The sequence below is a fragment of the Arthrobacter sp. ok362 genome (assembly GCF_900102785.1).
Taxonomy (GTDB): Bacteria; Actinomycetota; Actinomycetes; order Actinomycetales; family Micrococcaceae; genus Arthrobacter.
Genome location: NZ_FNGC01000010.1, coordinates 57672 through 231583, shown reverse-complemented (window position 1 = coordinate 231583; position 173912 = coordinate 57672). Strand labels below are relative to the sequence as shown.

At 65.5% G+C, this 173912-nt stretch carries 175 protein-coding genes, 2 tRNA genes and 3 pseudogenes (1 of these 180 only partly in view); 65 read left to right on the top strand and 115 right to left on the bottom strand.

The window, feature by feature from the left end; all coding sequences use genetic code 11:
* Positions 1-235, bottom strand: a pseudogene (locus BLQ10_RS14890) (IS110 family transposase); the annotation flags it as partial.
* 339 nt (positions 236-574) lie between these two features.
* Positions 575-847 carry a DNA gyrase subunit A gene (locus BLQ10_RS14885; protein ID WP_091563344.1) on the bottom strand — a complete coding sequence of 91 codons (273 nt, stop codon included), beginning with the start codon at positions 845-847 and terminating at the stop codon, positions 575-577.
* A gap of 180 nt (positions 848-1027) precedes the next feature.
* Between BLQ10_RS14885 and BLQ10_RS14880 the strand changes: the two genes are divergently transcribed.
* Positions 1028-1405 carry a hypothetical protein gene (locus tag BLQ10_RS14880; protein ID WP_091563342.1) on the top strand — a complete coding sequence of 126 codons (378 nt, stop codon included), beginning with the start codon at positions 1028-1030 and terminating at the stop codon, positions 1403-1405.
* Positions 1406-1499: 94 nt separating this feature from the next.
* On the opposite strand, the gene BLQ10_RS14875 is transcribed toward BLQ10_RS14880, so the two are convergent.
* Positions 1500-1889 carry an ankyrin repeat domain-containing protein gene (locus BLQ10_RS14875; protein WP_091563341.1) on the bottom strand — a complete coding sequence of 130 codons (390 nt, stop codon included), beginning with the start codon at positions 1887-1889 and terminating at the stop codon, positions 1500-1502.
* 235 nt (positions 1890-2124) lie between these two features.
* Here BLQ10_RS14875 and BLQ10_RS14870 point away from each other — a divergent pair, with 235 nt between their 5' ends.
* The 3 genes from BLQ10_RS14870 to BLQ10_RS14860 all read left to right on the top strand — a co-directional run bounded on the left by BLQ10_RS14870 (position 2125) and on the right by BLQ10_RS14860 (position 3527).
* The gene (locus tag BLQ10_RS14870; protein WP_091563339.1) at positions 2125-2421 is read left to right on the top strand and encodes a hypothetical protein; all 297 of its coding nucleotides are present in this window, start codon (positions 2125-2127) and stop codon (positions 2419-2421) included.
* A 258-nt stretch (positions 2422-2679) separates the two neighbouring features.
* Positions 2680-3192, top strand: coding sequence for an RES family NAD+ phosphorylase (locus BLQ10_RS14865; RefSeq protein WP_091563383.1), 513 nt, complete (start codon positions 2680-2682; stop codon positions 3190-3192).
* 56 nt (positions 3193-3248) lie between these two features.
* Entirely contained in the window at positions 3249-3527 is a 279-nt protein-coding gene (locus BLQ10_RS14860; protein WP_091563338.1) for a putative quinol monooxygenase, read from the top strand.
* Between the two features lie 129 nt (positions 3528-3656).
* Here the strand turns inward: BLQ10_RS14860 and BLQ10_RS14855 are convergent, their stop codons facing one another.
* Complete coding sequence (locus BLQ10_RS14855) at positions 3657-4136, bottom strand: hypothetical protein (protein WP_139164250.1); 480 nt, start codon at positions 4134-4136, stop codon at positions 3657-3659.
* A gap of 352 nt (positions 4137-4488) precedes the next feature.
* Here BLQ10_RS14855 and BLQ10_RS14850 point away from each other — a divergent pair.
* The 4 genes and pseudogenes from BLQ10_RS14850 to BLQ10_RS14835 all read left to right on the top strand — a co-directional run.
* Positions 4489-4743 (top strand): annotated as a pseudogene (locus BLQ10_RS14850) (recombinase family protein); the annotation flags it as partial.
* Between the two features lie 144 nt (positions 4744-4887).
* Positions 4888-5580 (top strand): histidine phosphatase family protein, encoded by a 693-nt coding sequence (locus BLQ10_RS14845; RefSeq protein WP_091563335.1) that lies wholly within the window; start codon positions 4888-4890, stop codon positions 5578-5580.
* A gap of 24 nt (positions 5581-5604) precedes the next feature.
* Entirely contained in the window at positions 5605-6159 is a 555-nt protein-coding gene (locus tag BLQ10_RS14840) for a DUF3090 domain-containing protein (protein WP_091563332.1), read from the top strand.
* Positions 6159-6926 carry an SCO1664 family protein gene (locus BLQ10_RS14835; protein ID WP_091563331.1) on the top strand — a complete coding sequence of 256 codons (768 nt, stop codon included), beginning with the start codon at positions 6159-6161 and terminating at the stop codon, positions 6924-6926. The genes BLQ10_RS14840 and BLQ10_RS14835 overlap by 1 nt, the downstream gene beginning before the upstream one ends.
* A gap of 361 nt (positions 6927-7287) precedes the next feature.
* Here BLQ10_RS14835 and BLQ10_RS14830 read toward each other — a convergent pair whose 3' ends face one another.
* The gene (locus tag BLQ10_RS14830; protein WP_091563329.1) at positions 7288-7908 is read right to left on the bottom strand and encodes a hypothetical protein; all 621 of its coding nucleotides are present in this window, start codon (positions 7906-7908) and stop codon (positions 7288-7290) included.
* Positions 7909-8263: 355 nt separating this feature from the next.
* Between BLQ10_RS14830 and fdh the strand changes: the two genes are divergently transcribed.
* From fdh to nrfD, 3 genes are read left to right on the top strand one after another with little or no spacing between them, the layout of a single operon-like run.
* Positions 8264-11551 carry a formate dehydrogenase gene (fdh, locus tag BLQ10_RS14820; RefSeq protein WP_139164249.1) on the top strand — a complete coding sequence of 1096 codons (3288 nt, stop codon included), beginning with the start codon at positions 8264-8266 and terminating at the stop codon, positions 11549-11551.
* Positions 11552-12562: a 4Fe-4S dicluster domain-containing protein gene (locus tag BLQ10_RS14815; protein ID WP_091563324.1), complete on the top strand. Its 1011-nt coding sequence runs from the start codon at positions 11552-11554 to the stop codon at positions 12560-12562.
* Positions 12559-13650, top strand: coding sequence for an NrfD/PsrC family molybdoenzyme membrane anchor subunit (gene nrfD / locus BLQ10_RS14810; protein ID WP_091563322.1), 1092 nt, complete (start codon positions 12559-12561; stop codon positions 13648-13650). The genes BLQ10_RS14815 and nrfD overlap by 4 nt, the downstream gene beginning before the upstream one ends.
* 17 nt (positions 13651-13667) lie before the next feature.
* Here the strand turns inward: nrfD and selD are convergent, their stop codons facing one another.
* A complete protein-coding gene (gene selD / locus BLQ10_RS14805; protein WP_091563321.1) occupies positions 13668-14693 on the bottom strand; it encodes a selenide, water dikinase SelD in 1026 nt (341 codons plus the stop codon).
* Between the two features lie 44 nt (positions 14694-14737).
* Here selD and BLQ10_RS14800 point away from each other — a divergent pair.
* The 3 genes from BLQ10_RS14800 (at position 14738) to selB (ending at position 17999) form a co-directional block, all read left to right on the top strand.
* Positions 14738-14832: transfer RNA gene (locus tag BLQ10_RS14800), tRNA-Sec, on the top strand.
* Positions 14833-14867: 35 nt separating this feature from the next.
* Entirely contained in the window at positions 14868-16199 is a 1332-nt protein-coding gene (selA, locus tag BLQ10_RS14795; protein ID WP_091563318.1) for an L-seryl-tRNA(Sec) selenium transferase, read from the top strand.
* Between the two features lie 3 nt (positions 16200-16202).
* Positions 16203-17999, top strand: coding sequence for a selenocysteine-specific translation elongation factor (gene selB / locus BLQ10_RS14790; protein WP_091563317.1), 1797 nt, complete (start codon positions 16203-16205; stop codon positions 17997-17999).
* Positions 18000-18272: 273 nt separating this feature from the next.
* On the opposite strand, the gene ychF is transcribed toward selB, so the two are convergent.
* Entirely contained in the window at positions 18273-19358 is a 1086-nt protein-coding gene (ychF, locus tag BLQ10_RS14785; RefSeq protein WP_091563381.1) for a redox-regulated ATPase YchF, read from the bottom strand.
* A gap of 165 nt (positions 19359-19523) precedes the next feature.
* Here ychF and BLQ10_RS14780 point away from each other — a divergent pair, with 165 nt between their 5' ends.
* Positions 19524-20762 (top strand): DNA recombination protein RmuC, encoded by a 1239-nt coding sequence (locus BLQ10_RS14780; protein ID WP_091563316.1) that lies wholly within the window; start codon positions 19524-19526, stop codon positions 20760-20762.
* An 89-nt stretch (positions 20763-20851) separates the two neighbouring features.
* Here the strand turns inward: BLQ10_RS14780 and BLQ10_RS14775 are convergent, their stop codons facing one another.
* Both BLQ10_RS14775 and BLQ10_RS14770 read right to left on the bottom strand, forming a co-directional pair.
* Entirely contained in the window at positions 20852-21940 is a 1089-nt protein-coding gene (locus BLQ10_RS14775) for a 4-hydroxy-3-methylbut-2-enyl diphosphate reductase (protein WP_091563314.1), read from the bottom strand.
* Between the two features lie 9 nt (positions 21941-21949).
* A complete protein-coding gene (locus tag BLQ10_RS14770; RefSeq protein ID WP_091563312.1) occupies positions 21950-22810 on the bottom strand; it encodes a hypothetical protein in 861 nt (286 codons plus the stop codon).
* 244 nt (positions 22811-23054) lie between these two features.
* Here BLQ10_RS14770 and xseA point away from each other — a divergent pair, with 244 nt between their 5' ends.
* Positions 23055-24341, top strand: a complete 1287-nt coding sequence (gene xseA / locus BLQ10_RS14765) for an exodeoxyribonuclease VII large subunit (RefSeq protein ID WP_091563309.1) — start codon at positions 23055-23057, stop codon at positions 24339-24341.
* Positions 24342-24521: 180 nt separating this feature from the next.
* Positions 24522-24752 carry an exodeoxyribonuclease VII small subunit gene (locus tag BLQ10_RS14760; RefSeq protein WP_091563307.1) on the top strand — a complete coding sequence of 77 codons (231 nt, stop codon included), beginning with the start codon at positions 24522-24524 and terminating at the stop codon, positions 24750-24752.
* A 25-nt stretch (positions 24753-24777) separates the two neighbouring features.
* Here the strand turns inward: BLQ10_RS14760 and BLQ10_RS14755 are convergent, their stop codons facing one another.
* From BLQ10_RS14755 to BLQ10_RS14715, 9 genes are all read right to left on the bottom strand, one after another.
* A complete protein-coding gene (locus tag BLQ10_RS14755) occupies positions 24778-25632 on the bottom strand; it encodes a PPK2 family polyphosphate kinase (protein WP_091563305.1) in 855 nt (284 codons plus the stop codon).
* Positions 25633-25702: 70 nt separating this feature from the next.
* Positions 25703-26923, bottom strand: a complete 1221-nt coding sequence (locus tag BLQ10_RS14750) for a pyridoxal phosphate-dependent aminotransferase (RefSeq protein WP_091563303.1) — start codon at positions 26921-26923, stop codon at positions 25703-25705.
* Between the two features lie 191 nt (positions 26924-27114).
* Positions 27115-28074: an ABC transporter substrate-binding protein gene (locus BLQ10_RS14745; RefSeq protein WP_091563301.1), complete on the bottom strand. Its 960-nt coding sequence runs from the start codon at positions 28072-28074 to the stop codon at positions 27115-27117.
* A complete protein-coding gene (locus BLQ10_RS14740) occupies positions 28071-28817 on the bottom strand; it encodes an ABC transporter permease (RefSeq protein WP_091563297.1) in 747 nt (248 codons plus the stop codon). Before BLQ10_RS14740 ends, BLQ10_RS14745 begins: the two co-directional genes overlap by 4 nt.
* Positions 28814-29575: an ABC transporter permease gene (locus tag BLQ10_RS14735; protein ID WP_091563295.1), complete on the bottom strand. Its 762-nt coding sequence runs from the start codon at positions 29573-29575 to the stop codon at positions 28814-28816. Before BLQ10_RS14735 ends, BLQ10_RS14740 begins: the two co-directional genes overlap by 4 nt.
* A complete protein-coding gene (locus BLQ10_RS14730) occupies positions 29575-30675 on the bottom strand; it encodes an ABC transporter ATP-binding protein (RefSeq protein ID WP_091563293.1) in 1101 nt (366 codons plus the stop codon). The genes BLQ10_RS14735 and BLQ10_RS14730 overlap by 1 nt, the downstream gene beginning before the upstream one ends.
* 241 nt (positions 30676-30916) lie before the next feature.
* Positions 30917-32071, bottom strand: coding sequence for a ribosome small subunit-dependent GTPase A (gene rsgA, locus BLQ10_RS14725; RefSeq protein ID WP_091563291.1), 1155 nt, complete (start codon positions 32069-32071; stop codon positions 30917-30919).
* A gap of 480 nt (positions 32072-32551) precedes the next feature.
* Complete coding sequence (locus BLQ10_RS14720; RefSeq protein WP_091563290.1) at positions 32552-33007, bottom strand: NUDIX hydrolase; 456 nt, start codon at positions 33005-33007, stop codon at positions 32552-32554.
* Positions 33008-33041: 34 nt separating this feature from the next.
* Positions 33042-33914: an N-acetylglucosamine kinase gene (locus BLQ10_RS14715; RefSeq protein WP_302847326.1), complete on the bottom strand. Its 873-nt coding sequence runs from the start codon at positions 33912-33914 to the stop codon at positions 33042-33044.
* 117 nt (positions 33915-34031) lie between these two features.
* Here BLQ10_RS14715 and BLQ10_RS14710 point away from each other — a divergent pair, with 117 nt between their 5' ends.
* A complete protein-coding gene (locus BLQ10_RS14710; RefSeq protein ID WP_175558634.1) occupies positions 34032-35078 on the top strand; it encodes a nitronate monooxygenase in 1047 nt (348 codons plus the stop codon).
* Between the two features lie 130 nt (positions 35079-35208).
* Here the strand turns inward: BLQ10_RS14710 and BLQ10_RS14705 are convergent, their stop codons facing one another.
* Positions 35209-36210: a LysR family transcriptional regulator gene (locus BLQ10_RS14705; RefSeq protein WP_091563377.1), complete on the bottom strand. Its 1002-nt coding sequence runs from the start codon at positions 36208-36210 to the stop codon at positions 35209-35211.
* Positions 36211-36303: 93 nt separating this feature from the next.
* Here BLQ10_RS14705 and BLQ10_RS14700 point away from each other — a divergent pair, with 93 nt between their 5' ends.
* Positions 36304-37611, top strand: coding sequence for an MFS transporter (locus tag BLQ10_RS14700; RefSeq protein ID WP_091563288.1), 1308 nt, complete (start codon positions 36304-36306; stop codon positions 37609-37611).
* 33 nt (positions 37612-37644) lie between these two features.
* Here BLQ10_RS14700 and BLQ10_RS14695 read toward each other — a convergent pair whose 3' ends face one another.
* A complete protein-coding gene (locus tag BLQ10_RS14695) occupies positions 37645-38808 on the bottom strand; it encodes a trans-sulfuration enzyme family protein (protein ID WP_091563287.1) in 1164 nt (387 codons plus the stop codon).
* Between the two features lie 133 nt (positions 38809-38941).
* On the opposite strand from BLQ10_RS14695, the gene BLQ10_RS14690 reads away from it, so the two are divergent.
* Positions 38942-39439, top strand: a complete 498-nt coding sequence (locus BLQ10_RS14690; RefSeq protein ID WP_018773770.1) for an Lrp/AsnC family transcriptional regulator — start codon at positions 38942-38944, stop codon at positions 39437-39439.
* Positions 39440-39451: 12 nt separating this feature from the next.
* On the opposite strand, the gene BLQ10_RS14685 is transcribed toward BLQ10_RS14690, so the two are convergent.
* Complete coding sequence (locus BLQ10_RS14685) at positions 39452-40693, bottom strand: MFS transporter (RefSeq protein WP_091563285.1); 1242 nt, start codon at positions 40691-40693, stop codon at positions 39452-39454.
* Positions 40694-40870: 177 nt separating this feature from the next.
* Here BLQ10_RS14685 and BLQ10_RS14680 point away from each other — a divergent pair, with 177 nt between their 5' ends.
* Positions 40871-41410, top strand: a complete 540-nt coding sequence (locus BLQ10_RS14680; protein WP_091563284.1) for an Lrp/AsnC family transcriptional regulator — start codon at positions 40871-40873, stop codon at positions 41408-41410.
* Positions 41411-41417: 7 nt separating this feature from the next.
* Positions 41418-42413: a magnesium/cobalt transporter CorA gene (gene corA / locus BLQ10_RS14675; protein WP_091563282.1), complete on the top strand. Its 996-nt coding sequence runs from the start codon at positions 41418-41420 to the stop codon at positions 42411-42413.
* On the opposite strand, the gene BLQ10_RS14670 is transcribed toward corA, so the two are convergent.
* From BLQ10_RS14670 to BLQ10_RS22095, 6 genes are all read right to left on the bottom strand, one after another.
* Positions 42410-42733 carry a hypothetical protein gene (locus BLQ10_RS14670; RefSeq protein ID WP_091563280.1) on the bottom strand — a complete coding sequence of 108 codons (324 nt, stop codon included), beginning with the start codon at positions 42731-42733 and terminating at the stop codon, positions 42410-42412. The two genes, corA and BLQ10_RS14670, sit on opposite strands and share 4 nt — an antisense overlap.
* 157 nt (positions 42734-42890) lie before the next feature.
* Complete coding sequence (locus BLQ10_RS22430) at positions 42891-43643, bottom strand: hypothetical protein (RefSeq protein ID WP_175558633.1); 753 nt, start codon at positions 43641-43643, stop codon at positions 42891-42893.
* Between the two features lie 167 nt (positions 43644-43810).
* A complete protein-coding gene (locus tag BLQ10_RS14660; protein ID WP_091563277.1) occupies positions 43811-45403 on the bottom strand; it encodes an ABC-F family ATP-binding cassette domain-containing protein in 1593 nt (530 codons plus the stop codon).
* Positions 45400-45870: a GatB/YqeY domain-containing protein gene (locus BLQ10_RS14655; protein WP_091563276.1), complete on the bottom strand. Its 471-nt coding sequence runs from the start codon at positions 45868-45870 to the stop codon at positions 45400-45402. Before BLQ10_RS14655 ends, BLQ10_RS14660 begins: the two co-directional genes overlap by 4 nt.
* 173 nt (positions 45871-46043) lie before the next feature.
* The gene (locus BLQ10_RS14650; protein ID WP_175558632.1) at positions 46044-46676 is read right to left on the bottom strand and encodes a GNAT family N-acetyltransferase; all 633 of its coding nucleotides are present in this window, start codon (positions 46674-46676) and stop codon (positions 46044-46046) included.
* Positions 46677-46793: 117 nt separating this feature from the next.
* On the bottom strand, positions 46794-47105 hold the full coding sequence (locus tag BLQ10_RS22095; protein ID WP_139164247.1) for a hypothetical protein: 312 nt from the start codon (positions 47103-47105) through the stop codon (positions 46794-46796).
* Between the two features lie 710 nt (positions 47106-47815).
* Between BLQ10_RS22095 and BLQ10_RS14640 the strand changes: the two genes are divergently transcribed.
* The 4 genes from BLQ10_RS14640 (at position 47816) to BLQ10_RS22425 (ending at position 51292) form a co-directional block, all read left to right on the top strand.
* Positions 47816-48046, top strand: coding sequence for a helix-turn-helix domain-containing protein (locus BLQ10_RS14640; RefSeq protein ID WP_091563271.1), 231 nt, complete (start codon positions 47816-47818; stop codon positions 48044-48046).
* A 98-nt stretch (positions 48047-48144) separates the two neighbouring features.
* Positions 48145-49380 carry a tyrosine-type recombinase/integrase gene (locus BLQ10_RS14635; protein ID WP_175558631.1) on the top strand — a complete coding sequence of 412 codons (1236 nt, stop codon included), beginning with the start codon at positions 48145-48147 and terminating at the stop codon, positions 49378-49380.
* 1026 nt (positions 49381-50406) lie between these two features.
* Positions 50407-50964, top strand: a complete 558-nt coding sequence (locus tag BLQ10_RS14630; protein WP_175558630.1) for a hypothetical protein — start codon at positions 50407-50409, stop codon at positions 50962-50964.
* A gap of 187 nt (positions 50965-51151) precedes the next feature.
* Entirely contained in the window at positions 51152-51292 is a 141-nt protein-coding gene (locus tag BLQ10_RS22425) for a hypothetical protein (RefSeq protein ID WP_175558629.1), read from the top strand.
* Positions 51293-51547: 255 nt separating this feature from the next.
* Here the strand turns inward: BLQ10_RS22425 and BLQ10_RS14620 are convergent, their stop codons facing one another.
* From BLQ10_RS14620 to BLQ10_RS14595, 8 genes are all read right to left on the bottom strand, one after another.
* Positions 51548-52006, bottom strand: a complete 459-nt coding sequence (locus BLQ10_RS14620; protein WP_091563266.1) for a T6SS immunity protein Tdi1 domain-containing protein — start codon at positions 52004-52006, stop codon at positions 51548-51550.
* Between the two features lie 221 nt (positions 52007-52227).
* Positions 52228-52812 carry a pentapeptide repeat-containing protein gene (locus BLQ10_RS23115; RefSeq protein ID WP_368086523.1) on the bottom strand — a complete coding sequence of 195 codons (585 nt, stop codon included), beginning with the start codon at positions 52810-52812 and terminating at the stop codon, positions 52228-52230.
* A 489-nt stretch (positions 52813-53301) separates the two neighbouring features.
* Positions 53302-53664 carry a hypothetical protein gene (locus BLQ10_RS14610; RefSeq protein WP_091563262.1) on the bottom strand — a complete coding sequence of 121 codons (363 nt, stop codon included), beginning with the start codon at positions 53662-53664 and terminating at the stop codon, positions 53302-53304.
* A 255-nt stretch (positions 53665-53919) separates the two neighbouring features.
* Positions 53920-54066 carry a hypothetical protein gene (locus tag BLQ10_RS22420; protein WP_175558627.1) on the bottom strand — a complete coding sequence of 49 codons (147 nt, stop codon included), beginning with the start codon at positions 54064-54066 and terminating at the stop codon, positions 53920-53922.
* A complete protein-coding gene (locus tag BLQ10_RS14605) occupies positions 54063-54269 on the bottom strand; it encodes a hypothetical protein (protein WP_091563261.1) in 207 nt (68 codons plus the stop codon). Before BLQ10_RS14605 ends, BLQ10_RS22420 begins: the two co-directional genes overlap by 4 nt.
* Positions 54259-54417: a hypothetical protein gene (locus BLQ10_RS22415; RefSeq protein ID WP_175558626.1), complete on the bottom strand. Its 159-nt coding sequence runs from the start codon at positions 54415-54417 to the stop codon at positions 54259-54261. The genes BLQ10_RS14605 and BLQ10_RS22415 overlap by 11 nt, the downstream gene beginning before the upstream one ends.
* Positions 54414-55118: an SOS response-associated peptidase gene (locus tag BLQ10_RS14600; RefSeq protein ID WP_091563259.1), complete on the bottom strand. Its 705-nt coding sequence runs from the start codon at positions 55116-55118 to the stop codon at positions 54414-54416. The genes BLQ10_RS22415 and BLQ10_RS14600 overlap by 4 nt, the downstream gene beginning before the upstream one ends.
* 112 nt (positions 55119-55230) lie before the next feature.
* Complete coding sequence (locus BLQ10_RS14595) at positions 55231-56100, bottom strand: hypothetical protein (RefSeq protein ID WP_139164243.1); 870 nt, start codon at positions 56098-56100, stop codon at positions 55231-55233.
* 251 nt (positions 56101-56351) lie between these two features.
* Here BLQ10_RS14595 and BLQ10_RS14590 point away from each other — a divergent pair, with 251 nt between their 5' ends.
* On the top strand, positions 56352-57608 hold the full coding sequence (locus BLQ10_RS14590; protein ID WP_091563256.1) for a hypothetical protein: 1257 nt from the start codon (positions 56352-56354) through the stop codon (positions 57606-57608).
* Positions 57609-58085: 477 nt separating this feature from the next.
* On the opposite strand, the gene BLQ10_RS22085 is transcribed toward BLQ10_RS14590, so the two are convergent.
* Complete coding sequence (locus BLQ10_RS22085) at positions 58086-58508, bottom strand: hypothetical protein (protein WP_139164242.1); 423 nt, start codon at positions 58506-58508, stop codon at positions 58086-58088.
* A 237-nt stretch (positions 58509-58745) separates the two neighbouring features.
* On the opposite strand from BLQ10_RS22085, the gene BLQ10_RS14585 reads away from it, so the two are divergent.
* Entirely contained in the window at positions 58746-59099 is a 354-nt protein-coding gene (locus tag BLQ10_RS14585; protein ID WP_091563254.1) for a hypothetical protein, read from the top strand.
* A gap of 16 nt (positions 59100-59115) precedes the next feature.
* Here BLQ10_RS14585 and BLQ10_RS14580 read toward each other — a convergent pair whose 3' ends face one another.
* The 4 genes from BLQ10_RS14580 to BLQ10_RS14565 all read right to left on the bottom strand — a co-directional run bounded on the left by BLQ10_RS14580 (position 59116) and on the right by BLQ10_RS14565 (position 61311).
* Positions 59116-59412 carry a hypothetical protein gene (locus BLQ10_RS14580; RefSeq protein WP_091563252.1) on the bottom strand — a complete coding sequence of 99 codons (297 nt, stop codon included), beginning with the start codon at positions 59410-59412 and terminating at the stop codon, positions 59116-59118.
* 237 nt (positions 59413-59649) lie between these two features.
* Positions 59650-59934 (bottom strand): hypothetical protein, encoded by a 285-nt coding sequence (locus tag BLQ10_RS14575; RefSeq protein WP_091563251.1) that lies wholly within the window; start codon positions 59932-59934, stop codon positions 59650-59652.
* Positions 59935-60025: 91 nt separating this feature from the next.
* Positions 60026-60868, bottom strand: a complete 843-nt coding sequence (locus tag BLQ10_RS14570; protein WP_091563249.1) for a GIY-YIG nuclease family protein — start codon at positions 60866-60868, stop codon at positions 60026-60028.
* Between the two features lie 47 nt (positions 60869-60915).
* Positions 60916-61311, bottom strand: coding sequence for a hypothetical protein (locus BLQ10_RS14565; RefSeq protein WP_091563248.1), 396 nt, complete (start codon positions 61309-61311; stop codon positions 60916-60918).
* A 461-nt stretch (positions 61312-61772) separates the two neighbouring features.
* Between BLQ10_RS14565 and BLQ10_RS14560 the strand changes: the two genes are divergently transcribed.
* The 4 genes from BLQ10_RS14560 (at position 61773) to BLQ10_RS22795 (ending at position 64602) form a co-directional block, all read left to right on the top strand.
* Entirely contained in the window at positions 61773-62987 is a 1215-nt protein-coding gene (locus BLQ10_RS14560; protein WP_139164241.1) for a CAP domain-containing protein, read from the top strand.
* A 48-nt stretch (positions 62988-63035) separates the two neighbouring features.
* Positions 63036-63305 (top strand): hypothetical protein, encoded by a 270-nt coding sequence (locus BLQ10_RS14555; RefSeq protein WP_091563245.1) that lies wholly within the window; start codon positions 63036-63038, stop codon positions 63303-63305.
* 144 nt (positions 63306-63449) lie between these two features.
* On the top strand, positions 63450-63986 hold the full coding sequence (locus tag BLQ10_RS14550) for a hypothetical protein (protein ID WP_091563243.1): 537 nt from the start codon (positions 63450-63452) through the stop codon (positions 63984-63986).
* 64 nt (positions 63987-64050) lie between these two features.
* Complete coding sequence (locus BLQ10_RS22795) at positions 64051-64602, top strand: hypothetical protein (protein WP_254785574.1); 552 nt, start codon at positions 64051-64053, stop codon at positions 64600-64602.
* 30 nt (positions 64603-64632) lie between these two features.
* Here BLQ10_RS22795 and BLQ10_RS23110 read toward each other — a convergent pair.
* The 5 genes and pseudogenes from BLQ10_RS23110 to galU form a co-directional block, all read right to left on the bottom strand.
* Positions 64633-65397: pseudogene (locus BLQ10_RS23110) on the bottom strand (RNA-guided endonuclease InsQ/TnpB family protein); the annotation flags it as partial.
* 183 nt (positions 65398-65580) lie between these two features.
* Positions 65581-65653: transfer RNA gene (locus tag BLQ10_RS14540), tRNA-Ala, on the bottom strand.
* Positions 65654-65894: 241 nt separating this feature from the next.
* Positions 65895-66917, bottom strand: coding sequence for a hypothetical protein (locus BLQ10_RS14535; RefSeq protein WP_254785573.1), 1023 nt, complete (start codon positions 66915-66917; stop codon positions 65895-65897).
* Between the two features lie 118 nt (positions 66918-67035).
* Positions 67036-67656 carry a GNAT family N-acetyltransferase gene (locus BLQ10_RS14530; protein WP_091563238.1) on the bottom strand — a complete coding sequence of 207 codons (621 nt, stop codon included), beginning with the start codon at positions 67654-67656 and terminating at the stop codon, positions 67036-67038.
* A 5-nt stretch (positions 67657-67661) separates the two neighbouring features.
* Positions 67662-68579, bottom strand: coding sequence for a UTP--glucose-1-phosphate uridylyltransferase GalU (galU, locus tag BLQ10_RS14525; RefSeq protein ID WP_091563237.1), 918 nt, complete (start codon positions 68577-68579; stop codon positions 67662-67664).
* A gap of 106 nt (positions 68580-68685) precedes the next feature.
* On the opposite strand from galU, the gene BLQ10_RS14520 reads away from it, so the two are divergent.
* From BLQ10_RS14520 to BLQ10_RS14510, 3 genes are all read left to right on the top strand, one after another.
* Positions 68686-69309: a 5-formyltetrahydrofolate cyclo-ligase gene (locus BLQ10_RS14520; protein ID WP_091563235.1), complete on the top strand. Its 624-nt coding sequence runs from the start codon at positions 68686-68688 to the stop codon at positions 69307-69309.
* Positions 69310-69463: 154 nt separating this feature from the next.
* Positions 69464-69718, top strand: coding sequence for an FmdB family zinc ribbon protein (locus BLQ10_RS14515; protein ID WP_091563233.1), 255 nt, complete (start codon positions 69464-69466; stop codon positions 69716-69718).
* A 157-nt stretch (positions 69719-69875) separates the two neighbouring features.
* A complete protein-coding gene (locus BLQ10_RS14510; RefSeq protein WP_254785572.1) occupies positions 69876-70763 on the top strand; it encodes an RcpC/CpaB family pilus assembly protein in 888 nt (295 codons plus the stop codon).
* A gap of 59 nt (positions 70764-70822) precedes the next feature.
* Here the strand turns inward: BLQ10_RS14510 and BLQ10_RS14505 are convergent, their stop codons facing one another.
* The 7 genes from BLQ10_RS14505 to BLQ10_RS14475 form a co-directional block, all read right to left on the bottom strand.
* Entirely contained in the window at positions 70823-75049 is a 4227-nt protein-coding gene (locus tag BLQ10_RS14505) for an AAA family ATPase (RefSeq protein WP_091563230.1), read from the bottom strand.
* 297 nt (positions 75050-75346) lie between these two features.
* Positions 75347-76936: a glutamine-hydrolyzing GMP synthase gene (gene guaA, locus BLQ10_RS14500; RefSeq protein ID WP_091563227.1), complete on the bottom strand. Its 1590-nt coding sequence runs from the start codon at positions 76934-76936 to the stop codon at positions 75347-75349.
* A 171-nt stretch (positions 76937-77107) separates the two neighbouring features.
* Positions 77108-77617, bottom strand: a complete 510-nt coding sequence (locus BLQ10_RS14495) for a DUF3817 domain-containing protein (RefSeq protein ID WP_091563226.1) — start codon at positions 77615-77617, stop codon at positions 77108-77110.
* The gene (locus BLQ10_RS14490) at positions 77614-78546 is read right to left on the bottom strand and encodes an SURF1 family protein (RefSeq protein WP_091563224.1); all 933 of its coding nucleotides are present in this window, start codon (positions 78544-78546) and stop codon (positions 77614-77616) included. The genes BLQ10_RS14495 and BLQ10_RS14490 overlap by 4 nt, the downstream gene beginning before the upstream one ends.
* 71 nt (positions 78547-78617) lie before the next feature.
* On the bottom strand, positions 78618-79106 hold the full coding sequence (locus BLQ10_RS14485; RefSeq protein WP_091563223.1) for a PTS sugar transporter subunit IIA: 489 nt from the start codon (positions 79104-79106) through the stop codon (positions 78618-78620).
* Between the two features lie 89 nt (positions 79107-79195).
* Complete coding sequence (locus tag BLQ10_RS14480; protein WP_091563221.1) at positions 79196-80947, bottom strand: glycerol-3-phosphate dehydrogenase/oxidase; 1752 nt, start codon at positions 80945-80947, stop codon at positions 79196-79198.
* 92 nt (positions 80948-81039) lie between these two features.
* Complete coding sequence (locus tag BLQ10_RS14475) at positions 81040-82176, bottom strand: GuaB3 family IMP dehydrogenase-related protein (RefSeq protein ID WP_091563219.1); 1137 nt, start codon at positions 82174-82176, stop codon at positions 81040-81042.
* Positions 82177-82230: 54 nt separating this feature from the next.
* Between BLQ10_RS14475 and BLQ10_RS14470 the strand changes: the two genes are divergently transcribed.
* Positions 82231-82500, top strand: a complete 270-nt coding sequence (locus BLQ10_RS14470) for a hypothetical protein (RefSeq protein WP_091563217.1) — start codon at positions 82231-82233, stop codon at positions 82498-82500.
* On the opposite strand, the gene BLQ10_RS14465 is transcribed toward BLQ10_RS14470, so the two are convergent.
* From BLQ10_RS14465 to BLQ10_RS14455, 3 genes are all read right to left on the bottom strand, one after another.
* Positions 82487-84337, bottom strand: coding sequence for an ABC transporter ATP-binding protein (locus BLQ10_RS14465; protein ID WP_091563215.1), 1851 nt, complete (start codon positions 84335-84337; stop codon positions 82487-82489). The two genes, BLQ10_RS14470 and BLQ10_RS14465, sit on opposite strands and share 14 nt — an antisense overlap.
* 145 nt (positions 84338-84482) lie before the next feature.
* Positions 84483-85994: an IMP dehydrogenase gene (guaB, locus tag BLQ10_RS14460; RefSeq protein ID WP_091563213.1), complete on the bottom strand. Its 1512-nt coding sequence runs from the start codon at positions 85992-85994 to the stop codon at positions 84483-84485.
* Positions 85995-86308: 314 nt separating this feature from the next.
* On the bottom strand, positions 86309-88393 hold the full coding sequence (locus BLQ10_RS14455; protein ID WP_091563209.1) for an acyltransferase family protein: 2085 nt from the start codon (positions 88391-88393) through the stop codon (positions 86309-86311).
* Positions 88394-88619: 226 nt separating this feature from the next.
* Between BLQ10_RS14455 and BLQ10_RS14450 the strand changes: the two genes are divergently transcribed.
* On the top strand, positions 88620-89588 hold the full coding sequence (locus BLQ10_RS14450; protein ID WP_091563207.1) for a DUF389 domain-containing protein: 969 nt from the start codon (positions 88620-88622) through the stop codon (positions 89586-89588).
* Positions 89589-89779: 191 nt separating this feature from the next.
* Here the strand turns inward: BLQ10_RS14450 and groL are convergent, their stop codons facing one another.
* From groL to BLQ10_RS14435, 3 genes are all read right to left on the bottom strand, one after another.
* Positions 89780-91390, bottom strand: coding sequence for a chaperonin GroEL (groL, locus tag BLQ10_RS14445; RefSeq protein WP_091563206.1), 1611 nt, complete (start codon positions 91388-91390; stop codon positions 89780-89782).
* Positions 91391-91470: 80 nt separating this feature from the next.
* A complete protein-coding gene (gene groES, locus BLQ10_RS14440) occupies positions 91471-91767 on the bottom strand; it encodes a co-chaperone GroES (protein WP_028275747.1) in 297 nt (98 codons plus the stop codon).
* Positions 91768-92526: 759 nt separating this feature from the next.
* Positions 92527-92958 (bottom strand): hypothetical protein, encoded by a 432-nt coding sequence (locus BLQ10_RS14435; RefSeq protein ID WP_091563204.1) that lies wholly within the window; start codon positions 92956-92958, stop codon positions 92527-92529.
* 66 nt (positions 92959-93024) lie between these two features.
* Between BLQ10_RS14435 and BLQ10_RS14430 the strand changes: the two genes are divergently transcribed.
* A complete protein-coding gene (locus BLQ10_RS14430; RefSeq protein ID WP_091563202.1) occupies positions 93025-94257 on the top strand; it encodes a class I SAM-dependent methyltransferase in 1233 nt (410 codons plus the stop codon).
* 59 nt (positions 94258-94316) lie between these two features.
* Here the strand turns inward: BLQ10_RS14430 and BLQ10_RS14425 are convergent, their stop codons facing one another.
* On the bottom strand, positions 94317-95162 hold the full coding sequence (locus BLQ10_RS14425; RefSeq protein ID WP_302847325.1) for a shikimate 5-dehydrogenase: 846 nt from the start codon (positions 95160-95162) through the stop codon (positions 94317-94319).
* Between the two features lie 285 nt (positions 95163-95447).
* Between BLQ10_RS14425 and BLQ10_RS14420 the strand changes: the two genes are divergently transcribed.
* On the top strand, positions 95448-96599 hold the full coding sequence (locus BLQ10_RS14420; RefSeq protein ID WP_091563200.1) for a glutamate--cysteine ligase: 1152 nt from the start codon (positions 95448-95450) through the stop codon (positions 96597-96599).
* Between the two features lie 81 nt (positions 96600-96680).
* Here BLQ10_RS14420 and tsaD read toward each other — a convergent pair whose 3' ends face one another.
* The 6 genes from tsaD to BLQ10_RS14385 all read right to left on the bottom strand — a co-directional run bounded on the left by tsaD (position 96681) and on the right by BLQ10_RS14385 (position 102555).
* On the bottom strand, positions 96681-97799 hold the full coding sequence (gene tsaD, locus BLQ10_RS14415) for a tRNA (adenosine(37)-N6)-threonylcarbamoyltransferase complex transferase subunit TsaD (RefSeq protein ID WP_091563198.1): 1119 nt from the start codon (positions 97797-97799) through the stop codon (positions 96681-96683).
* A complete protein-coding gene (gene rimI / locus BLQ10_RS14410) occupies positions 97796-98263 on the bottom strand; it encodes a ribosomal protein S18-alanine N-acetyltransferase (RefSeq protein ID WP_091563374.1) in 468 nt (155 codons plus the stop codon). Before rimI ends, tsaD begins: the two co-directional genes overlap by 4 nt.
* Positions 98264-98316: 53 nt before the next feature.
* Positions 98317-98988 (bottom strand): tRNA (adenosine(37)-N6)-threonylcarbamoyltransferase complex dimerization subunit type 1 TsaB, encoded by a 672-nt coding sequence (gene tsaB / locus BLQ10_RS14405; protein ID WP_091563196.1) that lies wholly within the window; start codon positions 98986-98988, stop codon positions 98317-98319.
* The gene (gene tsaE, locus BLQ10_RS14400; RefSeq protein ID WP_254785571.1) at positions 98988-99728 is read right to left on the bottom strand and encodes a tRNA (adenosine(37)-N6)-threonylcarbamoyltransferase complex ATPase subunit type 1 TsaE; all 741 of its coding nucleotides are present in this window, start codon (positions 99726-99728) and stop codon (positions 98988-98990) included. The genes tsaB and tsaE overlap by 1 nt, the downstream gene beginning before the upstream one ends.
* On the bottom strand, positions 99725-100945 hold the full coding sequence (gene alr / locus BLQ10_RS14395; protein ID WP_091563195.1) for an alanine racemase: 1221 nt from the start codon (positions 100943-100945) through the stop codon (positions 99725-99727). The genes tsaE and alr overlap by 4 nt, the downstream gene beginning before the upstream one ends.
* 518 nt (positions 100946-101463) lie before the next feature.
* Positions 101464-102555 (bottom strand): carbohydrate kinase family protein, encoded by a 1092-nt coding sequence (locus BLQ10_RS14385; RefSeq protein WP_091563192.1) that lies wholly within the window; start codon positions 102553-102555, stop codon positions 101464-101466.
* A gap of 124 nt (positions 102556-102679) precedes the next feature.
* On the opposite strand from BLQ10_RS14385, the gene BLQ10_RS14380 reads away from it, so the two are divergent.
* Positions 102680-104107: a family 4 glycosyl hydrolase gene (locus tag BLQ10_RS14380; protein ID WP_091563189.1), complete on the top strand. Its 1428-nt coding sequence runs from the start codon at positions 102680-102682 to the stop codon at positions 104105-104107.
* Between the two features lie 44 nt (positions 104108-104151).
* On the opposite strand, the gene BLQ10_RS14375 is transcribed toward BLQ10_RS14380, so the two are convergent.
* Positions 104152-104712 (bottom strand): GNAT family N-acetyltransferase, encoded by a 561-nt coding sequence (locus BLQ10_RS14375; protein ID WP_091563372.1) that lies wholly within the window; start codon positions 104710-104712, stop codon positions 104152-104154.
* A 168-nt stretch (positions 104713-104880) separates the two neighbouring features.
* Between BLQ10_RS14375 and mshA the strand changes: the two genes are divergently transcribed.
* The 3 genes from mshA to BLQ10_RS14360 all read left to right on the top strand — a co-directional run bounded on the left by mshA (position 104881) and on the right by BLQ10_RS14360 (position 109117).
* Positions 104881-106146 (top strand): D-inositol-3-phosphate glycosyltransferase, encoded by a 1266-nt coding sequence (gene mshA, locus BLQ10_RS14370; protein WP_091563188.1) that lies wholly within the window; start codon positions 104881-104883, stop codon positions 106144-106146.
* Positions 106147-106233: 87 nt separating this feature from the next.
* The gene (locus tag BLQ10_RS14365) at positions 106234-107946 is read left to right on the top strand and encodes a formate--tetrahydrofolate ligase (RefSeq protein WP_091563185.1); all 1713 of its coding nucleotides are present in this window, start codon (positions 106234-106236) and stop codon (positions 107944-107946) included.
* A gap of 211 nt (positions 107947-108157) precedes the next feature.
* Entirely contained in the window at positions 108158-109117 is a 960-nt protein-coding gene (locus BLQ10_RS14360; RefSeq protein WP_091563183.1) for a PDDEXK family nuclease, read from the top strand.
* Positions 109118-109295: 178 nt separating this feature from the next.
* Here BLQ10_RS14360 and BLQ10_RS14355 read toward each other — a convergent pair whose 3' ends face one another.
* From BLQ10_RS14355 to glmS, 8 genes are all read right to left on the bottom strand, one after another.
* Positions 109296-110381: an inositol-3-phosphate synthase gene (locus BLQ10_RS14355; RefSeq protein ID WP_090575433.1), complete on the bottom strand. Its 1086-nt coding sequence runs from the start codon at positions 110379-110381 to the stop codon at positions 109296-109298.
* 188 nt (positions 110382-110569) lie between these two features.
* Complete coding sequence (mgrA, locus tag BLQ10_RS14350; RefSeq protein ID WP_091563181.1) at positions 110570-111607, bottom strand: L-glyceraldehyde 3-phosphate reductase; 1038 nt, start codon at positions 111605-111607, stop codon at positions 110570-110572.
* A gap of 15 nt (positions 111608-111622) precedes the next feature.
* Complete coding sequence (treZ, locus tag BLQ10_RS14345; protein WP_091563178.1) at positions 111623-113428, bottom strand: malto-oligosyltrehalose trehalohydrolase; 1806 nt, start codon at positions 113426-113428, stop codon at positions 111623-111625.
* A 52-nt stretch (positions 113429-113480) separates the two neighbouring features.
* The gene (gene treY, locus BLQ10_RS14340; RefSeq protein ID WP_091563176.1) at positions 113481-115817 is read right to left on the bottom strand and encodes a malto-oligosyltrehalose synthase; all 2337 of its coding nucleotides are present in this window, start codon (positions 115815-115817) and stop codon (positions 113481-113483) included.
* Entirely contained in the window at positions 115814-118177 is a 2364-nt protein-coding gene (gene glgX, locus BLQ10_RS14335) for a glycogen debranching protein GlgX (protein ID WP_091563174.1), read from the bottom strand. The genes treY and glgX overlap by 4 nt, the downstream gene beginning before the upstream one ends.
* A 92-nt stretch (positions 118178-118269) precedes the next feature.
* Entirely contained in the window at positions 118270-119808 is a 1539-nt protein-coding gene (locus tag BLQ10_RS14330; protein ID WP_091563172.1) for an NAD(P)H-hydrate epimerase, read from the bottom strand.
* 68 nt (positions 119809-119876) lie between these two features.
* Positions 119877-120224 (bottom strand): holo-ACP synthase, encoded by a 348-nt coding sequence (locus tag BLQ10_RS14325; protein WP_091563169.1) that lies wholly within the window; start codon positions 120222-120224, stop codon positions 119877-119879.
* A gap of 4 nt (positions 120225-120228) precedes the next feature.
* A complete protein-coding gene (gene glmS, locus BLQ10_RS14320; protein ID WP_091563371.1) occupies positions 120229-122121 on the bottom strand; it encodes a glutamine--fructose-6-phosphate transaminase (isomerizing) in 1893 nt (630 codons plus the stop codon).
* A gap of 145 nt (positions 122122-122266) precedes the next feature.
* Between glmS and coaA the strand changes: the two genes are divergently transcribed.
* Positions 122267-123232, top strand: a complete 966-nt coding sequence (gene coaA, locus BLQ10_RS14315; RefSeq protein WP_091563167.1) for a type I pantothenate kinase — start codon at positions 122267-122269, stop codon at positions 123230-123232.
* A gap of 5 nt (positions 123233-123237) precedes the next feature.
* A complete protein-coding gene (locus tag BLQ10_RS22410; RefSeq protein ID WP_175558625.1) occupies positions 123238-124170 on the top strand; it encodes a M15 family metallopeptidase in 933 nt (310 codons plus the stop codon).
* Positions 124171-124214: 44 nt separating this feature from the next.
* Here the strand turns inward: BLQ10_RS22410 and glmM are convergent, their stop codons facing one another.
* From glmM to rplM, 3 genes are all read right to left on the bottom strand, one after another.
* A complete protein-coding gene (gene glmM / locus BLQ10_RS14305; RefSeq protein WP_091563162.1) occupies positions 124215-125576 on the bottom strand; it encodes a phosphoglucosamine mutase in 1362 nt (453 codons plus the stop codon).
* Positions 125577-125689: 113 nt separating this feature from the next.
* The gene (gene rpsI, locus BLQ10_RS14300; RefSeq protein WP_018773707.1) at positions 125690-126199 is read right to left on the bottom strand and encodes a 30S ribosomal protein S9; all 510 of its coding nucleotides are present in this window, start codon (positions 126197-126199) and stop codon (positions 125690-125692) included.
* Between the two features lie 36 nt (positions 126200-126235).
* Positions 126236-126679, bottom strand: a complete 444-nt coding sequence (gene rplM / locus BLQ10_RS14295) for a 50S ribosomal protein L13 (protein ID WP_015937805.1) — start codon at positions 126677-126679, stop codon at positions 126236-126238.
* A 319-nt stretch (positions 126680-126998) separates the two neighbouring features.
* Here rplM and BLQ10_RS14290 point away from each other — a divergent pair, with 319 nt between their 5' ends.
* The 18 genes from BLQ10_RS14290 to BLQ10_RS14205 all read left to right on the top strand — a co-directional run bounded on the left by BLQ10_RS14290 (position 126999) and on the right by BLQ10_RS14205 (position 142885).
* Entirely contained in the window at positions 126999-127700 is a 702-nt protein-coding gene (locus BLQ10_RS14290; protein WP_091563160.1) for a prepilin peptidase, read from the top strand.
* A gap of 270 nt (positions 127701-127970) precedes the next feature.
* Positions 127971-128180, top strand: a complete 210-nt coding sequence (locus BLQ10_RS14285) for a Flp family type IVb pilin (protein WP_091563158.1) — start codon at positions 127971-127973, stop codon at positions 128178-128180.
* Between the two features lie 122 nt (positions 128181-128302).
* Positions 128303-128704, top strand: coding sequence for a TadE/TadG family type IV pilus assembly protein (locus tag BLQ10_RS14280; RefSeq protein WP_091563156.1), 402 nt, complete (start codon positions 128303-128305; stop codon positions 128702-128704).
* Positions 128692-129708: a pilus assembly protein TadG-related protein gene (locus tag BLQ10_RS14275; RefSeq protein WP_091563154.1), complete on the top strand. Its 1017-nt coding sequence runs from the start codon at positions 128692-128694 to the stop codon at positions 129706-129708. The genes BLQ10_RS14280 and BLQ10_RS14275 overlap by 13 nt, the downstream gene beginning before the upstream one ends.
* Positions 129709-129727: 19 nt before the next feature.
* Complete coding sequence (locus BLQ10_RS14270; RefSeq protein ID WP_175558624.1) at positions 129728-130510, top strand: Flp pilus assembly protein CpaB; 783 nt, start codon at positions 129728-129730, stop codon at positions 130508-130510.
* Positions 130507-131712 (top strand): CpaE/TadZ family protein, encoded by a 1206-nt coding sequence (locus tag BLQ10_RS14265; RefSeq protein WP_091563152.1) that lies wholly within the window; start codon positions 130507-130509, stop codon positions 131710-131712. The genes BLQ10_RS14270 and BLQ10_RS14265 overlap by 4 nt, the downstream gene beginning before the upstream one ends.
* A complete protein-coding gene (locus BLQ10_RS14260; protein ID WP_091563149.1) occupies positions 131709-133181 on the top strand; it encodes a TadA family conjugal transfer-associated ATPase in 1473 nt (490 codons plus the stop codon). Before BLQ10_RS14265 ends, BLQ10_RS14260 begins: the two co-directional genes overlap by 4 nt.
* A gap of 161 nt (positions 133182-133342) precedes the next feature.
* Complete coding sequence (locus BLQ10_RS14255) at positions 133343-134134, top strand: type II secretion system F family protein (RefSeq protein ID WP_368086522.1); 792 nt, start codon at positions 133343-133345, stop codon at positions 134132-134134.
* Between the two features lie 18 nt (positions 134135-134152).
* Positions 134153-135034, top strand: a complete 882-nt coding sequence (locus BLQ10_RS14250; RefSeq protein WP_091563147.1) for a type II secretion system F family protein — start codon at positions 134153-134155, stop codon at positions 135032-135034.
* 263 nt (positions 135035-135297) lie between these two features.
* The gene (locus BLQ10_RS14245) at positions 135298-135537 is read left to right on the top strand and encodes a Flp family type IVb pilin (protein WP_091563144.1); all 240 of its coding nucleotides are present in this window, start codon (positions 135298-135300) and stop codon (positions 135535-135537) included.
* Positions 135538-135635: 98 nt separating this feature from the next.
* On the top strand, positions 135636-136010 hold the full coding sequence (locus BLQ10_RS14240) for a TadE/TadG family type IV pilus assembly protein (RefSeq protein ID WP_091563142.1): 375 nt from the start codon (positions 135636-135638) through the stop codon (positions 136008-136010).
* Entirely contained in the window at positions 135998-136972 is a 975-nt protein-coding gene (locus BLQ10_RS14235; protein ID WP_091563139.1) for a pilus assembly protein TadG-related protein, read from the top strand. The genes BLQ10_RS14240 and BLQ10_RS14235 overlap by 13 nt, the downstream gene beginning before the upstream one ends.
* A gap of 17 nt (positions 136973-136989) precedes the next feature.
* Positions 136990-137742, top strand: a complete 753-nt coding sequence (locus tag BLQ10_RS14230) for a Flp pilus assembly protein CpaB (RefSeq protein WP_254785568.1) — start codon at positions 136990-136992, stop codon at positions 137740-137742.
* Positions 137739-138929 carry a CpaE/TadZ family protein gene (locus BLQ10_RS14225; protein ID WP_091563138.1) on the top strand — a complete coding sequence of 397 codons (1191 nt, stop codon included), beginning with the start codon at positions 137739-137741 and terminating at the stop codon, positions 138927-138929. The genes BLQ10_RS14230 and BLQ10_RS14225 overlap by 4 nt, the downstream gene beginning before the upstream one ends.
* Positions 138930-140438: a TadA family conjugal transfer-associated ATPase gene (locus BLQ10_RS14220; protein WP_091563135.1), complete on the top strand. Its 1509-nt coding sequence runs from the start codon at positions 138930-138932 to the stop codon at positions 140436-140438.
* Positions 140439-140445: 7 nt separating this feature from the next.
* Positions 140446-141381 carry a type II secretion system F family protein gene (locus BLQ10_RS14215; RefSeq protein WP_091563133.1) on the top strand — a complete coding sequence of 312 codons (936 nt, stop codon included), beginning with the start codon at positions 140446-140448 and terminating at the stop codon, positions 141379-141381.
* Positions 141382-141388: 7 nt separating this feature from the next.
* Positions 141389-142273, top strand: a complete 885-nt coding sequence (locus tag BLQ10_RS14210; RefSeq protein ID WP_091563130.1) for a type II secretion system F family protein — start codon at positions 141389-141391, stop codon at positions 142271-142273.
* A gap of 132 nt (positions 142274-142405) precedes the next feature.
* Positions 142406-142885 (top strand): Hpt domain-containing protein, encoded by a 480-nt coding sequence (locus BLQ10_RS14205; RefSeq protein ID WP_254785567.1) that lies wholly within the window; start codon positions 142406-142408, stop codon positions 142883-142885.
* A gap of 62 nt (positions 142886-142947) precedes the next feature.
* Here the strand turns inward: BLQ10_RS14205 and BLQ10_RS14200 are convergent, their stop codons facing one another.
* Positions 142948-143709 (bottom strand): response regulator transcription factor, encoded by a 762-nt coding sequence (locus tag BLQ10_RS14200; RefSeq protein WP_091563128.1) that lies wholly within the window; start codon positions 143707-143709, stop codon positions 142948-142950.
* Positions 143710-143917: 208 nt separating this feature from the next.
* Between BLQ10_RS14200 and BLQ10_RS14195 the strand changes: the two genes are divergently transcribed.
* Positions 143918-145225 (top strand): sensor histidine kinase, encoded by a 1308-nt coding sequence (locus BLQ10_RS14195; protein ID WP_368086521.1) that lies wholly within the window; start codon positions 143918-143920, stop codon positions 145223-145225.
* 122 nt (positions 145226-145347) lie between these two features.
* Here the strand turns inward: BLQ10_RS14195 and BLQ10_RS14190 are convergent, their stop codons facing one another.
* From BLQ10_RS14190 to rpsJ, 31 genes are all read right to left on the bottom strand, one after another.
* Complete coding sequence (locus BLQ10_RS14190) at positions 145348-146238, bottom strand: tRNA pseudouridine synthase A (RefSeq protein WP_175558622.1); 891 nt, start codon at positions 146236-146238, stop codon at positions 145348-145350.
* A 31-nt stretch (positions 146239-146269) separates the two neighbouring features.
* Positions 146270-146842 carry a 50S ribosomal protein L17 gene (rplQ, locus tag BLQ10_RS14185; RefSeq protein WP_091563124.1) on the bottom strand — a complete coding sequence of 191 codons (573 nt, stop codon included), beginning with the start codon at positions 146840-146842 and terminating at the stop codon, positions 146270-146272.
* Between the two features lie 77 nt (positions 146843-146919).
* On the bottom strand, positions 146920-147930 hold the full coding sequence (locus tag BLQ10_RS14180; protein WP_018773683.1) for a DNA-directed RNA polymerase subunit alpha: 1011 nt from the start codon (positions 147928-147930) through the stop codon (positions 146920-146922).
* A 132-nt stretch (positions 147931-148062) separates the two neighbouring features.
* Entirely contained in the window at positions 148063-148464 is a 402-nt protein-coding gene (gene rpsK / locus BLQ10_RS14175; RefSeq protein WP_018773682.1) for a 30S ribosomal protein S11, read from the bottom strand.
* A gap of 105 nt (positions 148465-148569) precedes the next feature.
* Positions 148570-148944, bottom strand: a complete 375-nt coding sequence (rpsM, locus tag BLQ10_RS14170; RefSeq protein WP_003803743.1) for a 30S ribosomal protein S13 — start codon at positions 148942-148944, stop codon at positions 148570-148572.
* A gap of 174 nt (positions 148945-149118) precedes the next feature.
* A complete protein-coding gene (gene rpmJ, locus BLQ10_RS14165; protein WP_009358722.1) occupies positions 149119-149232 on the bottom strand; it encodes a 50S ribosomal protein L36 in 114 nt (37 codons plus the stop codon).
* A gap of 69 nt (positions 149233-149301) precedes the next feature.
* On the bottom strand, positions 149302-149523 hold the full coding sequence (gene infA, locus BLQ10_RS14160; protein WP_009358723.1) for a translation initiation factor IF-1: 222 nt from the start codon (positions 149521-149523) through the stop codon (positions 149302-149304).
* Between the two features lie 188 nt (positions 149524-149711).
* Positions 149712-150755 (bottom strand): P1 family peptidase, encoded by a 1044-nt coding sequence (locus BLQ10_RS14155; protein WP_091563122.1) that lies wholly within the window; start codon positions 150753-150755, stop codon positions 149712-149714.
* A gap of 189 nt (positions 150756-150944) precedes the next feature.
* Positions 150945-151772, bottom strand: coding sequence for a type I methionyl aminopeptidase (gene map / locus BLQ10_RS14150; protein WP_091563120.1), 828 nt, complete (start codon positions 151770-151772; stop codon positions 150945-150947).
* Positions 151773-152005: 233 nt separating this feature from the next.
* Complete coding sequence (locus BLQ10_RS14145) at positions 152006-152575, bottom strand: adenylate kinase (protein WP_175558621.1); 570 nt, start codon at positions 152573-152575, stop codon at positions 152006-152008.
* Positions 152576-152580: 5 nt separating this feature from the next.
* Positions 152581-153891: a preprotein translocase subunit SecY gene (gene secY / locus BLQ10_RS14140; RefSeq protein WP_091563115.1), complete on the bottom strand. Its 1311-nt coding sequence runs from the start codon at positions 153889-153891 to the stop codon at positions 152581-152583.
* A 188-nt stretch (positions 153892-154079) separates the two neighbouring features.
* Positions 154080-154571 (bottom strand): 50S ribosomal protein L15, encoded by a 492-nt coding sequence (rplO, locus tag BLQ10_RS14135; RefSeq protein ID WP_091563112.1) that lies wholly within the window; start codon positions 154569-154571, stop codon positions 154080-154082.
* On the bottom strand, positions 154572-154778 hold the full coding sequence (rpmD, locus tag BLQ10_RS14130) for a 50S ribosomal protein L30 (protein ID WP_018773676.1): 207 nt from the start codon (positions 154776-154778) through the stop codon (positions 154572-154574). It abuts the gene before it with no gap.
* A 3-nt stretch (positions 154779-154781) separates the two neighbouring features.
* Positions 154782-155462 (bottom strand): 30S ribosomal protein S5, encoded by a 681-nt coding sequence (gene rpsE / locus BLQ10_RS14125; RefSeq protein ID WP_173403037.1) that lies wholly within the window; start codon positions 155460-155462, stop codon positions 154782-154784.
* 26 nt (positions 155463-155488) lie between these two features.
* On the bottom strand, positions 155489-155872 hold the full coding sequence (gene rplR / locus BLQ10_RS14120) for a 50S ribosomal protein L18 (RefSeq protein ID WP_018773674.1): 384 nt from the start codon (positions 155870-155872) through the stop codon (positions 155489-155491).
* A gap of 2 nt (positions 155873-155874) precedes the next feature.
* The gene (gene rplF / locus BLQ10_RS14115) at positions 155875-156411 is read right to left on the bottom strand and encodes a 50S ribosomal protein L6 (RefSeq protein ID WP_091563111.1); all 537 of its coding nucleotides are present in this window, start codon (positions 156409-156411) and stop codon (positions 155875-155877) included.
* 18 nt (positions 156412-156429) lie between these two features.
* Positions 156430-156828, bottom strand: coding sequence for a 30S ribosomal protein S8 (gene rpsH / locus BLQ10_RS14110; protein WP_018773673.1), 399 nt, complete (start codon positions 156826-156828; stop codon positions 156430-156432).
* Positions 156829-156923: 95 nt separating this feature from the next.
* Positions 156924-157505 carry a 50S ribosomal protein L5 gene (gene rplE / locus BLQ10_RS14105; protein WP_091563108.1) on the bottom strand — a complete coding sequence of 194 codons (582 nt, stop codon included), beginning with the start codon at positions 157503-157505 and terminating at the stop codon, positions 156924-156926.
* Positions 157505-157864: a 50S ribosomal protein L24 gene (gene rplX, locus BLQ10_RS14100; protein WP_024366125.1), complete on the bottom strand. Its 360-nt coding sequence runs from the start codon at positions 157862-157864 to the stop codon at positions 157505-157507. The genes rplE and rplX overlap by 1 nt, the downstream gene beginning before the upstream one ends.
* Before the next feature lie 3 nt (positions 157865-157867).
* On the bottom strand, positions 157868-158236 hold the full coding sequence (gene rplN, locus BLQ10_RS14095) for a 50S ribosomal protein L14 (protein ID WP_003803789.1): 369 nt from the start codon (positions 158234-158236) through the stop codon (positions 157868-157870).
* Between the two features lie 465 nt (positions 158237-158701).
* The gene (gene rpsQ / locus BLQ10_RS14090; protein ID WP_018773670.1) at positions 158702-159010 is read right to left on the bottom strand and encodes a 30S ribosomal protein S17; all 309 of its coding nucleotides are present in this window, start codon (positions 159008-159010) and stop codon (positions 158702-158704) included.
* Positions 159007-159336, bottom strand: a complete 330-nt coding sequence (gene rpmC, locus BLQ10_RS22970) for a 50S ribosomal protein L29 (RefSeq protein ID WP_091563107.1) — start codon at positions 159334-159336, stop codon at positions 159007-159009. Before rpmC ends, rpsQ begins: the two co-directional genes overlap by 4 nt.
* Before the next feature lie 2 nt (positions 159337-159338).
* Complete coding sequence (gene rplP / locus BLQ10_RS14080) at positions 159339-159755, bottom strand: 50S ribosomal protein L16 (RefSeq protein ID WP_018773668.1); 417 nt, start codon at positions 159753-159755, stop codon at positions 159339-159341.
* Entirely contained in the window at positions 159756-160589 is an 834-nt protein-coding gene (gene rpsC / locus BLQ10_RS14075; protein WP_018773667.1) for a 30S ribosomal protein S3, read from the bottom strand.
* Positions 160590-160955: a 50S ribosomal protein L22 gene (rplV, locus tag BLQ10_RS14070; RefSeq protein ID WP_003803798.1), complete on the bottom strand. Its 366-nt coding sequence runs from the start codon at positions 160953-160955 to the stop codon at positions 160590-160592.
* 38 nt (positions 160956-160993) lie between these two features.
* Complete coding sequence (gene rpsS, locus BLQ10_RS14065) at positions 160994-161275, bottom strand: 30S ribosomal protein S19 (protein ID WP_018773666.1); 282 nt, start codon at positions 161273-161275, stop codon at positions 160994-160996.
* 12 nt (positions 161276-161287) lie between these two features.
* Entirely contained in the window at positions 161288-162127 is an 840-nt protein-coding gene (rplB, locus tag BLQ10_RS14060; protein WP_091563104.1) for a 50S ribosomal protein L2, read from the bottom strand.
* Positions 162128-162156: 29 nt separating this feature from the next.
* Positions 162157-162462 carry a 50S ribosomal protein L23 gene (gene rplW, locus BLQ10_RS14055; RefSeq protein ID WP_018773664.1) on the bottom strand — a complete coding sequence of 102 codons (306 nt, stop codon included), beginning with the start codon at positions 162460-162462 and terminating at the stop codon, positions 162157-162159.
* Positions 162459-163079: a 50S ribosomal protein L4 gene (gene rplD / locus BLQ10_RS14050; RefSeq protein WP_091563103.1), complete on the bottom strand. Its 621-nt coding sequence runs from the start codon at positions 163077-163079 to the stop codon at positions 162459-162461. Before rplD ends, rplW begins: the two co-directional genes overlap by 4 nt.
* 4 nt (positions 163080-163083) lie before the next feature.
* On the bottom strand, positions 163084-163734 hold the full coding sequence (rplC, locus tag BLQ10_RS14045) for a 50S ribosomal protein L3 (RefSeq protein WP_091563100.1): 651 nt from the start codon (positions 163732-163734) through the stop codon (positions 163084-163086).
* A gap of 17 nt (positions 163735-163751) precedes the next feature.
* On the bottom strand, positions 163752-164060 hold the full coding sequence (rpsJ, locus tag BLQ10_RS14040) for a 30S ribosomal protein S10 (RefSeq protein ID WP_003803825.1): 309 nt from the start codon (positions 164058-164060) through the stop codon (positions 163752-163754).
* Positions 164061-164498: 438 nt separating this feature from the next.
* Here rpsJ and BLQ10_RS14035 point away from each other — a divergent pair, with 438 nt between their 5' ends.
* Positions 164499-165923, top strand: coding sequence for a GH1 family beta-glucosidase (locus BLQ10_RS14035; RefSeq protein WP_091563099.1), 1425 nt, complete (start codon positions 164499-164501; stop codon positions 165921-165923).
* 18 nt (positions 165924-165941) lie between these two features.
* On the opposite strand, the gene BLQ10_RS22965 is transcribed toward BLQ10_RS14035, so the two are convergent.
* The 6 genes from BLQ10_RS22965 to BLQ10_RS14010 all read right to left on the bottom strand — a co-directional run.
* Complete coding sequence (locus BLQ10_RS22965; RefSeq protein WP_302847324.1) at positions 165942-166067, bottom strand: hypothetical protein; 126 nt, start codon at positions 166065-166067, stop codon at positions 165942-165944.
* 144 nt (positions 166068-166211) lie between these two features.
* Positions 166212-167402 carry an elongation factor Tu gene (gene tuf, locus BLQ10_RS14030; protein WP_090575294.1) on the bottom strand — a complete coding sequence of 397 codons (1191 nt, stop codon included), beginning with the start codon at positions 167400-167402 and terminating at the stop codon, positions 166212-166214.
* Positions 167403-167653: 251 nt separating this feature from the next.
* Positions 167654-169768: an elongation factor G gene (fusA, locus tag BLQ10_RS14025; protein ID WP_091563357.1), complete on the bottom strand. Its 2115-nt coding sequence runs from the start codon at positions 169766-169768 to the stop codon at positions 167654-167656.
* A gap of 69 nt (positions 169769-169837) precedes the next feature.
* Positions 169838-170308 carry a 30S ribosomal protein S7 gene (gene rpsG / locus BLQ10_RS14020; protein WP_011692813.1) on the bottom strand — a complete coding sequence of 157 codons (471 nt, stop codon included), beginning with the start codon at positions 170306-170308 and terminating at the stop codon, positions 169838-169840.
* A 1-nt stretch (position 170309) separates the two neighbouring features.
* Complete coding sequence (rpsL, locus tag BLQ10_RS14015; RefSeq protein WP_018773658.1) at positions 170310-170684, bottom strand: 30S ribosomal protein S12; 375 nt, start codon at positions 170682-170684, stop codon at positions 170310-170312.
* Positions 170685-171220: 536 nt separating this feature from the next.
* A protein-coding gene (locus tag BLQ10_RS14010; RefSeq protein WP_091563096.1) for a DNA-directed RNA polymerase subunit beta' crosses the window boundary here: on the bottom strand, positions 171221-173912 show its 3' portion. The gene runs 1208 nt beyond the window's last position; only the last 2692 of its 3900 coding nucleotides appear in the window; its start codon lies off the right edge, out of view — the gene reads right to left on this strand; the stop codon is at positions 171221-171223.

Here is a 173912-nt window from a genome sequence, read left to right as displayed (position 1 = left end):
CCGCGACCAGCGTGTCGATCCCGGCCGCCAGCAGGAACCTGGCCAGCCCGAAACCTGTCGGCCCGGCTTCGTAGACCACCCGCACCGGGGCCGGAAGCGACACGATCCAGGCAAGAATCTCGGCAAGATCCGGAGTCATTCGGTGCGGAATGATCTCGCCCGTCTGCGCATCCAGGGCGCATCCGGCAACAGAACGGGCATGGACATCCAGACCGACGCTTGTACGCTCGAACATAGCTGGAACCTCCAAATTTCAAATGTGGCTCTACCTGTCCGCCAAGTCTGGCAGGCAACCCACGTCTTGCTTTGAAGAGGAGGTTCCAGCCCCAAAAACCCGGCTACCTCATATCGTCTAGGGGTGTACCAAGCGCCACGGCTGCCATGGTCCGTGGCCCAACAGTGATAGGGACTTGGCAGCGGCCCGTAGGGTGCCGCGCGGGTAGTCCGTGTCGAGCGTGCGTCGTGCCGGACGCGGGCTAATCGCCGCCACGGAGTTCATGATGCACTTGATGGCGCTGAAAGCTGGGGAGCGAAGCCAGGACGACGAACCGTAAGCGGACCGCACGCGACCAGTTCAGGGCCCATCGGGCAACTTTGATCTAAGTTCTTCTGCATGGGAAGCGATAGCCTGACGCTGGTCTCGGGTGAATCTTCTGGCCTGCTGGTCGAGGACCGCCCGGCTGCCCAGTGCTCCTACGGCCAACAGTTGACCCACGCGACGGATTGCTTCGTCCACGTCCTCTGAATCCTCAATCATCTGGAAGACCTCGTCACGCCGATCTATCGCCTGTACCAGGGCATCGGCGACCATCAGTTGATCCCTTATCCGCCGCTCATCCTCATCCATGCCGCGATTCTTGCACGACCGGCAGCCTTTGGGGCATTTCCGTCCCGTCTGGGGATCCCCTTACGGACAGCATGGGCGGATCAAGGCGGAGCCGACGCGAGATTCAGGCGGACCACACCTCACCGTGGCAGGATCGCCGTCAAATACGTCAATCAGGAGATGATTGGCGATCATTGATTCATGGGATCATTCACGATCACGAGTCCTCCGCTGTCTATCGCCCGCGAACTTTGGCGGCTGGGCGAACCTGATCTTGCCTCACGGGCTGTGAGCTTGAGCGCCGAGCAGGCCGTGGACATCGGAATGAGGGCCGGCGACTTGGACCAATCCGGCGAAGCCCGTGCCATCTGGCCCGACGGCCCAAGCGGCGTCACTTCCGCGCTGGTGCTGGCAGCCGTGGAATACCTCGAAGGTTCCATGCGCCCTTGTGCCAGACACCGCCGGCTTCCAGAGAAGAATCTGCCGCCGGCCCTTCAGGCCAGCGAAGCGGAGCTCTGGGCGGCGCTTACTCCAGTTGCCCGCGCACTCGATCGTCGACGGCTGGAGGCCCGCGAGTAGTCCAACCAATCGTCCACTGGGTTCTGCAACGCGAAATAGCGCATGGTGCAGCCCGCAAGGGGATCCCCATGCGGACGTTGCCAGCTCTGGCAGATCAGTGGAGGCCTTCGAAGTACTGTGCCACATCGTAGTTGCCGATTAGTCGGGCCAGTCCCACGGGCGTCTGCCCTGTCCCGTTCGAATGCATTGGATCTGCACCGCGTGAACGCAGCAGTTCGATCATCTCGGGTCGCCCGCGCGAGTTGAACACGGCGACGAACAGCGGTGTGTTGCCGAAGGAGTTGATTGCGTCGACCGTCGCGCCGAGGTCGAGCAGCGCGGCCGCCGCGTCCAAGGCGTGTTCCTGGGACGCAAGGTGAAGCGGCGTGAATCCCTGGCTGTCAGACGAATCGGGCGACTCGCCTTCGGCGATCAGCCGCGTCACCTCCGCGGCATCATTGGTGAGTGCTGCGTAATGGAGCGGAGACCGACCTGCGGTGTCCATGGAAACCTCGATTCTTGGTACAAGGGGACACTGCACCAAAACCGATCGCTTACCGGACTTGAGCTGCGCCCGGTAAACGATCCCTCAGCGGGACAGTCGGTTCTAACAGCATTTTCCATTGCCTGGGTCACCTGCGGCCGAACTGGTTGGTTCAGTCGATGGCGGCGGCTATGTGCGCGGTGCCGCCCTCGCGGTCCCCGCCTCCGGCAATAGTCGTGCATGGAAGAATCGCAGCATGGATGGGGAGCAGCGGAGGCATGCTGAGTACAACTTGAGAATCCAGGACGGCCTCGTGAAGGCGATGGATCGGCGGGAGGAAGTCTTCCAACTGGTCGAGGATTCAGAGAACCGAGATGAAGCGATTCGTCGTCTGATGGAATTGTTGGAGCTGGGCGAGATGTCCTGCCGGGCAGTCCTGGCCCTGCAAATTGGAAAGTTCACTGGCGAACAACGCGGCGAACTTGCTGCCCAGGCGGAAGAGCTCAGATCGATCCTGTCGTCTGGTGGGGAGTGTGGAGCCATAGGGAGTTGACTATTCTGCGCCTCCGCCGCGGAGTCGCAGGAGGAGCTGCTGCCGGAGTCGTGGAATCCCTGTCCTCCAAACGTGCCCGCTGTATAGACTCCGAGAGCTCTAGCCGGAACCGGAGCGACGTCGCAGCGAGACGGGCTTGGCAGCTCGTAAAGACGTTCCGCAGAGGGATCCCTGAACGGGCGCCGTTGAAGCGATTCAGCGCGGACCGTGGGAGGCTGGGACTGCAAATTGAGCCGCACGGGCAAGGAGCCCATGGTTATGCAATACGCCGAACCACTCGTCACGCAGGACAACGCCGTAGTGCGCACAGTGACAGGAACGTTTTTTCGTGCCGTTGACCCCACCTACCGAGCTGCTGCACTTGAGGGGTCGCGGTCGGCCGGCCGGTATTCACCACCGGACGTGCCAACGCTCTATCTCAGCTCGTCGCGTGACGGTGTCGCAGCCGCGATGATCGCGCATTCCAACGGCCGCACCCCTAATCTTGAAGTCTTACGGTTCGATGTGAAGGCCGATGGAATCGTTGACCTCCGTGATCACGAGGCATTGAAATCGATCGGCATTGACCCCGCCGACGCTGCAGCAGACTGGCAGCAAGTTGTTGCCGGCGGTGGTTCGCCATCCTCATGGAAAGTCCGCGAAACTCTTGAGCGCAGTGGGGCCCACGGGCTAATCGACCCCTCCCGTAAACAGCCCCACCTCTGGCATCTGACGCTCTTCACCTGGAACGTTGAGGGTTCCCCCAGTGTTCGTGAAGTACAGGCCCGGTAGAGGATCCTCCACCGGGACGATTGGTGGCGCTGTATTCGGCAATGGAAGGATGACTTATGAGCAACGTCTTCCTCACTGGGCAACTTGTTTGCAGTGACCAAGAGCAGGTCACTGTGGTCGCACAGCACCTACCCCTGCACATCAAGCTGACGCGCGCCGAGCAAGGATGCCTTTCCTTCGAAGTGAACCCCACTCAGAACCCCCTGATCTGGCAGGTCGATGAGCAATTCCAAGACGCCGCGTCGTTCCGAGCACACCAGCAACGAGTCGCCGAGAGCGAATGGGGCAGGGCAACTGCATGCATCGCTCGACACTACGAGATTGAAGGCATGTAGCCCGTCGGATGCATCACTGGTACCGCGCCAACCGCTGCACGCTGCCTGATGAAGGATCCCTCACCGGGCGCGCAAATGCATGGTATCCGGTCAAGGATATTGCGGATGGATGCTCTCGGGGTGTACCAGTTACGTACCGACGACGGCGTACTCGCCGTTCAGTTTCTCGGCCAAACGTTCGATATTAAAGGTTGACGGCTGGCCACTCGCGATTTGGCTGAGGTCAACAACCATCCAATTACTACCCCGAATGAGAGGTATCTTGCCCTGACTCGAGTCCGCCCATATTTGATAGCTCTTCTCAAGAGCGTCCTGGTTTGGGTAGAGATCTATCTGAACATTTTTCGAACAGAGTCTCTGCGCCGAAGTGAGCGGAATGCCATCGCCCATAGGAACAACCGGATCGCCAACGGGTTTAGGATCGCAGCCCATGACGTCATCGACGGCAGCGTAGGCCTCATCAATAGAGCCAAACGATTGCGGGCCCCCGCGTCCTAGCTGCTGCCCCGCGCATCCGGTGAGCGGGACCGCCACAAGAAAAATCGCAACCGCCAGGTCCAGCAAACGACTGCACTTCATCACTTCTACCCCCAAGGTTATGGATGGCACTATTCCACACTGAGTACATCCCGGGAAGCCCAATCGCTTCTATTGCAGCCAGCTCAGCTCTCCAGTGTCAGGCGACTACCCTTACCAATCGGCGGCGTTGATATTTCATGTGAGCACTTTGCCAGATGGGCTTCATACGCGCCCAAGACCTCTCTGCAACCTGCCGACCGGCGCCCGTAAGCCGGTCCCCCACCGGCGCAAGCGCCAGCCAAGATTTCCAGATCACGATCACCGTCTTTCCGCGGACGGCCAATTCCCGTAAGACCCGCCCGCAAAAATGCCCGGTGACGGGGGGATAAACGGTACATTCAACACCATGACCGGGCTGCTGATCGGATAAGCCCGCGTATTCACCAAAGACCAAGACCTAACCGCCCAGAAGAATGCCCTTCTCGCTCTGGGAGTGGCACCGGACAAGACATTCATGGACCAGGGCCCCACCGGCACCAACCGGGCACGGCGGGGACTCCGGGAAGCGCTGGCCACCTGCCGAAACGGGGACACCCGTGTGGTGAACATCCTCGACCGCCTGTCCTCCACGCGGGGTCGACTTCGGTCGGGGGTTCTTGCTGTGCCGGTTCTTCCGGTTCTGCTGCGTCGGCCATGAGCTGGTCAATGCGTGCCGAGTCCGTCTGGGCGGCTTTGAGCGCGTCGGCGTGCTTGAAAGGTTCCACCAGTGCTGTATCTGCCTGTTCGACGCGCGACCCCGTACGGTTCACACCGCCATCGACCGGGTGGTTAGGCTGGGTGAATGGCGACAGTTATTCTCGTGCGGCACGGCCGCACCACAGCCAATGCCACTGGCCTGCTGGCCGGTCGGGCCGTCGGCGTCAGCCTGGACCAGATAGGGCGGGACCAGGCGGCTCTGACCGGAGACCGGCTCGCGCCCGTGCCCTTGGTCGGGGTGGTGTCGAGCCCTCTTGAGCGTTGTCAGCAGACCGCCCAGCTCATCCTGGATCGCCAGACTGGCGCGCCGTACGCGCCGGTCGATCTCGATCTCACCGAGTGCGATTACGGCCAGTGGCAGGGCCGCACGCTCAGTGATCTCACGACCGAGGATTTGTGGCCGGTTGTGCAGTCGCAACCGTCCGCCGTCGTCTTTCCCGGCGGTGAATCCATGGCCGCCATGCAGGCTCGGTCGGTGGCAGCGATCCGGCGCCACGATGCAGTCTTCGAAGCCGAGTACGGGCCGGGGGCCGTGTGGGTTGCGGTGAGTCACGGTGACATCATCAAGTCAATCCTCGCCGACGCGCTCGGCATGCACCTTGACCTGTTCCAGCGCATTAACGTGGGCCCCGCCTCCGTATCGATCGTGCGCTACGGCGCTAGTCGGCCGAGCGTCTACGCGACCAACACCGACGCTGGTGATCTGTCGTGGCTGTCGAACGGCATCCACTCTGGCGATGCGCCGGTGGGCGGCGGTGTAGGGCAAAAGGCGCCATGAACTTCATGTGCCTAGAATACTGACATGCCTACACGTCTTCACGAGTTTGCCTGGCCTGATCGGGTCGTCGTTGGCACCATTGGCCTTCCGGGGGCGCGCACGTTCTACCTGCAGGTGCGCGCAGGGACGCAGATCGTGAGTATTGCCTTGGAGAAGCAGCAGTCGGCTCTGCTCGCGGAGAAGATCGACGAAATGCTCGACCAGCTCATCACCGTCGAGGGCAACCCCTTCAGCGTTCCCACGAGTACTCCCAATGAACTTGTCGACAATGACCAGCTCGAGGCCGTTCAGGAGCAGTTTCGCACCGGCGCCATGAGCTTGGGCTGGGACCCAACCACGGCCCAGGTCGTAATAGAGGCCTACCCCATCACCGATGTAGATGCTGATGACAACGACGAATCGCTTGACGAGGACGGCGCTACGGATCCCGAAATGCTGCTGGTGCGGATGCCGGTCGGCACCGCCCGCGCATTCGCCAAGCGCACCCGTGAGATCGTGGGCGCAGGGCGTCCGACGTGCCCGCTCTGCGGTTATCCCGTGGACGCCGGCGGGCACATCTGCACCCTTCCCGAGGTCTGATGCCAACGACGGACCTAGTGACCGCCGAGCTGACGCTCACCGGCCGCATCACGACGGCTTCAAACGCTACATTTCTGGGCATCATCGGCGACGTGGTGGTCGTCTATAAGCCGATAGCAGGCGAAAGTCCGCTGTGGGATTTTCCCCGCGGCACCCTGGCTCACCGGGAGGTGGCCGCCTACATGGTCTCGCAAGCCTTCGGCTGGGACGTCGTGCCGCACACCTGGCTGCGCGATGGTCCGATGGGCGAAGGAATGGTGCAGCTCTGGCAGGAGCAAGACCCGGCCCAAAGCGCCGTCAACCTGGTCGCGACGGACCACGTGCCGGAAACTGGCTGGAAACGCGTTCTCGAGGGACGAGATGAAAACGGACGGATGGTCGCCCTCGTTCACGAAGACTCGTCAGCGCTCAGACGCATGGCGGTGTTCGACATGGTCGTCAACAACGCCGACCGCAAAGGCGACCACATTCTTGCCATGACGGAAGGACACCGGCACGGCGTGGACCATGGGCTCACCTTTCACCGTGACCACAAGCTGCGCACGGTCCTGTGGGGATGGCTGGGAGACGCCCTAACCGCCGAGGAACGCGACGGCATAGATCGTGTCAGCGAAGGACTGCACGGTGGGCTGGGCCGAGACCTGGCGGACTTGCTCAGCTCCGAAGAAATCGCATCGCTCGCCGCGCGCTGCGCCAAGTTGCGCTTGGCAGGGCGGTTTCCGGCTCCGAGCGGTGAGATGTCGGCGGTGCCCTGGCCGCTGTTCTAAGGGAATTACGGCTACGGACTTCGCGGGCTGTGCGACGTTGAGTCGTCCTCTGCGGGCGCGCCCGCAGCAGAGCGGATCCAACCCGAGGCAAGAACGGTGCCTTAGGTCTTTTGACCGACTTTGATTGCGGCCACGAGTTTGGTCACTCTTTCGTTATGCAGCAAAATACGGGCGGCATCATTTTGACTTCGCAACCGGTCGCAGAAAGCGCATGGCCGCCAAGAACATGTGTTCTTAGCGGCCATCGCAAAGGTCTCGGGAGATCAGTCCCTATACATTGAACCTAAATTCAACCACGTTCCGTCACAGAATAACCTCTTGTCCATGCAGCGGGAGCCAGTGGGCCGCTGAGCTTTCTGCCTTAGCTGACTTTCCCTTCAGGGGTGCGGGCCGGCAGGGGCGTCCGGTGTCGGTTGGATGCACGGGCAGACTGGACGACCACGACCACGACCACGGCCACAACTCCTACGAAAGCCAGGCCTGCAGCGATTGTCGTCGCCCGTCGGGAAATGGTGGCCGGGTTGACAGGCTCGGGGGCACCCGCGGGAGCTTCGATGACGGGCACGTCCCAATCGTTCCCGGAGGGGAAGATTCCGGGCGGAAGCTCTGCCGCCCGAAGTTCGCGGCGGGCCGCGAGGCGGTTCCGGACTTCTTGCTTCGGAGCGGGCACGGCGGCGTCTGCTGCGATCGCAGTGGGGAAATCAATGAGGTAGGGCTCACCATAGAACGCTGAAGAGGCGACGGACTCCAACCAAGTGGCCGGCGGTTCCGCAACGCCGCGGGCGGCGAAGGCGGACCGCAGGCTTACTAGGATCTCGGCGAGGCTTTTGCCTTCGGAGTCCTTGCTGGCCTCGAAGATAGCAAGTTGAAGCTGCAGCTTCACATCCGCAGCAGGGTCCTTAACGGTGGGGTCCTGCCCGGTAGGATCCCCTTTGAGTGGCTCAGCATTCACGGCGCCGGCCTTGCTTGGGTCAGTGTTCATGGGCTTCCTTTCATCGTGGTTCCCCGCCCCTGGTCCCGGGTGACAGCTACCAGAAATTCTAAAGCGGTGTGGCGGTCAGCGTTATCCGCAGTCGCACTCGTTGCGTCCTCCGAGCGGCGTTCTCTGTATGCATTCCCGATAATCGACGTACCAAGCGGGAATGAGCTGGCATGGGGTCCGTGATCCCCTCGCCCGTCACGGAAAGACAAATAACGGCCACTTCATAAGTCCCCAGGACCGTCGACGAGGCGGCCGGCCGAGGGATGGCGGTCCGGGACAACCTCCGAGCCGCCGGACGCGCAGGGATTTCACCGTTCCCCTGTTGCCGGGGGCCCTGATTGGGTAGGCTCCTTTCATGGCACGGCGCAGTTTTCTTCAGTGGCCGGTCGTCCGGCAGTTGAGTACGGGCGACCTCTTGGGCCGCGGTCCGGCGGTGACATCCCCGCAGACCAGGTCCATCACTCCGCGGACGGTCACCGCTGACCGCGTCGTGCAGAGCGTGTGCCCGTATTGCGCCGTGGGCTGCGGACAGCGGGTCTACGTCAAAGACGAAAAGGTCGTTCACATCGAGGGCGATCCGGATTCGCCAATATCCCGCGGTCGTTTGTGCCCCAAGGGCTCTGCCAGTGAACAGCTGGTCAACTCGCCAGGCCGTCAAACGGGCGTGCTTTACCGTGCGCCACGCTCCACCCAGTGGCAGCACCTGGACCTAGCCACCGCCGTCGACATGGTGGCGGACCGCTTCATCGAGACCCGCCGCAGGACGTGGCAGCAAGAAGACGAGGAAGGCAGGCTGCTTCGCCGCACGATGGGGATTGCTTCGCTGGGCGGGGCAACACTCGATAACGAAGAGAACTACCTGATCAAGAAACTCTTCACGGCTGCCGGTGCGGTACAGATCGAGAACCAAGCCCGCATTTGACACTCCTCCACGGTTCCCAGTTTGGGAGCCTCGTTTGGACGCGGTGGCGCGACGCAATCACTGCAAGACATGGCCAACGCCGACTGCATCGTCATTCAGGGTTCCAACATGGCCGAATGCCACCCGGTGGGATACCAGTGGGTTGCGGAGGCTAAGGCACGCGGAGCTAAGGTCATTCACGTCGATCCCCGATTCACGCGCACCTCCGCCGTCGCGGACAAGCACATTCCGATCCGGGCCGGCTCTGACGTCGTCCTTCTGGGCGCCCTGATTAACTACGTCATCACCAATGACCTCTGGTTCAAGGAGTACGTCGGCGCGTACACCAACGCGGCGACGCTGGTGCACGCGGACTACCGCGATGCCGAGGACCTGGGCGGCCTGTTCTCCGGTTTCGATCCGGAAAAAAGGGCGTATGACACGTCGTCTTGGGCGTACGCGGAACAAGGTGAGGGCGCGATTGATGAGCCGGGGCTCAGCCGCGAACACGGCGCCGAAGCGTCCGCCCGTGCTGCCGCGGACACCTTTGGCAGTGGCGGGCCGCCGCTGGAGCATGCCGAAGTGCAGCGGGATGACACCCTGCAAGACCCCCGGACGGTCTTCCAGATCGTCAAGCGGCATTATGCCCGGTACACCCCGGAGATGGTCCGGGACATGTGCGGCATCAACGTGGCGGATTTCGAGTATCTTGCCCGCAGCATCACGGAAAACTCGGGACGCGACCGGACAACCTGCTTTGCCTACGCGGTGGGTTGGACTCAGCACTCCCTGGGAGCGCAGTTCATCCGGGCCGCGGCGATCCTTCAGCTATTGCTGGGAAACGTGGGGCGCCCCGGCGGCGGGATCATGGCCCTTCGCGGCCATGCCAGCATCCAGGGGTCCACCGACATCCCCACATTGTTCAACCTGCTCCCCGGCTACCTGCCGATGCCCAGCGCCGGCCGCCATGACAGCCTCAGTGACTATCTGGCAGCCGTCGGGTCAAAACAGCAAAAGGGCTTTTGGGCCGACGCCGACGCCTACACCGTCAGCCTGCTGAAGGCCTGGTGGGGTGAAGCCGCGACCGCGGACAACGACTGGGCCTATGATTACCTTCCGCGGCTAACGGGGGCGCACGGCACATATGAGACCACTATGAGCATGCTCAAGGACGAGGTGGAGGGGTACTTCATCCTTGGACAGAACCCCGCAGTGGGCTCGGCCAACGGCCGGCTGCAACGGCTTGGCATGTCCCATCTGAAGTGGCTGGTGGTGCGTGACCTGAACATGATCGAGTCGGCCACCTGGTGGAAGGACGGCCCGGAGATCGAATCCGGCGAACTGCGCACCGAGGATATCGAGACCGAAGTCTTCTTCCTGCCCGCAGCCACCCATGTGGAGAAAGCCGGCTCGTTCACGCAGACCCAGCGTCTGCTGCAGTGGCGGCACCAGGCTGTGGCACCGCCCGGGGAGTGCCAGAGCGAACTGCAGTTCTTCTTCGAGCTAGGCCAACGGATCCGGGCGAAGCTGGCCGGCTCCGAGGACGAGCGGGACCGTCCGCTGCTCGACCTGACCTGGGACTATCCCACGGATGAGCACGGCGATCCAGATGCCGAGGCTGTGCTTGCCGAGATCAACGGCCGCCAACTGGCTGGACCGGACGCCGGTAAGCCCCTCTCCGCCTACACCGAGCTCCGTGCAGACGGTTCCACGGCCGCTGGTTGTTGGATCTACACCGGTGTTTACGCTGACGGCTCCAACCACGCTGCCAACCGTAAGCCTGGTCGGGAACAAGGGCCCGTGGCTTTGGAATGGGGCTGGGCATGGCCGGCCAACCGCCGGGTCCTGTACAACCGGGCGTCCGCGGATCCCGCCGGTAAGCCGTGGAGCGAGCGGAAGAAATACATCTGGTGGGACCAGGACCAAGGAAAGTGGGTCGGCGACGATGTTCCCGATTTCCCGGTGGACCGGGCTCCGGGAAGCCAGCCCGACCCGGCCCTCGGCGGCCCTGCAGCCCTTAGCGGAGATGACCCCTTCATCATGCAGGCCGACGGCAAGGGCTGGCTGTTCGCCCCGAAAGGCCTCGTGGATGGGCCTCTTCCCACTCACTACGAGGCTCAGGAATCCCCCGTGGCCAACGCGCTCTACCCACAACAGCAGAGTCCGGCACGGCTCGTGTTCCCGCGCGCGGGCAACTTCAGTGCGCCAAGTGCCGGTACCCCGGGCGCAGAGGTGTACCCGTACGTCTTCACCACGTACCGGCTTACTGAGCATCACACCGCAGGCGGGATGAGCCGCTGGCTTCCTTACTTGTCCGAATTGCAGCCGGAGATGTTCTGTGAGGTTTCGCCTGAACTGGCTGACGAGCGGGGGCTTGAGCCCTACGGGTGGGCCACCATTATTTCGCCCCGCTCGGCCATAGAGGCGAAGGTGCTCATCACTGACCGGCTGAAACCGTTGGCCGTTGGCGGTCACACCGTGCACCAGATCGGGCTGCCCTACCACTGGGGCGTGGGCAGTGACGCCATCGTCAGTGGCGATGCGGCCAATGACCTGCTTGGCGTGACGCTGGACCCCAATGTCCAGATCCAGGAGTCCAAGGTCGCCTCCTGCGATATCCGCCCGGGTCGCCGGCCGCGCGGGCAGGAACTGCGGGCCCTGGTCGCCGCCTATCAGGCGCGGGCGGGACTGACCGCCGAGACCGGCAACCGCGCCGTTACCGATCCGATGTTGGAGGACTAGATGGGCCAGCTGTCCGGACCGACCGATCCCACCGCCGATGCCCACTGGGAGCACAGCCATCCGCGGAAGGGCTTTTTCACCGACACCTCGATCTGCATCGGGTGCAAGGCCTGCGAGGTTGCCTGCAAGGAATGGAACCATAACCCGCAGGACGGCAACCTGGAGCTGCTCGGGTCGTCCTACGACAACACCGGGGCGCTGGGCGCCAGCACTTGGCGTCATGTGGCGTTCATCGAGCAAGGTCAGGAACGCATTGTTGAGGCGCGGGAATCAGGCCGCGCCCTGGTGAGCCTGGGCATGCCGCGTATCGGTCCGCCGGCCACGGCATCACCAGCTGCGACGGACCTGGCCGAGGCCGAGACCACGCCCCCGGACACGGCAGACTTCAGGTGGTTGATGTCCTCCGACGTCTGCAAGCACTGCACGCACGCCGGGTGCCTCGACGTGTGCCCCACCGGAGCGCTTTTCCGCACCGAATTCGGGACCGTGGTGGTACAGGACGACGTCTGCAACGGCTGTGGAACCTGCGTCGCCGGATGTCCTTTCGGCGTCATCGAGCGCCGCGCCGATGGCTCGGTCAAGGTGGCTACCAGCAGGAACGACCAGCACGCCAAGCATCCCGCCGTCCCCAATGCGGGCATCGCCCAGAAGTGCACGCTGTGCTACGACCGGCTTGTCGCCGATGAGACCCCCGCGTGCGCCAAGGCGTGCCCTACGACGTCTATCAAGTTCGGCGACCATGACGACATGGTGGAGACGGCCAGGGAACGGGTTTCCAGCCTGCACGCGCAAGGCCTGACGGAGGCAAGGCTCTACGGTGCGAACGAAAACGACGGCGTCGGCGGAACCGGATCAGTCTTCCTGCTCCTCGACGAACCCGAGGTCTACGGACTTCCGCCGGACCCACGGGTACCCACGGCCGACCTTCCGCAGATGTACCGAAGGGCCGGCATGGCAGTAGCGGGCATGGCCGCGGCAGTTGCAGTGGCATTCCTGGGAGGGCGTGCATGACCCTCTCAGAGTTTGACAGCTTCCGGCCTTCGGAACCCGTCCGCCGTCGCCGGCGGGAGGGCAAACGAGGACCGGGCCGGCGCCCGGCCAATGGCGACGGCTCCCGGGAAATGCCCATGGTTCCGGAGCAGGAATTCAGCTCGTATTACGGCCGTCCGGTTGTAAAAGCGGCACCCTGGGGTAATGATGTGGCCGCGTACCTGTTCCTGGGCGGCGTTGCCGCCGGCTCGGCTCTGCTCGGACTCGGCGGCCAGTTGAGCGGGCGGCCGACGCTGCGCCGTAACGCGCGTTTGAGCGCTTTGGCAGCGGTAAGTGCCGGGACTGTTGCGCTTGTGAAGGACCTCGGCAGGCCGGAGCGCTTTCTGCATATGCTGCGGACTTTCAAGGTCACTTCGCCGATGAGTGTGGGCTCGTGGATCCTCAGCGCCTTCAGTGCAGGTGCGGGGGTCTCGGCGGTGGCTGAGATCGACCGGATGAGCGGATCCCGGCTTCCGCTGGGTCCGTTGCGGAACGTGCTGCGGGCTGTCGAGGGACCGGCCGGCTTCGAGGCCGCCGTCTTTGCCGGACCTCTGGCGGCTTATACGGCAGTGCTGCTCGGAGACACCGCCACACCGACGTGGAACGCTGCCCACGAGGAACTGCCGTTCGTCTTCGTAAGTTCGGCAGCCCTCGCTTCTGCCGGGCTCGCCATGGTCACCACGCCGGTGCGCGAAACGGGGCCGGCCCGGAAGCTTGCCGTGCTCGGCGTCTTAGGTGAGGTGGCTGCCATGAAAGTTATGGAACAACGGATGGACCCGGTGGCGGCGGAACCCCTACACCAAGGCAAGGCAGGCGCCATGCTGAAATGGAGCGAGCGTTTGGCGGTCGCCGGCGGGCTGGGAACACTGCTGGGCGGCCGACACCGCGGAGCGGCTGCGGTCTCCGGACTCGCGTTGCTGACCGCGTCGGCCCTGACGCGTTTTGGTGTATTTGAGGCGGGCCTGGCCTCGGCCAGGGATCCGCGGTACACCATCGAACCGCAGAAGACGCGGCTCGCCGCCCGCCGTGCGGCCGGAATCACCGACGACGCGATCACCACCGGCGGCTGAAAACGAGTGGCCGTGTTTCAGCGGATCTCGATGCCCTGTCCCGCGATGGTGTGCCCGATGACGGGATGGCCCGGCAATTCACCGACGACGAGCAGCCCGCCGGAGGTCTGTGCATCGGCGAGCAGGAGCAGATCGTCCTCCGTGACGCCCGCGGCGGCACGCAGGTAGGGCCGGACCCAGTCCAGGTTGCGCCGCGTCCCGCCGGAGACAAACCCATCGCGCAACGCTTCCCGGGCGCCTTCGACGTGCGGCACCGCTTTCCGGTCCACCACTGCCCCGACCCCGGAGGCCCGGCACATCTTGTACAGGTGTCCGAGCAAGCCAAAGCCCGTCACGTCCGTGGCTGCCCGCACACCGGCCGCCACCGCTTCCTCGGCGGCGTCGCGGTTCAGGCGCGTCATCGTCTTTACTGCTTCGGCGAACACTTCGCCGGTCTGCTTGTGACGGTTGTTGAGCAGTCCGACGCCGATCGGTTTGGTGAGCGTGATGGGCAGCCCGGGCCGGGCGGCGTCGTTCCGCAGCAATCGGTCGGGGTGGGCGACGCCGGTGACCGCCATGCCGTACTTCGGTTCCGGATCGTCGATCGTGTGTCCGCCGATGACCGGGCACCGTGCCTCGGCGGCGACGCTCAAGCCGCCGCGGAGTACCTCGGTCATCAATTCCAGCGGCAGTACACCACGGGGCCAGCCGACGAGGTTAATCGCCATAATCGGGCGCCCGCCCATCGCGTAGATGTCAGAGAGCGCGTTGGCGGCGGCGATCCGGCCCCAATCGAAGGCGTCGTCTACCACGGGGGTGAAGAAGTCGGCGGTGGACAATACGGCCAGGTCGCCGCGGACCAGAACGGCTGCTGCGTCGTCGCCGCTGTCAAGCCCGACGAGCACGTCGCCGCCGGGTTGGCCGGTGAGTCCGCGCACCGCTTCTTCGAGTTCGCCGGGCGGAATCTTGCACGCGCAGCCGCCACCGTGGGCATAGCCGGTGAGCCGGAGAGTGCCGGCAGCACCGGTATCGAGTTGCTGGACTGGCGTCTGGGCCTCGTTCACCTGCCTAGCGTACTCCTTCAGGCAACCCTGCTATATTGAGCCACGGTGGCGTCCGGGTCCTGGTGGGCCCCCCGGTCTTCAAAACCGGTGCGGCTGAGCATCTCGGCCTGGCGGGTTCGATTCCCGTCCGCCACCGCCAACTTCCGGCCCGAGCGCCGCGAGCAGAGGAGGGCTGTGGACCTGGTCGATCCCCGGCGCCTGATTCCGCGCACCGATGACCTGCTGGCTCTGCCGGCCGTCTCCAAGGCCCGGAGCAGGCTGAACGAGCGCGTCATCCGCAACCTCGTTCGTCAAATCCAGGATCAGGCACGGCGTGGTGAGCTCCCGCCCGGACAAGTGGAAGCAACACTGATCGCCGCCGTAGCCGACCGCACGGCGACGACCCTGCGTCCGGTGCTCAACGCAACCGGCGTCATCGTCCATACCAACCTCGGCCGTGCTCCACTTTCTGAAGACGCGGTGGAAGCTCTTATCGCGGCCAGCGGCTACGTTGACGTGGAGCTCGATTTGGCAACCGGCAGCCGGAGCGGGCGCGGCGCCGGTGCGCGCGCTGCATTACTCGCCGCCTGTCCCGCGGCTGAGGATGCGCTGGTGGTGAACAACGGCGCCGCAGCGCTGGTGTTGGCCACGACTGCCTTGGCCGCCGGCCGGGAGGTGGTGGTGAGCCGCGGGGAACTGGTCGAGATCGGTGCCGGCTTCAGGCTGACCGACTTAATGGAGTCGACGGGGGCGAAGCTACGCGAGGTAGGTACGACCAACCGCACCCACCTACATGACTACGCCGGTGCTCTGGGATCGAACACGGGGTGCGTACTCAAGGTCCATCCCAGCAACTTCCGGGTCGATGGATTTACCTCCACTGTCCCGTTGCACGAAATCAGCCCGCTGACCGTCGCCCATGGGGTACCTCTGGTGGCCGACCTGGGCAGCGGGCTGTTGTCGCCCGACCCTTTCCTGCCGGAGGAGCCGGACGCCGCCTCCGCCTTGGTGAGCGGAGCCGACGTCGTGATCGCCAGCGGTGACAAGCTGCTCGGCGGCCCCCAGGCTGGCTTGCTGCTGGGCCGCAAGGAAATCATCACGCGGTTGGCCCGCCACCCGCTCGCCCGTGCGGTCCGGGCCGACAAACTCGCCCTCGCCGCCTTGGAAGCCACGCTGGCGGGCGGCCCGCCCCCGGTTGTCCGGGCCCTGCACGCCGACGCCGGGCACTTGCGGCGCCGCACGGACCGGCTCGCCCGGGAACTCGACGTGCCCGTGGTGTCCCATGACGGTCGGGTAGGTGGCGGCGGCGCCCCGGGAGTGCCTCTGCCGGGATGGGCACTACGGCTCCCAGAGGGACTCGCAGGACTTTTGCGCACCGGTGATCCGGCCGTGCTGCCGCGCGTCAACGACGGCTCGTGCCTGATCGATCTGCGCTGCATCGCCCCGGCGGATGACGATACGATTCTCGACGCAATACGGCAAGCCCTGGCAGCCCTCAAGGCCGCGGACCCAGGCGGGGTGGACTGAGGAGTGTACGTCGTAGCCACCGCCGGGCACGTCGATTCCGGCAAAAGCACCCTGGTTCGCGCCCTCACCGGCATGGAGCCGGACCGTTGGGAGGAAGAACGGCGCCGCGGGCTGACCATCGACCTGGGTTACGCCTGGACCACGTTCCCGTCCGGGCAGAATGTAGCGTTCGTCGACGTGCCGGGCCACGAACGCTTCCTGGGAAACATGCTTGCCGGAATCGGACCGGCCCCGGTGGTCTGCTTCGTCGTCGCCGCGGACGAGGGTTGGCAGGCGCAGTCAAGTGATCACCGGGATGCCGTCGCTGCGCTTGGAATAGAACACGGCGTGGTGGTGCTAAGCCGTGCGGACCGGGCGTCCAGCCATCGGATCGCGGACGTCCTCTCGCGGACCCGCACGGAGCTGGCCGGCACGGGTCTGAGGGAAGCCCCCGCAGTTGCCGTGTCCGCTATTGACGGTACCGGTCTGGCCGACCTGCGTTCAGCACTCGACGGCGTCCTGGCCCGCGTGCCCGCCCCCGCCACCTCAGGGCGGGTCCGGTTGTGGGTTGACCGCTCGTTCACGATTTCCGGGTCGGGAACGGTAGTGACCGGAACGCTGGCGGCAGGGACACTCGAACGGGGTGACCGGCTCCAGCTGCTCAGCCACGACGGTTCCCGGGCCGTGGTGGTCCGCGGTCTGCAAAGCCGGGACACCGCCTATGCGTCCGTGCAGCCCGTCAGCCGGGTGGCGTTGAACCTACGGGACGTTGCCGCCACGGACATCCGCCGGGGAGATGCGCTGCTGACCCCGGATGCGTGGCCCACGACCGGCGTCGTCGGTATTCAGCGCACGACAGGGGTGGCCTATACGGACGTGCCCGAACAGCTCATGGTGCACGTTGGCACCGCGTCCGTGCCTGCCCGTTTACGGCCATTCGGCGCGGATCACGCCCGGCTCGTCCTTGCCAGGCAACTGCCCCTCGTTCTCGGCGACCGGCTGGTGCTGCGCGACCCCGGAAGCCGGTCGGTGCTGGGCGGGGCGCGTATCCTCGATGCCGACCCGCCGGCCCTGCGGCGGCGCGGCGACGGCGCCCGCTGGGCGGAGCGGCTTTCCGGCCTCGACCCCGCCGGCGACGTGCTCGGTGAAGTCGCCGCCCGCGGAGCAGTACGGGCAGAACACCTTCACCGGCTGGGGCTGTTGCCCGGTCCCGAGTCGGCCGCGTCCCCGGAGGTCCGGGTCATCGGTGATTGGTGGGTGCATGCGCCTGTCCTCGAGGCATGGCAGGAACGGCTGCGCGCCGCGGTCCAGGCATTGCAGGAACGTGACCCGCTGGCCGCCGGAATGTCCTTGGGCGCGGCGCGGGACCTGCTGCAGTTGCCCGAGGAGAGACTGCTGTCCCACGTCATCCGTGGCGCACGGCTGGAAGCGGAGGGCGGCCACGTCCGGCTGCCTGGCAGCCGAGATTCTCTCGGCGCCGCAGAGCCAGCGATCGCCGAGGTGGAGCGCACGCTGACCGCACATCCGTTCCATGCACCCGAAGCCCAGGAGTTGGCCGCACTGGGCTTGGGCGCCCGCGAGCTCGCGGCGGCGGAGCGCACCGGGCGTCTGCTGCGGTTGCGCGATGGGGTGGTAGTGCTGCCGACGGCCCCCGCCCTTGCGATGCGCCTACTGGCCGGTCTGGAGCAGCCCTTCACCACGAGCCAAGCACGCCAGACTCTGGGCACGACCCGTCGAATAGCAGTCCCGTTGCTTGAACATCTGGACTCCCGCGGCTGGACCCGGCGCCTTGATGCCGGTCACCGGACCGTGGTGCGTTGAGCCGCACCTCCCGCCGCCCCCGCCTCCAGCGTCAGTGGAACCAGCTGCGAAATCCTGGACATCCGATCAAGCAATGAGTGGCATCCAACAAGTCTGCGAGGTCCTGCCCACAAGCAGTTGGCGAATTCAATGGCACGTCGAAACCGTGGCCGTTCGCTACCTCCGCGGCAAAATGCTGGCGGCATCGTTGGCAACTGGTCCCAGGAAAGCGCATAGCCGCCAAGAACATGTGTTCTTAGCGGCTATCGCAAAAGGCCTTAGGAAGGACAGAAACTACACATTAAACCTAAATTCAACGACGTCGCCGTCGGCCATGATGTATTCCTTGCCTTCGATCCGGACTTTGCCGCGGGCCTTCGCCTCGGCCATGGAGCCGGCCTCGATGAGGTCATCGAACGAGACGACCTCGGCCTTGATGAAGCCGCGCTGGAAATCGGAGTGGATCACGCCGGCCGCCTGCGGGGCGGTGTCGCCCCGGCGGATGGTCCACGCGCGGGTTTCCTTGGGGCCGGCCGTGAGGTAGGTCTGCAGTCCGAGGGTGTGGAAGCCGACGCGGGCCAGCTGGTCCAGCCCGGATTCATCCTGGCCGTTCATTTCCAGCATCTCGCGGGCTTCTGCCTCGTCGAGCTCCACCAGGTCGGACTCAAGCTTGGCGTCCAGGAAGATGGCGTCTGCCGGAGACACGAGGGCACGCAGTTCCGCCTGCTTCTCCGGGCTCCCCAAGATGCCCTCGTCGGCGTTGAAGACATAGATGAAGGGCTTGGCCGTCAGCAGGCCGAGTTCCTTGAGGTGCCCCATCTCCAGCTTGTCGCGCTTGATGGACGAGAAGATGGTGTCGCCGCGTTCCAGCACTGCCTGGGCCGCCAGGATGGCTGCCAGCTCGGCGGCATCCCGCTTCTTGATCTTTACTTCTTTTTCGATCCGGGGGATGGCCTTTTCGATGGTCTGCAGATCGGCCAGGATCAGCTCGGTGTTGATCGTCTCCATGTCGGAGCTGGGATCAACCTTGCCGTCGACGTGGATGACGTCCGGGTCATCGAACACGCGGACAACCTGCGCGATGGCCTCGGCCTCGCGGATGTTGGCGAGGAACTGGTTGCCCAGGCCTTCGCCAACGGATGCGCCCTTGACGATGCCGGCGATGTCCACGAAGGACACCGCGGCCGGCAGCAGACGCTGGGAGCCGAAGATGCCGGCGAGCTTTTCAAGCCGGGCATCCGGCAGGTTCACAACGCCGATGTTGGGCTCGATCGTGGCGAACGGGTAGTTCGCCGCGAGGACCTGGTTGCGGGTCAGTGCGTTGAAAAGGGTTGATTTGCCGACGTTGGGCAGTCCGACGATGCCAATAGTAAGTGCCACGAGCATATATTCTACCTGCACGGACCGGGGATCGTTGCGTGCGGCCGGGGCAGGGGCCGGTGGCTCGGCTGGTGCGGCGGACCGTGCGGGGATTCCGGGGTGTAAGTCCGGGGCGTTCCGGGCGTCGCAGCCAAAACTGTCACAGGGGCATGCCACAGTGAAGTCATGGATGCTTTTGCACTGATTCTTGCCCTGCTCATGCTGCTCACGGGCGCCGTTGCGGGCGCCGCCGTCGTCTACGTCCTGCTCCGCCGGCGCTATCTGGCCGTGGAACAGGACTTCGACGGCGTGTCGGCCCGGCTGTCCGATGTCAGCGCCCAGTTCGCCGCCGCCGACGCTGAGAGGCGCCTTCTCGCGGCACAGAACCGGGAACTCGGCGAGTCCCGGAACCAGGACGGCAGTGTGCTCCGTGCGCTGGCGCCAGTGGCGGAGAAGCTCACTGCCGTGCAGCAGCAGGTGTCGCTGCTCGAACGCGACCGGCTGGAGCAGTACGGCCAGCTTGCCCAGCAACTGCAGGAGGCCCGCCTGTCCGATGAGCAGCTGCTGCGCTCCACGCATGCGCTGGAGTCTGCCCTGCGCTCCAACAGCGCCCGCGGCCAGTGGGGCGAGGTTCAGCTGCGCCGGGTGGTCGAGGCAGCAGGCATGCTGCGGCATGTGGATTTCCACGAACAGGTCCACAGCGGGCAGGCCCACACCTCCGGTCCGGACGGCAGCCTCCGGCCCGACCTCGTGGTGCAGCTGCCCGGGGACAAGCAGCTCGTTGTCGACGCAAAGGTCCCGCTGGCGGCATATCTTGCCGCCCAGGACCTCGGCGCCTCCCAGGCAGGCCAGCAGTCCTCGCAGCTGCCGGGCAGCCAGCAGGCGCACCTCGCGGCCCATGCCAAGGCCCTCAAGGCCCACGTGGACGCGCTGGGCAGCAAGAAGTACTGGGACATCCCCGGCAACTCTCCGGAGCTGGTGGTGTGTTTTCTGCCGGCGGAGTCCATCCTGGCCGCCGCCCTCTCGGCGGACCCGGCCCTGCTGGACCATGCACTGTCCAAGAACGTGGTCCTTGCCTCCCCCGGGACGTTGCTGGCGGTGCTGAAGTCGGTGGCGTTCACGTGGCGCCAGGACGTGTTGACGGACAGCGCCCGGGAACTCTTCGAACTCGCGCGGCAGCTCTACGACCGAATGGGCACGCTCGGCGACAACGTCACCAAGCTGGGGTCCTCGCTGAAGACCTCGGTGGAGCGTTACAACTCCATGGTCGGGACACTTGAGGCCCGGGTCCTGCCCACTGCCAGGAAGCTGAACGCCCTCGAATCCGCCGGTCTGGCCACTCCGCCCGCCGTCGAGGTCACGCCGCGTGCGGTCGCGGCCCCGGAACTGCAGCCCCGGGACCAGTCCGAAGAGTCCGCGGCCTAGGACTGTTCAACGCCTAGGGTTCGGTTCCTGGGGTTTGGTGCGTGGGGTTCGGTGCCTGGGACCGACCAGTACCTAGGACTGATCAGTCCCTAGGACTGTTCGGGGCGGGTGCCGCGGCCGCCGAGGGCGCGGGTGACGTCGCCGGCCTGCTTCAGGGTGGCCCGGAGCTCCTTCGGCAGGGAGAACAGGAGGTCTTCCTCGGCCGTGACCACTTCCTCGACCGATCCGTAGCCGTAGTCGGCCAGGAGCCGGAGCACGTCCTTGACGAGGACTTCTGGGACTGAGGCCCCGGAAGTCACACCCACCGTCGCGACGCCCTCGAACCAGGCCTCGTCGACCTCGTTGGCGAAGTCGACCCGGTACGAGGCCCTGGCACCGTATTCCAGTGCCACCTCCACGAGGCGGACGGAGTTCGAGGAGTTGGCGGAGCCCACCACGATCACGAGGTCCGCCTGGGGCGAGATCTTCTTGATCGCCACCTGGCGGTTGGTAGTGGCGTAGCAGATGTCGTCGCTGGGCGGATCCTGCAGGGTGGGGAACCGCTCCTTGAGCAGGCGCACAGTCTCCATGGTTTCGTCCACGCTGAGGGTGGTCTGCGAGAGCCAGATGACTTTCTCGGGGTCGCGGACCGTGACCTTGTCGACCTCGTGCGGGCCGTTGATGATTTGGATGTGCTCCGGAGCCTCGCCCGCGGTGCCTTCCACTTCCTCATGGCCGTCGTGGCCGATCAGCAGGATGTCGAAGTCATCTTTGGCGAACCGGACGGCTTCGCGGTGCACCTTGGTGACCAGCGGGCAGGTCGCGTCAATGGTACGCAGGCCGCGGTCTTCGGCGGATTGGACGACGGCGGGCGAGACACCGTGTGCGGAAAAGATCACGAGGGCGCCTTCCGGTACCTCGTCGGTTTCATCGACGAAGATGGCGCCCTTCTCCTCCAGGGAGCTGACCACGTGGACGTTGTGCACGATCTGCTTGCGGACGTAGACCGGCGGGCCGTAGTGCTCCAGGGCTTTTTCCACCGCGATGACCGCACGGTCAACGCCGGCGCAGTAGCCGCGCGGGGCTGCCAGCAGGACCTTTTTGGGACCGGCGACAGGGGCCGCCGCCAGAACGTCATCCGGTGAACGCCGCCGGCGCGGAACGGATGGCATCGGAACGGAAACAGCGGTGGAGGTCATGCCCCCATGCTACCGGTGTTCACTCTTGCCCCGTTTGCGGCCCCCGGCAACGCGGACAGCCAGACCTGTGGCCAGCAGGGCTGCTCCTGCAACTGCGGCAGCGACGATCCACTGGCCGAAACTGGCGGAGGACGCCGCGACAAACTCGTTCTTGAAAAGCTCCGCGACATCGTTGCCGCTCGAGGTCCCGGAGACGGCGGCGCCGGCGGCATCGCTGGCCAGCTTCCATGCCCCGGCGAGCACCAGCGCTCCGACGCCCATGCCGACCTGGACGGTCCACCGGCGTCGGGCCGCAACGAACGCCAGCACGAAGGCGATGCCCGCGCCGACAGCAACGGCGTAGCCCATCGGGGCGTAGACGGTGGCTCGTTCGATCAGCTGGCGCTGGTCGGACTGCCCGATATGGATCAGCACCTGGCCGGGCGCCTCCAGCGGAAGGGTGGTCGCCTCCGTTACCTGCTTGGCCACCAGCCCGACAAGCGGTGCGACATCCAGAGTGAGCGACGAGGTGCCGTCAACCTCCGGCGGCAGTGTGCTGGGGTCGGCGAACGTGAGGCGGTGGCTCTTGCGCAGGGTCTCAGCCCAGGCCTCCGAGTAGCCGGGCAATCCCGTAAGCGATTGTGCTGCGTGGTCCAGGACCGGCCGGGCAAGCTCCCTGAGGGCTTCAGGGATGCCGGCGCCGGAGGCCAGGCCATCGACGGCGGCCGTGGCGAGCCGCTGCTGGAACGCCGGGTTCTTGCCCAGCGGTGCGGTCAGGGCAACAAAGCCCTGTTCTTGGACGATGTTGCGGTCCACCCACATGGCTGGAACGGCGACGGCTGCCATCAGTAGTCCGACAAGGACGGCGGCGGCAGAGACAAAAGTGCGCAAGGGATTCCTAGGAGGTCGGTGGCATCCCTCCCATCCTAGGGCGGGGCCGGGCGCGGCCATAAAGTCGGGCCCGGGTGGTAGAGCTATGGATAGAGTTGAAAGAGACAACTTCCGGCTGCCGGCCGGCCCACCCACCGGGGAGCGGGCCCGCCGGCCGTCGGCCTGGTCAAGGACACGCAGCAAAGGACACGCACGCATATGCACAAGGCACTCCACAAGGCACTCTCGGCCATGGAGCCCACGCATGTCTGAGGACGCGGCGGCGGCCACCACGCTACCGGCCACCGCGGCTCAAACCAGCCCGGACAACCCCTGGCCGCTGCAGCTGCTGTCCCAGAAGCTCAAGATGCACATCGACCGCGCGCCCTCGGCATGGGTTGAGGGGCAGGTGATCGAGCTCAATCGTCGTGGCAGCAACGCCTACTTGACGCTCCGGGACATCGACGCCGAAATCTCGCTGCCGGCGTCGGTCTGGACCACCGTGCTGGACCGCCAGGACGCTCCGCTGGAACGCGGCTCCCGGGTTGTGGCTCTGATCAAGGCCGAATTTTGGCTCAAGACGGGCCGGCTGAACATGTCCGTGAAGGACATCCGGCCCGTGGGCCTCGGCGACCTCCTCGCCAGGATCGAGCGGCTGCGCCAGGCCCTCGCCGCCGAAGGGCTCTTTGCCGATTCCCGTAAAAAGCGGCTCCCCCTGCTCCCCCACCGGATCGGCCTGATCACCGGCCGCGACTCTGACGCCAAGAAGGACGTGCTGCGCAACGCTGCCCTGCGCTGGCCGGCCGTCGAATTCGAGATCCGCGAAGTAGCGGTCCAGGGGAACACCGCCGTAGCCCAGATGATCGCGGCATTGCGGGAGCTCGACGCCCACCCCGGGGTCGACGTCATCGTCATCGCCCGCGGCGGAGGCGCCCTCGAGGACCTGTTGCCGTTCAGCAGCGAGGAGCTCATCCGGGCCGTCGCGGACGCGTCCACCCCCGTGGTGAGCGCGATCGGGCACGAAGCGGACCGGCCCATCCTCGACGACGTCGCAGACCTCAGGGCATCAACGCCCACCGACGCCGCGAAGAGGATCGTTCCGGATGTCGCAGAGGAGCTCGTCCGGGTCCGGCAGGCCCGGGACCAGCTCCGTCGCGGGGTCACCCGGCTCGTTGAACGCGAGGGCGACCGGCTGGCGTCCCTGCGCTCCCGCCCCGTACTGCTCTCCCCCGACGTCATGATCACCCAGCGCCACGACGACGTCGAACGGCTCAAAGTCCGCTCGCATTCGGCCATCAGCGCCGCCGTCGTGCGGGCAGCGGACCAGCTGGTCCACCTCAAGGCGCAGGTGCGCGCGCTCTCGCCGCAAAAGACGTTGGATCGCGGCTACGCGGTGGTCCAGCTCGCCGGCTCCGGCACGGCCTCCGCGACCCACCGGGATGTGGTTCGGCACCCCTCGCAGGCGCCCGCCGGCACGGACCTTACGGTACGGGTGGCCGGCGGCCGGTTCACCGCCCAATCCACCGGCGGTCAGGTGCTGGCCGAGGAATAACCCAGCGGACCAAGACCGGTCCTGAAAGGCTTGGTCCGGCGTCATCCCGCAACCACCCGCCGCACGGCAAGACGGCAACCCCACAGCACCACTGAACAGCACCACTGAAGAGCACCACTGAAGAGCACCGCCGAACAGACACCGCGGAACCAGAAACCGCGACAACCAAGGAGCATCCACATGGCAGAAGAACCCAGCCCGAACGCCGACGTCGAGGCCCTCAGCTACGAGGACGCCCGAGAGCAGCTGGTCGCAGTGGTGGGCAAGCTGGAGGCCGGCGGCGCCAGCCTGGAGGAGTCGCTCGCGCTGTGGGAGCGCGGCGAGGCACTGGCCAAGCGCTGCGAACAGTGGCTCGAAGGCGCCCGCAAGCGGCTCGCCGCAGCCCGGGACCACGCTGCGGATAAGAGCTAGGCGCCTGCCCTTCACAGACCGCCGTTCAGGACCGCCGTACCAGTTCGCGCTCCATGTCCAGGTCCAAGTCCGGAACCGGCCATTGGAGATTCATGCCGTCGAGGGCTTCCAGGAGGAGTTGCTGCACGGCGATGCGGGCGTACCACTTCTTGTTGGCCGGCACGACATGCCACGGGACCAGCTCGGTATTGGTCTTCTCGATGGCCTTCTGGTACGCGTCCATGTAGTCAGCCCAGAAGGCCCGTTCCTTCAGGTCCCCACTGCTGTACTTCCACTGTTTGGCGGAGTCATCGAGCCGGGCCAGGAGCCGGTCCTTCTGCTCGTCGCGGCCGATGTGCAGCATGACCTTGACGATCTTGGTTCCGGCCGCCGCCTGCCGGGCTTCAAATTCGTTGATGGCCCGGTAGCGGCGCTCCAGCTCCTCGGGGCTGGCCCAGCGGTGGACACGGTGAATCAGGACGTCCTCGTAGTGGGAGCGGTCGAAGACGCCAACCATCCCGGCCGCCGGCACTTCCTTCTCAATCCGCCACAAGAAGTCGTAAGACTTCTCCTCCGGAGTGGGTGCTTTAAAGGACTTCAGCTGGACACCGTGGGGGTTCATGGTGCCCATGACGTGGGTGACGATTCCGCCCTTGCCGGCCGTGTCCATGGCCTGCAGGATCAGCAGGATCCGTTTGGTTCCGCCGAACAGGGACTCGGCAAAGAGCTGTTCCTGGAGCTGGGCGAGTTTGCCGTCCAGTTCCTCCAGCAGCTGCTCGCCGTCGGCCTTGTCGCCGTCGTAGCCGGGCGTCGAGCCCGGGTCCAACGACTCGAGGCTGAAGCCCTTCCCGACCTTCAGGAGTTTCGAGGGGTGGTCATCGAATGTCGCGGAGCCTGCCATCAATGCCTCTTTCCGGTTGGCGCAGCCGCGGTAGGCGGGGCAGGAGCCCCGTTGCGCTGCTGACCGAAGCCTAGTTCCCCTTGTACCGGCTCAGGAAGTCCGCCATGCGGTTGATCGCTTCCTCGAGGTCCTTGACGTTTGGCAGCGTCACCATCCGGAAGTGGTCCGGCCGGACCCAGTTAAACGCCCTGCCGTGGGACAGGAGGATCTTCTGCTCGCGGAGCAGGTCCAGAACGAATTTCTCGTCGTCGCGGATGTGATAGACCTCGGGGTCCAGCTTCGGGAACAGATACATCGCCCCGCGGGCCTGCTGTGTGCTGACGCCGGGGATGGCGTTGAGCATGTCGTAGGCCTTGTTCCGCTGCTCCAGGAGGCGTCCGCCGGGCAGGATCAGGTCGTTGATGCTCTGGTAGCCGCCGAGGGCGGTCTGGATGGCGTGCTGGGCCGGAACGTTGGCGCAGAGGCGCATGTTTGCGAGCAGGTTGATGCCCTCGAGGTAGTCCGCGGCATCTTTTTTCGGGCCGGAGATGGCCATCCAGCCGGCCCGGAACCCGCAGACCCGGTAGGCCTTAGAGAGCCCGCTGAAGGTCAGGCACAGGACATCGTCGCCGGTGAGCGCGGCGAGGTTTACGTGCACCGCGTCTTCGTAGAGGATCTTCTCGTAGATCTCGTCGGCGAAGAGCACGAGGCCGTGTTTCTCGGCGAGAGCGACGATCTTTTTCAGCGTCGCTTTCGGGTACACCGCACCCGTGGGGTTGTTCGGATTGATGACCACAATGCCCTTGGTGCGCGGGGTGATCTTCGCTTCCATGTCCTCGAGGTCCGGCTGCCAGCCGGTTTCCTCGTCGCAGAGGTAATGCACGGGCTTCCCGCCGGCCAGGGCAACCGAGGCAGTCCACAGCGGGTAGTCCGGGGTGGGGATCAGGACCTCGTCACCGTCGTCGAGCAGGGCCATGAGCGACATTGTGATGAGTTCGCTGACGCCGTTGCCGAGATAGATGTCATCCACGTGGATGTTCTGGATCCCGCGGGTCTGGTAGTACTGCGAAACGGCGGTGCGGGCGGAGAAAATGCCGCGCGAGTCGCTGTAGCCCTGGGCATGCGGCAGGTGGCGGATCATATCCACCAGGATCGCGTCCGGCGCTTCAAACCCGAACGGGGCCGGGTTTCCGATGTTCAGTTTGAGGATGCGATGACCCTCCGCCTCCATCTGCTGGGCGGCCTGAAGAATCGGTCCACGGATGTCGTAAAGGACATTATGAAGCTTGGTGGACTGCTTGAATTCTGCCATTCATCAAATATGCCATATGGAGGATGTACTTCCGCTGAGACATGACTCACACGCCGACGCGACGGTAACAACCACGACGCCGGCGCCCGGGCGGCAAGCCCGGACACCGGCGTCGGCGGCAGGTCAGTCGTGGTCAGCGGCCTGGCAGCGTACCGGCAGCATGTTGCCGCCGGGCTCCCCCGCCGTGCCGCCTACTGCTTGACGATGCCCTTCTCCTTCAGCCACGCGTCCGCGGCATCCTTCGGGTTCTGCTTCTGGCTGCCGCTCACGGCACGGTTGAGGTTGATGAGGTCTTCCGTGGTGAGGACCTTGGACACGGAGTTGAGGGCTTCCTTCGCCTTGTCCGTCATTTTGGCCGTGTTGTACAGAGGCAGCACCTGCTGTGCGATGAAGTTGTTCTTCGGGTCCTCCAGCACCACGAGGTCGTTGTCCGGGATGGACGGGGTGGTGGTGTAGATATCCGCGACCTGGACCTGGTCCGAGAGCAGCGCCTTGAGCGTGACGGCGCCGCCGCCGTCGCTGAACGGCTCCAGCTTCTTAAGCTCGCAGTTGTAGTTCTTCTTCAGGCCCGGCAGCCCATAGGCGCGCTCGGCGAAGGTCGCCGGGGCACCGACGACGAACTCGCTGCAGACTTTCGCCATGTCTTCGATGGACTTCAGCTGGTGTTTCTCGGCCGTGGCCTTGGTGACCACCATGGCGTCCTTGTCCTCGGCTTTAGAGGCATCCAGCACGGCCAGTCCCTGCGGCAGCTTGGCCGGGAGCGCCTTCGCGATGTCCTCGGCGGAGACCTCGGTGGCGTCCTTGTTTACGTACAGCAGCAGGTTGCCGCTGTAGTCGGGAACGACGTCCACCGATCCGTCCTGGACTGCTTTGAAGTAGACCTCGCGCGAGCCGATGTTCGGCTTGGTGCTGGCCGTGACACCCGCGGCGTTCAGGGCACCGGCGTAGACCTCGGCCAGGATCTGGCTCTCGGGGAAGTCAGCGGAGCCGATCACCAGGGAGCCGCCGGAAGCGGCGCCGCTGCTGGCCGGGGCCGAGCTCAGCGGGTTGGATGAGCCCCCGCAGGCGGACAGGGCCATGGCCAGGCCCACACCGGCGGCCAGGCCGCCGAATGCGCGCCTGCCAAGGGCTCGTTGGCGGGATTCCTTCATGACTTACCTCCTTGTACGGCAGTCTCCGTGTAAATGGAGTCTGTGAGATCAACCGCAGCCTGCTGGCTGCGGTTCGACTGCGGAGAGGCGCCCCGTGACAGGAACAGCCTCTGGATTAGGGCAAGGACCAGGTCGACGGTGATGGCGAGGGCGGCGATCAGCAAGGAGCCGCCCAGCATTTGCGGGAAGTCGGAGAGCACAAGCCCGTCGAACAGGTAGCGGCCCAGGCCGCCCAGGTTAATGTAGGCGACTACGGAGACGGTGGCGATCACCTGGAGCACACCGGTCCGGAAGCCGCCGTACATCACCGGCAGCGCGTTGGGGAATTCCGCCCGGAACAGGACCTGCCATTCGGTCATGCCCATGGCGCGGGCGGCGTCCACTACATTGCGGTCGACGCTGGAGATCCCGGCGTAGGTGCCGGCCAGCAGGGGCGGCACTGTCAGGATCACTAGGGCCCAGATCGGCGGCATCAGACCGATGCCGGCGAGCAGGACGAACAGGGTGAGCAAGCCGAGGGTGGGCAGGGCGCGCAGCGCGCCGGCGAGGGCGACGATGGCAACCCGCCCGCGGCCGGTATGCCCGACGTAAAGGCCGATGGGGACGGCGATGGCGGTGGCGATCAGCATCACCAGGCCCGTGTAGAGCAGGTGTTCGGCCAGCCGCACCGGGATTCCGGCGCTGCCGGACCAGTTCTCCGGATTGGCGAGCCAGGCAAAGGTGTCCGTGGCGACGTTGTTCATGCGTTTCCCCCTCCGGTCTTGGGGCGTGAAAGCAGCAAGGCCCCGTCAGCGGCGCCGGTCTTGTCCGGGGCGGCGCCGGTCGTATCCGGGGCGGCGCCTGAATCGGTGCCGGCACCCGTGGCCGCCGCGGCGCGGGTCCAGGGGGTCAGCAGCCGTTCGAGCAGGACAAGGATGGAGTCCATCAGCAGCGCGAGGATCAGGATGGCGATGATGCCCACCACAACCTCGGTGACGAAGTCACGTTGCAGGCCAGAAGTGAAGAGCATTCCGAGGTTGCCGATCCCGAGCAGCGCCGCGACGCTGACCAGCGAGATGTTGCTGACCGAGACCACGCGCAGCCCGGCGAACAGCACCGGCAAAGACAGCGGCAGATCGATCTGCATGAAGCGGGCGAAGGGCTTGAACCCCATGGCGACGGCGGCCTGCCGGAGGTCCTCGTCCACCGAGTCAAAGGCATCCAGCGTGGCGCGCACCAGCAGTGCGACGGCGTAGATGGTCAGGGCCACGACCACGTTGACGGGATCCAGGATCCTGGTACCGAGGATGGTCGGCAGGATGATGAAAAGCGCCAGTGAGGGGATCGTGTAGAGCAGCGAGGATCCGGTGAGCACCGTGGACCGGAGCCCGCGGCTCTGCCGGGCCACCTGGGCCAGCGGGACGGCAATGAGGACCCCGAACACCATCGGCAGGATGGCCAGGACGAGGTGCTGGCCGGCGAGGCTGAAGACCTCCGCACTGTTGGCCAGGAACCACTGCATCAGAGCCCTCCGTGCCGGACGCTGCGGTCTGACTCGATCACGGCGAGGACTTCGGTGGCTGCGATAACCCCGGCCACCTGGCCGTCGTCGTTCACGGCGACGCCGAGGCCCGACGGCGACGACAGGGCCGCGTCGAGGGCCCGGCGGAGTGTGTCCCCCTTGCGGAACAGGGAGCCGCCGGGAACCATCGCCGGGCCGGTTCCGGCACGGCCGGGGCCGGCCCAGCCAAGGGGACGGAGGGCGTCGTCAACCACCAGCTGCCAGTCGTCGGAGCTGCCCTCCTGTGGGAGCTGTTCGGCCGTGATGGTGCGGACGGGGTGGATGGTGACACCGTCAGAGGGGCTAAACGCAAGGTGCCGGAACCCGCGGTCGCGGCCCACGAATGAGGCCACGAACTCGTTGGCCGGGGCCCGCAAGATCTCATCCGGAGCAGCGTATTGCGCCAGCTTGCCGCCGACAGCAAATACGGCGACCTTGTCGCCCAGGACTGTGGCCTCATCGATGTCGTGAGTGACGAAGACGATCGTCTTTGCCAGATCATGCTGGAGGCGGAGCAGCTCCTTCTGGAGTTCATCGCGGACCACCGGGTCCACGGCGCTGAAGGGCTCGTCCATGAGCAGTACCGGAGGATCGGCCGCGAGCGCCCGGGCCACGCCGACGCGCTGCTGCTGGCCGCCCGAGAGCTGGGACGGGTACCGCTTGCCGAGGGAGGAAGCCAGCCCGACGACGTCCAGCAGTTCCTGAGCGCGCTTGCGGGACTCGGCTTTGGAGACGCCGTTGAGCCGGGGAACGGTGGCGATGTTGTCCAGCACGGAGCGGTGGGGCATCAATCCGGAGGATTGCATGACGTAGCCCATGGACCGGCGCAGCTGCGCGGCGGGCACCGAGGTGACGTCGGCGCCGCCGACGGTGATGATGCCGGACGTGGGCTCCACCATGCGGTTGATCATCCGTAGGGAGGTGGTCTTTCCGCAGCCGGAGGGTCCGACGAAGACTGTGATGGCGCCCTTATCGATGGACATAGTCAGCCCGTCAACGGCGGCCTGGCCACCTTGATACTGCTTCGTGACGTTCTGGAACTCGATCATGGCTTCGGCCATTTCCGGGCTTACCTAACTGTTGGCGGCAACATCGACAGGGACCAGCCAACTTTCGTCAGTGTGCTGGCCATAAAGCAGTTAGCACTTAGCCTAACCAGCACTCGTGACAAAGTCATGGAAATGCAGCCAGCGGCGCCGCTGCTCCCGTAAGGCTTCGGAAGCACAACGATTTCGGATGGGTGGCGCCCCGGAAATGCTTCCGGCGCGCCACCCGGATCGTTGTGGCACTGCGCGGCGGGCCTCAGCGGGGCCGCTGCCGGCCGTTCTTGGCCCCGCTCTTTCCATTGCCGTGGCCGCTCTTGCCGCTGTTCTTGCCACTGCCGTGGGCCGGCCCGTTTTCGTGGATTTCCCGCTCGGCCGACCGCTGGCTCTTGCCCGCCACCGCGACCTTCTGGTGCCATTCGCGCTGATAGGCCCGCCGAGCGGCAGCGTCATGGCGGCGGGCCAGGGCGGCGAGTTCGCGCTGCAGCTTCAGGTAGCTGGCCCAGCGGCGGTCATCCAGGACGCCGTCGGCCAGTGCGGCCTGGACGGCGCAGCCGGGTTCCCTGCCGTGAGCGCAGTCCGAGAACCGGCAGTGGCCGAAGAGCTCTTCGAGGTCGCCGAACATCTCCTCCATTCCTTCCTCGGCGTCGAAGATCCCGAAGCCGCGAACCCCTGGGGTGTCCATCAGGACGGCGCCGCCGGGCAGGGGAACGAGCGCCCGGGACGTGGTGGTGTGCCTGCCTTTGCCGTCGCCGGCGCGGACTGCCCCGATCTCCTGGGTCGCTGTGCCGGCGAGGGCGTTGATGAGCGTGGATTTGCCGGCGCCCGAAGGCCCCAGCAGCACCAGCGTGCCGCCGGGCGGCAGATGGCGCAGCAGTTCGTCGAGGCCGTCGCCGTTCTCGGCAGAGGTGGTGACGACGTCGACGCCGGCCGCCTGGCGCACGACCGTCTCCACGACGTCGTCCGCGAGGTCCGCGAGGTCCGCCTTCGTGATGATCACGAGTGGCGTGGCACCGGAGTCCCAGGCTGCGACCAGCGTCCGTTCGAGCCGGTTGTGCGTGAGCGGACGGTCCACCGGAACGACGATCCCGACGACGTCCATGTTGGCGCCAAGGACCTGTGCCTCGGAGGAGGCCTCGAAGGCACGTTTGCGGCTCAGCTCCGAGTGTCGCGGCACTATGCCTACGATGGCGGGCTCCCCCGCGGCGTTCGAGCCCAGCCAGACCCAGTCCCCGGTGGCGGGAACCTCCCCGCCGCGCGGGTAGGGCAGGTGGGCGTTCCCGTCGCCGTCGGCCACCAGGACGAGGTTGCGGTCCACCCGGATGACGCGGCCCGGGCGGCGGCCTCCCGGCACGGGATGGGCCGCGAACCGCTCCGCGACGCCGGCCGTGTAACCGTACTGGACTGGACCCACGGGGCCGCCGTCATTTGGCTGTCCTGCTGGCTGGGGCCCGGCTGAATTAGGAACAGATGAATCGGTGAAGAGGGCGCCACGGGCGCCCGGCGATGCAGTATGAGTGGTCAACGAAAACCCTTTGATGGGCCCCCTGGTGCGGCTCAGGTGCGCTGCGGTGACTAGAGACGCCGCGCGCGTGGAGACTAGCGCTGGATGGCTAGGCTGCGCCGTGGGACGGGGCAGGAGTAATGACATGGCTTGTATCGGTGCGCTGCGCGCTCAGAAATATCGCATTCATTGCTTCCACCTCCCCGTCGGGCCGACTTGCTGCGGGCGGCCCCGTCCGATCTTGTCTGATCCCGCCTGCGTTTACTGCCCTGCGTTTACTGCTCTGCGTTTACTGCCCTGCGTTTACTGCCCTGTGTTTTATGCCCTTGTGGCATCTGCTTCCCGGCGGTTTTTACAGAATAGCCATGGCGCCTGCGCCTGGCTAGCGATTTAGCCGGAAAGTTTTCCGTTCAGCGGCCTCTCGCGGTACAGGCGCAGTCCGGCATCCACCAGCGAGACCCGGTTCAGCTCGGCCACCGCATCCAGTGGAATCCAGGCCGCGTGGGTGGTGCTCCCGTTAACCTCGTGGCGCAGTTCCCCGCCCGTGATCGTCGCCTCGTAGACCAGCCGGAGCGACTGGAAGTCCCGCTCGCCCCCGTCGAGCCGGACTTCGGATGGCCAGTGGCCGACATCGATCCCCAGCATGGCGCCGACTTCGGCATCGTAGCCGGTTTCCTCGTGGATCTCGCGGCGGCAACCGTCAACCGGGTGTTCGGCCAGGTCCAGGCCGCCGCCGGGCAGCGTCCAGCCTTCGCGGCCGTCCTGCTTCCAGTACGCCAGGAGGATCTGAGCGTCACGGATGATGACGGCGTAGGCGGCGGGCCGGGTGTCGAATTGCATGCTCATCCCTCCAGCGTAGTAGCCGGCGGATTGCCTCCGGCTACTCCTGTTCCGCCACCAGCTGGAGAACCCCGAAGACGGGCTCTTGCTCCAGGACCCGGACATCGGTGACCCCGAAGGCGGCCAGTGCCGCGCGGAAGGACTCCTGGAGCCGCGGTACGTTCATGCCGAGCCCGCCGCCCAGGATGACGGGACCCTCGATGCCGAGTTGCCGGACGGTTTGCGCTGCCAGGTCGGCGAGGTCGCTCCCGGCCTGATCCATGAGGGCCTGGCTCGGCGAATGGCCGGCACCGGCAGCTTCCACCACGAGCCGGGCCTGCTGGGCCCAGAAGCGGCGTCCGGTCGCGGGCGAGTGGAACAGTGCGATCAGCATGTTCGGGTGGTCCACGCCGCAGGATGCCAGCAGGGCGCCGGTGAGTTCGTCCGGTTCCAGGCCCTGGTTCATCCGCCGCAGGCTGTGGCGGACGGCCTCCCGGCCCAGCCAGTAGCCGCTGCCCTCGTCGCCGAGCAGGTAGCCCCAGCCCCCGGCCCGGGCTTCCTCACCGCGGCCGTTCCTGCCCCACGCGGCCGAGCCGGTGCCGGCGATCACGGCGACACCGGTGCTGGCGCCGCCTGCGGCGAGCAGCAGCCGGGAGTCATGGACCACAGTGATCCGTGCGCCGGGCACGTGCGGGGCAATCAGTGCGGCGAGCGCCGCGGCGTCGTCGTCGGTGTCGATACCGCCGGCCCCGGCGTAGACCTGGGCGACTTCTCCCCCGCCGATCCTGCCGAAGAGTTCCGCCAGGTGGCGGGCGGCTTCCTCAGGGCTGACGTTCTGGACATTGGAGCTGCCCACCGATTCGTCGGCCACGGGCATGCCGTCCTCGAACCGGACGCCCCTGGTTTTGGAGCCGCCGATGTCCAGGCCGATCACGGCGCCCGTCGTCGCCGGGGCGGATGGCGTGGTGGAAGATGGAACGGAGCCCGTCGCCAGCGGGTTATCAGTGTTAGTCACTGGAACAGGTTACTGAATCGCCACAAGGAGCCAGCAATGCCCCACGAACTTTTCGGCACACCCGTCATCGCAGCGCCCATGGCCGGAGGAACCTCAACGCCGGCCTTTGTCGAGGCCGTGCACCGCGCCGGCGGCCTTGGCTTCCTGGCGGCCGGGTACAAATCCGTGGCGGCCATGCAGGCGGAAGTCCGTACCATCCGGGAGTCCGGCGCCCGCTTCGGCATGAATGTGTTCGTCCCGGATCCGGCCCAACTGCGGCCGTCTGCGGCGGTGCTGGCGGAGCTCGAGGACTACCGGCTGCAGCTGCGGGCCGACGCCCGGCGATACGGTGTGGAGCTCCCGCAGCTGCGGCTGGACGACGACGACGAGTGGCAGGGAAAGATCGATGTCCTGCTGGCGGACCCCTTGGAGCTGGTGAGTTTCGCTTTCGGACTACCCGGCCTCGACGTCGTCCGCGCTCTGCAGCGGGCGGGATCGGCGGTGCTTGCCACTGTCACCACCGCGGCCGAGGCCGTGCACGCGGCAGAGCAGGGCGTGGACGCCCTCGTGGTGCAGCACACGAGCGCCGGCGCGCACAGTGCGGCGTTCCTGCCGGCGCCGGGGGCACAGCCAGGCGGGCCACAGCCGGTCGGCACGACGGCGGAGCTGCTCGCCGAGGTGCGGTCCGCCGTCGACCTCCCGCTGGTGGCCGCAGGAGGCATCATGGATGCGGCCGGGCTCGACGCCGTGCTGCGTGCCGGGGCCGCTGCAGCTCAGCTCGGCACCGCGTTCCTCCGCACGGACGAAAGCGGTGCCCGGCAGCTGCACAAGGATGCCCTGGCGGATCCGCATTTCACCCGGACCCGGCTGACACGCGCCTTCACCGGCCGGCAGGCTCGGGCCCTGGAGAACGAATTCGTCCGCGACCACCCCGAGGCACCTGTTGTCTACCCGGCCGTCCACCACCTGACGGCACCCCTCCGGGCTGCGGCCGCCGCAGCCGGCGACGCGGAGCGCCTGAACCTGTGGGCGGGTTCGGGTTGGCGGCAGGCACAGGCCGGACCCGTGGCCGACGTCGTGCACGGGCTGCTCGCCGGCCGCTGACCCGCCGCTGACCGCCGCAGCACGCCGAGGTCGCCGCAAACGTCCGAAACCGCGGCTTTTTTACGGCGTTCTCGCACCCTTCCGGCGACCTCGGCGACCTTGGCGCCCTTGGCGCACCCGTCGGGCCGGCTCAGCCTCCAGAGCGTTCGCGCACGAAGCCTGCCAGGAGTTCCGGCCCGTCGCGCAGCACGAGTTCGCGGAACAAGCGCACGGGATCGGACTCGGCGTCGGCTCCGCCCCGGGGCTCCCGCCACGCGAGGCCGATCTCGCGGAACGCCAGCGCCGATTCCAGGGGAATTTCCACCCACCCGGGGCCGCCGCCGTCGTCGGCCCCGGCGCCCCGCGACGGGTGGTGCCGCCCCGGTGCGGAGCCGCCGGGCGGCAGGATGCTGACGCCGAGCCCGGCCGAGACGAGTCCGCGGACGGTGTGCGAGTCCTGGCTCTCGAAGGCAATGCGAGGGCGGAACCCCGCCTCCCGAAACAACGCATCGGTCAGCGAGCGCATGCCATAGCCGGACCCCATCGCCACGAACGACTCCTGCCGGATTTCGGCGACCCGGACCCGACGGCGGCCGGCCAAGGGATGCCGGTGGTGCACCACCAGGCGCAGCGGTTCCCGGTACAGCGCGGCCGAACCGATTCTCTTGCTTGGTGTGGCAACGGGTGCCGTGAGGGCAAGGTCCGCGGAGCCCGCGGCCAGTTCCGCGAGGCAGCCGTCCCGTGCGCCCTGGCTGAGGTCAAAGGCTGTCTGCGGGTGCCTGCTCCGGAACGCACTGATGAGCAGCGGCAGCATCGCCTCGCCGAAGGTGTGCTGGAACGACACAGCGATCCGGCCGCGGACCACTTCCGATTCGTGCCGGACAAGGTCCAGCCCCGCCTGGAATTCGTCCAGGGCGGCCTCAATGTGGGGCAGGAGCGCCTTCGCCGCGGGCGTCAGCCGCACGCCGCGGCCGTCCCGGATCAGCAGCTCCGTCCCCACGATGGCGCTGGCCCGCGCAATTGCACGGCTCACCGTCGACTGCGGCAGGCCCAGGAGCTCGGCCGTCTCGGTAATGTGCTCCGTCCGCCCCAGTTCTGCCAGCAGCGGCAGGAGGGGCAGCAGCTGCACGAGCTGCCTGTGTTCGACGTCCATGATTACCTCCGCCTGCACTGTTCCATATTTGCTATCTATTATATGGAAATCATGCATTTGAAGCATTCCTCGGGCAGGCTTTAGCCTGAGGATATGCCACGCTTTTCCGCGCCCTCCGGGGCAGGTCCAAGTCCAGCAGCCAACCTTGCAGCTGATCCTGCAGCTAACGCTGCTGCGTGGGCGGGCCATCCGAAGGGCTCCGCGGCCTACCGACGGATCCTCGCCGGGCTTGCCTTTGCCGGCGTCGCGACCTTCGCCCAGCTCTACTCCACCCAGGCGGTGCTCCCCCTGCTGGCCGCGGATCTCCACATCTCGGCCGCCGAGGCCGCCCTGACCATTTCGCTGGCGACGGTGGGGCTGGCCCTGACGGTGCTTCCGTGGTCCTTCCTGGCCGACCGGATCGGCCGCGTCCGGGCAATGATGTGGGGCATCTCCGCGGCCACCATCCTGGGCCTGCTGGTCCCCCTGGCCCCAAGCTTCCCCGTGCTGCTGTGCCTGCGGATGCTGGAGGGAATGGCGCTCGGCGGCATCCCCGCCATCGCGATCGCGTACCTCAACGAAGAGGTCAACAAGGCCCATGCCGCCCTGGCCGCCGGAAGCTATGTCGCCGGGACCACCCTGGGCGGCCTTGCCGGCCGGCTGGTCGCGGGACCTGTCGGCGAACTGTGGGGATGGCGGGCCGCGGCGCTGGCCGTCTCCGTTCTGGCCACCGGAGCAGCTGTCCTGTTCCTCGTTCTCGTGCCGCGGGCTCAGGGGTTCACCTCCGCGTCCGCGGGCGGCTTCCGCGGCGCCTTCGGTACGCTGGCCGGCCATGCCCGCAATCCCCGGCTGCTGGCCCTGTACGTCCAGGCGTTCCTGCTCATGGGCGGATTCGTGGCCGTCTACAACTATCTCGGATTCAGGCTGTCCGGGGAACCGTTCAGCCTGCCGGCCACCGCGATCAGCCTGATCTTCCTGGCCTATCTCTCCGGAACCGTCTCGGCGCGCTGGGCGGCGGGGCTGACGTCGCGGTTCGGCCGGCGCACCGTCTTGATCGCCGGCACGGCGCTGATGGCGGGCGGCCTGGCGCTGACGCTCACGGAACTGCTGGTCCCGATCCTGGTGGGATTGCTGCTGTTCACGGGCGGCTTCTTCGCGGCACACAGCATCGGTTCCGGCTGGACCGGACTGATAGCCACGACGGGCCGGGCGCAGGCGGCGTCGCTGTACAACCTCGCCTACTACCTCGGCTCCAGCGTGCTTGGCTGGGCCGGCGGCCTGATCTTCCAGCGGCTTGGCTGGACGGCCCTTGCCCTGGCGGTCGTCGGACTCGCGGGCGCGACGGCGGTAATCACCGCCGTCGCGCATCCCTCGCCGGCGCCGGCAACCGCCGCCGGTGGCCGGGCCACAGTACCCGGCTAGGCGTCGGGTCCGGCTAGGCGTCGGGTCCGCGGGCTACTGCGTTGCCTCGATGGCCTGCACGACGTCGGCGACGATGTCGGCCGGGTCCTCCAGGCCCACCGAGATCCGCAGCAGGCTCGCGTGCGGCTTGGCCGCGGCCTCGACCGGCCTGTGGGTCAGGCCGGCCGGGTGCTGGATGAGGGTGTCGATCCCACCGAGGGAGACGGCGTGCGTGATCATGCCGACGGCGGCCGGGATCCGCTCGGCGTGCTCGGCGCTGGCGAGTTCGAAGGCCATGAGCGATCCTGGGCCGGACATCTGCGTACCCACGAGGCCCTGTGGGTCGCATTCAGCCAGTCCCGGGTAGTAGACCCGCTTCACAAGCCCGTGCCCAGCCAGGGCAACCGCGACCTTTTCAGCGCTGGCCTGCTGGGCGCGGACCCGCACAGGGAGCGTGGCCAGCCCGCGGTGCAGCAGGTAGGCGGGCCACGGGGTCAGGATTCCGCCGGTCACTGCCCGGATCTGGCGCAGGCGCACCGCCCACTCAGAGCCTGCCGCCACCACACCGCCCATGGCGTCACCGTGGCCGCCCAAGAACTTCGTGGCGCTGTGCAGCACCATGGCGGCACCGTGCTTGAAGGGCTGCTGCAGCACCGGGCTGGCGAAAGTGTTGTCCACCAGGAGCGGCACGCCGTCGGCAGCGAGAGCCACCCGGGCGATATCCACCAGCTCAAGGGTCGGGTTGGCCGGCGTCTCCAGGATCACCAGGCCGGTGTCCGGCCGCATGGCGCCGCGGACGCCTTCCGGCGTCGTAAAGGTCACCTCGTTCCCGAGGACGCCGGAGGCGAGCAGGTAGTCGCTGCCCCCGTAAAGAGGCCGCACGGCGACAACATGTTTCTTGCCCGCCGCCACAACCGCGAGGAGCACCGCGCTCAGCGCCGCCATGCCGGTGGCAAAGGCGACAGACTCGGGGGTCCCTTCCAAGACGGCGACGCCCTCTTCGAAGCGTGCCACCGTGGGGTTCCACAGCCGCTGGTACACAGTACTTTGCCCCTCCACATGTGACCCGCCAGTGGCCATGTGCTCGTAGGCCAGGCCTCCGTCGTGCACGGACGGCAGGGGCGCCGTCGTGGACAGATCGATGGGCACCGCGTGGACGCCCAGTTCGGTGAGCCCGTTCCGGCCCGCGTGGACCGCCAGTGAATCTTGAGAGAGCACCCTAACTCCTTACGAATATTCGCCGTTGAATTCCGCAAGTATTTAGCAATAATTCGAGCTTTTGTAGAGGTTCTGAATCGAACTGTCGGATAGTGCCCTTTATGATGAATAGACAACACTACGAGGAGGACCCGTGAGCAGCACTGCGAAGAATGTTCGGCCGGGGGCCAGCGAGCCGCTGGACGCGATCGACGAGCGCCTGCTCGCTGCCCTCGTTGCGGACGCCCGCATCTCGAACAAGCAGCTGGCGGAGCTCGTGGGGATCGCGCCGTCGACCGCGCTGATGCGCACCCGCGCCCTGTCCGAACGGGGCATCATCGAGGGCTTCGAGGCCAATCTGAGCCTGTCCGCGATCGGACGCTCGGTCCAGGCCCTCATTGCAGTCCGTCTCCGGGCCCACGACCGTGAGCAAATCGACCGTTTCACAGCCCGGGTGCCCAAGCTCCCGGCAGTGCTCTCGACCTTCCACACGTCCGGGTCAGTGGACTATCTGCTGCACATCGCCGTGGCCACCACCGAGGACCTCCGGGACTGGGTACTGGACAACCTGGCCACCGACCCCGTGGTGGGCCATACCGAAACCACCCTGGTCTTCGACCACATCCAGGGCAACCACGGCCCGCTGCCCTAACAGGTCGACGCGCTAGACCTGCCGGCGCAGGGCGGCCCGCAGCGTAACGGCCGCCAGCGTCAGCGCGGCGGCGGCACACACCGTGACGAAACCGGCGACGGCGGCCTGCAGCCCGACGATCCCAGCCGCGAGCCCCAACCCGATCACCGGGAAGGCGCTGCCAAGGTACGTGATGACGTAGACGGTGCTGATGATCTGGGCGTGGCGGGCGGGCTCCACCCTGCCGGCGACGTCGTTGAAGACGGTGCGGAAGGCCACGCCCTGCCCCACGCCGGCAGTGATGCTGGCCAAAATCAGCAGCCACGGGCTGCTCCAGGCGGCGGCCGCGGCGATCAGCAGGACGGAGACGCCGAGGACGGCCAGACCGGCGGGAACGGCAAACCGGCCCCGGATGGCGAGCAGCTGGCTTAGTGCCGAGGAGCCCAGCGTCAGCCCGGCCAGCAGGCCGATCAGTGGCCGCGAATCGGCGTGGACAATCTGGGCGAAATAGCCGGGCGCGAGCGAGAGGCAGAAGCCGAAGACCGTGAAGCTCAAGAAGCCAACGGAGGAGGCCAGCCAGAAGGCGCCGCGCGCGTCGCTGGAGACCGACGGCCGCCGCGGCGCCAGGACACGCAGCGGCTGGGGACCGGCATGCAGGCTGATGGCGGGCCGCGCCTTGAGCAGGGAGAGGGGCACCAGCACGGCAGCGAGGACGGAGGAGTGCAGGTAGTACGGCGTCGACGTCGGGCCTGGCAAAAGTGAAAGCAATCCGCCGATCGCAGGGCCGGCCGCAACACCCCCGGCCGAGGCCAGGAGCGTGAACCGGGAAGCCCACTCCGGCCGGCTGGGCAGGAGCTCGCGCAGGGCGGCCGAGCTGGCGCCGGTGGCGAGCGCTACGGCGACGCCCTGCAGCGCGCGCCCGGCGGAGAGCGCCACGAGGCTGTCCGCCGTGGCGAAGACAAAGCCGCCGGCCAGACCCACCAGGACCGCCAGCACCAGGGCGGCGCGGCGTCCGATGTGGTCGGACCAGTGACCGGCCAGGACCAGGGTGGCCACGAGCGCCAGGACGTAGGCCGAGAACGCCACCGTAACGTCGAGCGCTGTAATCCCCAGTTTTGCCTGCAGCAGGGGGTACAGCGGAGTCGCCAGGTTCGCGCCGACGAGCAGCGTAAAGATCACGACGCCTGCCATCACGAGCCGTGCGGTGGTGGAAGCGTCCCAGCCCCAGCGGTCAGCTGTGGCCGGGCGCATGCGGAGTTCGCTGAAGACTGTCATGGCCGCGCCCTTGCAAAGTGCAGGGCCGGGCTTTCCCTGTTGTGGGGGAACCGCCCGGCCCGGTCGAAAGATTGGTACCTACAGAATGCAATACCAATGATCTGCATGGCCAAATTCTGTGTCAAAATTGAGCAAAACAGTCATTCTCGGGCTGTTGAAGTGAACCGGAGTGATGATTTGAACAGTCTGGACCCCACCGACCTCAAGATCCTGCTGGAGTTGATCCGGGATCCGCGGATCCAGATCGGCGACCTCAGCGACGCCCTGGGCATCGCCCGGAACACCGCCCAGTCGCGCGTGCGGCGCATGCTGCGCTCTGGGGTGTTGCACGACGGCGGCCGCGAAATCGATCTGGAAGCGGTGGGCTACGACGTCGTCGCTTTCGTGACGATCGAGGTCAACCACCGGGAGCTCGACGGCGTTGTGGGGGCCCTGCGGCTGATCGCACAGGTCCTGGAAGTCCATGAGATCTCCGGGCGCGGAGACGTCTGGTGCCGGGTGGTGGCGACGGACACGCATAACCTCCAGGCGGCCCTCCGGTCGATCCTTCGGGTCAAGGGAGTCATCCGCACGGAGACCGTACTGGCGCTGCACACCCATATCCCCTACCGAACCGAACCTCTGATCAGCCGGCTCGCGCAGGGCAACGCGCTGGCTCCCGGCCGGTCCGCGTCACGGCGGGCCGGTTCCGCCGAACCCCAGATGAACAAAGGATAATGTCCCGGTGACTATCATCGACAACGCCGTCTACGTTGACGGCATCCGCAGCGCCGAGCCGCGGAACCTCGAGCAAACTTTCGAGACCCTGACCGAGTGCGGGGGCATGGCCTGGATCGGTCTCTACCGGCCGACACCCGACGAAATGGCGGCCGTGGCGGCGGAATTCGGCCTGCACGGGCTGGCGGTGGAGGACGCAATCTCTGCCCATCAGCGCCCCAAGCTGGAACGCTACGACGATAACCTGTTCACCGTGCTCCGGCCTGCCCGGTACCTGGACCAGACCGAGACCGTGGAGTTCGGCGAACTGCACATCTTCACGGGAAGGAACTTCGTGGTCACCGTCCGGCACGCCGAGACGGAAGTCGTGGGCCAGACCCGGCGCCGGATGGAGGGCCGGCCGGACATGCTGCGCCACGGCCCCGAGGCTGTCCTGTACGCCCTCATGGACCAGGTAGTGGATGACTACGGACCCGTGGTGGCCGGGCTGGAAAACGACATCGACGAGATCGAGGACCAGCTCTTCAGCGGCGACCCGCAGGTGTCCCGGCGGATCTACCAACTCGCCCGGGAAGTCATCCATTTCCAGCGCGCCATCCACCCGCTCCCGGCAATGATGCAGCAGCTCCGGCAGGGCTTCGAGAAGTACCGGGTGGACACGGAACTGCAGCACAGCCTGCGCGACGTCGAGGACCATGTGGAGCGGCTGATTTCCCGCGCCGATTCGTTCCGCGACCTGTTGCAGAACGCGCTCACCCTGGACGGAACCCTGACCGCCAACCGCCAGAACGAGGCCAGTGCGGAACAAAACGAGCAGGTCAAGAAGATCTCGTCGTGGGCCGCGATCTTCTTCGCGCCGACATTTGTGGCCGGACTGTACGGCATGAACTTCGACAACATGCCGGAGCTGCATTGGACTCTTGGCTACCCGATGGCAATCGTGCTCATGGCCGGCACGGCGACGCTGATGTACGCCATCTTCAAGAAGAAGGGCTGGCTCTAGCCGGAAGCGCGGCGGTCCCGGACCTGGACCATGAGCCGCCGGAAGGCCAGGACAAAGACGACCTCGATCAGCACCATGAGCCCGAGCAGCAACCACTTCCCGCTACCAATGAAAACGATGGCGCCGATGAGGACCAGGATGCTTCCGAGCGCGAGGGAATAGACGGCAAATCCGAGGGCAACCCGGGCGCTGCGGACGCCCGTGCGGAAGCCGAAGCCCTGAGGTTCCCCGCCGGGGTAGCCGGCAACCCGGTCCGGGCCAGCGGACTTGAGCTGGTCGAACTCCTCCCACGGGTCGCGGTCCTGCTCCTGGTTGGTCATGTTCTTATTATCTCGCGGACCGGACAATCGCGCCGCTGGGACCTATCCGGTGTGACATTTTTGCTCTGGAACATTTTCGTGCCGTCGCATTTTCGTGCCTTCACGATGACGGGGCCCAGACCAGTGGTCCGGGCCCCGTCATTGCAGTCCGGTTGGGCTACTTGCTGTGCCCGTGCCCGTTGGTCTTGCCGGCGTGATCGTCAGCGCGCTTGGCGTCACCAGCCCGGTGTGCGGCGGCGTTTGCCTGGCCCGCTGCACGGTGCGCTTCAGCGTTCTGGTGGGCCCATTCGCTGTTCCCGTTGGACGCGTGCGATTCGCCGGACTCCGGCGCTTCGGCGGGTTCGCTCGGCTCGGCGGAGCCCTGCTCGTCGTCAACTGCCGGAGCAGCGGGGGCCGCGGGCGCGGCCGGAGCGGCGGGGACAGGTGCGGCCGGAGCGGCGGGGGCGGGTGCGGCCGGAGCGGCGGGGGCGGGTGCGGCCGGAGCGGCGGGCTTCTGCCCGTCGGACCCCTGCTCGTCGGAGTTCTGTCCGTCCGAGTTCTGTCCGTCCGCGTTGTGGTCACCGGAATCAGCAGATCCCTGTTCGTCGGAGTCGGCGGAGTCACCCCGGTCGTCAGACCCCTGTTCGGCAGAGTCGCCCTGATCGTCGGAGCCCTGATCGTCAGACGCCTGTTCGTCGGATGCGGCGGGTTCGTTCGGCTGAGCCGATTCCTGTTCGTCCGATTCCGCCGCGTCGCTCGGCTGCGACGATGCGGTGTCGGTCGACGTCAATGTCGACGTCGGGTCAACCGGGAGATCGACGGTCGCGGAGGCGGCCGCTGCGCCTGCGCCGCCGGTGACCACGACGGATGCAACTACTACTGCCTTGCCGGTGGTGCCCAGTGCACCTAGCCAGCCGATGATTCCTGCCACGGGAAATTCCTTTCAAAGCGGATTATGAGACCGCTGCCGGCGCCCCCATCGGCAGCCAGCGCCACATTACCGCTCGGAAACGAACATCTGCCGGTCCTTCAGCCGCACCTGCCACATCCTGAGCCAATGCTGAGCAAACCCTGAGCCTCGGGGCAATCATCACGGCCTTAGGCCGCGCGTACGTCGATCTCGCCGGGTTCCGCGCCGTCGCTGCCGAAGACCAGCTGACCGGTGGCGATTTTCTCGGTGAAGAAGCGGTCGTGGCTGACCACGACGACCGCCCCGGGGAAGTGGAGCAGTGCCCGCTCCATCACTTGGGTGCTGGACATGTCCAGGTGGTTGGTGGGCTCGTCCAGGAGGAGCACCGAAGCACCGGACAGAAGGCACTGGGCCATGGCGACGCGGGCTTTCTGTCCGCCGGAGAGGTTCCCGATCTTCTGTTTGAGGTCGGCCTCGGAGAACTGGAACATCGCGAGGAACCTGTTGACGGACTTCTTCGTAGCGTTGAAGGCGAGGCTGTCCGGCAGGGCGTTGACCGCGTGCGAAACGGTGTCGGCGTCGTCGAGCTCTTCCAGCATTTTGTTGTACGAAACAAAACCGGGCCCCTTGGCCCAGACCACTTCACCGGAATCGGCCGGCTCCTCCCCGGTCAGCACCTTCAGCAGCGTGGACTTGCCACTGCCGTTGGAGCCCAGGACCACAATCCTGTTGCCACGGCGGATCTCAAAGCTGAGGTCCTCGAACAACACTTTGTCGCCATAGGACTTGCCCAGCCCCTCGACCCGGCAGAGGATATCCTTCACGTGCAGCCCGCCATAGATCTCCGTGACGATCTGGTCTACGGGCCGGGGCGTGCGCGCTTTCTTGATCTTGGCCAGCTGGTTCCCCAACCCGCGGCTGGCGGCCTTGGCGACCTCGCGGCGGTCGGCGATGCCCTCCGCTTCAAAGGCGAGGAGCTCAGACTCGTGGACGAACTGCGCCTCGAGCGTTTTGAGCCGGAACTGCTTCTGGACAACGTACTCGGCGAAATTTCCGGGGTATTCGTGCAGATGGAAGTTCTCCACCTCGATGATCCGGGTGACCACCGCATCGAGGAACTTCCTGTCGTGCGAGACGATAATCGCGGCACCGCGGTAGTCGCGGAACCAGTTTTCCAGCCATTCCACGCCAGCCACGTCGAGGTAGTTGGTGGGCTCGTCCAGCAGCAAGACGTCCGGACCCTCCAACAGGATCTTGGCCAGGGCAGCGCGGTTGCGCCACCCGCCGGAGAGTTCGTCAATCGCGCATGTACGGTGAGCCTCGCTGAACCCCAGCGTGGTCAGGACGGTGTCGATGCGCCGCTTGTAGTCCCATCCGTCGAGACGGTCCATGTCCTCGAACAGCTCGGCCTGGCGCCGGATCAGCCGGTCCAGCTCTGCTTCGGCGGGGTCCGCCGCAATGGCGGCGTCGATGGCTGCCAGCTCGGCCTCGGCAGCCTTGATCTGGACGAACAGTCCGTCAAGGACCTCAAGGATGGTCGCCTCGCCGTCCAGCTCGGAAAACTGGGAGAAATATCCCACCCTCGTTCCCTGCTCCACGGTGACCGTTCCGGTGTCCGGGGCGACCTGGTCCAGGATGAGCTTGAGTATGGAGGTCTTCCCGGAGCCGTTCTTGCCGATCAGGCCCACCCGGTCCCCGGGCTCCACGCGGAAGAACGCCTCACGGAGGATCTGTGTGTTGTCGAAGCGGACGCCGACGTCGTGCAGCCGGATCAGGCTCATTGCTGCGCGAGACGGTTGCGGACGATTTCGCTGACGGCCTTGCCGTCAAAACGTCCGGCCACCGTCGCGGTGACGGGCTTCATCACTGCCCCCAGCTGACGCAGGGACAGCTCGACGCCGTCGGCCTTGAGTGCTGCGATGGCCTCGTCCACGATCGTCTCGACTTCGGCCGCGGTGAGCGGCTTGGGCAGGTAGGCCTCGATCACCTCGGCTTCGGCGATCTCGGCGGCGGCACGCTCGGCTTCGCCGGCTTCGGTGTAGATACGCGCTGTGTCGCGGCGCTTGGCGGCTTCCTTCTGCAGCAGCGTAGTCACCTGTGCGTCGTCCAGCACGATTGGCGTCTTGCCCGATTTCTCGCGGGTTTCGATCTCGCCGAGGACGTTGCGCACAGTGTTGAGGGCAACCTTGTTGCGGTCCTTCATGTGGCTCACGACGTCGGCGTGCAGGCGTTCTTTCAGGGTGGTCATAGTTCTCCTCGTGTTACTAACAAGGCTAGCGGCAGAACCCGTTGGCCCCGATCGCCGAGAGTATCAGCTCCGCGTCCTCGTCCGGTTTGGGAAGCGACGCCGGCAGGCTCGGGCCCGGATCGGCTCCTCCGCCAACAGCTGTTGCCCTTCAGCAGTCGCCATGATCCCCGAGCCTACCGCCGCCCTTGTGGTCCGTCCTCGAGTGGGAGCACCAGGATGATGGCCGCGCAGACGCACTCGGAGCCGCACATGGGGCAGAGGAAACCGGCCGCTTCCTGGTCGTCAGCCCAGAAGCAGGGGATGGTGGCCAGTTGCGTAAAGCCGGCCCGCTCAAGCATCCCCAGCGACGAATGCTGTGGATCGGTCGAGACCCACGATGCGGTCACGACGTAGCGGCAGCCGCCGGCCTTCAAGAAGTCCAGGCTGGCCGCGAGCATGATCGTGCCGAGGCCCATCCCCCGTGCTGCGGGCGCGACGACAATGGACTTAAGTTCGCCGACCCGGCGCCCGTCCAAGCCGGCGTCGACGCTGGCGAGGGGCAGGCGGTCTTGCAGCGCGGTGTGGGACTTCTGGTCCAGGACGCGGGCGGTCGTTGCGCCAAGGAGATCACCGTCCCGGCTGCGGGCCCGGATGAGGACTCCCCCGCCCTCAGTCGTGAGTTCCGCCAGAGCCGATGGGCGGGCGAAGCCAGAGCCGAGGGATTCGTTGAGGAGCGCTGCCGCTTCGGCGGCCACGGCGGGTCCCGGCGCACCGACGTGCAGAATGACGTTCGACGCCGTCCGCGTCCTGATCTCTGTGGCTGTCATGTTGCTCCTCTTTTGACCGGGGTGATCACGCACCATCGCATGATCACTGTCTTATCCGATCTGGGTCAGGTCGTTCCGGGGAAGAGTTGGACAATAAACTTCAAAGATTCACGGACTTCATAGATTCATGGATTTCAAAGATTCCAGGTCAGCTCGGTCCTCGTCCGTGGGTTCGGTCCGGTGGATGATGAGCGACTGCAACATGCACCCCAGTTCGGCCCGCGTGATGACGTAAGTTGCGGCGTTCACAGTCAGGGTTCCATTGAGCCCGGGCGCTTGCAGGCTCTTCAGCGGCACTATCCACGAGTCCTGATCGCTCGTGACAGGCCAGCCGGGGTCAAGCTGCCAATCATCGTCATCCCGGCCCAGAAATGTCGAATGACGGGGCAGCACCAGGGACCACGGCGGTCGATGCGGCAGGTTCGTCATGGCCGGGCCATCCTTGGCCGACCCGTTGGCCTGGACGACTCTCGAGCCGCGAGGGGTCATCAGGAAGGCAGCGCCTCCGTCAATCCTGATGTCCCAGTAGCCGGGCCCGAAGTACCGGAAAGTGCCCCGCTCCCCCTCCGGGCGTGGAGAGGCCGAAAAATCGGACGCGAAACGGCCGGCGAGGAAAACCGGGTCGGCACCGGCCATGAGATTGATCAGCTGCCTGTGGTGCCGGATCATCGTCACTCTCCCCCAAGAGTACGGAAACTGCTGGCAAAGGCCGCAGCCTTGCCCGCTAACCTAACACGTGAAATCGACCCCGGGGCGGATTCCTGCAGAATATCTTGATGACCTATCCGGTTTCGGGGCTGACACATGACCCTACCCATGCTTTATGGAGCGGATGCGCGAACGGAAGGCCTGCAGCCGCGGGCCGCAGGGCAAAAGCCTTGAAAAGGGTGGAGCTAAGGAGATTCGAACTCCTGACCTCTTCGATGCGAACGCGGGTCAACGCGGGATCACGGCACCTCACTAAATCACCGTCTGACGTGCAGGGACACCGGGCCGACTTCACCAGCAGTCACGCCCTATCACGATCGGTTCACGCCCGTTCACGCCCAAAGTGTTATGCAAAGTGTTATGCCGAAGTCGTCTCGGGATCAGCCGCGCAAAATGACACCCGTCGGCGAAATGGCCGCATAGAAATCAATATGACAGCATCTGAAGGCACGACACACGGCATCCAGTGGATGCCCAAGGAACTCATGACGCGGGGCGAAGTCGCAAGCTACTTGCGCAGGTCACCCGGTACCCTGGCCAATTGGGCCGCGCAGCGCAAGGGTCCGCCCTACTACCGGCAGGTGGACGGGACCGTCGTCTACGCGATCGAAGATCTGGCCGAGTGGCTGACCTCGCAGCGAGTAGCACCGAGGGCAGCCTAATGGCCAATCAGCGGACCCGACCCGGGTCGTGGGGGAAGATACCTCGGGCAAAGAGGCAGTCCGACGGTCAGTATCTTGCCAGCGGACGGTACAAGTCATTGGACGGCAAACTGGTCCAACGAATGCGAACGGGGACGACGGCACGTAAGGCCGAGGACGCGGTCCTCTCCGTCTTCCAGGCGATGGCTGCGGAGGACAGGGTCCGGACGGCGGCCGAAGCACAGTCGTCCACGAAGATCCGACAGGGAGCGGCGGTACTATTTGCCGAGGTCGTTGAGAAGTGGATCTCGTACATCGAGTCAGGTGGACAAGGTCTGCGTGTCAGTACTGCCTACGAGTACGCCCGCATAGCGAGGGCCGACATCGTGCCCGCTCTGGGAGCTCGCAGGCTTGCCGACATCGACGTCAGAACTTGCGCTGAGTTTCTACACGGCATCGTCGACGGCGGCCGCTACTACGCCAAGGCTGAACACAACCGGGTGATTCTCTCCAACGTCCTCACTTGGTGTGCCGGCCTGGGCCTGATTCCCGGGAACCCAGTAAGACAAGTAGCCTCCCTGCCTCGGCCTCGCAAGAAGCCGGTCCAGATCGTTGAAAAGGAGGACATGGCAAGCGTTCTGGCTGCAGTACGAAGCCACGGAGAAGATCAGCTGCAGATAACGCGGCCAGGACCGCGGCAAAACCTGGACATCCCGGATGGCGTGGAATTGCTACTGGCGACCGGAATGAGGATCTCGGAGCTCCTTGCCCTCAGATGGGAAGACGTCTGGATCGACCAACCGGATGACGGCTCATACTGGGTTCAGATCAACGGCAAGGTCGGATGGGAACAAGGGTGCCCCATGCTCCGGCATGACTACGTCAAGACAGGCATCAAAGCTCTCGATCTTCGCATCAGCCCTAACGTGGCCGCCATGCTCCGGGCCCGGAGAGCCAACCAACGGGGCGCCAATCCTAACGGGGCGATATTCCCTGCCCGGGGCGGTGCCTGGATGCAACTGAACAACTTTCGTCGCCGCTGGCGCATAGTCCGACAGGAGCTGGACCTCGTCTATGACCTGTCAGACGATGAAGAAACCCGGGGGCGAAAACAAGAACGCCGCGAGTCCTGCGACATAGCCACTGCCACACCCCATACGTTCCGCCGCTCGGTTGTCACATTCATCGGAGAGACTGTGTCGATTGACCAAGCGGCCCAACAGCTGGGACACAAACGGACCGCAGTGACCATTCGCTCCTACCTGAGAGAACGACAGGAGGCACCCGACAGTAGCGAGCATCTCGCGAACGTCATGTACAAGCGCGACCGGTCTTCGGACTCGAACTCCTCGTAAGGGTTCGTGCGCACCAGGACGACCCTAAGATTAGGTGACTGTTTCATCCCGCGGCAGGCGATTCAGAGAAAGGGATGGCGAACTTGGATGGCTTCACCTTAGCGGGTTTGCTCGAGGCTGGCTTCCGCGGACCACTTCCGCTCAAGACGATAGTTAGAACGGACGTCCTTGGGCCTAGAGGGTCCGCCGATGCTGAAGGTGTCTACGTCGTCACCCACGAACCCTGCCCGCTCCCTCACTTCCTGCCGCCCGACCACCCGAAACACTTGAACTTCACCTCAGAAGAAGAGATGACGCGAAGGTGGATACCTTCGGCAACGGTCCTCTATGTTGGCAAAGCCCCTTTTCGTAAGGCGGATGAGGCCACTGGGAAACGAAACGGTTTGTGGCAGCGGATAAAGGAGTATCGCGGGTTCATATACCGATCACGAACCAATCATGCCGGCGGAGAAGACCTGCGCAGGCTTCCGTGCCGTGACCTGTTCAGCATTCTGTGGACACCAGTTAGCGACCCTACGCCGGTTGAACGTCGCATGATTGCCGACTTCCGCAAGGCGAACAACGACATGCGGCCGTTTGGAAACCGTCAAGACCACTGAGGCTAGGGCAAGGTTCCCGGAGAACGCCTTTTCGGCCGGGAGTTGGTCCGTGCCGCCAGCTGGGCATCTTCTCGTCCAACGCTCTTCTTGCGGCGTCGAGTTGCGTGGCAGCTAGCTTGGTGCGTTGGTACTCCCGCCATAAACCAAGGAACCTGTTCATTGCCGGAAGCCCGATATGGAAGGGCAGAACGTACAGCAACGAACCGTGGTTGCCGAGTTCTTAGTTCTCCCTGCGGGCATTCTTGCGTCGAGATGCGTCGAAAAGTGCGTGTTGTCTGGGCAGCAACATAGCCACCGAAACGTGGGTCCTTGACGAGCCCATCGAGTTCAGTTCTCCGCTTGAGTCGAATTACTAGCAGGGCAGTGTTCTTGCTGCGGAAGGCGACTGCGCGTCGCTTCGGGCCTTCGGCCCGTTAGCATGGTCCATGTGGCGACGACCAATCCCCCTACTAAGACCATGCTCGCGGCTATTGGACGTGTGGCGGGCGAAAGCGCCATTGTCGATGACCTATTCCGTGAGCTCTACTGCTGCCTCATTGGATCACCCTTCGGACGTGTGATAACAGCTGGAGAAGATTCATCTGCCCTTGGGCGATCCTGCCTCAAAGTGGCACGCTACAACCACAGTCTCACGGACGATCAGATCAAAGAAATAGTCTCCATCACAGGGAAGCTAACCAAGCTGCGCACCTCCAGGAACTTGCTGGTTCACGCAGTTTGGGAACGCGGGAGCAAGCCAGGCGAACATATCGGCGTCCTTAGCCGAAGAGTTTCCGAGAAGGCCTCCGGACTAGGAACTCACCAGTTAGCTATTTGGACCCCTACAGAAGCCGGGGCAGTCGCCGATGCCTTCACCAACTGCGGGCAATTACTCGAGGACTTCATGGAACGAAACTTCGATGAGTACCCATACCCCGATCTCTACGAGCGGAAGGTGTGGGCCGGATTTACAGCGGCGATCGAGGAACTAACCGGGCCAGACTAAAGACGGACAACCTGCCCCTTCCCGATTTGTGCCACACGGAGCGGAGGCAGGCTTACCAATCGGTCAAACCAGTCGTAATATCTTTCCGCAGGTCAGAAGCAGTTTTGCATTCCTTCAGGCCGCCGCGATCCTGATCCTCGTTTTCGGACAACAGGCTGGAAACATCGCACGACTAACCTGGGACGACGTGACCATCACCGAAGAACTGGTCACCATCCAGCTCGGCACAATCAAGATCGCCCTGCCGGAGCCATTGGCCCAGCCATGGCGCGAACTATCCGCAAACCCAAGGCACGACCTGACGGCGGCACACCCCAACACCACATGAGTATTCCGCGGAGCCTCACCCGGGCGCCACATTCACCCCGGACACCTCACAACACGCCTAAGTAAGCTGTTCAGCACCCGGGCCGCGCGACTCGGAACCCTCCACGAGCTCACCAAACTCGCACCCGTCCCCATCATTGCCGAAAGCCTCGGCTACTCCACCACCACCATCGAGCGCCACGCAGTGGATTCATCAGCCGCTTATGCCCAATACATTGCGGCCATTCGCAGTGCACCTACACACAGGTAGAAAGGACTACTTCAGGGACAATCCGCTAATCGGCGTTCCGGGAGGGAGATCTTTGATCTGCTGATGGATCTGCCCGGCAATATTGGTGGCCACGACAAAGTCGCTAAGTTCGACATTTTCCAGATCCACCGCGCCCCCGAGCGCCGGAGGAACCCGAAAGCTATAAACCTCAGCTTCGCCAGGTCGAAGGCCAGCGCTATCGGCTTCGCTGGCCAACCCGATCATGAGGTACTCATCCTGGCCCTCTCGGGAATTCAAAGAACTACTGAAGTCACTCTCAGTCTCCCAACGCCGACTTATCTCACCGGCCAGAAGGTCCAAAAACCAGAAGCCGTCCCTGCTTTCAAAGAACACATCGCCAAAGGGCGAGGTGAATAACGGCCGCTTGTCGGAAAGTTCAATAAACGACCACGACTCAAGCGCTGCCGTGTAATGCTCAGTTGAAAAACGTCTAATGGGCTCCATACGCAGACCCTACCGGAGCTAGTACGCACGATCTCACTGACAGACCGCCTCAACAGAACGCAAGGATTCGCTCAAAATCCATCGCGTTGGAGTCTCGGGTTCACTACTCCCGTCCCGCGAATACCCGCGCATGCCAGTTTGGAAACCACTCAAAACAGGGGGCAGACACCTCGGCAGACAAAGCCTTCCGACGGCCCGGATTTGAGATTTGAGCTAGCCGGTCATGGACGGTCGGACATGCGGTCCAGGCTGAAGGGGACGCCACACGCGGCCGGATCGTTAGGCGGCGGGTTGAAGTTTTCCGGCCATATTGTCGATGCGTCGTAGCAAATGTTTTCAAGCAGAGCAGTGTCCACGTTTGAGCCAGACAAATCGGCACCACTCAGATTAACGAATCTCAATGTGGTCCAAAATAGGTCTGCACCCCGCAAATTCGAACGCCGAAAGTCGGTGCCATACACGGTCGCCCTGCTGAGTTCTGCATCTGACATCGAGACGCCTGCCAGAATTGACCGATTGATCGTGGTGTTATTGGTGTTGCCTCCGAACCAGGCCTGGGACCTCACCTGATCCAGGTTTGCGCCTGTTAGATCCGAGCGGAGGATTATGGCCCCCGTCAGGTCCGCCCCGGATAGATTTGAGTCAACGAGTCGGGTGTCACCCACCCGGGCAGAGCGCAAATTCGCCCCCTCAAGGACTGCCTGTGAGAGCCCCATCTTTAGTAGACGTGTCCCTGCGAGATCTGCTCCACTAAAATCTGCGCGATCAAGCGACAAGCCGCTCAACGTTTGATCTTGAAGGTTCATATCGCTAAAGGGACGTACTTGTGCTTGCTCGGACGACCTTTCGCGCACGAAACGAAGGTTCTCTACTAGCTCGGTTCCTTGTTGTCGGTGATCGTCAACCAAGCTTTGGCCGACGAGGAGAACTACGCCCGTAAATAGCGCAGTAGTAGCCGCGATAAAAGTGTCGCGTGCTGCGCGCGAACGGAGCCAACGCGAAACAACGTCGCGGGCAGGTTCACTCCTCCATGCACCCGGAGCGTCGGGGCGCTCCTGGACACCTGAAGGCTTCAAGTGCCAGCGAGCGGTTCGCGTGGGTTTTGCCAGCGTACGACGGATCACCAGCTCAGAGTACCTGTCCGGGCGATTTGGAGCCGCCATCCACTGACTAAGCAGCGTTTCGCTAGGGCGTGCCCCATTCGCGTTGATGCCGACCATTTTTGGAGTCATGTAACTGGTCGCTAGCGGTAATTCCTCTAGCCCTCGGCTCCGGGCCGAATGAACGGTCTATGGCTATTCCGGCGGGGCAATTTCATCGAACCATTGGACGACTGCATTTCCGCCGTAGACCCGGCTAATGGTTTCCTGCAGTCCTTCCGCCTGCTGTTCAGCCAAGTCGAGCTCCGCAACAGCCGTCATGATGCCGATGGTGCTCTCATCGTTGCCGTCGTGGACATGCCGGCCGGCCTCGGCGGAACGATGCCACTCCGCCAGCTGGCCCAGGACGGATTCGAGGGAACGCATCGTGTCCAGCACGTTGCCCAGGACGGCGTGGCTGTCGGACGGACTGTCCAGGGAATGGGCACTCTGCATCAGGTCACGGGCGGCCCGGGACAGTCGCGTGGCGGCGTGGAAGGCTTCCCGCTCCCCTGTCATTGGATTCCGGCTTTGCCGAGGGCCCTGCCCAGCCAGGCAGCGGGACCAGCTGGCCGGGGCGTGATCCCGGACGGCAGCTCCCGGTCCAGGTTCCAAGACTTCATGCCAGCCTGTTCCCAGATGTCAAAGAGTTCCTCGGATCGGTTGCCGTGCCTGTACTCGGCTTCCTCCGGGAAGACGGGAAGCGCGTCGAGGAATACAACATGCCGCCATCCTGCAGTTGGAGTTCGGGGATTAAATCGTCCGGGCGCTCCGTCAGGACCATCCGGTGAATTTGCGGTCCTTGATGACCTGCCAGTTCCCACTGACGAAGGAGCCGTGCTGCGGCACCTTGTTGCTCTCTTGGACGTTCATGGCCACGTCAGCGAAGCCCTTCAGAACGGCAGCATCACCGTTATTCACGCCGACGAAAAGCTCGACTGCGTGGCGCCTTGCCCCGGTTCATGGTTGCTTGCCCCTGCAGACGCATACAAGTGAACGCCAAAGCGGCTCTTCGGCCACTCGAAGACGCCGATCGTCTTTCCTGACCACGTATGCAGGTCGTGATACTCCGGCTCGCCGCGAACAACGGCTTTGTAGTGCTCGTGAAGCTCTTCAATGACCACCCTGGACCTCCTCTGCAATCGCCTGGCATTGCACCACCACGCGTTCCGGCTGCCGCGGATCATCTCCCCACACATGCCGCACATCCTCGGAAAAGAAGAACATCTGTGCGTTCGGAAAGACCACGGCGCCCTCGAAGATGTTGCTCATTTCGCCGGCTCAGTCAGCTCGGGCCCGTTGTTGCGAACGCTGTTGACGCGGGTGCTGACAATCCGCGGCGTCAGGACGGGTTCCGGGACGCTGTCGAGCAGGCTTTGCACGTCGCCCTTGTCGGTCGTGCCCGGGTCGAGCCAGTCGGCCCACATGTCCGGCGGGATGATGACCGGCGCCCGGTCATGGACGTGGCCGAGGGTGTCGTGCGCCGTCGTGGTCAGCACGGTGCAGCTGAGCAGCCACTTGCCGGGATCGTCGTCCGGCAGTGACGGGTCCGGCCAGAACTCGTACAGGCCGGCGAAGGCCAGGAGCTCAATATTCTCCGAGTAGAGATAATGCGGGATTTTCTTCCCGTCCTCGGTCTTCTGCCACTCGTAATAGCCTTCCGCGGGGATCAGTGCCCGCCGGGTGATCGCAGCCTTCCGGAACGACGGCTTCTCCAGGATCGTCTCACTGCGCGCATTGATGAGCTTTGAGCCGATCTTGATGTCCTTCGCCCAGGACGGCACCAGCCCCCAGCGGGCAATCAGCAGCCGGCGGTCCAGCTCGTCATCATGGAGCTTCTCGGTGATGATCGGGACATCCTGGGTGGGCGCCACATTCCAGCTCGGCCGCGGCGGGCTCCCCTCAACCTCCTTAGCCCCAAAGTAGCTCAGGAGGTCCCCGGTGGCCCTGCTCATCACGTAGCGCCCGCACATAGGACGACTCTGCCCCACGCCTGAACCCGAAGTCGCTAAAGCGTCTCGGAATTAGGGCGATGTCGAGCCGGCCGGGCTCGATCTCCTCGAGCCGAGGACCCTTGCCGAGGTGCTATTTGATAATGAATTCGGCTGTGGTGTAGTTCGAATAGTAGCCAGCAATTTTCCACTTATTACCGTCAGCAGGGTCCTTGGCTACGGCGTAGGAAATGTCAGCAGTGGTCGACTGAACTTTCTTGCCATTTACGCCATAGGTGATCGCCATTTCGTAACTGGCGTTCGTGTCAAGCATGACACCCTCCAGTCCGTACCCCGTGACATAGCGGAACTTTTTCGGGGTGATGGTCCGCTTGGTGACGCGGGGCGTGCTGGCTCCGTGGGCATAGGACAAACCGGGCTGCTTAGCCATCCAGGCCTCACGAGCGAGAGCGGCTTTGTCAGGAGATTTCAGGTCATTCAGGAAAGGGGGCTGATTGGCCGTGTGAATCTGGTTCTTGTGCGCGGCAAACCAGCCGTCAACGTCGGTTCCGTCGTTGAGTGTCGAGTCGATAGCTTCCTCGGCGATGAACCGGACGATCACTTTCTGCGCCTCGGCGAGTTCCTCAGCCGAATAATGTGCCTTCGCGGCATCGTCGGTGATTGCCGGGTTGTATTTCATCGCCGGGTCGGTGTCGGCAATGCTCGTCTGAAGGTAGGGACCTTTGCCGTCGTTGGCGACGCCCTTGGCGACAATGCCGTTAGGCAATGTGTAGGGGAAAGTGACGGTTGTCGGAGTCGCTGACGGGGAAGCGGCTGCGGAGGCACTGCCGGAGGGGCTTGCAGTGCCGGCCGGGGACGCCGCTACCGAGGCCGAGCACGCGGAAGTGAAGCAGAGCGCCCCTGCGATTCCTGCTGCGGCCATGACTTTACGGGAGTTCACCCCGGTCGCTTTTCGCCTACCAAGCATTTCCTGGATAGGCGTGACGGAATAGAAAGCATGCATTTAGTCCCCCAAATTTTCGGTGTTTAGAATGAGAATACATCCCAAGGAGCAGGTATCCCGTCAGCGCTGTCGCCTGTCGGTGCAACACCTCCTGATGTGTACGGCAGTGCCAAAACCCTCCCCAACCGGCCTATTCGATCTGAACTATCGGCGGGACGCTGTGTTGCAGCTGAAAAGGTTCATGCTTCCCGTATAGCCTCGGAAATGAACTCCCTGCCGCTTCCAGGTGGGGACTTGTCCATGGGGGAAAATTGAAAAGAAGAATCATCCGTCTCGGCGTTGCCGGGACGCTCGCCGCTCTGGCCGTCTCAGCCGTCGGCATTCCGGCTCAGGCCGCCGACACCCAGCCGGCGAAGCCGGGCCTCACGACCGAAGCAGCATCCCTGCCGGCGGCCAGCGCTCCAGCGTACGTTGAACTCCAGGGGTTTCCCGAGGTCGGCGGGCAGGTCGGTATTAGCCACGGCTACGGCTCCAACTCCGGCTTGAACGGCCCAACCAAGGTGAGCTATCAGTGGCTCCGCAACGGCGTGGCCATCCCCGGCGCTACAGGGAACGTGTACAAAGTCGGATCGGCCGATGTGGGCAAGAAGCTCAGCTACCGGGCCACCTTCTCGGAAACCGGCCGCAGGTCCGTCACACTGACCTCCAACAGCAGCCCCGTTGTACCCTCCGCATCCCCGGCGCCGATCGTCACCGGCACGGCCACCGTGGGGAACATCCTGCGCGGAACCCAAAAAGAGCCCTGGGCGATGACCGTCCCGGTGACCGTGAAATACCAGTGGCTACGCAACGGCAGCACGATCCCGGGCGCGACGTCGCTGAGCTACAAGCTGACGAAGACTGACCTGAACGCATTGATCGTCCTGCGGGCCCAGGGTGTCAGCGGCGGCAAGGTGGTGGGCAGCTCCTACGCAATGCCGGTCAAGCCGTCCACGCTGAAGCAGCTCACCATTTCACCACAGCCAATCGGTAGCGATCCGCGGGATCCCAAACGGGGCCCCTACTCAATCGGGCTGGCGCAGGCCGGCTATCCCCTGATCCTTTCCAACGCGGTGTGGAAGCAGGCCGGCGCCAAGAACAGCATCCAGTGGCTGCGCAACGGAGCGGCGATCCCCGGGGCCACCGGTACGAGCTACACGCTCACGGCCGCCGACGTTGGCAGCAAGGTCACGGCGATGATCACCGGGTCCCTGAAGGGCTATGCGGACACCATCGTCGCGGTCGAATCGTTCAATTCAACCATCAGGACAGCGCCGGCCGCGGGCTCCGTGCCCTCCATTGCCGGGAAGGCCACCGTTGGGTCGGTCCTGACCGCAACGTATAAGAAAGACCCGAAGGCGGTGTTCGTGTGGACTCGAAACTACAGGGCCATCGCCGGTGCCACCAAGGCGACCTACAAGCTCACGTCCGGCGATAAGGGAGCCCTGATCTCCGTCGCCACGAGGGTGACAGTCCCTAACACGCTTTTCCCGGAGGAAAGGTACAGCTTCGCGGTAGTCCCCCGCTAATCCACCGAAGGGGCCAACTGTGCAGCAGCCTGTTGCACAATTGGCCCCTTTTCGCTGTCCGGGCTGCAGGGCGCATGGCGCATGGCGTACTGTACGGATGGTGAAACCTGCACCGCGCACTTGGCCCGCCGTCGGGGCCGAGGTCTGGGACCGGATCCGTTCCGAGTTCGGGCTGATGACCCAGGACGAGTTCGAGGCGCATTCCAGACCCTCTTCAACAACCCGGAACCGTTCCTCCAGCAGGGCGTCCGGATCTTCACCGGGGATGACACCCTCTTCCCTGGCTTCCAGATCGTCGACGGCATCCTGAGCCCGACCGTGCTGGCCCTGTTCGAAAAAGCGCTCGAGCTGCAGGTCCCCCACAACGTCTTCTCTGCCTGGATGGCCACTCCCCCTACCCGATGCCGGCGGCCGGCGACCCGCGGACCTATTGGCATGGCAAGATCGGCTCATCCAGAGACTCGAGGTGTACGCCCGTTAGCTCAGGTTCAGAACTTCGGCGCGATTTAGAAGCCCGAGAGAAGTCTCACGCCTCAAAGCCTTGATGCCGGCCGGGGATCCGACGACGAGTAACCCCACGAGCAGGCCCCTTTGAAGCAGGTGCTGGAATGCTCCAAGCAGGACGGATACTTCGACCCGGTGCGATACAACATCGTGAAGTATGACGAAACCGGAATCTGAAGGTAGGAGATCCGGGTCAGCGGCCACCGTTCGAGCGTCGAGTTCTATGATGGGGAGCCCCCTTGCATCGACCACCCTCCGAGCGACCGCGATGACTTCAGAGCTGGCTGTAGGTGAGCTGCAATTCGCTACCGTAACAAGGGGCCACGCGCCCGGGCCTGCCGCAAGGGCGTATCTGAGGTCAGCTTCCCACTCTGGCAGGCTCAACTCCGGTTCCATGGCCCCACCGTAGTACAGCGGGCTGACGCTTCTCGTGGCCAACAGGGGCACCGGACTGAAGCGGGGCGCGAGTGCACCGGCCACGTACCAACTCCACGTCCTGCGTGAGGCGAAACTGAAGGCAAAGGCCTTCGTCTGACTCGGCGAGGGACAGCCGGAATGGGATCACACGGAGGACAACCCGCCGGCACTAACGACGGCCGAGCGTGCCAACGAGTCCACCGGGAACGGAGCGGGATGGTTCAGGATGCCTTGGCCAGCGGCGGGTCGCGGGCGGCGCAGTTCAAGCGCGGCATGGTTGACGGTGTCCACTATCTTGAGCTCGTTGAACCGATCAAGCAATTGAAGCGTGAGGGCCAGTTCGATGAAGCTCTCGTCCTCTGTTACAAGGCCGAAGCCGCCGAAGGAGACGCCGGAGGCCGCGAGCCCGCTCCCTGGTACACCGAGCAGGCAGCCATCGTCCACCGGAAGCTCTCCCAGAAGGATGAGGAGATCGCGGTGCTGAAAGGGTGGCTGGCCAAATGCCCGAAGGCACACCGGAGCGGGAGCCGGATCGCAGAGCGTCTCGCCAAACTGGAAGCATCGAAGTGAGGCCACCGTCGGCCCTTCAGCTGCGCTTAGCCTGAACCTTCGGCACAATCATCCCGCCCTGCGGGTCTTCCCGAAATAGCTCGTCGCCCTCCATCCCGGGCTGATGGATCAGCCGCAATGGTGCAGGAAGTGAGGCTTCGCGCTCAAGGACTGCGAATGCGTGCTCGCTAAACGCTCGGAGCAGGCCCGGCGTGCCGTCGTAGAAGACCGTCCCGTTGGGATTTTCTTGGATCCGGAGAGAGCCAAAACCGATTGCCCGGGCCCTTGCCGCCAGATCTCTGTGCCATGCTGGACGCGGGATTGACAAGACCATGTCCAAAGTTTACCGGCCCCGGTGAATCCGCCCAGTACAGTCGCAGCGGTGGCCACATGCCCGAAGGCACTGCGGAGCGGGAGCCGGATCGCGGAGCGTCTCGCCAAGCTGGAAGCTGCCCGCTAGGCCCACTTATCGGCCCGCCACCTCGCGCCTCAGACCCAGTCGATGTCGATGTCGATGTCGATGTCGATGTCGATGTCGAGAAGGATGATCGGCTGCACGCCTGGCTCCTGTCTAAGACCCCATGTGCAGGAGGCCGGTCAGAGAGAGGATCAGGAAGAGAATAGCGAACACGGCGATGAGGTAGCCCACTGCAAGCGAAACCGCGGCGACTTGGAGCCCGCGGCCTCCTCTCTCTTTGATCTGGCTGACCGCGACATGTCCGGCGCCAACAGCGAACACAGCCACGACCGAGACGCCCGCCAAAAGGAAGGCGGCCACCGCCACGACCGCACAGGCCGCCGACACGATAGCCATCCTGTTGAACCCGTCCGCCACCGGTAGAGCCGCTGCTGACATGCCGTTCCTCCAAACTCCCGCGTTTCGGCCGAGTCTACTCCGAGGCAACCAGAGATCTAACGCTACTTGTAGGCGGGCCCTGTGAACGCCGCTAATTCAGGTTCATGCCGAACTGCCGCGTGAGGAGAGCCCGCTTGAAGTGGGCTTCGGCTGCATCCACTTGGGCGGCCGGCGCGCTCGGTGAGAAGACCTGCAGGATGCTGAACTGGAAGTGCTGCCGGTGCCGGGCGTCGGCGGCGGCCAGCTCCCGGAGGGCGACGTTGCCGCCGTGGCCGTTCCTTGCGTACTCGCTCCAGCGGCCCAAGAAGCGTTCGGCGCCGTCGGCTTTCCCCACATACAACTTGCCGGTGCTGGTGTCGGCGATGAGGTAGATGCCTTGGACGGACCTGAGGGCGGTCTGCCATTGCACGTAGCGGTCATCCGAGATGACGGCCTGGAGCTCGTCGTAGCTGACAATGAGCGAGTCGAAGCCGGGGAACGGCACGCTGGCCGGGTCGGCGATCTCGACAACAGTCATGGAGGTCGCCTGGTCTCCTGTCTTGGCCCAGTTCACCGGGTCGTTCGTCCACTCAATAACCAGGCGGTCCTCCAGGGCAGCGAACACAGGTGAGGGCCGCAGGTCGAAGTAGCGGCGAAGGTCCGTGCGCTCTGCAAGGACTTCGCCATGGTTCTCGTGTGCGGTAAGGAACCTGGCGCGCCGCCCGGTAGTGGCGAGGAAGTTCAGCCAGATCCTGGGAGGAGTCGCGGGCAGCTTGCTGTTGCGGATGCCTTGTTCCCGCACGTACGGCAGGAGGCTGGGCCCCATCGCATCCGCCCGCGTTTTCAGCCCATCCGGTTTGAGCGTGTGCCGGATAACCTGCACGTCCTCTGGTGCAACGCCGGCCGCCTGGAAGAGATTTCCGAGGCTCAGACCGCCCGATATGTCGTTGTCCATTTGCTGCCTTCTCTCAATCCGGCCGGTCGGCCCTCTATCGTTCACGATCAGGCCTTACAGAAGCCGTTCGCCTTGATGACCTCGATGATCTGCTGCGCTTCGGCGTCGGATACCGATTTCACCTGGCCGCCGGCGAAACGGGTTTTCGCCGCGGTGACGAGCTTGTCAGCCGGGGATCCGCCCAGGATGCTGGTGCACTGGTTGCGGGAGTTGTCGACGGCCTTGTCGTTGTCCAGCAGCGGGTTGACCTTCGCGAGCTCGGCGCGCAGGCTCGAGGCCTGGGCAGCATCCGGCTTCGGGATCTGGCTGACAGGGGCCGCGGCCGCCGATGATGCCGCCGCTGTCGAGGCGGCTGGCGTCTCGGCCTTCAGTGAGCCGGCGCACCCTGCGACCAGCACTGCCGCCAGGGTTGAGAGCGACACAGCGGCAAAGATCTTCTTCATGGTTCCCCCAGTAGTGTTCAGTGTGCCCCGGACAAACACGGGGCCTCTCAGAGGTTAGCCGACCTCCGCGGCGGGAGCCTTGTTGCACCGATTGCTACGGCAGTTCGGAAGCTCACGGCGGCTTCGTGGAGGCCCGGTCCGTGCGCGGAACTTGCGCTGAAGAGTTCGCCGAAGCGGCGTCTGGACTGTGCTCCGGGCCCGGCGGGAGGACAGCGGCGGCCCAGGTCTTCCGCAGAACTAGCCAGCAGGCGGCCGCCGGCGGATGAAAACACCCAGCGCGGCGCCCAGGGGAATCGAGATGGCGAACTGGTGATACGTGCGGAGACCACTGGATTCGTGCACTGGTTTGCCCGGCCTGCGCATGACACGAGGCGGGCAGGCTTCCTGCCCTGACCTGCGGCAACGTAGTATCCATCCTGGACGCAGGCTTCTCCGTGTCCGACAACTTCTTTGGGGGACAATTGAAAATCAGCATAACGCTGGGGGCTACCCTGCTCACGGCTGCACTGGTGGCCGGCCCGATCTGTGGAGCGTCTGCGGCGCCCGCGGCGCCGCCGGTGCCGGTCGCCACACAATCCGCGTCGGTGGAATCCCTGGACCTCTTCCCGGCAAGCAAGCGGCAAATGATCATCGATACCTTCGACGCGATCAACAGGTTTCGGGCAACCAAACACCTGATGCCCTTGAAGTTCAACGTCAGAATCTCCACCATCTCGCAAAAGTGGAGCAACAAGATGGCGACGACAGGACGCTTTGAGCACAACAGCGACTACGTTACGGGTGCACCAGCCGGATACTTCTCGGCATCCGAAAACATCGCCCTCGGCTATACGGCCGGCCAGGACCTCGTCAACGGATGGATCAGTTCGCCCGGACACAACGCGAACATGTCACAGCCAGACGCCACCTTCATGGGCATCGGCATCAGCACTGGCTCCAGGGGCACCTACGCAACCGCGAACCACTTCGGCTATCCGGCGGGGACTGTCCCGCCGGGGTCATACAACAGCCCCCGCGACTACTTCAACGGCCGCCCTGCGCTCCGGGCTACCTCGGGCACCCCGGCTGCCCTCGACCCGACGGTCGACTGGGAAAAGTTGACCTACACGATCCCGGCCAAGACCGGGGTCATCTACCTGGTTAATGGCGCGGTGAAGGCCGCCGGCACCTACCCGTTCCGCAGCATCGTGGTTACCATCGACGTCAAAACAGCGGCCGGCGGCCATACCCTGACGGCGTGGACCTATGACCTCTCGTCCCTAGCCGTGACCGCCGCCGCCCCGAAATTCAGCCAGGCCAAGGGCACCTACACGATCCCAGCCACCAGCAGTGTCACCTACCTCGTCAACGGTGCCGTGAAGCCGCCCGGCACCTATTCCCGCAGCACCAGGATCACCATCACGGCCGAGGCAGCCCCCGGCCACATTCTGACCGGCACGTCGAGCTGGAGCATCGACTTCCGCAAGGCCGTGACCGCGGCAAAGCCGGCCATGAACAGCACCACCAACCGGTACACCATCCCGAAACAGACCGGAGTCGCCTACTTCGTGAACGGGAAGCCGGTGCCGGCCGGGACCTACAAGGCCGCCAACGGCAAGACGGTGAACTTCACCGCGAAGGCCGCCTCGTCCGCGTACCGGCTCACCGGGACGTCCACCTGGTCTTACCGCTTCTGAGCTATGGTCGCGGGGACCGGCGGAGCCCTGTCCGCACACATATAGTCCATGGGCAAAGACACCATGCTGGGCCCGGAATACTTCGTAATCACTACCGGTGAGGAACCGGCCGACTGGCCGGAACGCTTCCTGCCGGGCTCCTTCGCCAAGGTCGTGACCAACGGCGAGGGTAACTGGACGAAGGTCACCTCAGACGATGGCGAGACCATCCAGGCGACCATGGCCGACAACCCGTTCGGGGACTTCGCCGTCTTCGGCGACCCGGTCACCTACAAGCGCGAAAACGTCCGCCAGGTCCTCCCGCCCACGCACAGTTAGAACTCCAGCAAAGCACGTCCACCTCGGCCTCCCCACCGGATGCCATCACCGCCCGGCGGAAACAGGCGAGGCCGCACACATTACAAGTGAGAGCTTCCAACCGATAATGACTCTTAGACCGCCGTTGCCCGCCAAAGGAGCACTATGACCCGCAAGACCCTGACCACTCTCGCCGCCGCCGGAGCCGTCGCGCTGGGCGGCTTGGCGATCGGCGCTGGCCCGGCCAGTGCATTCCCCTGCCCGGCCGGCCAGCACGTCATCAGCATGGGCAGCGTCACCGACTGCATGCCGAACGCCAGCGGCGGCGGCACCGGGGGCAACATCGTCTACAACGGAGGCGGCAAGCCGCACGCCCCCTCCGGAACCTCCACGGGACCGGTCTATGACGCACCGCCGGCCTTCAACCCGCCGAAGAACTACGCTCCGCCTAAGAGTGCGCCGCCAGCCCCAGCACCGTTCACGAAAGTCGGCGCCGTCCTGAAAGCGGACCAGTCCGGGTGGGCCAAGGGCACCACGCTGAAGTACCGCTGGACAAGGAACGGTGCCACCATCTCCGGCGCCACGGCCGCCACCTACAAGGTCCGGCCAGCCGACAAGGGCAAGAAGGTCGCCGTCAGCGTCACCGGCAAGAAGTCCGGCCACAGCTCCACAAAGTCCGGCAAGCAGTATCTGGTCCGCTAGCAACCCCGCCGACCAGGACCTCGCCAGAACCCACCCACGGCCACCGGGCCAACGAAGGACCACAATGCCCCGCAAGACCCTGACCGCAGTCGCCGCCGGACTCATCGCTTTGGGAGGCCTGGCCGTCGGCGCCGACCCGGCCAGTGCGACGGCGTCCTGCCCGTCCGGCCAGGCCTGGAATGCGATGGGCGTCGGCTCCGGTTTCTGTGCCCCAGTCTTTAGCGGCGGCGGAACTGGCGGTAACACTGGCAGCAGCCTGGGCGGCAAGACTCCCCCTGCACCGAAGGCGCCGGTGTTCACCCGGCCCAAGGCCCCCACGAAGTCGACGACGACGATCGTTACCGGACCACGCGTTTATGTTCCGATCCCGGTCTCGGCCACGGCGAAGGTCGGCTCCGTCCTGAAGGCCGGCAAGCAGTCCTGGCCGAAGGGCATGAAGGTGTCGTACCGGTGGCTGCGCAACGGCTCTCCGATCAGTGGAGCGACGTCCTCCAGCTACAAGGTCAAGAGAGCTGACAAGGGTATGAGGGTCAACGTCCGGGTGACAGGGACCCGCCCGGGTTACACCGGCTGGCTGTTCGGGGACGACCATGTTCTCGATTTTCAGGTCCTCTAACGCGATGAGGTCATAGCCCCGGACCAATGCTGTGGTGGTTTTCTCGAGCCAGTCCTTGCGACGGTTTCTTAGTCGGTCGCGGAGCCGGTTCAGGTGCTGCTTGGTGGCCTCACGTCGGCGGGAACCATTGACCTGTCGAACCAGGCGGCGCTCCAGGGCCAGAAACCGTCTCTGCTCACCCTTCGTGAGAGTCGGGATGGTGGAGTGGACGCCATCGGAGGTGCTTATCGTCTGTGCCACTCCCCTGTCGATCCCTACCCTGGCCCCCGTTGCGGTCCGCTCGAAGGGTCTCGGAAGTGTCGTGAAGCTGATGTGCCACTCCCCGGATCTGGACAGCGTGATGCGGGCGCTCTTGGACGCCGTAACTTCGGCCAAGTTGTGTGTAAGGCGGAATTTCACACGGCCTGCTTTGGGAATGGTCACGGTGGCCCATTTCCGATTCAAGCCACGCACGCGATGACGCTTTATGGCGAAGCCCCGATTCGCATCCCGGGTCCGGAAGGACGGCGACCCAAAACGGGCCGGGTTTGACCACCACAACCTAAATGCCCGGTCCAGGTCCTCCAGAGCATTCTGTTGCACGGGCTGGGAACCGGCGGCCAGCCAGTCGTATGCCGCCCGCGCCTCGGATAGCTCAGCACTCTGTGACCTGTACGTGAACCGAACCGTTTTGAACGGATTGAACATGCGCCGTTGTTCAAGACCTATGTTGTACACAAATCGCGATTGCTGAGCGTGCAGGGCAAGGATGGGTATCTGCGCCGGTGCAGGGTACAAACGCTGCCGTATGCTCATGCCTTCCCCTGTCCACCACCGCGGCTTGCTCAGCGCTGGAGGTCCTGAGAGATCGTGCTGGTCCTCACTACACTGAGCGCATGACACAGAAATGTATAGCCCCGGCTGGGCCAGGTTCTGAAGCAAAGTGTTATCAAAGTGTTTATTCCACGCCCTCAAAGGTTCAAAAACCCTTGAAATCTGTGGAGCTAAGGAGATTCGAACTCCTGACCTCTTCGATGCGAACGAAGCGCTCTACCAACTGAGCTATAGCCCCGAAGCAACGCCGGTCCTGACGGAACGGCGTTGCCGGTGTCCCTAGGCTACAAACTATCTGCGCTGTTTTCCAGCCAGCCGCGGAATGTCTCGTTGCCGTGTCGCGCCTCCGGCACCAGGTTCAACACCCGGTGACCCGGGGCTACCGCAACGAAGCCCGCCGGCGGCGCCTCGGGGAAATGAAAACCCCGGACAGCCATGGCTGGCTGCCCGGGGCGAAATCTCGGGAAGAACGGACCGGATCAGGCGCGCCGCCGCTGGAGGACGTCGTCCAGGTTGCTCAAGGCGCTCTGGGCCTTGCTGAGCTGCTTTGACTCGGAATCGTCGGCGGTCCGCGGATCGGACGCGGCGGGCCGCGCGGAGGCCTGTTTGAGGGACGGCTTCCCGACGGCCTTCGGCGCTTCAGGGAGGTCGAGGGGCATGGGGGCTGCGCGTTCGGCCTTCGCCGCTTCGACGTAGGTGGGTTTGGGAACGTCGACGGGCTCCCAGCTGGAGCCCTCCGCGGCTGCCGCCGTTTCGGCTGCCACAGCCGCCGAGGTATCCCCCGAGGCCGCCGCTTCGGCGAGGGCTGCCTGGCGGAGCTCCAGCGCGGTCAGCGGCTTCGGCGCAGGCTCGGGCGTAACCGGGCCCGCTTCGGCGTCGAAGAGAGGGCTTTCCGGCCGAGCACCGGGACTGCCGGCAGGAAGGGAGGGCATCTGTTCGGGCGCTGAGGGCCGCGCAGTGGCACGTTCCTGACTGCCCATGGCTGCACGGAATGCGGCGTTCATTTTCCGCCGGCGGTCGCGGACCGCAAGGCGGCGGAGCAGCGCCACGGCGGCGACGGCGCCCAGCAGGGCCGTCACCGGGAGCCAGCCGGAACCGATCCCGAAAAGTCGAAGGGCCGCGGATACCACTCCGGTGAGGAGGGACAGGAGACCAGCTACCGCCAGCACCAGCCGTCCCCAACGGATCCGGAACGCCGGGGAAGTCGCCGCAGAAATCCGGTTCCCTCCAGACGTCGCCCCGGTGCTTGCACCAGGACCTGGGGTGCCGCCGGCCGGTTTTGCGCGCTGGGTGCTGATCATGGGTTTCTCCTGCTGCGCCGCCATTTTCATAACCTTCCCCGCATGTGGATCTGCTGGTTCCATGTCAACGACGTCCGCCAGGAATTCGCCTGCAGGCTGCAGCTGGTGGCGCCCGTTCCGGAGAACGTAAGGCGCCACCCACACGATCCAGAGCGCAACAGCAATGACAAGGATCACAGAGCTGCTAAGGGGGATGTCCACACTCAAAACCGTATGAGGTATATGGGGTGCTGCCCCGCATTGTCAGGGGTGTGTCGCGCGAGCGGCGGCAACGGACCGGCGTCGGGGCGTCGTGGCTGGTCAGGCGGCGGTCACAGGGTCAGGCCTGGCGGGTCCTCAGCCACCGTGCGAGGAGGCCTTCCGGCACTTCCTCAGCCGTGAGCGCGAAGGTACGGTGGTCTGCCCATTCGCCGTTGATGTGCAGGAACCTGGGCCGGAATCCCTCGTCGCGAAACCCGAGTTTCTCCACCACCCGCAGGCTCGGCGCATTCTCCGGCCTGATGTTGATCTCCATCCGGTGCAGGCCAAGGGTGCCAAAGCAATAGTCCGTAGCCATGGCCACGGCGGTCGGGGCAATCCCCCGGCCGGCCCGCTCCTTGTCGACCCAATAGCCAAGCGTCGCCATCATGGCCGATCCCCACACGATCGAGGACACAGTCAGCTGCCCCACGATCACCGGGGCCTGGTGGCCGGGCGTCCATTCCGCGATCACGAAGGGCAGGGCTGTGGCCTGCGCGGCCTGGGCCTTGAGCGAGCGCACCATCTGCCGGTAGTCCGGCAGGCCCCCGCCGGGGACCGGGTTTGATGCCTCCCAGGGGGCCAGCCACTCGCAGTTACGGGACCGGAGTGCTGTCCACTCCTTGCGGTCCCGGTACCGGATGGGGCGCAAGACGATGTCGCCACTTTCCAGGGTCACCGGCCAGGTGAAGCTGCCCCCCACGGGAGTTACTTAGCGAGGCTGGGGGCCAGGCTGGACGCGAAGCCGGGCAGCCATTCGCGCAGTCCCGGGCCGAGGTCCTCACTGTCGCAGGCGAGCTGGACGCAGGCCTTGAGGTAGCTGAGCTTGTCGCCGGTGTCGTAGCGGCGGCCGCGGAAGACGACGCCGTACACGCCGTAGCCCTCGCCGGTGCCGGCCGAGAGTTCCTGCAGCGCATCCGTGAGCTGGATTTCGCCGCCGCGGCCGGGCGCGGTGCGCTCAAGGACTTCGAAGACGGCCGGGTGCAACACATAGCGGCCGATGACGGCGAGGTTGGACGGGGCGTCCTCGACGTCGGGCTTCTCCACGAGCTGCTTGATGCGGACGAATTCCTCGCCGCCGATTGCCTCGACGTCGGCGCAGCCGTAGGCGCTGATCTGGGACGGGTCCACCTCGATCAGTGCGACCACCGAGCCGCCGGTCTTGGCCTGGACTTCGATCATGGTGCTGAGCAGTTCATCGCGGGCGTCGATGAGGTCATCGCCCAAGAGGACGGCGAAGGGCTCCTGCCCGACGTGCTGCTTGGCCCGGAGGACGGCGTGGCCGAGGCCCAGGGGATCGCCCTGGCGGACGTAGTGGATGTCGCCGAGGTTGCTGGCGGCCTGGATGGACTCGAGCTTGGCCGTGTCTCCCTTGGCTTCAAGCGTGGCTTCCAGGGTGGGGACACGGTCGAAATGGTCCTCAAGCGCCCGCTTATTGCGGCCGGTGATCATCAGGATGTCGTTCAGGCCGACATTCACGGCCTCCTCAACGACGTACTGGATGGCCGGTTTGTCAACGACAGGCAGCATTTCCTTGGGCATGGCCTTCGTCGCTGGAAGAAACCTGGTACCAAGGCCCGCGGCGGGGATGACGGCCTTACGGACGGAAGCGTTGGGTGTATTCACTCGACTAATCTAACGGAGGGACCAATTCATTGCGTAATTTTTATTCGAACCGCTCGGCGGGCCCTCCCCGTGCGTTGCGGCCGCAAGAGGCAGAGGACGGGCCAGGATGGCGTCAAAAGAGGAAATACGCTCCAGCCACAGGGCGAAGCGTTCCGCCCTCCCGCTGGCCGCACAGGATGCCGCCGCGGCGGGCATCGCCCGCCATGGGCTCCAGTGGGCCTCCGGACTGGCCCGCGGCCCCCAGGGCGTCTTCGCGGCGTACCTCGGTGTGGGCGCAGAACCGCCCACGCTGCCGCTGCTTACTGCCTTGACCGATGCCGGGCACCAGGTGCTGCTTCCGGTATGCGAACCCGAAATAAAGCTCAGCTGGGTGTATTGGACTCCGCAGTCCGCGTTTGTCCGCAGCCGGTACGCCCCCATCCGGGAGCCTGTCGGAGAGCGCCACAGCACCGCCGTAATGCGCGGCGCCACCGCAATCATCCTCCCGGCCACCGCCGTGGATTTCTCGGGCAACCGCATCGGACAAGGCGGCGGCTACTACGACAAGTTCCTTGCCGCCCTGGCCACCCTGTCCCCCGCGTCCGGCGAGGCGTCCGACGCCGTGGCGCTGCCGACTGCCGCCGTCGTCTATGACACTGAGGTGCTGCCCGCGGGCACCATTCCCGCCGAGTCGTTCGACCGGAAGGTCGACGCGGCGCTGACCCCGGGCGGGATCATCCGGCTCGGCTGATGCCGCCTCGGCTGATATTGGTTCCTGCCAAGGTGATAGAATTGGCACTCAGGCCCTGCGACTGCTAAGAACGGAACCCGTCGATAGACATATCGGCAGTGATCCGGACTCGACAGCACGGGACCTGCTCGTTTGTCCCAGAGGAGGATTTCCAGTGCCCACGTATGCATACGCCTGCAAGGACTGCAGCCACGCCTTCGAGATCGTGCAGTCGTTCAGCGACAACTCCCTGACGTCCTGCCCCGAGTGCCAGGGCACGCTGCGCAAAAAGTTCAACAGCGTCGGCGTAGTGTTCAAGGGCTCCGGCTTCTACCGGACCGACTCGCGCGACGCCAAGGGCAGCACGGTTTCCCCGGCTCCCGCAGCCCCCGCGGCCACCCCCGCCCCCGCCCCCGCCCCCGCGGGCTAGCAGGGCGCCCGCCGGCATAGGGCGGGCCCGTCAGACTCCGGCCCGCCAGTTGCGCCTCTGCCGGCTGAGTCAGCGTAATCCTTTGGCCGGCTGGCCGTTGTCCACATAGGCGGATCCGCCGCTCCCGCCGATGCGCACGGGTCCGTAGCGTGGCGGTATGGCTCTTTCCCTCAGCGCGGTTTCCCCGCCTTGGTTCTGGACCTCGTCCGGGCCTTCGCTCTGGACGTCGTCCCTGCCGTCCCGTCCCGTGCCCGTCGAAGGCTCCGGCCGTTCGGCCCGCACCGGGGTCCGCCCCGCCAACCCTCCTACCGCCACGTCATACGCGGCTGGCCGCCCGTTCCGGCTCCGGAACGGGCGCATGGAGCCCCGCCGGCAGCGGCCGTCCCGCGGCCGTCCATCGCAGCACCGCCTGCGCGGCTGGTTGAACCGGAACCGGCGGCTTATCGCGGCCCTCCTGGTCTGCGTTGCCGTCGGCCTGACGGTTCAGCAGCTAGCTCCCGCGCCGGCTGACACCGTCGTTGCTTTCGCCGCAGCGGCGGATCTTCCCGCCGGAAAGACCCTGGAACCCGGCGACATCAGCAGCATCAGCGTGCCGCCGGGCCTCGTGCCTGCCGGCAACCCCGGCAGTGGTGCCGCGTTCGAGGGAAAACAGCTGGCCGCACCGCTGCGCCGGGGCCAACTCCTCACCGACGCCCAGATCCTGGGCCCGGGCCTGCTCGCAGGAAGCCCGCCCGGCTCTGCCGCCGTGCCGCTGAGGATGGCGGATCCGGCCTCCATCCAGCTGGTCTCCCCCGGGCAGCTCGTCAACGTGGTGCTGACCGGTGGCAACGGCTTTGAACAAACCGCCGAAAGCCAAATTCTGGCCGAAGCCGTGCCGGTGCTCTGGACCTCAGCGCAGGGCGGCAAGGCGGGGCCCTGGCCCGCCACCGCGGAGACTGACGGCCTGGTGGTAGTGGCAGCGGCGGCCGACCAGGCACGAAGACTGGCAGGCGCGTCTACACAAGGCAAGCTGTTCTTCGTGCTTGTGGCAGCCGGACCGGGCTAGAGCCTGGGCAGTCCGTTCCGCCGGCAGCGCCCGCAGGCCCTGCGGTGCCGGCCACGACGTCAGCCCCAGTGCGGTGGCTTCTGCTCCTGGAGCCATGCATCGTGATCGTAATTGTCAGGCTGGTCACCCCAGCGCCGGGGGTCGTCTTCCGCCGCTTTGTTCGGCAGCACGCCTTCGGGGACGGTGGCGGGTGCCGCCGAACGGACGGAGGTCTCCGTGGCCGCTTCCCGGTCCGGCCCGTCTCCGGCCAACTCGCCGGACTTCGGCTCAGCCGTCTTGGGCTCAGCGCCGCCGGTCGCGTCGCCCTCGGTGGGGCCGGGGTTGCCGGTGTTGTTTTGGTTGACTTGGATGTCGCCGTCCGCACTCATGCTGCCGGCCTCCTTACTGCCTGAATTGCCTGTTGTTCCTGCTGCTGGTTCCTGCCGGCGCATTTCCTGGCCCACGGATTCGTGGCCCCGGAATACCTGTCCCGCGGGTTCGGCCGCCACGTGGTACTCCGCGGCCCGCGCCTCGTCAATCGCCAGGTGCTCGATGTCGTCATCAAAGAACCCGTGCGATGTCCGGAGCCGGCTGGAAACGGGAGGCTTCTCCAACCCGAGGTAGCCGCCAATCCGATCGGCGCAGGCCGAGGGGTCGGTGAAGACCTCTATGGTCCACAGCGGCATGTAGCGCCAGCCAAGCCGTTCCAGGAGTTGCGGCCGGAGTCTGCTCCGTTCCCGGACGCTCATCCGCCGGTAGTGGCCGGTGCCATCCGACTCGATCGCGACCGGACGGGGAATCTCCGCATCGTCCTGGCCGATCGTCGTCATGGGATCGGCGGCCGCCACCATGTTCAGGACGCCGTCGTATTGGTGCCACACCCGTGCCCCGCGTGCGCGGAGCCGGTCGCCGAGGTCGGCCACGAGCGGATCGGCGCCGAGCGCCTGCTCGCTGGCCGCGGCCCGGGAGGCGGGGCTGCCAAGATCTGTATTGCCCGCGATCTCACGGTCCAGGAGTTCGTAGAAGTCCACGGCGCCGTGGCTGAGGCGGCTGACATCGAGGTCTTCGGGGCGGAAGCAACTGAGCACGTGCAGGGACCGGCGGGCACGCGTCATCGCCAGCGCAAATTTGGCGCGGCCCCCGTCAGCGGAGAGCGGCCCGAGGCTATGAAGGGTGCGCCCATGCGGGGTGCGGCCGTAGCCCGGGGAAAAAATGACGTGGTCGCGGACCAGGCCCTGGGCCCGTTCCAGATCCACCACGCGGAAGGACTCGTCCCCCGCCGCGAAGAAGCTGCCGAGCATGGGGTAGTTGGGCAGCTGCGCCCTGATGGCCTCGCCGATCCGGGCGGCGTGGCGAAGGCTGCCGGTCACCACGGCCAGCGAGGTTCGTGGCCGGAGTCGGGCGTGCTCGAAGACGAGTTCCACCGCGCGGTTCACCTCGGCAACAACCGATTCGACGCCGTCGTGGTCAGCGCTGGGCAGCCCCGTCCCGTCGGGGAGATACTCCACGCTGAGGGTGCGGTCAAGGCCCGTGGCGGATTGCCCTTCAGGGAGCCGGGTAAGTTCTCCGCCGTAAAAACCCTTGCTGAGCTGGCGGACCAGGTCTTCATCGACCGCACGGTAGACGGTCCTCAGGTTCCGGACCGGAAGCACAGCGGAGAGTGCCCTGTACGAACTCTCAACGCTTTGGTAGGAGCTCTCCCCCGCCGCGAGCCGTTCGACGCCCACGGTAAAGGTCCGGGGGCTGGCGATCTTTTCGTCGCCGAAGGCGATGACCTGCCGGGACCGGGCGATGGCCGGGAGGACTGCCTGCAGCGAGGTCGTCTCCGCGTCCAGGATCACGACGGCGTCAAAGGTCTGCTCGATCGGCAGGAGGCCCGTCAGGAGGTAGGGGCTGACGGACCATACCGGCACGAGGGTGGGCAGCAGTTCCTGCGCCTGGCCGCTCAGGGCCGCCAGGGTCACCCGCCCGTCCTTGAGCAGGCTGCGCAACAGCTCGGCCTGGCGGGGGTACGCCGCGATTGCCGCACGCCAGCGCTCGGACAGGTTCCAGCGCAGCCGGGCAGCGCCGCTGGCGATGTGGGCGTTGTCCGCGAGGCGGTACTCCGCCTCAAGCTGGCGCAGGGCGTCGCCGTCGGACATGGCGAGGTAGTCATCGCCGCTGATCATGGCTTCCAGGGCCGACTGCCACCAGGCCAGCTCCAGCTCGGCGGTTACCGACCGCTCCGGAACCTCGCGCTCGGCAAGGTCGGCGAGGAGCTCGCCGAGGCCGTGCTCACGCATGCTCTCGACAAGCAGGGTGCGCTCCGGCAGGGTTTCCAGGGTCGCGGTGTCGGCGACGAGCCGCCGCAGCCGGGGCAGGAGTTCGTCGTACGGCGCGCGCTCCAGGTCGCCGCCGGCGGGGGTGTGCTTGACCGCCTGGCCGAGTTCAGCCAGTTCCGCTGCGACTTCCCGGTACAGGCCCGTAATTTCGCCCAGCCCGGACGGCACGGCGGGGTGCCGCTGCGTGGTGGCGTAGCCGGACCAGGCGGCGCGCTGCTCCTGCACGAGGACCAGGGAACTGTGCAGGTCCGCGATGTGCACGCCGGGCCGGACGTACTCCTTGGCCACCCTGCGCAGGCGTGAGCGCTGCATGGACGGCATCTCGATCCCGCGTTCCCTGCGCCAACTGGAGGACGCCGTGGCGGAGATCAGGTCATGGACGGGCCGGTCAAAGATGTCGGGAGTGAACTTGTCCAGGCTTTCGCGGACGGCCACGAGAAGTTCGATCTGCTCGCCCCATTCGGCGAAGGTCGCGCCGAGTCGGATCTCCGCGTGTTCCGCCACGGCGTCCATGCGGCCGCGCAGCAAGGGCAGTTTCTCTGCCACGGACTGGGCAACATTCTGCGCTTCCTGCGTCTCCTTGCGCGTGAGCAGACGCGCGCCGTGCCAGGGGCTGGTGGTCGAAGCGCGGCTGAAGCTGCCGAGCTCGGCAGCGCGGCGCAGCCGGCCGGCGAGCTCCTCGCGGTCCCGGATGTTGTCCAGCACGCTGCGCTTGAGCCGGACCGTCGTCGCCGGCGCCGGCTGGATGGAGGTCAGCTCTGCCAGCGACTGCATGGCCTCGTACGGCGAACAACCCCAGCGCGCCCGGACGTTGTGCAGGGAGGCGACATGCTCCATCAGGGCGTGGCGGTGCCCGGTCAGCGTGGCGTGCAGGTTGCGCAGCTGCGGCTGGAGCGACTTCTCGTTCCGGACGATCGCCCGGACCAGCTGGCCCTTGAGCTGCAGCGGGCTGGCATTGCCGGTCAGCTGCAAGAGCACGGAATCCAGGCCAAGGCCGTCCAGCTGCGCGGAGATCTCGGCGAGGCTGGCGCGCCTGTCCCCCACTACCAGGACGGACTTGCCCTCGTCCACGAGGGCGCCGATGGTGTTGATGACGGTCTGCGTCTGGCCGGTGCCCGGCGGGCTGCTGACCACCAGCGAGTCGCCCGCCCGGACGGCGTCGATGACATACTGCTGGTCCGTATCGGCGTCGAGCAGCAAGAGCTCCTCGGCGGGGTCCCGCTCATCCGTGCTGGGGAAGCGGCCGGGCTCAAGCACGGGCACGTCGACCCGTTCGCCGGAACCGGACCGTGCCAGCGCGGTGACAATGGGGTTGTTCTGGTTGATCCACGGATCATCGAGGTTGCCGGAGAGGTCGGAAAAGGTGGATACGAGCAGGTTGTGCTCGATCTCCGCGCCGTGAATCGGCTGGACCAGGGTGCCCAGGCGGTCCAGAACGGGTTGGGGGTCATAACGGGCCGTGCTGTACGCCATCCGCGTGACCGCGCTGACGTCAAAGACGATCCCGTGGACTGACTTGAGGTGCCGGACCAGCGCCGGGTTGATCTGCGCCTGTTCGGTGAGCTGCAGTTCGTAGTCGTCCTCGCCGGGTCGCACCGTGAGGGAAATGGCGGTGAGCATGACCGGGGCCGAGATCCGTTGCGGCTTACCCCCGACCGCTGACGTCCAGACGACCGTGCCGGCGGAGAAATACCCCGCTTCGATGCCGCGGTCATTGGCGAGTTCGAAGATCTTGGAGCGGAGGTTGCGCGATGCCCTGGCCGCAACAACGTACTGCTGGCGGTCGCGGATCAGGGTCGAGAGCCGGGTGCGCCGGCCTGCCATCAGCTGGGCAAGCCCCGAGGGATGGGCATGGGTCAGGTCGATCGAGCCTTCGGGCGTCTTGGTGAAGCGCAGCATGCTATCTGCTCCGGTGACGGGCTTGAGCCCCGACAGCCATTTCCTGAACTCCTCGGAGCCCTCGGGGTGGCCTTGACCAACTGACACTGCTGCCTTCTTTTCTGTGCTCGAGTTCTCTGTGCCGGACCGTGGCGGGCTCGACTCTAGCGCGTTCGACGTATCAACGCTCGTCTGTGTTGCGTCCGCGCTTTCCCTGGCCGCGTTGTGTGTGCTCGCGGTTATCTGGCTGGCGCGGGACGCCTTGGACCATACCGGCATGCTTTCGAGGGTAGCCCGAATCCCCCGCACGTGCGGGGCCGCAACACTGGGGCGGTGCGAAATTCAGCTCGAATTGTCAGGAACCAAATGAAATGGCCGGCCTCGAAAGGCCGGCCATTCACATTGCTATTCCCACTCGATGGTTCCCGGCGGCTTGCTGGTCACATCCAGCACCACGCGGTTGACGCCGTCCACCTCGTTGGTGATCCGGTTGGAAATCCGGGCCAGGAGATCATAGGGCAGCCGCGACCAGTCGGCGGTCATGGCGTCCTCGGAGGACACGGGGCGCAGGACAATCGGGTGTCCGTAGGTGCGGCCGTCGCCCTGGACGCCGACGCTGCGGACGTCCGCCAGCAGCACCACGGGCATCTGCCACACTTCGTCATCCAGTCCGGCGGCGGTCAGTTCGGCGCGGGCGATCGCGTCGGCCTTGCGGAGCAGGTCGAGGCGTTCCTTGGTGACATCGCCGACGATCCGGATGCCGAGGCCCGGGCCGGGGAAGGGCTGGCGTCCGACGATTTCCTGCGGCAGGCCGAGCTGCGCGCCGACCGCGCGGACCTCGTCCTTGAACAGGGCGCGCAGCGGTTCAACCAGTTCAAACTGCAGGTCCTCGGGGAGCCCGCCCACGTTGTGGTGGCTCTTGATGTTGGCCGCACCCTCGCCGCCGCCGGATTCGACGACGTCGGGGTACAGGGTGCCCTGGACGAGGAACTTGATCTTTTCACCGTGCGCCGCTGCTTCGGCGATGATCGCCAGTTCGGCTTCCTCGAAGGCGCGGATGAATTCGCGGCCGATGATCTTGCGCTTGGTCTCGGGGTCGCTGACGCCGGCAAGGGCGCTCAGGAAGCGCTCCTGCTCGTTGGCGACGTAGAGCTTGACGCCGGTGGCGGCCACGAAGTCACGTTCGACCTGTTCGGCTTCGCCCTCGCGCAACAGCCCGTGGTCTACGAAGACGCAGGTCAGCTGGTCGCCCACTGCGCGCTGGACCAGGGCGGCGGCCACTGCCGAGTCGACGCCGCCGGAAAGGCCGCAGATGACCCGGGAGTCGCCGATCTGTTCGCGGATCCGCTGGACCTGTTCTTCCAGAATGTTGCCGGTGGTCCAGTTCGGTTCCAGCCCGGCGCCCTTGAAGAGGAAGTTTTCCAGGACCTGCTGGCCATAGGCGGAGTGCTTGACCTCGGGGTGCCACTGGACGCCGTAGAGGCGCTTGTCCTCATTGGCGAACGCGGCGACGTCGGCGCCCGCCGTCGTCGCGAGGACCTCAAAGCCCTCGGGGGCTTCATGGACGGAGTCCCCGTGGCTCATCCACGTGCTCTGGTGCTGGGGCATGCCAGCCAGGATGGAGCGGCCCTCGCCCAAGGTGGTGGTCTCGGTGGCGCCGTATTCGCGGAGCCCCGTCTGGGCCACCTTGCCGCCGAGGGCGTTGGCCATGGCCTGGAAGCCGTAGCAGATGCCGAAGACCGGGACTCCGGCCTCGAAGAGGTCGGCACCGACGCGGGGGGCGCCGTCAGCGTAGACGCTCGAGGGGCCGCCCGAGAGGATGATCGCGGCGGGGTTCTTGGCCAGCAGCTGCTCGGTGCTGTACGTATGCGGAACCACTTCCGAATACACATTCGCTTCCCGGACGCGGCGGGCAATCAGCTGCGCGTACTGGGCACCGTAGTCAACAACCAGAACGGGCCTGTGGGACGTCTGGGATGCAGAGGGAGTAGTCACCCCTCTAGCCTACTTTGCGCCGCTGCCCGCCCGCACATTGAGAAGCCGGCGCTGGCCCCGAATCACGGGCGGAGGTAAGCGAACTCACACGCCCGACGGCGGCTGCCGGCGTCGTGCCGCTGTTCAGAACCGCTGGGGTTCAGAACGGCTGGGCTTCAGTACCGCTGGGGTTCAGTATCGCTGGGGCGCCTGCGGGTTCGCCGCGAGTTCGGCCTCGACTTCGGTGTGGAACTTCTTCTCGACGAAGAAGGACAGGAACGGTACGACGCCGCCCAAGGCCATAACCACCAGTTTGGTGAACGGCCAGCGCATGAGCGACCACAGCCGGAAGTTGGAAATCAGGTACACGACGTACATCCAGCCGTGCACGATCAGGACCGTGATGGACAGGTTGACGCCCCCGATCACCCCGGGCGGCTCGGCGTCGGCGAATCCGAGGCCGAACGGCTGGCCGGTGATGGCGTTGGTGCCGCCGGCGAAGAGGTACTGTCCGAAGCCGTACCGGGCGATCAGTTCGGCGCAGAGCAGCAGCAGCATTGTGCCCGTCAGGTAGGCGAGCACTTTGTAGAACTTCAGGGCGGACCGGATTTGGGCCTCGGTGCCGCCGAAGCGGCGCTTCTTGCCGGCCTTCCCCGTGCCGTTGGTTGTCTGCGGCTGGATGGCGGGCTGGGGCTCGATCATGATTGCACTCTCGGGTCTGTGGGGTGGGGGGCTGTGGGATGCGGGTCGGTGGCCTGTTCGGCCGTGTGGTGTTCGACAGTGTGGTGTTCGGCCGTGTGGTGTTGGGCTGGGTGGTGTTCGGTGTGGGGCTCGTCCCCGGCCAGTTGCTCGTCGAGGTCGTCTTCGAGGTCCCGGCGGTAGTCGTCCTTGACGAGCCGCCACCAGATGAACAACGCGAAGCCGGCAAAGACCACCCATTCCACGGAATAGAAGAGGTTCAGCCAGTTGAGCTGCTGCGCGGGCGGCTGCGGGCCGATCCGGAGGGGTTTGACGTCGCCGCCGGCCGCTGAGGGCCCGACGTCGGTGCCGCCGGCCAGTTCGGTGCTCGCGGCGACAAAGCCCTGGTAACTGCTGACGTTCCAGTCGTTGATGAGCTCGGCGACCGAGACGGCGCTGGCGCGGCCGGGTCCGGGATCGGTGTGCGCCAGCGGGGACTCGGAGGGCAACAGCCGTCCGGTCAGTTCGATGGTGCCCGACGGCGGCGCCACGGCGTCAGCGGGATCCGCGACCCAGCCGCGGGCGACCGGAATCCAGGTCTGCGGCGTGGCCCCGCGGCCCTTCAGGACCGGGCCGTCCTTGACCGCGAAGGCGGAGACGATCCAGTAGCCCTTCGCCCCGTCGTTGAGGCGTCCGGGGACGAGGACCTGCTTCTGGGGGTCGTAGGTGCCGGTGGCGGAGACCATCTGGTCGGCCACGGATCCGGGGAAGAATCCCCCAGGTTGCAGGACCGAGGTGAGCTGGCGAGTTTCCTCCGTTGTGGTGGAGACCGGGGCTTCTGGCTGCGTTGAACGGCCAAACTGCCACTGGCTGAGCAGCACAAACACCCCGGAAATCGCGATCGCGAACACGAGTCCTGCGATCCAGCGGGGTTTGAGGGCAGTTTTCAACACCTCTTAACCGTACTTCGTCCCTGTGTAGAACAGCGAAACGGGCCGGCAGCAGTTGGGCCTGCCCCAATCTGTTAATGGTCGAAGAAGACCAGGCTGGAATTGATCAGTTCGGCGATCACTTCGGCGTCGTAGGCGCGGCGGAGCGACTCGCGGAAGGACTCCTTCGACAGTGAGCGTGCCAGCGTCGCGAGCACTTCGAGGTGATCGGAAAAGGAGCTCGCCGGGGTGGCGATGAGCAGAATCACAGTGGCCGGGCCGTCCGCTGCACCGAAGTCGAGGGCCCTGCCGTACTTCGTGATGCCGACTGCGATGGAGGTCTGGGAGACCAGCTCGCTGCGGGCGTGCGGCAGGCCCACGCCGCCGGGCAGGCCGGTGGCGAGCTGGTGCTCCCTGGCGTTGACCTGTTTGAGGAAGCCCTCGAGGTCGGAAATTCGTCCGGCCGCATGCATGCGTACCGCGAGCTGGGATGTAGCGTCGAGCTTGTCCGTGGCATCCATTTCCAGGATCACCATCTCGGGTGTGGTGAGCTCGGCGTCGTACCGGTCCAGTGGTTCCGCCAAGAGATGTCCCTTCGAAGTGGCGTCAGTGCACGCCGGCCGGCAGTCCAATGACTAGCGTTCTAATCCGCACTGCCGGCCTGCGCTGAGTCTCAGCGCAGGGGCACGATGTCCTCCACGCCCAGCCGTGCGGCATCGGCGGACTCGTCGTCCGGCTGCTCCTGGCTCAGGCGCTCGGCATCGACCCGGGCCAGATAGTGCTTGATTTCGCCCTCGCGCTGCGCATCGCTCCAGCCGAGAACGTCTCCCATCAGTTTAGCGACTACCGGAGCGGCGGACACACCGCGGTCCCACGCCTCAATCGAAATCCGGGTGCGGCGGGTCAGGACGTCCTGGACATGACGGGCGCCCTCGTGTGTGGCCGCGTAGACGGCTTCGGCGGCCAGATAGTCGTCCGCACCCGGCAGCGGCTCCGCCAGTTCCGGGCTGCCGGCGATGAGCGCCAGCACCTCAGGCGTCATGGCACCGTAACGGTTGAGCAGGTGTTCGATCCGGGCCACGTGGACGCCGGTCTCCTCAGCCATCCGGTTCCGCTGGTTCCACGCGGCCTTGAAACCGCTCGCGCCCAGCAGCGGGACGGACTCCGTGCAGCTGGGCGGGACGCGCTCGTCCATGCTGCGCGTTGCCTCGTCGACCGCATCCTTGGCCATGACCCGGTAGGTGGTCCATTTACCGCCAGCCACCACGACGAGACCCGGTACGGGGTGGGCCACTACATGTTCCCGGGAGAGCTTCGCGGTGGAATCGCTTTCCCCGGCCAGCAGCGGACGCAGCCCCGCGTAGACACCTTCGACGTCCTCTCGGGTCAGCGGGCGCTTGAGGACCTTGTTGACGTGTTCCAGCAGGTAGTCGATGTCCTTGCTGGAGGCCGCAGGGTGGGCCTTATCGAGGTGCCAGTCGGTATCCGTGGTCCCGATGATCCAGTGCCTGCCCCAGGGGATCACGAACAGGACGGATTTTTCGGTCCGCAGGATCAGCCCCACCGTGGACTGGATCCGGTCCCGGGGCACCACGAGGTGGATGCCCTTGGAGGCCCGCACCTTGAGCTGCCCGCGGTCTGTCACCATGGCTTGGGTTTCGTCGGTCCAGACTCCGGTGGCGTTGATGACTTGCTTGGCCCGGATGTTGAAGCTGGAGCCGTCCTCGTGGTTGACCACCTTGGCGCCGACCACGCGCTCGCCTTCGCGCACGAAGTCCACAACCGACATCTGGTTGACCGCGTGGGCGCCGTAGTGCGCCGCGGTCCGCACGAGGTTGGCGACGTACTTGGCGTCGTCGACTTGCCCGTCGTAGTAGCGGATGGACCCGACGAAGGCGTCGTTCTTGAGGCTGGGGGCGGCGCGCAGGGTTCCGCGCCGGGTCAGGTGCTTGTGGAAGGGGACGCCGCGGCTGTGCCCGCCGGTGATGGACATCGCGTCGTAAAGGGCGATTCCGGCGCCGATGTAGGGCCGTTCCAGGAACGGTTTGTGGAGCGGGTACAGGAACGGGACCGGCCGGGCCAGGTGCGGTGCAAGCACGGAGAGAATGAGGCCGCGTTCGTGCAGTGCCTCTTTGACCAGGCCGAAGTCGAGCATTTCGAGGTACCGGAGGCCACCGTGGATGAGCTTCGAGGAACGCGACGACGTCCCCGCTGCCCAGTCATTCGCCTCGACGATGCCTACGCTGAGCCCGCGGGTGACCGCGTCAAGCGCGGCGCCGGCGCCCACGATGCCTCCGCCCACGATCAGGATGTCGAGCTCCTTGCCGGGGGCCGTGCTGCCCCTGAGCACCGCGATTGAAGCCTCGCGTTCCGCAGGCCCAAGGGCACCTCCGGCCACGGCAGAACCGCCGGGAAAACTGTTCATGTCATGCCTCCATCCGGGTCAAACCTCGTAGGGCACCAGACTACGTCCTAGTTTCCCGGATGGGCAGGGCCAAACAACCGCCGGCTGGGGGTTCAGTTGCCGGCGTACGGCGAGACGACGACGTCCACGCGCTGGAATTCCTTCAGGTCCGAGTAGCCGGTGGTCGCCATCGAACGGCGCAGCGCGCCAACGAGGTTGGAGGTGCCGTTGGTGTGGTGGCCCGGTCCGAACAGGACCTCTTCGAGCGGCCCCACCGTTCCCACATTGACCCTGTCGCCGCGGGGCAGTTCGAGGTGGTGGGCTTCCTGGCCCCAGTGCCAGCCCTTGCCGGGGGCTTCGTCGGCGCGGGCCAGGGCGCTGCCCAGCATCACGGCGTCGGCGCCCATGGCGATGGCCTTGACGATGTCACCGGAAGATCCCATGCCGCCGTCGGCGATCACGTGGACGTAGCGTCCGCCGGACTCGTCCATGTAGTCGCGGCGGGCGGCCGCGACGTCGGAGATGGCGGAGGCCATCGGCGAGTGGATGCCCAGGGCGCGGCGGGTGGTGGTGGTGGCTCCGCCGCCGAAGCCGACCAGCACGCCGGCGGCACCGGTGCGCATCAGGTGCAGGGCCGGGGTGTAGCCGGCCGCGCCGCCGACGATCACGGGGACGTCGAGTTCGTAGATGAACTGCTTGAGGTTCAAAGGCTCGTGGTCCTTGGAGACGTGCTCGGCCGAGACCGTGGTTCCGCGGATGACGAAGATGTCGACGCCGGCGGCCAACACGGTCTTGTAGTGTTCCTGCGTGCGCTGCGGGGTCAGGGAGCCGGCCACCGTGACGCCGGCGGCGCGGATCTCGGCGAGGCGCGAGGTGATCAGCTCGGGCTGGATCGGCGCCTGGTAGAGCTCCTGCATGCGCCGGGTGACGGCGGGGCTGTTGGTCTCGTCCGCGAGGCCCCCGATCTCGTCCAGCACGGACTGAGGGTTCTCGTACCTGGTCCACAGGCCTTCGAGGTCGAGCACCCCGAGTCCGCCGAGGCGGCCCAGGGCGATGACGGTTTCCGGCGACATGGCCGAATCCATCGGCGCCGCGATGACCGGCATGTCGAACTTGTAGGCATCGATCTGCCAGGAGACAGAGACGTCCTTGGGGTCGCGTGTGCGCCGGTTGGGGACGATCGCAATGTCATCCAGGGAGTAGGCACGACGCCCACGCTTGCCTCGGCCAATCTCAATCTCGTAAGTCACTGCTCTAGGTTATCCCAGCGGACGCGGGGCGCCGCTTCGGCGTACTGTGGCGTCATGCTTTGGCGTCACGGACAGCGCTGGATTTTCGACGGGCACATTGCCGGGATCGGCACGGGCTCGGGCCTGCGCGCGGTGGTGGGCCTATGGACGCAGTCCCCGTTCGGGCCCTTCACGGACGCGATGGTCCAGCTGCCCTCCGGCCACCGGATCCTGTTCGCGCCGACCGTCGAAGCCGTCGGCTTCGGTGTCAGCAGTGTCCCGCCGGAACCCAGCCTGGCCCGTGTGCGCACCACCATCGAGGGGGCTCCCCTCACTCGCCGCTGACGTTCTCGGTATCCGGGACGGTCAGCTGGGACTCGAACATCCGGAAGTAGCGGCCACGGAGCGCCACGAGTTCCTTGTGGGTGCCTTGTTCCACTATGCGGCCGTCCTCGAGCATGTAGACCACGTCGGCCTTTTCGATCGTGGCGAGGCGGTGGCTGATGGCGATGATGGTGCTGCTGCGGTCAGCGAAGAGCCGCGTGAAGATCCGGTGCTCGGCCAGCGCGTCGATGGCCGACGTCGGCTCGTCCATCACCATGAAGGAGGCGTTGCGGTAGAAGTTCCGCGCCATCGCCAGGCGCTGCCACTGCCCGCCGGAAAGGCCGGAGCCCTTGCGGCCGCGCGGGTCCTCCATCCAGTTGCTGACGTGGTTGTCCAGGCCGTTGGGGAGTTTGTTGATGAATTCGAGGGCTTCGGCATCCGCGGCGGAGCGGCGGACCCGTCCGTCGTCGCGGGGCGAATCGACGTCGCCGAAGAAGATGTTTTCCGCCGCGGTGGCGAACTCATACTTCAGGAACTCCTGGCTGAGCACCGCCAGGTGCCGGTGCCAGGATGTGACATCGACGGCGGCGAGGTCGACGCCGTCGAGCATCACCTGCCCGGAATCGGGACGGTACAGCCCGGCCAGGATGCGGATCAGGGTGGACTTGCCGGCGCCGTTCTCCCCCACGATCGCGATGTGCTGGCCCTGCCTGATGGTCAGCGAAATGCCGCGGATCACCTCCAGTTCGCTGCCGGTGTAGGTGAAGCGGATGTCCCGCAGTTCCACCGTCTTCGGCGCCTGCAGCAGGGGCGGGGCGTGGCCGGACTGCACGGGCAGCGCCATGAAGAGCTCGTAGTCCTTGAGGTTCGCCAGGTCCTCGTCGATCGAGCTGAGCGAGGAGACGAGGTTGTTGGCGGTGGACAGGGCGCGGCTGACAATCTGCTGGACATAGAGGAACTGCCCCACCGGCTGGGCGTGCGCGATGATCTGGCCCACCACCCAGATCAGGGAGACGACCTCGGCGCCGTACTGCAGGGCATCGGCCGCGAGCTGTTTGGGAATGTAGCGTTTCTGGAAGTCGAGCCGGCGCTTTTCGTCGGCGTCCCGCAGCCGGGAACGCAGCCCCATCAGGTAGCCGACAATCCCGTAGAGCCGCATCTCGGCGATGTGCTGTGGGCGCAGGAGGTTGGTTTCGATCATCCTGCGCTGCCTGCGGGAATCGACCTGGGTGTTCCAGTGCGCGATCTGTTCGCGGGAGAGCTTGAACTGAAGGTAAACGCTGGGCACGATCGCGATCAGGACGATCACGGCGATCCACCAGCTGACCAGCAGCAGCGCGCCGATGGCCAGGAGCACCGAGACGAGCTGGGTGAAGATGGCAGCGATCCGGTCCAGGACGCGGGCATAGGAATCGGAGAAACGCTTGGCGCGGTCGTACAGGTCCACGGTCTCTTTGTCGTCGTAGTGCCAGAAGTCCAGGGTCAGGAAGCGCTCGTACATGAGATCGCCGACGATCGCGCCGACCCGGAAGCTCATGAGCTGCTGGATGTAGCGGTCCACGCTGCTGAACGATCCCCAGAAGAGCCCGAGTGCCGCGGTGATGATGACGTAGACGACGGCCTGCCCGCCGGCGGCGGCGTCGCCCGCGTAGGCGGCGGCCAGTGCTGTGGTGGTCAGGGCGGCGAAGTACGTCGTGACCAGCGGCAGGAGTGCCGAGATCAGCGAGCCGAGGACCTTCATGACGACGGCGGCGGGTGAGGCCCGGAAGCTCACCCGCAGCACCTGTGCCACGGCTTGGGCGTAGGGCTTGAGCGCGAGCTTGCGTTTGGGCGCACGTGCCGGCAGGAGTTCGGACATGCCTCCAGCCTAGTTCCGGGACCCGGAGCAGGCGTGAGCGGCGCCGCCGCTGGAAACGGTCCGCCCAAAAAGGGTGTGCCGCCCCTGAAACAGGTGGGCCCGCCGAAACTGTGGTTTCGGCGGGCCCACCTGTATAGGGCGGGTCTTAGCGTGACCCGTAGTTCGGGGCTTCGACCGTCATCTGGATGTCGTGCGGGTGCGATTCCTTGAGCCCGGCCGGGGTGATGCGGACGAACTTGCCGCGCGCCTTCAGCTCGGCCACGGTCGGGGCGCCGGTGTAGAACATGGTCTGGCGGAGGCCGCCGACCAACTGGTACGCCACCGACGACAACGGACCGCGGTATGCGACCCGGCCCTCGATGCCTTCCGGGATGAGTTTGTCGTCGCCCGAGACGTCGGCCTGGAAATAGCGGTCCTTGGAATAGGAGGTGTTCTTGCCTCGGGTCTGCATGGCGCCAAGGGAGCCCATGCCGCGGTAGCTCTTGAACTGCTTGCCGTTGACGAAAATCAGGTCGCCCGGGGATTCGTCGCAACCGGCCAGGAGGGAGCCGAGCATCACGGTGTCGGCGCCGGCGACGAGCGCCTTGCCGATGTCACCGGAGTACTGCAGGCCGCCGTCGGCGATCAGCGGGACGCCGGCCGGGATGGCGGCCTTCGCCGACTCGTAGATGGCGGTGATCTGCGGGACGCCGACGCCGGCCACCACGCGGGTGGTGCAGATTGATCCGGGACCGACGCCGACCTTGATGCCGTCGGCACCGGCGTCGATCAGTGCCTGGGCACCTTCGCGGGTGGCGGCCTGGCCGCCGATGATGTCCACGTGCGCCGCAACGGGATCGGACTTGAGCCGGCGGATCATCTCCAGCACACCCTGGGAGTGGCCGTTCGCGGTGTCCACGAAGAGGGCATCCACGCCGGCGTCCACAAGCGTCATGGCGCGTTCCCAGCCGTCGCCGAAGAAGCCGATCGCCGCGCCGACGCGCAGGCGGCCTTCCTCGTCCTTGGTGGCGAGCGGGTACTGCTCGGCTTTGGTGAAGTCCTTGGTGGTGATCAGGCCCTTGAGCCGGCCCTGCTCGTCAACGAGCGGGAGCTTCTCGATCTTGTTCGTGGCCAGCTTGTGCGAGGCTTCCTCGCGGCTGATGCCGACGTGCCCGGTGACGAGCGGCATCTTGGTCATGACGTCGCTGACCAGCCGGAGCGGGAAGTCAGATTCGGGCACGAAGCGGGTGTCGCGGTTGGTGACGATGCCCAGCAGCCGGTTGCCCTCGTCCACCACCGGGAGACCGGAGACGCGGTAGCGTGCGCAGATGTCGTCCAGCTCGGCCAGCGTGGCCTCGGGGCCGATGGTCAGGGGGTTGGTGATCATGCCGGATTCGCTGCGCTTGACCCGGTCCACCTGGTCGGCCTGGTCGGCGATGGAGAGGTTGCGGTGCACGACGCCGAGGCCGCCCTGGCGCGCCATGGCGATGGCCATCCGGGACTCCGTGACGGTGTCCATCGCGGCGGAGAGCAGCGGGGTCTGGACCGTGATGCGCTTGGAGATCCGGGAGGACGTGTCCGCTTCGGAGGGGATCACGTCGGTGTGGCCGGGCAGGAGCAGGACGTCGTCGTACGTCAGGCCGATGAAGCCGAAGGGATTGTGTTCGGGCTGGGTCATGAGTGCGCCTCTTACCTTGGGTTACGGGGTTCACGGGTAGGGGTTGCAACAGATGACCAGCCCGTCATTACGGGTCTGGTCTGTGCAGAAGGTTATGCAGCAGGTTGTGCATCAGGTTGTGCAGAAGTCCTGAATAAATAGTAGAACCTTGGCGGCGATAGCCATATTCCGGGGCAGTAATGTGCGGCTTCGATGTGAGCCGCCCCATGCCCGCAGGTTCCCCCGTCCGCCCGCAGCGGCCCGGCGGCCGGCCCGGGCGGCCGGCGTGGCCCGCCGGGCCGGCCCGGCGACCGGTGCGGCCGGCCGGGGCTGGCCTATTTCCAGCGGGTGGCGGCGAGCAGCCGCTTTTCGAACATGGGGATCATGGTCTGGACGTACGTCTTGGTCAGGTGGTTGTCGTCCTTGTAGACGTACACGTTGCCGACCACCGGGGGGCAGGTTCCGTTGGCGCAGATGAAATCGCTCATGTCCATCAGGGCCAGCCTGGGCACCTGGCCGCGGTACGCGTCGAGTGGCGAGGACCCGGCGAGCGATTCCTGCTCCGGGACGTTGCATTCCGCCGCGTCTTCGCCGTTTTTCTGGACGCACTCGGGCATGTTGATGTTGAAGCGGGGGTTGTCGCGGATGCCCACCACGTCCATGCCGGCGTCGGTGAAGGGTTTGATGCCCTCCAGGTACTGCGGCACCTCGGTCTCGAACGGCGCTTCCTTGTGGGTCAGGGACGCAACCGTGAAAACGGCGTCGGGGTGGTGGTCCAGGACGTACTGGGTGCTGGCCCTGTTGAAGGCGTTGCAGTCCGCGTCCCGCTCCGGGGACTCCCCGCCAAAGCGGCAGTTGCCCTTCAGGAGGGTGACCACTTCCCAGCCGTGGCTCTTCGCGATGGGGCCAAGTGCCGCCATGTACTGCTGGGCGTGCGAGTCACCGAGCACCACGATCCGCTTGGTGACCTTCTCCGGCTTGTTGTTCTGCAGGCAGCCCTGCAGTAAGGGGTCGCTGGGGACGTTTCCGTCCGTGCACAGCCCGTCGATGTCGGCCCACTCGTTCTTCATCGCCGCCGGCGCGGGGATGATCTTCGCCTCCGGGGTGGGTTTGCCGGCGTTTTCCGGTGCCAGCGCGGCCGCGCCGGGGGTCAGTTCCTTGGGCTGGGATGCCGCCTCGGCCTCGTCGGCGACGAGCTGGCTCTGCCACACGGCGACGGGACCGGCCAGCAAGGCACCACAGGCGGCAATCACGACGGCGGTCCGCCAGGCGCGGCGCTTGGGCCAGTGCCATTCGCGCAGCGGCTTCTCGACGAAGCGGGTGGTGAGCACGGCCAGAACGACGGACGCGGCAACGATGCACAGCCCCTGGAACAGGTTGGGTGACGTGATGCCCGCCCCGGCGAGGGCCAGGACCAGCAACGGCCAGTGCCAGAGGTAGAGCGCATAGGAGTTGTCTCCCAGCGCCACCAGGGGTTTCCAGGTCAGGAAGCGGTCGACGCCGAACCGGCTGCCGCTTTGGCCGGCGGTGATGATCGCGGCGGCGGCCAGCGTCGGCCACAGCGCAATGAATCCGGGGAAGGAACGGTCCACGGTCAGCAGCAGCCCGCAGGAGAGCATGGCCACCAGGCCGGCCCAGCCCAGAACGACGCGCAGGATCTTGCCCGGCTTCACGTACGGCAGGGCGAGGGCCAGGAGCGAGCCGAGGGCGAACTCCCAGAGCCGGGCGCCGGTATCGAAGTACGCGTGGGCCTGGTTCGTTGCGGTCTGTTGAATCGAGTACGCGAGGGACACCGTGAAGATGGCAGCGAAGGCCACGGCCAGCAGGGACCGGTAGCGCAGCGGCGCCTGGTCCTTGCCGGTCCAGCGGCGGAGCAGTCGGGAAAGAAGCGCCGTGCCGGCAAAAATGAGCGGCCAAAGCACGAACACCTGGCCCTGGATCGAGAGTGACCAGAAGTGCTGGAGCGGGCTCGCACCGGAATGGTCCTGGGCGTAGTAGTCCACGGCGGTGTCCGCCAGGAGCCAGTTCTGCCGGTACAGCAGGGAGGCCCAGGCCTGCTCAAGGACGTCGGGCCAGCGGCTTTGCGGCAGGATGGCCCAAGTGCCGGCGAGGACGCCCAGGATCACCACGACGACGGCGGGCAGCAGGCGCTTGAGCAGATGAAGCCAATGGCTCAGCAGCCGGAGCGGCGCGCCGCTCTCGACCTTCCGGGTGAAGCTGAGCGTCATCAGGAATGCCGAAATGAGAAGGAAGATATCTACGCCGCCGGAAACCCGACCCAGCCACACGTGGTAGGTGACCACCATGAGGACCGCGAGGGCGCGAAGGCCCTGGACTTCGGGGCGGTAGCTTGTTTTTCGGCTCGCCGGAGTACCTGCGTCCGCACGTGGCGGGGTGGCGGTGGTTCGCTCACTCGACACAAATAACCCTTCCGGCCAGTTTCCAAAACATCAATGTTACCGAAACGTAATTTTCTTGGCCAATCGCCGGTGCCCCGCGGGCGCCCCCGCTGCCCGGGCCGGGAGTCCCCACGCGCCCGGCTGGCGGCGCACTCGCGGAACCGGCCGGCGTCGCACTCGCGGAGCCGGCCGGCGGCGTCGGCCGCGGGCGGAAGCTAGGCTGGTACGAGTCTGAGGAGGCCGCTAAGTGATCGTGCAGCTGCGCATTTGTGTCCCGGCTGAGTTGTCCGGAGTTGTTGTCGAAAGTTGTACAAATCACGTCGGCGCCTCGGAAGTCGCGCTGGCCAAGAGTGCTTCCGTCATGCCCCCCGGGGACGTTATCGAGGTCCTACTGGCGCGCGAATCCGTGGAGGGGCTCGTGGAGAAGCTGCACGTCCTCGATGTCCAGCAGCGGGGATCAATTTCGGTCATCGCGCCGGATCTGGTGCTCTCGGACCGGTCCGACCGGGCGGAGGCGGAGGCCCCTGGTGAGGGCGCGGACGCCGTGATCTGGGACGAGGTGTCGCGGCAGACCGGCGAAGATTCGCGCCTGACGTGGAGTTTTCTGACCTTCCTGGTCCTGGCGACCCAGCTGGCCGCCATCGGCATCGTGACGGACTCCACCATTGCGATCGTCGGCGCCATGGCCGTGGGCCCCGAGTTCGGCCCGCTGGCTGCGCTGGCCGTGGCTCTGGTCCGGCGCCAGCGGCGGCTCGGACGCGACGCGGCGCTGGCCCTCGGCGTCGGCTTTCCCGTCGCGATGCTGGCTGCCGCCCTGGCGGCCTGGTTGTCCGTGCCGCTCGGGCTGTTTCCGCGTGACGCGCTGGACCGCGGTTCAGCGGTTGAATTCATTTACCATCCGGGCCCGTATTCCCTGATCGTCGCCGTGCTGGCCGGAATAGCCGGGATGCTGTCGGTCATCAGCCGGCGCTCGGCGGCGCTGGTCGGGGTGTTCATCTCGGTCACCACGGTGCCGGCGGCAGGGTTTGTGGCCGTGGCACTGGTCCTGGGCGAGTATCAGAAGGCGGCCGGGTCCGCCCTGCAGCTGTTCCTGAACCTGCTGGGAATCGTGGTGGCCGCCGTCGGGGTTCTCGTCTTCTACCGGCTGGTGACCAAACGGCTGCCGCCGGACGCCGCACTGCGGCTGCGGCGCAGGGCGGACCGTTCACGGGGCTGACTGCCCGGCGCTGCGGCCGCCCGCTAAGACCCGCCGGACCGGGGACTGCCGGAATGACGGGGTCTCGGCGCCAGAATCCTGGCAATTTGCAGCCAGAACCCCTGCAAAAGCGCAGCAGAACCCCGGCACAACCCCAGCACAAAAAAGGACGGCCCGGCAAGATGCCGGGCCGTCCTTTGTGCGGGCGGAGCCTAGTGCTTGTGCCCTGCGTGCTCGTCTTCTTCAGCAGGCTTCTCGACCACGAGGGTTTCCGTGGTGAGGACCAGCGCCGCGATGGAGGCCGCGTTGCGCAGAGCGGCACGCGTCACCTTCACGGGGTCGATCACGCCGGCCGCGATCAGGTCTTCGTATTCGCCGGACTTGGCGTTGAAGCCCTGGTTCACGGCGGATTCGGCCACCTTGGCAACGACGACATAGCCGTCGAAGCCGGCGTTCTGGGCGATCCAGCGCAGCGGCTGGGTCAGGGCGCGGCGGACGATGCCGACGGCGGCAGCCGCGTCACCTTCGAGGGCCTGGACGGCAGCGTCCTCGTCGAGCGCCTTCAGCGCGTGGATGAGGGCGGAGCCGCCGCCGGCCACGATGCCTTCTTCGAGGGCAGCGCGGGTCGAGGACACGGCGTCCTCGATGCGGTGCTTCTTTTCCTTCAGCTCAACCTCGGTGGCAGCACCAACCTTGATCACGCCGATGCCGCCGGCCAGCTTGGCCAGGCGTTCCTGCAGCTTTTCCTTGTCCCAGTCCGAATCGGTGCGTGTCAGCTCGACGCGCAGCTGGGCAACACGGGCGGCGACGTCCTCGGCCGAACCGGCGCCGTCGACGATCGTGGTGTTGTCCTTGGTGACCGTGATGCGGCGTGCGGTGCCCAGCACCTCGAGGCCAACGGTGTCCAGGCTCAGGCCCAGCTCCGGGGAGACAACCTGCGCACCCGTGAGGGTCGCGATGTCCTGGAGCATGGCCTTGCGGCGGTCACCGAAGCCCGGTGCCTTGACGGCGACGACGTTCAGCGTGCCGCGGATGCGGTTGACGATGAGCGTGGACAGGGCCTCGCCCTCGATGTCTTCGGCAATGATGAAGAGCGGCTTGGAGCTCTGCAGCGCCTTTTCCAGCAGCGGCAGGAAATCCTGCACCGAGGAGATCTTGCCCTGGTTGATCAGGATCAGGGCGTCCTCGAGGACCGCCTCCTGGCGTTCCGCGTCGGTGACGAAGTACGGGGACAGGTAGCCCTTGTCGAACTGCATGCCCTCGGTGAGGACCAGCTCGGTCTGCGTGGTGGAGGATTCCTCGATGGTGATCACACCATCCTTGCCGACCTTGCCGAACGCCTCGGCCAGGAGCTCGCCGACCTCGTCGCTCTGGGCGGAGATTGCGGCAACGTTGGCAACCTGCGTGCCTTCAACCGGGCGCGCGTTCTCCAGCAGGCGGGCGGCGACGGCCTCGACCGAAACCTCGATGCCGCGCTTGATCTCGCCCGGTGCGGCGCCTGCCGCTACGTTGCGCAGGCCTTCCTTGACCAGGGCCTGGGCCAGGACAGTGGCGGTGGTGGTGCCGTCACCGGCAACATCGTTGGTCTTGGTGGCGACCTCCTTGGCAAGCTGCGCGCCAAGGTTCTCGTAGGGGTCGTCCAGCTCGACTTCACGTGCGATGGTCACGCCATCGTTGGTGATCGTGGGGGCGCCCCACTTCTTGTCCAGTACGACGTTGCGGCCGCGCGGGCCCAGCGTGACCTTGACGGTGTTGGCGAGCTTATCGATGCCGGCTTCAAGCGACCGGCGGGCAGCGTCGTTAAACGCAAGCTGCTTTGCCATGGTTTTGTCCTTTCAAGACAGAACCCCGCGCAACTGATCCATTCAATGCGAAGGATCGGCTGCGCGGGGGTCCAAGAGAGTTACTTTACGACGATCGCCAGAACGTCGCGGGCGGAGAGCACGAGGTACTCGGTGCCGCCGGTCTTGACTTCGGTTCCACCGTACTTGGAGTAAATGACGACGTCGCCAACGGCAACGTCAACGGGAACGCGGTTGCCGTTGTCATCGAAGCGGCCGGGGCCTACTGCAACAACTTCGCCTTCCTGCGGCTTCTCCTGTGCGGAGTCCGGGATAACCAGGCCGGAAGCCGTGGTCTGCTCGGCTTCGAGCGGGCGGACAACAATACGATCCTCAAGAGGCTTAATAGAGACCGACACTCGGACCTCTCCTTTTCGTCAGCAAATTCGTGGACTATGAAGCGGCGATGCCAAGGCGCACAGACCGTCGTCGCGGTGCCGGCAGCGTGCCTGGCGGAACGCGCTTCATGTGTTAGCACCCTCCTAGGGAGAGTGCTAATGACGACTCTATGTAAATGGTTAGCACTCGGTCAAGGCGAGTGCCAGAAATTCGTCCCCGGTGAACATTTTCCCCGGTGGACATGCCCAATCTGTCGGGGCGGGCCCGCGGGACATGCCCATTCTTTGGTGCGGCCCGTGGACACTTGGGCATCATGCTCTCTGCCCGCGCTGACGGATGGACATGCCCTACGGCCGCGGGCTGCCCGGGAGGACATGTCCGTTCCTGCTGAGCGTTGGACATGCCCCACCGGGTGCGGGCGGGCCAGAGGGACATGCCCATTCTTTGGTGCGGCCCGTGGACACTTGGGCATCATGCTCTCTGCCCGCGCTGAGCATTGGACATGCCCTACGGCCGCGGGCTGCCGAGTGGGACATGTCCAGTCCTAGCGCTGAGCGATGGACATGCCCCACCGGGCCCGGGCGCGCCAGAGGGACATGCCCATTCTTTGGTGCGGCCGGTGGACACTTGGGCATCATGCTCTCTGCCCGAGCTGAGGGATGGACATGCCCAATCGGTGCGGGCTGCCCGGGAGGACATGTCCACTCCTGCTACCGAGGGGTGGGCATGTCCCGTGGCCCCCGTGGCCCTGTGGCCGCGTGGACGTTGCTGGCGCGTGCCTACTCGCCTGCGAGGTCTTCGAAGTCCACGTCCTGGCCGTCGTCTTCGTCCGTGTCCTGTCCTTCGTCGTTCCGGTGCCGGTACATCAGCACGGTCCCGGCGGCGGCCAGCAGGATCCCTGCCATGAGGAAGATGATGCCGCCGAGCCGGGCAGCGGCATAGGTGTCGCGGATGGCCCGAGCCTCGTCCGTGGCGTCCTGGACGTTGTTGCCGCCGACGGAATATACGGTGGCGTTGAAGGAGTCGAGGAAGAAGATGATCACCAGAAGGGCGATGCACACGACGGCGATCACAGCGCCGGCGATCAGTGCCGGCCGGGCGTAGCGGGCCAGCCCCTGCGGGCTTCGGCGCCCCTGCCCTGCGTCGTTCCCGGCTGCCTCCTGCCCGGTTGTGTCCTCTGAGATGCTGTCGCCTGCGCCGCTGTCTTCCATGCCGTCAAGCCTAGCCCCCGTGGTCCGGTCACAGCGTGCCCGCGGAGCTCAACTACGCTGGATGGCATGACTGACGCACCGCAGGAACATATTGCCCCGATCCTCACGCCCGAGGGCTGGGAGCTGCTGGCGTCGCTGGGCCCGTACCGCGAGGACGAGGCCTTCCGCCTTACCGCGGCGCTGCGCAAGGCCGGCCACTCCCCCGAAATGGTCTCGGCGGTGCTGACCCAGTCGCGGCTGCGGACCAAGGCCGAGGCAAAATTCGGCGAGTTCGCCCGGCAGATGATCTTCACCAAGGCCGGCCTGGAGCAGGCCACCAGGCTCACGGTGGCGGCGCGGCACGCGCAGCGGTTCGCGGAGGCCGGGATCGGCCACGTCGCCGATCTCGGGTGCGGGCTGGGGGCGGATGCGATGGCCCTGGCCTCCCTGGACCTTGTGGTTACCGCGGTGGAAATGGACGAGGCCACGGCCGCCTGCGCCACGATGAACCTGATCCCGTTCCGCAATGCCACCGTGGTCCATTCGGATGCCACCTCGGTGTCGCTCGAGGGGATCGACGGCGTCTGGCTCGACCCGGCTCGGCGCACCACGTCCACCTCGGGAACCAAACGGATCTGGGATCCGGAGGATTTCTCCCCTCCCCTGTCCTTCGTGGAGTCGCTGGCCGGCTCAGGCCGCGCTATCGGAGTGAAGATGGGACCGGGCATGCCGCACGATGCAGTGCCGGCCGATTGCGAGGCGCAGTGGGTCTCCGTGGGCGGGGACGTGACCGAGGTTGCCCTGTGGTTCAACGCGGTGCGGCGGACCGGGGTGCGGCGCGCAGCCCTCGTGCTCGGGCCTCTTGGGGCGGCCGAACTCACCAGCGGCGAGGACTTCGGGGGCGGCCCGGTGGCGCCCGTCGGTGCCGTGGAGGGCTATCTGTATGAGCCCGATGGGGCGGTGATCCGGGCCGGGCTGGTGGCCGACGTCGCTCTCCAGCTGGGCGGGCATCTCGTGGACGAGCACATCGCCTACATCTGCGCCCCGGACCTGCAGGACACCCCGTTCGCCAAGGCCTACAAGGTCCTGGACGTGATGCCGTTCAACGTCAAGGCGCTCAAGTCCTGGGTCAAGGACGAGGGGATCGGCGTCCTGGACATCAAGAAGCGCGGCACGGCCGTCACGCCGGAAGAGCTGCGCAAGCAACTCCTCCCCGGCGGAAAACCGGCCGGTTCAAAGGCCAAGAGCAAGAAGACGGCCACCCTGGTCCTCACCAGGATCGGCGAGGACCGGGTGGCCATCTCGGTGGAGCCCGTTTAGCCCCGCCGGCGCAGGATCCCGGGGGGACGCGCGGGCTACAGGGCTACAGGGCTACAGCGCTACTGGGCCCGCATGAACTCCTCGGCGGACCTGATCTGCTGGTCCGTGGGCCGGATCCCGGTGTAAAGGACGAACTGCTCCAGCGCCTGGATCGTGGCAACCTCGGCTCCGGTGATCACGGTCTTGCCGGCCGCGCGGGCGGCCCTGATGAGCGGTGTCTCGGCCGGGAGGGCGACGACGTCGAACACCACCTTTGCGGCGTCAATGGCCTCCTGCGGGAAGGACAGCGCCTCCGCGTCCGGTCCGCCTGCCATACTCCCTGCCATACCAATAGGTGTGACGTTGATCAGCAAGTCGGCCGTGCCGGTGCCGGACTCCGCCGGGCCCAGTTCCGCGCTCCAGACGAAGCCGTACTGGTCGGCCAGGGCGCGGCCGGAGTCTTCATTGCGGGCCACGACGGTCACGTTCTTGAAGCCGGCATCCCGCAGCGCGGCTACGGTGGCCTTGGCCATGCCGCCCGAGCCCAGGACCAGCACCGAGTAGCCCGTGGGGACGGCGTTGCTGCGCAGGAGCTGCTCGATTGCCGTGTAGTCGGTGTTGTAGGCGGTGAGCCGGCCGCCGTCGTTGACAATGGTGTTGACCGAATCGATGGCCTTCGCCGACGGGTCCATGACGTCAACGAGGGCGATCACGGCCTCCTTGTAGGGCATGGACACCGCGCAGCCGCGGATGCCGAGGCCGCGCACGCCGGCGATCGCCTGGGCGAGGTCGGTCGGGGCGAAGGCCTTGTAGATCCAGTTCAGGCCCAGCTGCTCGTACAGATGGTTGTGGAAGCGCGTCCCGTTGTTGCTGGGCCGGGCCGAGAGCGAGATACACAGGGTCATGTCTTTGTTCAGAATGGGCACGGCTCCATTAAACGCCAGGATGGGCCCGGCCACCCCAGCCGCCGCGCGCACCGTCGCTGACCAGCCGCTTTGTGAATACACTCACGCACCAGCGGTCCCTTTGGCACCGTCCCGGGGGCGCCCCTGCACTAGACTTGGACCACCCGTAGCCCTGCCAGCAGCCCGGCCGGCGCTCTGGTGTGGGGAAATGTCACGTGCCACCGCCGGTGGCACGTCCGAGGGTGTTTGCCAGCGCATTTCCCACCAGGACCGCGGCCAGTGACAGCAAAACAGTGAAGGGACCACATGAAGATCGAGTTCGCTTCATCCAGGCAGTCGACTCTTGGCGTGGAATGGGAGCTGGCGCTCGTCGACGCCGAGACAGGCGAGCTGGCCTCCGTGGCGAACCAGGTGCTCCGCGGCGTCGCTGCCCGGCACCCCGAACTCAATGAGGACGACGAGCACCCGCACATCAAGCAGGAACTGCTGCTGAACACCGTGGAGCTCGTCACGGGCATCTGCACCACCGTCGCGGAAGCCAAAGCGGATTTGAGCAGCTCGCTCGCGGCCGTCCGGGACGTTACCGATCCCATGGGCGTGGAGATCTTTTGTGCCGGAAGCCATCCCTTCAGCCCGCCCCAGCTGCAGCCCGTCACGGACAAAGAACGCTACGCCAAGCTCATTGACCGGACCCAGTGGTGGGGCCGGCAGATGGTCATCTACGGCGTCCACGTGCACGTCGGCCTGGACAGCCGGGACAAGGTCCTTCCGGTTCTGGACGGCCTGGTCAATTACTTCCCGCACTTCCAGGCGCTCTCCGCGTCCAGCCCGTTTTGGGGCGGCGAGGACACCGGCTATGCCTCGCACCGCGCCCTCATGTTCCAGCAGCTGCCCACCGCCGGGCTGCCGTTCCAGTTCGCCAGCTGGGAGGACTACGAGGCCTATGTGCAGGACATGTTCACCACCGGTGTGATTGACACGCTCTCCGAGATCCGGTGGGACATCCGCCCCGTTCCGGCCCTGGGCACCATCGAGATGCGCATTTGCGACGGCCTGGCGACCCTCGAGGACGTCGGTGCGATCGCTGCATTGACGCAGTGCCTGGTCGACGAATTTTCCACGACGCTGGAGAACGGCGGCACCATTCCCACGATGCCGCCGTGGCATGTCCAGGAGAACAAGTGGCGCGCGGCTAGGTACGGCCTGGACGCAATCATCATCCTCGACGCCGAGGGCAACGAGCAGCTCGTGACGGAGCACCTGCGCGAGACACTCAAGCGGCTTGAGCCCGTGGCGGCGAAGCTGGGCTGCAGCGCCGAACTGGCCGACGTCGAGAAGATCATCAAGCGCGGCGCCGGCTACCAGCGCCAGCGCCGGGTTGCCGCCGAGCACGGCGGGGACCTGCGCGCCGTCGTCCTGGATCTGGTCAAGCAGATGCGCCAGGGGCCGGAAGCCTAGCTCCGGCGCGCACCAGGCACCCACGGGGGGAGTTTCAGGCGGTCGAAGCCTGAATCTGGCCAAGTTCCGGCAGGCGAAACCTCAGGCGGAGACTGTCGTGACCGGCATCGAGGAGTCGGGGGCAAAGCCGATTCCGCTTGGTTCCACTCCGGCCATCACCAGCTGCGCCCCGAGTGCCGCCACCATGGCGCCGTTGTCCGTGCACAGCGGCAGCGGCGGGACCGTCAGCCGGATCCCGGCGGCGCTGCAGCGCTGTTCGGTGAGCTGGCGCAGCCGCGAGTTGGCCGCGACGCCGCCGCCCAGGAGGACCTCCGTGATCCCGTTCTCGCGGCAGGCGAGCACCGCCTTGGAGGTAATGACATCCACCACGGCCTCCTGGAAGGCCGCGGCGATGTCCGCCACGGGGACCTCCTCGCCGCGGGCCTCGAACTGTTCCACGCAGCGGGCGACGGCGGTCTTGAGTCCGCTGAAGGACCAGTCGTAGCGGTGCGGCCCGGGTTCCTCGGCGGTCCCCATGTACTTGGGCTGGGTGAGGCCGCGCGGGAGCCGGATGGCCTTCGCGTTGCCGGTGCGCGCGAGCTTGTCGATGGCCGGACCGCCGGGGTAGCCGAGGCCCAGGAGCCGCGCCACCTTGTCATAGGCCTCGCCGGCGGCGTCATCGATCGTGGAGCCCAGCAGCTCGACGTCGTCCGTAATGCTCCGGATCCGCAGGATCTCGGTGTGGCCGCCGGACACCAGGAGTGCGCCCATGTTCTCCGGCAGGGCGTGCGGCGGGGTTTGCGGCGCCGGCGCGCCGGACGGCGCCGGCGTGCCGCCGCCCTGCTGCAGAAGCCCGACGCCGACGTGGGCGACAAGGTGGTTGATGGCGTAGAGGGGTTTCCCGGTGGCGACGGCGAGCGCTTTGGCCGCGCACACCCCCACCATGAGTGCCCCCGCCAGGCCCGGCCCGGAGGTGACGGCGATCGCGTCGATGTCCGTGAGCGACACGTCCGCCTCCGCGAGGGCCTCCTCGAGGGTGGGGACGAACGCGTCGAGGTGGGCGCGGGAGGCGATCTCGGGAATCACGCCGCCGAAACGGACGTGTTCGTCCATGGAGGAAGACACGGTGTTCGTCAGCAGAGCGGTTCCCCGGACGATGCCGACGCCGGTTTCGTCACAGGATGACTCGATGCCGAGCACGAGCGGCTGGGTGCGGTTCATGGCCGGCCTGCTTCCTTTGGCTGGGGGCTGAGTGGTTCGCGGGGCAGCTGCAGCCGCATGATCAGGGCGTCGACGCCGTCGCGATAGTAGCGGGGCCGGACGTGGATCTGGTCGAAGCCGAAGCGCCGGTAGAGCTGCTGGGCGCGGGGGTTGTCCGCCCGGACCTCCAGCAGCACGTCCTGGGCGTGGCGGCGGCGGCTTTCCACGATCAGTTCGGTGAGCAGGGCCGAGCCGATGCCCTTGCCTTCCTGCTCGGGGACCACGGCGATGGTCTGGACGTCCGAGATCGGTTCGATGCACATGAGCCCGGCATAGCCCACAATCCCGCCGTGGAACTCCGCCACGAGGTAGCGGCGGGTATCCGTCTGCGCCAGCTCGTCGTGGAACATCTGCAGCGGCCAGGCATCCACCGGAAACAGCCGGCGTTCCAGCGCGTGGACCACCGGAATGTCCGCGGGCTCCATGTCCCGCAGGGTGATCCCGCCAGGCAGCCTGAGCGGTGCGGCGCGTTCCCGGCTCACAGGGCACGTTTCCGGGGTCCGGGCACCTGGGCGTCGGATTCGCGCAGGTACAGGGGACTGGAGTCCAGGAGTTGTTCCCCGGCTGCGAGCCGGGCGAGTGCGAACTGGCCCAGCGAGAGTGCTTCGGGCTGCCGGGTGCTGAATTCGGCGACCGCCTTGACGGCGTCGGAGTAGATTCCGGCACCGGCGCCGTAGACCGGCAGATCCGGCAGATCCGCGGCGAATCCCACGTGCGGGCCGTCCGCAAGGTGCGGCAGCTGGGCATCGGAGAGGGTATACCGGGCCCAGTACACTTCCTTGCGGCGCGCGTCGGTGGCGACAATGAATTCCGCGGCCGAGTCGGTGGATTCGGCTACTTCCAGGGCGATCGCGTCCAGGCTCATGACGCCGTACAGCGGCTTGCCCCAGACAAAGGCGAGGGTGCGGGCGGTTACGATCCCGGAGCGCAGTCCCGTGAAGGGTCCGGGACCGACGCCGGTGACGATTGCGTCGACGTCGCGGCCGCTGACGCCGGCCTCGGCCAGGAGCTCGTCGATCCCGGGGGCCAGGACCTCCGCGTGGGTGCGCGTGTCTTCGGTGGCGAAGCTGGCGAGCACAGATTCCGGTGCGTCGTCGGAGACCAGCGCGGCGCTGGCGACGGCGGAGGTGTCGATGGCGAGGATCAGCATCAGGGGTTCCGTTCCGGGGTCTGGGGCGTGGTCTCGGGCACGGGTGCGGTGGCGGGCACGGGCTCGACGCCGGTCACGGGCTCGGCGCCGGGCACGGGCTCGACGCCGGTCACGGACTCGACGCCGGGCACGGGCTCGACGCCGGGGAGTGCCGGCGCTTCGGCCCAGCGCGGGCCGAAGCCGCGGATGACGACGGTCCGCGGCTCGTCGTCGTCGTCCGTGTCGAAATCCAGCACGCCGGGATCGGCGGCCGCAGGCGGTGCCCCGGCGGGATGAACCGGGGCGGGCATGCCCCCGGCGCCAGTGCCCGCGGCGCCTCCGCGCGGGCGGTGGAGTTCGACCTCAAGCCGGCTGTCGCTCAGGTGCTCAACCCGGCCGCGGCCCCACTCGACCACCGTCACGGCGCTGTCCATGGTGTTTTCGAGATCGATGTCATCGATTTCTGCGACCGACTCCAGCCGGTAGGCGTCCACATGCACCAGGTCCGGACCGCCCGGCCGGGGTCCTCCGGGCAGATTGGGGTGGATGCGCACCAGGACAAAGGTCGGCGAAATGATGCCGGCCCGCACACCCAGCCCCTCCCCCAGCCCCTGCGTGAAGGTGGTCTTGCCGGCGCCCAGTTCGCCGGTCAGGACCAGCAGGTCGCCGGTTTGCAGTACGGCGCCCAGGGCCGCGGCGAGCGCGTGCGTCTCCGCCGCCGTCCGGACCTCAAGGCTTCGTTCCCACGCGGGCCCGCTCACGGCCGCTCTTCGCCGGCGGAGGGCTCTTCGTGAAGGTAGCGGCGCGGCACGCGGGGGCTGATCCGGGTGACGATCTCGTAGTTGTTGGTGCCGGCGGCCCTGGCCCAGTCATCGGCCGTGGGTCCGCCGTCGGCGCCGTCGCCGAACAGCACTGCCTCGGCGCCGAGGATGCTCCGGCCGCCGGCCGCCACGTGGCGGGGTCCGAGGTCGATCACCATCTGGTCCATCGCGATGCGCCCCACGACCGGGTAGTTCACGCCCTCGACCCGGACGGGACCACCGGTGGCGATGCGCGGCACGCCATCGGCGTAGCCGAGCGGGATGAGCCCGAGGGTACTGACTCCGTCCGTGCGGTAGTTCAGCCCGTAGGAAACGCCCTGGCCGGCGGGCACGTCCTTGCAGTGCGAAACCACAGTGCGGACCGTCATGGCCGGGCGCAGCCCGAGCTCGGCCGGGCATTGCCCCTCGAAGGGGGACAGCCCGTACAGGCCCAGACCCACGCGGACCAGGTCAAAGTGGGTGTCCGGCCGGGAGAGGGTGGCCGGCGTGTTGGCCAGGTGGCGGACCTCGGGGTCCACGCCGGCGTCCTGGGCGACGGCGAGGACCTGGCGGAACGCGGCGAGCTGCTCGTCGGTTTCGGGCCGTTCGGGTTCGTCGGCGACGGCCAGGTGGGAGAAGATCCCCACGACCCGGAGCAGGCCCTGGTCCTGGTGTTCCATGGCTTCACCCACCAGGCTGTCCCAGGCGTCGAGCGTGGCGCCGTTGCGGCCGAGCCCGGTGTCGACCTTCAGGTGGACACGGGCGGGCCGTTCCTGTTCGCGGGCGGCGGCCACTATCCGGTCCAGTTCCCAGCCCGAGCAACCGATGTCGATTCCGGCGGCCACGGCGGCGCCGAAGTTGCTGTCCGGGGTGTGCAGCCAGGCCAGCAGCGGCGCCTCGATCCCGGCGGCGCGCAGGGCGAGAGCCTCGGAGATGTGGGCCACGCCCAGCCAACTGGCCCCCGCACCGAGGGCAGCCCGGGCCACCTGGACGGCACCGTGCCCGTACGCGTCGGCCTTGACCACGGCCATGACCTGCGCGGGTGAGGCCACGGCTGCGATGCGGCGGACGTTGTGCCGGATGGCGTCGAGGTCGATTACGGCCGAGCGCTCCTCAGCGCGGGCCGGCACTGCCGCCGAACCGGGCAGGAGATCGCCTGTTGCTGCTTGATAAGTCACTTAACGATTCTAGGCGCGGCGCCGCAGGCCGAATAATCGGCGGCCCCGGCCTCCAGTGGACATGCCCTCCCTCCCCCGCGGGACATGCCCATTCTTCGCGCCCAAGACCGCGCACAACGGGTACAGGTCCAAGCCTCGGCCCCAGCAGAGGACATGCCCACCGGTGACAGGAAACCGCGCCAACACCCACCGCTGGACATGCCCACTCTTCGCGCCCAAGACCGCGCACAACGGGTACAGGTCCAAGCCTTGGCCCCAGCGGAGGACATGCCCACTGGTGACAGGAAACCGCGCCAGCACCCACCGCTGGACATGCCCATTCTTCGCGCCCAAGACAGCGCACAACGGGTACAGGTCCACGCCTCGGCCCCAGAAGAGGACATGTCCAGTGGTGACAAGAACCCGCCCTGGAACCCTCACGAGGACATGCCCACTGGTGACAGGAAACCGCGCCAGCACCCTCACGAGGACATGTCCAGTGGTGACAGCAGCGAACCCGCCCAGAGGCCCGGGCCCGGTTAGGCGTCGGACAGGTGGGCGATGGTCGCCGTCGCCCGCCGCTGCGCCTCCGGCGGGACATCGCGGACAATCTCTTCCAGGAAGTGGTAGCGACGCAGCCATTGACTGCCCTGCCGTTCCTTCCGGGCGTTGGCCCGCTGCCACCAGTCGGCAATGTCCCCCCAGCCGGGTGCGGCAAGCGAGCCGCCCACCTCCTGGACGGCCAGGGCGGCGCAGAGGTTGGCGAAGCGGAGCCGGTCTCCCAGCGGCCAGCCGGCCAGGGAACCGACTATGAATGCCGCACCGAAGCAGTCACCGGCACCGGTGGGATCGTAGGCGCGGACAGGTAGGGACGGGACCCACTCTTCCTCCCCCGTTTCCGAATCCACGGCCATGGACCCCTGGGCGCCGAGGGTTACCACCGCCACCGGAACCCTCTCCGCGAGCGAGTACAGCGCGGACCAGGGGTCGTCGCGGCCGGTGAAGTTCATGGCCTCGTGCTGGTTCGGCATGAAGGCGTGGAAGTACTTCAGGTTTTCCAGCCGGGTCGAGGACCACGCGCCGGTGGGGTCCCAGCCGACATCGCCGAACAGCCGGACGCCGTTCTTGTGCGCGTCGACGGCCCACGGTTCGAGTTCCTCTCCCAGCTCCGCAACGGCTGCGAGCGCCGGCGGCGGGCATCCGACCAGCTCGGTGGACGTCACCGGTGCCGGGTGCCCGTGCGTCACCATGGACCGGTCCTTCTCCACGCTCAAGGACACCGTGACGGGCGAATGCCAGCCCGGCACACGCCGGGAAAGGGACAGGTCCACATGTTCCTGGGCGGCCAGGATCTTCCAGTTGTAGTCGCCGTAGCCGTCGTCGCCGAACACGGCGGCAAGACCGGTCCGCAGTCCCAGCCGGGACGCGGCGATCGCCTGGTTGGCGACACCCCCGGGGCAGCTGCCCATGCCGTCGCTCCAGATTTCCGTTCCCGGCTGTGGCGCGTGGGGCAGACCGGTGAAGATGATGTCCTGGAATACGGTCCCGGTCAGGAGCAGGTCGAACCCGTCCGCGGCCGGGCTGCGGACGGCAGAGAGCGGATCAAAGCGCAGCGCCGGGGTCGCGTCCATATACGGCACACTACGCCGTACCGCCGTCGAGGGAAACCGCGGGAAGCGGGGGCCGACGGGCACGCCCCGGCGGCGTGGCGGAGCGGGCGGCAACGCCCTGACCGGCGGGGAATAGACTGTCCGCATGCGGCTCACGATCGCCGGCGGGGGCGGGTTCCGGGTCCCCCTGGTTTACCGGGCGCTCTCTGCCGGCCCCTTCGCGGGGCTGGTGCGGGAGCTGGTGCTTTACGACGTCGACCCCGCCCGGCTGGCGGCCATCGAGGCGGTCCTGGCCTCCCTGGCCCAGCACGGTCCGCCGGGTTCCGGCCCGCAGGTCCGTGCCGTGTCCTCGCTCCCCGAGGCTCTCGACGGCGCCGACATGGTCTTCGCCGCCATCCGGCCCGGCGGCACGGCCGGGCGGACCGCCGACGAGCGGATCGCCCTGGACCTCGGACTCCTGGGCCAGGAAACCACCGGCGCCGGCGGCATCTCCTACGCCCTGCGGTCCATTCCGCCGATGCTGCGGCTCGCGGAGGAAATGCGGAGCCGCTGCCCCGCGGCGTGGCTGCTCAACTTCACCAACCCTGCCGGCATGGTCACGGAGGCCCTGGCCCCGGTGCTCGGGCCCAGGGTGATCGGGATTTGCGACTCCGCCAGCGGCCTGGTGCATCACGCGGCGCGGGCTGCCGGCGTCGCGCTGCCGGAGGGCACGCTCGACGGCGTGGGCTACTACGGCCTGAACCACCTCGGCTGGCTGTACCGGCTGGAGGCCGGAGGCCGGGACGCCCTCCCGGGGCTGCTGGCGAACCCTGCGGCGCTGTCGGGGTTCGAGGAGGGCCGGCTGTTCCCGCCCGGGTTGCTTGCCGGCCTTGGCTGCCTGCCGAATGAGTACCTTTTCTATTACTACGACGCCGTTCGAGCGGTGGCCGGCATGCGCGCTGCAGAGCAGACCCGGGGGGAATCCATCGCCCGGCAGCAGGCCGAGCTCTATCCCCGGCTGGCTGCCGCCGGGCCGGAGGCTTTTGCGCTTTGGGACGCCGCCCGCCTCTCACGCGAGGAAGGCTATCTCGCGGAAGCCCGCACCTCGGGCGAACGCCGCGACGAGACCGACCTCACCGGCGGCGGCTACGAGCGGGTGGCCCTGGCGGCCATGCGCGCCCTCGCCGGAGGCGGCGCAGCGGACCTGATCCTCAACACGCGCAACACAGTCAACACCGTCGGGTCCGCGGGACCGGACGCGGGCGCCGCCGTCGGGTCAGCAGCGCCGGCGGTGCCGGCCGTTCCGGGGCTGCCGGCCGACGCCGTCGTCGAAGTTCCGTGCAGGGTGACGCCCGACGGCGCTGCGCCGGTCCCGCAGGAACGTCCGGGACCGGCCCAACTGGAGCTGATGCGGCGCGTCAAGGACGTCGAACGGCTCGTGGTGGAGGCGGCGACGACCGGCCGGCGGGAGGCAGCCCTCGCCGCGTTCGCCAGGCATCCGCTCGTGGATTCGGAGGTCCTCGCCGGCAAACTGCTCGCCGGCTACGAAGCAGTGTTCCCGGAGTTGGGCCGTCTCTGGCAAAGCGGTCGGTAACGGTCCGCCGGCAGGAACGGCCCGCGGGCAGCGGGCTAGAACCCCTACAGCTTTCGGTACATCACATGCAGGCCCACATAGCCCAGTTCCGGGTGCTTGAACGCCTCGGGAATGGTCGCGAGAACCTCGAAGCCCATGGATTTCCAGGCGGCAACGGCCCGGACATTGCTCTCCACCACGGCGTTGAACTGCATGGCCCGGAAGCCGGCGTCACGTGCGGCGTCGAGCGAATAGGCGCAGAGGGCCCGGGCCAGTCCGCGGCCGGCCTGGGCGGGATGGACCATGTAGCCCGCGTTGGCGACATGGCTGCCGCCGCCGCCCTGGTTGGGGTGCAGCTCGCCGGTGCCAAGGATGGCACCGGCGGTCCGGCCGCCGTCACCGGCGCCGTCACCGGGACCGACGGCGACGGCGACGAAGGTCTGGCCCGGCGCCTGCTTGAACCAGCGCCCGCGGGCCTCGTCCTCGGCGGTGTCCCGGTCCCAAGTAAAAGTATCCCCGGCCCGGATAACCGGTTCCAGGATTGCCCAGATGCCCGGCCAGTCCTCCGGGCGGGCCTCCCGGATTGTCCAGCCGGCTGCAGGATCAGGTTCTGTCGTTGCGCTCACAGCGGCCACGTTAGCAGTACGCCCCCGTCTGGGACCGGATCCGTGGCGTGACGCGGAAACGAACCCGTGGCCGGACCTGTTCCGTGACCATGGAAGGGACCCGTGAAGCGGCCGGCACTTCAGGAGTAATGTTTTATCGACATGCAGTCTGCAGAGGAAAGGGGAACCGTGTCGCTGATCCGCCGCGTCGCTTTCCTTTCCCTGCACACCTCGCCCATGGAGCAGCCCGGCTCCGGCGACGCCGGCGGAATGAACGTGTACGTCCGGGCGCTGGCCGCGGCCCTAGCCGAGACCGGCGTGGAAGTGGAGATCTTCACCCGGTCCACCTCGGCCACGCAGCCCGCCGTCGAACACCCGTCCCCGGGCGTGTGCGTGCACAACGTCCTCGCCGGCCCGCCACGGAAGCTGCCCAAAGAGGAGCTTCCTGGGCTGCTGCACAGCATGGTCGCCGAGATCGACCGGATCCGCCAGCTCCAGCCGCACGGCCGGTATGACGTCATCCATTCCCACTACTGGGTGTCCGGGGTGGCCGGGCTGGAGCTGGCGGAGCTGTGGCGGCTGCCCCTCGTCCACACCATGCACACAATGGCGAAGGTCAAGAACCAGCTCCTCGAGTCCGGCGAGCAGCCCGAACCGCGGCGGCGTGAGGACGGCGAGCACCGGATAGTCGACGGCGCAACCCGGCTAATCGCCAACACCGGCACCGAAGCGGCCGAGCTGGTCTCGCACTACAACGCCGACATCGACCGCATTGACGTCGCGCCGCCGGGCGTGGACCTGACGGTCTTCACACCGTCCTTCAGGAACCGCGCCCGGGCCCAGCACGGCATCGTCCCGGGCAAGTTCCATCTGCTGTTCGCAGGCCGGATCCAGCGGCTCAAGGGCCCACAGATCCTGATTAAGGCGGCCGCGCTCCTGCGTTCCCGGCGCCCGGACATCGACCTGCAGCTGACCATCCTGGGGGCCGTCAGCGGCGCCAAGGACTTCAACCTCAAGGCGCTGGTCAGCGCCGCCGGAATGGACGACGTCGTCACCCACCATCCGCCGGTCAACGCCCCGGAGCTGGCTGGCTGGTACCGGTCGGCCGACGTCGTGGTGATGCCGTCCTACAGCGAGTCCTTCGGCCTGGTGGCCCTGGAGGCGCAGGCCTGCGGGACGCCCGTTCTCGCCACGAAAGTGGGCGGCCTCTCCCGCGCCGTCCAGGACGGGCGGACTGGGATGCTGATCGAGGGCCACAAGGCCAGCGACTGGGCGGACGCGCTCGAAGAGCTCTTCGACGACGCCCAAACGCGCACCGACATGGGGCACGCGGCCGCGATCCACGCCCAGGATTTCGGCTGGCAGCGCACCGCCGCGATTACGCTGGAGAGCTACCACACCGCCGTGACCCAGTATTTTGGCAGCCTGACCATCCCGGTGGGCCACACACCCTGAACCGGATCCGCCCCGCCCCCGCCCAACCCCCGCCCGGCAACACCGGACCGGGACCAACCCGCCGACGCCACGAGCCGAAGGACAACGATGTCTGAGACCACCACTGCCGGGAACAACGTACCCAGCGACCTGGAGATTGCCCAGCGGGCAGTCATGAAGCCGATCGAGGAGATTGCGGCGGCCGCCGGCATCAACCCGGACGCGCTGGAACTCTACGGGCCCTACAAGGCCAAGATCGATCCGACGAAGCTGACCGTTCCGGCGGGCGCCCCCACGCGGGTCCCCGGCAAGGTGGTGCTGGTCTCCGCGATGTCGCCCACCCCCGCGGGCGAGGGCAAGTCCACCACCACGGTGGGGCTCGCGGATTCCCTGGCCCGTGCCGGGCACAGCGTGATGATCGCCCTGCGCGAGCCCTCGCTCGGCCCCATCCTGGGCATGAAGGGCGGTGCCACCGGCGGCGGCTACTCCCAGGTGCTGCCGATGGACCAGATCAACCTGCACTTCACCGGCGACTTCCACGCCATCACGTCCGCGAACAACGCCCTCATGGCCCTCGTGGACAACCACATCTTCCAGGGCAACGAACTCAACATCGATCCGCGCCGGATGACGTTCAAGCGGGTCCTGGACATGAACGACCGGTCCCTCCGGGAGGTCGTGATCGGCCTGGGCGGCCCGGCCCAGGGCACGCCGCGGCAGGACGGCTTCGACATCACCGTGGCCTCGGAGATCATGGCGGTCTTCTGCCTCGCCACGGACCTGAACGATTTGCGCGAACGGCTGGGCCGGATCACCTTCGGCTACACTTACGACCGCCAGCCCGTCACGGTGGCCGACCTCGGCGTCCAGGGCGCCCTGACCATGCTGCTCAAAGACGCGATCAAGCCCAACCTCGTGCAGACCGTCGCCGGCACCCCCGCCCTGGTGCACGGCGGGCCCTTCGCCAACATCGCCCACGGCTGCAACTCCCTCATCGCCACGCAGACGGCCCGCAGCCTTGTGGACATCGTGGTGACCGAGGCCGGTTTCGGCGCGGACCTCGGTGCCGAAAAGTACATGGACATCAAGTCACGGGTGGCCGACGTCGCCCCGTCCGCCGTCGTCCTCGTGGCCACCGTCCGGGCGCTCAAGATGCAGGGTGGCGTACCGAAAGACCGGCTCACGGAGCCCGACGTGGGGGCGCTGGCCGCCGGCGTCGCCAATCTCCAGCGCCACATCCGCAACGTCGAGAAGTTCGGCATCGTCCCGGTCGTGGCGGTCAACAAATTCGCCACGGACACCGCCGAGGAGCTGGACTGGCTGCTTCAGTGGTGCGCCGCGGAGGGTGTCCAGGCCGCGGTGGCCGATGTCTGGGGCCGCGGCGGTGGCGGCGACGGCGGGGACGAGCTCGCGGCGAAGGTGGCGGCCGCGATCGACACCCCGCACGACTTCCGGCACCTGTACCCGCTGGACATCTCCGTCGAGGACAAGATCCGGACCATCGTGCAGGAGGTCTACGGCGCCGACGGCGTGGACTTCTCGGTGCCCGCGCTCAAACGGCTGGCGGAGATCGAGAAGAACGGCTGGTCCGGGATGCCCGTGTGCATGGCGAAGACGCAGTACTCCTTCAGCGACGACGCCACCCGGCTCGGCGCCCCCAAGGGCTTCACCATCCACGTCCGGGACCTCATCCCCAAGACAGGCGCGGGCTTTATCGTGGCCCTCACCGGCGCGGTCATGACCATGCCCGGCCTGCCCAAGGTTCCGGCAGCGATGCGGATGGACGTGGACGACGCCGGCAACCCGGTCGGTCTCTTCTAACCCACCCGACGTTCCCGCAGGTCCGGCGTGGCGCCACCCGATGCTCCCTCACGTCCGGCGTGGCGCCACCCGATGCTCCCTCACGTCCGGCGCGGCGCCACCCGATGCTCCCTCACGTCCGGCGCGGCGCTCGCGCCCGCCGCCGCGGGCAGGCCAGGAACATCTGTGGATAACTTCTGCGCGGCTTTCCAAATAGTTTCAAAATTCCAGCATGGAGAAACCAACGAAGCTTCCCGGTCCGCTCACCGCAGGTCCCTTTACCATCGCTGATGCACGGTCCTTGGGAGTGCCGAGAACCAGACTCCGGCGCTCCGACGTAATTCACATCAGCCGAGGTCTTTACCGGCCCGCGGATTGGAACTTCGAGCTGGAGACGGCGGCTCGTGCATTGGCCGCAGCGTCGCCCGGCGCCTGGATCTCCCACGTCACCGCCGCCAGGCTCCGATGCCAGATATTGCCTCCATGGCTCTCGGACTCGGAGGAGCTACACCTGAGCAAGCCGCGGGCGCTCCCGGAGGTCCGGCGCAAAGGCATCCTCGGGCACACGGTTCTTGCGTTGGAGGGCGAGGTCGAAACAGTGGATGGGATCCGGATCAGCACGCGCTCCCGCACGTGGCTCGACCTCGCCCTGCGGTTGAGCCTGCCGGAGTTGGTCTGCATGGGTGATGAGCTGGTGCGGATTCCCCGGCTGGGGTTGGAAGGGCGTAGTGATCCCTTTGCGACCATCGATGAGCTGTGTTGGATGGTGGGCCGTCACCCGAACATGCAGGGAATCGTCCGTGCCCGTGCGGCACTGGACTTGATGCGCGTGGGCTCGGATTCAGCGCCGGAGACGTTGCTGCGGCTAGCGATGTGCGACGCCGGGCTCCCGGAACCGGAACTGCAGCTCCCGCTGCGACCGGACAGTCCCGCCGCGCCGACGGCGGACCTTGGGTATCGCCGTCGGCGGCTGGCCGTTCAGTACGACGGCGGGCACCACCTGCTCCCCGCACAGATCTTTAGCGACCGCCGCCGTGACAAGGCCTTCGAGGCAGCGGGATGGACGGTGCTCGTCCTGACAAAAGATGACCTCGCGGACGGCTTCTCCGGCGCCGTCGCCAAGATGAAGCGAATCCTCCGCACGTCATACCTCAGTCCGCCGGCCGCAGCTGGCTTTTCCAGCGCAGTCTGAGGCAGCGGGCCCCCGATGTCTGCAAAACGTGAGGGAGGATCGGGTCGGTATAGACCAAAAGTGAGGGAGCGTCTGCGGGCCCAATCCGAAAACGACGACGCTCCCCCACCGTTGGTGAGGGAGCGTCGGGTTGGAACACGCCAAACGTGAGGAAGCGTCCGGGGACAGCGGGGGCGGGTTAGCGCTCCAGGTCGCCGCGGATGAAGGCCTCGACCTTTTCACGGGCGAGGTCGTCGTTGAACTGCTCCGGCGGGGACTTCATGAAGTAGCTCGACGCCGAGACCAGCGGGCCGCCGATCCCGCGGTCCAGACCGATCTTGGCGGCGCGGATGGCGTCGATGATCACGCCGGCGGAGTTGGGCGAGTCCCAGACTTCGAGCTTGTATTCCAGGGACACCGGGGCGTCGCCGAAGTTGCGGCCTTCGAGGCGGACGAACGCCCACTTGCGGTCATCGAGCCACTGGACGTAGTCGGACGGGCCGATGTGGACGTCCTTGGCCGCGAGCTCGGCCTCGACGTTGGAGGTGACGGCCTGGGTCTTGGAGATCTTCTTGGACTCCAGGCGGTCGCGCTCGAGCATGTTCTTGAAGTCCATGTTGCCGCCGACGTTCAGCTGGTACGTGCGGTCCAGGGTGACGCCGCGGTCCTCGAACAGCTTGGCCATGACGCGGTGCGTGATGGTGGCACCGATCTGGCTCTTGATGTCATCACCCACGATCGGCACACCCGCGGCGGTGAACTTGTCCGCCCACTCCTTGGTGCCGGCCAGGAACACCGGGAGGGCGTTGACGAACGCCACACCGGCATCGATCGCGCACTGGGCGTAGAACTCGGCGGCCTGCTGGGAGCCGACCGGCAGGTAGCAGACCATGACGTCAACCTTGGCGTCCTTGAGGGCCTGGACGACGTCGACCGGCTCCTCCGGGGACTGCTCGATGGTCTCGAGGTAGTACTTGCCAAGACCGTCCAAGGTGTGGCCGCGCTGGACGGTGACACCAGTCGGCGGGACGTCGGCGATCTTGATGGTGTTGTTTTCGCTGGCCAGGATGGCGGCGGACAGGTCCTGGCCCACCTTCTTGCCGTCGACGTCGAACGCGGCAACGAACTCGACGTCGCCGACGTGGTACTGGCCGAACTCCACGTGCATCAGGCCCGGAATCGTGGCCTTGGGGTCGGCGTCTTTGTAGTACTGGACGCCCTGGACCAGTGAAGTGGCGCAGTTACCTACGCCGACGATTGCAACACGAATCGGATGTGAAGACACGGAACTCCTTTTGAGAACAAGGGTGACCGGCGCGGCCGCACTCTGTTGTACTGCATCAGTTGTGCGGGCGGCAGGCGGACACGGCGCCGTAAGGCGCCCTTAGTAGTCTAGTCAACGCTGCCGGGTCCGCGGTTGTTCCCCGGCGGCCCCGGCCATTGTGTTGAGTGCGGCTTAAGTGCGGGTACCGGCTACTTTTGGGCCCACAGGTTGATGTCGGACTCGACGGCGAACTCATCGATCGCGTCCAGCTCATCGGCCGTGAAATCCAGGTTGTTGACGGCGGCCAGGGTGTCCTCGAGCTGACGGACGCTGGAGGCGCCGACCAGTGCGGATGTGACGGACGAGCCCTTGCCCTGCTCGCGCAGGATCCAGGCGATGGCCAGCTGCGCCAGCGTCTGCCCGCGGCCCTCGGCGATCCGGTTGAGCCCGCGCACGCGGTCCAGCTTGTCCTCGGTGATCATGGATTCACCCAGGGACTTGTGCTGGGCGGCTCGGGAGTCGGCCGGAATGCCCTTCAGGTAACGGTCGGTGAGCATGCCCTGCGCCAGCGGCGAGAACGCGATGGACCCAGCGCCCACCTGCTCCAGCGCCTCGTAGAGGTTGGGGCTGCCGTTCTCGGTCCAGCGGTTGAGCATGGAGTAGCTGGGCTGGTGGATCAGCAGCGGCGTGCCGAGTTCCTTGAGGATCCGCGCGGCCTCGAGGGTCTGTTCCGGGGTGTAGGAGGAGATGCCGGCGTAGAGCGCCTTGCCGGAGCGCACGGCCTGGTTTAGGGCGCCCATGGTTTCTTCCATCGGCGTCTCGGGGTCAGGGCGGTGGCTGTAGAAGATGTCCACGTAGTCCAGGCCCATCCGGCCCAGCGACTGGTCCAGGCTGGCCAGCAGGTACTTGCGCGAGCCAAAGTTGCCGTAGGGGCCGGGCCACATGTCGTAGCCGGCCTTGGTGGAGATGATCAGTTCGTCGCGGTACGGCCGGAAGTCGTCCTTGAAGTGACGGCCAAAGTTGGTTTCGGCGCTGCCGTAGGGCGGGCCGTAGTTGTTGGCGAGGTCGAAGTGGGTGACGCCCAGGTCGAAGGCGCGGCGCAGGATGGCGCGCTGGATCTCGAACGGCTTGTCGTCGCCGAAGTTATGCCACAGGCCCAGCGAGATGGCCGGGAGTTTCAGGCCGCTGCGCCCCACCCGGCGGTAGGGCATGGAGTCGTAGCGGGTATCAGTTGCCAAATATGTCATGCGTCATATCCTGCCTTAGTTAGTGAGAATCGCGGCGCTGTGACCGGGGAGCTCGAGCTGGTTGGCGGACGGCCCACCCGTAGGAGCCGGCTCCGCGCCGGGAGTCGGGTCCAGCCGGACGGCGTCGTCCGTGGCCAGGGCGAGAGTGGCCCCTCGGACCGGGAGCCGCCGCGCCCCGGCGGAAAAGTTCATCGCCACCTCGGTGCGGCCGCGGCGCAGCAGCAGCCAGCCCTCGTCCTCGCTGACGTCGACGACGGTGTCCTCGAAGCCGGGTTCCGCCAGGTCCGGCGTGGTGCGGCGCAGCGCGATCAGCGCCCGGTACAGCTCCAGGAGGCGGGCGTGGTCCCCTCCGGAGGCCTCGGCCCAGTCGAGCTTGGACCGGGTGAAGGTCTCCGGATCCTGCGGATCGGGCACGACGGCGGGGTCCCAGCCCATCCGCTCGAACTCCCTGATCCGGCCCTCGGCCGTCGCCTTGCCCAGTTCCGGTTCCGGGTGGGAGGTGAAGAACTGCCACGGGGTGGTGGCCCCGTATTCCTCGCCCATGAACAGCATGGGCGTGAACGGTGAGGTCAGGGTGGCGACGGCGGCGAGGGCGAGCTGCCCGTAGCCCAGGGTCTGGGACAGCCTGTCCCCGGTGGCCCGGTTGCCGATCTGGTCGTGGTTCTGGCTGCACACCACCAGCGCGGCGGGGTGAACCTGGGCCGGGTTGATGGGCCGGCCGTGGTGGCGGGCGCGGAAGCTGGAGTAGGTTCCGTCGTGGAAGAACCCGCGCTTCAGGACCTTGGCCAGCGCCCCGAGCGAGTCGAAGTCGGCGTAGTAGCCGGTGGTCTCGCCGCTGACGTTGACGTGGACGGCGTGGTGGAAGTCATCGCTCCACTGCCCGGCCAGCCCGTAGCCGTTGGTGCCCCGCGGGTAGAGCAGGCGCGGGTTGTTCAGGTCCGATTCCGCGATCATCGTGGCCTTGCGTCCGGTCTCGGCGGATATCTCGTCCGCGAGGGCGCCGAAGTCCTCCAGCAGGTGCACCGCGCGCTCGTCTTTGAAGGCGTGCACGGCGTCCAGCCGCAGGCCGTCCACGTGGTAGTCCCGCAGCCACATGGCGGCGTTGTCCAGAATATAGCGGCGCACCTCGTCCGAATCCGGGCCGTCCAGGTTGACGGAGTCGCCCCAGGTGTTGCCCTCCCCCGATTTCAGGTACGGCCCGAACCGGGGAAGGTAGTTGCCGCTGGGGCCGAGGTGGTTGTAGACCACGTCCTGGATGACGCCAAGGCCGGCGGCGTGGGCGGCGTCCACGAAGCGCTGGTACGCGGCGGGTCCGCCGTAGCCCTCATGCACGGCGTACCAGAGGACGCCGTCGTAACCCCAGTTGTGCGTGCCGTTGAACCCGTTGACCGGCAACAACTCCACGAAGTCGATGCCCAGCTCCGCCAGATACTGCAGCTTCCCTGCCGCGGCGTCCAGTGTTCCCTCTGGCGTGAAGGTGCCCACGTGGAGTTCGTAGATGACGGCGCCCTTGAGCTCCCGTCCCGTCCACTGGCCGTCAGCCCACTGGTGGCTTCCGGCGTCGAACGTGCGGGAGAGCGCGTGGACGCCCGCGGGCTGGCGCCGGGACCGCGGGTCCGGCAGCGGGGTGTCGTCCCCGTCCACCAGGTAGCCGTAGTCCACCTCCCCGGAGGCGGGCGCCCCGGAGGCAGCCCACCAGCCGGGCGCCTCCCCGCCGCGGCGGGTCATGTCATACTTCCGGCCGTCAGCGAGGAGCGTGACCGCCTGCGCGTCGGGAGCCCAGAGATCGAAGCGTTCGCTTCCGTGTGCAGGCAAGGTCATGGCATTCTTCCGTTCCCCAAATGTCGGTGCTCTTTGGTACTACAGGTTCTGCTTAGGCGGTGGGCACCAGGAGGGCGACCGGGTAATCCCGCAGGATCTCCGCCACGGCTACGGTGCCCGGACCGTGCCTGGAACCGGTGAGTTCATCTGCCATGGCCGCGGCCAGCTCGATGGTCGTGTCCTGCCATCCGCCGCGCTGCTCCAGTCCGCGGGGCAGCCGCGTGGCGAGCGTCAGCGCGCCCGGGGCTGAGAGTGTCCCGCGGTCAAAGGCGAGCAGGTGTGCAGCGGCGGTGCCCGCGGCCGTGACCGGGATGTACCCGGTGAACAGCTCCGGCCGGTCCCGCCGCAGGCGCAGCGCCCGCGAGGTGACGAGGAGTTTCGCTGTCTCGTCCCGGTACGACGCCGGACGCTCACCGGCGTCAAGCGAGGCGAGGGCGCGCCGGCGGGCCCCGAAGTCGAACGGCCGCCGGTTGTCCGGATCGGTCAACGAGCGGTCCCAGAACTCGGTGCCCTGGTACACGTCCGGCACGCCGGGCATGGTGAGCTGCACGAGCTTGGTGCCGAGTGAGTTGACGGCCCCGTACGGCTCGAGCAGGGCCACCAGGGACTCCAGCTCCGCCGTCACCTCCGGGGTGTCGAAGGCGGCGTCGACGACGGCTGACAGTTTCGCCTCGAAAGCCTCGTCCGGATCGATCCAGTTCGTGGAGTTCCCGGCCTCCCGGGCGGCTTTTTGCGCGTAGGACTGCAGCCGGTCGCGGTCCGCGGGCCAGGCGCCGGCGATGGCCTGCCACAGCAGGTTGGCCAGCGGCCCGTCCGGCAGCGGCGCCAGCTTCTGCAGCCGCTCCAGGGAGGCCTGCCATTCCGGTGCGAGCTCCGCGAGGACCGAGATCCGGGCGCGGGTGTCCTCGCTGCGCTTGGTGTCGTGCGTACTGAGGGTCGTCATGGACAACGGCTGCCCGGCCTGGCGGCGGGACATCCGGGTGTGGAACTCCTCCGGCGCCACGGCAAACTCGGTGGGGTCGGCGCCGACTTCCGTCAGGGTGCCCAGCCGGGTGTACCGGAAGAACGCGGTGTCTTCCACGCCCTTGGCCATGACCATCCCGGAGGTCTGCTGAAAGCGGATGCCCAGTTCGGCCTCCGCGCCAGGGCCAGCACTAAGCAGGAGCGGCAGGAGCACGCCGACGGCGCCTTCCAGTCCGGGGCGTCGGCGGACAGCGAGTTCGCAGGCTTCCTTGAGGACGTCTGCACCCTCCGGAAGGTAGCTGCGGTAGACCGGGAACGCGGCAATGATCTCGGACAGCGCGTCCGCCGCGGCCTCCTGGGACAGCCCTGCCCCAGCCGGGACCAGCCGTGCCAGCCGGAGCATTTCCGAGTGCAGGATCCCGTCCGTGATCCGTCGTTTGGTGCCGCGGATCATTTCGTCGTAGTCGGCCGCGCCGCCGCGCAGTTCCGCGTCGAGCGCGTCAAGCGGGCCCTGGCCGGCGGCGTCGACGAATACCCGGTCCACGTCCGCGAGGGCGTCGTAGCCGGTGGTGCCCTCGCACTCGAAGCCGGCCGGCAGGCTCTCGCCCGGTTCCAGGATCTTCTCGATCAGCAGGTAACTGCCGCCCGTGACCTCGCGCAGCCGGCGCAGGTATCCCTCCGGGTCGGCGAGGCCGTCCGGGTGGTCGATCCGCAGCCCGTCGACGAGCCCTTCCCGGAACCACCGCACAACCTCCGCGTGGGCTTCATCGAAGACCTCGGGAAGCTCCACCCGGATTCCGGCCAGGCTGTTGACGGCAAAGAACCGGCGGTAGTTCAGGTCCGTGTCTGCCCGGCGCCAGCCGATCAGCTCGTAGTGCTGCCGGTCGTGGACCGCCCGGGGGTCATCGGCAGTAGAGTCACCTGCGGTGTAGGTGCCCTCGGCGAGCGGAAAGCGGTGGTCGTAGTAGCGCAGTTCCCCGTCACGGATCTCAAGCGCGTCAACGTCCGAGTCCGCGCCCAGCACGGGGATCCGCACGCGGCCGCCGCCAAAGTCCCAGTCGACGTCGAACGCCTGCGCGTAGCGGGACTGCTGCCCCTCCTTCAGGAGGGACCACCACCACGGGTTCTGGGCCGGCGTCGCGACACCGACATGGTTGGGCACGATATCGACGAGCACGCCCATGCCGGCTTCCCGGGCGGCCGTCGACGCCGCCAGCAGGCCTTCCGCGCCGCCCCGGTCCGGATCAATAGCAGAGGGATCGGTGACGTCGTAACCGTGGTCCGAACCCCGCTCCGCCGTGAGGATCGGCGAAAGATAGATCCAGTCCACGCCCAGCGACTTTAGGTACGGCACGGTTTGGGCAGCGTCCTGCAGCGTAAAGCCGGGACGGATCTGCAGCCGGTACGTCGAGACCGGCGTCCTCATGAGGCCGGACCCTTCTTGGACCGCGGCTTCTTGCCAGCCTTGGCCGAGGCGCGTTTGCCCGGGGCGCGCTTCGCCGGAGCAGGCTCAGGCTCTGCCGCAGGGGCTGCCTCCGCAGGAGCTTCCTCGGCGGCAGCCGCGGAAACCTCGGGAGCCTCTGGTGCTTCCTCAGCCGGCGCAGCGGGAGCCTCTTCCGCCGGAGCCTCGGCCCGGGCGGCCAGGGATGCAGCGGCGGAGTAGTCCACCTCCACCTCCGGGCCTGAGTAGGCGCGCAGCACCACGAGGGATTTCGCCGCCAGCGTCAGGACGCTCCCGGCCTTGAGCGGCTGGCCTGTGTCCGCCGTGTCGGCGGTGTCCACGAGGAGGTCCCAGAACGGTGAGTATTCCTCGGCCGGGAGCAGGAAGTCGACGTTGTCGTCGTGGGCGTTGAACGCCAGCAGGAAACTGTCGTCGGTGATACGGCGTCCGCGCGAATCCTGTTCCTGGATGCCGTGCCCGTTGTAGAACACACCGATGGTCCGGCCGAATCCGCTGCCCCAGTCCTCCGGCAGCATTTCCTTGCCGTCGGTATTGAGCCAGACGATATCCGGCAGCTTCTCGCCCTCGCCGCGGCGCACCGGGCGGCCGTCGAAAAAGCGGCTGCGCCGGAAGATGGGGTGGTCGCGGCGGATCTTGTTGACCACCGCTGTGAACTCTACGAGCGGCTGGTCCATGGCGTCCCAGTGCACCCAGCTCAGTTCGGAGTCCTGGCAGTAGGTGTTGTTGTTTCCCTGCTGGGTGCGGCCCAGCTCGTCGCCATGCAGAAGCATCGGAACGCCCTGCGAGAGCAGCAGGGTCGCAATGAAGTTCCGCTGCTGGCGGGCGCGCAGCGTCAGCACGGCGTCGTCCTCGGTCTCGCCTTCCGCGCCACAGTTCCAGGAGCGGTTGTGCGATTCGCCGTCGTTGTTGCCCTCACCGTTGGCGTCGTTGTGCTTCTCGTTGTAGGACACGAGGTCGCGCATGGTGAAGCCGTCGTGGGCGGTGACAAAGTTGATGGACGCCACCGGACGCCGGGCAGAGCTCTCGTAGAGGTCGGCCGAACCGGTCAGGCGCGAGGCGAATTCGCCCAGCGTGGACGGTTCGCCGCGCCAGAAGTCACGGACGGTGTCGCGGTATTTGCCGTTCCACTCGGTCCACTGCGGCGGGAAGTTGCCCACCTGGTAGCCGCCGGGGCCCACATCCCACGGCTCGGCAATCAGTTTGACCTGGGAGACGATCGGATCCTGCTGGATCAGTTCGAAGAAGGTGGAGAGCTTGTCGACGTCGTAAAACTCCCGGGCCAGGGTGGAGGCGAGGTCGAAACGGAACCCGTCCACGTGCATTTCCGTGACCCAGTAGCGCAGGGAATCCATGAGCAGCTGGAGCGAGTGCGGGTGCCGGACGTTCAGTGAGTTGCCGGTGCCGGTGTAGTCCATGTAGTGCTTCTGGTCATCGTCCACCAGCCGGTAGTAGGCGGCGTTGTCGATGCCCTTAAAGGACAGGGTGGGGCCGAGGTGGTTGCCCTCGGCCGTGTGGTTGTAGACCACGTCCAGGATCACTTCCATGCCGGCCTTGTGCAGGTCGCGGACCATGGCCTTGAATTCCTGGACCTGGTGCCCCACATCGCCGGAGGAGCTGTAGGTGTTCTGCGGGGCGAAGAAGCCGATGGTGTTGTAGCCCCAGTAGTTGTTGAGGCCCTTCTCCACGAGGGTGCCGTCGTTGACGAACTGGTGCACGGGCATGAGCTCGATCGCGGTGATCCCGAGTTTCTTGAGGTGCTCGATCACGGCGGGGTGGGATACGCCCGCGTAGGTGCCGCGCTGTTCCTCCGGGACCTCCGGGTGCAGTTCGGTCAGGCCCTTGACGTGGGCTTCATAGATGACGGACTCGTGGTACGGGATGCGCAGCTGGCGGTCGCCGTCCCAGTCAAAGAACGGGTTGATGACGACGCCGTGCATGGTGTGCGGAGCCGAGTCCGTGTCGTTGCGGGACGTGGGATCCCCGAAGTTATAGGAAAAGAGCGCGGGGTCCCAGTCGATCTGCCCCTGGATGGCCTTGGCATAGGGGTCCATCAGCAGCTTGTTGGCGTTGAACCGGTTGCCGTTGTCCGGCTCGTACTCTCCGTGGACGCGGTAGCCGTACTTCTGTCCGGGCTGGACCTGCGGCAGGTAGCAGTGCCACACGTAGCCGTCCACCTCGGTCAGTTCGATCCGGGTTTCGGTCAGGTCGTCAGCCAGGAGGCACAGTTCCACCCGCTCGGCGCGCTCGCTGAACAGGGCAAAGTTGGTTCCAGTGCCGTCAAAAGTGGCTCCCAGGGGGTAAGCCGTTCCGGGCCAGACTTCCATGTGTACTCCTCGTGCGTGACGAATTATTCTCTAGACAGACTACTGGTAAGCAAGGTTAGTATTTGTTCGGAGGCACTCAGCGCGCCCGTTTATTACAGCTCCCGCATCACCTCCGGAACAGCACGGGCGATGGCCGTCGCTGTCACCGGTCCTCCTCGGGAGGCCCGGACCCCGGCGCGGCCGTGGACGCTGGCTGCCATCGCCGCGATCGCCGCCCACCTGGCGTCGGGATCGATGTCATGTCCACCGAAGCGCCCGACGTCGGCACCCAACTGGGCCAGCAGCCCACCGATAACTCCTGCCAGGACGTCGCCGCTGCCTGCCGTGGCGATCCAGGGCGTGCCCTCGGCCTGGCTGTAGAAGTCCTGGAAGGGGGAGGCCACGAGGGTCGTGGCGCCCTTGAGCAGCACCGTGGCTTCGGTCAGGCCCGCAGCCCGCCGCACCGCGCTGAGCGTGGATCCTTCTACCGCGGAGCGGTCCAGTGCAACCCCGAGGCGGTGAAACAATGCTGACAGTTCGCCAGCGTGGGGTGTCAGGATCACTTGCGGAGCCAGCACAACAGGCAGGGCGGCCAATGCGCCGGCGTCGGCGATCGTCGGCAGGCCCGAGTCTGCGGCGTCGCGGGCGCGCTGCAACTGCTGTTCATCGGAGTCATCCAGTCCCGAGCCCACGAGCCAGGCCTGAACGTGCGTATCGGCCACGGCGCCGTCGCCGCACACCACCTCGGGGCATGCCTGCCGGACGAGGTCGGCGACGTCTGGCGGGCCCAGATAGCGCACCATGCCGACGCCGGTGGCCAGGGCGCCCCTGCAGGCCAGCACGGCGGCACCGGGGTACTGCGAGGAGCCGGCCACGACGCCGAGGACCCCGCGGGAGTACTTGTGCGAGCGCCGGCTAGGGTGCGGCAGGAGCGCGGCGAGGTCGGCGGCTTCGAGCCTCAGCAGTGCCGGGGCTGGCAGCGCGTACTCGATTCCGATGGGGACCACACGGATAGTGCCCGCGAAGTCGGCTCCGGGGTCTGCCAGCAGGCCTGCCTTGGCGGCACCAAACGTCACCGTCATGTCAGCGGCCAGCACCGGCCCGTGCACCTCCCCCGTGTCCGCGTCGACGCCGCTGGGGATGTCGCAGGCCACGACCAAGGGGGAACGGGAGCCCGGCCGGGAGCGCTCCAGGGCCGCGACCAGCTCTGCGGCCGGTCCCCGCAGCCCGCCCTGGGCTCCGGTCCCGAGGACTGCGTCGATCACGACCTCGGCGCCGCCGGCCATCGCGGCGAGTTCGGCCACGTTGTCCCCGGTGAGGGCCACGGCATGCCCGCCCGCGTTCCGGAAGGCCGCCAGCCCGGCGTCGTGGGCCGCGCCGGCGGTGAGCACCGCCGTCGTCCGCATGCCGCGGCGGGCCAGCAGCGCGGCGGCGAACAGCCCGTCTCCGCCGTTGTTGCCCTTGCCCGCCAGCACGGCCACGCTGGAGCCGTACAGCCGCTGCCCGCGCCCGCGCAGGCCGCTGATGGTGGCGTTGGCGAGGCCATAGGCGGCCCGCTGCATGAGAACAGCGCCCGCACCGGAGCCCAAGGTGTCGTCGAGAAATGGTTTCTCGGCTTCTCGTACCTGGGTTCCGGTGTAGGCGCTGATCATCGTTTCAGTCCGTTCGCGGTCGCTGGGGAATGCCTGGCGCTCAGGCAGGTTCGGCCTGGACGGCTCGCTCAGCCTTCGGCGACAACTGTCGCGGTGGCGATCCCGCCGTCGTGGCTCATGGACAAGTGCCAGCGCTTGACGCCCTTCGACTCCGCCACAGCCAGCACGGTGCCTTTGACCTGGACGGTGGGACCGTGCTGGTCCAGCCCGATCCAGCAGTCCTGCCAGTTCATGCCGGCCGGCGCCCCCAGCACCTTGGCCACGGCCTCCTTGGCCGCAAACCGCGCGGCGAGGGAGCGTGTGTTCAGTTCCCGCTCGGCGGGGACGAACAGCCTGTCGCGCAGACCTGGGGTGCGCTCGAGCTGGCGCCCGAACCGCTCAATGTCTACGACGTCTACGCCTATGCCTACGATCATGGCGTTATTCTACGGTCACGCTCTTGGCCAGGTTGCGTGGCTGATCCACGTCATATCCCTTGGCCGAGGCGAGTGCGAGGGCGAAGATCTGCAGCGGAACCGTCGCGAGCAGCGGTGCCAGAAGCGTGGGAGTCTCCGGGATGTAGAAGACGTGCTCGGCGTACGCCTTGACGGCTTCGTCCCCTTCCTCTGCGATCACGATCGTCCGGGCGCCGCGGGCGCGGACTTCCTGGATGTTGGACACCACCTTGGAGTGCAGCGAGTCGCGGCCCCGCGGCGACGGGACCACCACGAAGACGGGCTGGCCTTCCTCGATCAGCGCGATCGGGCCGTGCTTGAGCTCGCCCGCGGCGAAGCCCTCGGCGTGGATGTACGCGAGCTCCTTAAGCTTCAGCGCACCCTCCATCGCCACCGGGAAACCGACGTGGCGGCCCAGGAACAGCACGGACTTGGCCTCGGCCATGGACCGGCCGAGTTCCTTGATCTGGTCCTCGTTGTCGAGGATGTGCTGGACCTTGGCCGGAATCTTGCCCAGGTCAGCCAGGATGTCCTTGATTTCGCCTTGGAATTTGTTGCCGCGCAGCTGTGCCAAATAAAGGCCCAGCAGGTAGGCGGCCGTGATCTGGGCCAGGAACGCCTTGGTCGAGGCCACGGCAATCTCGGGGCCGGCGTGCGTGTAGAGCACGGCGTCCGATTCCCGCGGGATGGTGGACCCGTTGGTGTTGCAGATGGAGACCGTCTTGGCACCCTGCTCCTTGGCGTAGCGGACCGCCATGAGGGTGTCCATGGTCTCGCCGGACTGGGAGATGGAGACAATCAGCGTGTTCTCGTCCACGATCGGATCCCGGTAGCGGAATTCGTGCGAGAGTTCGACCTCGGTGGGGATCCGGCACCAGTGCTCAATGGCGTATTTCGCAACCTGGCCGGCGTAGGCGGAGGTGCCGCACGCCAGGACGATGATCTTGTCGACGTTCTTGAGCAGTTCCGGATCAATACGGAGCTCATCAAGCGTCAGCTTGCCGTGGATGTCGGAGCGGCCCAGCAAGGTCTGCCGCACGGCGTCCGGCTGGTCGTGGATTTCCTTTTCCATGAAGGACGGGAAGCCGCCCTTCTCGGCGGAGGCAGGATCCCAGTCGACGTGGTATTCCTTGCCCTCGGCGGGGGCGCCGTAGAAGTCCGTGATTTCCACGGAGTCGGCGGTGATCGTGACGATCTGGTCCTGGCCAAGTTCCACAGCGCGCCGGGTGTAGTCGATAAAGCCGGAGACGTCGGAGCCGAGGAAGTTCTCGCCTTCGCCGAGGCCGACGACGAGCGGGGAGTTGCGGCGCGCCGCGACCACTACGTCCGGCTGGTCTGCATGAACGGCGAGAAGCGTGAAAGCGCCCTCGAGCCGCTGGCAGGCAAGCTGCATGGCCAGGGTGAGGCCGCCATTGGTGACGTCACCGCCCAGCTGGTTCCGGTAGATGTCCCCGAGCAGGGCAGCCGCTACTTCCGTGTCCGTCTCGGACTCGAAGATGATGCCCTTGCCCAGGAGTTCCAGCTTGAGCTCGGCGAAGTTCTCGATGATGCCGTTGTGGATCAGGGCCAGTTTGCCGCCGTCGGACAGGTGCGGGTGCGCGTTCTGGTCCGTCGGACCGCCGTGGGTGGCCCAGCGCGTGTGGCCGATTCCCGTGAGGGATTCCGGCAGCGGGCGGGTGTCCAGCTCCGCGATGAGGTTGCTGAGTTTGCCCGACTTCTTCCGGGAAGAAATGGTGCCGTCGGCAACCACCGCAATTCCCGCGGAGTCGTAGCCTCGGTACTCCAAGCGCCGCAATCCTTCAAGGACAACGTCCAAGGCATTGTGTCCAGCATTTACCCGGCCATCTGAGTGGCCCACATATCCAACGATTCCACACATGGTCATAAGCCTAGCGGGTTTCCGGGAGGGAGGACGTGGGACAGCGGCGCGCGAACGGCCCGGCGCGGGGCTGCAGAGGGCCTGTCCCCGCTCCCACCGGCCGGTCCATTTCGCTCTCGGCGCTGTGGAGGGCAGAATCTCTAGGGTGACTTTGCAACGCAATGAAGCGAACGGGGAAGGTGCCTCGCCGTTCGTGGAGCTGGACCGGCAGACCTGGTCCCGGCTCGCTGCCCAGATGGAGCAGCCCCTCAATGAAGAGGATGTGTTCCGCCTTCGCGGCCTCGGTGACCCCCTCGACATCAAGGAAGTGCGCGAGGTTTATCTGCCGCTGTCCCGGCTGCTGCACCTTTATGTGGAAGCCGCGGGCCAACTTCACGCGGCCACCACCACCTTCCTAGGCGAAACCACCCAGCGCACGCCGTTCGTGATCGGCGTGGCCGGTTCGGTGGCCGTGGGCAAGTCCACCATTGCCCGCGTCCTGCGGGAAATGCTCCGCCGCTGGCCGGGCACCCCCAACGTGGAGCTCATCACCACGGATGGCTTCCTCTACCCGCTCGCCGAGCTCAAGCGCCGGCAACTGCTGGAGCGCAAGGGTTTCCCGGAGTCGTACGACCGCCGTTCCCTGCTGCGTTTCGTGAGCGAGATCAAGGGCGGCGCTGAGGAGGTCCGCGCCCCCTGGTATTCCCACGTCACCTACGACATCGTCCCCGGCAAGGAAGTGGTGGTGCGCCGGCCGGACGTGCTGATTGTCGAGGGACTGAACGTTTTGGCGCCGGCCCGGCCGCGGCAGGACGGCCGGCAGGGCCTGGCCCTGAGTGACTTCTTCGACTTCTCCATCTACGTCGATGCGAAAACCTCGTATATCGAGGAGTGGTACGTGGACCGCTTCCGCAAACTGCGGACCACTGCCTTCGCCCAGCCGGAATCGTACTTCCACCGCTACGCAACCCTCTCCGATGCCGAGGCCGAACAGACCGCGCGTGAGATCTGGAAGCGCATCAACGAGCCCAACCTCGAGGAAAACGTCCTCCCGACCCGGGGCCGCGCCCAACTGGTCCTGTCCAAGGACGCCGACCACTCCATCCGCCGGATGCTGCTGAGGAAGGTCTAGCACAGATGTGCCACGAAGACGCTGACGGAGCGTTTGGACGGCAGTCGGCCAGCCCGGATTCGCCGAGCCGCCGGGCCTTCAGCCGCCTCCTGCTGGCAGGCACCGGCCTCGCGGCGCTGTCCGCCTGCACCCCGGCCCAGCCCTTCACGCCGTCAGGCACGCCAGGGTCGACTCCCGAGCCGACACCGGGCACGGGCGGTGCGACGCCGACGGCCGCTGCCGCGCCTTCAAACTCGCCGGCAAGCACCCCGTCGGCGCCCCCGACGCCCGCGACGTCGTCGGCTGTCCCGCCGTCGGCAACGGCACGCCCTCCTTCGGCCACGGCCCCGGGACCGAAGCACTCACTCTCGGACCCCACCAGCCCGTGGGTGATCGTCAACAAGCACCGGCCGCTCTCCCCCGCCACCTTTGTGCCGCCGGATCTGGTCCGGCCAGCCGTGCGGCTGGCTACCTCGGGCGAGGCCGCGCTGCTGAACAGTACGACGGCGGCCGCGGCGGAGAGGATGTTCGCGGCGGCGGCAGCGGAGGGCGTCATCATTACCCTGGCCAGCGGCTACCGTTCGTTCGCGACGCAGACGGCAACCTACGGCAGTTACGTGAATTCCCGGGGACGGGCCGAGGCTGACACCGCTTCCGCCCGGCCCGGCTACTCCGAACACCAGACGGGCTGGGCGTTCGACATTGGCGATGGAAGCGGCGCAGACGCTTTTACCCCGCAGTTCAAGGACCGGCCGGCGGCGATCTGGGCCAAGGCGAACGCCCACCGCTTCGGCTTCGTGGTCCGCTACCCATGGATGCTGCACCAAATCACCGGCTACTTCTACGAGCCATGGCATCTGCGCTTCATCGGTATCGAGGCGGCGACGGACATGAAGTCCCGCGGGATCGGCACGCTTGAGCAATACTTCGGACTGGAAGCCGCACCGGCGTACCTTTAGGGCGACAGCGGCCGCAGCCAGCCGGTGGAACGGCTACAGGCCGACTATTCCGGGACGAGCTCCAGGGCCAGCTCGCTCCGGACAACCTGGGCAAGGCGCTCCGCGACGTCCTGGGCGGTGTCGTGGTCTGCGGCTTCAACCATCACGCGCACCACCGGCTCGGTGCCGGAGGGACGCAACAGGACACGGCCAGTGTCGCCGAGCTCGGACTCGGCGACCGACACGGCCGCAGCCACTGCCTGATCGCCCTTCACCCGGGCACGGTCCACGCCCTTGACGTTGATGAGGACCTGGGGCAGCTTGGTCATCACCGTGGACAGCTCCTTGAGCGGGCGCCCGGTGAGCGCAACCTGGGCTGCAATCTGCAGGCCCGTCAGCACGCCGTCGCCGGTGGTGGCGTGCTCAGCAAAAATCACATGCCCCGACTGCTCGCCGCCAAGGCTGAAGCCGCCGTTGCGCATTTCCTCGAGGACATAGCGGTCGCCCACCCCGGTTTCACGCAGGCTGATCCCGGCGTCGCGCAGGGCGAGCTTCAGGCCGAGGTTGCTCATGACGGTGGCCACAAGGACATCGTCCTTGAGCTTTCCGGAGGTCTTGAGGGCGACGGCCAGGATGGCCATGATCTGGTCGCCGTCGACCTCGTTGCCTTCGTGGTCCACGGCAAGGCAACGGTCGGCGTCGCCGTCGTGGGCGATACCGAGGTCGGCCCCGTGGTCCAGGACGGCGCGCTTGAGCGGGCCAAGGTGGGTGGAGCCAACCCCATCGTTAATATTGAGTCCGTCCGGCTCGGCGCCAATGACGATCACGTTGGCGCCGGCGTCCTTGAACACCTGCGGGGAACAACCGCTGGCTGCGCCGTGGGCGCAGTCGAGCACGACTTTCAGACCGTCGAGTCGGTGCGGAAGTGTGCCGAGCAGGTGCACGATGTAGCGGTCCTCGGCGTCGGAGAAGCGTTGGATCCGGCCCACCTCAGCGCCGACGGGCCGAAAGGGCTCCTTGCCGAGCTGCTCCTGGATGGCATCCTCGACATCGTCGGGCAGCTTCTGGCCGCCACGGGCGAAGAACTTAATGCCGTTGTCCGGCGCGGGGTTGTGGGAGGCGGAGATCATGACGCCGAAGTCGGCGTCGAGGTCCGCCACGAGGTAGGCGGCCGCCGGAGTGGGAAGAACGCCGGCGTCGTAGACGTCGATTCCCGAGCTTGAGAGTCCGGCCTCCACGGCGGCCGCGAGGAACTCGCCGCTGGCCCGCGGGTCGCGTGCCACCACGGCGCGCGGACGCTTCCCTGTTGTGTTGCGGTCATGGCCAAGCACGACGGCGGCGGCCTGGGACAGCTGCAACGCGAGCTCGGCGGTCAGCAACCCGTTCGCCAAGCCCCGGACTCCATCGGTTCCAAATAATCTAGACATCGAACCAATCTTAGTCGATGGCCCGGACAAGTCCCGCTTTAACGGCGAAAGCCCGCCCCGCCGATTGGCGGAACGGGCTTTCGTGCAAGCGCCAAAAGCGCTTGGAAGCGGAATTAACGCTTGGAGTACTGCTGAGCCTTACGAGCCTTCTTAAGACCGGCCTTCTTACGCTCGATGACGCGGGCGTCACGGCGCAGGTAACCGGCCTTCTTCAGGGTGGCGCGGTTGTTCTCGGTGTCGATCTCGTTCAGTGAACGGGCGATGCCGAGGCGCAGGGCACCGGCCTGGCCGGAGATGCCGCCACCGTGGATGCGGGCGATGACGTCGTAGGCACCGTCAAGATCGAGGATCTTGAAGGGCTCGTTGACGTCCTGCTGGTGCAGCTTGTTCGGGAAGTAGTTCGCCAGCTCGCGGCCGTTGATGGTCCACTTGCCGGAGCCCGGCACAACGCGAACGCGTGCAACGGCTTCCTTACGACGGCCAACTGCAGCGCCGGCAACGGTCAGTGCCGGCCGTTCCTTCTTCGGCGCAGCTGCTTCCGCAGCACCGCTCTCCGAGGTGTAGCTGGTCAGGTTTTCCTCAGCCTCAACGGCTTCGGTGGTCAGTTCTTCGTTCTGAGCCACGATTCTCCTTGATAAAAAGTTGGTTGGTGGCCAGGACTACTGGGCGACCTGGGTGATTTCGAAAGTCTTGGGCTGCTGGGCGGCGTGGGGGTGCTCTGCACCGCGGTACACCTTCAGCTTGCCCAGCTGCTGTGCAGCGAGGGAGTTCTTCGGGAGCATGCCCTTGATGGCCTTCTCCACGGCGCGAACCGGGTTGGACTCAAGCAGTTCCGCGTAGTTGACGGAGGTCAGGCCGCCCGGGTAACCGGAGTGGCGGTATGCGCGCTTCTGCTCCAGCTTGGCGCCGGTGAGGGCAACCTTTTCAGCGTTGATGATGATGACGAAGTCGCCCATGTCCATGTGGGACGCAAAGGTGGCCTTGTGCTTGCCGCGCAGCAGGATTGCGGTCTGGCTCGCGAGACGACCAAGGACAACGTCGGTGGCGTCAATGACGTGCCACTGGCGGTTGATATCGCCGGGCTTCGGGGTATACGTACGCACGGTGTTTGCCTCGTTCTTGTTCTGGCGTTCTTGTTTTAGGCGTCACTCTTACGGTGCACCTACTATCTATGCGCTACCGGAACAGAGGTGAGGGCTCTATGTAACCAGTCATCCTGAAGTCTCGAATGTGCACGTTGAGTAGCTATCCTGCAACCGGATTCTCAAGCGGGCACGCACCATCGAGATAGGACACGCACAACGACTACCAAGAATAGCCTGCCACGGCCTCTTGGGTCAAAATGGGGTGTCCGGATGCATCCTGTCTGCTCGCTGTTTCGCAGACTGTCCCGTGCCGGCCCGTCGCATCCCTGGAGGAACCGTGTCCGATCCCGCCGCCGCAGGCTCCGTCTCCCTGCTGCTTGCACAGCCGGCCGGATCGCTCACCGGGGTCCTGTTCATAGCAGGCGTCGCTCTCGCGGGCGCAGGCCTATCCCTGTTGGCCGAACTCTTCATCCGGCGCACGCTCCCCCGCCTTGGCGGACCCCTGACGGTACGCATGAGAATTACGACGGCGGCGGCCACTTTTGCGCTGTCCGCCCTGCTGGCCTGGCGCTTCGGGCTCTCCCCTGGACTCCCTGCGTACATCCTGCTGGCTGTGGTCGGCGTCCAGCTGGCGCGAATCGACCTGCTGCACCACTTATTGCCAAACCGGATGGTTCTCCCCCTGCTCGGAGCCGGCCTGGTGCTGCTCACCGGCGCCGAACTAACACAAGGAACTGCGGAAAACCTGCTGCGGGGCGTCGCCGGCGCGTCGATTCTCTTCATTTCGTACCTGATTTTCGCTCTGACCAGCAAAAACGGCCTCGGAATGGGCGATGTGAAGCTCGCAGCACCACTTGGACTGTACTTGGGCTACCTAGGCTGGTCCCACGTGTTCTACGGCGGAGCGCTCGGGTTCGTCGTAGGCGGCGTCGTTTCCCTCCTTCTGGTCCTCAAAAACCGCGGAAACAAGCCAAAGGAAGTGCCGTACGGGCCCTCGATGCTGGCGGCCGGCCTGGCCGTAATCCTGCTGCTCCCCTAGGTAGCACCCACCTCCCCCCGGGGACGCGAATTAAGTAAGACGGCTTATTAAACCAAGTAATTGAAGCCCACGCCTACTTGGAAACTGAGTACACCCCCGTTTGAGGGCAGGTGATACCCATTTTTCCGTCCAAAAAGTCGAGTATCGAACTTCATTGCCCTGCCGATTGGGACCGTGCAAATGTTGTCCCAACGAAGCTCCAGCGAATAAGCAATCGGGGATTTGCCGGAAATTCGTTCAATACTCAAACTCTGGAAAAGGATAAATAAAATGACTGGTCTCATGGTCTCAATGCTCGCTTTTGTTTCCGGCGTCAAGGAAAAGCTCACCCCCGAAAAGGGAGCCACCGCGACGGAATACTCGCTGCTCGTAGCCTTCATCGCCTTCGCGGTTATCGGCGGCGCCACGATCTTCGGCAATGACCTCAGTACCTGGTTCTCAACGCTCGGCAACACCGTCAAGGGCTGGGCCAACAAGTAGCCGAAGCCGGCTCACAGCACCACAAATTCGGGTCTCAGCTCCACCAGATGTGCCGCGTCCGCACAACGCGGACGCGGCACACTTCTTTCATCTTCAGCTGCCTCTATCCCTGGGGGGATCCAATGAATCGCAGCAAGTCCAGAGCGCCCTGGTCACGGGCGCAGGGGCGGGAACGCGGCGCAGCTGCCGTTGAGTTCGCTCTCGTGGCACCAATCCTTCTGGCTTTGGTCGGGGGCATTGTCGAATTGGCCCATATCTACAACCTGCAGATTTCCGTCACGCAGGCCGCCCGCGAGGCGGCACGGGACATGGCCATCCACAATAACCAGGGCCTGGCCCAGGCGGCAGCCGTCGCCGGCGCCCCGGGACTCACGGCAGGAAACTTCGCGTTCGCCTTCTCCGGCGCCTGCGCGGACGGTCTGAACGCTACTGTGACCCTCACCTATAAGGCCAGCAGCCTCACCGGCATGTTCGGTGACCTGTACACGCTCACTGGTGTAGGAGCCATGCGATGCGGAGGTTGAGCAGGGACGACGACAGGGAGCGCGGAGCTACGGGCGTCCTGTTAGCCGTCATGATGTTAGTTCTCATCGGCGCCGGGGCCATGGCCGTGGACGTGGGCCAGATCTACGCCGAGCGGGCGCAACTCCAGAACGCCGCGGATGCCGGAGCGCTTGCCGTGGCCCAACAGTGCCACCGAACGCCCGCCACGTGTTCGCAAGCAAATGCGCTCCTATGGGCAAAGGATTTGTCAGGCGGCAATTCCAACGATGGGGTCACTAACGTCGATTCGGTTGACCTTTCGGTAACCGGCCAGGTCACCGTAACCACTTCCACCCAAAGCGGGTCCAATACATTTCTCACCAAGTTGTTTGCCAGCGCACTGAATGCACCATCCGTCACAGTCGGGGCGCACGCGACGGCCTCCATGGCACCGCCCACTGGTGGGTCCAGTTTCCCACTGGCAATTTCGGACAGCTGCTACAACCTCTCGACGGCAAGCAGCACTAGCCAGGTGCAGAAGATCTCCTATAAGCCCGGCGGAACCTGCACGGGCCCGTCCGGAACGCAGATCCCGGGGGGCTGGGGCTGGCTGGACCAAGACTCTCCCTGCGTGGCCAAAACGAAACTCGGTAGCAACGATCTCGGATCCGATCCGGGCAACAACCCGCCCTCTGGGTGTTCCGACGTCCTCAAGGACTGGATCAAAACCATCACCGCCGGCGGAGAAGTGCATGTCGCTTTCCCGATCTTTGACGACGCCACCAACAACGGCCAGAACGGGTCCTTTCACATCATCGGCTATGCCACCTTCAAGGTCTGGGGCTGGAAGTTCGGCAACAACCACGAGTACGAATTTGGCAACACCAAGAACGATCCCGGAATGACGGCCGACCTAGCATGCGCGAGTGGAAACGATCGCTGCATTATCGGCCAGTTTATTAAGTTTGAAACCATCGACTCGTGGACGGGAGCGGGTGGCACGGGAGCGAATCTTGGAACGGTTGATATCAAATTGATCAAATAGGAATTTCTAAGGGGTTATGATGAAAACTCGTCTGCTGGGGGGCATCGCCGCATTACTTGTGGCAATTATCGGAACCGTACTGCTGGTCACATATGTTCAGAATGCTGATAAACGCGCACTGGCCGGCACGGAAACGGAATCTATCTATGTGGTCCAGAAAACCATTCCGGCCGGCGCCTCTGCCGAGACTGTCGCCGGTTCCGTGACCACGAAGTCAGTGCCGAAGCTCGCCGTCGCCCAAAACAGCGTCACTGATCTCGCGTCGCTAGGGTCCAAGGTGACGGCAGTTACCTTGATGCCAGGGGAACAGCTCCTGTCCAGCCGTATGGTTGAAGAAAACGCGTTCCTCGGCCCGTCACGAGTCCAGGTGCCCGCGGGGCTCCAGGAAATCACTCTAAAGCTGCCCATTGAGCGGGTGGCTGGCGGCGTACTGAAGGCCGGCGACACAGTGGGGGTTTTCCTGTCTCTGGAACAGGCCTCGGACAAACAGTCGGGCGCCAAAGTGAGCAAGACGCAACTCACGTTTCATAAGGTTTTGGTAACCGCGGCGCAGTTCAGCGATGGCGCAGCCACGCAGACAGGCACCCCGGATACTACTTCCGGCTCCAGCCAGGTTTCGTCGACATCGAGCAGCAACGCCCAAGGCGACGGAAACTATCTCATTACGCTGGCCAGGAACTCTCCCGACGCGGCACGAATCGTCTTCGCCGCGGAATTCGGCAAGATTTACCTATCCAAGGAACCGGGCGACGCGCTGGAGTCCGGAACCGGGGCAGTTGACACGGCGGGGCTGTTCCGATGAGCCGCTTCGTACTCATCAGCCCGAACGGCGATTTTGAACGGCTGGTCCGCCTAGCCGTCAACGGACTCCACGGCAGCCTGCACGTGTTTCCGGTCGACTACCTCCCTGAGGGGCCTTCCGACATGCTTCGCCAGATGCAGGGAGAACCCCCGGAGGTCCTGATCCTCGGACCTGGCCTACCGGTGGAAGGATCACTCAAGCTCGCCTCCGTGATGGACCTCCAGTACCCGGAAATCAGCGTAGTGCTCGCCGCCACGGCTACCCCCGAGACGGTGCTGCAGGCCATGCGGGCCGGCGTTCGGGATTTCCTGGATCCGGCAGCCGACACGGACACCATCCGCGTCATGCTGGAGCGGGCCAGCCTGGCGGCAGCAGGCCGGCGTCGCGGACTTGCCCCGCAGGCGTCAGAGCACGCCGACCATGGCGGCGCTGGTCGCGTCATCGCAGTGATGTCACCCAAGGGCGGCGTGGGTAAGACTACGGTGGCCACAAATCTCGCGGTTGGGCTCGGGAAGACGTCACCGATGAGTGTGGTGGTGGTCGATCTCGATCTCCAGTTCGGTGATGTGGCCAGCGGGCTGCTGCTTGACCCCGAGTTCACCATCACGGACGCCGTACTTGGCGCCGCCAGCCAGGACTCCATGGTCCTCAAGACCTACCTGACGGTCCACCCGGCCGGCATCTATGCTCTGTGCGCACCGCGAACGCCCATCGAAATGGATCGGATCACCGGAGCCCACGTATCGCATCTGTTGGAACAGCTCCGGCAGGAATTCCGCTACATCGTGGTGGACACCGCGCCGGGGCTGGGCGAACACGTTCTGGCGACGCTGGAACAGGCGACGGATGCCGTCTGGATCTGCGGAATGGACGTTCCCAGCATCCGGGGCATGCGTACCGGCTTCCAGATCCTGGATGAACTCGGCCTCATTCCGGAACACCGCCACATCGTGTTGAACATGGCTGACCGCCGTGCCGGGCTGAGCCTCAAAGACGTCGAGGCGACCGTCGGTGCCTCGGTGGATGTAGTCCTCCCGCGCTCAAAGAATCTGCCGTTCTCCACAAACAAGGGAGTTCCCGTTCTTCAGGACGGTAGCAGGGATCCCGCATCCAAAGGTCTGCGCCAACTGGTGGATCGCTTCAAGCCCGAGTGGGAAGCAAGACCCCACAAACAACTGCACAGAAGGGCGGTATTCCAGTGAGCCTCACAGACCGGTTCCTGCAACTGCGCGGGGATGCCCCCGCAGCAAAACCAGAGGAGGCGCAGCAGCCTGCTTCCGTCGATGTCTTCCAGACGCCCTCGACGCTCGGCCGCATCCATGAGGCGAAGGCCGCCGCGGAATCGCGCTCCGACGTCGTGGAGGTCCAGCAGACCGCCTCCATCGCCAGCGAAGCGCTCAACGCGCTCAAAGAAAGGGCCAGCCAGGCGCTGTTCGAACGCCTGGGCTCCAGGATTACAGATTCGTCCATCGGCGAGGCTGAGCTGCATCAGTCGGTCAAGGACGAGCTCAGGCTGGTGGTCGAGGAAGAGCAGATCCCGCTCTCCGGCCCCGAGCGCCAGCGGCTGATCCGAGAGATCACCGACGACATCCTCGGGCACGGGCCCATCCAGAGGTTCCTGGACGACCCTGCCGTCACTGAAGTCATGGTCAACCGCTTTGACCAGATCTACGTGGAACGCGACGGCCAGCTTTACCTGACGGACACGAAGTTCACCTCGGACGAGGCCCTGCGCCGGGTGATTGAGCGGATCGTGTCCAACGTGGGCCGGCGCATCGATGAGTCCTCGCCCCTCGTCGACGCCAGGCTGTCTGACGGGTCCCGCGTCAATGCCATCATTCCGCCCCTCGCGGTGAACGGACCCGCCCTGACCATCCGCAAGTTCGGAAGGGACCCTCTGACCGTCAACAACCTAATCTCGATGGGCAGCCTGTCCCCCGAGATGGCCGAACTGCTGCAGGCCTGCGTGCAGGCCAGGATGAACATCATCGTTTCCGGCGGCACCGGCACAGGCAAAACAACCCTCCTCAACGTGCTTTCCTCCTTCATTCCTCCCTCGGACCGGATTGTCACCATCGAAGACGCCGTGGAACTGCAGCTCCAGCAGGACCACGTGGTGCGATTGGAAAGTCGGCCACAGAACATTGAAGGCAAGGGTGAAATCTCCATCCGTGACCTTGTCAGGAATTCCCTGCGCATGCGGCCGGACCGGATTGTCGTCGGCGAAGTCCGCGGCGGCGAGTGCCTCGACATGCTGCAGGCCATGAACACCGGCCACGACGGTTCCATCTCAACCGTGCACGCCAACTCACCGAGGGACGCCATCGCCAGATTGGAAACCCTGGTGCTCATGGCCGGCATGGACCTTCCCCTCCGGGCGGTGCGCGAGCAGGTGGCCTCTGCAGTGAACCTGATCGTCCACATCTCCCGTCTTCGGGACGGCTCCCGCCGAGTCACGCACGTCACCGAAGTCCAAGGCATGGAGGGGGACATCGTCACGCTCCAAGATGCGTTCGTCTTCGACTATTCGGCGGGTGTGGACAGCTCCGGACGGTTCCTCGGCAAGCCGGTGCCCACGGGAGTTCGACCGAGATTCACGGACCGCTTCGCCGAGCTCGGCCTTTCGATTTCTCCTGCTGTCTTCGGTGTGCAGCCGATGAGGGGGCGGTAGTGATGCTTCCGGAACTTTCACCCCTCTCTTTCGGGGTCGGCCTCCTGCTCGTCTACGGGGCGCTGGCGATCACGTTCACAGTAGTGTTCAAATCACGGTCCGCCGTTCCGCTGTCTCGTCGGCGCCCCGATGCTACACCGCAGTCTTCAGCCTTTTCTAGGTTGACGGACCAAACTGTCCGGGCCATTAACGGCGGCGTTCGAGGCAGCCGTAGCGGGATCCTAAGCCGTGAACGGCTTGATGCCGCCGGCCTCAAAAAGGGCCCTGGCGACTACATGCTGATGGCCGGAGCTTCGACCCTAGTGGCCGGGGTTGTGGGATATTTCGCCGGCGGGCTCTTCTCCGCGATTCTTTTGGCAATTCTGGCGCCGGTGGCGTTGTGGGCGTTACTCGCGTTGCTGGTCTCCCGGCGGCGGCGGAAATTCGAGGAGCAGGTTCCGGACACGCTGCAGTTGTTTACCGGCGGCCTCCGGGCAGGCCACAGTCTACTTCGGGCTATCGATGCCGCGGCCCAGGAAAGCGAGGCACCCATGGCCGAGGAACTGAACAGGGTAGTCAACGAGACAAGGATCGGCCGGGACTTGGGCGAATCGCTTGACGAGGTGGCACGCCGGACGGACAACGAAGACTTTGGCTGGATCGCCCGGTCCGTGGAGATCCACCGGGAAGTCGGCGGGGACCTTGCCGAAGTCCTGGATCATGTTGGAGAAACCATCCGGGACAGGAATCAAATCCGCGGTCAGGTGCGCGCCCTCAGCGCCGAGGGCAGAATATCGGCCCTTGTCCTGATCGCGTTGCCCGTCGTCATGTTTGTCGGGTTGACCCTGTTCAACCCGACGTATTCGAAGGTCTTCACCAGTACGCTGCCCGGCTATCTCATGATCGGCGCCGCAGTCGTCCTGCTTAGCGTCGGCGGCTTCTGGCTCAGCCGGCTCATCAAGCCGAAGTTCTAGGGAAGCAGGGAGAACACCGTGCAAATCATTGCCTACGCCGCCATCCTGGCGGTCATCGCCCCGCTGTCCCTCATGACGTGGCTTGCCGTGACCGGCGACCGGGCCGGCTTCAGGAACATCCAGTCCAATCTGGGACACCGTCCCCAAGCCGGAGCGTCTGCGCTTCCGGCCAACGAACATTTGGCGTCCCTGACCCGGAAGGCGATGCCCCAAGGCTACGCCGCCTGGCTGGACAGGCAAGTCGCGGGTGCGGGCCGGCCCATGGCGTGGCCATTGGCCCGCGTCATCATGGTGAAGCCGATCCTGGCCTTGGCCGGCGCCACGCTCGGCATCCTGGTCTACGCCGCTGATCCCTCGGCCACGAAGTTCGGCATTTTTCTCGGGGCGACGGCCTTGAGTTACTTCCTGCCGGACATCCTCCTGCGGAATTATGCCGAAAAGCGCCGGGCCGCCATTCAACTCGAACTCCCCAACGCCCTGGACCAGATGCTCATCTCTGTCCAGGCAGGTTTGGGTTTCGAGACGGCCATGGCGCGGACCGGCGAAACTGGTAAAGGTCCGCTAGCCGACGAACTGATCCGGACCCTGCAGGATATCCAAGTGGGACGCTCCCGCAAGGAGGCCTACCTGGCCCTCGCGCAGCGCGTCGATGTTCGAGACCTGCGGTCGTTCGTCAGGGCCGTCGTCCAAGCGGACAGCTATGGTATCGCCATCGCCAATGTTCTCAAGGCCCAGGCAACTGTCATGAGGGTCAAACGACGCCAGCGGGCCGAGGAACACGCCATGAAGATGCCCGTGAAGATGCTCTTCCCGCTCATCTTCACAATTCTTCCGGCACTTTTCATCGTCGTGCTCGGACCTACGGTGATGAGAATCATGGAGGTCTTCTCCCAACGCTAGTCGCTTGGGCGGCCGCTTCCGCGGCCCGCTCCACAGACCGGACCCCCTTGGACCCAGAGCCGAGGGGGTCCTTCGGCGTGCACTGCGGGGTCCTTCGGCGTGCCCCCAGCGCAGGACGGGCGCAGGGAATGTACAAGAAACGTGCAGTTTGGGAAGCCTTGGCACAGGATGCGTCAAAGGCGAATCGTCGGCGTGTCGTAGGTTGCTAAGTTCCTCTCAGTGCTGGTGCAGGGCCAGCCTCCCAACTCGCTCAGGAGTCACCAATGCGTTCCATTCTCTCCAGCTTCGCAGCCCGTCTTCGCCGAGATCAGCGCGGCGCCACCGCCGTCGAATACGGCATCATGGTCTCCCTCATCGCCGTCGTGATCATCGTCGCGGTCACGCTGCTCGGCGGCACTTTGAAGGACACCTTCACCCAGATTCAGTGCTCCGTCAGCGGTGGCGCGTTCGCAGCGTCCACGCCGGCAGGCAACGCGACTTGCACGCCGAAGGCCACCCCCTAGCTCGATCGGTGCGCATCGGCCAATGAGCGCGTAGCGGTGGCCTGGGGCCACCGCTACGCGTGTTTCCTCAGAACCCAAACGCAGGAAGGCGGTCCCCCTTGTCCAAAACATCGGAACGGGGCGCCGTCGCGGTGGAATTCGCGCTTCTCGCCCCGGTCTTGGTCATGCTGCTGCTCGGCATCACCGAATTCGGCAGGGCCTACAACGCCCAGGTCACCCTCTCCAGCGCCGCCCGCGAGGGCGTGCGGGTCATGGCCATCGGCAACAGCCCCAGCGCCGCGCGGACGGCGACCAAGAATGCTTCCTCCACACTCAAACCCGGCCTGACCGACACCAACATCACCATCACCCCTTCCACCTGCACCACCGGAACCTCAGTGACCCTCAAGATCACCTATTCGCTCTCCACGATGACCGGCATCGCGGGACCGTTCACCATGGAAGGCAAAGGAGTCATGCTGTGCGGCGGCTAGCAGTGGCACCCCCCAACGGCGAGCGCGGCGCCATCAGCATCCTGGTCGCAATTCTCATGGTGACCCTGTTGGGCTTCGCCGCCCTGGCCGTCGACGTCGGCATGCTGTATGCGGAAAAGACCCAGGATCAGAACGGCTCGGACGCAGTGGCGCTCATGGTCGCCCAAAAGTGCGCCAAGAACATCAACGACGCCGATTGCTCCACCACTTCCCCACTCGCCCGAAGCCTCGCCAACGGCAACGCCCACGACGGCGCGAGCAACATTGCAGCCCTCGTCCTGGACAAGGCCGCCCGCACCGTGACAGTAACGGTGGGGGCCCAGGAAGCAGGTAAGACCCCCAATAAGGTTTCTCTCTTCTTTGCCCGTGCCTTGGGTCTTTCAAGCGCCGACGTAACAGCTACCTCCCGTGTGCAGTGGGGGACGCCATCCACGGGCACGATCCTTCTGCCCCTGGCGATTGCCCAATGCAAACTCAACCTGCCGCCCGGTTCGCTGGCTGGTGCCGAACAGGTCCTGGACATGGATTCCGGCGGCTGTGGCGAGATCCCGGGTGGCTTCGGCTGGATTTCGGATAGCGATGCAAAATGCGGGGTCACCCTGTCAGCCGGACAGGCAAACAATGCTGGCGCATGGTTTTCCAGCAACACGGGGGCGAGCGCACCAACCGAGTGCACCACCGCGGACTTGAGCAAGATGCAAGACCAAACAGTCCTTTTCCCGCTGTACGACGTGGCCACAGGTAACGGCTCCAGCGGCAAGTACTACGTGAAGGGATTTGCCGCCTTCCACGTCACTGGTTACCACTTTGCCTCTAACAGCTGGTCATTAGGCGGGACGCTCAAAAACAAGACCATCAGCGGCTATTTCGTCCGATACGTCTCTCTGTCCGACGCCTTCGAACTCGGCGCAGCACCGGACTACGGGACCTCAATAGTCCGCCTCACCATTGGAGTGCCCTAACAGTGAAGTCACGCTTATTGGCAGGAATCGCGGCCCTGGTGCTGGCCGTAGTCGGAGCCATCCTGGTAGTCAGCTACGCGCAGGGAGCCGACGCCCGGGCAGTGCAGGGACTTGAACCAGTGGACGTTCTGGTAGTGGCCAAGGCCATCCCGGCGGGCACCTCCGTTGAGGCCCTCCAGCCGTTCCTCGCGACCGAGAAACTTCCGGGCAAGACCGTCGCACCGTCCGCGGTGAAAACACTCGCTGGAATAACCGGCAAAGTCACCGCCGTCGAACTGCTCCCCGGCGAGCAGCTCGTCGCGGAGCGCTTGATTGCGCCCGAGGAACTGCAGACCAGCGGATCCGTGCAGATCCCGGCCGGTCTCCAGGAGGTGTCCTTCCAGCTCGAACCGCAGCGCGTGGTCGGCGGCAGGCTGGCACCGGGGGATCACGTCGGTATCTTTATTTCCCTCAAAAGCGGTGGCCTCGAAGCCAAGCCGGAGAAGGAAACCACCCAGTTGACCATCCACAAGGTGCTGGTGACCGCCGTGCAACGCGCCCCCGTCGCCACCCCGCCCGCCCAGCCCTCAACGGACGGCACCACCCCGCCCGCCGAAGATACCTCACTCCCCACCGGATCGCTGCTGCTGACTGTCGCCGTCAACGATGTGGACGCCACGAAGATTGTCTACGCGGCCGAATTCGCCAGCATCTGGCTGAGCAAGGAACCGCTCAACGCCAAGGACAGCGGCCGGCCAGGAATTGTGACGAAACCAGAGGTGTACAAATGAGCCGTTTTGTCCTGATTTCCCCGAACACGGACTTCGATGCCCGTGTCCGCCAGGCGCTGGCCGGCGGCCTCCCGGGCAGTCTGCAGACCTTCGCGTTCGTCAATCCCGCGAACCCTGCCGAGCTCTTCGCCAGCCTGAACCAGGAACGGCCGGAGGTCCTGATCCTGGGGCCGGACGTGCCAGTGGAAGATGCCCTGCGCCTGGCAACAGTGTTCGACGTCCAGCTTCCCGAGCTCAGCGTCATCCTGGTCGGGGAGGCAGATCCGAACTTCGTCCTGCTGGCCATGCGGGCCGGCATCCGCGACATCCTCAGCCCGGCGGCGGACCCCGCCCAGATCCGGGTGCTGCTGGAGCGGGCCTGCCAGTCGTTCGCCACCCGCAATCGGACCACGACGGCCAGCCAGCCGGACAGCGCCAAGGGGTTGGTGATCGGAGTCTTCTCCCCCAAGGGCGGAGTCGGCAAAACCACGATTGCCACCAACATCGCGATCGGGCTGGGCAAAGTCGCACCCATGGGCGTGGTGATCGTCGACCTGGACCTGCAGTTCGGGGACGTCGCCTCGGGTCTGTACCTGAACCCGGAGCACACGGTGACCGACGCCGTCTCGTCTGCGGCCAGCCAGGATTCCCTTGTGCTCAAGGCCTTCCTCACGGTCCACCCGGGCAGCATCTACGCCCTCTGCGCCCCCAGGACGCCCGAGGAGGCGGACGACATCACACCGCAGCAGGTCACCCGGCTGCTCGAACAATTGGCCGAACAGTTCCAGTACGTCGTCGTCGACACCGCGCCCGGGCTCCCGGAGGTCGGGCTGGCCGCGCTCGAACAATGCACCGATGCCGTCTGGGTGACCGCCATGGACGTGCCGAGCGTCCGCGGGCTGCGCTCCGGCCTCGAAATCCTCCGGCGGCTCGATCTGCTGCCCGAGACCCGCCACGTGGTCCTGAACATGGCCGACTCCAAGTCCGGGCTGAGCGTCCAGGACGTCGAAGCGACCATCGGAGCGCCCGTGGACGTCAGCATCCCCCGGTCCAAAGCAGTCGCCTTCTCCACCAACCGCGGTATCCCGGTGCTTCAGGACGGACGCAAGGATCCGGCCATCAAGGGACTGTGCCAGCTCGTCAGCCGGTTCGATCCCGCCTGGCGCGCCACCGCCCAGAAGAAACTCCACCGTCGGGTGGTGGTCTAAGTGAAGCTTTCCGAGCGGCTCCGCTCCGCCGAGGGAACACCCGCCGACACCCCACTGACCGCGTCAGCGATGGCCGTATCCCCGCTGGCCGCGTCCCCGTCGAGAGGAAGCGACGCGGCGGCGGCACCTTCGGCCGCTGCCGTGCTCCAGAAAAGCAGCCACCCACCCCTGCCGAGCTTCCCTGAGCACCAGGAATCCCGCGCCCGCGGCCAGCAGCCCGTCGACGCTTTTGCGGCCCTCAAGCAGCGGGCCGCCACCGCGTTGTTCGAAAGGATGGGAACCCGCTTCAACGATTCGGCAACCAAGGAAGAGGACCTCCGCACCTCGGCCCGGGAAGAGCTCACGCGCATCATCGACGCCGAACAGGTCCCCTTGTCCGCCGAAGAGCGCTCGCGGCTGGTCCGCGACGTGGCCGACGACGTCCTGGGCTACGGACCGCTGCAGCGCCTCCTGGACGATCCCGCCGTCACGGAAATCATGGTCAACCGCATGGATCAGATCTACGTGGAACGGAACGGCAAACTGACACTGACAGAGTCTCGCTTCAGTTCCGAGGACCACCTCCGCAAAGTGATCGAGCGTATTGTTTCCAAGGTGGGCCGGCGCATCGACGAGTCCTCGCCCCTGGTGGATGCGCGGCTCGAGGACGGTTCCCGTGTCAACGCAGTCATCCCGCCGCTCGCCGTCGGCGGTTCCTCGCTGACAATTCGAAAGTTCAGCAAGGTGCCGCTCACCGTCCGTAACCTCATCGAGTTCGGCACGCTGACGCCGGAAATGGCGGAACTGCTCAACGCTTGTGTCCGGGCCAAGCTCAACATCATCGTCTCCGGCGGCACCGGCACGGGCAAGACCACACTCCTGAACGTCCTGTCCTCCTTCCTGCCCCACGACGAGCGGATCGTGACTATCGAGGACGCCGTCGAGCTCCAGATCCAGCAGGAGCACGTGGTGCGGCTGGAAAGCCGGCCGCCCAACACCGAGGGCAAGGGCGAGGTCACCATCCGTGAACTGCTGCGGAACTCCCTGCGCATGCGCCCGGACCGGATCGTGGTAGGCGAGGTCCGCGGCGGCGAATCACTGGACATGCTCCAGGCCATGAACACCGGCCACGACGGTTCGCTCTCGACCGTCCACTCCAACTCGCCGCGCGACGCCGTCGCCCGACTCGAGACCCTCGTGCTCATGGCCGGCATGGACCTGCCCCTGCGCGCCATCCGGGAACAGATCGCCTCGGCCGTCAACCTGATCATCCAGATCTCCCGCCTGCGGGACGGCACCCGGCGGATCACCCATGTCACCGAGATCCAGGGCATGGAGGGAGACATCGTCACGCTCCAGGACGCCTTCGTGTTCGACTACACCGCCGGCGTCGACGCCCAGGGCCGGTTCCTCGGCAAGCCCGTTCCCACCGGCATCCGCCCGCGCTTTATCGACCGTTTCGAGGACCTGGGCATCTATGTCTCACCCAGTGTGTTTGCCGCACCGCTGACACCGGCCGGAAGGGCGTGATCCGTCCATGACTCTGCTGCCCATCGGCGTCGGCCTGCTCTTCAGCGCAGTGGTGGTCCTGGGGATCGTGCTGCTCGCCCCGGGCGGGGCGAGTGTCCCACTGGACCGGCGCAGGCCCGCCCAAGGCCAGTCAGACTCGCAGCTGACGCGATTCGCCGGCTCGGCCGTCCACCTGGTCGACGGATTCTTCTCAGGCCGCAAAGTCCGGCTCTTCAACCGCGAGTCGCTGGAGCAGGCCGGCCTGCGCCTGAGCCAGGCCGACTTCTACGTCCTGCTGCTGGCCGGCGCTGTTGCGGCGGGCATTGCCGGGTTCGTCGTCGCGGGACCGTTGCTGGCGGTCCTGCTGGTGCTCCTGACGCCGATCGTGGGACATCTCGTGATCGGTTTCCTGACTGGCAAGCGCCGCAACAAGTTCGACCAGCAGCTCGGCGACACGCTTCAGCTGCTCTCCGGCGGCCTCCGGGCCGGGCACAGCGTCCTGCGCGCCATTGACGCGGCCGCGTCCGAATCGCAAAGCCCGACGTCGGAGGAGATGCGCCGCGTGGTCACCGAGACCAGCCTCGGCCGGGACCTCCTGGCCTCCCTCAGCGACACCGCGGACCGGATGCGGAACGAGGACTTCGTCTGGATCGCCCAGGCCATCCAGATCAACCGCGAGGTAGGCGGAAACCTGGCCGAAGTCCTGGACCAGGTCAACGAGACCATCCGCGAGCGCAGCGAGATCAAAGGGCACATCAAATCCCTCGCCGCCGAGGGCAAGTTCTCCGCGTACATCCTCATGGCCATGCCGATCGGGATTGTGCTGATGCTGATGCTGGTCAATCCCGGCTACATGAACGTCATGTTCACGCATCCGCTGGGGTGGGGCATGATCGCCGCTTCCGTCATCCTCATGACCATTGGCGGTCTGTGGATGCGCAAGATCATCGACCTGAAGTTCTGAGGCGGCCATGGCACCCGCTGTACTTTTTGCCATGCTGCTGGTGGCGCTGCCGCTCGGCTATCTCGCGTGGTCCCTGCTCTCCGTCGACCGCAGATCACAGCGCGCTGTCCGGGAGATACTCGCCCTGGGCGCGGACCCTGCCGAGCTCACCCAGCGCGAACGCAGTGGCCTGCCGGAACGGATCGGCTACCGGCTGACGCCCGCGGCCTACGTCCGCAAGCTGGACAGGCTGCTGTCCCTCGCCGGGCGCCCCGCCTCGCTGCCGCTGGGGCGCGTGCTCGCGGCCAAGCCGCTGCTTGGCCTGCTCGGTGCCCTCCTGGGCTTCTGGATCAGCGCCAACGGCCCGACGCCGATCCTCAAGCTCGTAGGGGTCTTTGTGTTCCTGCTGGGCTATTTCATCCCCGACCTCCTGCTCTACAGCAAAGGCCAGGAGCGCCAGAAAATCATGCAGCTGGAACTGGCCAACACGCTGGACCAGATGCTCATCTCCGTGGAAGCGGGCCTGGGCTTCGAAGGCGCCATGGCCCGGGCCGGCGAGAACGGCAAGGGCCCGCTGGCGGAGGAACTGATCCGGACCCTGCAGGACATGCAGGTCGGGCGCAGCCGGCGCGAGTCCTACGTTGCGCTGGCGGAACGGACCAACGTGCCCGAGCTGCGCAGCTTCGTCCAGGCGGTGGTCCAGGCCGACACCTACGGCATTGCCATTAGCCGGGTGTTGCGGGTGCAGGCGAAGGTCATGCGGGTCAAGCGCCGGCAACGAGCCGAGGAGAAGGCCATGAAGCTGCCCGTCACCATCTTGTTCCCCTTGCTGTTCTTCATCTTCCCTGTGCTTTTCATTGCCATTCTGGGTCCGGCCGTCATCAACGCCATTGACACGTTCAGCGGCCAATAGCAGCCGCTGTCACAGCCGAGTCCATGGCCGGCAATAGCCCCCGTGGCTGGTTCCCCTGCGGAAAGCCTCAGGGTTTCCGCAGGATAGACCGGGCTCCAAGGCATCGCCTGTATCAGCAAGTACCGTGGTCACATGTCCCTTCCAAGCGCCTTCCCCGACGACGGGGACGCGAGCATTGTCCTCGCTCCCACAAACTCTCCCGGATTGCCGGCGCCTGCCTTCACGGCGTCCGGTGCGCCCACGGCCTTCCCGGCGGCGCCCCCGCTAGTGGATCCGGCCGCGCTTCAGGACCTTGGTGCCCAGCTCGACAGCCCGGCCGTGGCGAAGGGATTTGCGAGGGATTACACCCGGATGTGGGACAAGCGCTACCAAACACTGGCGTCGGCCCTCGAGCGGGGGGATCTCGCTGGCTCGATGGACGCGGTGCTCAGCCTGAAGACGTCCTCGGCCATGGTCGGCGGCCTGCGCCTGGCCCACCTCGCCGGCGAGCTGGAGAACGCCCTCAGGGCCGGCAACGTGGGCCACGCCCTGGCGCTCCTGCGCGATGTTGCCGAGCGCGGCGGGGAAACCGTTGACGAGCTCCAGTTCAGCTATGTCCTGTGGGACAGCTAGGGCCGCCGGCACCGCTGCCCCCAACAGGCGATCCGGTTACCGCACGCCGGCCCTGCAGGAGGCTACCGCGCCGGCGAAAGCCGGTAGCCCACGCCCCGGACGGTCTGCAGCCAGCGCGGTTGCACCGGGTCCTCGCCGAGTTTCCTGCGCAGGTTGCCGATATGCACCTCGACGGCGCGTTCGTCGGATTCGCTGATGTAGGCGTCCGCCCGGTAGTAATCGCCCCGAACTACCCGCACCAGTTCGGTCTTGGACCGCACGGCGCCGCCGCCCCTGAGGAGGGCCTGCAGCAGGTCGAATTCGCTGCGGGTCAGGCTGATCGCCACCCCGTCGACACTCACGGACCGGGTCTCGGGGTTCAGGTCCAGACCGTTGTGGTGCAGCACCGGACTTTGGGACGGTGCCGGCGCGGCGACGGCCTCAGGACCGGTGATCTGCGCGGACCGGATGTCCTGCCGGGGCCGGCGCATCATGGCACCGACGCGGGCGCGCAATTCGCGGGGCCGGAAAGGCTTCGCCAGGAAATCATCAGCTCCGGTATGAAACGCCGTCAGCGTGTCAAGTTCGTCGGTACGCGCCGTCAGCATGACCACGTAGGCGTCGCTGAACTGCCGGATCCGGCGCAGCACCTCGAAACCGTCGATATCGGGGAGTCCGACATCCAGGGTGACCACGCTCGCCTCCTGCGCCCTGACGACATCGACCCCTTCACGCCCGCCGGCCGCCGAATGAACTTCGAAGCCTGCCTGGCTCAATACGGCTTCGACAAGGTTCCGGACATCTTCGTCGTCTTCTACTACGACGGCGACTCCCAGGTCGGTCATGGCCCCCCTCATGTGTCACGCTACGCTGCCGTTCGCGGATGCGGCGGCAGCACTGGTTTCGCCAGCCCCCACCGGCATTGTCAGAATACCCATCGTAGAAGGCAAAAGGGTGGCGGCTCAGTAACAGAAACAGCAAATCTTCGTTTTATGTCAAATTTGCGTGACACAACGTGTAAAACTGGAGTAACGGGAAGGGAGCGGGGCGTCTTTGCTTAGACAGCGGCTGATCCGCGGTGCGGATCGATACGGCAAGGCACTGGGGCCACGCGCGCGGGTCCTCGTGTGCCAGTTGCCGCTGGCCGTGATGATGGCTGGCGTCGCACTCGCTGGCCCGGCCGCGTGGCCCGGCCTTCCGGACAGCACCTTGTGCCGGTTCGCGCTCGCCCTGCAGGCCGCGCTCCTCGCGGCCTGCGTCCTGGTGCCCTGGCAGCGCTTTGGACCGTTGGCGCCACTCGTCATCCCGATCCTGGACCTGGTCGCGATCGGCCTGCTCCGGGATGGGACCTCGGCTGGCCTGCCGGATCCCGGTGTGCTCTCGGTCCTGCCGGTGGTGTGGATTTCGGCGTCCAGCCTGTCCGCGGCCGCGAGCCTTTCACTGAGCTTCTCGGCGCCCCTGCTGGCCGCCCTGCCCTGGCTCTTGGCGGACCGCACGGCACCGCTTGCAGCCCGCACGGCCGAAGCCGTGCTGGTGCCGCTGATGATGCTGGCGGTTTCCCTGGCCATGCGTTCCGCGCGGGCGCGCCTGCGGCACGAGCAGCGGCGGATCAAGTCCAAGGAAGCCGAACTGGGGGTCCTGCTCGCGGAGGTCACCGGTCTGGTGGATGCCCTCGCGGCGAAGGACGACGTGGTCTCCACCGTCTCCCACGAATTCCGCACGCCGCTGACATCCATCATCGGCAACCTGGACCTGGTGCTCGCCGACATCGAGGGCCTGGACAGTCCGGTGGTACGCCGGGTCGAAGTGGCGCAGCGCAACGCGGAGCGGCTGCTGGCCCTGGTCTCGGACCTCCTCATGTCCGCCAGCGCCGCAGTCCATGTCCATCCCCGCCGCACCGACCTCGCCGGGCTCGTGGAGGCCAGCCTGGGCTCGGCCCAGGCACAGGCACAGGCGTCCCGCGTCCGCCTCGCAACGGACGTCCCGGGTCCGCTCTGGGCCAACGTGGATCCGCTCCGGATCAGCCAGGCCCTGGACAACCTCGTTTCCAACGCGATCAAGTACTCACCCGACGGCGGTTCGGTGCGGGTTTCCGCCAGCACGGCCGACGGCCTGGTGCGCCTCCACGTCGAGGACACCGGAATGGGCATGACCGCTGCCGACGCCGGGCGGGTCTTCACCCGTTTCTTCCGCAGCCCGGCCGTCCGGGACGGCTCCATTCCGGGCGCCGGCCTGGGGCTGTCCATCACGAAGGCCATCGTGGAACGGCACGGCGGGTCCATTTCCTGCCGCACCCGTCCGGGCCACGGAAGTACCTTCACACTCGAGCTTCCCACCGACGGGCCCCCGGCCGCCTTCTAGTGCCACATATCAGTGGTTGCGTCGGGGTTTCCCCATCTTCGGGGGCCAGGCCGACGTGTTGCGCCGAATCGCCGGCGCATAGGAGTTCCTGCCGGCAAAGGTGGGGAGAATCCGCGGCGGTCTTAGGCGCGCCGGGCCCGGGTCAGTTCGGCGCGGGCCAGCATGCCGGTGTCGGTTGGGTAGGCCACTTCCTCGAGCACCAGCGGGTGCGGGGCTGCCAGCACGGAGCGGGCGTCGCGCTGCCGGGCGAGGAGCCGCTCATAGAGCCAGCCCGGGGTCTCTACGCCCTCCCCCACGTACAGCGCCGAGCCCACCAGGGAGCGGACCATGTTGTGGCAGAACGCGTCGGCCTGCACGGTGGCGACAATGACGCCGTCGGTGCCGCGGGCGAATTCGAAGCGCTGCAGTTCACGGATGGTCGTGGCGCCCTCGCGGGGCTTGCAGTAGGAGCGGAAATCCTGCAGTCCGAGCAACGAGGAAGCGCCCTCGTTGAGGAGCCCGACATCAAGCGGTTCCTTGTGCCACAGAGTGGAGGCGCGTCCCAGCGGGTCCCACAGCGCGGGGCCGTCGGCGATCCGATAGGCATAGCGGCGCCAGAGGGCGGAGAACCGGGCATCGAAGCCTTCGGGCGCAATGCTCACCCGGTGCACCTCGATCGCCCCGCTGAGCTCGCCCAGGCCCCGGCTCAAGGCGCCGCGGAGACGGCGGAGCAGGGCAACGGCGGGATCGAGTTCGGCGCCCCGGTTCAGGCCGCGCCACTCGGCTTCGGTGAGGTCCAGGTGGACTACCTGTCCGCGGGCGTGCACGCCGGCGTCGGTCCGGCCTGCCACGGTGACCCGAACCGGCCGGCGGATCAGCAGCGCGAGGGCCTCCTCCAGGACGCCCTGCACAGTGCGCATGCCCGGCTGCACGGCCCACCCGCTGAACGGGCCGCCGTCGTACGCCACATCAAGCCGGATACGCAAAAACCCGCCGCCCCCCAAGACGGGGGCAGCGGGTTTGAGCTCGTTCATAGACTTAAGTCTATAAGAAAGATTTAGCGAATTACTTCGCGTCCTTCTCGGACTCAGCAGCAGCTTCCTCAGCGGCCGGGGCCTCTTCGGTTGCAGCAGCTTCAGCTTCAGGAGCGGCCTCATCAGCCTCGGGAGCCTCTTCGGTCTCGGCAACCGGAGCTGCTTCGGCCTTCTCGGCGTCCTTCTTGTCTGCATCGCGCTGGGCAGCTGAGGTAGCCTCGGCTACCACGGCCTGCTTCGCGGAAACCGGCTCGAGAACCAGTTCGATGACAGCCATGGGAGCGTTGTCGCCCTTGCGGTTGCCGATCTTGGTGATACGGGTGTAGCCGCCTTCGCGGTTCTCCACTGCCTGTGCAATGTCGGTGAACAGCTCGTGGACGACGCCCTTGTTGCTGATCAGGCCGAGTACACGACGGCGGGAAGCGAGGTCGCCACGCTTGGCGAAAGTCACCAGGCGCTCAGCGTACGGCTTCAGGCGCTTGGCCTTGGTCACCGTGGTGGTGATCCGCTTGTGCTCGAACAGCGCAGCGGACAGGTTCGCGAGCATAAGACGCTCGTGAGCCGCTCCGCCTCCGAGGCGCGGACCCTTAGCGGGGGTAGGCATAATAGTTTCTCCTCATATGGAAGCCAGAAGGCTGCGCACGCCAGGGTGCATCCAGCCAGCCGGCCAAGATCTGTTGGTTAGAGCTCGTCGTCGCTGAACGCGGCGTCGTCCTCTTCGATGGCTGCGGCACGTGCTGCGAGATCGAAACCGGGAGGGGAGTCCTTGAGGGACAGGCCCAGTTCGACCAGCTTGGCCTTGACCTCATCGATGGACTTCGCGCCGAAGTTGCGGATGTCCATGAGGTCAGCCTCGGAGCGGGCAACGAGTTCACCCACGGTGTGGATGCCCTCACGCTTGAGGCAGTTGTAGGAACGGACCGTCAGGTCCAGATCCTCGATCGGCAGAGCCATGTCGGCTGCCAGGGCAGCGTCCGTCGGCGACGGGCCGATCTCGATACCTTCAGCTGCGGTGTTCAGCTCGCGGGCCAGACCGAACAGTTCCACCAAGGTGGTACCTGCCGAAGCAACGGCGTCGCGCGGGGCGATTGCCTGCTTGGTCTCGACGTCGACAATGAGCTTGTCGAAGTCAGTGCGCTGCTCAACACGGGTAGCTTCCACGCGGAAAGTAACCTTCAGGACCGGCGAGTAGATCGAGTCGACCGGGATGCGGCCGATCTCGGAGTCGCCGGACTTGTTCTGAGCTGCCGAAACGTAGCCGCGACCGCGCTCGATGGTCAGTTCGAGTTCGAACTTGCCCTTCGAGTTCAGCGTGGCAATGTGCAGATCCGGGTTGTGGAATTCGACGCCGGCCGGCGGAGCGATGTCCGCGGCGGTGACGACTCCCGGGCCCTGCTTGCGCAGGTACGCAACAACCGGCTCGTCGTGCTCGGAGGAAACCGACAGGTTCTTGATGTTCAGGATGATCTCGGTGACATCTTCCTTGACACCCGGAACCGTGGTGAACTCGTGCAGCACGCCATCGATCCGGATGCTCGTTACAGAGGCACCGGGGATGGAGGAGAGCAGGGTACGGCGGAGGGAGTTTCCGAGGGTGTAACCAAAGCCCGGCTCCAGCGGTTCGATGATGAACCGGGAGCGGTTTTCGGAGACGACCTCTTCGGAGAGGGTGGGGCGCTGTGCAATGAGCACTTAGGTTTCCTTTCGGCGAGCATCCGCTATATGACGCAACACAGGTGGTGGAAAGATCGGTCTGGAGACTTAACGCCGCCGGGCTTGCCCGGACCGGTGAGGGTCCGGGCAAGCTCCTGGCGGTGGAAAGCCTTAGACGCGGCGGCGCTTCGGCGGACGGCAGCCGTTGTGGGCGCTGGGGGTGACGTCCTGGATGGAGCCAACTTCGAGGCCAGCGGCCTGCAGCGAACGGATGGCGGTTTCGCGTCCGGAACCCGGTCCCTTGACGAACACGTCAACCTTGCGCATGCCGTGCTCCTGTGCACGCTTTGCGGCGGCTTCGGCGGCCATCTGGGCAGCGAACGGGGTGGACTTACGCGAGCCCTTGAAGCCAACCTCACCGGACGAAGCCCAGGAGATGACAGCACCGTTCGGGTCCGTGATGGACACAATGGTGTTGTTAAAGGTGCTCTTGATGTGCGCCTGGCCCAGCGCGATATTCTTCTTGTCCTTCTTACGCGGCTTGCGAACCGCGCCACGAGTCTTCGGGGGCATTTTTTCTCCTACAGAAAGTTATCGGGGGAAAGCGATCGCTTGTTCCCACATTTGCCGGTTTCCTTTGAAATCGCGCCAGCGATTTCAAAGGGGGCAAATGGGGACTTAACGGGCCTTCTTCTTGCCGGCGACGGTACGCTTCGGGCCCTTGCGGGTACGAGCGTTGGTCTTCGTACGCTGACCGCGTACGGGCAGGCCCTTGCGGTGACGCAGGCCTTCGTAGCTGCCGATTTCAACCTTGCGGCGGATATCAGCGGCCACTTCGCGGCGAAGGTCACCCTCAACCTTGTAGTTGCCTTCAATGTAGTCACGCAGCTCAACCAGCTGCGCGTCGGTCAGGTCCTTGACCCGAACGTCAGCGCTGATGCCGGTAGCAGCCAGGGTTTCGTGTGCACGGGTCTTGCCCACGCCGTAGATGTAAGTAAGCGCAATTTCCAGCCGCTTTTCGCGGGGAATGTCTACGCCAGCGAGACGAGCCATATTGGCAGTACTCCTTGTATAAACCGGAGGTCGTAGGCAGTACACCCGCATTTTCAGTGCGGCCCCAGCCTCCGACCGGGGGTTAGCTGTCCGGGCTCAATACGTCCCAGTTCAGCTTGTGCTGCCTTTATTTACTTGCGTGGGTTAGCAACCCAGGGTTTCCCGTTAGGGAAATTAGCCCTGACGCTGCTTGTGGCGCGGGTTCTCGCAGATCACCATGACCCGGCCATTACGGCGGATCACTTTGCACTTTTCGCAGATCTGCTTGACGCTCGGCTTGACCTTCATGGCGTTCCTTTGCGTGTTGCAGTTGGTCAGCTGGACCGGCCCTCGGCTGTTGCTCTGGCCGCCCAGTGTTTACTTGTAGCGGTAGACGATACGACCACGTGTCAGGTCGTAAGGGCTCAGCTCCACCACTACGCGGTCCTCAGGGAGGATCCTGATGTAGTGCTGGCGCATCTTTCCAGAGATGTGTGCCAGAACGATGTGCTTGTTGGTGAGCTCAACGCGAAACATCGCGTTGGGCAGCGCCTCGGTCACAACGCCCTCGATCTCAATGACCCCGTCCTTCTTGGCCATACCCTCCGCTAACTGTTGTTGCCGCAGCCTCCCGGTTGGCACCGGTCATGACCGCGGACGTTTTTGATTGGTTGGTTGATGCCACCCGACCACAAAAGGGCACAACGGGGCAGACAACCAACAGACAACACTACGCCATTGCGGCCCGATTGTTAAATCCCGAGTTAAATCCAGCTATCGTAGCGCACTCAGCGTCCGTACGCACCCAGCGTCCCGGCTGCCGTCGTCACTGCCTCCGCCCGCGAGATCCCGTCAAGGATGGCAAGCCGGACGACGTCGGCGGCCGCGCTCTGCAGTGTAATGAGGCTTATCTGCCGGGCCGTCGGGGTGCTGCGGTCAAGCGCGACGACGCCCGTCGCCAGGGCGAACACGGTGTCGCCGTCAGCGAGGGTGTGGCTCGGCGCCAGTGCCCGGGCCAATCCGGCATGGGCCGCCGAGGCCGTCCGCTTGCAGTCTGCCTTGTCCAGGACGGCATCGGTGGCGACGACGACGAGGGTGGTGTTGAGCGGGGCTTCCGTTGTGCCCTGCGCGGGTTCCGACGCGTTTGGGCCATCCGGCGCGGCTTCCGCCGCAGCGACCGAAACCCTCGGCGTGCTCGCTCCTTCGTCGCTTAGACGCACGCTGCCGGGTTCCGTCCGTTGCGGCGATGTGCCAAAAGGTAACCCCAGCGCGTTGACTACGGCGATAGCACCAACGGTCACCCCGTTCTCGAGAGTGATGGACGCTGTCCCCACTCCCCCCTTGAACTGTCCCCGGCCGATTGCAGCTCCCGTGCCGGCCCCTACATTGCCGCGCTCGACGTCGTGCCCTTCCGGCTGCTCGGCTGCGGCGGCCGTAGCCGCGTAGCCCATCGCCTCGCCGGGGCGGGCAGAGAAGTCACCGCCGCGGCCCAGATCGAAGATCGCGGCCGCCGGCACGATCGGAACGAGCCCGCCGGGGACCTGGAAGCCGCGGCCGTTCTCCTCGCACCAGCGCATGGCCCCGCCCGCGGCCGCGAGGCCAAACGCGCTCCCTCCGGTCAGGACCACGGCGTCCACGGTCTGGGACAGCGTGGTGGGATCCAGCGAGTCTGTCTCATGCGTCGCGGGCCCGCCGCCACGGACGTCCACCGAACCCACCGTTCCCGGCGGTGGCAGAATCACCGTCACCCCGCTCAGCCAGCCGTCGTCGGACTTCTGGACATGGCCTATCCGGATCCCGGCGACGTCAGTGATCGCTCCTGTTGCTCCCATGGCTCTATTGTGCGCCCCGGCGCAAACCACCGCCCGCAGCGGAGCCAGCAGACACCAAGGACGTGAAGCCCAAGCTCAAGCGCTAGCTTCGCTGGCGACACGCAAAATCCCTGGCGCTACCAATATTCGGTAACGCCAGGGATTTTGCGCGTCGCCAGAAAACTTGTGAGGCGCCGTGTGAATTCGGGCTTAGGGGATCGGGACGGGCACGACGCCGAGCGGCGCCAGTTTCGCCGCTCCCCCGTCCGGTGCCGAGAGGACCCAGATCCCCTTCTCGTGCACGGCGACGGAGTGCTCCCACTGGCAGGAGCGCTTGCCGTCCGTGGTGACGACGGTCCAGTCGTCGTCGAGGACGGCGGTGTCGATGCTGCCGCGGACCAGCATGGGCTCGATTGCAAGGCACAGCCCCGGGCGGATCTTCGGCCCGCGGTGGCTGGTGCGGTAGTTCAGCACGTCCGGAGCCATGTGCATCTCGGAGCCGATGCCGTGGCCCACATAGTCCTCCAGGATGCCCAGCGGCTTGCCGGGCGCGGCGGAGACGTAGTCGTCGACTGCGTTGCCGACATCGCCCACGAATTTGCCGGTGGCCAGGGCTGCGATGCCGCGCCACATGGCTTCCTCGGTGACCTCGGACAGGCGTACGTCCTCGGGATCGGCGGTGCCGACAATCACGGTCCGCGCCGAATCGGAGTGCCACCCATCCACGATCGCGCCGCCGTCGATCGAGATGATGTCGCCGTCCTGGAGCACCCGGCTGCCGGGGATGCCATGGACCACTTCTTCATTCACCGAGGTGCAGATCGTGGCCGGGAACCCGTGGTAGCCGAGGAAGTTGGACTTGGCGCCGGCGTCCTGGAGCACGGCGGCGAAGACCTCGTCCAGCCGGGCCGTGGTGACCCCCGGGGCCGCGGCGGCCACCGCTGCGTCCAGTGCCCGGCTCAGGACCAGCCCGGCCTCGTGCATCGTGCGCATCTGGGCGTTGGTCTTGTATTCAATGCGTGCCTGGCCGAATGCCATCTGTACCTCAGTGTTTTCTCTCGCGGTCCGGTGGCGCTTCAACCCGGGCCTCCACCATGGGTCATCAACCCAAGTCTTCAAACTCTATTCTCCCGCACCGGCGCAGCGGTCCGGAACGGCCTGCCCGCGGGCCCGCCCAACAGCGAAGGGCGCGTCCCGTACACGATGGTACGGAACGCGCCCTTCTGCACTGCGTCAGCTGCAGTGCGCAAGCGTGGATCAGGCGGCGTGGATCAGGCGGCCTGGGCCGACTTGATCGCTTCCATGACGCGCTCGGTGACTTCGTCGATGCCGCCGATGCCGTCCACCTGGGTCAGGATGCCGCGCTCGGCATACTTGGCCACGACGGGTTCGGTCTGCTCGTGGTACAGGTCCAGACGGTGACGGATAACGCCTTCGTTGTCGTCGCTGCGGCCAGTTTCCTTGGCACGGCCCAGGAGGCGGGTGACCAGCTCCTCGTCGTCCGCGGTGAGCTGGAGGACGACGTCGAGCTTCTGCTCGGCGCCGGCGAGGATCTCTTCGAGGTAATCCACCTGTGCGGTGGTGCGGGGGTAGCCGTCCAGCAGGAAGCCCGCCTCGACGTCGTCCTCGCTGAGACGGTCGCGCACCATCTTGTTGGTAACGCTGTCCGGGACGAAGTCGCCGGCGTCCATGTACGTCTTGGCTTCGACGCCGAGCGGAGTCTCACCCTTGACGTTGGCACGGAAGATGTCGCCGGTGGAGATCGCAACGACGCCGAGGCGCTCCGAAATGCGTTCCGCCTGCGTTCCCTTGCCGGAGCCGGGAGGTCCGATAATCAACATTCTCGTCATCGCAAAAGCCCTTCGTAGTGACGTTGCTGTAGTTGCGCATCAATCTGCTTCACGGTCTCCAGACCGACGCCCACCATGATCAGGATCGAGGTGCCGCCGAACGGGAAGTTCTGGTTCGCGTTGATCAGGACAAGTGCAACCAGCGGGATCAATGCCACGAAGCCGAGGTAGAAGGCTCCGGCCAGGGTGATCCGGGATAGGACGTACTGAAGATAGTCCGCGGTCGGCTTGCCGGCGCGGATGCCCGGAATGAAGCCACCGTACTTCTTCATGTTGTCCGAGACCTCTTCAGGGTTGAAAGTAATCGCAACATAGAAGTAGGTGAAAAACACAATCATGGCGAAATACAGTGCCATATAGATCGGGTGATCGCCCTTGGTGAGGTTGTTGTTGATCCACTCAACCCAGGGCTGCATCGGCTCGCCGGCCTTGGGCTGGTTGAACTGCGAGATCAGCCCCGGCAGGTACAGCATGGACGAGGCAAAGATGACAGGCACGACGCCGGCCATGTTCACCTTGATGGGGATGTACGTGCTGGTTCCGCCGACGGTGCGCCGGCCGATCATGCGCTTGGCGTACTGCACCGGGATCCGGCGCTGGGACTGCTCCACGAAGACCACGAGGGCCACGGTGAGCAGGCCGATAACCAGGACCAGGAAGAAGGTGCCGGGGCCCTGGGCCTTCCAGATCGCACCGAGCGAGCCCGGGAAGCCCGCCGCGATGGACGTGAAGATGAGCAGGGACATGCCGTTGCCGACGCCCTTCTCCGTCACGAGCTCGCCCATCCACATGATCAGGCCGGTGCCGGCTGTGAGTGTGATGACGATCAGGACCGTGGTGACGATGGAGCTGTCCGGAATGATGGGCAGCTGGCAGTTCGGCAGCAGCTGGCCGGACCGTGCCAGCGACACCAGTGTCGTGGCGTTGAGCAGGCCGAGCGCGATCGTGAGGTAGCGGGTGTACTGGGTCAGCTTCGACTGCCCGGATGCGCCCTCCTCATACAGCTGCTGGAAACGGGGAATGACCACCCGGAGCAGCTGGACGATGATGCTGGCGGTGATGTAGGGCATGATGCCCAGGGCAAAGATGGACACCTGCAGCAATGCACCGCCGCTGAACAGGTTGACGAGCTGGTAGATCCCGCCCGAGGTCTGACCGTTCTGCAAGCATTGCTGGACATTCTGGTAGCTCACACCAGGCGAGGGGATGAACGCACCCAAGCGGAAGATTGTGATGATTCCCAGCGTGAACAACAACTTGCGTCGCAGATCAGGCGTGCGAAAGGCCCGGCCAAATGCGCTAAGCAAGCGTCCTCCTGAGTAATAAGTAAAGTTGTGTGAGACAGGTCAAATAAACCCAACAACCGAGTCTAACGGGTGGATGGGTCCGGCGAACAATCGGCAGGGCGCGGAAAATGAAAAAAACTCCCGGCACCGGGGGCCTGAGCCCTTGGTGCCGGGAGTTTTCAACAACGGGCAACTGCCCCGCCGCCTCGTTAGAGGGCGGTGGTGCTTCCGCCTGCTGCGGCAATCTTTTCAGCGGCGCTGGCCGAGAATGCGTGGACGGTGACGTCAACCTTGACGGTGATGTCGCCGGTGCCCAGCACCTTGACGGGCTGGTTCTTGCGAACGGCACCCTTTTCGACCAGGTTCTCCACGGTGACTGCGCCACCTTCCGGGAACAGCTCGTTGAGCTTGTCCAGGTTTACAACCTGGTACTCAACCCGGAACGGGTTCTTGAAGCCGCGCAGCTTCGGCAGGCGCATGTGCAGCGGCAGCTGGCCGCCGGCAAAGCCAGCCTTGATCTGGTAGCGGGCCTTCGTGCCCTTGGTTCCGCGACCAGCGGTCTTACCCTTGGAACCTTCACCACGACCAACACGGGTCTTGGCGGTCTTGGCACCCGGGGCGGGACGCAGGTGGTGAACCTTCAGTGCGTTCTGCTTCTCAGCGGCGCCCTGTGCCTTTTCGGCGGTGTTCTTCTCTGCCATTTACTTCGCCTCCTCTACCTTTACCAGGTGCGGAACCGTGTTGAGCATCCCGACGGTCACGGCGTCGGCGGTGCGGACAACGGTGTGTCCGATCCGCTTCAGGCCGAGGGACCGAAGGGTGTCGCGCTGGTTCTGCTTGCCGCCAATGGCGGACTTGATCTGAGTGATCTCCAACTTTGCGTCGGAGACGAGCACGTTCTTAGCCATGACTCAGACACCTGCCTTCTGGTTCAGGAGAGCCTTCACCATTGCCGGCGGAGCGATCTCATCGAGCGGGAGGCCGCGGCGTGCTGCCACTGCTGCCGGCTCTTCGAGGCGCTTCAGCGCATCAACAGTCGCGTGAACGATGTTGATGGCGTTGGAGGAACCGAGCGACTTGGAGAGGATGTCGTGGATGCCCACGCACTCCAGTACTGCACGGACCGGGCCACCGGCGATAACACCGGTACCGGCGGAAGCCGGACGCAGCATGACGACGCCTGCGGCGGCCTCACCCTGAACGCGGTGCGGGATGGTGCTGCCGATGCGGGGAACGCGGAAGAAGGACTTCTTGGCCTCTTCAACGCCCTTCGCGATGGCGGCGGGAACTTCCTTGGCCTTGCCGTAGCCGACGCCGACCATGCCGTTGCCGTCACCGACGACGACGAGGGCGGTGAAGCTGAAGCGACGACCACCCTTGACGACCTTGGAAACGCGGTTGATGGTTACGACGCGCTCTACGAACTGGCTCTTCTCGGCCTCGCGGCCGCCGTCACGGCCACCACGGCCGCCACGGTCGCCACGGCCCTGGCCGCGGTCGCCACGCTCGCCACGACGGGCGCCACCACGGCGGTCGTCAGTGGTAGCAGGCGCAGCGGTCTCAGTTGCCGGAGCAGCTACAGCTTCAGTCACCTGAATGTCCTTTTCGTTATTTTCGGTCACAGTGCCAGCCCACCTTCACGTGCGCCGTCAGCGACGGCGGCGATCCGGCCGTGGTACTTGTTACCACCGCGGTCGAAGACAACTGCTTCGATACCGGCAGCCTTGGCACGCTCGGCGACCAGTTCGCCAACGCGCTTGGCCTTGGCGGTCTTGTCACCGTCGAATGCACGAAGGTCGGCTTCCAGTGTGGAGGCGCTTGCCACGGTCAGGCCCTTGGTGTCATCGACAACCTGGACGAATACGTGACGTGCGGAGCGGTTGACGACCAGACGCGGGCGTACAGCCGTACCGGAGATGCGCTTGCGGATACGAAGCTGGCGGCGGCTGCGCTGGGCAGACTTGCTCTTGTTCGTACGCTTCTTGTTAATTGCGATCGCCATGGTTACTTACCAGCCTTTCCGACCTTGCGGCGGATGACTTCGCCTGCGTAACGGATGCCCTTGCCCTTGTAGGGGTCCGGCTTCCGCAGCTTGCGAATGTTGGCAGCAACCTCGCCGACCTGCTGCTTGGAGATACCTGAAACAGAGAGCTTGGTCGGGGTCTCAACTGCAAAGGTGATGCCGTTCGGTGCCGAGACGTTAACCGGGTGGCTGTAGCCCAGAGCGAACTCCAGATCAGCTCCCTTGGCCTGGACGCGGTAACCAGTACCGACAATCTCAAGCTTCTTCTCGTAGCCTGCGGTGACACCCTGGATCATGTTGGCGATCAGGGTGCGGGTCAGGCCGTGCAGCGAACGTGAGGCGCGCTCGTCGTTCGGGCGGGCGACAGTCAGGGTGCCTTCTTCCAGGGAAACCTCGATCGGGCTGGCCACAGTGTGGCTCAGCTCGCCTTTGGAACCCTTGACGCTGACGACAGAGCCGTCAACCTTGACCTCAACGCCGGCAGGAACGGTGATGGGGAGACGTCCAATACGTGACATTATTCTCTTCCTTTCCCGTTACCAGACGTAAGCGAGGACTTCGCCGCCCACGCCCTTCTTGCCGGCCTGCTTGTCAGTCAAGAGGCCGGAAGAGGTGGACAGGATTGCGACACCCAGGCCACCGAGCACGTGCGGCAGGTTGGTGGACTTTGCGTAAACGCGCAGTCCCGGCTTGGAAATACGACGAACGCCAGCGATTGAACGCTCGCGGTTCGGACCGAACTTGAGCTCGAGGGTCAGCTTCTTGCCGACCTCAGCGTCTTCTTCTTTCCAGGAGGCGATGTAACCTTCAGCCTTCAGGATGTCGGCAACGCGTGCCTTGAGCTTGCTGTACGGCATGGTCACGGAATCGTGGTATGCCGAGTTAGCGTTGCGCAGACGCGTAAGCATGTCTGCGACGGGATCTGTCATTGTCATGTGGGCTCTTGCCCTTCCTCATAACGGTTTCCGCCGTGCCGGTTGTCCCGAACAGAGTTCGGGACCAGCGCGCGCGGACCTTTTACGTAGCTAGATTAGTCTTCGGTCTTGAACGGGAAGCCAAGCGCCTTGAGCAGCGCACGGCCTTCGTCGTCGGTCTTGGCAGTGGTCACGACGGTGATGTCCATGCCGCGTACGCGGTCGATGGAATCCTGGTCGATCTCGTGGAACATAACCTGCTCGGTCAGACCGAAGGTGTAGTTGCCGTTGCCATCGAACTGCTTGCCGCTGAGGCCACGGAAGTCGCGGATACGCGGCAGAGCCAGCGTGACCAGACGGTCCAGGAATTCCCACATGCGGTCCCCACGCAGAGTTGCGTGTGCACCGATCGGCATGCCTTCGCGCAGCTTGAACTGTGCGATCGACTTGCGGGCCTTGGTTACCTGCGGCTTCTGGCCGGTGATCAGGGTCAGATCGCGGACAGCGCCGTCGATCAGCTTGGAGTCCTTGGCGGCATCTCCAACACCCATGTTCACAACGACCTTGACCAGGCGGGGAACCTGGTTGACGTTCTGGTACTTGAATTCCTCAGTCAGCGAGTTCTTGATGGAATCGGCGTACTTGGTCTTCAGACGAGGAACGATCTTGCTTGCCGGAGTCTCGAGAGTCTCAGTCATTAGATGTCCTTCCCTGAGCTCTTGGCCACGCGGACGCGCACTTCGCGCTTCACGCCATCGCGCTCAACGGTCTCGGTGCGGAAACCGACGCGGGTGGGCTTCTTGGTGGACGGGTCAACCAGAGCCACGTTGGAGATGTGGATCGAAGCCTCGACGACCTCGATGCCACCGGTCTTGGTGCCGCGCTGCGACTGACCGACCTTGGTGTGCTTGGTTACGCGGTTAATGCCTTCAACCAACACGCGGTTGGTCTCCGGGAATACGCGCAGAACCTTGCCCTGCTTGCCTTTGTCGCCGCCGCGCTCAGCCTTGGCGCCAGTGATGACCTGAACGAGGTCACCCTTTTTGATCTTAGCCATGGACTAGAGCACCTCCGGAGCCAGAGAAACGATCTTCATGAACTTCTTGTCACGAAGTTCACGACCAACCGGTCCGAAGATACGGGTACCGCGGGGGTCACCGTCGTTCTTCAGGATGACGGCTGCGTTCTCGTCAAACTTGATGTAGGAACCATCCGCACGGCGGCGTTCCTTCTTGGTACGGACGATGACAGCCTTGACGACGTCGCCCTTCTTTACGTTGCCGCCCGGAATTGCGTCCTTGACGGTAGCGACGATTACGTCGCCAATGCCTGCGTAGCGACGGCCAGATCCACCGAGAACGCGAATGGTAAGGATTTCCTTAGCACCCGTGTTGTCGGCGACCTTGAGTCGCGACTCCTGCTGAATCACTATTTACTCCTTGCGTCGCGCTGGTTCTCAGACCGAAAATCTTCCTACGGAATGAGCCTTGCGGAACGGTTGATCGGGGTGTCTCTTGACCTGCCTGGATTTTGCCAGACCAGGCCTAAACGCCCGTGCCAAAAACATTTGCTTCCCAGACGGTTCCCGACGAGTCGGGGCGCGAGGGGGCACTATGCCGTGGCACGATTGTTTACGAGGTTGATGACGGCGCGCTAAAGGCGCCATACAAACTCAAAATCTTAGCACGTTTTGGGCGTATCCCCATATCACAGCCCTGGCGCCAGCACACGCCAGCCCACGCTCCCGACGGCGTCCGGGCAGCACAGCTCGGCACGCTCCCGACGCCGGCGTCACGACAGCCCCCTACAGCGGCCGCAGGCAACGCAGAAGCCCCCGCTCCCCCAAAGGGGAACGAGGGCTTCTGCTGTATCACCAGGCAGCTAAGTGCAGGTGTTACTTGGCCTTCTCGAGGATCTCGACCAGACGCCACCGCTTGGTAGCGGAGAGCGGGCGGGTCTCGGCGAGGAGCACCAGGTCGCCGATGCCGGCGCTGTTCTCTTCGTCGTGTGCCTTGATCTTGGCGTTGCGGCGGATGACCTTGCCGTAGAGGGCGTGCTTCACGCGGTCTTCGACCTGGACAGTGATGGTCTTTTCCATCTTGTCCGAGACGACGTAGCCGCGCTTCGTCTTACGGTAACCGCGCTCGTCAGCCTTGGCTGCGTCGGAAACAGTTTCCGTCACGTTCTCGTCCTTTTCACTCACTTGGCATCCTCCTCGGATTCAACCGTTTCAGCCTTGTCGGCCTTCTTGGTTGCAGCCTTCTTGGACTTCTTCTCTTCCTTGGCTTCCACAACCGGGGCGGCAACCTCGGCACGAATGCCCAGCTCGCGCTCACGGAGAACGGTGTAGATGCGGGCGATGTCCTTCTTTACCGCGCGCAGACGACCGTGGTTCTCCAGCTGACCGGTGGCGGACTGGAAACGCAGGTTGAACAGCTCTTCCTTGGCCTTGCGGAGTTCTTCAACGAGACGCTCGTTGTCGAAACCGTCCAGCTGTGCGGATGCAAGTTCCTTGGATCCTACTGCCATTTCTACTCACCACCTTCGCGACGCACAATGCGTGCCTTCAACGGCAGCTTGTGGATTGCCAGGCGCAGGGCCTCGCGAGCTACCTCTTCACTGACACCGGAGAGTTCGAAGAGAACCCGGCCCGGCTTGACGTTTGAGACCCACCATTCCGGAGAACCCTTACCGGAACCCATGCGGGTTTCGGCCGGCTTCTTCGTCAGCGGACGGTCCGGGTAAATGTTGATCCAGACCTTTCCGCCACGCTTGATGTGGCGAGTCATCGCGATACGGGCGGACTCGATCTGACGGTTCGTGACGTAGGCCGGGCTCAGAGCCTGGATGCCCCACTCACCGAAGGAGACCTGGGTACCGCCCGTAGCAGCGCCGGAACGACCCGGGTGGTGCTGCTTACGGTGCTTTACTCGACGTGGGATAAGCATTTAAGCCTGTCCTCCTTCTACTGCCGGTGCAGCTGCTGCTTCGACAGCCGGAGCTTCGGCGGCAGGTGCTGCCTCAGCTGCGGGGCGGTCGGGACGACGGCGGCGGTCACCACGGTCGGCGCCACCCGGGCGGCCCGGGCGGTCGCCGGCACGGCCACGGGACGGAGCAGCAGCTGCCTGCTGAGCCAGTTCCTTGGCAGTGACGTCGCCCTTGTAGATCCAGACCTTCACGCCGATGCGGCCGAAGGTGGTCTTGGCCTCGTAGAAGCCGTAGTCGATGTTCGCACGCAGGGTGTGCAGGGGCACACGGCCTTCGCGGTAGAACTCCGAGCGGGACATTTCTGCGCCGCCCAGTCGACCCGAGCAAGCGATCCGGATGCCCTTGGCACCGGCACGCTGTGCGGACTGCATGGCCTTCTTCATCGCACGGCGGAAAGCCACGCGGGAAGTCAGCTGCTCTGCAACGCCCTGGGCAACAAGCTGGGCTTCCATCTCGGGGTTCTTGACCTCGAGGATGTTCAGCTGTACCTGCTTGCCCGTGAGCTTCTCAAGCTCGCCGCGGATGCGGTCTGCTTCAGCGCCGCGGCGGCCGATGACGATGCCCGGACGTGCCGTGTGGATATCCACGCGGACGCGGTCGCGGGTGCGCTCGATTTCGACCTTGGCGATACCGGCGCGCTCCATGCCCGTGGACATGAGCTGGCGGATACGGATGTCTTCGCGAACGAAGTCCTTGTACCGCTGGCCGGCCTTGGTGCTGTCAGCAAACCAGTGCGATACGTGATCGGTGGTGATGCCGAGTCGGAACCCGTGCGGGTTAACTTTCTGTCCCACTTAGCGAGCCTCCTCTTTCTCCGGGGTAGCGACTACCACGGTGATGTGGCTCGTGCGCTTCTTGATCTGAAATGCACGACCCTGGGCTCGCGGCTGGAACCGCTTCATGGTCGGGCCTTCATCAACAAACGCTTCGCTGATGATGAGGTCACCTTCGTCAAACGCCACGCCGTCGCGGTCCGCGAGGACCCGGGCGTTGGAGATTGCCGACTGAACTACCTTGAATACCGGCTCCGAAGCTGCCTGGGGGGCAAACTTCAGAATTGCCAGAGCCTCATTCGCTTGCTTACCACGAACAAGGTTGACGACGCGCCGGGCCTTCATAGGCGTTACGCGGATGTGACGCGCAATTGCCTTGGCTTCCATTGCTTTCCTTCTCTCGTCTTTGACGTAAGTGCAGGCGCCTAGCGGCGCTTGCCCTTACGGTCGTCCTTGACATGGCCGCGGAATGTCCGCGTGGGAGCGAATTCGCCGAGCTTGTGCCCGACCATCGACTCAGTGACAAACACGGGGATGTGCTTGCGTCCGTCGTGTACGGCGATCGTGTGGCCGAGCATGTCGGGGACGATCATCGAACGGCGGGACCAGGTCTTGATGACGTTCTTGGTGCCCTTTTCGTTTTCCCTGGCTACCTTTACAAAGAGGTGCTGGTCAACGAAAGGACCTTTTTTCAGGCTGCGTGGCATGTGTCCAGGCTCCTATCGCTTGTTCTTGCCAGTACGACGGCGACGAACAATAAGCTTGTCGCTCTCTTTGTTGGGACGGCGGGTGCGGCCTTCGCGCTTACCGTTCGGGTTGACGGGGTGACGTCCACCGGACGTCTTACCCTCGCCACCACCGTGGGGGTGGTCAACCGGGTTCATCGCGACACCACGGACAGTCGGGCGAACGCCCTTCCAGCGCATACGGCCGGCCTTGCCCCAGTTGATGTTCGACTGCTCGGCGTTGCCGACCTCGCCGATCGTTGCGCGGCAGCGCACGTCAACGTTGCGGATTTCGCCGGAAGGCAGACGCAGCTGGGCGAAACGGCCTTCCTTTGCAACGAGCTGGATCGATGCGCCGGCGGAGCGGCCCATCTTGGCGCCGCCACCCGGACGCAGTTCGACTGCGTGGATTACGGTACCGACCGGGATGTTGCGCAGCGGAAGGTTGTTGCCGGGCTTGATGTCAGCGTCGGCGCCGGCCTCTACGAAGTCGCCCTGGGACAGCTTGTTCGGGGCGATGATGTAACGCTTGGTGCCATCAACGTAGTGCAGGAGGGCGATCCGAGCCGTGCGGTTCGGGTCGTACTCGATTTCGGCAACGCGGGCGTTGACGCCGTCCTTGTCGTGGCGACGGAAGTCGATCAGACGGTACTGGCGCTTGTGTCCACCACCCTTGTGACGGGTCGTGATCTTACCGGAGTTGTTACGGCCACCCTTTTTCGGGAGGGGACGTACCAACGACTTTTCCGGCGTCGACCGCGTGATTTCAGTGAAGTCCGCTACGCTCGAGCCACGACGGCCCGGGGTAGTCGGCTTGTATTTACGGATTCCCATAATTTATTTCCTCGTTAAAGTGGTCTCCGCTATGAAAGCGGACCGCCGAAGATGTCGATAGTGCCTTCTTTGAGGCTCACAATGGCACGCTTGGTGTTCTTGCGGGTGCCCCAGCCGAATTTGGTGCGCTTGCGCTTACCGGCACGGTTGATGGTGTTGATCGATTCGACCTTGACGGAGAAAATCTTCTCCACGGCCAGCTTGATCTCGGTCTTGTTCGAGCGGGGGTCCACCAGGAAGGTGTACTTGCCCTCATCGATCAGGCCGTAGCTCTTTTCCGAGACAACGGGTGCAAGCACGACGTCGCGCGGGTCTTTGATGGTGGCTGCACTCACTTGGCATCCTCCTCGTTCTTTGCAGCCTTGTCAGCAACGAATGCTTCGTAGGCAGCCTTGGTGAAGACTACGTCGTCGGAAACGAGAACGTCGTAGGTGTTCAGCTGGTCTGCGTACAGAACGTGAACTTCCTCGAGGTTGCGCACGGACAGTGCAGCAACATCGTTGGCGCGCTCAATGACAACGAGCAGGTTCTTGCGCTCGGAAACTCCGCGCAGGGTTGCCAGGGCTTCCTTGGAGGACGGCTTGGAACCGGCAACCAGGTCAGCAATGACGTGGACGCGGCCGTTGCGGGCGCGGTCCGAGAGTGCGCCGCGCAGTGCAGCAGCAATCATCTTCTTGGGGGTGCGCTGGCTGTAGTCACGCGGCGTGGGGCCGTGGACAACGCCACCACCGGTCATGTGAGGAGCACGGATGGAACCCTGACGGGCGCGGCCGGTGCCCTTCTGCTTGAACGGCTTGCGACCTGCACCGGAAACTTCGGCGCGGGTCTTGGTCTTGTGGGTACCCTGGCGAGCAGCAGCGAGCTGGGCAACGACAACCTGGTGCAGCAGCGGCACGTTGGTCTGTACGTCGAAGATCTCTGCAGGCAGGTCAACCTTGACAGTGCTAGTCATTGAACTAGGCTCCCTTCACGGCGGTGCGTACGAGTACGACCTGGCCGCGGGCGCCGGGGACGGCGCCCTTGATCAGGAGCAGCGACTTCTCGACGTCAACCGCGTGGACCGTGAGGTTCAGCGTGGTGTGACGAACGGCGCCCATGCGGCCGGCCATTTTCATGCCCTTGAAGACGCGGCTCGGGGTGGATGCGCCACCGATTGAACCGGGCTTACGGTGGTTCTTGTGGGCACCGTGGGAAGCTCCAACGCCGTGGAAGCCGTGACGCTTCATAACACCGGCGAAGCCCTTACCCTTGGTGGTGCCAACGACGTCGATCTTCTGGCCGGCTTCGAAGAGCTCTACGGAGAGCTCCTGGCCCAGCTCGTAAGAAGCAGCATCTGCAGTGCGCAGTTCTACGACGTGGCGGCGAGGCGTGACGCCTGCCTTTTCAAAGTGACCAGCCAGCGGCTTGGTGACCTTGCGGGAATCGATCTGGCCGTAGCCGATCTGAACGGCGACATAGCCATCAGTTTCTGCATTGCGCAGCTGCGTGATGACGTTCGAGTCAGCCTGGACCACAGTGACGGGGATGAGCTTGTTGTTCTCGTCCCAGACCTGGGTCATGCCGAGCTTCGTGCCCAGCAGGCCCTTTACGTTACGGGTTGCGGTCATAGTCTCTCAGCACCTCCCTACAGCTTGATTTCGATGTTCACGTCGGCCGGCAGGTCGAGACGCATGAGCGAATCAACAGCCTTGGGCGTGGGATCGATGATGTCGATAAGACGCTTGTGCGTGCGCATTTCAAAGTGCTCGCGGCTGTCCTTGTACTTGTGCGGAGAGCGAATAACGCAGTACACGTTCTTCTCCGTCGGCAGCGGCACGGGGCCAACTACAGTTGCGCCTGCGCGCGTGACCGTCTCAACGATCTTCCGTGCTGAAACGTCAATGACCTCGTGGTCGTATGACTTCAGCCGGATGCGGATTTTTTGTCCCGCCATGTCGCCTGACTCTCTTTCAGTCTGTGCTTCCCCTGATTAGGGCTGCCCTGTTCACTTACTAGTTGTATGGCTGCCGAAGCATTTGAAGTCGTAACTACCATCCGCCGCACAAGCTGAATCCGGAAGAATCCGGGTTCCTCAACCTGCCGACGTAACCGACCCCCGCGGTCGGGCGTGTCGTACGTTTTCACACATACGCGTCCGCAATTCCATGGGGAGTGGGTTATGTTTGGTCTCTCACTTGGACCCTGGCACCCGGCATTATCCGGATCGGGACGCGAAAGAGCGCTTGAACAACTCATCTAGTATGCCGGAATTTGCGGGCAGAAGCGAATCAGCCCTCTGCACAGCAGTGCAATCACTGGACTGCAATCGCTGGAGTGCAATCACAGCAGGGTAGCCATTGTCCTGAATCCCCGTCGAATGGATGATGGGGGCATGACTGTGCAGGATGCTGTAGCAGTTCAGGCCCTCGCTGCCCGGCTGAGCCCCGGATTCACCCTGGGAGTCGCCTCCGCGGCTTTCCAGATCGAGGGGAGCCTCGCGGCCGGCGGCCGCGGGCCCTCCGGCTGGGACGCGTTCGCCGAAAAGCCCGGCAACATCCTGAACGGGCACTCCCCCGCCGTCGCCTGCGACCACTACAACCGCGCGGCGGAAGACATCGCGCTCATGCGCGAGCTCGGGATCGATTCCTACCGTTTCTCGATCTCGTGGCCGCGGGTCCAGCCTGAGGGCACCGGCCGCTTCAATGCGGCGGGACTGGACTTCTACGACCGCCTGATCGACCGGCTGCTCGCCGCCGGCATATCGCCCATGGCCACCCTCTACCACTGGGATACGCCGCTCCCCCTCGAGCACCGCGGGGGCTGGATGAACCGTTCGACGGCGGAACGGTTTGCCGAGTACAGTGCGGCTGCCGGCAAACGGTTCGGTGATCGCGTGGCGCAGTGGGTGACGCTGAACGAGCCCGCCTCGGTCACCCTCAACGGCTACGCACTGGACGTCCACGCGCCCGGCCATGGCCTGCTCTTCGATGCCCTGCCGTCGGTGCGCCATCAGCTCCTGGGTCACGGCCTGGCGGTGCAGGCGCTGCGGGCGGAGGGCGTCTCCGGCGCCGTCGGCGTCACGAACCTGCATTCCCCGGTCCGGCCGGCGTCCGGCTCGCTAACCGACAGGTTGCTGGCCAAGGTGTTCGACCTCGTGCTGAACCGGCTCTACGCGGACCCGATCCTCCTGGGCCGTTTTCCCCGACCGCCGCTGATCGCCCGGCCGTGGTTTCGTTCACTGGGGAGGATCACCGACGCGGATCTGGCCACGATCCACCAGCCGCTGGATTTCTACGGCCTGAACTACTACTACCCCGTAAAGGTGGCTACGGGGCGCGGCGTCGACAGCCCCTCCGGAACCGCGGAGGCGATGCTGAAAGTGCCGTTCCACCTCGCCGCGTTCCCGGAGTACGAACTCACGGGATTCGGCTGGCCGGTCGCTCCTGACCATCTGGGGATCCTGCTCCGGGAGCTGAAGGACAGGTACGGCGAGTCGCTGCCACCGCTCTATATCACCGAGAGCGGGGCGAGCTTCCCCGAACCGGACCACGTCACCGGCCCCATCCCCGACGCCGGCCGGATCAGCTACCTCGCCGCACACCTCGGCCAGGCGGTGGAGGCCACTTCCCCCGGGGGTGTGGCCCACGACGTCCATCTGCTCGGCTACTACGTCTGGACGCTCATGGACAACTTTGAATGGGCGGCCGGCTACTCCCAGCGCTTCGGCCTGGTGCATGTGGATTTCACCACCCTCCAGCGAACGCCGAAAGACTCGTACTACTGGTACCAGGCCCTCGCCCGGGCCCGACGGACCTGAGTCCCGTCCGGGTCGGGGCTACTGGTCGCGGTTTGCCCGGTTGATGCGCTTGGCGCGGTCGATCTCCTGGCGGAAGTGCTTCTTCGCCCAGAAGAACGCGACGACAACGGCGACGACGATCAGCAGAAAAATGAACCAGCCCATGGTGAGCTCCTTTCCCTTCCTGCAAAGGTATCAGGAACTTAAAAGGAACAGCCCCGCTGCAAGTGCAACGGGGCTGTTCCCGGTCCTCTGTTCAGCTGCCAGACGGCTGGCTGATCAGTGGTCAAGCATCAGATCAGCAAGTAATTACTTGACGATCTTGGTGACGCGTCCTGAACCAACGGTGCGGCCGCCTTCGCGGATAGCGAAGCCGAGGCCCTCTTCCATTGCGATCGGCTGGATGAGCGCAACGGTCATCTCAGTGTTGTCGCCAGGCATAACCATTTCCGTGCCTTCCGGCAGGGTGATAACGCCGGTTACGTCCGTGGTGCGGAAGTAGAACTGCGGGCGGTAGTTGGAGTAGAACGGGTTGTGACGTCCGCCTTCGTCCTTGGAGAGGATGTAGACGTTAGCCTCGAAGTCGGTGTGCGGGGTAATGGAACCCGGCTTGACGACAACCTGGCCACGCTCGACATCGTCGCGCTTCAGACCGCGGAGCAGGAGGCCACAGTTCTCGCCGGCCCATGCTTCGTCGAGCTGCTTGTGGAACATCTCGATACCGGTAACCGTGGTCTTCTGGACCGGGCGGATGCCGACGATCTCGACCTCGGAGTTGATCGCGAGGGTTCCACGCTCGGCGCGGCCCGTAACAACGGTGCCACGGCCGGTGATCGTGAAGACGTCTTCGATCGGCATCAGGAAGGGCTTGTCACGGTCGCGTACGGGGTCCGGAACCGAGTTGTCGACAGCTTCCATGAGGTCCTCGATGGACTTGACCCACTCCGGGTCGCCTTCCAGAGCCTTCAGGCCCGAAACGCGGATGACCGGAGCTTCGTCGCCATCGAAGCCCTGCGAGCTGAGCAGCTCGCGAACTTCCATTTCGACGAGGTCGAGGAGTTCCTCGTCATCGACCATGTCAGCCTTGTTCAGCGCGACCAGCAGGTAGGGAACGCCAACCTGGCGGGCGAGCAGAACGTGCTCGCGGGTCTGAGCCATCGGGCCGTCAGTGGCGGCAACCACGAGGATTGCACCGTCCATCTGAGCAGCGCCGGTGATCATGTTCTTGATGTAGTCAGCGTGACCCGGAGCGTCTACGTGTGCGTAGTGGCGCTTCTCGGTCTGGTACTCAACGTGGGAGATGTTGATGGTAATGCCGCGCTGACGCTCTTCGGGAGCAGAGTCAATCGACGCGAAGTCACGCTTCTCGTTGAGAGTCGGGTACTTGTCGTACAGCACCTTGGAAATGGCGGCCGTCAGCGTCGTCTTACCGTGGTCAACGTGACCAATGGTACCGATGTTAACGTGCGGCTTAGTCCGCTCGAACTTTGCCTTTGCCACAGGTTCCTCCTAGAACGTTTTCAAATGACTTACCCTTCGGCCGCGCTTGTCGCGGCAGAAACTCCAGTAAGTCTACTTGGGGGGCTTTGGATTGGTGAAATTGCAGATTCAGGTACTAATGCTAGTGCCTAGAGCCTGTTCGTGCAGGCGGCCGGACTTCGGTCTGGACAGGAGCCCGGCCACTTGCACCAGATGAATCTCCGTTGGCGGAGACGCATCCGAGTTTTTGTTGCTGCGAAGCGTCCTAGGGACTACTCGCCGCGGTTCTTCTGGATGATCTCGTCGGCAACTGCCTTCGGGACCTCGGCGTAGCTGTTGAACGTCATGGAGTACACAGCGCGGCCCTGGGTCTTCGAGCGCAGGTCACCGATGTAGCCGAACATGCCGGACAGCGGGACGTGCGCGCGAATAACCTTGACGCCCTGGGCATCTTCCATGGACTGCATCTGGCCACGGCGGGAGTTGAGGTCACCGATAACTTCACCCATGTATTCCTCAGGGGTGCGGACCTCGACATCCATCAGCGGTTCGAGCAGAACAGGGTTCGCCTTGCGTGCGGCTTCCTTGAAAGCCATACGGCCGGCGATCTTGAACGCCATTTCCGAGGAGTCAACATCGTGGTAAGCGCCGTCAATCAGCGTCGCCTTGATGCCGACAACCGGGTAACCGGCCAGGACGCCGTCGTTCAGCGCATCCTGGATGCCGGCGTCGACCGACGGGATGTACTCGCGCGGAACGCGGCCACCGGTGACCTTGTTCTCGAACTCGTACAGCTCGCCTTCCGCAGTGTCCAGCGGCTCGATCGCGATCTGGATCTTTGCGAACTGGCCGGAACCACCGGTCTGCTTCTTGTGCGTGTAGTCGTGACGCTCTACAGCACGCTTGATGGTTTCGCGGTAAGCAACCTGCGGCTTGCCAACGTTTGCCTCGACCTTGAATTCGCGGCGCATGCGGTCCACCAGGATGTCCAGGTGGAGCTCGCCCATGCCGGCGATGATGGTCTGGCCGGTGTCTTCGTTGAGGGAGACCTGGAAGGTCGGGTCCTCAGCGGAGAGCTTCTGGATGGCCGTGGAGAGCTTCTCCTGGTCACCCTTCGTGTTCGGCTCGATCGCAACCGAGATCACGGGCTCCGGGAAGCTCATGGACTCGAGGACAATCTGGTTGGCCGGATCGCACAGGGTGTCACCCGTGGTGGTGTCCTTCAGGCCGATCGCTGCGTAGATGTGGCCGGCGGTAGCGCCCTCGACGGGCATTTCCTTGTTGGCGTGCATCTGGAACAGCTTGCCGATGCGCTCCTTCTTGCCCTTGGTGGAGTTGACCACCTGCGAGCCTGCTTCCACGTGACCGGAGTACACGCGGATGAAGGTGAGCTGGCCGAAGAAGGGGTGCGCGGCGATCTTGAAGGCCAGTGCGGAGAAGGGCTCTTCAGAGGAGGGCTTACGGGTAAGTTCCTTCTCTTCGTCGCGGGGATCGTGACCGATCATCGGCGGGACGTCGAGCGGGTTCGGCAGGTAGTCCACAACTGCGTCGAGCATCGGCTGGACGCCGCGGTTCTTGAAGGCGGAACCGCAGAAGACCGGGTACAGCTCAGAGTTGATCGTCATCTTGCGGATGCCGGCCTTGAGCTCATCGATGCTGATCTCTTCGCCCTCGAGGTACTTCTCCATGAGTTCCTCGGAGGCCTCGGCAACAGTCTCAACGAGAGTTGCGCGGTACTCTTCGGCCTTCGCCTGGAGGTCAGCCGGGATCTCGCGGATCTCGTACTTCGCACCCATGGTGACGTCACCCTTGGCGTCGCCGGGCCAGACCAGCGCGCGCATGTAGAGAAGGTCGACGACGCCGATGAAGTCGTTCTCGGCGCCGATCGGCAGCTGCATGACGAGCGGCTTGGCACCGAGGCGGCTGATGATGGTGTCGACGGTGAAGTAGAAGTCAGCGCCGAGCTTGTCCATCTTGTTGACGAAGCAGATACGCGGAACGTTGTACTTGTCGGCCTGGCGCCAAACAGTCTCGGACTGCGGCTCCACGCCTTCCTTGCCGTCGAACACGGCGACTGCGCCGTCGAGGACGCGCAGGGAGCGCTCAACCTCGACCGTGAAGTCAACGTGGCCGGGGGTGTCGATGATGTTGATCTGGTTGTTTTCCCAGAAGCAGGTCACGGCGGCAGACGTGATGGTGATGCCGCGTTCCTTTTCCTGTTCCATCCAGTCAGTCGTCGAAGCGCCGTCGTGCGTTTCGCCGATCTTGTGGTTCACACCCGTGTAGAACAGGATGCGCTCGGTAGTAGTGGTCTTGCCGGCATCGATGTGGGCCATGATGCCGATGTTGCGGACCTTGCTAAGGTCGGTAAGCACGTCCTGTGCCACGGTGTCTCCCTTTCGGATGGACTGCACGTTCGCCGCCGGCTCAGTCGAGCCGGCGGCGTCCGGGAAGTATTACCAGCGGTAGTGTGCGAAGGCCTTGTTGGACTCGGCCATCTTGTGGGTGTCTTCGCGACGCTTCACAGCGGCACCGAGACCGTTCGAGGCATCCAGGATTTCGTTCTGGAGGCGCTCGGTCATGGTCTTTTCGCGGCGGGCCTTGGAGTAGCCAACCAGCCAGCGGAGGGCGAGAGCCGTGGAACGGCCCGGCTTGACCTCAACGGGAACCTGGTAGGTGGCGCCACCAACGCGGCGGGAGCGGACCTCAAGGGAAGGCTTGACGTTCTCCATGGCCTTCTTGAGGGCTGCAACGGGGTCGCCGCCGGACTTGGCGCGAGCACCCTCGAGTGCACCGTAAACGATGCGCTCTGCGGTGGACTTCTTGCCGTCAACCAGCACCTTGTTGATGAGCTGGGTGACCAGCGGGGAGCCGTAAACGGGATCTAGAACTAGCGGCCGCTTGGGGGCCGGACCCTTGCGAGGCATATTACTTCTTCTCCATCTTTGCGCCGTAGCGGCTGCGAGCCTGCTTACGGTTCTTGACACCCTGGGTATCGAGGGCGCCACGGACGATCTTGTAGCGGACACCCGGAAGGTCCTTCACGCGGCCGCCGCGGACGAGCACAATGGAGTGCTCCTGCAGGTTGTGGCCTACACCGGGGATGTATGCGGTGACTTCAATGCCGCCGTTGAGGCGCACGCGAGCAACCTTACGCAGAGCCGAGTTCGGCTTCTTCGGGGTCGTCGTGTAGACGCGGGTGCAAACACCGCGGCGCATCGGGCTGCCGTTAAGCGCGGGAGCCTTGGTCTTTTTGACCTTAGGCGTGCGGCCCTTGCGGACCAGCTGGTTAATCGTAGGCACTCTCGTGTTCTCCGTTTTATCCGGAGCGGCCGTTCGCGGCCGCTCTCTTGTCGCTGCGCCTCGCCGCCCGAGCTTTGAAGTTCTCTCCAGAGCAGCTGAGGCGAAGCCTTAATAGTCGGACCGCACGCCGGGGTCCTAGGACTTTCGATCCGAATTGCCCCTAGGCATGCGAAAATGTGGCATACGTTGCACAAGAACCCTGCAAACCGGAAACGTCGTCCTGGTTGAACCTTTCAGCTACTGGCTGTCCAACTCAAACCGGCGCACTCATCCACTGCCACAATAACAATTAGTCTCAAGTCTAACACGGACGGGTCCCAGCCCTTAATCGGCGGGGAATCCCGTCCATTGCTGAGGTGCGGCCCTTTTGGAGGGTCTAAAGGGCCTTTGCTCAGCAATCGATCGTTAAACGGGGATGGTCCCCCACCTTGCGGTGCGGGACCATCCCTTGGTCAGGCTCTGAACAGGCCGTCAGGGCAGGGCGGCCGGGTCCCTACGTGGCGCGGAACGCGACACGAAAGGGCCCGCCCTGCCCGTTAGCGGAAGTCGCTGCCGAGATCGTAGTCATCCAGCGGGATGGCGTGGAACTCGGGAGCTCCGTCGCCGCCCAGCGTGTCATAGGAGAAGTCACTGAATGCGCTGGGGCCGGTGAACAGGTTGGCCTTTGCTTCTTCAGTGGGTTCCACGGTGACCTCGGTGTAGCGCGGGAGACCCGTGCCGGCCGGGATGAGCTTACCGATGATGACGTTTTCCTTGAGGCCGAGCAGCGGATCGCTCTTGCCTTCCATGGCCGCCTGCGTCAGGACGCGGGTGGTCTCCTGGAAGGAAGCTGCGGACAGCCAAGACTCGGTCGCCAGGGACGCCTTCGTGATACCCATGAGCTCGGGACGGCCGGAGGCCGGCGTCTTGCCCTCGGACACAACGCGGCGGTTGGCATCTTCGAAGCGGCTGCGTTCGGCGAGCTCGCCGGGCAGCAGATCCGATTCGCCGGACTCGATGACCGTGACGCGGCGCAGCATCTGGCGGACGATAACCTCGACGTGCTTGTCGTGGATACCGATGCCCTGGCTGCGGTAGACGCCCTGGACTTCGTCCACCAGGAACTTCTGCGCGGCACGGGGACCCATAATGCGCAGCACCTGCTTCGGGTCGACCGGGCCGTTGATGAGCTTCTGGCCGACGCTGACGTGATCGCCGTCTTCGATGAGAAGACGTGAACGGCGCAGCACCGGGTAAGCGATCTCTTCGGACCCGTCATCGGGGGTGATGACCAGGCGCATCTGGCGCTCGGACTCTTCGATGGTGATGCGGCCGGCTGCTTCAGCAATCGGTGCGACACCCTTCGGAGTACGGGCTTCGAAGAGCTCCTGGATACGGGGCAGACCCTGGGTGATGTCGTCGCCGCCGCTGGCGGAAACAGCACCACCGGTGTGGAACGTACGCATGGTCAGCTGGGTGCCCGGCTCACCGATGGACTGCGCGGCAATGATGCCCACGGCCTCACCGATGTCGACGGTCTTGCCAGTGGCCAGCGAACGGCCGTAGCACAGGGCGCAGGTGCCGACGCTGGACTCACAGGTGAGTACGGAGCGGACCTTGACCTCGGTGATGCCGGCTGCGAACAGTTCGGCAATGACGACGTCGCCGCAGTCGGTGCCTCCCGCTGCCAGGACCTTGCCCTTGGAGTCGACGACGTCGACGGCCAGGGTGCGGGCGTAGGCGCTGTTCTCGACGTTCTCGTCCAGGACGAGGACGCCATTGGCGTCGGCCACCGCGATGGCGGTCATCAGGCCGCGCTCGGTGCCGCAGTCCTCTTCGCGGACAATGACGTCCTGCGAAACGTCCACCAGACGACGGGTCAGGTAACCCGAGTTGGCGGTACGCAGGGCGGTGTCAGCCAGACCCTTACGGGCACCGTGCGTGGCGATGAAGTATTCCAGCACCGAGAGGCCCTCGCGGTAGGAGGACTTGATCGGACGCGGGATGATTTCACCCTTAGGGTTGGCCACCAGGCCACGGATACCCGCGATCTGGCGGACCTGCATCCAGTTACCACGTGCGCCGGAGGACACCATGCGGTTGATGGTGTTCATCGGGGACAGGCTGTCACGCATCGCCTGGGCGATCTCGTTGGTTGCCTTGTTCCAGATCTCGATCAGTTCCTGGCGACGCTCGTCGTCGTCGATCAGGCCCTTGTCGTACTGGCCCTGGATCTTGGCGGCCATGGTCTCGTAACCGGCGAGGATCCGCGGCTTGTCCGTGGGCACCTCGATGTCGGAGATGGCGACGGTGACGCCGGACCGGGTGGCCCAGTAGAAACCGGCATCCTTCAGGTTGTCCAGCGTTGCCGCCGTGATCACCTTCGGGTAGCGCTCGGCGAGGTCGTTGACGATCGTGGACAGCTCGCCCTTGTCGGCAACGTTCTCAACCCACGGGTAGTCCGCGGGCAGCGTCTGGTTGAAGATGACCTGGCCGAGGGAGGTCTCGACCAATGTGGTCTGACCGGGCTCCCAGCCCTCCGGGGCTTCCCAGCCGGCGTAGGGCACGAAGCCCTCGAGGCGGATCTTGACCTTGGAGTTCAGGTGCAGCTCGTGGAGGTCGTAGGCCATGATGGCTTCCGCGACGGAGGAGAAGATCCGGCCTTCGCCAGCTGAACCGACACGCTTGGTGGTCAGGTGGTAGAGACCGATGATCATATCCTGCGACGGCAGGGTCACCGGGCGGCCGTCGGACGGCTTCAGGATGTTGTTCGAGGACAGCATCAGGATGCGGGCCTCGGCCTGGGCCTCGGGGCTCAGCGGCAGGTGAACTGCCATCTGGTCGCCGTCGAAGTCGGCGTTGAAGGCGCCACAAACCAGCGGGTGCAGCTGGATTGCCTTGCCTTCAACGAGCTGCGGCTCGAACGCCTGGATGCCGAGACGGTGCAGGGTGGGTGCACGGTTCAGCAGCACGGGGTGCTCGGTGATGATCTCTTCGAGGACGTCCCAGACCTGCGGACGGTAACGCTCCACCATGCGCTTGGCCGACTTGATGTTCTGGGCGTGGTTGAGGTCAACCAGGCGCTTCATCACGAACGGCTTGAAGAGCTCCAGCGCCATCTGCTTCGGCAGACCACACTGGTGCAGCTTCAGCTGCGGGCCGACGACGATGACCGAACGGCCGGAGTAGTCCACGCGCTTGCCGAGGAGGTTCTGGCGGAAACGGCCCTGCTTGCCCTTGAGCATGTCG

Excerpts from the sequence above, each read along its gene's own strand:
- BLQ10_RS14885 (WP_091563344.1), bottom strand. The coding sequence starts at position 847 with ATGGATGAGGATGAGCGGCGGATAAGGGATCAACTGATGGTCGCCGAT.
- BLQ10_RS14880 (WP_091563342.1), top strand. The coding sequence starts at position 1,028 with ATGGGATCATTCACGATCACGAGTCCTCCGCTGTCTATCGCCCGCGAA.
- BLQ10_RS14875 (WP_091563341.1), bottom strand. The coding sequence starts at position 1,889 with ATGGACACCGCAGGTCGGTCTCCGCTCCATTACGCAGCACTCACCAAT.
- BLQ10_RS14870 (WP_091563339.1), top strand. The coding sequence starts at position 2,125 with ATGGATGGGGAGCAGCGGAGGCATGCTGAGTACAACTTGAGAATCCAG.
- BLQ10_RS14865 (WP_091563383.1), top strand. The coding sequence starts at position 2,680 with ATGCAATACGCCGAACCACTCGTCACGCAGGACAACGCCGTAGTGCGC.
- BLQ10_RS14860 (WP_091563338.1), top strand. The coding sequence starts at position 3,249 with ATGAGCAACGTCTTCCTCACTGGGCAACTTGTTTGCAGTGACCAAGAG.
- BLQ10_RS14845 (WP_091563335.1), top strand. The coding sequence starts at position 4,888 with ATGGCGACAGTTATTCTCGTGCGGCACGGCCGCACCACAGCCAATGCC.
- BLQ10_RS14840 (WP_091563332.1), top strand. The coding sequence starts at position 5,605 with ATGCCTACACGTCTTCACGAGTTTGCCTGGCCTGATCGGGTCGTCGTT.
- BLQ10_RS14835 (WP_091563331.1), top strand. The coding sequence starts at position 6,159 with ATGCCAACGACGGACCTAGTGACCGCCGAGCTGACGCTCACCGGCCGC.
- BLQ10_RS14830 (WP_091563329.1), bottom strand. The coding sequence starts at position 7,908 with ATGAACACTGACCCAAGCAAGGCCGGCGCCGTGAATGCTGAGCCACTC.
- BLQ10_RS14815 (WP_091563324.1), top strand. The coding sequence starts at position 11,552 with ATGGGCCAGCTGTCCGGACCGACCGATCCCACCGCCGATGCCCACTGG.
- nrfD (WP_091563322.1), top strand. The coding sequence starts at position 12,559 with ATGACCCTCTCAGAGTTTGACAGCTTCCGGCCTTCGGAACCCGTCCGC.
- BLQ10_RS14780 (WP_091563316.1), top strand. The coding sequence starts at position 19,524 with ATGGATGCTTTTGCACTGATTCTTGCCCTGCTCATGCTGCTCACGGGC.
- BLQ10_RS14775 (WP_091563314.1), bottom strand. The coding sequence starts at position 21,940 with ATGACCTCCACCGCTGTTTCCGTTCCGATGCCATCCGTTCCGCGCCGG.
- xseA (WP_091563309.1), top strand. The coding sequence starts at position 23,055 with ATGTCTGAGGACGCGGCGGCGGCCACCACGCTACCGGCCACCGCGGCT.
- BLQ10_RS14760 (WP_091563307.1), top strand. The coding sequence starts at position 24,522 with ATGGCAGAAGAACCCAGCCCGAACGCCGACGTCGAGGCCCTCAGCTAC.
- BLQ10_RS14755 (WP_091563305.1), bottom strand. The coding sequence starts at position 25,632 with ATGGCAGGCTCCGCGACATTCGATGACCACCCCTCGAAACTCCTGAAG.
- BLQ10_RS14750 (WP_091563303.1), bottom strand. The coding sequence starts at position 26,923 with ATGGCAGAATTCAAGCAGTCCACCAAGCTTCATAATGTCCTTTACGAC.
- BLQ10_RS14745 (WP_091563301.1), bottom strand. The coding sequence starts at position 28,074 with ATGAAGGAATCCCGCCAACGAGCCCTTGGCAGGCGCGCATTCGGCGGC.
- BLQ10_RS14740 (WP_091563297.1), bottom strand. The coding sequence starts at position 28,817 with ATGAACAACGTCGCCACGGACACCTTTGCCTGGCTCGCCAATCCGGAG.
- BLQ10_RS14735 (WP_091563295.1), bottom strand. The coding sequence starts at position 29,575 with ATGCAGTGGTTCCTGGCCAACAGTGCGGAGGTCTTCAGCCTCGCCGGC.
- BLQ10_RS14730 (WP_091563293.1), bottom strand. The coding sequence starts at position 30,675 with ATGGCCGAAGCCATGATCGAGTTCCAGAACGTCACGAAGCAGTATCAA.
- BLQ10_RS14720 (WP_091563290.1), bottom strand. The coding sequence starts at position 33,007 with ATGAGCATGCAATTCGACACCCGGCCCGCCGCCTACGCCGTCATCATC.
- BLQ10_RS14710 (WP_175558634.1), top strand. The coding sequence starts at position 34,032 with ATGCCCCACGAACTTTTCGGCACACCCGTCATCGCAGCGCCCATGGCC.
- BLQ10_RS14705 (WP_091563377.1), bottom strand. The coding sequence starts at position 36,210 with ATGGACGTCGAACACAGGCAGCTCGTGCAGCTGCTGCCCCTCCTGCCG.
- BLQ10_RS14700 (WP_091563288.1), top strand. The coding sequence starts at position 36,304 with ATGCCACGCTTTTCCGCGCCCTCCGGGGCAGGTCCAAGTCCAGCAGCC.
- BLQ10_RS14685 (WP_091563285.1), bottom strand. The coding sequence starts at position 40,693 with ATGACAGTCTTCAGCGAACTCCGCATGCGCCCGGCCACAGCTGACCGC.
- BLQ10_RS14670 (WP_091563280.1), bottom strand. The coding sequence starts at position 42,733 with ATGACCAACCAGGAGCAGGACCGCGACCCGTGGGAGGAGTTCGACCAG.
- BLQ10_RS14660 (WP_091563277.1), bottom strand. The coding sequence starts at position 45,403 with ATGAGCCTGATCCGGCTGCACGACGTCGGCGTCCGCTTCGACAACACA.
- BLQ10_RS14655 (WP_091563276.1), bottom strand. The coding sequence starts at position 45,870 with ATGACCACCCTGAAAGAACGCCTGCACGCCGACGTCGTGAGCCACATG.
- BLQ10_RS14650 (WP_175558632.1), bottom strand. The coding sequence starts at position 46,676 with ATGACAGCCACAGAGATCAGGACGCGGACGGCGTCGAACGTCATTCTG.
- BLQ10_RS22095 (WP_139164247.1), bottom strand. The coding sequence starts at position 47,105 with ATGACGAACCTGCCGCATCGACCGCCGTGGTCCCTGGTGCTGCCCCGT.
- BLQ10_RS14640 (WP_091563271.1), top strand. The coding sequence starts at position 47,816 with ATGACAGCATCTGAAGGCACGACACACGGCATCCAGTGGATGCCCAAG.
- BLQ10_RS14620 (WP_091563266.1), bottom strand. The coding sequence starts at position 52,006 with ATGGAGCCCATTAGACGTTTTTCAACTGAGCATTACACGGCAGCGCTT.
- BLQ10_RS23115 (WP_368086523.1), bottom strand. The coding sequence starts at position 52,812 with ATGAACCTTCAAGATCAAACGTTGAGCGGCTTGTCGCTTGATCGCGCA.
- BLQ10_RS14610 (WP_091563262.1), bottom strand. The coding sequence starts at position 53,664 with ATGACAGGGGAGCGGGAAGCCTTCCACGCCGCCACGCGACTGTCCCGG.
- BLQ10_RS22415 (WP_175558626.1), bottom strand. The coding sequence starts at position 54,417 with ATGAGCAACATCTTCGAGGGCGCCGTGGTCTTTCCGAACGCACAGATG.
- BLQ10_RS14600 (WP_091563259.1), bottom strand. The coding sequence starts at position 55,118 with ATGTGCGGGCGCTACGTGATGAGCAGGGCCACCGGGGACCTCCTGAGC.
- BLQ10_RS14595 (WP_139164243.1), bottom strand. The coding sequence starts at position 56,100 with ATGCATGCTTTCTATTCCGTCACGCCTATCCAGGAAATGCTTGGTAGG.
- BLQ10_RS22085 (WP_139164242.1), bottom strand. The coding sequence starts at position 58,508 with ATGGAACCGGAGTTGAGCCTGCCAGAGTGGGAAGCTGACCTCAGATAC.
- BLQ10_RS14585 (WP_091563254.1), top strand. The coding sequence starts at position 58,746 with ATGGTTCAGGATGCCTTGGCCAGCGGCGGGTCGCGGGCGGCGCAGTTC.
- BLQ10_RS14580 (WP_091563252.1), bottom strand. The coding sequence starts at position 59,412 with ATGGTCTTGTCAATCCCGCGTCCAGCATGGCACAGAGATCTGGCGGCA.
- BLQ10_RS14575 (WP_091563251.1), bottom strand. The coding sequence starts at position 59,934 with ATGTCAGCAGCGGCTCTACCGGTGGCGGACGGGTTCAACAGGATGGCT.
- BLQ10_RS14570 (WP_091563249.1), bottom strand. The coding sequence starts at position 60,868 with ATGGACAACGACATATCGGGCGGTCTGAGCCTCGGAAATCTCTTCCAG.
- BLQ10_RS14565 (WP_091563248.1), bottom strand. The coding sequence starts at position 61,311 with ATGAAGAAGATCTTTGCCGCTGTGTCGCTCTCAACCCTGGCGGCAGTG.
- BLQ10_RS14555 (WP_091563245.1), top strand. The coding sequence starts at position 63,036 with ATGGGCAAAGACACCATGCTGGGCCCGGAATACTTCGTAATCACTACC.
- BLQ10_RS14550 (WP_091563243.1), top strand. The coding sequence starts at position 63,450 with ATGACCCGCAAGACCCTGACCACTCTCGCCGCCGCCGGAGCCGTCGCG.
- BLQ10_RS22795 (WP_254785574.1), top strand. The coding sequence starts at position 64,051 with ATGCCCCGCAAGACCCTGACCGCAGTCGCCGCCGGACTCATCGCTTTG.
- BLQ10_RS14520 (WP_091563235.1), top strand. The coding sequence starts at position 68,686 with ATGGCGTCAAAAGAGGAAATACGCTCCAGCCACAGGGCGAAGCGTTCC.
- BLQ10_RS14510 (WP_254785572.1), top strand. The coding sequence starts at position 69,876 with ATGGCTCTTTCCCTCAGCGCGGTTTCCCCGCCTTGGTTCTGGACCTCG.
- BLQ10_RS14495 (WP_091563226.1), bottom strand. The coding sequence starts at position 77,617 with ATGATCGAGCCCCAGCCCGCCATCCAGCCGCAGACAACCAACGGCACG.
- BLQ10_RS14480 (WP_091563221.1), bottom strand. The coding sequence starts at position 80,947 with ATGAACAGTTTTCCCGGCGGTTCTGCCGTGGCCGGAGGTGCCCTTGGG.
- BLQ10_RS14470 (WP_091563217.1), top strand. The coding sequence starts at position 82,231 with ATGCTTTGGCGTCACGGACAGCGCTGGATTTTCGACGGGCACATTGCC.
- BLQ10_RS14465 (WP_091563215.1), bottom strand. The coding sequence starts at position 84,337 with ATGTCCGAACTCCTGCCGGCACGTGCGCCCAAACGCAAGCTCGCGCTC.
- guaB (WP_091563213.1), bottom strand. The coding sequence starts at position 85,994 with ATGACCCAGCCCGAACACAATCCCTTCGGCTTCATCGGCCTGACGTAC.
- groL (WP_091563206.1), bottom strand. The coding sequence starts at position 91,390 with ATGGCAAAGCAGCTTGCGTTTAACGACGCTGCCCGCCGGTCGCTTGAA.
- BLQ10_RS14435 (WP_091563204.1), bottom strand. The coding sequence starts at position 92,958 with ATGGAAGACAGCGGCGCAGGCGACAGCATCTCAGAGGACACAACCGGG.
- BLQ10_RS14430 (WP_091563202.1), top strand. The coding sequence starts at position 93,025 with ATGACTGACGCACCGCAGGAACATATTGCCCCGATCCTCACGCCCGAG.
- BLQ10_RS14420 (WP_091563200.1), top strand. The coding sequence starts at position 95,448 with ATGAAGATCGAGTTCGCTTCATCCAGGCAGTCGACTCTTGGCGTGGAA.
- tsaD (WP_091563198.1), bottom strand. The coding sequence starts at position 97,799 with ATGAACCGCACCCAGCCGCTCGTGCTCGGCATCGAGTCATCCTGTGAC.
- rimI (WP_091563374.1), bottom strand. The coding sequence starts at position 98,263 with ATGGAGCCCGCGGACATTCCGGTGGTCCACGCGCTGGAACGCCGGCTG.
- tsaB (WP_091563196.1), bottom strand. The coding sequence starts at position 98,988 with ATGCTGATCCTCGCCATCGACACCTCCGCCGTCGCCAGCGCCGCGCTG.
- BLQ10_RS14385 (WP_091563192.1), bottom strand. The coding sequence starts at position 102,555 with ATGGACGCGACCCCGGCGCTGCGCTTTGATCCGCTCTCTGCCGTCCGC.
- BLQ10_RS14380 (WP_091563189.1), top strand. The coding sequence starts at position 102,680 with ATGCGGCTCACGATCGCCGGCGGGGGCGGGTTCCGGGTCCCCCTGGTT.
- BLQ10_RS14365 (WP_091563185.1), top strand. The coding sequence starts at position 106,234 with ATGTCTGAGACCACCACTGCCGGGAACAACGTACCCAGCGACCTGGAG.
- BLQ10_RS14360 (WP_091563183.1), top strand. The coding sequence starts at position 108,158 with ATGGAGAAACCAACGAAGCTTCCCGGTCCGCTCACCGCAGGTCCCTTT.
- mgrA (WP_091563181.1), bottom strand. The coding sequence starts at position 111,607 with ATGACATATTTGGCAACTGATACCCGCTACGACTCCATGCCCTACCGC.
- treZ (WP_091563178.1), bottom strand. The coding sequence starts at position 113,428 with ATGACCTTGCCTGCACACGGAAGCGAACGCTTCGATCTCTGGGCTCCC.
- treY (WP_091563176.1), bottom strand. The coding sequence starts at position 115,817 with ATGAGGACGCCGGTCTCGACGTACCGGCTGCAGATCCGTCCCGGCTTT.
- glgX (WP_091563174.1), bottom strand. The coding sequence starts at position 118,177 with ATGGAAGTCTGGCCCGGAACGGCTTACCCCCTGGGAGCCACTTTTGAC.
- BLQ10_RS14330 (WP_091563172.1), bottom strand. The coding sequence starts at position 119,808 with ATGATCAGCGCCTACACCGGAACCCAGGTACGAGAAGCCGAGAAACCA.
- BLQ10_RS14325 (WP_091563169.1), bottom strand. The coding sequence starts at position 120,224 with ATGATCGTAGGCATAGGCGTAGACGTCGTAGACATTGAGCGGTTCGGG.
- glmS (WP_091563371.1), bottom strand. The coding sequence starts at position 122,121 with ATGTGTGGAATCGTTGGATATGTGGGCCACTCAGATGGCCGGGTAAAT.
- BLQ10_RS22410 (WP_175558625.1), top strand. The coding sequence starts at position 123,238 with ATGTGCCACGAAGACGCTGACGGAGCGTTTGGACGGCAGTCGGCCAGC.
- glmM (WP_091563162.1), bottom strand. The coding sequence starts at position 125,576 with ATGTCTAGATTATTTGGAACCGATGGAGTCCGGGGCTTGGCGAACGGG.
- BLQ10_RS14285 (WP_091563158.1), top strand. The coding sequence starts at position 127,971 with ATGACTGGTCTCATGGTCTCAATGCTCGCTTTTGTTTCCGGCGTCAAG.
- BLQ10_RS14280 (WP_091563156.1), top strand. The coding sequence starts at position 128,303 with ATGAATCGCAGCAAGTCCAGAGCGCCCTGGTCACGGGCGCAGGGGCGG.
- BLQ10_RS14275 (WP_091563154.1), top strand. The coding sequence starts at position 128,692 with ATGCGGAGGTTGAGCAGGGACGACGACAGGGAGCGCGGAGCTACGGGC.
- BLQ10_RS14270 (WP_175558624.1), top strand. The coding sequence starts at position 129,728 with ATGAAAACTCGTCTGCTGGGGGGCATCGCCGCATTACTTGTGGCAATT.
- BLQ10_RS14265 (WP_091563152.1), top strand. The coding sequence starts at position 130,507 with ATGAGCCGCTTCGTACTCATCAGCCCGAACGGCGATTTTGAACGGCTG.
- BLQ10_RS14245 (WP_091563144.1), top strand. The coding sequence starts at position 135,298 with ATGCGTTCCATTCTCTCCAGCTTCGCAGCCCGTCTTCGCCGAGATCAG.
- BLQ10_RS14225 (WP_091563138.1), top strand. The coding sequence starts at position 137,739 with ATGAGCCGTTTTGTCCTGATTTCCCCGAACACGGACTTCGATGCCCGT.
- BLQ10_RS14215 (WP_091563133.1), top strand. The coding sequence starts at position 140,446 with ATGACTCTGCTGCCCATCGGCGTCGGCCTGCTCTTCAGCGCAGTGGTG.
- BLQ10_RS14210 (WP_091563130.1), top strand. The coding sequence starts at position 141,389 with ATGGCACCCGCTGTACTTTTTGCCATGCTGCTGGTGGCGCTGCCGCTC.
- BLQ10_RS14205 (WP_254785567.1), top strand. The coding sequence starts at position 142,406 with ATGTCCCTTCCAAGCGCCTTCCCCGACGACGGGGACGCGAGCATTGTC.
- BLQ10_RS14200 (WP_091563128.1), bottom strand. The coding sequence starts at position 143,709 with ATGACCGACCTGGGAGTCGCCGTCGTAGTAGAAGACGACGAAGATGTC.
- BLQ10_RS14190 (WP_175558622.1), bottom strand. The coding sequence starts at position 146,238 with ATGAACGAGCTCAAACCCGCTGCCCCCGTCTTGGGGGGCGGCGGGTTT.
- rplQ (WP_091563124.1), bottom strand. The coding sequence starts at position 146,842 with ATGCCTACCCCCGCTAAGGGTCCGCGCCTCGGAGGCGGAGCGGCTCAC.
- rpsK (WP_018773682.1), bottom strand. The coding sequence starts at position 148,464 with ATGCCCCCGAAGACTCGTGGCGCGGTTCGCAAGCCGCGTAAGAAGGAC.
- rpsM (WP_003803743.1), bottom strand. The coding sequence starts at position 148,944 with ATGGCTCGTCTCGCTGGCGTAGACATTCCCCGCGAAAAGCGGCTGGAA.
- rpmJ (WP_009358722.1), bottom strand. The coding sequence starts at position 149,232 with ATGAAGGTCAAGCCGAGCGTCAAGCAGATCTGCGAAAAGTGCAAAGTG.
- infA (WP_009358723.1), bottom strand. The coding sequence starts at position 149,523 with ATGGCCAAGAAGGACGGGGTCATTGAGATCGAGGGCGTTGTGACCGAG.
- BLQ10_RS14155 (WP_091563122.1), bottom strand. The coding sequence starts at position 150,755 with ATGGGAGCAACAGGAGCGATCACTGACGTCGCCGGGATCCGGATAGGC.
- map (WP_091563120.1), bottom strand. The coding sequence starts at position 151,772 with ATGGCATTCGGCCAGGCACGCATTGAATACAAGACCAACGCCCAGATG.
- BLQ10_RS14145 (WP_175558621.1), bottom strand. The coding sequence starts at position 152,575 with ATGTTGATTATCGGACCTCCCGGCTCCGGCAAGGGAACGCAGGCGGAA.
- rplO (WP_091563112.1), bottom strand. The coding sequence starts at position 154,571 with ATGGCAGAGAAGAACACCGCCGAAAAGGCACAGGGCGCCGCTGAGAAG.
- rpmD (WP_018773676.1), bottom strand. The coding sequence starts at position 154,778 with ATGGCTAAGAACGTGCTCGTCTCCGACGCAAAGTTGGAGATCACTCAG.
- rplR (WP_018773674.1), bottom strand. The coding sequence starts at position 155,872 with ATGGCGATCGCAATTAACAAGAAGCGTACGAACAAGAGCAAGTCTGCC.
- rplF (WP_091563111.1), bottom strand. The coding sequence starts at position 156,411 with ATGTCACGTATTGGACGTCTCCCCATCACCGTTCCTGCCGGCGTTGAG.
- rpsH (WP_018773673.1), bottom strand. The coding sequence starts at position 156,828 with ATGACAATGACAGATCCCGTCGCAGACATGCTTACGCGTCTGCGCAAC.
- rplE (WP_091563108.1), bottom strand. The coding sequence starts at position 157,505 with ATGACTGAGACTCTCGAGACTCCGGCAAGCAAGATCGTTCCTCGTCTG.
- rplX (WP_024366125.1), bottom strand. The coding sequence starts at position 157,864 with ATGGCTAAGATCAAAAAGGGTGACCTCGTTCAGGTCATCACTGGCGCC.
- rpmC (WP_091563107.1), bottom strand. The coding sequence starts at position 159,336 with ATGGCAGTAGGATCCAAGGAACTTGCATCCGCACAGCTGGACGGTTTC.
- rplP (WP_018773668.1), bottom strand. The coding sequence starts at position 159,755 with ATGCTTATCCCACGTCGAGTAAAGCACCGTAAGCAGCACCACCCGGGT.
- rplV (WP_003803798.1), bottom strand. The coding sequence starts at position 160,955 with ATGGAAGCCAAGGCAATTGCGCGTCACATCCGCGTAACGCCTATGAAG.
- rpsS (WP_018773666.1), bottom strand. The coding sequence starts at position 161,275 with ATGCCACGCAGCCTGAAAAAAGGTCCTTTCGTTGACCAGCACCTCTTT.
- rplB (WP_091563104.1), bottom strand. The coding sequence starts at position 162,127 with ATGGGAATCCGTAAATACAAGCCGACTACCCCGGGCCGTCGTGGCTCG.
- rplD (WP_091563103.1), bottom strand. The coding sequence starts at position 163,079 with ATGACTAGCACTGTCAAGGTTGACCTGCCTGCAGAGATCTTCGACGTA.
- rplC (WP_091563100.1), bottom strand. The coding sequence starts at position 163,734 with ATGACCGCAACCCGTAACGTAAAGGGCCTGCTGGGCACGAAGCTCGGC.
- rpsJ (WP_003803825.1), bottom strand. The coding sequence starts at position 164,060 with ATGGCGGGACAAAAAATCCGCATCCGGCTGAAGTCATACGACCACGAG.
- BLQ10_RS14035 (WP_091563099.1), top strand. The coding sequence starts at position 164,499 with ATGACTGTGCAGGATGCTGTAGCAGTTCAGGCCCTCGCTGCCCGGCTG.
- BLQ10_RS22965 (WP_302847324.1), bottom strand. The coding sequence starts at position 166,067 with ATGGGCTGGTTCATTTTTCTGCTGATCGTCGTCGCCGTTGTCGTCGCG.
- rpsG (WP_011692813.1), bottom strand. The coding sequence starts at position 170,308 with ATGCCTCGCAAGGGTCCGGCCCCCAAGCGGCCGCTAGTTCTAGATCCC.